The sequence below is a fragment of the Streptomyces sp. NPDC090083 genome, from assembly GCF_044747445.1.
Classification (GTDB): domain Bacteria; phylum Actinomycetota; class Actinomycetes; order Streptomycetales; family Streptomycetaceae; genus Streptomyces.
The window spans coordinates 1-219,984 of record NZ_JBIVED010000016.1 but is presented as its reverse complement, the minus strand read 5'-3'; the positions used below and the strand labels follow the sequence as shown (position 1 = coordinate 219,984).

General features: G+C 69.9%; 209 protein-coding genes, 4 tRNA genes, 7 pseudogenes and 1 riboswitch. Of the genes and pseudogenes, 154 read left to right on the top strand and 66 right to left on the bottom strand.

What is annotated here, in order from left to right:
• Together ACIPTO_RS39525 and ACIPTO_RS39520 are read left to right on the top strand one after the other, a co-directional pair.
• Positions 1 to 289, top strand: a pseudogene (locus ACIPTO_RS39525) (dehypoxanthine futalosine cyclase); the annotation flags it as partial.
• Positions 290 to 296: 7 nt separating this feature from the next.
• A complete protein-coding gene (locus ACIPTO_RS39520) occupies positions 297 to 710 on the top strand; it encodes an imidazolonepropionase-like domain-containing protein (protein WP_401200042.1) in 414 nt (137 codons plus the stop codon).
• 271 nt (positions 711 to 981) lie between these two features.
• Here ACIPTO_RS39520 and ACIPTO_RS39515 read toward each other — a convergent pair whose 3' ends face one another.
• Entirely contained in the window at positions 982 to 2,028 is a 1,047-nt protein-coding gene (locus tag ACIPTO_RS39515) for a chitinase (RefSeq protein WP_366324667.1), read from the bottom strand.
• A gap of 401 nt (positions 2,029 to 2,429) precedes the next feature.
• On the opposite strand from ACIPTO_RS39515, the gene ACIPTO_RS39510 reads away from it, so the two are divergent.
• From ACIPTO_RS39510 to ACIPTO_RS39495, 4 genes are all read left to right on the top strand, one after another.
• Entirely contained in the window at positions 2,430 to 2,738 is a 309-nt protein-coding gene (locus ACIPTO_RS39510; protein ID WP_366324669.1) for a hypothetical protein, read from the top strand.
• 19 nt (positions 2,739 to 2,757) lie between these two features.
• Positions 2,758 to 5,160 (top strand): bifunctional polysaccharide deacetylase/glycosyltransferase family 2 protein, encoded by a 2,403-nt coding sequence (locus tag ACIPTO_RS39505; protein WP_366324671.1) that lies wholly within the window; start codon positions 2,758 to 2,760, stop codon positions 5,158 to 5,160.
• Positions 5,160 to 6,530 (top strand): acyltransferase, encoded by a 1,371-nt coding sequence (locus ACIPTO_RS39500; RefSeq protein ID WP_401200037.1) that lies wholly within the window; start codon positions 5,160 to 5,162, stop codon positions 6,528 to 6,530. The genes ACIPTO_RS39505 and ACIPTO_RS39500 overlap by 1 nt, the downstream gene beginning before the upstream one ends.
• A gap of 61 nt (positions 6,531 to 6,591) precedes the next feature.
• Positions 6,592 to 7,287, top strand: a complete 696-nt coding sequence (locus ACIPTO_RS39495; protein WP_366324674.1) for a demethylmenaquinone methyltransferase — start codon at positions 6,592 to 6,594, stop codon at positions 7,285 to 7,287.
• A gap of 122 nt (positions 7,288 to 7,409) precedes the next feature.
• Here the strand turns inward: ACIPTO_RS39495 and ACIPTO_RS39490 are convergent, their stop codons facing one another.
• Complete coding sequence (locus ACIPTO_RS39490) at positions 7,410 to 7,721, bottom strand: PASTA domain-containing protein (RefSeq protein ID WP_366324676.1); 312 nt, start codon at positions 7,719 to 7,721, stop codon at positions 7,410 to 7,412.
• A 120-nt stretch (positions 7,722 to 7,841) separates the two neighbouring features.
• Positions 7,842 to 8,348, bottom strand: a complete 507-nt coding sequence (locus ACIPTO_RS39485; RefSeq protein ID WP_366324678.1) for a GNAT family N-acetyltransferase — start codon at positions 8,346 to 8,348, stop codon at positions 7,842 to 7,844.
• A 97-nt stretch (positions 8,349 to 8,445) separates the two neighbouring features.
• Here ACIPTO_RS39485 and ACIPTO_RS39480 point away from each other — a divergent pair, with 97 nt between their 5' ends.
• A complete protein-coding gene (locus tag ACIPTO_RS39480) occupies positions 8,446 to 9,729 on the top strand; it encodes a geranylgeranyl reductase family protein (RefSeq protein WP_366324680.1) in 1,284 nt (427 codons plus the stop codon).
• Positions 9,730 to 9,797: 68 nt separating this feature from the next.
• Here the strand turns inward: ACIPTO_RS39480 and def are convergent, their stop codons facing one another.
• Both def and ACIPTO_RS39470 read right to left on the bottom strand, forming a co-directional pair.
• A complete protein-coding gene (def, locus tag ACIPTO_RS39475) occupies positions 9,798 to 10,424 on the bottom strand; it encodes a peptide deformylase (RefSeq protein WP_401200031.1) in 627 nt (208 codons plus the stop codon).
• Positions 10,425 to 10,611: 187 nt separating this feature from the next.
• Complete coding sequence (locus tag ACIPTO_RS39470; protein WP_366324684.1) at positions 10,612 to 11,424, bottom strand: NlpC/P60 family protein; 813 nt, start codon at positions 11,422 to 11,424, stop codon at positions 10,612 to 10,614.
• 745 nt (positions 11,425 to 12,169) lie between these two features.
• Between ACIPTO_RS39470 and ACIPTO_RS39465 the strand changes: the two genes are divergently transcribed.
• From ACIPTO_RS39465 to nuoN, 14 genes are read left to right on the top strand one after another with little or no spacing between them, the layout of a single operon-like run.
• Entirely contained in the window at positions 12,170 to 12,529 is a 360-nt protein-coding gene (locus ACIPTO_RS39465; protein ID WP_007383963.1) for an NADH-quinone oxidoreductase subunit A, read from the top strand.
• Between the two features lie 13 nt (positions 12,530 to 12,542).
• Complete coding sequence (locus ACIPTO_RS39460; RefSeq protein ID WP_007383964.1) at positions 12,543 to 13,097, top strand: NADH-quinone oxidoreductase subunit B family protein; 555 nt, start codon at positions 12,543 to 12,545, stop codon at positions 13,095 to 13,097.
• Positions 13,094 to 13,834 (top strand): NADH-quinone oxidoreductase subunit C, encoded by a 741-nt coding sequence (locus tag ACIPTO_RS39455; RefSeq protein WP_401200027.1) that lies wholly within the window; start codon positions 13,094 to 13,096, stop codon positions 13,832 to 13,834. The genes ACIPTO_RS39460 and ACIPTO_RS39455 overlap by 4 nt, the downstream gene beginning before the upstream one ends.
• On the top strand, positions 13,831 to 15,168 hold the full coding sequence (locus tag ACIPTO_RS39450) for an NADH-quinone oxidoreductase subunit D (RefSeq protein ID WP_366324688.1): 1,338 nt from the start codon (positions 13,831 to 13,833) through the stop codon (positions 15,166 to 15,168). The genes ACIPTO_RS39455 and ACIPTO_RS39450 overlap by 4 nt, the downstream gene beginning before the upstream one ends.
• Positions 15,165 to 16,016, top strand: a complete 852-nt coding sequence (gene nuoE / locus ACIPTO_RS39445) for an NADH-quinone oxidoreductase subunit NuoE (RefSeq protein ID WP_366324690.1) — start codon at positions 15,165 to 15,167, stop codon at positions 16,014 to 16,016. Before ACIPTO_RS39450 ends, nuoE begins: the two co-directional genes overlap by 4 nt.
• Entirely contained in the window at positions 16,016 to 17,362 is a 1,347-nt protein-coding gene (gene nuoF, locus ACIPTO_RS39440) for an NADH-quinone oxidoreductase subunit NuoF (RefSeq protein WP_384881347.1), read from the top strand. Before nuoE ends, nuoF begins: the two co-directional genes overlap by 1 nt.
• Positions 17,359 to 19,863: an NADH-quinone oxidoreductase subunit G gene (locus ACIPTO_RS39435; RefSeq protein WP_401200023.1), complete on the top strand. Its 2,505-nt coding sequence runs from the start codon at positions 17,359 to 17,361 to the stop codon at positions 19,861 to 19,863. Before nuoF ends, ACIPTO_RS39435 begins: the two co-directional genes overlap by 4 nt.
• A complete protein-coding gene (nuoH, locus tag ACIPTO_RS39430) occupies positions 19,860 to 21,230 on the top strand; it encodes an NADH-quinone oxidoreductase subunit NuoH (RefSeq protein WP_366324694.1) in 1,371 nt (456 codons plus the stop codon). Before ACIPTO_RS39435 ends, nuoH begins: the two co-directional genes overlap by 4 nt.
• A complete protein-coding gene (gene nuoI / locus ACIPTO_RS39425; RefSeq protein ID WP_366324696.1) occupies positions 21,223 to 21,825 on the top strand; it encodes an NADH-quinone oxidoreductase subunit NuoI in 603 nt (200 codons plus the stop codon). The genes nuoH and nuoI overlap by 8 nt, the downstream gene beginning before the upstream one ends.
• Positions 21,822 to 22,670, top strand: a complete 849-nt coding sequence (locus ACIPTO_RS39420; RefSeq protein ID WP_366324698.1) for an NADH-quinone oxidoreductase subunit J — start codon at positions 21,822 to 21,824, stop codon at positions 22,668 to 22,670. Before nuoI ends, ACIPTO_RS39420 begins: the two co-directional genes overlap by 4 nt.
• A complete protein-coding gene (gene nuoK / locus ACIPTO_RS39415; protein WP_016437642.1) occupies positions 22,667 to 22,966 on the top strand; it encodes an NADH-quinone oxidoreductase subunit NuoK in 300 nt (99 codons plus the stop codon). The genes ACIPTO_RS39420 and nuoK (ACIPTO_RS39415) overlap by 4 nt, the downstream gene beginning before the upstream one ends.
• Positions 22,967 to 22,980: 14 nt before the next feature.
• Positions 22,981 to 24,876: an NADH-quinone oxidoreductase subunit L gene (gene nuoL, locus ACIPTO_RS39410; protein ID WP_401200017.1), complete on the top strand. Its 1,896-nt coding sequence runs from the start codon at positions 22,981 to 22,983 to the stop codon at positions 24,874 to 24,876.
• Between the two features lie 5 nt (positions 24,877 to 24,881).
• Positions 24,882 to 26,453: an NADH-quinone oxidoreductase subunit M gene (locus ACIPTO_RS39405; RefSeq protein WP_366324703.1), complete on the top strand. Its 1,572-nt coding sequence runs from the start codon at positions 24,882 to 24,884 to the stop codon at positions 26,451 to 26,453.
• Entirely contained in the window at positions 26,450 to 28,105 is a 1,656-nt protein-coding gene (nuoN, locus tag ACIPTO_RS39400) for an NADH-quinone oxidoreductase subunit NuoN (RefSeq protein WP_401200014.1), read from the top strand. Before ACIPTO_RS39405 ends, nuoN begins: the two co-directional genes overlap by 4 nt.
• Before the next feature lie 58 nt (positions 28,106 to 28,163).
• Here nuoN and ACIPTO_RS39395 read toward each other — a convergent pair whose 3' ends face one another.
• On the bottom strand, positions 28,164 to 28,700 hold the full coding sequence (locus ACIPTO_RS39395) for a hypothetical protein (RefSeq protein ID WP_401200011.1): 537 nt from the start codon (positions 28,698 to 28,700) through the stop codon (positions 28,164 to 28,166).
• A 351-nt stretch (positions 28,701 to 29,051) separates the two neighbouring features.
• Between ACIPTO_RS39395 and recQ the strand changes: the two genes are divergently transcribed.
• Positions 29,052 to 31,142, top strand: coding sequence for a DNA helicase RecQ (recQ, locus tag ACIPTO_RS39390; RefSeq protein WP_401200008.1), 2,091 nt, complete (start codon positions 29,052 to 29,054; stop codon positions 31,140 to 31,142).
• 123 nt (positions 31,143 to 31,265) lie between these two features.
• Here the strand turns inward: recQ and ACIPTO_RS39385 are convergent, their stop codons facing one another.
• Together ACIPTO_RS39385 and fahA are read right to left on the bottom strand one after the other, a co-directional pair.
• Complete coding sequence (locus ACIPTO_RS39385) at positions 31,266 to 32,204, bottom strand: M56 family metallopeptidase (RefSeq protein ID WP_366324711.1); 939 nt, start codon at positions 32,202 to 32,204, stop codon at positions 31,266 to 31,268.
• Between the two features lie 326 nt (positions 32,205 to 32,530).
• A complete protein-coding gene (fahA, locus tag ACIPTO_RS39380) occupies positions 32,531 to 33,745 on the bottom strand; it encodes a fumarylacetoacetase (protein WP_401200005.1) in 1,215 nt (404 codons plus the stop codon).
• A 219-nt stretch (positions 33,746 to 33,964) separates the two neighbouring features.
• On the opposite strand from fahA, the gene ACIPTO_RS39375 reads away from it, so the two are divergent.
• Complete coding sequence (locus tag ACIPTO_RS39375; RefSeq protein WP_401200058.1) at positions 33,965 to 35,212, top strand: ATP-grasp domain-containing protein; 1,248 nt, start codon at positions 33,965 to 33,967, stop codon at positions 35,210 to 35,212.
• Between the two features lie 67 nt (positions 35,213 to 35,279).
• On the opposite strand, the gene ACIPTO_RS39370 is transcribed toward ACIPTO_RS39375, so the two are convergent.
• Together ACIPTO_RS39370 and ACIPTO_RS39365 are read right to left on the bottom strand one after the other, a co-directional pair.
• Entirely contained in the window at positions 35,280 to 36,467 is a 1,188-nt protein-coding gene (locus ACIPTO_RS39370; RefSeq protein WP_401200002.1) for an arabinogalactan endo-beta-1,4-galactanase, read from the bottom strand.
• 83 nt (positions 36,468 to 36,550) lie between these two features.
• Entirely contained in the window at positions 36,551 to 38,557 is a 2,007-nt protein-coding gene (locus tag ACIPTO_RS39365) for a beta-galactosidase (protein WP_401199999.1), read from the bottom strand.
• Between the two features lie 233 nt (positions 38,558 to 38,790).
• Here ACIPTO_RS39365 and ACIPTO_RS39360 point away from each other — a divergent pair, with 233 nt between their 5' ends.
• From ACIPTO_RS39360 to ACIPTO_RS39340, 5 genes are all read left to right on the top strand, one after another.
• Positions 38,791 to 40,125: an ABC transporter substrate-binding protein gene (locus ACIPTO_RS39360; RefSeq protein WP_401199997.1), complete on the top strand. Its 1,335-nt coding sequence runs from the start codon at positions 38,791 to 38,793 to the stop codon at positions 40,123 to 40,125.
• Positions 40,122 to 41,111 (top strand): sugar ABC transporter permease, encoded by a 990-nt coding sequence (locus ACIPTO_RS39355; RefSeq protein ID WP_366324721.1) that lies wholly within the window; start codon positions 40,122 to 40,124, stop codon positions 41,109 to 41,111. Before ACIPTO_RS39360 ends, ACIPTO_RS39355 begins: the two co-directional genes overlap by 4 nt.
• Positions 41,108 to 41,989: a carbohydrate ABC transporter permease gene (locus ACIPTO_RS39350; protein ID WP_366324723.1), complete on the top strand. Its 882-nt coding sequence runs from the start codon at positions 41,108 to 41,110 to the stop codon at positions 41,987 to 41,989. Before ACIPTO_RS39355 ends, ACIPTO_RS39350 begins: the two co-directional genes overlap by 4 nt.
• The gene (locus tag ACIPTO_RS39345) at positions 41,986 to 43,002 is read left to right on the top strand and encodes a LacI family DNA-binding transcriptional regulator (protein WP_401199994.1); all 1,017 of its coding nucleotides are present in this window, start codon (positions 41,986 to 41,988) and stop codon (positions 43,000 to 43,002) included. The genes ACIPTO_RS39350 and ACIPTO_RS39345 overlap by 4 nt, the downstream gene beginning before the upstream one ends.
• Positions 43,003 to 43,108: 106 nt before the next feature.
• Positions 43,109 to 43,915, top strand: coding sequence for an HAD family hydrolase (locus tag ACIPTO_RS39340; RefSeq protein ID WP_366324727.1), 807 nt, complete (start codon positions 43,109 to 43,111; stop codon positions 43,913 to 43,915).
• A gap of 77 nt (positions 43,916 to 43,992) precedes the next feature.
• Here ACIPTO_RS39340 and ACIPTO_RS39335 read toward each other — a convergent pair whose 3' ends face one another.
• From ACIPTO_RS39335 to ACIPTO_RS39325, 3 genes are all read right to left on the bottom strand, one after another.
• Complete coding sequence (locus tag ACIPTO_RS39335) at positions 43,993 to 44,466, bottom strand: transglycosylase SLT domain-containing protein (protein ID WP_366324729.1); 474 nt, start codon at positions 44,464 to 44,466, stop codon at positions 43,993 to 43,995.
• 3 nt (positions 44,467 to 44,469) lie between these two features.
• A riboswitch (cyclic di-AMP (ydaO/yuaA leader) is annotated at positions 44,470 to 44,672 on the bottom strand.
• Between the two features lie 231 nt (positions 44,673 to 44,903).
• Positions 44,904 to 46,898, bottom strand: a complete 1,995-nt coding sequence (locus ACIPTO_RS39330) for a CocE/NonD family hydrolase (RefSeq protein ID WP_401199990.1) — start codon at positions 46,896 to 46,898, stop codon at positions 44,904 to 44,906.
• A 17-nt stretch (positions 46,899 to 46,915) separates the two neighbouring features.
• Positions 46,916 to 48,421 carry a peptide MFS transporter gene (locus tag ACIPTO_RS39325; protein ID WP_401199988.1) on the bottom strand — a complete coding sequence of 502 codons (1,506 nt, stop codon included), beginning with the start codon at positions 48,419 to 48,421 and terminating at the stop codon, positions 46,916 to 46,918.
• A 204-nt stretch (positions 48,422 to 48,625) separates the two neighbouring features.
• On the opposite strand from ACIPTO_RS39325, the gene ACIPTO_RS39320 reads away from it, so the two are divergent.
• On the top strand, positions 48,626 to 49,636 hold the full coding sequence (locus tag ACIPTO_RS39320; RefSeq protein WP_366324735.1) for a polyprenyl synthetase family protein: 1,011 nt from the start codon (positions 48,626 to 48,628) through the stop codon (positions 49,634 to 49,636).
• Between the two features lie 7 nt (positions 49,637 to 49,643).
• On the opposite strand, the gene ACIPTO_RS39315 is transcribed toward ACIPTO_RS39320, so the two are convergent.
• Positions 49,644 to 50,183, bottom strand: a complete 540-nt coding sequence (locus ACIPTO_RS39315; protein ID WP_366324737.1) for a hypothetical protein — start codon at positions 50,181 to 50,183, stop codon at positions 49,644 to 49,646.
• A 396-nt stretch (positions 50,184 to 50,579) separates the two neighbouring features.
• Here ACIPTO_RS39315 and ACIPTO_RS39310 point away from each other — a divergent pair, with 396 nt between their 5' ends.
• The 3 genes from ACIPTO_RS39310 to ACIPTO_RS39300 are packed head-to-tail and all read left to right on the top strand — an operon-like array spanning position 50,580 to position 53,706.
• Positions 50,580 to 51,797, top strand: a complete 1,218-nt coding sequence (locus tag ACIPTO_RS39310) for a DUF2092 domain-containing protein (protein WP_366324739.1) — start codon at positions 50,580 to 50,582, stop codon at positions 51,795 to 51,797.
• 51 nt (positions 51,798 to 51,848) lie between these two features.
• Positions 51,849 to 52,823, top strand: a complete 975-nt coding sequence (locus ACIPTO_RS39305; protein ID WP_366324741.1) for an ABC transporter ATP-binding protein — start codon at positions 51,849 to 51,851, stop codon at positions 52,821 to 52,823.
• Positions 52,810 to 53,706 carry an ABC transporter permease gene (locus ACIPTO_RS39300; RefSeq protein ID WP_366324743.1) on the top strand — a complete coding sequence of 299 codons (897 nt, stop codon included), beginning with the start codon at positions 52,810 to 52,812 and terminating at the stop codon, positions 53,704 to 53,706. The genes ACIPTO_RS39305 and ACIPTO_RS39300 overlap by 14 nt, the downstream gene beginning before the upstream one ends.
• Before the next feature lie 52 nt (positions 53,707 to 53,758).
• On the opposite strand, the gene ACIPTO_RS39295 is transcribed toward ACIPTO_RS39300, so the two are convergent.
• Both ACIPTO_RS39295 and ACIPTO_RS39290 read right to left on the bottom strand, forming a co-directional pair.
• A complete protein-coding gene (locus ACIPTO_RS39295; RefSeq protein WP_401199984.1) occupies positions 53,759 to 54,394 on the bottom strand; it encodes a flavodoxin family protein in 636 nt (211 codons plus the stop codon).
• A 270-nt stretch (positions 54,395 to 54,664) separates the two neighbouring features.
• Positions 54,665 to 55,222, bottom strand: coding sequence for a DUF6668 family protein (locus tag ACIPTO_RS39290; protein WP_366324746.1), 558 nt, complete (start codon positions 55,220 to 55,222; stop codon positions 54,665 to 54,667).
• Between the two features lie 251 nt (positions 55,223 to 55,473).
• On the opposite strand from ACIPTO_RS39290, the gene ACIPTO_RS39285 reads away from it, so the two are divergent.
• Entirely contained in the window at positions 55,474 to 56,817 is a 1,344-nt protein-coding gene (locus ACIPTO_RS39285) for a tetratricopeptide repeat protein (RefSeq protein ID WP_401199981.1), read from the top strand.
• A gap of 10 nt (positions 56,818 to 56,827) precedes the next feature.
• Here the strand turns inward: ACIPTO_RS39285 and ACIPTO_RS39280 are convergent, their stop codons facing one another.
• From ACIPTO_RS39280 to ACIPTO_RS39270, 3 genes are all read right to left on the bottom strand, one after another.
• Entirely contained in the window at positions 56,828 to 57,310 is a 483-nt protein-coding gene (locus ACIPTO_RS39280) for a VOC family protein (protein WP_366324750.1), read from the bottom strand.
• A gap of 38 nt (positions 57,311 to 57,348) precedes the next feature.
• Positions 57,349 to 58,368 carry an EamA family transporter RarD gene (gene rarD, locus ACIPTO_RS39275; protein ID WP_401199978.1) on the bottom strand — a complete coding sequence of 340 codons (1,020 nt, stop codon included), beginning with the start codon at positions 58,366 to 58,368 and terminating at the stop codon, positions 57,349 to 57,351.
• A 182-nt stretch (positions 58,369 to 58,550) separates the two neighbouring features.
• Positions 58,551 to 59,405, bottom strand: a complete 855-nt coding sequence (locus tag ACIPTO_RS39270; RefSeq protein ID WP_366324753.1) for an SDR family oxidoreductase — start codon at positions 59,403 to 59,405, stop codon at positions 58,551 to 58,553.
• Between the two features lie 114 nt (positions 59,406 to 59,519).
• Here ACIPTO_RS39270 and ACIPTO_RS39265 point away from each other — a divergent pair, with 114 nt between their 5' ends.
• A complete protein-coding gene (locus ACIPTO_RS39265; protein ID WP_401199975.1) occupies positions 59,520 to 59,963 on the top strand; it encodes a winged helix-turn-helix transcriptional regulator in 444 nt (147 codons plus the stop codon).
• A gap of 3 nt (positions 59,964 to 59,966) precedes the next feature.
• Here the strand turns inward: ACIPTO_RS39265 and ACIPTO_RS39260 are convergent, their stop codons facing one another.
• The 5 genes from ACIPTO_RS39260 to ACIPTO_RS39240 all read right to left on the bottom strand — a co-directional run bounded on the left by ACIPTO_RS39260 (position 59,967) and on the right by ACIPTO_RS39240 (position 67,088).
• Positions 59,967 to 61,046 (bottom strand): 2-oxoacid:ferredoxin oxidoreductase subunit beta, encoded by a 1,080-nt coding sequence (locus tag ACIPTO_RS39260; protein ID WP_366324757.1) that lies wholly within the window; start codon positions 61,044 to 61,046, stop codon positions 59,967 to 59,969.
• On the bottom strand, positions 61,039 to 62,976 hold the full coding sequence (locus ACIPTO_RS39255; RefSeq protein ID WP_366324759.1) for a 2-oxoacid:acceptor oxidoreductase subunit alpha: 1,938 nt from the start codon (positions 62,974 to 62,976) through the stop codon (positions 61,039 to 61,041). Before ACIPTO_RS39255 ends, ACIPTO_RS39260 begins: the two co-directional genes overlap by 8 nt.
• 296 nt (positions 62,977 to 63,272) lie before the next feature.
• Positions 63,273 to 63,932 (bottom strand): response regulator transcription factor, encoded by a 660-nt coding sequence (locus ACIPTO_RS39250; RefSeq protein ID WP_366324935.1) that lies wholly within the window; start codon positions 63,930 to 63,932, stop codon positions 63,273 to 63,275.
• A gap of 269 nt (positions 63,933 to 64,201) precedes the next feature.
• Positions 64,202 to 65,542 carry a sensor domain-containing protein gene (locus tag ACIPTO_RS39245; RefSeq protein WP_366324761.1) on the bottom strand — a complete coding sequence of 447 codons (1,341 nt, stop codon included), beginning with the start codon at positions 65,540 to 65,542 and terminating at the stop codon, positions 64,202 to 64,204.
• A gap of 319 nt (positions 65,543 to 65,861) precedes the next feature.
• Positions 65,862 to 67,088, bottom strand: a complete 1,227-nt coding sequence (locus tag ACIPTO_RS39240; RefSeq protein WP_401199971.1) for a sensor histidine kinase — start codon at positions 67,086 to 67,088, stop codon at positions 65,862 to 65,864.
• Positions 67,089 to 67,378: 290 nt separating this feature from the next.
• Here ACIPTO_RS39240 and ACIPTO_RS39235 point away from each other — a divergent pair, with 290 nt between their 5' ends.
• The 15 genes and pseudogenes from ACIPTO_RS39235 (at position 67,379) to ACIPTO_RS39165 (ending at position 82,412) form a co-directional block, all read left to right on the top strand.
• A complete protein-coding gene (locus ACIPTO_RS39235; RefSeq protein ID WP_366324937.1) occupies positions 67,379 to 67,828 on the top strand; it encodes an NADH-quinone oxidoreductase subunit A in 450 nt (149 codons plus the stop codon).
• Positions 67,819 to 68,502: pseudogene (locus ACIPTO_RS39230) on the top strand (NADH-quinone oxidoreductase subunit B); the annotation flags it as partial. The gene ACIPTO_RS39235 and the pseudogene ACIPTO_RS39230, both read left to right, overlap by 10 nt.
• A gap of 155 nt (positions 68,503 to 68,657) precedes the next feature.
• Positions 68,658 to 70,559, top strand: a complete 1,902-nt coding sequence (locus tag ACIPTO_RS39225) for an NADH-quinone oxidoreductase subunit C (RefSeq protein WP_401199968.1) — start codon at positions 68,658 to 68,660, stop codon at positions 70,557 to 70,559.
• Entirely contained in the window at positions 70,556 to 71,524 is a 969-nt protein-coding gene (locus ACIPTO_RS39220; RefSeq protein WP_366324769.1) for a complex I subunit 1 family protein, read from the top strand. Before ACIPTO_RS39225 ends, ACIPTO_RS39220 begins: the two co-directional genes overlap by 4 nt.
• The gene (locus tag ACIPTO_RS39215) at positions 71,524 to 72,207 is read left to right on the top strand and encodes a NuoI/complex I 23 kDa subunit family protein (RefSeq protein WP_401199965.1); all 684 of its coding nucleotides are present in this window, start codon (positions 71,524 to 71,526) and stop codon (positions 72,205 to 72,207) included. Before ACIPTO_RS39220 ends, ACIPTO_RS39215 begins: the two co-directional genes overlap by 1 nt.
• A complete protein-coding gene (locus ACIPTO_RS39210; protein WP_401199962.1) occupies positions 72,204 to 73,049 on the top strand; it encodes an NADH-quinone oxidoreductase subunit J in 846 nt (281 codons plus the stop codon). The genes ACIPTO_RS39215 and ACIPTO_RS39210 overlap by 4 nt, the downstream gene beginning before the upstream one ends.
• The gene (nuoK, locus tag ACIPTO_RS39205; RefSeq protein ID WP_401199959.1) at positions 73,049 to 73,510 is read left to right on the top strand and encodes an NADH-quinone oxidoreductase subunit NuoK; all 462 of its coding nucleotides are present in this window, start codon (positions 73,049 to 73,051) and stop codon (positions 73,508 to 73,510) included. Before ACIPTO_RS39210 ends, nuoK (ACIPTO_RS39205) begins: the two co-directional genes overlap by 1 nt.
• Entirely contained in the window at positions 73,507 to 75,501 is a 1,995-nt protein-coding gene (locus tag ACIPTO_RS39200; protein ID WP_401199957.1) for an NADH-quinone oxidoreductase subunit L, read from the top strand. Before nuoK (ACIPTO_RS39205) ends, ACIPTO_RS39200 begins: the two co-directional genes overlap by 4 nt.
• A 6-nt stretch (positions 75,502 to 75,507) precedes the next feature.
• Entirely contained in the window at positions 75,508 to 77,082 is a 1,575-nt protein-coding gene (locus tag ACIPTO_RS39195) for a NuoM family protein (protein ID WP_401199954.1), read from the top strand.
• On the top strand, positions 77,079 to 78,602 hold the full coding sequence (locus ACIPTO_RS39190) for an NADH-quinone oxidoreductase subunit N (protein ID WP_401199952.1): 1,524 nt from the start codon (positions 77,079 to 77,081) through the stop codon (positions 78,600 to 78,602). Before ACIPTO_RS39195 ends, ACIPTO_RS39190 begins: the two co-directional genes overlap by 4 nt.
• 189 nt (positions 78,603 to 78,791) lie before the next feature.
• A complete protein-coding gene (htpX, locus tag ACIPTO_RS39185; RefSeq protein ID WP_366324781.1) occupies positions 78,792 to 79,655 on the top strand; it encodes a zinc metalloprotease HtpX in 864 nt (287 codons plus the stop codon).
• Complete coding sequence (locus ACIPTO_RS39180; protein WP_366324783.1) at positions 79,652 to 80,044, top strand: YccF domain-containing protein; 393 nt, start codon at positions 79,652 to 79,654, stop codon at positions 80,042 to 80,044. The genes htpX and ACIPTO_RS39180 overlap by 4 nt, the downstream gene beginning before the upstream one ends.
• Positions 80,045 to 80,183: 139 nt before the next feature.
• Positions 80,184 to 81,200, top strand: coding sequence for a barstar family protein (locus ACIPTO_RS39175; protein WP_401199949.1), 1,017 nt, complete (start codon positions 80,184 to 80,186; stop codon positions 81,198 to 81,200).
• A 197-nt stretch (positions 81,201 to 81,397) separates the two neighbouring features.
• Positions 81,398 to 81,964 (top strand): SMI1/KNR4 family protein, encoded by a 567-nt coding sequence (locus ACIPTO_RS39170; RefSeq protein WP_401199946.1) that lies wholly within the window; start codon positions 81,398 to 81,400, stop codon positions 81,962 to 81,964.
• Positions 81,965 to 82,145: 181 nt separating this feature from the next.
• Entirely contained in the window at positions 82,146 to 82,412 is a 267-nt protein-coding gene (locus ACIPTO_RS39165) for a GlsB/YeaQ/YmgE family stress response membrane protein (RefSeq protein WP_366324789.1), read from the top strand.
• A 180-nt stretch (positions 82,413 to 82,592) separates the two neighbouring features.
• Here ACIPTO_RS39165 and ACIPTO_RS39160 read toward each other — a convergent pair whose 3' ends face one another.
• Positions 82,593 to 83,081, bottom strand: a complete 489-nt coding sequence (locus ACIPTO_RS39160; RefSeq protein WP_366324791.1) for a YajQ family cyclic di-GMP-binding protein — start codon at positions 83,079 to 83,081, stop codon at positions 82,593 to 82,595.
• A gap of 243 nt (positions 83,082 to 83,324) precedes the next feature.
• Between ACIPTO_RS39160 and ACIPTO_RS39155 the strand changes: the two genes are divergently transcribed.
• The 3 genes from ACIPTO_RS39155 to ACIPTO_RS39145 all read left to right on the top strand — a co-directional run bounded on the left by ACIPTO_RS39155 (position 83,325) and on the right by ACIPTO_RS39145 (position 84,713).
• Positions 83,325 to 83,406: transfer RNA gene (locus ACIPTO_RS39155), tRNA-Tyr, on the top strand.
• Positions 83,407 to 83,639: 233 nt separating this feature from the next.
• Positions 83,640 to 84,443 carry a polysaccharide lyase family 7 protein gene (locus tag ACIPTO_RS39150; RefSeq protein WP_401199941.1) on the top strand — a complete coding sequence of 268 codons (804 nt, stop codon included), beginning with the start codon at positions 83,640 to 83,642 and terminating at the stop codon, positions 84,441 to 84,443.
• Positions 84,444 to 84,500: 57 nt separating this feature from the next.
• Entirely contained in the window at positions 84,501 to 84,713 is a 213-nt protein-coding gene (locus ACIPTO_RS39145) for a hypothetical protein (RefSeq protein WP_033282563.1), read from the top strand.
• Between the two features lie 58 nt (positions 84,714 to 84,771).
• Here the strand turns inward: ACIPTO_RS39145 and ACIPTO_RS39140 are convergent, their stop codons facing one another.
• Positions 84,772 to 85,428: an NAD(P)H-binding protein gene (locus ACIPTO_RS39140; RefSeq protein WP_401199938.1), complete on the bottom strand. Its 657-nt coding sequence runs from the start codon at positions 85,426 to 85,428 to the stop codon at positions 84,772 to 84,774.
• Between the two features lie 143 nt (positions 85,429 to 85,571).
• Positions 85,572 to 86,840, bottom strand: coding sequence for an amidohydrolase family protein (locus ACIPTO_RS39135; RefSeq protein ID WP_366324797.1), 1,269 nt, complete (start codon positions 86,838 to 86,840; stop codon positions 85,572 to 85,574).
• Between the two features lie 246 nt (positions 86,841 to 87,086).
• On the opposite strand from ACIPTO_RS39135, the gene ACIPTO_RS39130 reads away from it, so the two are divergent.
• The 8 genes from ACIPTO_RS39130 to ACIPTO_RS39095 all read left to right on the top strand — a co-directional run bounded on the left by ACIPTO_RS39130 (position 87,087) and on the right by ACIPTO_RS39095 (position 92,106).
• Positions 87,087 to 87,159 (top strand) — tRNA-Thr (locus ACIPTO_RS39130).
• A 46-nt stretch (positions 87,160 to 87,205) separates the two neighbouring features.
• A tRNA-Met gene (locus tag ACIPTO_RS39125) sits at positions 87,206 to 87,278 on the top strand.
• 88 nt (positions 87,279 to 87,366) lie between these two features.
• A complete protein-coding gene (gene rpmG, locus ACIPTO_RS39120; RefSeq protein WP_003948671.1) occupies positions 87,367 to 87,531 on the top strand; it encodes a 50S ribosomal protein L33 in 165 nt (54 codons plus the stop codon).
• Between the two features lie 119 nt (positions 87,532 to 87,650).
• Positions 87,651 to 88,103, top strand: a complete 453-nt coding sequence (locus ACIPTO_RS39115; RefSeq protein WP_366324799.1) for a MaoC family dehydratase N-terminal domain-containing protein — start codon at positions 87,651 to 87,653, stop codon at positions 88,101 to 88,103.
• 1 nt (position 88,104) lies between these two features.
• On the top strand, positions 88,105 to 88,533 hold the full coding sequence (locus tag ACIPTO_RS39110) for a MaoC family dehydratase (RefSeq protein WP_401199934.1): 429 nt from the start codon (positions 88,105 to 88,107) through the stop codon (positions 88,531 to 88,533).
• 163 nt (positions 88,534 to 88,696) lie between these two features.
• Positions 88,697 to 89,269, top strand: coding sequence for a helix-turn-helix domain-containing protein (locus tag ACIPTO_RS39105; RefSeq protein ID WP_366324801.1), 573 nt, complete (start codon positions 88,697 to 88,699; stop codon positions 89,267 to 89,269).
• Positions 89,270 to 89,363: 94 nt separating this feature from the next.
• A complete protein-coding gene (locus ACIPTO_RS39100; protein ID WP_366324803.1) occupies positions 89,364 to 90,833 on the top strand; it encodes a DHA2 family efflux MFS transporter permease subunit in 1,470 nt (489 codons plus the stop codon).
• 208 nt (positions 90,834 to 91,041) lie between these two features.
• Positions 91,042 to 92,106, top strand: a complete 1,065-nt coding sequence (locus ACIPTO_RS39095) for a UDP-N-acetylmuramate dehydrogenase (protein WP_401199930.1) — start codon at positions 91,042 to 91,044, stop codon at positions 92,104 to 92,106.
• 17 nt (positions 92,107 to 92,123) lie between these two features.
• Here the strand turns inward: ACIPTO_RS39095 and ACIPTO_RS39090 are convergent, their stop codons facing one another.
• Positions 92,124 to 92,756, bottom strand: coding sequence for an NAD(P)-dependent oxidoreductase (locus ACIPTO_RS39090; RefSeq protein WP_401199927.1), 633 nt, complete (start codon positions 92,754 to 92,756; stop codon positions 92,124 to 92,126).
• A gap of 105 nt (positions 92,757 to 92,861) precedes the next feature.
• Between ACIPTO_RS39090 and ACIPTO_RS39085 the strand changes: the two genes are divergently transcribed.
• The gene (locus ACIPTO_RS39085; protein ID WP_401199924.1) at positions 92,862 to 93,476 is read left to right on the top strand and encodes a TetR/AcrR family transcriptional regulator; all 615 of its coding nucleotides are present in this window, start codon (positions 92,862 to 92,864) and stop codon (positions 93,474 to 93,476) included.
• A gap of 30 nt (positions 93,477 to 93,506) precedes the next feature.
• Positions 93,507 to 94,172 carry a hypothetical protein gene (locus ACIPTO_RS39080; RefSeq protein WP_401199921.1) on the top strand — a complete coding sequence of 222 codons (666 nt, stop codon included), beginning with the start codon at positions 93,507 to 93,509 and terminating at the stop codon, positions 94,170 to 94,172.
• Here the strand turns inward: ACIPTO_RS39080 and ACIPTO_RS39075 are convergent.
• Both ACIPTO_RS39075 and ACIPTO_RS39070 read right to left on the bottom strand, forming a co-directional pair.
• Positions 94,153 to 95,193 carry an adenosine deaminase gene (locus ACIPTO_RS39075; protein ID WP_401199918.1) on the bottom strand — a complete coding sequence of 347 codons (1,041 nt, stop codon included), beginning with the start codon at positions 95,191 to 95,193 and terminating at the stop codon, positions 94,153 to 94,155. The two genes, ACIPTO_RS39080 and ACIPTO_RS39075, sit on opposite strands and share 20 nt — an antisense overlap.
• A 130-nt stretch (positions 95,194 to 95,323) precedes the next feature.
• On the bottom strand, positions 95,324 to 96,550 hold the full coding sequence (locus ACIPTO_RS39070) for a pyridoxal phosphate-dependent aminotransferase (RefSeq protein ID WP_366324815.1): 1,227 nt from the start codon (positions 96,548 to 96,550) through the stop codon (positions 95,324 to 95,326).
• A 260-nt stretch (positions 96,551 to 96,810) separates the two neighbouring features.
• Here ACIPTO_RS39070 and ACIPTO_RS39065 point away from each other — a divergent pair.
• The 11 genes from ACIPTO_RS39065 to ACIPTO_RS39015 all read left to right on the top strand — a co-directional run bounded on the left by ACIPTO_RS39065 (position 96,811) and on the right by ACIPTO_RS39015 (position 111,111).
• Positions 96,811 to 96,883, top strand: a tRNA-Trp gene (locus ACIPTO_RS39065).
• A gap of 113 nt (positions 96,884 to 96,996) precedes the next feature.
• Positions 96,997 to 97,284 (top strand): preprotein translocase subunit SecE, encoded by a 288-nt coding sequence (gene secE, locus ACIPTO_RS39060; protein WP_366324817.1) that lies wholly within the window; start codon positions 96,997 to 96,999, stop codon positions 97,282 to 97,284.
• Positions 97,285 to 97,361: 77 nt separating this feature from the next.
• Positions 97,362 to 98,219 (top strand): transcription termination/antitermination protein NusG, encoded by an 858-nt coding sequence (gene nusG / locus ACIPTO_RS39055; RefSeq protein ID WP_401199913.1) that lies wholly within the window; start codon positions 97,362 to 97,364, stop codon positions 98,217 to 98,219.
• A 168-nt stretch (positions 98,220 to 98,387) separates the two neighbouring features.
• Positions 98,388 to 98,822 (top strand): 50S ribosomal protein L11, encoded by a 435-nt coding sequence (gene rplK, locus ACIPTO_RS39050; RefSeq protein WP_030359033.1) that lies wholly within the window; start codon positions 98,388 to 98,390, stop codon positions 98,820 to 98,822.
• Between the two features lie 79 nt (positions 98,823 to 98,901).
• The gene (rplA, locus tag ACIPTO_RS39045; RefSeq protein ID WP_366324821.1) at positions 98,902 to 99,627 is read left to right on the top strand and encodes a 50S ribosomal protein L1; all 726 of its coding nucleotides are present in this window, start codon (positions 98,902 to 98,904) and stop codon (positions 99,625 to 99,627) included.
• A gap of 159 nt (positions 99,628 to 99,786) precedes the next feature.
• Positions 99,787 to 100,746 (top strand): hypothetical protein, encoded by a 960-nt coding sequence (locus ACIPTO_RS39040; protein ID WP_401199910.1) that lies wholly within the window; start codon positions 99,787 to 99,789, stop codon positions 100,744 to 100,746.
• A gap of 155 nt (positions 100,747 to 100,901) precedes the next feature.
• Positions 100,902 to 101,756, top strand: a complete 855-nt coding sequence (locus ACIPTO_RS39035; RefSeq protein WP_401199907.1) for a DUF1396 domain-containing protein — start codon at positions 100,902 to 100,904, stop codon at positions 101,754 to 101,756.
• Positions 101,757 to 102,021: 265 nt separating this feature from the next.
• The gene (rplJ, locus tag ACIPTO_RS39030; RefSeq protein WP_328830971.1) at positions 102,022 to 102,552 is read left to right on the top strand and encodes a 50S ribosomal protein L10; all 531 of its coding nucleotides are present in this window, start codon (positions 102,022 to 102,024) and stop codon (positions 102,550 to 102,552) included.
• A 123-nt stretch (positions 102,553 to 102,675) separates the two neighbouring features.
• Positions 102,676 to 103,059: a 50S ribosomal protein L7/L12 gene (rplL, locus tag ACIPTO_RS39025; RefSeq protein ID WP_352184925.1), complete on the top strand. Its 384-nt coding sequence runs from the start codon at positions 102,676 to 102,678 to the stop codon at positions 103,057 to 103,059.
• 572 nt (positions 103,060 to 103,631) lie between these two features.
• Positions 103,632 to 107,117 (top strand): DNA-directed RNA polymerase subunit beta, encoded by a 3,486-nt coding sequence (gene rpoB / locus ACIPTO_RS39020; RefSeq protein WP_366324827.1) that lies wholly within the window; start codon positions 103,632 to 103,634, stop codon positions 107,115 to 107,117.
• Between the two features lie 94 nt (positions 107,118 to 107,211).
• Positions 107,212 to 111,111 (top strand): DNA-directed RNA polymerase subunit beta', encoded by a 3,900-nt coding sequence (locus ACIPTO_RS39015; protein ID WP_366324829.1) that lies wholly within the window; start codon positions 107,212 to 107,214, stop codon positions 111,109 to 111,111.
• A gap of 80 nt (positions 111,112 to 111,191) precedes the next feature.
• Here ACIPTO_RS39015 and ACIPTO_RS39010 read toward each other — a convergent pair whose 3' ends face one another.
• The 4 genes and pseudogenes from ACIPTO_RS39010 to ACIPTO_RS38995 all read right to left on the bottom strand — a co-directional run bounded on the left by ACIPTO_RS39010 (position 111,192) and on the right by ACIPTO_RS38995 (position 112,574).
• Complete coding sequence (locus ACIPTO_RS39010) at positions 111,192 to 111,458, bottom strand: hypothetical protein (RefSeq protein WP_401199903.1); 267 nt, start codon at positions 111,456 to 111,458, stop codon at positions 111,192 to 111,194.
• Positions 111,455 to 111,679 (bottom strand): hypothetical protein, encoded by a 225-nt coding sequence (locus ACIPTO_RS39005; RefSeq protein WP_401199900.1) that lies wholly within the window; start codon positions 111,677 to 111,679, stop codon positions 111,455 to 111,457. Before ACIPTO_RS39005 ends, ACIPTO_RS39010 begins: the two co-directional genes overlap by 4 nt.
• 38 nt (positions 111,680 to 111,717) lie before the next feature.
• A pseudogene (locus tag ACIPTO_RS39000) lies at positions 111,718 to 111,918 on the bottom strand (peptidoglycan-binding protein); the annotation flags it as partial.
• A 449-nt stretch (positions 111,919 to 112,367) separates the two neighbouring features.
• Positions 112,368 to 112,574, bottom strand: a complete 207-nt coding sequence (locus ACIPTO_RS38995; RefSeq protein WP_366324835.1) for a hypothetical protein — start codon at positions 112,572 to 112,574, stop codon at positions 112,368 to 112,370.
• A gap of 208 nt (positions 112,575 to 112,782) precedes the next feature.
• Here ACIPTO_RS38995 and ACIPTO_RS38990 point away from each other — a divergent pair, with 208 nt between their 5' ends.
• Positions 112,783 to 113,346 (top strand): hypothetical protein, encoded by a 564-nt coding sequence (locus tag ACIPTO_RS38990; RefSeq protein WP_401200063.1) that lies wholly within the window; start codon positions 112,783 to 112,785, stop codon positions 113,344 to 113,346.
• Here ACIPTO_RS38990 and ACIPTO_RS38985 read toward each other — a convergent pair.
• The 4 genes and pseudogenes from ACIPTO_RS38985 to ACIPTO_RS38970 all read right to left on the bottom strand — a co-directional run.
• Positions 113,307 to 113,503, bottom strand: a pseudogene (locus ACIPTO_RS38985) (hypothetical protein); the annotation flags it as partial. The gene ACIPTO_RS38990 and the pseudogene ACIPTO_RS38985 overlap by 40 nt on opposite strands.
• A 61-nt stretch (positions 113,504 to 113,564) precedes the next feature.
• A pseudogene (locus ACIPTO_RS38980) lies at positions 113,565 to 114,062 on the bottom strand (phage tail protein); the annotation flags it as partial.
• A gap of 112 nt (positions 114,063 to 114,174) precedes the next feature.
• Positions 114,175 to 114,546, bottom strand: a complete 372-nt coding sequence (locus tag ACIPTO_RS38975) for a hypothetical protein (RefSeq protein WP_401199897.1) — start codon at positions 114,544 to 114,546, stop codon at positions 114,175 to 114,177.
• A gap of 324 nt (positions 114,547 to 114,870) precedes the next feature.
• Complete coding sequence (locus ACIPTO_RS38970) at positions 114,871 to 115,344, bottom strand: helix-turn-helix domain-containing protein (RefSeq protein WP_401199895.1); 474 nt, start codon at positions 115,342 to 115,344, stop codon at positions 114,871 to 114,873.
• A 290-nt stretch (positions 115,345 to 115,634) separates the two neighbouring features.
• Here ACIPTO_RS38970 and ACIPTO_RS38965 point away from each other — a divergent pair, with 290 nt between their 5' ends.
• The 11 genes from ACIPTO_RS38965 to ACIPTO_RS38915 all read left to right on the top strand — a co-directional run bounded on the left by ACIPTO_RS38965 (position 115,635) and on the right by ACIPTO_RS38915 (position 128,615).
• The gene (locus ACIPTO_RS38965; RefSeq protein ID WP_401199893.1) at positions 115,635 to 115,949 is read left to right on the top strand and encodes a WhiB family transcriptional regulator; all 315 of its coding nucleotides are present in this window, start codon (positions 115,635 to 115,637) and stop codon (positions 115,947 to 115,949) included.
• Complete coding sequence (locus ACIPTO_RS38960; protein WP_401199890.1) at positions 115,942 to 116,613, top strand: hypothetical protein; 672 nt, start codon at positions 115,942 to 115,944, stop codon at positions 116,611 to 116,613. The genes ACIPTO_RS38965 and ACIPTO_RS38960 overlap by 8 nt, the downstream gene beginning before the upstream one ends.
• A complete protein-coding gene (locus tag ACIPTO_RS38955) occupies positions 116,610 to 116,819 on the top strand; it encodes a hypothetical protein (protein WP_366324844.1) in 210 nt (69 codons plus the stop codon). The genes ACIPTO_RS38960 and ACIPTO_RS38955 overlap by 4 nt, the downstream gene beginning before the upstream one ends.
• Positions 116,820 to 117,361: 542 nt before the next feature.
• The gene (locus tag ACIPTO_RS38950; RefSeq protein WP_366324846.1) at positions 117,362 to 117,919 is read left to right on the top strand and encodes a DUF1707 and DUF4190 domain-containing protein; all 558 of its coding nucleotides are present in this window, start codon (positions 117,362 to 117,364) and stop codon (positions 117,917 to 117,919) included.
• A 498-nt stretch (positions 117,920 to 118,417) separates the two neighbouring features.
• On the top strand, positions 118,418 to 118,789 hold the full coding sequence (gene rpsL / locus ACIPTO_RS38945; protein WP_003948652.1) for a 30S ribosomal protein S12: 372 nt from the start codon (positions 118,418 to 118,420) through the stop codon (positions 118,787 to 118,789).
• Between the two features lie 3 nt (positions 118,790 to 118,792).
• The gene (gene rpsG / locus ACIPTO_RS38940) at positions 118,793 to 119,263 is read left to right on the top strand and encodes a 30S ribosomal protein S7 (RefSeq protein WP_005481264.1); all 471 of its coding nucleotides are present in this window, start codon (positions 118,793 to 118,795) and stop codon (positions 119,261 to 119,263) included.
• Positions 119,264 to 119,302: 39 nt separating this feature from the next.
• Positions 119,303 to 121,432 carry an elongation factor G gene (fusA, locus tag ACIPTO_RS38935; RefSeq protein WP_366324848.1) on the top strand — a complete coding sequence of 710 codons (2,130 nt, stop codon included), beginning with the start codon at positions 119,303 to 119,305 and terminating at the stop codon, positions 121,430 to 121,432.
• 176 nt (positions 121,433 to 121,608) lie between these two features.
• Positions 121,609 to 122,802, top strand: a complete 1,194-nt coding sequence (gene tuf, locus ACIPTO_RS38930; protein ID WP_366324852.1) for an elongation factor Tu — start codon at positions 121,609 to 121,611, stop codon at positions 122,800 to 122,802.
• Between the two features lie 179 nt (positions 122,803 to 122,981).
• Positions 122,982 to 126,089: a glycosyl hydrolase 115 family protein gene (locus ACIPTO_RS38925; RefSeq protein ID WP_401199885.1), complete on the top strand. Its 3,108-nt coding sequence runs from the start codon at positions 122,982 to 122,984 to the stop codon at positions 126,087 to 126,089.
• Between the two features lie 13 nt (positions 126,090 to 126,102).
• Complete coding sequence (locus ACIPTO_RS38920) at positions 126,103 to 126,495, top strand: hypothetical protein (protein ID WP_401199883.1); 393 nt, start codon at positions 126,103 to 126,105, stop codon at positions 126,493 to 126,495.
• A gap of 83 nt (positions 126,496 to 126,578) precedes the next feature.
• Positions 126,579 to 128,615, top strand: coding sequence for a hypothetical protein (locus ACIPTO_RS38915; protein WP_401199881.1), 2,037 nt, complete (start codon positions 126,579 to 126,581; stop codon positions 128,613 to 128,615).
• 552 nt (positions 128,616 to 129,167) lie between these two features.
• On the opposite strand, the gene ACIPTO_RS38910 is transcribed toward ACIPTO_RS38915, so the two are convergent.
• From ACIPTO_RS38910 to ACIPTO_RS38890, 5 genes are all read right to left on the bottom strand, one after another.
• Positions 129,168 to 129,563: a hypothetical protein gene (locus tag ACIPTO_RS38910; protein WP_401199878.1), complete on the bottom strand. Its 396-nt coding sequence runs from the start codon at positions 129,561 to 129,563 to the stop codon at positions 129,168 to 129,170.
• A 184-nt stretch (positions 129,564 to 129,747) separates the two neighbouring features.
• On the bottom strand, positions 129,748 to 131,166 hold the full coding sequence (locus ACIPTO_RS38905; RefSeq protein ID WP_401199876.1) for a S41 family peptidase: 1,419 nt from the start codon (positions 131,164 to 131,166) through the stop codon (positions 129,748 to 129,750).
• A gap of 166 nt (positions 131,167 to 131,332) precedes the next feature.
• Positions 131,333 to 131,686, bottom strand: coding sequence for a hypothetical protein (locus tag ACIPTO_RS38900; RefSeq protein ID WP_401199873.1), 354 nt, complete (start codon positions 131,684 to 131,686; stop codon positions 131,333 to 131,335).
• 50 nt (positions 131,687 to 131,736) lie between these two features.
• Positions 131,737 to 132,483, bottom strand: a complete 747-nt coding sequence (locus ACIPTO_RS38895; protein WP_401199871.1) for a hypothetical protein — start codon at positions 132,481 to 132,483, stop codon at positions 131,737 to 131,739.
• Positions 132,484 to 132,487: 4 nt separating this feature from the next.
• Positions 132,488 to 132,811 carry a hypothetical protein gene (locus ACIPTO_RS38890; RefSeq protein WP_401199868.1) on the bottom strand — a complete coding sequence of 108 codons (324 nt, stop codon included), beginning with the start codon at positions 132,809 to 132,811 and terminating at the stop codon, positions 132,488 to 132,490.
• A gap of 124 nt (positions 132,812 to 132,935) precedes the next feature.
• On the opposite strand from ACIPTO_RS38890, the gene ACIPTO_RS38885 reads away from it, so the two are divergent.
• Together ACIPTO_RS38885 and ACIPTO_RS38880 are read left to right on the top strand one after the other, a co-directional pair.
• Positions 132,936 to 133,292, top strand: a complete 357-nt coding sequence (locus ACIPTO_RS38885; RefSeq protein ID WP_401199866.1) for a hypothetical protein — start codon at positions 132,936 to 132,938, stop codon at positions 133,290 to 133,292.
• 294 nt (positions 133,293 to 133,586) lie between these two features.
• Complete coding sequence (locus ACIPTO_RS38880) at positions 133,587 to 133,844, top strand: hypothetical protein (RefSeq protein ID WP_401200061.1); 258 nt, start codon at positions 133,587 to 133,589, stop codon at positions 133,842 to 133,844.
• 144 nt (positions 133,845 to 133,988) lie between these two features.
• Here ACIPTO_RS38880 and ACIPTO_RS38875 read toward each other — a convergent pair.
• Positions 133,989 to 135,071 (bottom strand): annotated as a pseudogene (locus tag ACIPTO_RS38875) (right-handed parallel beta-helix repeat-containing protein); the annotation flags it as partial.
• 715 nt (positions 135,072 to 135,786) lie between these two features.
• Here ACIPTO_RS38875 and rpsJ point away from each other — a divergent pair.
• The 31 genes from rpsJ to truA all read left to right on the top strand — a co-directional run bounded on the left by rpsJ (position 135,787) and on the right by truA (position 153,261).
• Positions 135,787 to 136,095, top strand: a complete 309-nt coding sequence (gene rpsJ / locus ACIPTO_RS38870; RefSeq protein WP_003948644.1) for a 30S ribosomal protein S10 — start codon at positions 135,787 to 135,789, stop codon at positions 136,093 to 136,095.
• A gap of 17 nt (positions 136,096 to 136,112) precedes the next feature.
• On the top strand, positions 136,113 to 136,757 hold the full coding sequence (gene rplC, locus ACIPTO_RS38865; protein ID WP_019072287.1) for a 50S ribosomal protein L3: 645 nt from the start codon (positions 136,113 to 136,115) through the stop codon (positions 136,755 to 136,757).
• Positions 136,758 to 136,762: 5 nt separating this feature from the next.
• A complete protein-coding gene (gene rplD / locus ACIPTO_RS38860; protein WP_366324868.1) occupies positions 136,763 to 137,419 on the top strand; it encodes a 50S ribosomal protein L4 in 657 nt (218 codons plus the stop codon).
• Positions 137,419 to 137,838, top strand: a complete 420-nt coding sequence (gene rplW / locus ACIPTO_RS38855; RefSeq protein WP_266769358.1) for a 50S ribosomal protein L23 — start codon at positions 137,419 to 137,421, stop codon at positions 137,836 to 137,838. The genes rplD and rplW overlap by 1 nt, the downstream gene beginning before the upstream one ends.
• Before the next feature lie 38 nt (positions 137,839 to 137,876).
• Positions 137,877 to 138,713: a 50S ribosomal protein L2 gene (gene rplB, locus ACIPTO_RS38850; RefSeq protein WP_093824855.1), complete on the top strand. Its 837-nt coding sequence runs from the start codon at positions 137,877 to 137,879 to the stop codon at positions 138,711 to 138,713.
• 12 nt (positions 138,714 to 138,725) lie between these two features.
• Positions 138,726 to 139,007 carry a 30S ribosomal protein S19 gene (gene rpsS, locus ACIPTO_RS38845; protein ID WP_019072284.1) on the top strand — a complete coding sequence of 94 codons (282 nt, stop codon included), beginning with the start codon at positions 138,726 to 138,728 and terminating at the stop codon, positions 139,005 to 139,007.
• Positions 139,008 to 139,047: 40 nt separating this feature from the next.
• Complete coding sequence (gene rplV / locus ACIPTO_RS38840) at positions 139,048 to 139,395, top strand: 50S ribosomal protein L22 (protein WP_003974262.1); 348 nt, start codon at positions 139,048 to 139,050, stop codon at positions 139,393 to 139,395.
• A complete protein-coding gene (rpsC, locus tag ACIPTO_RS38835; RefSeq protein ID WP_210591642.1) occupies positions 139,395 to 140,246 on the top strand; it encodes a 30S ribosomal protein S3 in 852 nt (283 codons plus the stop codon). Before rplV ends, rpsC begins: the two co-directional genes overlap by 1 nt.
• A gap of 5 nt (positions 140,247 to 140,251) precedes the next feature.
• Positions 140,252 to 140,671, top strand: coding sequence for a 50S ribosomal protein L16 (gene rplP / locus ACIPTO_RS38830; protein WP_010986348.1), 420 nt, complete (start codon positions 140,252 to 140,254; stop codon positions 140,669 to 140,671).
• A complete protein-coding gene (gene rpmC / locus ACIPTO_RS38825) occupies positions 140,671 to 140,895 on the top strand; it encodes a 50S ribosomal protein L29 (protein WP_003998824.1) in 225 nt (74 codons plus the stop codon). Before rplP ends, rpmC begins: the two co-directional genes overlap by 1 nt.
• Entirely contained in the window at positions 140,895 to 141,182 is a 288-nt protein-coding gene (gene rpsQ / locus ACIPTO_RS38820; protein WP_019072282.1) for a 30S ribosomal protein S17, read from the top strand. The genes rpmC and rpsQ overlap by 1 nt, the downstream gene beginning before the upstream one ends.
• A gap of 99 nt (positions 141,183 to 141,281) precedes the next feature.
• Positions 141,282 to 141,650 (top strand): 50S ribosomal protein L14, encoded by a 369-nt coding sequence (gene rplN / locus ACIPTO_RS38815; RefSeq protein WP_003998823.1) that lies wholly within the window; start codon positions 141,282 to 141,284, stop codon positions 141,648 to 141,650.
• Between the two features lie 2 nt (positions 141,651 to 141,652).
• A complete protein-coding gene (gene rplX, locus ACIPTO_RS38810; RefSeq protein WP_019072281.1) occupies positions 141,653 to 141,976 on the top strand; it encodes a 50S ribosomal protein L24 in 324 nt (107 codons plus the stop codon).
• Complete coding sequence (gene rplE / locus ACIPTO_RS38805) at positions 141,976 to 142,533, top strand: 50S ribosomal protein L5 (protein ID WP_019072280.1); 558 nt, start codon at positions 141,976 to 141,978, stop codon at positions 142,531 to 142,533. Before rplX ends, rplE begins: the two co-directional genes overlap by 1 nt.
• Positions 142,534 to 142,538: 5 nt before the next feature.
• Positions 142,539 to 142,724, top strand: coding sequence for a type Z 30S ribosomal protein S14 (locus ACIPTO_RS38800; protein ID WP_003948630.1), 186 nt, complete (start codon positions 142,539 to 142,541; stop codon positions 142,722 to 142,724).
• Positions 142,725 to 142,933: 209 nt separating this feature from the next.
• The gene (gene rpsH, locus ACIPTO_RS38795) at positions 142,934 to 143,332 is read left to right on the top strand and encodes a 30S ribosomal protein S8 (protein WP_013001411.1); all 399 of its coding nucleotides are present in this window, start codon (positions 142,934 to 142,936) and stop codon (positions 143,330 to 143,332) included.
• Between the two features lie 22 nt (positions 143,333 to 143,354).
• Positions 143,355 to 143,894, top strand: a complete 540-nt coding sequence (gene rplF, locus ACIPTO_RS38790) for a 50S ribosomal protein L6 (protein ID WP_366324873.1) — start codon at positions 143,355 to 143,357, stop codon at positions 143,892 to 143,894.
• Between the two features lie 3 nt (positions 143,895 to 143,897).
• A complete protein-coding gene (gene rplR, locus ACIPTO_RS38785; RefSeq protein ID WP_019055526.1) occupies positions 143,898 to 144,281 on the top strand; it encodes a 50S ribosomal protein L18 in 384 nt (127 codons plus the stop codon).
• 65 nt (positions 144,282 to 144,346) lie between these two features.
• On the top strand, positions 144,347 to 144,952 hold the full coding sequence (rpsE, locus tag ACIPTO_RS38780; RefSeq protein ID WP_006376045.1) for a 30S ribosomal protein S5: 606 nt from the start codon (positions 144,347 to 144,349) through the stop codon (positions 144,950 to 144,952).
• The gene (gene rpmD / locus ACIPTO_RS38775) at positions 144,952 to 145,134 is read left to right on the top strand and encodes a 50S ribosomal protein L30 (RefSeq protein ID WP_006376032.1); all 183 of its coding nucleotides are present in this window, start codon (positions 144,952 to 144,954) and stop codon (positions 145,132 to 145,134) included. The genes rpsE and rpmD overlap by 1 nt, the downstream gene beginning before the upstream one ends.
• Before the next feature lie 2 nt (positions 145,135 to 145,136).
• Positions 145,137 to 145,592, top strand: a complete 456-nt coding sequence (gene rplO / locus ACIPTO_RS38770) for a 50S ribosomal protein L15 (protein ID WP_352184890.1) — start codon at positions 145,137 to 145,139, stop codon at positions 145,590 to 145,592.
• A gap of 168 nt (positions 145,593 to 145,760) precedes the next feature.
• Complete coding sequence (gene secY / locus ACIPTO_RS38765) at positions 145,761 to 147,074, top strand: preprotein translocase subunit SecY (RefSeq protein ID WP_366324876.1); 1,314 nt, start codon at positions 145,761 to 145,763, stop codon at positions 147,072 to 147,074.
• Complete coding sequence (locus ACIPTO_RS38760; protein WP_366324878.1) at positions 147,074 to 147,739, top strand: adenylate kinase; 666 nt, start codon at positions 147,074 to 147,076, stop codon at positions 147,737 to 147,739. Before secY ends, ACIPTO_RS38760 begins: the two co-directional genes overlap by 1 nt.
• Before the next feature lie 103 nt (positions 147,740 to 147,842).
• Positions 147,843 to 148,679, top strand: a complete 837-nt coding sequence (gene map / locus ACIPTO_RS38755) for a type I methionyl aminopeptidase (RefSeq protein ID WP_401199852.1) — start codon at positions 147,843 to 147,845, stop codon at positions 148,677 to 148,679.
• Between the two features lie 271 nt (positions 148,680 to 148,950).
• Positions 148,951 to 149,172 (top strand): translation initiation factor IF-1, encoded by a 222-nt coding sequence (gene infA / locus ACIPTO_RS38750; RefSeq protein ID WP_003948620.1) that lies wholly within the window; start codon positions 148,951 to 148,953, stop codon positions 149,170 to 149,172.
• A gap of 59 nt (positions 149,173 to 149,231) precedes the next feature.
• Positions 149,232 to 149,345, top strand: coding sequence for a 50S ribosomal protein L36 (rpmJ, locus tag ACIPTO_RS38745; RefSeq protein WP_003998809.1), 114 nt, complete (start codon positions 149,232 to 149,234; stop codon positions 149,343 to 149,345).
• Between the two features lie 205 nt (positions 149,346 to 149,550).
• Positions 149,551 to 149,931 (top strand): 30S ribosomal protein S13, encoded by a 381-nt coding sequence (gene rpsM, locus ACIPTO_RS38740; RefSeq protein WP_019055531.1) that lies wholly within the window; start codon positions 149,551 to 149,553, stop codon positions 149,929 to 149,931.
• 69 nt (positions 149,932 to 150,000) lie between these two features.
• Complete coding sequence (rpsK, locus tag ACIPTO_RS38735) at positions 150,001 to 150,405, top strand: 30S ribosomal protein S11 (RefSeq protein ID WP_003956432.1); 405 nt, start codon at positions 150,001 to 150,003, stop codon at positions 150,403 to 150,405.
• Positions 150,406 to 150,604: 199 nt separating this feature from the next.
• Positions 150,605 to 151,627, top strand: coding sequence for a DNA-directed RNA polymerase subunit alpha (locus tag ACIPTO_RS38730; RefSeq protein WP_019055532.1), 1,023 nt, complete (start codon positions 150,605 to 150,607; stop codon positions 151,625 to 151,627).
• A 163-nt stretch (positions 151,628 to 151,790) separates the two neighbouring features.
• Positions 151,791 to 152,285: a 50S ribosomal protein L17 gene (gene rplQ, locus ACIPTO_RS38725; RefSeq protein WP_366324883.1), complete on the top strand. Its 495-nt coding sequence runs from the start codon at positions 151,791 to 151,793 to the stop codon at positions 152,283 to 152,285.
• Positions 152,286 to 152,415: 130 nt separating this feature from the next.
• Positions 152,416 to 153,261: a tRNA pseudouridine(38-40) synthase TruA gene (gene truA / locus ACIPTO_RS38720; protein ID WP_401199849.1), complete on the top strand. Its 846-nt coding sequence runs from the start codon at positions 152,416 to 152,418 to the stop codon at positions 153,259 to 153,261.
• Between the two features lie 40 nt (positions 153,262 to 153,301).
• Here truA and ACIPTO_RS38715 read toward each other — a convergent pair whose 3' ends face one another.
• Positions 153,302 to 154,183 carry a hypothetical protein gene (locus ACIPTO_RS38715; protein WP_366324887.1) on the bottom strand — a complete coding sequence of 294 codons (882 nt, stop codon included), beginning with the start codon at positions 154,181 to 154,183 and terminating at the stop codon, positions 153,302 to 153,304.
• 345 nt (positions 154,184 to 154,528) lie between these two features.
• Between ACIPTO_RS38715 and rplM the strand changes: the two genes are divergently transcribed.
• From rplM to glmM, 3 genes are all read left to right on the top strand, one after another.
• Entirely contained in the window at positions 154,529 to 154,972 is a 444-nt protein-coding gene (rplM, locus tag ACIPTO_RS38710) for a 50S ribosomal protein L13 (RefSeq protein ID WP_366324889.1), read from the top strand.
• A gap of 44 nt (positions 154,973 to 155,016) precedes the next feature.
• Positions 155,017 to 155,544: a 30S ribosomal protein S9 gene (gene rpsI / locus ACIPTO_RS38705; protein ID WP_366324891.1), complete on the top strand. Its 528-nt coding sequence runs from the start codon at positions 155,017 to 155,019 to the stop codon at positions 155,542 to 155,544.
• 194 nt (positions 155,545 to 155,738) lie between these two features.
• The gene (glmM, locus tag ACIPTO_RS38700; protein WP_401199846.1) at positions 155,739 to 157,097 is read left to right on the top strand and encodes a phosphoglucosamine mutase; all 1,359 of its coding nucleotides are present in this window, start codon (positions 155,739 to 155,741) and stop codon (positions 157,095 to 157,097) included.
• A 31-nt stretch (positions 157,098 to 157,128) separates the two neighbouring features.
• Here glmM and ACIPTO_RS38695 read toward each other — a convergent pair whose 3' ends face one another.
• Both ACIPTO_RS38695 and coaA read right to left on the bottom strand, forming a co-directional pair.
• The gene (locus ACIPTO_RS38695; RefSeq protein WP_401199844.1) at positions 157,129 to 158,070 is read right to left on the bottom strand and encodes a DUF389 domain-containing protein; all 942 of its coding nucleotides are present in this window, start codon (positions 158,068 to 158,070) and stop codon (positions 157,129 to 157,131) included.
• Between the two features lie 47 nt (positions 158,071 to 158,117).
• Positions 158,118 to 159,086 (bottom strand): type I pantothenate kinase, encoded by a 969-nt coding sequence (gene coaA / locus ACIPTO_RS38690; protein WP_401200053.1) that lies wholly within the window; start codon positions 159,084 to 159,086, stop codon positions 158,118 to 158,120.
• A 179-nt stretch (positions 159,087 to 159,265) separates the two neighbouring features.
• On the opposite strand from coaA, the gene glmS reads away from it, so the two are divergent.
• Positions 159,266 to 161,113, top strand: a complete 1,848-nt coding sequence (glmS, locus tag ACIPTO_RS38685) for a glutamine--fructose-6-phosphate transaminase (isomerizing) (RefSeq protein WP_366324897.1) — start codon at positions 159,266 to 159,268, stop codon at positions 161,111 to 161,113.
• Positions 161,114 to 161,207: 94 nt separating this feature from the next.
• Here the strand turns inward: glmS and ACIPTO_RS38680 are convergent, their stop codons facing one another.
• Positions 161,208 to 162,089, bottom strand: coding sequence for an RNA polymerase sigma factor SigF (locus ACIPTO_RS38680; RefSeq protein ID WP_366324943.1), 882 nt, complete (start codon positions 162,087 to 162,089; stop codon positions 161,208 to 161,210).
• A gap of 315 nt (positions 162,090 to 162,404) precedes the next feature.
• Between ACIPTO_RS38680 and ACIPTO_RS38675 the strand changes: the two genes are divergently transcribed.
• The 8 genes and pseudogenes from ACIPTO_RS38675 (at position 162,405) to ACIPTO_RS38640 (ending at position 168,676) form a co-directional block, all read left to right on the top strand.
• Entirely contained in the window at positions 162,405 to 162,776 is a 372-nt protein-coding gene (locus ACIPTO_RS38675; protein ID WP_366324899.1) for an STAS domain-containing protein, read from the top strand.
• 148 nt (positions 162,777 to 162,924) lie between these two features.
• Positions 162,925 to 163,452, top strand: coding sequence for an ATP-binding protein (locus ACIPTO_RS38670; RefSeq protein WP_366324901.1), 528 nt, complete (start codon positions 162,925 to 162,927; stop codon positions 163,450 to 163,452).
• A 173-nt stretch (positions 163,453 to 163,625) separates the two neighbouring features.
• On the top strand, positions 163,626 to 164,348 hold the full coding sequence (locus ACIPTO_RS38665) for an LPXTG cell wall anchor domain-containing protein (protein ID WP_366324903.1): 723 nt from the start codon (positions 163,626 to 163,628) through the stop codon (positions 164,346 to 164,348).
• A gap of 29 nt (positions 164,349 to 164,377) precedes the next feature.
• A complete protein-coding gene (locus tag ACIPTO_RS38660) occupies positions 164,378 to 165,220 on the top strand; it encodes a hypothetical protein (RefSeq protein ID WP_401199841.1) in 843 nt (280 codons plus the stop codon).
• Positions 165,221 to 165,234: 14 nt separating this feature from the next.
• Positions 165,235 to 166,323 carry a hypothetical protein gene (locus tag ACIPTO_RS38655; RefSeq protein WP_401200051.1) on the top strand — a complete coding sequence of 363 codons (1,089 nt, stop codon included), beginning with the start codon at positions 165,235 to 165,237 and terminating at the stop codon, positions 166,321 to 166,323.
• Positions 166,320 to 167,678 carry a hypothetical protein gene (locus ACIPTO_RS38650; protein ID WP_401199839.1) on the top strand — a complete coding sequence of 453 codons (1,359 nt, stop codon included), beginning with the start codon at positions 166,320 to 166,322 and terminating at the stop codon, positions 167,676 to 167,678. The genes ACIPTO_RS38655 and ACIPTO_RS38650 overlap by 4 nt, the downstream gene beginning before the upstream one ends.
• 100 nt (positions 167,679 to 167,778) lie before the next feature.
• Positions 167,779 to 168,354, top strand: a pseudogene (locus ACIPTO_RS38645) (helix-turn-helix domain-containing protein); the annotation flags it as partial.
• A 34-nt stretch (positions 168,355 to 168,388) separates the two neighbouring features.
• On the top strand, positions 168,389 to 168,676 hold the full coding sequence (locus ACIPTO_RS38640; protein WP_401199837.1) for a DUF397 domain-containing protein: 288 nt from the start codon (positions 168,389 to 168,391) through the stop codon (positions 168,674 to 168,676).
• 75 nt (positions 168,677 to 168,751) lie between these two features.
• Here ACIPTO_RS38640 and ACIPTO_RS38635 read toward each other — a convergent pair whose 3' ends face one another.
• On the bottom strand, positions 168,752 to 170,248 hold the full coding sequence (locus ACIPTO_RS38635; protein ID WP_366324914.1) for an oligopeptide:H+ symporter: 1,497 nt from the start codon (positions 170,246 to 170,248) through the stop codon (positions 168,752 to 168,754).
• A gap of 319 nt (positions 170,249 to 170,567) precedes the next feature.
• Here ACIPTO_RS38635 and ACIPTO_RS38630 point away from each other — a divergent pair, with 319 nt between their 5' ends.
• The gene (locus ACIPTO_RS38630; protein WP_174447603.1) at positions 170,568 to 171,245 is read left to right on the top strand and encodes a response regulator transcription factor; all 678 of its coding nucleotides are present in this window, start codon (positions 170,568 to 170,570) and stop codon (positions 171,243 to 171,245) included.
• A 140-nt stretch (positions 171,246 to 171,385) separates the two neighbouring features.
• The gene (locus ACIPTO_RS38625; protein WP_366324916.1) at positions 171,386 to 172,663 is read left to right on the top strand and encodes an ATP-binding protein; all 1,278 of its coding nucleotides are present in this window, start codon (positions 171,386 to 171,388) and stop codon (positions 172,661 to 172,663) included.
• Between the two features lie 40 nt (positions 172,664 to 172,703).
• Here ACIPTO_RS38625 and ACIPTO_RS38620 read toward each other — a convergent pair whose 3' ends face one another.
• Positions 172,704 to 173,246, bottom strand: coding sequence for a GtrA family protein (locus ACIPTO_RS38620; RefSeq protein ID WP_401199834.1), 543 nt, complete (start codon positions 173,244 to 173,246; stop codon positions 172,704 to 172,706).
• A gap of 163 nt (positions 173,247 to 173,409) precedes the next feature.
• Here ACIPTO_RS38620 and ACIPTO_RS38615 point away from each other — a divergent pair, with 163 nt between their 5' ends.
• The 4 genes from ACIPTO_RS38615 to ACIPTO_RS38600 all read left to right on the top strand — a co-directional run bounded on the left by ACIPTO_RS38615 (position 173,410) and on the right by ACIPTO_RS38600 (position 177,612).
• A complete protein-coding gene (locus ACIPTO_RS38615; RefSeq protein WP_401199832.1) occupies positions 173,410 to 174,561 on the top strand; it encodes a 5-(carboxyamino)imidazole ribonucleotide synthase in 1,152 nt (383 codons plus the stop codon).
• Positions 174,558 to 175,097: a 5-(carboxyamino)imidazole ribonucleotide mutase gene (purE, locus tag ACIPTO_RS38610; protein ID WP_366324920.1), complete on the top strand. Its 540-nt coding sequence runs from the start codon at positions 174,558 to 174,560 to the stop codon at positions 175,095 to 175,097. Before ACIPTO_RS38615 ends, purE begins: the two co-directional genes overlap by 4 nt.
• A gap of 5 nt (positions 175,098 to 175,102) precedes the next feature.
• The gene (locus ACIPTO_RS38605; RefSeq protein WP_366324922.1) at positions 175,103 to 176,281 is read left to right on the top strand and encodes a dipeptidase; all 1,179 of its coding nucleotides are present in this window, start codon (positions 175,103 to 175,105) and stop codon (positions 176,279 to 176,281) included.
• Positions 176,282 to 176,469: 188 nt separating this feature from the next.
• Positions 176,470 to 177,612, top strand: a complete 1,143-nt coding sequence (locus ACIPTO_RS38600) for a dipeptidase (protein WP_366324924.1) — start codon at positions 176,470 to 176,472, stop codon at positions 177,610 to 177,612.
• Positions 177,613 to 177,627: 15 nt separating this feature from the next.
• On the opposite strand, the gene ACIPTO_RS38595 is transcribed toward ACIPTO_RS38600, so the two are convergent.
• Together ACIPTO_RS38595 and ACIPTO_RS38590 are read right to left on the bottom strand one after the other, a co-directional pair.
• Positions 177,628 to 178,011 (bottom strand): VOC family protein, encoded by a 384-nt coding sequence (locus ACIPTO_RS38595; RefSeq protein ID WP_401199829.1) that lies wholly within the window; start codon positions 178,009 to 178,011, stop codon positions 177,628 to 177,630.
• A 77-nt stretch (positions 178,012 to 178,088) separates the two neighbouring features.
• Entirely contained in the window at positions 178,089 to 178,514 is a 426-nt protein-coding gene (locus ACIPTO_RS38590; protein ID WP_401199827.1) for a VOC family protein, read from the bottom strand.
• Between the two features lie 107 nt (positions 178,515 to 178,621).
• On the opposite strand from ACIPTO_RS38590, the gene ACIPTO_RS38585 reads away from it, so the two are divergent.
• A complete protein-coding gene (locus ACIPTO_RS38585; RefSeq protein ID WP_401199825.1) occupies positions 178,622 to 179,122 on the top strand; it encodes a CGNR zinc finger domain-containing protein in 501 nt (166 codons plus the stop codon).
• A 183-nt stretch (positions 179,123 to 179,305) separates the two neighbouring features.
• Here ACIPTO_RS38585 and ACIPTO_RS38580 read toward each other — a convergent pair whose 3' ends face one another.
• The gene (locus ACIPTO_RS38580; protein ID WP_401199823.1) at positions 179,306 to 180,649 is read right to left on the bottom strand and encodes a UDP-glucose dehydrogenase family protein; all 1,344 of its coding nucleotides are present in this window, start codon (positions 180,647 to 180,649) and stop codon (positions 179,306 to 179,308) included.
• A 178-nt stretch (positions 180,650 to 180,827) separates the two neighbouring features.
• Between ACIPTO_RS38580 and ACIPTO_RS38575 the strand changes: the two genes are divergently transcribed.
• Positions 180,828 to 181,985 carry an acyl-CoA dehydrogenase gene (locus ACIPTO_RS38575; protein WP_401199821.1) on the top strand — a complete coding sequence of 386 codons (1,158 nt, stop codon included), beginning with the start codon at positions 180,828 to 180,830 and terminating at the stop codon, positions 181,983 to 181,985.
• A gap of 69 nt (positions 181,986 to 182,054) precedes the next feature.
• On the opposite strand, the gene ACIPTO_RS38570 is transcribed toward ACIPTO_RS38575, so the two are convergent.
• Positions 182,055 to 183,341: an LCP family protein gene (locus ACIPTO_RS38570; protein ID WP_366327041.1), complete on the bottom strand. Its 1,287-nt coding sequence runs from the start codon at positions 183,339 to 183,341 to the stop codon at positions 182,055 to 182,057.
• A gap of 92 nt (positions 183,342 to 183,433) precedes the next feature.
• Between ACIPTO_RS38570 and ACIPTO_RS38565 the strand changes: the two genes are divergently transcribed.
• Entirely contained in the window at positions 183,434 to 183,985 is a 552-nt protein-coding gene (locus ACIPTO_RS38565) for an acyl-CoA thioesterase (protein ID WP_328831033.1), read from the top strand.
• 59 nt (positions 183,986 to 184,044) lie between these two features.
• On the opposite strand, the gene ACIPTO_RS38560 is transcribed toward ACIPTO_RS38565, so the two are convergent.
• Positions 184,045 to 185,502 carry an LCP family protein gene (locus ACIPTO_RS38560; protein WP_366327039.1) on the bottom strand — a complete coding sequence of 486 codons (1,458 nt, stop codon included), beginning with the start codon at positions 185,500 to 185,502 and terminating at the stop codon, positions 184,045 to 184,047.
• A 126-nt stretch (positions 185,503 to 185,628) separates the two neighbouring features.
• Between ACIPTO_RS38560 and ACIPTO_RS38555 the strand changes: the two genes are divergently transcribed.
• Positions 185,629 to 186,663 (top strand): glycosyltransferase family 2 protein, encoded by a 1,035-nt coding sequence (locus ACIPTO_RS38555; RefSeq protein WP_366327037.1) that lies wholly within the window; start codon positions 185,629 to 185,631, stop codon positions 186,661 to 186,663.
• Positions 186,664 to 186,693: 30 nt separating this feature from the next.
• Here ACIPTO_RS38555 and ACIPTO_RS38550 read toward each other — a convergent pair whose 3' ends face one another.
• The 4 genes from ACIPTO_RS38550 to ACIPTO_RS38535 all read right to left on the bottom strand — a co-directional run bounded on the left by ACIPTO_RS38550 (position 186,694) and on the right by ACIPTO_RS38535 (position 192,456).
• The gene (locus ACIPTO_RS38550) at positions 186,694 to 188,259 is read right to left on the bottom strand and encodes an LCP family protein (protein ID WP_401200049.1); all 1,566 of its coding nucleotides are present in this window, start codon (positions 188,257 to 188,259) and stop codon (positions 186,694 to 186,696) included.
• Positions 188,260 to 188,389: 130 nt separating this feature from the next.
• Positions 188,390 to 190,117: an LCP family protein gene (locus ACIPTO_RS38545; protein ID WP_366327035.1), complete on the bottom strand. Its 1,728-nt coding sequence runs from the start codon at positions 190,115 to 190,117 to the stop codon at positions 188,390 to 188,392.
• Positions 190,118 to 190,324: 207 nt separating this feature from the next.
• Complete coding sequence (locus ACIPTO_RS38540) at positions 190,325 to 191,518, bottom strand: LCP family protein (protein WP_401200046.1); 1,194 nt, start codon at positions 191,516 to 191,518, stop codon at positions 190,325 to 190,327.
• A 194-nt stretch (positions 191,519 to 191,712) separates the two neighbouring features.
• Positions 191,713 to 192,456 (bottom strand): TIGR03089 family protein, encoded by a 744-nt coding sequence (locus ACIPTO_RS38535; RefSeq protein WP_366327033.1) that lies wholly within the window; start codon positions 192,454 to 192,456, stop codon positions 191,713 to 191,715.
• Between the two features lie 138 nt (positions 192,457 to 192,594).
• Here ACIPTO_RS38535 and ACIPTO_RS38530 point away from each other — a divergent pair, with 138 nt between their 5' ends.
• A complete protein-coding gene (locus tag ACIPTO_RS38530; protein WP_401199815.1) occupies positions 192,595 to 193,932 on the top strand; it encodes a peptidoglycan recognition protein in 1,338 nt (445 codons plus the stop codon).
• Positions 193,933 to 194,042: 110 nt separating this feature from the next.
• The gene (locus tag ACIPTO_RS38525; protein ID WP_401199813.1) at positions 194,043 to 195,125 is read left to right on the top strand and encodes a sugar phosphate nucleotidyltransferase; all 1,083 of its coding nucleotides are present in this window, start codon (positions 194,043 to 194,045) and stop codon (positions 195,123 to 195,125) included.
• A 221-nt stretch (positions 195,126 to 195,346) separates the two neighbouring features.
• Here the strand turns inward: ACIPTO_RS38525 and ACIPTO_RS38520 are convergent, their stop codons facing one another.
• The 4 genes from ACIPTO_RS38520 to ACIPTO_RS38505 all read right to left on the bottom strand — a co-directional run bounded on the left by ACIPTO_RS38520 (position 195,347) and on the right by ACIPTO_RS38505 (position 199,359).
• On the bottom strand, positions 195,347 to 196,348 hold the full coding sequence (locus tag ACIPTO_RS38520) for a DNA-3-methyladenine glycosylase 2 family protein (protein WP_366327027.1): 1,002 nt from the start codon (positions 196,346 to 196,348) through the stop codon (positions 195,347 to 195,349).
• A 174-nt stretch (positions 196,349 to 196,522) separates the two neighbouring features.
• Entirely contained in the window at positions 196,523 to 197,839 is a 1,317-nt protein-coding gene (locus tag ACIPTO_RS38515) for a coenzyme F420-0:L-glutamate ligase (protein ID WP_401199811.1), read from the bottom strand.
• The gene (gene cofD, locus ACIPTO_RS38510) at positions 197,836 to 198,795 is read right to left on the bottom strand and encodes a 2-phospho-L-lactate transferase (protein WP_401199809.1); all 960 of its coding nucleotides are present in this window, start codon (positions 198,793 to 198,795) and stop codon (positions 197,836 to 197,838) included. Before cofD ends, ACIPTO_RS38515 begins: the two co-directional genes overlap by 4 nt.
• Before the next feature lie 54 nt (positions 198,796 to 198,849).
• Positions 198,850 to 199,359, bottom strand: a complete 510-nt coding sequence (locus ACIPTO_RS38505; protein ID WP_366327021.1) for a cysteine dioxygenase family protein — start codon at positions 199,357 to 199,359, stop codon at positions 198,850 to 198,852.
• Between the two features lie 629 nt (positions 199,360 to 199,988).
• Between ACIPTO_RS38505 and ACIPTO_RS38500 the strand changes: the two genes are divergently transcribed.
• The 3 genes from ACIPTO_RS38500 to ACIPTO_RS38490 all read left to right on the top strand — a co-directional run bounded on the left by ACIPTO_RS38500 (position 199,989) and on the right by ACIPTO_RS38490 (position 205,663).
• Entirely contained in the window at positions 199,989 to 200,252 is a 264-nt protein-coding gene (locus ACIPTO_RS38500) for a WhiB family transcriptional regulator (RefSeq protein WP_003975777.1), read from the top strand.
• 222 nt (positions 200,253 to 200,474) lie between these two features.
• Positions 200,475 to 204,179, top strand: a complete 3,705-nt coding sequence (locus tag ACIPTO_RS38495; protein ID WP_401199807.1) for a glycosyltransferase — start codon at positions 200,475 to 200,477, stop codon at positions 204,177 to 204,179.
• Positions 204,176 to 205,663 carry a DUF5719 family protein gene (locus ACIPTO_RS38490; RefSeq protein ID WP_401199805.1) on the top strand — a complete coding sequence of 496 codons (1,488 nt, stop codon included), beginning with the start codon at positions 204,176 to 204,178 and terminating at the stop codon, positions 205,661 to 205,663. Before ACIPTO_RS38495 ends, ACIPTO_RS38490 begins: the two co-directional genes overlap by 4 nt.
• Before the next feature lie 26 nt (positions 205,664 to 205,689).
• Here ACIPTO_RS38490 and ACIPTO_RS38485 read toward each other — a convergent pair whose 3' ends face one another.
• Positions 205,690 to 206,139, bottom strand: coding sequence for a metallopeptidase family protein (locus ACIPTO_RS38485; RefSeq protein ID WP_366327043.1), 450 nt, complete (start codon positions 206,137 to 206,139; stop codon positions 205,690 to 205,692).
• Positions 206,140 to 206,469: 330 nt separating this feature from the next.
• Between ACIPTO_RS38485 and ACIPTO_RS38480 the strand changes: the two genes are divergently transcribed.
• From ACIPTO_RS38480 to ACIPTO_RS38455, 6 genes are all read left to right on the top strand, one after another.
• Complete coding sequence (locus ACIPTO_RS38480) at positions 206,470 to 206,850, top strand: DUF3499 domain-containing protein (protein WP_366327015.1); 381 nt, start codon at positions 206,470 to 206,472, stop codon at positions 206,848 to 206,850.
• Between the two features lie 169 nt (positions 206,851 to 207,019).
• Positions 207,020 to 208,384: a phosphomannomutase/phosphoglucomutase gene (locus tag ACIPTO_RS38475; RefSeq protein ID WP_401199802.1), complete on the top strand. Its 1,365-nt coding sequence runs from the start codon at positions 207,020 to 207,022 to the stop codon at positions 208,382 to 208,384.
• Positions 208,385 to 208,529: 145 nt separating this feature from the next.
• The gene (locus tag ACIPTO_RS38470; RefSeq protein WP_019072213.1) at positions 208,530 to 208,700 is read left to right on the top strand and encodes a Trm112 family protein; all 171 of its coding nucleotides are present in this window, start codon (positions 208,530 to 208,532) and stop codon (positions 208,698 to 208,700) included.
• Between the two features lie 31 nt (positions 208,701 to 208,731).
• The gene (locus ACIPTO_RS38465) at positions 208,732 to 209,859 is read left to right on the top strand and encodes an SIS domain-containing protein (protein ID WP_366327011.1); all 1,128 of its coding nucleotides are present in this window, start codon (positions 208,732 to 208,734) and stop codon (positions 209,857 to 209,859) included.
• A 95-nt stretch (positions 209,860 to 209,954) separates the two neighbouring features.
• On the top strand, positions 209,955 to 211,106 hold the full coding sequence (manA, locus tag ACIPTO_RS38460; RefSeq protein WP_401199800.1) for a mannose-6-phosphate isomerase, class I: 1,152 nt from the start codon (positions 209,955 to 209,957) through the stop codon (positions 211,104 to 211,106).
• A gap of 147 nt (positions 211,107 to 211,253) precedes the next feature.
• Positions 211,254 to 212,234, top strand: coding sequence for a cation diffusion facilitator family transporter (locus ACIPTO_RS38455; RefSeq protein WP_401199798.1), 981 nt, complete (start codon positions 211,254 to 211,256; stop codon positions 212,232 to 212,234).
• 310 nt (positions 212,235 to 212,544) lie between these two features.
• Here ACIPTO_RS38455 and ACIPTO_RS38450 read toward each other — a convergent pair whose 3' ends face one another.
• A complete protein-coding gene (locus ACIPTO_RS38450) occupies positions 212,545 to 214,737 on the bottom strand; it encodes a fructose-specific PTS transporter subunit EIIC (RefSeq protein ID WP_401199796.1) in 2,193 nt (730 codons plus the stop codon).
• 469 nt (positions 214,738 to 215,206) lie between these two features.
• On the opposite strand from ACIPTO_RS38450, the gene ahcY reads away from it, so the two are divergent.
• Together ahcY and ACIPTO_RS38440 are read left to right on the top strand one after the other, a co-directional pair.
• A complete protein-coding gene (ahcY, locus tag ACIPTO_RS38445) occupies positions 215,207 to 216,664 on the top strand; it encodes an adenosylhomocysteinase (RefSeq protein ID WP_366327003.1) in 1,458 nt (485 codons plus the stop codon).
• A gap of 177 nt (positions 216,665 to 216,841) precedes the next feature.
• On the top strand, positions 216,842 to 217,456 hold the full coding sequence (locus ACIPTO_RS38440; protein WP_401199794.1) for a hypothetical protein: 615 nt from the start codon (positions 216,842 to 216,844) through the stop codon (positions 217,454 to 217,456).
• 86 nt (positions 217,457 to 217,542) lie between these two features.
• On the opposite strand, the gene ACIPTO_RS38435 is transcribed toward ACIPTO_RS38440, so the two are convergent.
• Positions 217,543 to 218,535, bottom strand: coding sequence for an RDD family protein (locus ACIPTO_RS38435; RefSeq protein WP_401199792.1), 993 nt, complete (start codon positions 218,533 to 218,535; stop codon positions 217,543 to 217,545).
• Positions 218,536 to 218,664: 129 nt separating this feature from the next.
• On the opposite strand from ACIPTO_RS38435, the gene ACIPTO_RS38430 reads away from it, so the two are divergent.
• Entirely contained in the window at positions 218,665 to 219,672 is a 1,008-nt protein-coding gene (locus ACIPTO_RS38430; protein ID WP_366326997.1) for a stage II sporulation protein M, read from the top strand.
• The last annotated feature ends 312 nt before the right edge of the window (positions 219,673 to 219,984 follow it).

Sequence of the window (219,984 nt, the reverse complement as noted above, 5' to 3'; positions counted from 1 at the left end):
CCAGCTCTCCCTGCACTACGGCGCGGACGACCTCGGCTCGATCATGCTGGAGGAGAACGTCGTCTCCTCCGCCGGCGCCAAGCACCGCTCCAACCGCCTGGAGATCATCGACCTCATCCGCAAGGCGGGCCGGGTCCCCGCCCAGCGGACCACGACGTACGAGCACATCGTCGTCCACGACGACCCGGCGAACGACCCGGTCGACGAGCGCGTGATGTCCCACATCTCGTCCACGGCCATCGAAGGCGGCACGGCCCACCCGGAGTTGAAGCTCCTGTCGGCCAACTGACCAGCCCGTGCTGACGATTCACACCGCCGACCGGGGCGGGGCCGTCGCCGTCGAGGGCGCGAGGGTCGTGGGAGTGGGGACCCTGACGGAGATCCGGTCCCGCTTCCCCGGAGCCCGGGTGCGGAGTTGGCCGGGCACCCTCGGCCCCGCCCGCGTCCACGAGGGCCCCCTTCCGGACGCCCCGAGCCCACGCGAGCGGATCCACGCCGTGCTGAAGCTGGGCGCGGTGGCGGTGCTGGAGCGGTACGCCGACACCCCCGAACTCCGCGCGGCGGCCGCCCGGAACGACGTGGCCGTCCTGCCCGGCACCCACACACCGACCCTCCGCGAGACCGCCCGCGCCGACCTGGCCGTGTTCGACGACACCGGCGAATGCATCGCGACGGTATGCGCAGGCCGCCTGGTCCACAGACGCCGCTAGCCCGCCAGAAACACGTCCCCGCATCGTCACAGGGCTCAGCCCAACGCCCGATCTTTTCAGGGGCGCGACCCAGTGCCGCTCAGCTCAACGCCCAGTCTTTTAGGGGCGCGGGGCTGTGTCGTTGTGCGGCTCCGCCGCGAGGGCGCGACCCAGCGCCGCTCAGCTCAACGCCCAGTCTTTTAGGGGCGCGGGGAACTGCGCGACCAGCCACGACGCACCGTCACCCGAAGCCACACCGTCACTCACACCCGCACCCTCACTCAAGACCCCGTCACCCACCAAACGCCTCCCCGAACGCCCCCGCAGACTGCTTCACCCCACTGCAGTCGGTCGCCGCATCGTCGTCGGACGACCCACTCGCACACTGCTGGTCCCGGAACGTCGACCACATCGACACCCACGCAACCCGCTTCGACTCGGCGAACCCCCGCACCTGCGCCGCGTCCGAGAGGGAGAACGTCTCACCGGAGACGTCGTTCACCCCGAGCATCGACGTGAGCGCCATCCCCTGCCACGCCCCCGCGTCCGACAGCCCGAACACCTTCTTCAGCTGCGTGTGCGTGGCCTTCGCCGAGGTGATCGCGTAGTCGCCCATGTCGCCGGTGTAGGACTCCCCGTAGTTCATCGTCATGATGTTGACCGTGGAGACCGCGACCGCGTTGTCGTTGGCGGACTCCAGCAGCGCGAGACTGTCGGAGTCGAGACCGGACGGCATCACGGGCAGCGTGAAGGAGACCTTCAGGCCACTGCGTTCCTTCTGGAGCAGGGCTATCGCCTTGGAGCGCAGGGCGACCGACGCCGAGTCGGTCAGCGCGTCACCCTCGATGTCGAAGTCGGCCTGGGTCGAGCCCGCCGCGTCCAACGCCTCCCCGTACGCCTTTGCGAGCGCCGACGCACTCGTGCAGGTCTCCGCCAGCTCCTTGCCGGACGCCCCGCCGAAGGACACCCGGACGCTCGCCCCGGAGGTCTTCAGCGCCGAGATCCGGGACGTCACCGCCGAGTCGTCGAGCGCGGTCGTGCCGTTCCACTCCGGTGTGCAGCTGCTCCCCTCGGCGATGACGAAGGACAGGTTGTACGTCGACGCGGACCCCGCGCCGTCCATGGCGGAGGCGGTCGTGGCGCTGACGTAGGGCGCGTAGGCCGTTGCCGACGACGAGCCCGATGAGCCCGACGAGGCGGACGACGACGGTGTCGGGGCGGCGCTCCCGCCCGCTTCGAGGGCCGCTCCCGACGAGTCGTCGGAGCCCGAGGAGCATCCGGTGACCGTGAGGGCAAACAAGCAGGTGAGCCCGGCCGCCGGTTTCAGGAAACTCCTCATTGAGCATGCACCCTTTCCGTCTCGGGACGGTGATTTCTGTCTCAGGATGGAAACAGAGTCGGTTTCCGAAGCCTAAATGAACCACATGGGGCTGTGTCTTACGAAGACAGAAAAACCATAGGTAACCCACGGGAATCGACGAACGAAACGGTCAAGTCGGGCGGCGAAGCGGAGCATTGAGGACACTACCGACACCGGCCGTTCATAAGGCATTTCCTGGGTTCTCTAAGAGAAGGCACAGGCTGCGCCGTTTTTCTGGGCGGGCTCACAAGAGAAACAGAGTTTCGGTCACATAAAGCCCGCCTAATGTCTGGGGAATGCAATCCGAGTCCGCCATCGAAAACCGCGCCTCTGCGCGGGGTCGCCGCCGCAAAGCCGGCAACGGGTCCGCGGAAGGTCCCGTGTTCGTTGACAACTCCGGCCGCCGGTCAAAGGTGCTGCGCCGGATCGGCCTCCTCATGGGCGCCGTCTGCCTCGGGTACGCGTTCGTACTCGGCATGGCGTTCATGGGCTGGGGCATCTCGCTCAACCCCTCCTCGCTGCTGCCCTTCGGCGGCGGCCAGGCCGGTTCGGCTCCCGGCGGCGGCTACGGCCCCGACGGCGGCAGAGGCGGCGCGGCGCCCTCCGGTGTGCCGACCGGCGCCCCGACCGACATCCCCTCGGGCACCCCCACGGGTGCGGCCCCGTCCTCCTCAGCCACCGCACACTGACCGGAGCACCACCGCAGCCATGACTACGACGACTCCTTCGCGCGGGCGCCGGCGCGCCCCCACCCGGATGGAGCGCGCGGCCGGCAAGGCCGCCGCGCTCCAGCGACCCCGAGTGATCCTCGCCCTGCTGCTTCTGCTCGGTCTCACCTGTGTGATGCTGCTCGACGGCTACCTGCGCGCGGAAGTCGGCGGCGACCAGCGCGTCCGGGACGGCGCGAGCGCCGGCAAGGTCCCGGACAAGGTCCTCAACGGCGGCCCGATCCTGACCTTCCGGAACGGCAAGCCGGTCACCCAGACCATCCCGAAGAAGACCATCGTCCTCACCTTCGACGACGGCCCGAACCCCACGTACACCCCGACGGTCCTGAAGATCCTCAAGAAGTACGACGTGCCGGGCACGTTCTTCCTGGTGGGCTCGATGGTCTCGCGCTACCCGGGCATCGTGAAGCAGATGGTCGCGCAGGGCAACGAGGTCGGCATCCACACCTTCACCCACGTCGACCTGTCGTACCAGAGCGACGCCCGCGTCAAGCGGGAGATGGAGCAGACCCAGCTCGCGCTCGCGGGCGCGGCCGGGATCACCACCACGCTGTTCCGCGCGCCGTACTCCTCGGAGACGGACGCGATCGACAACTACAGCTACCCCGTCTACAAGAAGCTCGGCGCGTCCGGCTACACCAGCGTCTTCGTCGACACCGACAGCGACGACTGGAAGCAGCCGGGTGTCGCGAAGATCATCAAGTGGGCGACGCCGTCCGGGACTTCGGGCTCCTCGGTGCTCTTCCACGACGCCGGCGGGGTGCGCACGCAGACCATGAAGGCGCTGCCCCAGTACATCGAGAAGATGAAGGCGAAGGGCTACACGTTCACCACGGTGAGCGGCGCCATCGCCAAGAACAGCGCCGCCCGGCGGGCGAGCGGGACCGGCGCGGGTGCCGGGGCGGGCGCGACCGCGGGGACGGGCACCGGCACGGTCGAGGCCGGCGCCCAGCCGTCCGCGGCACCCTCCGCCGCACCCGCGGGCAACGGCAGGGCCCCGGTCGACTCGGCCGTCGGCGGCGCGGGCGGCACCGGGGGAGCGGGCGGCAACGGCTCCAGCAACGGGATCTCAGTCCTCCAGGGCGCCCACCGCGAGGCCACCGGCATGACCCTCTACGAGGGCAAGGCGCTCATCTACGCCGTCACCGTGGCGGAGTGGGTGGTGCCGGGACTCGCGGCGGGCCTGACGGTCGTCGGCATCGCCGTGATGAGCCGCTTCGGGATGATGCTGATCCTCGCCCGGCGCCACTACAGACAGCGCAACAAACGCAGGTTCAGCTGGGGACCGACCGTCACCCGCCCGGTGACCGTCATCGTCCCGGCGTACAACGAGAAGGAGTGCATCGCCAACACCCTTGAGTCGCTGGCGAAGAGCACCCACCCGATCGAGGTCATCGTCGTCGACGACGGCTCCTCGGACGGCACCTCCGAGATCGCCCGCGAGGCGGCCCGCTCCTTCGGCATGACGAACGTCCGGGTCATCCGCCAGGAGAACGCGGGCAAGCCCGCCGCCCTCAACAACGGTGTCCGCAGCGCGAGTTACGACATCGTCGTGATGATGGACGGCGACACCGTCTTCGAGCCCGACACCGTACGGCACCTCGTGCAGCCCTTCGCCGACCCCGAGGTCGGCGCGGTCGCGGGCAACGCCAAGGTCGGCAACCGCAACACGGTCATCGGCGCCTGGCAGCACATCGAGTACGTGATGGGCTTCAACCTCGACCGCCGCATGTACGACCTGCTGCGCTGCATGCCCACCATCCCGGGCGCGATCGGCGCGTTCCGCCGCGACGCGGTGCTCCAGGTCGGCGGCATGAGCGAGGACACCCTCGCCGAGGACACGGACATCACCATCGCCATGCACCGCGAGGGCTGGCGGGTCGTCTACCAGGAGCACGCCAAGGCCTGGACCGAGGCCCCCGCCTCCCTCAAGCAGCTCTGGTCGCAGCGCTACCGCTGGTCCTACGGCACCATGCAGGCCCTGTGGAAACACCGCAAGTCCCTGACGGACAAGGGTCCTTCGGGTCGCTTCGGCCGGGTCGGCATGCCTCTGGTGGTGATCTTCCAGATCATCACGCCGGTCTTCGCCCCGCTGATCGACGTCTTCACCGTCTACTCGATGATCTTCGTCGACTTCTGGGCGTCCCTCGCGATGTGGTTCGCGGTACTCGGCATCCAACTCCTGTGCGCGGCCTACGCGTTCAGGCTGGACCGGGAGAAGTACCGCTATCTCCTGATGATGCCGCTCCAGCAACTGGCCTACCGCCAGATGATGTACCTCGTCCTCATCCACTCCAGCATCACCGCCCTGACCGGCGGCCGGCTGCGCTGGCAGAAACTCAAGCGCACCGGCGAGGTCGGTACACCGGCGGGGGCGAGCTGATGAGCTGGGAACAGCAGCAGGGCCACGGCGGCGGCTATGTCCAGCCCCAACAGCCTTACGGTCACGACGGGTTCGGCGATCCGCAGCAGTACGGCCAGCACCCGCCGACCGCGCCGCAGCAGCAGCCGTACGCCCAACAGCCCTACGTCCAGCAGCCGTACGCCCAACAACCGTACGAGCAGCAGCAGTACGCCGACTACGGGCAGCCGCCGTACGCGACGGCGCCCCTCCCCGTCGTGGACCCGGAGCCGGACCCGGACCCGGACCCGGAGCCAGTGCCGGAGCCGGTGGCCGAGGAGGTCGTGGATGAGCCCGCGCTCGCGCCCCGAAAGGCGGGCCGGGACCGGTACTTCGACACCCTGCGGGCCGTCGCGCTGATCCGGGTCGTGACCTACCACACCTTCGGGTGGGCCTGGTGCGGGATGGTGTTCCCGTCGATGGGGATCATGTTCGGGCTGGCCGGGACGCTGATGGCGAAGTCGCTGGAGCGGCCCGCGTTCAAGGTGGTCAGGAGCCGGATGCGGAGGCTGCTGCCGCCGTTCTGGTTCTGGGGCTTCTTCGTGGTCGTCGCGATGATGATCCACGACTGGATGCCGGGCTGGCAGATCGTCTTCTGGATCGTGCCCGTCGGCGATCCGCCGGGCAACGCCTGGGGCACGCAGGCCTGGGAGATCCTCTGGTACCTGCGGACGTATCTGTGGTTCGTGATGCTCTCGCCCGCGCTGCTGTGGATCTTCCGCAAGGCGCCGATCCCGGTGCTGCTGCTGACCCTGGTGCCGATCGTCGTCCTGAAGTTCGTGTGGGCGGGGCCGGACAACCGCCTGGGCAACGAACTCTGGGACCTCTCGACGTACCTCTTCTGCTGGGTCCTCGGCTTCGCCCACCGCGACGGCGTGCTCCAGAGGCTGAAGCCCTTCCTGGTGGTCACGCTCTCGGTCGCCGCGATCGCCTTCGGCGGCTGGTACGCCTTCACGCACCAGGCCGAGGCCGGCGGCACCTACGACCTGGACGAGAGTCCGCTCGCCCAGGCCTATTGGTCGGCCGGCTACGTCATGCTGCTGATGTGGGCCAAGGCCTACTTCGCCATCGACTTCGCCTGGCTGACGCGCTTCAAGCGGCTCGACCGGATCGTCACGGTCTTCAACGCGCGGGCCGTGACCATCTACCTCTGGCACGAGATCGCGCTGGTGCTCGCGGTGCCGCTGACCGACCAGTTCTGGAAGGTGCCCGCCTTCGAGAAGTGGCTGCCGCTGGGCAGCCAGTGGTTCATGTTCGGCATCGGCTGGATCCTGATCGCCGTGTTCGTCCTGCTGTGCGGCTGGGTGGAGGACGTGGCCGGGAGGAAGAAACCCCGGTTGCTGCCGGGGTGAACCTGCGCGCTGCGGGCCGGGCGCCTTCGGGATGCCCGGCCCGTGCTGACACAATGGGCCGGTGACCCGCGCATCCCTGGACAAGCAGCCGCACGAAGTCGCCTCGATGTTCGACGACGTGGCGGAACGGTACGACCTCACCAACGACGTGCTGTCGCTGGGCCAGGACCGCCGATGGCGCAAGGAGGTCACCCGGGCGGTCGACGCCCGCCCCGCGCAGAAGATCCTGGACCTGGCCGCCGGTACGGCCACCTCCTCGCTCCCCTTCGCCCGCAGCGGCGCCTATGTCGTCCCCTGCGACTTCTCCCTCGGCATGCTCCAGGTCGGCAAGAAGCGCCACCCCTGGCTGCCGCTCACGGCCGGCGACGCGACGAGGCTGCCGTTCAAGGACGACACGTTCGACGCCGTGACCATCTCCTTCGGGCTGCGCAACGTGCAGGACACCGACACCGCGCTGCGTGAGCTGTACCGGGTGACCAAGCCCGGCGGCCGTGTGGTGATCTGCGAGTTCTCGCACCCGACCTGGGCGCCGTTCCGCACGGTCTACACCGAGTACCTGATGCGCGCGCTGCCGCCGGTCGCCCGCGCGGTCTCCTCGAACCCGGACGCGTACGTCTACCTCGCCGAGTCCATCCGCGCCTGGCCCGACCAGCCCGCGCTGGCCGAGCGGCTGCGCAAGGCCGGCTGGTCGAAGGTGGCGTACCGCAACCTGAGCGGCGGGATCGTGGCCCTCCACCGCGGCTTCAAGCAGGCCTGAGCCCGGCCTTCGGGTACGGCGACCCGAGCACGTCCTCGGGCAGGGGTCCTTGCTACGGCCCCGGGTACGTGCCCTGTGGACGGCTTCAGGGCCTGCGGTCGGGGTCCGTCGCCCGGGTCCCGCTACCCGAGCACCTCGGCGTACGGGTCGCCCGGCGGCTCGTCCAGCTCGCGCCGCATTCCGCCGCCCGGGGGCCGGGGGATGCGCGGCTCGCGCATGCCGCCCCCGCCGTCGCCCTCACCGAAGTCGCACCAGACGTAGACCACGGAGTCCCGCGGTACCTCGGCGTCGGGCTGCGGGTACTGCCGTACGACGTAGTCGACGACGGCGAGATGGAAGTCGGGGCGGTCCGGAGAGTTGATGAAGAGCCCGCGCGACCGGGCCGTCTCGCGCGCGTCCACGGCCATCAGACCGACGAGCCGTGGCACGCGCACTTCGGGTGTTTTGGGTGTTATGCGCACAGATGTCACCCCCAGCGGTACTCGAAGGGTAACCCCGGTCCGCCCCCGGCCGGAAGCGTCAAGTGTCTTTCTGTAGCGAATGGTTACCCTGGGTTACAGTTCGAGCCGGTAGCAGTGGCCCTCCTCCTCGCGGGTGGGCGTGGTGAAGACCTCGGCGAGGTGCATGCCCAGCCGCCGGGTCACCGCGATCGACCGCGTGTTGCGGGCCAGGACCATCGCCACCACGCTCGGCACCCCGGCCGCCCGCACCCGCTCCAGGGTCGTCTCGGCCGCCGCCGTGGCATACCCCTGGCCCCAGAACTCCCGCCCCAGCCGCCACCCGATCTCGATCTCGCCCGTCGGCCCCCACGCGTGCGGCCACGGCTGGGCGCCGGTGAAGCCGATGACCCGGTCCTCGGCGTCGAGCATCGTCCACAGGCAGAAACCGCGTTCCGCGTCGTGCCGGCGCTGGCGGGCGGTCAACTCCTCGTAGACGGACAGCTCCGCGGTCCTGCCGCCGTGGAACTCCATGACATCGGGGTGGTCGAAGGCCCGGTGCCAGGCGAAGGCGTCCTCGTCGGTGGGGACACGGAGCCGTACTGCGGGGAGAGCTCGGTTCACGGGGCAGCCCTTCAGCCTGGTGATCAGTGGCGCTGAATAGACTGCCCATGTCCAGTGCCGGTCGGCACGCAGATTCCGAACTTGGGGAGATCCCGCCGTGACCGAGCCCCTCTCCGAAAACACCGCCGATGTGATCGTCGTCGGCGCGGGGCCAGCCGGCTCCGCCACCGCCTACCACCTCGCCAAGTCCGGACTCGACGTCCTCCTGCTGGAGAAGACCGAGTTCCCGCGCGAGAAGGTCTGCGGCGACGGCCTCACCCCGCGCGCCACCAAGCAGCTCGTGGGCATGGGCATCGACATCTCCGAGGAGGCCGGCTGGCTGCGCAACAAGGGCCTGCGGATCATCGGCGGGGGTGTGCGCCTCCAGTTGGACTGGCCCGATCTCGCCTCCTTCCCGGACTACGGCCTCGTCCGCAAGCGCGACGACTTCGACGAGCAGCTCGCCCACAACGCCCAGAAGGCCGGTGCCCGCCTCTACGAGCGCTGCAACGTCGGCGCCCCGATCATCGACGAGCGCACCGGCCGGATCACCGGCGTCCACGCCAAGCTCGGCGAGGAGAAACGCGAAGTCACCTTCCACGCGCCCCTGGTGGTCGCCGCCGACGGCAACTCCACCCGGCTCTCCCTCGCGATGGGCCTGCACCGCCGCGAGGACCGCCCGATGGGCGTCGCCGTCCGGACGTACTTCACCTCGCCCCGCCACGACGACGACTACCTGGAGTCCTGGCTGGAGCTGTGGGACCGCCGCGGCGCCGAGGACCGCCTGCTGCCCGGCTACGGCTGGATCTTCGGCATGGGCGACGGCACCTCGAACGTCGGCCTCGGTGTCCTCAACACCTCCGACTCCTTCAAGGAGCTGGACTGGCGCGAGGTGCTGAAGGCGTGGTGCGCGTCCATGCCCGAGGACTGGGGGTACACCCCCGAAAACATGACCGGCCCGATCCGCGGCGCCGCCCTCCCGATGGCCTTCAACCGTCAACCTCACTACACGAAGGGGCTGCTGCTCGTCGGCGACGCCGGCGGCCTGGTGAACCCCTTCAACGGCGAGGGCATCGCCTACGCCATGGAGTCCGGCCAGATCGCCGCCGACGTCATCGTCCAGGCCCACGCCCGCGCCACCCCGTCCCAGCGCGAACTCGCCCTGCAGCGCTACCCGCAGGTCCTCAAGGACACCTACGGCGGCTACTACACGCTGGGCCGCGCCTTCGTGAAGCTCATCGGCAATCCGAAGGTCATGAAGATCGCGGCCCAGCGCGGCCTGACGCACCCGCTGCTGATGAAGTTCACCCTGAAGATGCTGGCCAACCTCACCGACCCGACGGGCGGCGACGCGATGGACCGCATCATCAACGGCCTGAGCAAGGTGGCACCGAAGGCGTAGCGGCAGCCGCGGGTCGCGACTCGGGGCTCGGGCCGGCGACGGGGGCCGGGCCTACCGCCGCGAGGCGGTCAGTCGCCGAGTGCGGCGGTCTTGGCGGCCCGGCGGGCGAACACCTCGTCGCGCCGGTCCGCCATCTGCCGCAGCGCCTCCCTGCGGTCGCGCTTGGAGAGGCGGTCCAGATACACCTGGCCGTCGACGTGGTCGGTCTCGTGGGCGAGGCAGCGCGCGAAGTACCCCGTGCCCTCGATCACCAGCGGGTCGCCGTGCTTGTCGAGCCCGCGCACCACCGCCCGGTCCGGCCGCGGCACGTCCATCACGGCGCCCGGTACCGACAGGCAGCCCTCGCCCTCGTCGAGCAGCCGCCGCCCGGCGGGGTCGAGCGGGTCGAGGACCGGGTTGACGATGTGTCCGACATGTCGGACACCGTCGTCGTCGAGGCAGTCGTACACGAACAGGCGCAGATCGACGCCCACTTGGTTGGCCGCGAGGCCGGCTCCGTCGGCGATGTACATGGTGAGGAACATGTCGTCGATGAGCGCGGCGAGGTCGGGCCCGAACTCGGTGACGTCCCGGCACGGGCGGTGCAGGACCCCCTCGCCGACCTCGGTGACGCGCCGCACCGAGCCGCGGCGGGCGTCGGGCGCGGGCCGGGGATGGGAGTCGACGGGGCTGCCCTGGACGAAGACACGAGGCATGGATTGCTCTCTTCCGGTTTGACGTCCGGCGTACTGGTTAGCCGAACTGGAGAAGAGAGCCTGTCAGGGAAGCGGCGAACTCCGGTAGTGGGAACGCCCCGTGGGTCCGGGGTGACCGGAGGACACGCCGAGGGGACCGCTGCCCCCGAGCGGCAGCGGTCCCATGCTCACGGCGTCGTGCGCGGGCTCAGAGCACCCGCACCGCACCGGTCGGCATGTCGTAGGACAGCGGCCGCTCCACGATGCCGGTGGAGGGGTTCTGCGCGCCGACGAACATGCCGTCGCCCACGTACACCGCCACGTGGTAGGCGCTGCCCGCGCTGCCCCAGTACAGGATGTCGCCGGCCTGCAGGTTGCTCAGGGAGACCTGAGTACCGGCGGTCGACTGGTCCTGGGAGACACGCGGCAGGCTGATGCCCACCTGCTTGAAGGCGGCGCCGACGAGTCCCGAACAGTCGTAGGCGCTGGGGCCGGTGGCGCCCAGGACGTACGACTTGCCGATCTGCGCCTTCACGAAGGACACGATGGCCGCGGCCGAACCGGTGGCCGTCGACGAGCCGGTGCTCGTGGACGCGCTCGTGGTCGTCGCCGCGGACAGGGTGGTCCGCTCGGAGCTGCGCGAGGCCGCGCGCTCCGCAGCGGCCTTGCGAGCGGCCTCCTGGGCCGCCTTCTTCTTGGCCTCCGCCTTCTTCTTGGCGTCGGCGAGGTCCGCCTTCGCCTGCTTCGCGGCATTCGCGGCGGCCGTGTCACGCTCCGCCTGCAGCTGGTAGTTCGCCGCGGCCTGCTGGGTGGCCGCTGCGGACTGGGCGACCTGGGTGGCCAGGTCGGCGGTCAGGGTGGGCAGTTGCAGGGTCTGTGTCGTCTCAGCAGCGTTGGCCGAGGCTGCACCCGCCGCCGCCATGCTGAGTACGCCACCGGCAACTCCGGCCCGCACGGCGATGTTCGTCGTCGCGCTGCGGCGGGGTTTCCGGTGGCTGCGTATGTGAGCGGTGTGGGACATGAGACCAACCGGTATCAGGGGCTCCTCCATACCTTCAAGAAACGTGTGCTGCGCCACAATTGTTCAACGGGCGTCATCAACCCCGGGTGTGTCGTTCCTTATTGACGCCGTAACGGACATTGCGGACCTGGGCGATCAGGCCCGTGATCACGGTCTTTCGTCGGTACGTCCGAATTGCCCGCTGCTTACCACCTGTTGGGACCGGTGGCCAAGCCCCGTTCTCATGGGCCTCTCATGAGTGTGGCGGAGGTCACGGAACGGTTACCGGAATGCGTGCGTCCTGCGCGGGTGCCGCCGGCGGGTGACTTCGTGAACGCGCGCACGCGTCCACACCGTGTCGCGCGCCTCCCTCTGATGTGTGAACGCGCTTCCTCTATCAAGCCGCCACGTCCAACTCCAATTTGCATGCAAGGGAACCCTCTTGATATTGAGACGACCCCTTCGGCCTGCGGTGACGAGCGCGAATGTCACCTCTCGTGATCACTCGGACGCTTCGCGTGCGAAGATCACCGCTCATCCGGCTTGATGATCGTTCGTCAGGTGGTGGAGATCACAAAGCTTGTGCAATACCCCGTGTCGCAGATCACAGAGCGCCGGGCATAAGATGCGAGGCAGTTGGGCTTGTGACCTGCTTCACATGTTCGCGATCTTCGTTGGGACGAACGGGGATTGAGGGGCACGTGGGCCGGAAGCGGACCCGATGCCATCGCCAGCAGTCAGTGCCGACTGAGAGGAGCGAGGAGCGGTGAACGCGTATGCGCCCATCCTCGTACTGGGAGCCCTCGGGGCAGGCTTTGCGATCTTCTCCGTGGTCATGGCCACGCTGATCGGTCCGAAGCGGTACAACCGGGCCAAGCTCGAAGCGTACGAGTGCGGCATCGAGCCGACCCCCACGCCGGCCGGCGGCGGGCGCTTCCCCATCAAGTACTACCTGACGGCGATGCTCTTCATCGTCTTCGACATCGAGATCGTCTTCCTCTACCCCTGGGCCGTCACCTTCGACGCCCTGGGTGTTTTCGGGCTCGTGGAGATGCTGCTCTTCGTGCTCACCGTCTTCGTCGCGTACGCGTACGTATGGCGGCGCGGCGGCCTGGAATGGGACTGAGGGGCCTTACACCATGGGACTCGAAGAAAAGCTGCCGAGCGGTTTCCTGCTGACGACCGTCGAGCAGGCCGCGGGCTGGGTGCGCAAGGCGTCCGTCTTCCCGGCCACGTTCGGCCTCGCCTGCTGCGCCATCGAGATGATGACGACCGGCGCCGGACGCTACGACCTGGCGCGCTTCGGCATGGAGGTCTTCCGCGGATCTCCCCGCCAGGCGGACCTGATGATCGTCGCGGGCCGGGTCAGCCAGAAGATGGCGCCGGTACTGCGGCAGGTCTACGACCAGATGCCGAACCCCAAGTGGGTCATCTCCATGGGCGTGTGCGCCTCGTCGGGCGGCATGTTCAACAACTACGCGATCGTGCAGGGCGTCGACCACATCGTCCCGGTCGACATCTACCTCCCGGGCTGTCCGCCACGGCCCGAGATGCTGATGGACGCGATCCTCAAGCTCCACCAGAAGATCCAGTCCTCCAAGCTCGGCGTGAACGCCGAGGAGGCGGCCCGTGAGGCGGAGGAGGCGGCGCTCAAGGCACTGCCCACCATCGAGATGAAGGGCCTGCTGCGGTGAGTGACGCGAACGGCACCAACGGAGCCGACCCGGAGCAGGATCCGGGCGCCTCCAACCTCCCCAGCCCGCGCGGCGAGGGCGAGGAGATCCGCGTCCAGCGCGGCATGTTCGGCGCCAACAACGGCGGCGACACCTCCGGCTACGGCGGCCTGGTCCGCTCGGTCCGCCTCCCGGGAGCCGCCAGCCGGCCCTACGGCGGCTGGTTCGACGAGGTCGCCGACGAACTGGAGGGCGCCCTGGAGGAACAGGGCCTGCTGCCCGGCAACGCGATCGAGAAGACGGTCGTCGACCGCGACGAGGTCACCTTCCACGTCGAGCGCGAGCACCTGGTCCGCGTCGCCCGGACCCTGCGCGACGACCCGGCCCTGCGCTTCGAGCTCTGCACCGGCGTCGGTGCGGTGCACTACCCGCACGACAAGGGCCGCGAGCTGCACGCCGTCTACCACCTGCGCTCGATCACCCACAACCGGCTGATCCGCCTCGAAGTCAGCGCCCCGGACAGTGATCCGCACATCCCGTCCCTGGTCGCGGTCTATCCGACCAACGACTGGCACGAGCGCGAGACGTACGACTTCTTCGGGATCGTCTTCGACGGTCACCCGGCCCTGACGCGGATCATGATGCCGGACGACTGGCAGGGCCACCCGCAGCGCAAGGACTACCCCCTCGGCGGCATCGCCGTCGAGTACAAGGGCGCCCAGATCCCGGCTCCGGACCAGCGGAGGTCGTACTCGTGAGCACGCAGTCAGCATCCGCCTCCGCCGCCTCGGCGCGCGAGACCACCGAAGGCACCGTATATACGGTCACCGGTGGCGACTGGGACGAGGTCGTCCAGTCCGCGGCCAAGGCCGACGACGAACGCATCGTCGTCAACATGGGGCCCCAGCACCCCTCCACGCACGGGGTGCTCCGCCTGATCCTGGAGATCGACGGCGAGACGGTCACCGAGGCCCGCTGCGGCATCGGCTACCTCCACACCGGAATCGAGAAGAACCTCGAGTACCGCACGTGGACGCAGGGCACCACGTTCGTGACGCGCATGGACTACCTGACGTCCTTCTTCAACGAGACCGCCTACTGTCTCGCCGTCGAGAAGCTCCTCGGCGTGGAGGACCAGATCACCGAGCGGGCGAAGATCATCCGGGTGCTCCTGATGGAGCTGAACCGGATGTCCTCCCACCTGGTGTGCATCGCCACCGGCGGCATGGAGCTCGGCGCCACCACGATCATGATCTACGGATTCCGCGATCGTGAAATGATTCTCGACATCTACGAGCTCATCACGGGCCTGCGGATGAACCACGCGTACATCCGCCCCGGCGGACTCGCCCAGGACCTGCCGCCCGGCGCGGTGGACCAGATCCGCGAGTTCGTCAAGAAGATGAAGAAGAACCTCCCCGAGTACGACAAGCTCGCCACCGGGAACCCCATCTTCAAGGCCCGTATGCAGGACGTCGGTTACCTCGACCTGGCCGGCTGCATGGCGCTCGGCGCCACCGGCCCGATCCTGCGCTCCACCGGCCTGCCGCACGACCTGCGCAAGGCGCAGCCGTACTGCGACTACGAGACGTACGACTTCGACGTCCCGACCGCCGACACCTGCGACTCCTACGGCCGCTTCCTCATCCGTCTCGAGGAGATGCGCCAGTCGCTCCGGATCGTCGAGCAGTGTCTGGACCGGCTGCAGCCCGGCCCGGTCATGGTCGCCGACAAGAAGATCGCCTGGCCCGCCCAACTCGCGCTCGGGCCGGACGGGTTGGGCAACTCGCTCGACCACATCAAGCAGATCATGGGCACCTCCATGGAGGCCCTGATCCACCACTTCAAGCTGGTGACCGAAGGCTTCCGCGTGCCGCCGGGACAGGCGTACGCGGCGGTCGAGTCGCCCAAGGGCGAACTCGGGGTGCACGCCGTGTCCGACGGAGGCACCCGCCCCTACCGGGTCCACTTCAGGGACCCGTCCTTCACCAACCTTCAGGCCATGGCGGCGATGTGCGAGGGCGGCCAGGTCGCCGACGTCATCGTCGCCGTCGCGTCCATCGACCCCGTGATGGGAGGCGTCGACCGGTGACCACCAGTTCCTCGGAGCAGGGCGTCAGTCTGGGTATGCCCCAACTGCCCGCGCCCGCCTACCCGGACGATGTCCGGGCCCGGCTGGAGGCCGACGGGCGGGAGATCATCGCCCGCTACCCGGACTCCCGCTCGGCCCTCCTGCCGTTGCTGCACCTCGTGCAGGCGGAAGAGGGGCATGTCACGCGCACGGGACAGCAGTTCTGCGCGGAACTGCTGGGGCTGACCACGGCCGAGGTCGCCGCCGTGGCGACCTTCTACTCCATGTACCGGCGGCGGCCGAGCGGTGACTACCAGGTCGGGGTCTGCACCAACACCCTGTGCGCGGTGATGGGCGGCGACGCGATCTTCGAGTCCCTCCAGGAGCACCTGGGCGTCGGCAACGGTGAGACCACCGACGACGGCAAGGTCACCCTGGAGCACATCGAGTGCAACGCGGCCTGCGACTTCGCGCCCGTCGTGATGGTCAACTGGGAGTTCTTCGACAACCAGACCCCCGCCAGCGCCCGGCGCCTCGTCGACGACCTGCGTGCGGGCGCCGCGGTGGAGCCCACGCGCGGGGCGCCGATGTGCACCTTCAAGGAGACCGCGCGGATTCTCGCCGGCTTCCCCGACGAGCGGCCAGGGGCCGTCGAGGCGAGCGGCGGTGCGGGACCCGCGTCACTGGTGGGCCTCCGCCTGGCCAAGGGAGAGACCGCACCCGCGCGCGTGGTCCATCCGCGGGGCTCCGGTGCTCCGCAGGACGAGTCGCCGACGACCGAGCACCTCAGTTCGCACGACGCGCCGCAGGACACGTCGGCCTCCGACCCCGACCACCCGGCGGGGCCTGTCGCCGAGGAGGGGGAGTGATGACCTTGGCACCCGAACTGAAAGACCACAGCCCCGAGAAGCTGCTCGCACCCGTGCTGTCGGCCTTCTGGGACGAGGACGAGTCCTGGACTCTGGACACGTACCGGAGGCACGAGGGATACGAGGGGCTCCGCAAGGCGCTCGCGATGTCGCCGGACGACCTCATCGCGTATGTGAAGGACTCCGGTCTGCGCGGTCGCGGTGGCGCCGGCTTCCCCACCGGAATGAAATGGCAATTCATTCCCCAAGGGGATGGAAAACCGCACTATCTAGTTGTCAACGCCGACGAGTCGGAGCCCGGGACCTGTAAGGACATCCCGCTCCTGTTCGCCAACCCGCATAGCCTCATCGAGGGCATTGTCATCGCGTGTTATGCCATCAGGTCGTCTCATGCCTTCATCTATCTGCGTGGTGAAGTAGTCCCCGTATTGCGGCGGTTGCACGAGGCCGTGCGCGAGGCCTACGCGGCCGGCTTCCTCGGCGAGAACATCCTGGGCAGCGGACTCGATCTCCAGCTCACCGTGCACGCGGGTGCGGGCGCGTACATCTGTGGCGAGGAGACCGCGCTGCTCGACTCGCTCGAAGGCCGCCGCGGTCAACCGCGGCTCCGTCCCCCTTTCCCTGCGGTCGCGGGCCTCTATGCGTGCCCGACTGTCGTGAATAACGTCGAGTCGATCGCGTCAGTTCCCGCCATTCTGCAAAAAGGCAAGGAATGGTTCAGGTCGATGGGCAGCGAGAAGTCCCCGGGCTTCACGCTCTACTCGCTCAGCGGCCATGTCACCACTCCCGGTCAGTACGAGGCGCCGCTCGGCATCACACTCCGCCAGCTGCTCGACATGAGCGGCGGGATGCGGGCCGGACACCGCCTCAAGTTCTGGACGCCGGGCGGGTCCTCCACGCCGATGTTCACCGACGAGCACCTCGACGTCCCTCTTGACTACGAAGGAGTCGGTGCCGCGGGTTCCATGCTCGGCACCAAGGCTCTGCAATGTTTCGACGAGACGACCTGCGTGGTGCGAGCCGTCACCCGCTGGACCGAGTTCTACGCCCACGAGTCCTGCGGCAAGTGCACACCGTGCCGTGAAGGGACGTACTGGCTCGTGCAGTTGCTGCGCGACATCGAGGCCGGCAAGGGCGTCATGTCCGACCTCGACAAGCTGAACGACATCGCCGACAACATCAACGGCAAGTCCTTCTGCGCCCTCGGCGACGGCGCCGCCTCGCCGATCTTCTCCTCGCTCAAGTACTTCCGCGAGGAGTACGAGCAGCACATCACGGGCCGGGGCTGCCCCTTCGACCCGGCCAAGTCCACGGCCTGGGCCGACCGCACGGAGGTGAACGCATGACGGTGACCACGAACGCCCCCTCGGGAGGGGGCGAAGCGGCGGTCCCGCCCGAGGATCTCGTCTCGCTGACGATCGACGGCGCCGAGATCAGCGTGCCCAAGGGCACCCTGGTCATCCGCGCCGCCGAGCAACTCGGCATCGAGGTGCCCCGGTTCTGCGACCATCCCCTCCTCGACCCGGTCGGCGCCTGCCGCCAGTGCATCGTCGAGGTCGAGGGCCAGCGCAAACCGATGGCGTCCTGCACGATCACGTGCACGGACGGCATGGTCGTCAAGACCCAGCTCACCTCGCCGGTCGCGGAGAAGTCGCAGCACGGTGTGATGGAGCTGCTGCTCATCAACCACCCGCTGGACTGCCCGGTCTGCGACAAGGGCGGCGAGTGCCCCCTGCAGAACCAGGCGATGTCCCACGGCAACGCCGAGTCCCGCTTCGAGGGCCGGAAGCGGACCTACGAGAAGCCCGTCCCGATCTCCACCCAGGTGCTGCTGGACCGCGAGCGGTGCGTGCTGTGCGCGCGCTGCACCCGCTTCTCCAACCAGATCGCGGGCGACCCGATGATCGAGATGGTCGAGCGGGGCGCGCTCCAGCAGATCGGCACCGGTGAGGGCGACCCCTTCGAGTCGTACTTCTCCGGGAACACCATCCAGATCTGCCCGGTGGGCGCGCTGACCTCGGCGGCGTACCGATTCCGCTCCCGCCCCTTCGACCTGGTCTCCACGCCCTCGGTGTGCGAGCACTGCGCCGGGGGCTGCGCGACCCGCACCGACCACCGGCGCGGCAAGGTCATGCGGCGGCTGGCCGCCGTGGACCCCGAGGTCAACGAGGAGTGGGTCTGCGACAAGGGGCGCTTCGCCTTCCGGTACGCGCAGCAGCGCGACCGGCTGCAGACGCCCCTCGTGCGGAACGCGGACGGCGTCCTGGCGCCCGCGTCCTGGCCGGAGGCCCTGGAGGCCGCCGCCCAGGGGCTGTCGGCCGCGCGGGGCCGCACCGGTGTGCTGACCGGCGGTCGCCTCACCATCGAGGACGCCTACGCGTACAGCAAGTTCGCGCGCGTGGCGCTCGACACGAACGACATCGACTTCCGCGCGCGCGTGCACAGCAGCGAGGAGGCCGACTTCCTGGCCGCCCGGGTCGCGGGCCGCGGCCAGGACCTCGACGGCAACGGCGTCACGTACACCTCCCTGGAGAAGGCGCCCGCCGTTCTGCTGGTCGGGTTCGAGTCCGAGGAGGAGGCGCCCGGCGTCTTCCTGCGGCTGCGCAAGGCCGCACGCAAGCACGGTCAGCGGGTGTTCTCGCTCGCCACCCACGCCACGCGCGGTCTGGAGAAGGCGGGCGGCACGCTGCTGCCGGCGGCTCCCGGTACCGAGACCGAGTGGCTGGACGCGCTCGCGAGCGGCGTCGGTCTTGAGGACGACGGCGCGAGTGCTTCGGAGGCGTTGCGCTCCGAGGGCGCGGTGATCGTCGTCGGCGAGCGGCTGGCCGCCGTCGCCGGGGGTCTGACCGCCGCCGTACGGGCCGCGTTCGCGACCGGGTCCCAGCTGGTGTGGATTCCGCGCCGGGCCGGGGAACGGGGTGCGATCGAGGCAGGCGCGCTGCCGTCGCTGCTGCCGGGCGGTCGTCCGGCCACCGACCCGCGCGCGCGTGAGGAGGTCGCCGCCGCCTGGGGCGTCGCCGAACTCCCGCACCGCTACGGCCGCGACGCCGGTCAGATCGTGGAGGCCGCCGCCGGTGGTGAGCTGCGGGCGCTGGTCGTCGCCGGGGTGGAGGCGGGCGATCTGCCCGATCCGGCACGCACGCGTGCGGCTCTGCACGAAGTGGGCTTCCTGGTGTCGCTCGAACTGCGGCCCAGCGAGGTTACCGAACACGCCGACGTGGTGTTCCCGGTCGCGGCGGTCGCCGAGAAGGCGGGCACCTTCCTCAACTGGGAGGGCAGGGTCCGCTTCTTCGACGCGGCGCTCAAGCCCGACCAGATGACCCGCACCCTGGCCCCCACCGACGCCCGCGTCCTGCAGATGCTGGCCGACGCCATGGACGTACACCTGGGTCTGCCCGATCTGCGCACCACGCGCGCGGAGTTGGACCGGCTCGGTGCCTGGGACGGGCCGCGGGCCAGTGATCCGCTGGAGACCGCGGGCGTGCTGCCCCGGCCGGCCGCCGGGGAGGCCGTGCTCGCCGGGCACCGGCTGCTGCTCGACCAGGGCGCGCTCCAGGAGGGCGACGAAGCGCTCGCCGGCACCCGGCACGCCGCCCACGCGCGCGTGTCGGCCGCCACGGCCGCCGAGGCGGGCGTCAAGGACGGCGACGCGCTGGCCGTGACCGGCGGCTCCGGAACCGTCGAACTCCCGCTGCGGATCACCGAGATGCCCGACCGGGTGGTCTGGCTCCCGCTGAACTCCATCGGCGGGGGCGTCGCCTCCGACACCGGGGCGCTGCCCGGCGCACTCGTCCGCATCGGCCCGGCGAAGCCCGTCGCCGAAGCCCCCAAGGAGGTGGAGGCATGAGCCCGTACCCGTACCTCGCTGCCGAAGACCTCTCGATGTTCGGCCGCGACCCCTGGTGGCTGGTCGTCGTCAAGGCGGTGTTCTGCTTCGCCTTCCTGATGATCACCGTGCTGTTCTCGATCGTCTGGGAACGCAAGGTCGTCGCCTGGATGCAGCTGCGCATCGGTCCCAACCGGCACGGCCCCTGGGGCATGCTCCAGTCGCTCGCCGACGGCGTGAAGCTGATGCTCAAGGAAGACCTGATCGTCAAGCGCGCGGACAAGCTGATCTACATCCTCGCGCCGGTCGTCGCGGCCATCCCGGCCTTCATGGCGATCGCGGTGATCCCCTTCGGGCCCGCCGACAACGAGGTGTCGATCTTCGGCCACCGCACCACGATGCAGCTCACCGACCTCCCGATCGCGATGCTCTACATCCTCGCGGTCGCCTCGGTCGGCATCTACGGCATCGTGCTCGCCGGCTGGAGCTCCGGCTCCACGTACCCGCTGCTCGGCGGTCTGCGGTCCTGCGCGCAGATGATCTCCTACGAGATCGCGATGGGCGCCGCGTTCGCATCGGTGTTCCTCTACTCCGGGTCGATGTCGACGTCGACGATCGTTGAACAACAGCACGACCGCTGGTACATCATCCTGCTGCCGGTCTCGTTCATCATCTACGTCGTCACGATGGTCGGGGAGACCAACCGCGCCCCCTTCGACATGCCGGAGTCCGAGGGCGACCTGGTCGGCGGCTTCAACACCGAGTACTCGTCGATCAAGTTCGCGCTCTTCATGCTCGCCGAGTACGTGAACATGGTGACGGTCTCCGCGGTGTCGACCACGCTCTTCCTGGGCGGCTGGCGGGCTCCGTGGCCGATCAGCTCCTTCTGGGAGGGCGCGAACCACGGCTGGTGGCCGATGCTCTGGTTCGTCATCAAGGTCCAGCTGCTGCTGTTCTTCTTCATCTGGCTCCGCGGCACCCTCCCGCGCGTGCGCTACGACCAGCTGATGAAGCTCGGCTGGAAGGTCCTCATCCCGGTCTCCGTGGTCTGGCTGATGCTCGTCGCGACCGTACGGACCCTGAAGAACGAGAACTACGACTTCGCCGACATCGCCCTCTACGTCGGCGGCGGCGTGCTCGTCCTGCTGTTGCTGTCCTTCATCGCGGACATGTTCCGCCAGAAGGCCAAGGACGACGCGCAACTGGCCGAGGAACCGGCCGGGTTCGACGCGATGGCGGGCGGATTCCCCGTACCGCCGCTGCCGGGACAGGAGTTGCCTCCGGTGCCGCGGCGCCCCTCGCGCCGCGAGCGGGAGTTGATTGTCAGTGGTGGGCCGGACACTGGCAGTGACGGATCCCTGGATGGAAAGGAGGCGTCCGATGGCTGAGGAGCCCAAGGAGACCAAACCCGGTTTCCAGAACCCCGTGGCCGGCTTCGGCGTGACCTTCAAGGCCATGTTCAAGAAGCGGCTGACCGAGCAGTACCCGGAGCAGGAGAAGACCACCGCCCCCCGGTTCCACGGACGGCACCAGCTCAACCGCCATCCGGACGGCCTGGAGAAGTGCGTCGGCTGCGAGCTGTGCGCCTGGGCCTGCCCCGCCGACGCCATCTACGTGGAGGGCGCCGACAACACCGACGAGGAGCGCTACTCGCCGGGCGAGCGGTACGGCCGCGTCTACCAGATCAACTACGCCCGCTGCATCCTGTGCGGCCTGTGCATCGAGGCGTGCCCCACGCGCGCGTTGACGATGACCAACGAGTTCGAGCTGGCGGACAGCAGCCGCGCCAACCTCATCTACACCAAGGAACAGCTGCTGGCGGGCCTTGAGGACACCATGGTCGACAGCCCGCACGCCATCTACCCGGGGATGGACGAACAGGACTACTACCGGGGCCTGGTGACGGAGGCCGCGCCCGGCACGGTGCCCCAAGTGGCCGTCTCCAAGGGTGAGAAGCCCGAGGAAGAGGGGGTGGAAGCATGAGCCCGCAGTCCGTCGCCGCCGCCTACTCCACCTCCACCGGCGAGGCCTTCCAGTTCTGGATCCTCGGCACGGTCGCGGTGATCGGCGCCCTGTCCACCGTTCTCATGAAGAGGGCCGTGCACAGTGCGCTGTCCCTCGCCGGGACCATGATCATCCTGGCGGTGTTCTACCTCGCCAACGGCGCCTACTTCCTGGGCATCGTGCAGATCGTCGTCTACACCGGCGCGATCATGATGCTGTTCCTCTTCGTGGTGATGCTGGTCGGCGTCACGGCCGCCGACTCCCTGACGGAGACCATCAAGGGCCAGCGCTGGCTGGCCCTTCTCTGTGGGCTCGGTTTCGGCATCCTGCTCCTCGCGGGCATCGGCAACGCCTCGCTCACCCAGTTCGGCGGCCTGAGCACGGCCAACGCCAACGGCAACGTGGAGGGCCTGGCCGCCCTCATCTTCACGAAGTACGTGTTCGCCTTCGAGATCACCGGCGCCCTGCTGATCACGGCCGCCGTCGGCGCCATGGTGCTCACGCACCGCGAGCGCACCGAGCGGGCCAAGACCCAGCGCGAACTGTCCGAGCAGCGCGTCCGCGAGGGCAAGCACGTCCCGCCGCTCCCCGCTCCGGGTGTCTACGCCCGGCACAACGCGGTGGACATCGCGGGCCTGCTGCCCGACGGCACCCCGTCCGAGCTCACGGTCAGCAAGACGCTCCGCGACCGCGGCCAGCTCCGTGACGTGTCCAGCGAGGCGCTCGACGATCTGCGGGCCCTGGAGCAGCGCGCCGAGGAGCGCCTGGAGCGGACCGAGATCGAGCCGGCGAGCCTCAAGCGGACCGAGGAGGCGTCGAAGTGAACCCCGTCAACTACCTCTATCTCTCCGCCCTGTTGTTCACGATCGGCGCCACCGGAGTGCTGATCAGGCGGAACGCGATCGTCGTGTTCATGTGCATCGAGCTGATGCTCAACGCCTGCAACCTCGCGTTCGTCACCTTCTCCCGGATGCACGGCAATCTCGACGGTCAGGTCATCGCCTTCTTCACGATGGTCGTCGCCGCCGCGGAGGTCGTGGTCGGGCTCGCGATCATCGTGTCGCTGTTCCGTTCCCGCCACTCGGCCTCGGTCGACGACGCCAGCCTGATGAAGCTCTGAGGGGTCGCTGAATCGTGGAGAACCTGATTGCGCTGCTGGTAGCGGCGCCTCTGCTCGGAGCGGCCGTACTGCTGTGCGGCGGCCGGCGGCTCGACGCCGTCGGCCACTGGATCGGCACGATCCTCGCGGCCGCCTCCTTCGTGATCGGTGTCGTCCTCTTCACCGACCTGCTGGGGAAGAGCGCCGAGCACCGGACGCTCATGCAGCACCTGTGGACCTGGGTCCCCGTCGAGGGCTTCCAGGCGGACGTCACCTTCCGCCTCGACCAGCTGTCGATGACCTTCGTCCTGCTGATCACCGGCGTCGGCTCGCTGATCCACCTGTACTCGATCGGGTACATGGAGCACGACGAGCGCAAGCGCCGCTTCTTCGGCTACCTGAACCTGTTCCTCGCGGCGATGCTGATCCTCGTCCTCGCCGACAACTACCTGCTGCTGTACGTCGGCTGGGAGGGCGTCGGTCTCGCCTCCTACCTGCTGATCGGCTTCTGGCAGCACAAGCCCAGCGCGGCGACCGCCGCGAAGAAGGCCTTCCTGGTCAACCGGGTCGGCGACATGGGCCTGTCGATCGCCATCATGCTGATGTTCACCACGTTCGGGACGTTCGCCTTCGGGCCGGTCCTCAGCCACGTCGGTGACGCCTCCGAGGGCAAGCTCACGGGCATCGCCCTGATGCTGCTCCTCGCGGCCTGCGGCAAGTCCGCCCAGGTGCCGCTGCAGTCCTGGCTCGGCGACGCGATGGAGGGCCCGACCCCGGTCTCGGCCCTCATCCACGCGGCGACCATGGTGACCGCCGGCGTGTACCTGATCGTCCGCTCCGGAGCGATCTTCAACGGCGCGCCGGACGCACAGCTGGTGGTCACCGTCGTCGGTGCCGTCACGCTCCTGTTCGGTGCGATCGTCGGTTGCGCGAAGGACGACATCAAGAAGGCCCTCGCCGGCTCGACCATGTCGCAGATCGGCTACATGGTGCTCGCCGCAGGACTCGGCCCCATCGGCTACGTCTTCGCGATCATGCACCTGGTGACGCACGGCTTCTTCAAGGCCGGGCTCTTCCTCGGCGCCGGTTCGGTCATGCACGGGATGAACGACGAGGTCGACATGCGCAAGTACGGCGGCCTCCGCTCGTACATGCCGATCACGTTCGTCACCTTCGGCCTCGGCTACCTCGCCATCATCGGCTTCCCCGGCCTGTCCGGCTTCTTCTCCAAGGACAAGATCATCGAGGCGGCCTTCGCCAAGGGCGGCACCGAGGGCTGGATCCTCGGCGGCGCGGCCCTGCTGGGCGCGGCCATCACGGCGTACTACATGACGCGCGTGATGCTGATGACCTTCTTCGGCGAGAAGCGCTGGCAGCCCGACGAGAACGGCAACGAGCCGCACCCGCACGAGTCCCCGAGGACCATGACCATCCCCATGATGGTGCTGGCGATCGGCTCGGTCGGAGCGGGCGCCTTCTTCGGGATCGGGAACCGCTTCCTGCACTGGCTGGAGCCCATCACCGGCCACGAGGAGGGCAACTCCCCGGTCAGCGCCCTGACGGTCACCCTGGCCACCATGGTGGTCCTGATCGTCGGCGTCGCCATCGCCTGGGCGCAGTACGGCCGCAAGCCGGTCCCGGCCGTCGCCCCGCGCGGCTCGCTGCTCACCCGGGCCGCCCGCCGCGACCTCCTCCAGGACGACTTCAACCACGTCGTCCTGGTGCGCGGCGGCGAGCACCTCACCCGCTCCCTGGTCTACGTCGACCACACCCTGGTCGACGGCGTCGTCAACGGCACGGCGGCCTCCATGGGCGGCCTCTCCGGAAGGCTGCGCAAGCTGCAGAACGGCTATGCGCGGTCGTACGCGGTCTCGATGTTCGGCGGTGCGGCCATCCTCGTCGCCGCGACCCTGCTGATGAGGGCGGTCTGATACCGATGTCCTTTCCCCTCCTGACAGCGACGGCGGTGCTGCCGGCCCTCGGGGCGGTGGCCACGGCCGCCGTCCCGGCCGCCCGGCGCACCGCCGCGAAATGGCTGGCGCTGCTGGTCTCGCTGGCGACGCTCGCGCTCGCCGTCACGGTCCTGGTCCGCTTCGACCCGGGCGGCGACCGCTACCAACTCACCGAGTCCCACGCCTGGATCGCCGCCTTCGGGGTCCGCTACGAACTGGGCGTGGACGGCATCGCGGTCGCGCTCCTGGCGCTCACCGCCCTGCTGATCCCGTTCGTGATCCTGGCGGGCTGGCACGACGCCGACCCCCTGGAGACCGGCAACAAGCGCTGGCGGCCCACCCAGGGCTTCTTCGCCCTCATCCTTGCGGTGGAGGCGATGGTGATCATCTCCTTCGAGGCCACCGACGTCTTCCTCTTCTACATCTTCTTCGAAGCCATGCTGATCCCGATGTACTTCCTCATCGGCGGCTTCGGGGACCGGGCCCACGAGCACGGCGACGAGGCGGCGGCCACCCAACGGTCGTACGCGGCGGTCAAGTTCCTGCTCTACAACCTGGTCGGCGGCCTCATCATGCTGGCGGCCGTGATCGGTCTCTACGTGGTGGCCGGGAACTTCTCGCTCACGGAGATCGCGCAGGCGCGGGCCAACGGCTCGCTGCACATGGCGACGAACACCGAACGCTGGCTGTTCCTGGGCTTCTTCTTCGCCTTCGCGGTGAAGGCGCCCCTGTGGCCGCTGCACACCTGGCTGCCCAACGCGATGGGCGAGGCGACCGCCCCGGTCGCCGTGCTGATCACGGCGGTCGTCGACAAGGTCGGCACCTTCGCGATGCTCCGCTTCTGCCTCCAGCTGTTCCCGGAGGCCAGCAAGTGGGCGACGCCCGTGATCCTCGTCCTCGCCGTGATCAGCATCATCTACGGCGCGCTGCTCGCGGTCGGGCAGCGGGACATCAAGCGGCTGGTGGCGTACGCGTCGATCTCGCACTTCGGGTTCATCATCCTGGGCATCTTCGCGATGACCAGCCAGGGCCAGTCCGGCGCGACGCTGTACATGGTCAACCACGGTATTTCCACGGCCGCGCTGATGCTCGTCGCCGGCTTCCTGATCTCGCGGCGCGGCTCGCGTCTGATCGCCGACTACGGAGGGGTGCAGAAAGTCGCCCCGGTGCTCGCGGGCACCTTCCTGATCGGCGGTCTGGCCACCCTGTCGCTGCCCGGACTCGCGCCCTTCGTGAGCGAGTTCCTGGTCCTGGTCGGCACGTTCTCGCGCTATCCCGCGATCGGGATCATCGCCACCTTCGGCATCGTCCTCGCCGCGCTGTACACCCTCGTCCTCTACCAGCGGACGATGACCGGCCCGGTGAAGCCCGAGGTCGCCACGATGCCGGACCTGCGCCCGCGTGAACTCCTGGTCGTCGCCCCGCTGATCGTGCTGCTGATCTTCCTGGGCGTCTACCCGAAGCCCGTCACGGACATCGTGAACCCGTCGGTCAAGCAGACTCTGTCCGACGTACACAAGAAGGATCCCAAGCCCTCGGTGGAGGCGGCCAAGTGAGCGCAACAGCCGTCCACAGCCTGTGGACAACGGCGGCAACGGCCGACCCGATCTCGAAGATCCCGGCGCCGAAGATCGAGTACGCGCAATTGTCGCCCACCTTGATCATCCTCGGCGCGGCGCTCATCGGGGTCCTGGTCGAGGCGTTCGTCCCGCGCAAGTCCCGTTACTACGCCCAGGTGTTCGTGTCCGCCGTGGCGCTGTGCGCCGCCTTCGCGGCGGTCGTGGCGCTCGCGGCGGACGGGTACGGCACCACCAAGGCGCACATCGCCGCCATGGGCGCCATCGCCGTCGACGGGCCCGCCCTGTTCCTCCAGGGCGTGATCCTGCTCTCCGGACTGGTCGGCCTGTTCACCTTCGCCGAGCGCAGGCTCGACCCGGAGGCGCACGGCAGCCGCGTCGACTCGTTCGCCGCGCAGGCCGCCTCCGTACCGGGCAGCGACAGCGAGAAGGCCGCCGTCAAGGCCGGGTTCACCACCACGGAGGTGTTCCCGCTCCTGCTCTTCGCGGTCGCCGGAATGCTCGTCTTCCCGTCGGCCAACGACCTGCTGACCCTGTTCGTCGCCCTGGAAGTCTTCTCGCTCCCGCTCTACCTCCTGTGCGCCCTGGCCCGCCGCAAGCGGCTCCTGTCGCAGGAGGCCGCGGTCAAGTACTTCCTCCTGGGCGCCTTCGCCTCCGCGTTCACCCTGTTCGGCACCGCGCTGCTCTACGGCTACGCGGGCTCGATGTCGTACTCCACGATCGCGCAGGTCGTCGACGGCTCCATCACCAACATCAACCCCGCCCTCGCGGACACCATGGGCAACGACGCGCTGCTGCTCATCGGCGGCGCGATGATCGTCATGGGGCTGCTGTTCAAGGTCGGCGCGGTGCCGTTCCACATGTGGACGCCCGACGTCTACCAGGGCGCGCCCACCCCGGTCACCGGCTTCATGGCCGCCGCCACCAAGGTGGCCGCCTTCGGCGCGCTGCTCCGCCTCCTCTACGTCGTGCTGCCGGGCCTGCGCTGGGACTGGCGGCCCGTCATGTGGGGCGTGGCGATCATCACGATGCTGGGCGGCGCGATCGTCGCGATCACCCAGACCGACATCAAGCGGCTCCTGGCGTACTCGTCGATCGCGCACGCGGGCTTCATCCTCGCGGGTGTCATCGCGACCACCCGGGACGGTGTCTCGTCCGTGCTGTTCTACCTGGGCGCCTACTCGTTCGTGACGATCGGCGCCTTCGCGGTCGTCACCCTCGTCCGGGACGCGGGCGGCGAGGCGACGCACCTGTCCAAGTGGGCGGGGCTCGGGCGCAGATCACCGCTGGTCGCGGCCGTGTTCGCGGTGTTCCTGCTGTCCTTTGCGGGCATTCCGCTGACGGCCGGGTTCGCCGGGAAGTTCGCCGTGTTCAAGGCGGCGGCGTCCGGTGGCGCGGCCCCGCTGGTCGTGGTCGGTGTGCTCTCGTCGGCCATCGCGGCGTTCTTCTACATCCGCGTGATCGTGCTCATGTTCTTCAGCGAGCCGCGGCCCGACGGCCCCACCGTCGCGGTCCCGTCCCCGCTGACCATGGCGACGATCGGCGTGGCCGTGGCGGCCACGCTCGTCCTCGGTGTGGCCCCGCAGTACTTCCTGGACCTGGCCAACCAGGCCGGGGTGTTCGTGCGCTGAGCACAGGCCGAAGGCCCCGGTTCCCCGCGCGGGAGCCGGGGCCTTCGCGTGTGCGCGGTCAGACCGCCGGACAGACGACCTCGGGGTTCCAGGCGGCGAACAGGCCCACCGGGTTGGGCTGGTAGAGCCAGGCGTGCAGGGTGAAGTAGCCCGGGAGCTGGTCCCTCTGGAAGGTCTGCCCGAACAGCGTCGGCGCCGCCTGCCCCGAGTCCTTCACGACCCACTCCACCGCGACCAGCTTGCGCGTGCCGCCGCTGGACGTGCCCGTGTACTCGTTCGTGAACCCGTCCGCGTAGACGAGGGCCGCGGGCTTCCGCGGGTCGACCGAACCGATGTTCGCCGGGTTGACGTAGTGGTAGCCCATGCCGCCCGCGGTGGGGTCGGCGACGCAGGTGTCGGTGCGCGCGTAGCCGCCGGCCGCGGCGGACCCCTCGTACCCGTACGTGCCGGTGGCCTGGGTCGTCCTGCTCAGCTGGGTCCACACGGCCGGATCGGGGTGGGGTGCGGCGTGGGCCGGGGCGGCGGTCAGCGCGAAGGCCGCGGCGGTCGCCACCGCGGCGGCGGCCTCGACGGCACGCAGGGACCGAGGGGACATGGTGGGACTCCTTGGCTTCGGGAGGCGTCCGCACGCACGGCGCGCCGTCCGTTCGGGGCGTGGCGGGCCTCCGCGGTCCCGCCCCAGCAGCATGGTCCGGCCGAATCGGTCGCGCCATGTGACGGGAGCCATCCGGTTGACCACAGCCGGTCACCGCCCGACGGGCCGCACGGCCACCGCCCGCCGGGCCGCACCGGTCACCGCCACCGGGCCGCACGGCCACCGCTGCCGGACGCCACCCGCCACCGTCACCGTCACCAGCCTGTGGATAACTCCGACGCTGTCGGTGCGGAGCCCTATCGTGGACGCAGTGGTCGAGGGACGACGCACGGGGGACGAGCGATGCACGGGATGGGCGGGACGGTTGTGACGACCGAAGTACGGACGCCGGCGGCACACGGCGAGAGCGAGGCACTGGCCACGCTCCACCGCGTCTTCGGCTACGACAGCTTCCGCGGCGAGCAGGAAGCGGTCATCGAGCACGTGGTGGCGGGCGGTGACGCCGTCGTCCTCATGCCGACCGGCGGCGGCAAGTCGCTCTGCTACCAGATCCCGTCCCTGGTCAGACCCGGTACGGGCGTGGTCGTCTCCCCGCTGATCGCGCTGATGCAGGACCAGGTGGACGCGCTGCGGGCGCTCGGGGTGCGCGCCGGGTTCATGAACTCGACGCAGGACTTCGACGAGCGGCGCGTGGTCGAGGCGGAGTTCCTGGCCGGCGAGCTGGACCTGATCTACCTCGCGCCGGAGCGGCTGCGCCTCGACAACACGCTGGACCTGCTGTCGCGCGGCAAGATCTCCGTGTTCGCGATCGACGAGGCGCACTGTGTGTCGTCCTGGGGTCACGACTTCCGCCCGGACTACCTCTCCCTCTCGGTGCTCGGGGAGCGGTGGCCGGACGTCCCGCGGATCGCGCTCACGGCGACGGCCACGGACGCGACGCACAAGGAGATCACCCAGCGGCTGAACATGCCGAGCGCCCGGCACTTCGTGGCGAGCTTCGACCGGCCCAACATCCAGTACCGGATCGTGCCGAAGGCCGACCCCAAGAAGCAGCTGCTGAGCTTCCTGCGCGAGGAGCACGCGGGCGACGCGGGCATCGTGTACTGCCTGTCGCGCAAGTCCGTCGAGACCACCGCCGAGTTCCTGTCGCGCAACGGCATCGAGGCGGTGCCGTACCACGCGGGCCTGGACTCGGGCACCCGCGCGGCGCATCAGTCGCGGTTCCTGCGCGAGGAGGGCCTGGTCGTCGTCGCGACCATCGCCTTCGGCATGGGCATCGACAAGCCGGACGTGCGGTTCGTCGCCCACCTCGACCTGCCCAAGTCGGTGGAGGGCTACTACCAGGAGACGGGCCGTGCCGGGCGGGACGGCATGCCGTCGACGGCATGGATGGCGTACGGCCTGAACGACGTCATACAGCAGCGCAAGATGATCCAGTCCAGCGAGGGCGACGAGGCGTTCCGCCGCCGGGCCGCCGCGCACCTGGAGGCCATGCTCGCGCTCTGCGAGACCGCGCAGTGCCGACGCGGTCAACTCCTCGCCTACTTCGGCCAGGACCCGGACGCGGCGGGCTGCGGCAACTGCGACACCTGCCTGACTCCGCCGGAGACATGGGACGGCACGGTCGCCGCGCAGAAGGTCCTGTCGACGGTGGTGCGCCTGCAGCGGGAACGGGGCCAGAAGTTCGGCGCCGTGCAGATCGTCGACATCCTCATGGGGCGCCGCACGGCCAAGGTGATCCAGTTCGACCACGACCAGCTGTCCGTGTTCGGCATCGGCGAGGATCTCGCCGAGGGCGAATGGCGCGGTGTCGTACGGCAGTTGCTGGCGCAGGGGCTGCTCGCGGTCGAGGGGGAGTACGGCACGCTGGTGCTTACCGAGGCGAGCGGGACGGTGCTGCGGCGCGAGCGGGAGGTGCCGCTGCGCAAGGAGCCGAAGAAGCCGGCGGGTTCCTCGCGCTCGGGGTCGTCCTCGGGCCGGGGCGAGCGCAAGGCCAAGGCGGCGGCGGTGGAGTTGCCGGAGTCGTTGCAGCCGGCCTTCGAGGCGCTGCGTGCCTGGCGTGCGGAGCAGGCGCGTGAACAGGGCGTTCCGGCGTACGTCATCTTCCACGACGCGACGTTGCGGGAGATCGCCACGGCGTGGCCGACCTCGGTGGGGCAGCTCGGGGAGATCAGCGGGGTCGGCGAGAAGAAGCTGGCGACGTACGGGGAGGGCGTGATCGGGGTGCTGGCCTCTCTGGGCGAGGCACCCGCGGGGTCGTCAGGGGCAGCTCCGGCGGGTGCGGGTGCGGGTCCTGGTGCTGCGGTGCCCGTGCAGGCACAGGGCCAGGCACAGGCACGGGCGGCGGCTCCTGCAACGGGGCGTGCGGCGAAGGATGTCGACCCCGGGGCGGACTACTGGCCGGAGATGGACGCGGAGCCGGAGCCGGAGGACTGGATGTAGGGGACCGGAAGGGGCGACCCGGAGGAGCGACCCGGAGGGTGAGCGACCGGGGGTGAGGCGTGGGTGACTTCGGAACTCGCAACGGGACAGCCGGGCGGCCCCGGCACTCTCACCCCGGCACCCTCACCCCAGAGCCGTGAGCCCAGGTGCGAACACGATCAGGAGGGGCAGCAGGGGGACCAAGGTCGCGACCGTCGTCGTCAGGGCGCGGTGGCGGCGGCCCAGGCGGGGGCGGGGGTCCAGGAGACGGTCGACGCGTTCGCCGAGGAGGCGGTGGCTGGAGGCGCAGGAGAGGACGCCTCGGTGGTTGTTCAGTTCGATGAGGGCCAGCGCCGTCGTCAGGTGTCCGCATCGGCGCGAGGCGGTGTCGTCCGCGGCCAGTTCGACCAGCCGGTGGGTCTGGTCGCAGAAGTGGGCGAACAGCGGGACGTGCGGAAAACCGGAGGCCAGCGCCGTCGAGAGATGGAGCAGCCAGTCGTGGTGGGCGCGGGCGTGACCGCGCTCGTGGGTGAGGACCGCGTCCAGCTGGTGGCCGGTGAGGCGGTGCAACGCGCCTGTGGTGACGACCAGTTGGGGCGGATGGCCGGGCATCCACCAGGCGTCCGGGTACTCGTCCTCCAGCACCAGCAGGGGGCCGCGCGCCGCGGGCAGTCCGGCCGGCAGATCGGGAGCGCGCTCCCGCAGATGCGCACGGGCCTGACCGCGTCGGCGCCTCGCCTCGGCGAGTTCGCGGGCCAGCATCGCCGTCGTCCAGGCGGCCCCGCAGGCCAGTGACAGCGTGAGGGCGACCGCCCAGGCCGGGGCGGCGGAGAGATCGTAGGCCGCGGTCACGGCGGGCGGAGCGGGGGCGAAGACGTGGTCGCGGACCGTGTGGAAGACGGCGGCGGCACCCAGCACCAGGGCGGCGAGACAGCACAGCAGGACCGTGGCGACCAGGCACTGCCACACCCACAGGCCGACCACGGGTTCCCGCTCGGGCCACACGGCCCGGGTCAGCGCACGCGGAGCCGGCACGGCGGCCGAGAGGGCGACGACGCTCAGCAGGAGCAGGCAGACGGTCATGCCACGGGCTCCGGATCCTGGTCGGCGGAAGAAACGGAAGAAGAAGAGAAGGCAGGGGTGGAACGGATGGGCGTAACGGAAGAACGGAATGCGCGGGTGCGGCTGTACCCGGGGGCGGGCGCACGGCATGTGCGTCGCCCGCCGCCAGTATGACGGCACGGACGACCGGCGTCAGGTGTACGGCGACCACCGGCCGCACACGGCATGCGGCCCCCGAACGCCCCCGACCCACCCGCCGGCCACGCCACCGTCACCCCCGCCGCCGACGTCACCCTGCGACCGCCACCTCACCGCGCCCCCGCTCACGCCAGCTCACGGCCGCGACCTCATCCTCGTGGCACGACCCGTCCGGTGACCTCGCCCAGGCCCACGCGGGTGCCGTTCGCCCCGGGGGCCCACGCCGAGAGGGTCACCTCGTCGCCGTCCTCCAGGAACGTCCGCTTGCCTGACGGGAGTTCGAGGGGGTCGCGGCCGTTCCAGGTCAGTTCCAGCAGGGAGCCGCGCTCGCGTTCGACCGGGCCGCTGACCGTGCCGGAGCCGTACAGGTCGCCGGTGCGGAGGGACGCGCCGTTGGCCGTCATCTGGGCGAGTTGCTGGGCGGCCGTCCAGTACATGGTGGAGAACGGTGGCTCGGAGACCGTGTGGCCGTTGATGGCGACCGTGATGCGGAGGTCGTAGCCGCCGGGTTCCTCGGCCGAGTCGTCCAGGTAGGGGAGGAGTTCATGGGTGCGCTCGGGCGGGGCGACCCGGGAGTCCTCCAACGCGTCCAGCGGGGTGATCCACGCCGACACCGACGTGGCGAAGGACTTGCCGAGGAAGGGGCCGAGCGGGACGTACTCCCAGGCCTGGATGTCGCGTGCCGACCAGTCGTTGAGGAGGCACAGGCCGAACACGTGCTCGCGGAAGTCGGCGAGCGGCACCGGCGTGCCCATCGCCGACGGCGTGCCCACCACGAAACCGACCTCCGCCTCGATGTCCAGGCGCACGGACGGGCCGAAGACGGGCGCGGGGTCGGCGGGGGACTTGCGCTGTCCGGACGGACGTACGACATCCGTGCCCGAGACGACGACCGTGCCGGCGCGGCCGTGGTAACCGATCGGCAGGTGCTTCCAGTTGGGGGTCAGCGTGTCGGGGGCGTCGGGGCGGAAGATGCGGCCGACGTTCCGGGCGTGGTTCTCGGAGGCGTAGAAGTCGACGTAGTCCGCGACCTCGAAGGGGAGGTGCAGGGTCACCGACGAGAGGGGGTGGAAGTACGGGGCGATCGTGTCCTGGTGGGAGGGGACCGTCACCCACGCGGTCAGCGCGCGCCGGACGTCCGACCAGGCCGTGTGGCCCGCGGCGAGCAGCGGGCCCAGACTCGGGTGCGCGAGGAGGGAGACGTACGGCGAACCGAGGGCCTCCGCCGCCGCGCCCGCGTCGAGGACGTGGTCGCCGAGCCGGACACCGACGGTCCGTTCGTCCGAGCCGACGGGCGAGAAGACGCCGTAGGGAAGGTTGTGCGGGCCGAAGGGGTCGCCCTCGGGAAGATCGAAGGGGGGCATGGGTGCTGCCTCACTCTCGTACGTACTCGCATGTGGCCGGGCCACACGTTACGGGTGAGTTGCGCGAACCGGCAGTGTCTAAAGAGTTCGCAATGTCCGAATAGGCCTTGTCGGAAGAGGCAATTCCGGCTTAGCGTCCTTTGGGGGGACACGGACGGGGTGGGTCCGGTCCGTAGAGGGGGACACGTGGGGGGACCCGTGGCCAAGCGCTTCAGCGGCATGCCTTTCGAGGCCGACCGTGAAGTGCCGGGCCTCATCGTCAAGTTCGGCGACTATCCGCTGCATCACGGCGGGGTGGGCGCGATCCGGAGTCTGGGACGGCTCGGCGTGCCGATGTACGCGATCACGGAGGACCGTTACACACCGGCCGCCGCGTCCCGGTATCTGGAGCGCGCGTTCGTCTGGCCGACGACCGGCACGGAGGAACCCGGGCGGCTGGTGGAGGGCCTGCTGCGCATCGGGCGCCGCATCGGCCGGCCCACCGTCCTCATCCCGACGGACGAGGAGGCCGCGGTCCTGATCGCCGAGCACCAGGACGCGCTCGGCACCCGCTTCCTCTTCCCGCGGGTGGAACCGGAGCTGCCGCGACACCTCGCGAGCAAACAGGGCCTGCACGAACTCTGCGCCGAACACGGCATCCCGAGCCCGACGGCCGCCTTCCCGCGGTCCTACGACGACGTCGTCGACTTCGCGGAGAAGGCCCGTTTCCCGATCGTGGCCAAGAACAGGGAGGCGTTCGTACGGCGCTCCCGGCCGGCCGTGAACGGGACGACGAGGATCGCGACCCGCGAGGGGCTGCTCACGCTGGCCCGGGACTGGGGCGAGCAGCCCGGGGTGATCCTCCAGGAGTACCTGCCGAGGGAGGAGGCCGAGGACTGGATCGTGCACGCCTACTTCGACCAGGACTCCACGCCGCTCGCGATGTTCACCGGCGTCAAGGTGCGTTCCTGGCCGCCGCACGCGGGCATGACCGCGAACGCGTACGTGGTCGACAACCCGGAACTCGCGGACATCGCCGCACGTTTCATCAAACAGATCGGCTTCACCGGCGTCATCGACCTCGACCTGCGCTTCGACCGGCGCGACGGCCAGTACAAACTGCTCGACTTCAACCCCCGCATGGGCGCCCAGTTCCGGCTCTTCGAGAACGAGTCGGGGGTGGACGTGGTCCGCGCCATGCACCTCGACCTGACCGGCCGCCCCGTCCCCGAGGGCGAACAGCGCGCCGGCCACCGGTACATCGTGGAGAACATCGACCTGCCCGCCCTCCTCGCCTACCGCCGCAGCGGCTATACGACACCGCACGCGCCGCCGCGGCCGAGCGGGACGGAGCTGGCCTGGTTCGCGGGTGACGACCTGCGGCCGTTCTTCACGATGCTGGCCCGCTTCGTGCGCCCGGGCGCGAGGCACCTCTACCAGCTCTGGCGCACCAACCGGCGCGGCAGCGGCAGCGGCACCAAGCCGTAGCCCAAGCGGGCCGGTGGATGACGACCGCCGCCGAGGCGCGCCTACGCCCACCGCCGCCGAAGCGTCCTCATCCCCGATAGCCCCCGAGCGTCCTCAACCCCGGCAGCGCACGGTCCCGGAAGTCGAACAGGGCCAGGTTCTCCCATGCGTTGCCGGAGGCCGGGTCCGTCGGGTCCCAGCCGTCGCCCGGGCGGTAGGTCCACACGCCCTCCCAGTAGCAGTAGCCCAGGCCCTTGTCGCCGGGGACGTTCGCCATCAGGTCCGCCACCGTCCGCAGCCAGGCCGCCTGGCCTGCCGGGGTCGCCGGGTAGCCCGGGGTCAGCTGGGAGGGGTCGTACATGATGTCGTTCGTGGCGTCCTCGCTCTCCAGCGTGAACGGGTACGCCGTCTCGGCGATCAGGACCGGCTTGCCGTAACGGGTCGCCAGATCGGCCAGGTTGGCCGCCGCCGCGTCCGGGGTGCCGTGCCAGAAGGGGTAGTAGGACTGGGCGATGATGTCGAAGTCGACGCCGTCGGCGACCACGTTGTCGTACCACCAGCGGGACGTGCCGTTGTCGCCGCCGGAGGCGATGTGGAGCATCGTGCGGATGCGCGGGGTGGTGTCGCGGGCCGCGTTCAGGCCCGCCTTGAGGAAGGCCGTCAGGTTGCCCCAACCCCCGGCGTCGTCACCCCAGTTCTTGCCGGTGGGCCAGAGCAGGCCGCCGTTGATCTCGTTGCCGATCTGGACCAGGTCGGCCGGGGTGCCCTGGCGGCGCAGCGCGCCCAGGACGTCGGCGGTGTGGTCGTGGACCGCCCGTGTCAGGCCCGCCACGTCGAGGTCGGCCCAGGCCGCGGGCTTGGTCTGGTGGGACGGGTCGGCCCAGGTGTCGGAGTAGTGGAAGTCGACCCAGATCCCGATGCCCGCCCGGCGCAACCGCCTGGCCAGCGGCAGGATGTGCTGCTTGGTGTTGTAGCCGTCGGCCGGGTTCACCCACACCTTGAGGCGGGCGTGGGTGACGCCCGCGTCGGCCAGGATGCGGACCGGGTCGTCCCGGCGGCCGTCCGCCCGGCGGTAGACCGCCCCGTGCGCCTCGTCCTTGGGGAGCGAGGAGATGTCCATCCCCCGGATCTCCAGCCGGCGCCGGCCGTGCCCAGCTCCGGCCGAGCCCCCGGTCGACGTACCGGCACCGGTACCGGCCACCGCCGGCGTCGCGCCCAGCACCGGCACGGCGAGTGCCGCCGCCCCCGCCGCCGTAAGAACACTGCGTCTGCGCATCACGAAGTTTCCCTTCAGCAAGTAGCCAAGAAGACAAGCAAGTTGAGCTGGGCCGAGCCGAGCCGAGACGAGCCGCGTCCGGGTCAGCTTGGATCCCGGAAGACCTCCACCCCGCCCGCCGGTACCGCGACCCTGCTTCCGTCCGGCAGCACCACCTTCACCTCGCTCCCGGTGTGGTTCACCGCGAAGCGAAACGTCCCCGACTCGCCCTCCCGCACGACGAGTTCGACATCGCGCGGCAGCCCGGCCGGGGTGATCCCGGCGTCCGCGAGGGCGAGGCCCACCACGGCGGCCAGGTCGTCGCCGGTGAGACGCGTGGCCAGGTACCAGGCCGCCCCCGACCCGGCCGCGCGCCGCGTCAGCGCCGGGCCGCCGGACCCGCGCCCGCCCTCGAACCGGGCCAGGACCTCGCAGCCGTCGCCCGGCACCACGACCTCCGACCACAGGTCCGCCGTGCGCAAGGCGCCGTCCGCCGTCCGGACCGACACCGTCTCGCCCGGCAGCAGCGGGTCGAACTCCTCGACGGTCAGGCCGAGTACGTCCCGCAGTGCCCCCGGGTACGCGCCGGGATGCAGCGTGTCGTTCTCGTCGACGATCCCGGAGAAGAAGGAGACCAGCAGGGTCCCGCCCGCCGACACGTACCGCTCCAGGTCGGCGCCCGCACCGGCCGGCGCAGCGTACAACTGCGGTACCACCAGCAGCGGATACCGCTCCGGGTCGAGGTCGGCGAGTCCCGTCGGCGGCACGAAGTCCACCGTCAGGTGCCGGTCGTACAGGGCCTCGTAGAACGCGTCCAACCGCTCGCGCGCGTCCAGGTCCTGGCTCGGCCGCCACTCCAGGCTCTGCGCCCACCAGGAGTCCCAGGACCACACCATCGCCACGTCGCCCCGGGTCCGGGTGCCGCGTAGCCCGTCCCGGCCCAACTCCGCGACCCGCCGCCCCAGTTCGGTGACCTCGCGCCAACCGCGGTTGTCCGTACCGGAGTTCGCCAGCATCGCGGTGTGGAACTTCTCCGCGCCCGACGGCGACTGCCGCCACTGGAAGAACATCGCGCCCTCGGAGCCGCGCGCCACATGCCCGAGCGAGTTGCGCGCCATCTCACCGGGACGCTTCGCGGGGTTGTACGGCTGCCAGTTGACCCCCGACGTGGCGTGTTCCAGCAGCAGCCACGGGCCGCCGCCGGCCACCGAGCGGGTCAGGTCGGCGGCCAGCGCCAGGTTCACGTGGGTACGGCGGCCGTCGGTCATCAGGTAGTGGTCGTTGGTGACGAGGTCGACCTCCTTCGCCCAGGCCCAGTAGTCGACGCCCGGGCCCTGGCTCGGCGCGACCATGAAGTTGGTGGTGACCGGGACGCCGGGGGAGAGGCGGTGCAGGATGTCCCGCTCGGCGGTGAAGTTGGCGCGGGCCTGCGCGTCGGCGAAGCGCCGGTAGTCCAACTGCTGGGTGGGATTGCACACCGACGGCGTCGCGCGGGGCGGGGTGATCTCCTCCCAGTCGCCGTACTGCTGGCCCCAGAAGGCCGTTCCCCAGGCGTGGTTGAGGGCGTCGAGGGTGTCGTACCGCGCACGCAGCCAGTCCCGGAAGGCCGCCGCGCAGGTGTCGCAGTAGCAGGCGAGGACGGGGGCGCCGTACTCGTTGTGGACGTGCCAGAGGATCACGGCGGGGTGGCTGCCGTAGCGCTCGGCCAGTGCGGTCGTGATCGTGGCCGCCGCCGCCCGGTAGCCGGGGTGCGAGTGGCAGATCGCGCCCCGCGAGCCGAAGGCGAGGCGCACGCCCTCGCGGGTCACGGGCAGCGCGTCGGGGTGCGCGCGGTAGAACCACGCCGGGGGGACGACGGTGGGGGTGCCGAGGTTCACGGAGATCCCGGCCGTGTGCAGCAGGTCCATCACCGTGTCGAGCCACTCCCAGTCGTACGTGCCGGGGCGCGGCTCCAGGCGGGCCCAGGAGAAGACCCCGAGGGAGACGGCCGTGACACCGGCCTCCCGCATCAGCCGTACGTCCTCCTCCCAGACCTCCTGCGGCCACTGCTCGGGGTTGTAGTCACCTCCGAAGGCGAGCGGCAGACGGTCGTGCGGGGCGGGGGACGGCATGGGTTCACTCCCGGGGAATCGGCGACTGGGGCGACGGAAATGCTGCTGATTCTGTGATCGTGCACATGCAGGGATGTGGCGTCCAGCCGTCAGCAACAAGTAGGTAACCCCAGGGTTCATCCATTGACAAGGGTCCGAAACAATTCTCTACTGTGCACGGTCACAGAGCCGTGCGGGGCACGACGGGACATCCGATGGGACATCGGGGGCCGGCTCGCACTCAGTCAGGGGAGATGAAGATGTCGATCCACCGCCACCAGTTCAGCAGGCGCAGCATCCTTGCCGGGGCGGCAGCCGTAGGCCTCACGGGCACCCTCGCCGCCTGCGGCGGTTCCGACGACGACTCCGGCAAGAGCAGCGGGCCCGTCAAGCTGACCTACTGGTCCTGGGCGCCGAACATGGACAAGGTCGCCGCGATCTGGAACAAGAAGAACCCGGACATCACGGTCACCGTCTCCAAGCAGGCCGCGGGCAAGGACATCGTCTCCAAGCTGATCACCGCGAAGAAGGCGGGCAACGCCCCCGACCTCATCCAGGTCGAGTACCAGTCGCTGCCGACGCTGGTCTCCAACGACGTGCTCGCCGACATCTCGAAGTACGCGAAGTCCGCCAAGTCCCAGTTCGCGGACGGACTCTGGAGCATGGTCACGCTCGGCACCGACGCGGTCTACGCGATACCGCAGGACTCCGGGCCGCTGATGTTCTTCTACCGCGAGGACCTGTTCAAGCAGCACGACCTGACCGTCCCCGCCACCTGGGACGACTTCGCGAAGACCGCCCGCGCCGCCAGGAAGGCCGTGCCGAACGCCTACTTGACGACGTTCTCCTCCAACGACCCCGGACTGTTCGCCGGGTTGGCGCAGCAGGCCGGTGCCAAGTGGTGGACCGTGGAGAGCGGCGGCAAGTGGACCGTCGGCATCGACGACGCGGCCACGAAGAAGGTCACCGACTTCTGGGGCGGGCTCGTCCAGGAGGGAGTGATCGACAACCAGCCGATGTACACGCCGGCTTGGAACAACGCGCTGAACAAGGGCACCCACCTCGCCTGGGTCTCCGCCGTGTGGGCGCCCGGAGTGCTGGTCAGCTCGGCCCCCGACACCAAGGGCAAGTGGCGCATGGCCCCGCTGCCGCAGTGGAGCGCGGGCGAGGACGTCACCGGCAGCTGGGGCGGCTCCTCCACCGGCGTCTCCACCGACTCGAAGCACGCCGACGCGGCGACCAAGTTCGCCAACTGGCTGAACACCGACCCCGAGGCGCTCGCCGCCCTGGTCAAGGAGGCCGGCATCTACCCGGCGGCCACCAAGGGCCAGTCCGGCTCGGTCCTCACCACCCCCGAGTTCTTCCCGAACCAGACCGACTTCTACGACACGGCCGCCAAGATCGCCGCCACCACGGCGGCCTCCGCCTGGGGTCCGAACGTCCAGGTCGCCTACGACACCTTCAGCGACGCGTTCGGCACCGCCGCCAAGGCGAAGAAGGCCGCGCAGTTCGACACCGCGCTGGCCACCATGCAGGCGAAGACCTTCAGCGACATGAAGAAGCAGGGCTTCAAGGTGACCGAGGCATGACCGCCACTCCGCTCAAGGGCTCCGACCGCACGACGGCCGGGCCCTTGGCGGACGGCACCGCCACACCCGTCCGCCCCCACCGCGTCCGCCGTCGTGGCCGCAGCGCGCCGTACTGGTTCCTCGTACCGGCCGTGCTCCTGTTCGCCGCCTTCACCGTCGTGCCGATCGGGTACGCGGTGTGGCTCAGTCTCCACAAGGTCCAGGTCAAGGGCATCGGCCTCGGCAAGGGCGCCCGCCGGCAGGTCTGGAACGGCATCGGCAACTACACCGCCGTCTTCGAGGACTCCGAGTTCGGCCACAGCGTCCTGCGCGCCTTCGGCTACGGCCTGATCGTCATCCCCACGATGCTCGGCCTGGCCCTGGTCTTCGCGCTGATGCTGGACACCCCGCGGGCCCGCAGCGCCACGTTCGCCCGCCTCGCGATCTTCCTGCCGTACGCCGTCCCCGGCATCATCGCCGCCCTGATGTGGGGCTTCCTCTACCTGCCGACGGTCAGCCCCTTCTACTACCTGCTCCGCGAGTTCGGACTCCCGCAGCCCGACCTGTTCGACGGCGGCAACCTGTACCTCTCCTTCGCGAACATCGCGGTGTGGGGCGGCACCGGCTTCAACATGATCGTCATCTACACCGCGCTGCGCTCGATCCCGCAGGAGATCTACGAGGCCGCCCGCATCGACGGCGCCTCCGACCTGAAGATCGCCCTGCGGATCAAGATCCCGATCGTGATGCCGTCCCTCGTGCTCACGTTCTTCTTCTCGGTCATCGCCACCCTCCAGGTCTTCACCGAGCCCATGGCCCTCAAGCCGCTGACCAACGGCCTCTCCAGCTCCTGGAGTCCGCTGATGGCCATCTACGACGCGGCCTTCCTCAGGTCGGACATCTACGGCGCCTCCGCCACCGCCGTGGTGCTGGCCCTGGCGACCTTCGCGCTCTCCTTCACGCTGCTGCGCGTCTCCGACCGCTACACCCGGGAGGACCGGGCATGACCCCCCTCACCCTCACCGCCACCGACGCCCGCCCGGGCCCCGCCCGGCGCAGGCGCACCGCGTGGGTGCCCACCCTCGTGCTGATCCTCGGCTCGCTGTACTGCCTGATCCCCGTGGTCTGGGTGGTCATCGCCGCCAGCAAGGGCCGCGGCGAACTCTTCTCCACGTTCACCTTCGCGCCCGGCACCGGCTTCGCCGACAACCTCAAGCAGCTCAGCTCGTACCGGGACGGCATCTACTGGCAGTGGATGGTCAACTCCCTGTTCTACGCGGGCGGCGGCGCCCTCCTGTCCGCCGCGGTCTCGGCCGCCGGCGGCTACGCGCTCGGCCGATTCGCCTTCAGGGGACGGGAGTTCGTCTTCAAGCTGATGCTGGCCGGCGTCCTCGTCCCGAGCATCGTGCTGACCGTCCCGCAGTACCTCCTGCTGTCGAAGCTCGGCCTGGCCGACTCCTACTGGTCGATGCTCCTCCCGTCGATCCTCTCCCCGTACGGCGTCTACCTCGTCCGCATCTACGCGGCCGCCTCCGTCCCGGGCGAACTCCTCGAAGCCGCCCGCATGGACGGCGCGAGCGAGTGGCGGATCTTCTCGCGGATCGCGGTGCCGATGATGATGCCCGGGCTCATCACGGTGTTCCTGTTCCAGTTCGTCGGCATCTGGAACAACTTCCTGCTGCCGTACGTGATGCTCGCGGACGACAGCAAGTTCCCGCTCACGCTGGGCCTTTACACCCTGCTCAACCAGGGCGCCTCCCAACCCGCGCTCTACACCCTGGTCATCATGGGCTGTTTCCTCGCGATCCTCCCCCTGATCGCGCTGTTCCTGGTGATCCAGCGCTTCTGGTCACTGGACCTGCTGAGCGGTTCGGTCAAGGCGTGAGCGTGAGGCGCAAACCCCCCACCATCCACGACGTGGCCCGGGAGGCAGGGGTCTCCCGGGGCACCGTCTCCCGGTTCCTGAACGGCGGCCACTACGTCTCACCGGCCGCCCGCACCGCGGTGGAGACGGCGATCAGGAAGACGGGCTACGTCGTCAACCGGCACGCCCGCTCGCTGAGCACCGGCCGGTCGGACTCGGTGGCGTTCCTCCTCACCGAGCCGCAGGAGAAGTTCTTCGAGGACCCCAACTTCAATGTCCTGCTGCGGGGTTGCACCGAACACCTGGCCCGCCACGACATCCCGCTGCTGCTGATGCTGGCCTCGTCGAAGGACGACCGCCGCCGCCTCACGCGGTACATCACCTCGGGCCACGTCGACGGCGTCCTCCTCGTCTCCAACCACAGCGGCGACCCGGTGGCGGCCGAACTCCGGTCCGCGGGCATCCCGTTGGTGGCCTGCGGCAAACCCCTGGGCACGGCCTCCAGGTACAGCTACGTGGCGGCGGCCGACCGCGACGGCGCCCAGGAGATGGTCCGCCACCTCATCGCGCGGGGCCGCCGCCGCATCGCCATGGTCACCGGCCCGCTGGACGCCCCCGGCGGCCCCGACCGGCTGGCGGGCTACCGGGACGTCCTCACCGAAGCGGGCCTGCCGCACGACCCGGCCCTCGTGGTGGAGGGCGACTACCGCCGCGCGGGCGGCGAGGCGGCGGCACGGTGTCTCCTCGCCCGGGCCCCGGACATCGACGCGGTCTTCGTGGCGTCCGACCTGATGGCCCTCGGAGTGGTCGACACCCTCCAGAAATCCGGCCGTTCGGTCCCGGACGACATCGCTGTCGGAGGCTTCGACGACTCGGCCGCGGCCACCTCCATCACCCCGGCCCTCACGACCATGCGCCAGCCCTACGACCGCATCAGCGCCGAGATGGTCCGCATGCTCCTGGCCCAGATCGCCGGCGAGGACACGTCCGGCGTGATTCTGCCTACGGAACTGGTGGTACGGGACTCGGCATAACGGTCGTAATTGTCAAACCAACCGGAACTCGGGTTAACGCATGTGAAGGCAGCAGCCGTCCGGTTCGTGTCGAGTCGGTGGGGCTTTCCATCCGTATTCTCTGATCATGGCCGCACCCCTCGCATATGCACTGATCGCCACCGACCTGGACGGGACGCTGCTGCGCGGCGACGACACGCTCTCCGACCGGTCCCTCGCCGTGCTCGCGCGGGTGGCGGCGGCCGGCGCCCGGCATCTCGTCGTCACCGGCCGGCCCGCGCCGAGGGTGCGGCCCCTCCTCGACGACCTCGGCTCCAAGGGCCTCGCGGTGTGCGGACAGGGCGCGCAGTTGTACGACGCCGGCGCGGACCGTCTGCTCTGGTCGGTCACCCTGGACCGGGAGTTGGCGGAGACGGCGCTCGGCAAGATCGAGGCGGAAGTGGGCCAGGTGTACGCGGCGGTCGACCAGGACGGCGTCGACGGCCTCACGCTCATCGAGCCCGGCTATCTGATGCCGCACCCCACGCTCCCCGCGGTGCGGGTGGGCCGGCGGGACGACCTCTGGTGCGAACCCATCAGCAAGGTGCTGCTCCGTCACCCGGACCTGGCGGACGACGAGTTGGCGGCCACGGCCCGCTCGGTGGTGGGTTCCCTGGCGTCGGTCACCATGTCAGGACCCGGCACCGTCGAACTCCAGCCACTCGGCATCACCAAGGCGACGGGCCTGGCCCTGGCCGCCCGGCACCTGGGCCTGAGCCCCGCCGACACCATCGCCTTCGGCGACATGCCGAACGACATCCCGATGTTCGACTGGGCGGCCCACGGAGTGGCCATGGCCAACGCCCACCCCGAACTCAAGGCGGTGGCCGACGAGGTGACGTCCTCGAACGAGGACGACGGCATCGCGGTGGTGCTGGAAAGACTGCTCGGCTGAGCCCTGAACGGCCCCGCAGGGGCACGTTCAGGGGCGCGGGGCTGTGACGACGACCCGCCGTGGCCGGCCCGACGGTCCTAGTAGGCGCCGTACACGTTGTCGATGGAGCCGTAGACCGCCGCGGCGTAGTTGCACGCGGCCGTGATGTTCGCGACCGGGTCGTACGGGTCGAACGACGTCCCGGCCACGTGGTACGCGTTGAACGTCGGGTCGATCACCTGGAGCAGACCCTTCGACGGCGTGCCGGCCGCCGCGTTGGAGTCCCAGTTGTTGATCGCGTACTGGTTGCCGGACGACTCACGGATCACGTTGCGGTAGATCCCGTTGTACGTACCCGGAATCCCCTTCTGCGCCATGATCGCGAGGGACTCGCGGATCCAGCCGTCGAGGGTGTTGGGGTACCCGGCGACCGTGGTGGAGGTGGTCGACGTGGTGGCCGCGGACGCGGTGGTGGCGCCGACGATCGGCAGGGCCAGGATCGCCGCACCGGTGCCGGCGACGACGACGCGGCGGACGAGGCGGGCACGGCGGGACTGAGCGGTTGCAGGCATGACGAGGTTCCTCTCCGTCGCCTGCGAGGTGAGCTGTCGGGTTCGGGCTGGGAGGTGCCCGGCCGCGCCCTTGCGGACGTGGCTTAACCCCTAGCCGTCCCGGTCGCGTGACCGGTCCGGCGACTTACCTGGTTCCCCCGCTCCTGCCGTGCGAGAAGTTCGTGACTGGGATGCCGGGCGGCGGCAGGATTCGGCGTTCCGCTCGACAGGCCGGGAAACTATGCGAGAGCACATGTCCGGAACAAGTGGCGGAATCACACCTCACCCCTATTGACCTTGGTCTGAGGCGTATGGGGCACTTGATCCTTTGCGTGAGCCAAGGGTCAACTGTCCATCGCCGCAAGGAGAAACGCGGGCAGGCCGGGACACAGGCCGCGCACAGAAACGCGTGACCCAACTCACGGCGAGGTGAAGAACGGCAAATCGGGCATTCAACCTCAACTGGCAGTTCTCGGAATCCTTTTCTCCCACGTGCGATGGAAGATCACTTCTTCGCCCTCGGTGCAGATGACCTCATTCGAGGTGAGAAAGTCCGTTTCGTCGCACGTGATCTCCGACCGGGTCCGCACCCTCGTGTCCCAGCCCAGCTCCGGCCGGTGCAGCCGGATCGACCACTCCGAGCGGGTGCGCGCGGACAGCGGATCGGACGCGTCGATCGTGTACGCCTCCACCGCGTCCTCGGTGAACTCCAGCCCGTCCGGATACACGCGCGTACCGCCGTACCGGGGGTCCACTTCGAGCCGCCACTCGCCCTTCGCCACATCCCGCACGACCAGCCGCTCGGGCCGCGGTTCGTCCAGCGTGGCCGGGTAGTTGACCCCGAGCGGCTCCGCCTCCTCCGGTTCCTCGAAGTGCACGGTCTCCGTCAACTCCTGCTCCCGCACCGGGAGTTCGAGCGCACTGCCCTCGGGGTCCAGCGTGAAGCCCGCCGCGGACTCCGGCTGCGGCCAGATCCACGGCCAGTACGCCGACGACACCGCGAGCCGGATCCGGTGACCGGGCGGGAACGCGTGCCCGATGCCGTTCAGCTCGAAGGTGACGTCCTCGGCGGTACCCGGCGTCCACGGCACCGCCCGGTCCCGCCCGTGCCGCGCCGACAGGTTGAGCACACCCCGGGTGACCAGGGTCGAGGAGCCGTCGGGGGCGACGTCGCAGAGCCGGGCGACCACCTGCCCGCGCGGCACCTCGCAGGTCAGCCGCAGCCGCACCCTCGGCCGCCCCAGCACCCAGGTCTCGGCCGGCACCTCGAACTCGAAGCACGCCGACCGCGCGTCCTCGTCCCGCTGGTCCGGCGGCAGGTCGGCGTCGTTCCCGAAGGGGAAGAACCGGCCCGCGTCGACCCCGGTGTGCATGGGCGAGCGGACGACCGCGGGGGCGCCCCGGAGGCCGTAGGTCGTCGTCTTCACGTGCGGCGAGGGCCACGCGGGTTCGCCGACCCAACGGCCCGGGAGGGTGTCGTAGACCGTGGCCGGTGGGTGGGAGTCGCTGACGTAGGCCCGCAGGACGGGGTCCGTCATGACGCCCGTGTCGATGCCCTTGAGGTGCTGGTCCCACCAGCGGAGGGTCTCCTGGAGGAAGCCGATCGCGGGGCCGGGCGGCAGGCCGCGGTCGGGGTACTGGTGCGACCAGGGGCCGATCAGGCCGCGCACGCGGTCCGGCGGGAGATGTGCGACGAGCCGGAGGACCGTGTCGCGGTACGGGTCGTGCCAGCCGCCGACCGCGAGGACGGCCGCGTCGATCGCGCCGTAGTCCTCGCAGACGCTGCCGTGCTTCCAGTAGTCGTCGCGGAGTTGGTGGGCGAGCCAGGTGTGGATGAACGGGTCGATCCGTTCGAGGCGCTCCAGCCACAGGTCCCGCCAGGCCGGCCCCGCGTACTGGGGGTCCGGCGGGCGGGCGACGAAGGCGAGCATGGTGGCCGCCCAGGCGTGCAGGTCGACCGCGAGGGCCGAACCGCCCATGTAGTGCACGTCGTTGTCGTAGCGGTCGTCGGTCGAGCAGACGGTGACGATCGCCTTGAGGGGTTCGGGGGCGAGGGCGGCGATCTGGAGGGAGTTGAAGCCGCCCCAGGAGATGCCGAACATGCCGACCCTGCCGGTGCACCAGGGCTGTGCGGCAAGCCAGTTGACGACCTCGACGCCGTCGGCGAGTTCCCGCGCGTCGTACTCGTCGCCGGGCAGGCCCTCGCTGTTGCCGTGCCCGCGCACGTCGACGCGGACGGAGGCGTAGCCGTGGCCCGCGTACCAGGGGTGGCGCTGGGCGTCGCGGGGCGCGGTCCAGTCGGTCAGGCGGTAGGGGAGGTATTCGAGCAGCGCGGGGACCGGCTCGTCCGTCACCGGGCGCCACACGCGCGCGTAGAGCCGGGTCCCGTCGGGCATCGGGATGCGGATGTCCTCGTGGGTCGTCTCGTGGGGGAAGGACGTACGGATGCGCATGTGGGGACCCCGCAGCTTCAGTGGACCGGGTGCATGGTGCGGCGCAGCCAGGGCGCGGCGGCCATCACGGCGAGGCCGGCGGCCACCGCGATGGCGCCGTTGACGCCGAAGTAGGCCGGCTTGGAGACGTCGTCGTAGAGCTTCACGGTCTGGGCCTGGATGCCGTTGGCGAGGGCGAGGGACAGGAACCAGAGGGACATGGTCTGGCTGGAGAAGGCGGCCGGGGCGAGCTTGGTGGTGGCCGACATGCCGGAGGTCTCCAGGAGGATGTCGCCGAGGCCGAGCAGGAAGTACGAGCCGACGATCCACCAGGCCGACATGCGGTAGGCGTCGCCGCTGTGCCCGCTGGTCGGCAGGACCATCAGCAGGAAGGACAGACCGCCGAGCACGACGCCGATCGCGATCTTGTTGGAGGCGTGCGGCTGGCGGCGGCCCATGCGGACCCAGAGCGCGGCGACCACGGGCGCGAGCCCGACCTCGAAGGCGCCGAGCGCGGAGGCGTACCAGCCGGCCGGGAAGTCGAAGCCGAGGATGGTGGTCTCGGCGTTCGACGCGGCCAGCAGCATCATCGTCGAATACGCCTGGAAGAGAATGAAGTTGAAGACCGTGGAGGCCAGGAACAGCACGATGTACGGGCGCAGCCGGCCGCGTTCCTCGGGGGTCACCCGCGGGCTCATGAACATCACCGCGAAGTACACGGCCGGCGCGACGACCGAGACGACGGTGAGCAGGTCGACGAAGCGGCCCATGGTCAGCCACCCGGCGAGGGCCAGCGCGGTCGCGAGGACGGCGGCCACCAGGATGCCGGCGACGATCAGCCGGACCGCGCGGCGCATCGCGTCCGGCGCGAGCGCGAACTCGGCGGTGTTCCTGCGCCCGGCCAGGTGACGGCGGCCCGCGACGTACTGGATCAGCCCGAAGGTCATGCCGACCGCGGCGGCGGAGAAGCCCCAGTGCCAGCCCCTGTGGTCGCCGAGCCAGGCGGTGATCAGCGGGCCCGCGAAGGCGCCGATGTTGATCGCCATGTAGTAGAGCGCGAAACCGGCGTCCCGGCGCTCGTCGTCGGTGCGGTAGAGCTTGCCGACCATGGTGGCCACGTTGGGCTTGAGCAGGCCGGTCCCGGCGCTGATCAGGCCGAGGCCCACCCAGGTCATCGTGGGGGTGGGCACGGCCATCGCGTAGTGCCCGCAGGCGATCAGGATGCCGCCCCACAGCACCGCGCGGTACGAGCCGAGGATGCGGTCGGCGAGCCAGCCGCCCGCGACCGAGACGAGATAGACCAGCGTTCCGTAGGCTGCCGACACGGACGCGGCCGTTCCGGAGGACATGCCCATGCCGCCGTGCGCGACGGTATCCGCGAAATAGAGAACGAGGATGGCCTGCATGCCGAGGAACGAGAACCGCTCCCAGACCTCCAGTCCGGAGAGCGTGAGCAGTCCCTTGGGCTGGCCGAAAAAGGCGTGGTCGTCCTTGGGTGGTGGTTCGTTGTCGGGCTGGGCTTCGAGCGCGGTTCGAGACACCATCCCCTACTTCCGCGTATGTCGATACATATCCGTTCTTATCAGGTGATCAAAAACATACCGGTCGTGATCCGATACCGCCCGTGCTGGACGGGTGGGCGGCATGGGTGATCGAAAGCCGACCGGATACGCTGACTTGAGTGATGCCAGCGACCTATCGACAAACCGTGTGACCGCCCAGGGACACCAGCAGACAGGAGACCCCTCGTGACCGTCGTCGGGCCGTTCGGGCTGAGCGTGCGGGACCAGGCTCTGGAAGCCGATGTCCAGGCCGGATTGGCGGCAGTCGAGGAGGGTCTGCTCGAAGCCACCAAGAGCGAGGTCCCCTTCATCACGGAGGCCGCCCAGCACCTCGTGCGCGCGGGCGGGAAGCGGTTCAGGCCGCTCCTCGTGATGCTCGCCGCCCAGTTCGGCGACCCGTACGCGCCGGGTGTCGTGCCCTCGGCGGTCGTCGTCGAGCTGACCCACCTCGCCACGCTGTACCACGACGACGTCATGGACGAGGCGGCCGTACGGCGCGGGGTGGAGAGCGCCAACACCCGCTGGGGCAACTCGCTCGCGGTCCTCACCGGCGACTTCCTCTTCGCGCGCGCCTCGCACACCCTGGCCGACCTCGGCCCCGAGGCGGTCCGCGTGCAGGCCGAGGCGTTCGAGCGGCTCGTCACCGGCCAGATCCTGGAGACCGCGGGACCGTCCGACGGGCGCGACCCGGTCGAGCACTACCTCGACGTGCTCGGCGGCAAGACCGGCTCCCTGGTCGCGGTCGCCTGCCGCTTCGGCGCGATGATGGCCGGCTGCGACGACACCGTCGTGGACGTCCTCACCCAGTACGGCGAGCGGCTCGGCGTCGCCTTCCAGCTCGCCGACGACGTCCTGGACATCGCCTCCGACGGCCACGAGTCCGGCAAGACCCCGGGCACCGACCTGCGCGAGGGCATCCCCACGCTGCCGGTGCTGCGGCTGCGCGAGCGGGCCGACCGGCTCGGCCTCGCCGAGGACATCGCCCTGTGCGAGCTGCTCGACTCCGACCTCGCGGACGACGCACGGCACGCCGAGGCCCTGGCCCGGCTGCGCGCCCACCCGGCCCTGGAGCAGGCCCGCCGCGACACCGTGCGGTACGCGGAGGACGCCCGCGCGGCGCTCGCCCCGCTGCCGGAGTGCGACGCGAAGGACGCCCTCCTGGAGATGTGCGACGCGGTGGTGCACCGGGCGGGCTGAGGTCCGCTCAGTAGCCGCCTCCCGTGCCGGAGGCGGCCTTCTCCATGGCCTTCGCCCCGCTGGGTGTCACCGCCCACCAGGTGCCGTCCACTCCCTGGCCGTGGGCCTCCTTCGGCCTGCTGTCCTTGTCGTACCGGTACAGGGGCCATCCGGCCAGCGTGAGCTGCGAGCCCCCGCCGGTGCGCTTCACCGTGGAGACGAGGCTCTTGTGGACGCCCTTCACGGTCACGGGACCCTTGACGGTCGCCGCGGGCCAGACCACGGCACAGGTGCCGTAGCAGCTGACCTTCGTGGGGTGCGCGGAGTCCGCGTCGAAGCGGTAGAGGACGTAGCCCTTGCCGTCGGTCACGACGGTGCCGAGCCTGGCGACCTTCGCGGTCATGAGGGTCGTCCCGGTGGTGGCCGCGGCGGGCGTCGCGTCCGAGGCGCCGCTCGCGCTGCCGCTGCCGCCGCTTGCGCAGCCTGCGAGTGTGAGGGCGAGGACCGCGGCGCCCGTGGCCGCGTATCCGGTGAGGTGTCCGGTGAGGTGTCCGGTGGTGGCGTGCATGGCGACCCCCTTGGTCGATGCGTCGGGCCCGCGTGGCGCGCCGGTGCGGTGTACCGGAGCTGTGTGCCGGCGCGGTGTGGTGCCTGTGGTGCCACCTAGTTGTACGTATTTGAGCCGAATGCGACTCGATGTGACGCGCATCACTTGGTGTCTTCGCCTCGAACCGCGGGGAACCCTTACGGGTCCGGGGAGTTGGCGGCTCCGGGTGTCATACCGCAGGAGTACATGGAGTTGCCTCCCGGGTCTGACGCTTACGAGTGGCGGATTTGGTCAGATGGAGAACACGGAAAACACCACTCCTCACCGATTCGGGTGAGAATGGCGGCTCAGGGTGGAACGACCATGGGACGAGCACAGGACGGACCGGCCGCCGCCGACGACGGAGGTAAGGCAGACATGGCACCGTACGAAACCGACGACAGCACGGACGCCGACGAGGTCGAGGACCTCCGGTCCGGGCGGCGCAGGGCGGCGCGGTACATCGTCCCGGTCACCGTGGTCGGGGTGGCGGCCGCGACCATCGGCCTGGTTCCGGCGCTCGCCGACTCCGGCGACCCGAACCTCCCGAAGATCACCGCCCAGCAGCTCCTCGACAAGATCGCCAAGTCGGACGTCCAGCAGCTGTCCGGCACCGTGAAGATCAGCACGGACCTCGGCCTGCCCGACCTCGGCGGCCTGGAGAGCAGCATGCTGTCCGGGGCCACGAAGTCCGGCGACGGCTCCTCCGCCGACCCGTCCGCCAAGCTCACCGAGCTGGCCACCGGCACCCACACCCTGCGCGTCGCGGCCGACGGCCCCGACCGGCAGAAGGTCTCCCTGCTGGAGAACGCGGCGGAGTACAGCCTCATCCACAACGGCAAGGACGTCTGGGGCTACGACAGCAAGTCGAACGAGGTCTACCACGGCACGACCGAGGCCGGCTCCGCCAAGAGCGACGAGACCCGGGCCACGCCCAAGGGCCTCACCGACGAGGCGCTGAAGTCGGTCGACGACACCACCTCGGTCACGGTCGACGGCACCGAGCACGTGGCGGGCCGCGACGCCTACAAGCTGCTGATCAAGCCCAGGCAGTCCGGTACGACGGTCGGCGCGATCAGCGTCGCGGTGGACGCCAAGACGGGCCTGCCGCTCAAGTTCACGCTGACTCCCGCGAGCGGCGGCGCGGCCGTCGTCGACGTCGGCTTCACCCAGCTCAGCCTCGCCAAGCCGGCCGCCTCGACCTTCGACTTCAAGACCCCCAAGGGCGCGAAGGTCACCACGGAGGACGGCGCGACCAAGGCGGCCCCCGACCACTCGGCCCCGTCCGGTGACACCGGCCGCACGGACAAGGGCCTCGGCAAGGGCGACGACGCCCCCACGGTCATCGGCAAGGGCTGGAACTCCATCGCCACCTTCGACACCGGCGGCCAGGGCGTCCCGACCGGCTCCTCGGCCGGCGGCGGCGACCTCGGCGGCTTCCTCGGCTCGCTCGGCGACCAGGTCAAGGGCGACTTCGGCAAGGGCACGGTCTTCTCCACCCGCCTGGTCAACGCCCTGGTCACCGACGACGGCAAGGTCTACGTCGGCGCGGTCACCAAGAGCGCGCTGGTGAAGGCGGCGGACGCGGCGAAGTGACCATCGGCGGTTGACCAACTGCCGTAGAGGGACCAGGAATTGAGGGAGCCGATGGGCGAACCGTCCGCCGAGGTGCCGGAGCGGGGAGACGCGGGCGGCGGTGTCATCGCCACCCGGGGGCTCACCAAGCGCTTCCGCGGCGGGCAGCTCGCCGTGGACGGTCTCGATCTGACCGTCCCGGCGGGCAGCGTCTTCGGCTTCCTCGGTCCCAACGGCTCCGGCAAGACCACCACCATCCGCATGCTGATGGGCCTGATCGAACCCACCTCCGGCACGGCCCGCGTCCTGGGCCGCCCCATGCCGAGATCCGTCCGCACGGTCCTGCCGCACGTCGGCGCCCTGATCGAGGGCCCCGCCCTGTACGGCTTCCTCTCCGGCCGCGACAACCTCCTGCGTTACGACGCCGCCGACCCGACCGCCGACCCGCGCACCCGGCGCGCCCGCGTCGCCGCCGCGCTGGACCGGGTGGGGCTCACGGCCGCCTCGGGCAAGAAGGCCAAGGCGTACTCCCTGGGGATGAAGCAGCGGCTGGGGCTCGCGTCCGCCCTGCTCCAGCCCCGCCGCCTGCTCGTCCTGGACGAGCCGACCAACGGGCTCGACCCGCAGGGGATGCGGGAGATCCGTTCCCTGATCCGGGAGTTGGCGTCCGACGGCACGACCGTCTTCCTCTCCTCCCACCTCCTCGACGAGATCGAGCAGGTCTGCACGCACGCGGCCGTGATGGCACAGGGCCGGCTGATCACCCAGGGTTCGGTGACCGAGCTGGCGGCGGGAACCAGAGGACGGCTCTTCGTGGCGACCCCCGACCCGGGGGACGCGGCACGGGTGCTGAAGGAACTGGGCCTCGCCGACGTGGTCGTGGCGGACGAGCGGGTGACCGCGGAGCCGCCCGATCGTGAACTCGCCGAGGTGAACGAGGCGTTGGTGACGGCGGGGGTGCGGGTGCGCGGGTTCGGGGTCGAACGGGCCTCCCTGGAGGACGCGTTCGTGGCGCTCACGGGGGAGGGCTTCGATGTCGCGGGCTGAGGCGGCGGTCGCCGAACCGGCCGCCGTGCGGGCGCCCCGGGTGATGTGGACGTTCGGGCTGCTGCGCAGCGAGTTGGCGACCACGTTCCGGCGCTGGCGCACCCTCGCACTGCTCGGGGTGCTGGCCGCCGTGCCGATCCTGGTCGGGATCGCGGTCAAGGTGGAGACGCGGGACGGGTCGTCCGTCGGACGGGGCGACGGCGGGGGCGGCGGGCCCGCGTTCATCGCCGAGATCACCAACAACGGGCTGTTCCTGGTGTTCACCGCGCTGGCCGCGACCCTTCCCTTCTTCCTGCCCATGGCCATCGGGGTGGTCGCGGGTGACGCCATCGCCGGCGAGGCCAGCGGCGGGACCCTGCGGTATCTGCTGGTGGCTCCGGCCGGCCGGACCCGGCTGCTGCTCACCAAGTACGCGACGGTGATCACGTTCTGCCTGGTGGCGACCCTGGTCGTGGCGCTGTCCGCGCTGGCCGTGGGCGCGGTGCTGTTTCCGCTGGGAGATCTGACGACCATCTCCGGTACGCAGATCAGCTTCGCGGAGGGGCTGGGGCGGGCGCTGCTCATCGCGCTGGTGGTGGCCGCGTCCCTGGTCGGGATCGCGGCCCTCGGCCTGTTCGTCTCGACCATGACCAGCAGCGGTATCGCGGCGATGGCGACCACCGTGGGGCTGCTGATCACCGTGCAGATCCTCGACCAGATTCCCCAGCTGCACGCGCTCCAGCCGTACTTCTTCTCCCACTACTGGCTGTCCTTCGCCGACCTCATGCGCGAACCGGTGTACTGGGACGACCTGGTGAAGAACCTGGGTCTCCAGGCGCTGTACGCGGCGGTGTTCGGGTCGGCGGCGTGGGCGCGGTTCACGGCGAAGGACATCACGGCGTAGGCGCGCGGCGGCGCGGCGGGCCCGGTTCCGCGGGGCTGTGCGGGGCCGCGTCCTACGAGGCCGCGGTCTCCGACTCCTCGAAGAGGAAGCGGGCGCGCGGGGTCTCCCGGGTGAAGAACGTCTTCGCCCTGGCCAGCGCCTCGGTGTCCTTGAGCACGTCGCCGGGGGCGCTGCCGTTGCCGAGCAGGACTCCGCCGAAGCGCATCTTCAGGTACGCGGCCGAGTTGTTGAGCGTGCCGACCAGCGGGTCGGCCACCACGGGCTGGTCGTCGGCGAGGGCGGAGACGCCCCAGAGGGTGCGGCCGGCCATCGTCGTCCTGAAGTCGGCGCCGGGGACGCGCAGCCAGTCGGACCAGTAGTCCAGGTAGCGCTTGGTGAGGCCGGACAGGGAGTACCAGTACACCGGCGAGGCGATCACGATGTCCGTCGCGGCGAGGGTGGCGTCCAGGAGTCGCCGGACGGTGTCGTTCTCGTCCGGCTGGACCACGCCGACGACTCCGTCGGTTCCGTTGGTTTCGCCGGTTCCGTCGTGGCGGATGTCCAGGAAGTCGGGGAGCGGGTGGTCGGCGAGGCGGATCCACTCCGTTTCGGTGTCGGGGGGCAGTTGTTCGGCGGCCCTGCGGGCGAGGAGTTCCGTGTTGCCGTCCGGGCGGGCGCTGCCGAGGACGAAAAGGAAGCGGCGGGTCATGGGTCCCCCAGGTTTATGCGGCGCGCGGGTTTTATCGCTGTGTGCATTATATGCGTGCGCAAGTGTCTGTCCATGGGGGTGTGCGGTGGGTGGTTGCGGGGTGCGGGGTGCGTGGGTGTGGGAGCGCGTCAGGGGGTGGGGGGTTCTGTGTGTGGGGCGGGTGCGGGTGCGTCGTGGCTGGTCGCGCAGTTCCCCGCGCCCCTGACGGCGCGCCCGCGTGTGTGGAAACGGTCCTGCGGCCCTGACGGGGCGGTCTCGCGGTGTGTGGGGTCAGAAGGTGGGGGTTGTGCCTGTCAGGCGGGAGAGGGGGGCCGTTTCCCGGGGTGGGGGGCCGGTCAGGTCGCCCACGCGCCAGGACGGGACCCAGGGGACCCGGTAGACGTCGATCACCGACTCGATGGACTTGATGTACTGGGCGAGCTGGCGGGGGAGCCGGCCGGGGGCGTCCGCGACCAGGACCACCGCGTCCAGGTCCAGACCCGGCGGAGCCTCACCGCGGCGGAAGACCTCCAGGGCGCGGGTGACCGCGGCCAGGCCCGCCGCGTGGGTGCGGGCGACCAGCAGGATCGACGGCGGGTCCTCCGGGGCCGGCCAGTCACGGCCGCAGTCCCGGCCGCCGTAGACGGAGGCGAGGGTGGTGACGCCGGTGCCGCCGTGAGTGGCCACCCAGGAGAAACGGCGGGGAGAGGCGGGGATGTGGGCCGGGACGCCGGTGGGGACACTGGAGGGGCGCCCGGGTGTCTCCGGTGCTCCCGCGTGCGGACCGTCGTCCAGCGGCACCGGCCCGCGGAGCCAGATCTCCGGGCCCTGCCGTCCACCTGTCTGCATCACCGAGCTCCTCCCTCGTGACCCCGCCGATCCTCGTGGCGTTCTCCAGGGTGCGCGACTCGCCGGAAACTCCTGGGACGAGGCTGTGACGTCGCGGTGACCTGAGAACCGGAGGGGAGCGGAGAGACTCAACAGTACGCGTAGGAACGGATCTTGACGCCGGGGAGTTCGTGCCCGTCGGCGGTGGGGAGCACCATGGGAAGCACAGCCACCGCCGGCCGACTCTCCGACGCATGCGAGTGAGGGAACCGATGACTCGACTCAGCCGCGAGAAGAAGCGGGAGCAGAAGCGAGCCGCACGCTCGGCACCCGCGGTGTCACCCTTCGAGGTACGCGTACCTGTTGACGGCCCCGGCGCCGGAGGCGCCTCGATCGGCGGCGTGCCGGTCGCGGTGGCCGTCGGCGAGGAGATCCAGCAGGCGGTCCTGACCCACCTCCATCGCATCGCCACGGCCACCGGCCGCCCCGTCCACGCGACCGTCCACGACGCCCGCATCGGCTATGTCGTACCGCTCCAGATCGATCCCGACGGCTCCACCCATTTCTCGGCCGAGCCGTGGGCGATGGGCGGGGGCGAGGGCAGGGACGGCGGCGGTGGCGCGGCTGCGGGGGAGCGGGCCGGTGCGGCGCCGGACGCGGAGCCGGCGCCGGAGCCCGAGGACCGGCGTCCGAGCGGTGACCCGGCCACCCACCGGCTCCGGGCGGTGCCGGAAGAAGCGGAACAGGGCGTGGTCCCCACCTTCCCGCTGCGGGCCGTTCCCGAGTCCGCCGGGGAGACGCCGCCCACCTTCCCGCTGCACGCCGTACCGGAGTCCGCCCTCGGCCGGGTCCAGCCGCCCACGGGAACGTTCGGACCACCGCCGGCGATGGACACCGCACCGGTCCAGGCTGAAGCAGCCCGCCCCGACCCCCTCAGGGGCGCGGGGAGCGGCGCGACAGGCCCCCACGCACCCGCACCCCGCGACGAACCCGGGCCCCCCGCGCCCACCCCGGCACAGACCCCCGCCTCCGCCCCCATCCCCGACCTCGCCCTCACCGCCCCCGAACCCGACCCCAAGCCCACCCCGGCCCGCGGGTTCGACGCCGTGGCCGAGGCCGTGCTGGGGGACGAGCCGGTGACGACCGACGGGGCCGGTACCGCGTTCCTGGTCGAGCCGATGGTGCGGATCAACGACGCGGTCAAGGCGGGCCGTATCGAGGAGGCCGCCGCGCTCGCGGAACGGACCGTCACGGACGCGGTGAACGCGCTCGGCGCGGAACACCCCGAAGCCCTCCGGCTGCGTGAACTCGCCGCCTACATCGCCTACTTGGCGGGCGACCCGGTCCGCTCCTTCCACCTCTCCCTCGACCTCTCCCGCATCCGCCACCGCGCCCACGACGCGGAGTCGGCCTACGGCAACGTCCAGAGCGCGGCCACGGCCTGGCGTGCCGTGCGCGACCCGGAGCAGGGCCTCGCCCTCGGCCGCGACCTGATCGACCTGTGGACCGCGCTCGCCGCGGAGGATGGCCCGGCGGCCGACGACATAGAGGAACTGGAGTCCGCCCGCGCCCGCATGGGCCGCCTCACCGAACGCGCCCGCAGGGCCGCCGACTGAACCCCGCCGCCTAGGCGACGCAGAACTCGTTGCCCTCGGGGTCCGTCATCACCACCCATGTCCCGGCCGGCTCCGACACCCGCCGCAGCAGGCTCGCGCCGAGCCCGGTGAGCCGTTCCACCTCGGCCTCGCGCCGCTCCGGGCCGGGGTGCAGGTCGAGGTGCAGACGGTTCTTGACCGTCTTCGGCTCCGGTACGCGCTGGAAGAGGATGCGGCGGCCGAGGCCGGTGCCGCGCTGCTTGTCGTAGGGGTCGTCGGGGTGCCGTACGGCCATCAGGTCGCGGAAGGCCGGGCGGCCGTGGAAGGGGACGGTCGCCGCCGCGGGCAACGCGCCCATGTCCAGGAGCTGCTGGACCAGGGCGCTGTTGTCCTCGGCCTCGTAGTGGAGTGCGGCGGCCCAGAAGTCCGCCTGGGCGTGCGGGTCCGCCGCGTCGATGACCAGTTTCCAGTGGAGGGGGGTGGTGGGCGCGGCCGGTTCGGGCGTCTGTGTCATGGCCCTCACTCTGGCACCGGCCCGGCGCGCCCGCGGGGCTACGCCTCGACCGTGTCCGCGGGGCTCGCCGCGCCGGCCGGGTCCGCCGGGGTCGCCGCCGCCCTCGCCGCGTCCGCCGGGGTCGCCGCCGCGCTGTTCCGCCGCAGCGCCGCCGCCGTGGCCCTGTCCCGGTGTGCCGTGCGCCAGGCGTCCGTCGTGAGCAGGGCCAGGGCCAGCCACACCAGGGCGAAGCCCGCCCAGCGCGCGGGGGGCATCGACTCGTGGAAGTACAGGATGCCCAGCAGGAACTGGAACACCGGTGCCAGGTACTGGAGCAGGCCGAGGGTCGACAGCGGGACGCGGATCGCGGCCGCGCCGAAGCAGACGAGGGGGAGGGCGGTGACGATGCCGGTGGAGGCGAGGAGGGTGGCGTGGCCCGCGCCCTCCTGGGCGAAGGACAGGGTGCCGTGGGCGTTGAGCCACAGCAGGTAGGCGAGCGCGGGGAAGAACTGGATCGCGGTCTCCGCGGCCAGTGACTCGATGCCGCCGAGGTTGACCTTCTTCTTCACCAGGCCGTACGTGGCGAAGGAGAACGCGAGCGTGAGGGAGATCCACGGCGGCCGGCCGTAGCCGACGGCCAGGACGACGACGGCGGCGAGACCGACGCCGACCGCGGCCCACTGCGCGGGGCGCAGCCGTTCCTTCAGGAGGAGGACGCCCATCGCGATGGTGACGAGCGGGTTGATGAAGTAGCCGAGGGAGGCCTCGACGACGTGGCCGCTGTTCACGGCCCAGATGTAGACGCCCCAGTTGACGGTGATGAAGGCCGCGGCGATCGTCACGAGGCCCAGCTTGCGCGGCTGGCGCAGCAGTTCACCGGCCCAGGCCCAGCGCCGGATCACCAGGAGCGCCACGGCGACGAAGGCGAGCGACCACACCATGCGGTGGGCGAGGATCTCGGCGGCGCCGGCCGGCTTCAGCAGCGGCCAGAACAGCGGGACCAGGCCCCACATGCCGTAGGCCGCGAAACCGTTCAGCAGTCCTATGTGGTGCTGGTCGCCCTTCGGCCTCCCGCTCACGGGCCCCTCCTTCGCACGTGCCCCGCTCGGCCGCGTCGGCGCGGCCAGCACGAAGGTAGCGCCGAGCGGGCCCGGCTGTCATGCCCGTATCGCCATACGGTCATGACGCCGCCGGTGAGGGGAGGCACCCCGGAGCCCCGCGACGGTCCCGGTCGGCACGCCGTGACGACCGGGGAGGCGGGTCAGCCCTTGAGCGCGAGGGCGATCGACTCGCTGATCGGCGTGGTCGGGCGGCCCGACAGCCGGGACAGGTCGCCGGAGGGGACGACCAGTTCGCCCTGGGCGATGGACGCGTCGACGCCGGCGAGGATCGCGGCGAACGGCTCGGGCAGACCGGCGCCGGTGAGGATGCCGACGAGCGTCTCGCCGGGCACGTTGGTGTAGGCGATCTCCTTGCCGGTCTGGCGGCTCACCTCGGCCGCGTACTCAGCGAAGCCCCACGCCTCGTCGCCGCCCAGCTCGTACGTCTGGTTCTCGTGGCCCTCGCCGGTCAGCACGGCGACGGCGGCAGCCGCGTAGTCGGCCCGGGAGGCGGCGGAGATCCGGCCGTCACCGGCGGCGGCCACGACGGCGTTGTGCTCCAGCACGGGGGCGAGGTTCTCGGTGTAGTTCTCGTTGTACCAGCCGTTGCGGAGCAGGGTGTACGGCACTCCGGACGCGAGCAGCGCCTGCTCGGTGCCGCGGTGGTCGTCGGCCAGGGCGGCGGTGAGGGTGCCGGGGGCGCTGGTGTAGGCGAGGAGGGCGACACCGGCGGCCTTCGCGGCGTCGATGACGACCTGGTGCTGGCCGACGCGGCCCTTGTCGAACTCGTTGCCCGAGATCAGCAGCACCTTGTCGCCGGCGGCGAAGAGGGTGTCGAAGGTCTCGGGGGCGTTGTAGTCCGCGACGGCGATCTTCACGCCGCGCTCGGCGAAGTCGGCGGCCTTCTCCGGGGTGCGGACGACGGCGGTGACGTGGTCGGCCGGAACCTTCTCCAGCAACTGCTCCACGACGTGGCGGCCGAGGTGTCCGGTGGCTCCGGTGACGACGATGCTCATGGTGATGGCTCCTTGTGGGGCGTGCGGTACGCGATGGGTGATGCGGTGCGTGGCACTAACCCTAGGACTGGCGCTAACTCTTGGAAAGTACCCACTTTGAAGTAAGGTACTGGCATGGCAGTAAGCACAGTGGTGTCCGGCAGCAGCGTCACGGTCGACGGCGAGGCGATGTGTCCGCATCGCCTGGTCATGGAGCACGTCACGTCCCGCTGGGGCGTCCTCGTCCTCATCGCCCTCCTCGACCGCCCCTACCGCTTCAGCGAACTCCGCCGCGCGATCGGCGAGGTGCGGCAGGTGAGCGAGAAGATGCTCGCGCAGACCCTGCAGACCCTGGAGCGGGACGGCCTGGTCCACCGCGACGCCAAGCCGGTGATCCCGCCGCGCGTCGACTACTCCCTGACCGACCTGGGCCGCGAGGCCGCCGTACAGGTCCGGGGCCTGGCCCAGTGGACCCAGGACCGGCTGGGGAAGGTGCTGGAGGCGCGGGAGGCGTACGACACGGCGAAGGGGCGGGCCGGCACCGAGGTGCCCGGGCCCGCCCCTTCCGTGCGGCCGTAACGGTCAGCCCACGACCGTCCAGGTGTCCCCGCCCGCCAGCAGCGCGGCCAGGTCGCCCTTGCCGTTCTGCACGATCGCCGTGTCCAGCTGGTCGGCCATCTGCGTGTCGTAGACCGGCCGCTCCACCGAGCGCAGCACCCCGATCGGGGTGTGGTGCAGGGTGTCCGGGTCGGCCAGCCGGGACAGCGCGAACGCCGTCGTCGGAGAGGCCGCGTGGGCGTCGTGGACCAGGATCTCGGCCTCGTTCGCCGGGGTCACGTCGACCACCTTCAGATCGCCGCTCGCCGCGTCCCGTACGACCCCGCGCGCCCCGTCGGCGCCGAACCGGATCGGCTGCCCGTGCTCCAGCCGGATCACCGCCTCCTCGGCCCGCTCGCGGTCCTTCAGGGCGTCGAAGGCGCCGTCGTTGAAGATGTTGCAGTTCTGGTAGATCTCCACGAGGGCCGTGCCGGGGTGGGCGGCGGCCTCGCGCAGCACCTGGGTGAGGTGCTTGCGGTCCGAGTCGATCGTCCGGGCCACGAAGGACGCCTCCGCGCCGATCGCCAGCGACACCGGGTTGAAGGGCGCGTCCAGCGAACCCATCGGCGTCGACTTGGTGATCTTCCCCAGCTCGGAGGTCGGCGAGTACTGGCCCTTCGTCAGGCCGTAGATCCGGTTGTTGAAGAGGAGGATCTTCAGGTTGACGTTGCGGCGCAGGGCGTGGATCAGGTGGTTGCCGCCGATGGAGAGCGCGTCGCCGTCGCCGGTGACCACCCAGACGCTCAGGTCCCGCCGGGACGCGGCCAGTCCGGTCGCGATCGACGGCGCGCGGCCGTGGATCGAGTGCATGCCGTACGTGTTCATGTAGTACGGGAAGCGGGAGGAGCAGCCGATGCCGGAGACGAAGACGATGTTCTCCTTGGCGAGGCCCAGTTCCGGCATGAAACCCTGCACCGCCGCGAGGATCGCGTAGTCACCGCAGCCGGGGCACCAGCGCACTTCCTGATCGGACTTGAAGTCCTTCATGGACTGCACTGCCTCGGCCTTGGGGACGAGCGAAAGCGCCTCGATCGTGCCCGTGCCTTCCGTGGACGTCTCAGCCATCGATGGCCTCCTTGAGAGCCGTGGCGAGCTGCTCAGCCTTGAACGGCATGCCGTTCACCTGGTTGTACGAGTGCGCGTCCACCAGGTACTTCGCCCGCACCAGGGTGGCGAGCTGACCGAGGTTCATCTCGGGGATCACCACCCGGTCGTAGCGTTCGAGGACCGCGCCGAGGTTCCGCGGGAAGGGGTTGAGGTGGCGCAGGTGCGCCTGTGCGATGGACTCGCCGGACGCGCGCAGCCGCCGTACCGCCGCCGTGATCGGGCCGAACGTCGAACCCCAGCCGAGGACCAGCGTGCGTGCCCCGTGCGGGTCGTCGACGCGCAGATCCGGTACGTCGATGCCGTCGATCTTGGCCTGGCGGGTGCGGACCATGAAGTCGTGGTTGGCGGGGTCGTAGGAGATGTTGCCCGTGCCGTCCTGCTTCTCGATGCCGCCGATGCGGTGTTCCAGGCCGGGGGTGCCGGGGATCGCCCACGGGCGGGCCAGGGTCTGCGGGTCGCGTTTGTACGGCCAGAAGACCTCGCTGCCGTCGTCCAGCGTGTGGTTCGGGCCCTGGGCGAACTGGACGGTGAGGTCCGGGAGTTCGTCGATGTCGGGGATGCGCCAGGGCTCGGAGCCGTTGGCCAGGTAGCCGTCCGAGAGGAGCATCACCGGCGTGCGGTAGGTGAGCGCGATCCGCGCGGCCTCGATCGCCGCGTCGAAGCAGTCGGCCGGCGTGCACGGGGCGACGATCGGGACCGGCGCCTCGCCGTTGCGCCCGAACATCGCCTGGAGCAGGTCGGCCTGCTCGGTCTTGGTCGGCAGCCCGGTGGAGGGTCCGCCGCGCTGGATGTCCAGGACGAGGAGCGGGAGTTCCATCGACACGGCGAGCCCGATGGTCTCGCTCTTCAGCGCGACCCCCGGACCGGACGTGGTCGTGACGGCGAGGGAACCGCCGAAGGCCGCCCCGAGGGCCGCCCCGATGCCCGCGATCTCGTCCTCGGCCTGGAAGGTGCGGACGCCGAAGTTCTTGTGCCGGCTCAGCTCGTGCAGGATGTCCGAGGCCGGGGTGATCGGGTACGAGCCCAGGAACAGCGGGAGGTCCGCCTGCCGGGACGCGGCGATCAGTCCGTAGGACAGGGCCAGGTTCCCGGAGATGTTGCGGTAGGTGCCGGTCGGGAACGCGGTGGCGGCCGGGGCGACCTCGTAGGAGACCGCGAAGTCCTCCGTCGTCTCGCCGAAGTTCCAACCCGCCCGGTACGCGGCGATGTTGGCGGCCGCGATGTCGGGCTTCTTCGCGAACTTGGTGGTGAGGAACTTCTCGGTGCCCTCGGTCGGCCGGTGGTACATCCACGACAGCAGGCCCAGCGCGAACATGTTCTTGCTGCGCTCGGCCTCCTTGCGGGTGAGGCCGAACTCCTTGAGCGCCTCGACCGTGAGGGTGGTGAGGGGGACGGGGTGCAGGCTGTAGCCGTCCAGCGAACCGTCGTCGAGCGGCGAGGCGGAGTAACCCACCTTCTGCAGCGCCCTCTTGGTGAACTCGTCCGTGTTGACGATGATCTCCGCACCGCGCGGAACATCGCCGATGTTCGCCTTCAGGGCGGCCGGGTTCATCGCGACCAGGACGTTCGGCGCGTCGCCCGGGGTCAGGATGTCGTGGTCGGCGAAATGCAGCTGGAACGACGAAACCCCCGGCAGGGTGCCTGCGGGGGCGCGGATCTCGGCCGGGAAGTTCGGCAGTGTGGAGAGGTCGTTCCCGAACGACGCGGTCTCCGAGGTGAAGCGGTCGCCGGTGAGCTGCATCCCGTCACCCGAGTCACCGGCGAACCGGATGATCACCCGGTCCAGGCGTTGGACGTCCTTCACCCCCGCCGGTTTGCGTTGTTCCCCGACCAACGTGCTGTCGGCTCCGTCGGCCTGCTCCGCTGGGCTACTGACCTGGCTGGTCACTGAACTGGACCTCCTCTTCGAGGACGCTGTCCGGGCATGGTCGTACCGCCGACCCTCCCAGGATCAACCCTACGTCTGTAAGGGTCGCCTTCCTGCGGCCGTTCGCATGATGGACGCTGTTTTGAGACGGCGTGGCACCCTGACTTGTCATGATTTCCTGCCCCCCGGCACTTCCTTCGGCGACGCTCCCGTGCATTGTCCGGTTCTCGAAACCCACTGACAGTGGACTGACAGTGGACTGACGGCGATGAACAACCCCCGGTCGGCGACCGGGCGGCTGACACAGTGTCAGTTTGTCAGGAGTTGAGGTACGTGAGGACGGCCAGAACACGCCGGTGATCCCCGTCACTCGGGGACAGTCCCAGCTTCAGGAAGATGTTGCTGACGTGCTTCTCGACCGCGCCGTCGCTCACCACGAGCTGCCGCGCTATCGCGGAGTTCGTGCGTCCTTCGGCCATCAGCCCCAGCACCTCGCGCTCCCGCGGGGTCAGTCCCGCCAGCACGTCCTGCTTACGGCTGCGCCCGAGCAGCTGCGCGACGACCTCGGGGTCCAGCGCGGTACCCCCCGAGGCGACCCGCACCACGGCGTCCACGAACTCCCGCACCTCGGCCACCCGGTCCTTCAGCAGATAGCCGACGCCGTGCGTGGAACCGGCCAGCAGTTCGGTGGCGTAGCGCTCCTCCACGTACTGCGACAACACCAGCACGCCGAGCCCGGGATGCGCCTTGCGCAGCTCAACGGCGGCCCGCACGCCCTCGTCGGTGTGCGTCGGCGGCATCCGTACGTCGGCCACGACCACGTCCGGCAGCGCGCCCTGCGCGGCCAGGTCGGTGATCGTCTTCACCAGCGCGACCCCGTCACCCACTCCGGCGACCACGTCGTGCCCGCGGTCGGTCAGCAACCGGGTCAGGCCCTCCCTGAGCAGCACTGAATCCTCGGCGATGACCACCTGCACCCTGTCCTCCACGATGTTCGGCCCCCCATTGCCACCCTGCCCGGCCCACGTCGACCCGCGTCCGTCCACAGAACAGGTCCAGCATTCCAGGGTTCGCGACCTGGTGCGGGCGGGGGAGGGAATCGGAGGTCGGAATCGGGGCCGTAAGGGGGGTGGGAACCGGGGCCGGAACCTGGGTCGGATCGGGATGGGAACCGGGAGCGGGGACCTGGGCCGGACCGGGATGGGAACCGGTAGTGGGAACCGGGAGCGGGGGCGCCCCCGGGCTGTCACCCCCGCCAGGGCAGTTCCGCCGTGATCCGGGTGGGGCCGCCCACCGGCGAGTCCACCACCAGAATCCCGTCCACCGCGTCCAGCCGCCCCGCGAGACCCGCGAGCCCGGAACCGCCGGACGCGTCCGCCCCACCGACCCCGTCGTCCACGACCTGGAGCATCAGCCGGTTCTCCACCCGCCACACATCCACGGCGACCCGCGTCGCCTTCGCGTGCTTGCTCACGTTCTGCAGCAGCTCGGAGACGGTGAAGTACGCGATCCCCTCGATCGCCGCCGCGGGCCGCGCGGGCAGATCCACGTCCACCTGCACCGGCACGGTGCACCGCGAGGCGACGGAGGACAGCGCGGCGTCGAGACCGCGGTCGGTCAGTACCGCCGGGTGGATCCCCCGCGCGAGGTCCCGCAGCTCCTGCAACGCCGTCTTCACCTCACCGTGCGCCTCGCCCACCATCCGCGCCGCCGCCTCCGGGTCCTCCGTCAGCTTCTCCTTCGCCAGCCCCAGATCCATCGCCAGCGCCACCAGCCGCGCCTGCGCCCCGTCGTGCAGGTCGCGCTCGATCCGCCGCAGATCCGCCGCCGCCGTGTCGACCACGACACCCCGGTCGGACTCCAGCTCGACCACCCGCGTGGCCAGCGTCGACGGGCCGAGCAGCCCCCGCACCATCACCCGGTCCACCATCGTCAGCGCCCGCACGATCCACGGCGTGGCCAGCGTGAACAGCAGTCCGATCAGCGCGGTGACGGCGATCTCGAAGGGGTTGTCCAGATAGACCTGGTGGTGCTGGTCGCCGTAGAGCTGCAGGCCGCCCTGGCCGGCGTAGACCGGGAAGACCCAGAACCACAGCGGGTAGGTCAGCAGGGCCCAGCCGTAGGACCAGAAGCTGAGGGCGACGACGAAGGAGAAGACCGCCCACGGGAAGTGCAGCACCGCGTACAGCAGGTGGCGCCAGGACGTGCCGCTCTTGAGGACCGCGCCCATCCACGCCATCGGGCCGTTCTTCTTCAGCCGCAGCGGCTCGGGGTCGGCGACGTCCAGGCCGAGCAGCAGGCGGGCCCGTCCCCGCTCCAGCGCGCCGAGACCACGGCAGCCGGCCAGCGCGCCCGCCAGGACCGGGACACCCAGGAACGTGATCAGCAGGCCCGCGCCGAGCGACACCATCGTGACGGCGTAGCTGAAGAGCAGGACGCTGATCGGCAGGCTCAGCAGGACGTAGCCCAGCTCGCGCCAGCTGCGTGCCTCGACCGGTGCGCGCAGCGCGGTGGGCAGCCGGCGCCGCGTCCGCTCCTCGGCGACCGTCCCGTGCATTCCGTACCCCTGCCCGTACTCCGTGGCCATCGGTGCCGTCCCGTTCTAGTCGTAGTACCAAGTGCTCGTATCCGCAGCCGTGCTGTCCTATCTCCAGACTGGTCGACGGGCCGCCCGCGAACCATGGAGTCCGTCGGCGTCCCGGACGGGGGGTTTTCCCTACCCCGCGGCGCCGCCGTGTCGCGGTCCCGTGGTGGCCTACGACGATGACGGGTGCCGGACACGCCGTCGACCGCGCCGGTGCGGGCGGCGGGGCCGCGCGTGCCGGAACGGTCGGGGTGACGGGGTCTTCGGCGTGGACGGAGGGGGAGGGGAGGAGGGAGTGGGGAGGGGGAGTGGGGGCGGGGCGCTAGCGCCGGCCCTCCGCCTCCTTCTCCTTGGCGGTGCGTTCGCGCCAGGGCAGTTCCGCGGTGACGGTCGTGGGGCCGCCGACCGGGGAGTCGAGGACGAACAGGCCGTCCACCGCGCCCAGCCGCTCCGCGAGGCCGCGCATGCCGGTGCCGCCGTTGAGGTCGGCGCCGCCGCGACCGTCGTCCCAGACCTGGATCAGCAACCGGTCCTCCGACCGCCACACGTCCACCGACGCCGTACGGGCACCGCTGTGCTTGCTGATGTTCTGCAGCAGCTCGGAGACGGTGAAGTACGCGATGCCCTCGATCGCCGCGGCCGGGCGCTCACCGATGTCGGCGGTCACCTTCACCGGCACCGTGCAGCGCGAGGCGACGGAGGACAGCGCGGCGTCGAGGCCCCGGTCGGTCAGCACCGCCGGGTGGATACCGCGCGCCAGATCCCTCAACTCCTGGAGCGCCAGCTTCACTTCACCGTGCGCCTCGTCGACCATCGCGGCGACGTGCTCGTCGGCCTGGCCCTCCAGCAGTTTCTCCTTGGCCAGCCCCAGCCCCATCGCCAGATTGACCAGCCGGGCCTGCGCCCCGTCGTGCAGGTCGCGCTCGATCCGCCGCAGGTCCGCCGCCGCCGTGTCGACCACGACACCGCGGTCCGACTCCAGTTCGGCGATACGGCGTTCCAGCTCGTCGGAGGGGGAGAGGAGGCCGCGCACCATCGCGCGGTCCACGTTGGCCAGCCCGCGCGCGATGAACGGCAGCACCGGCCACAGCACGAACAGCGAGGTCAGCGTGACGGTGAAGGTGACGATGCCCCACGGCAGCCGCATCCCGTCGTACAGCACCGTCCGCCAGGCCACCGGGTCCTTCAGCGCCATCCACACCCGCTGCACGAGCCCGCCGCCCTTGCGCAACGGCAACGGGCTCGGCTCGTCGATCCGCACCCCGAGCAGCAGCCGGGCCCGGCCCCGCTCGAACTTCCCGATCAGCCGCGCGCCCATCAACGCCAGCGCGAGCAGCGGGAATCCGACCACGGTGACGGTCAGCCCGGCGCTCAGGGACAGCGTCGTCGCCACATAGACGAAGCCGAACACCGATATCGGCAGATTGGCCAGGAGATGCGCGATCTCCTTCCAGGTGTGCCGGTCGTAGGCGAAGCGGGCCGACGGCAGCGGCTCGTCGAGCTCGCCACCGGGTGCCGCCGGGTCGGCGTAGGGGATGCGTACGGTCATATGGGCCAGCGTGCCGCGTCACGCGCCCCGGCGCCATGAGGTCCGCCGCCCGGGTCTCCTGGGGAAAACCCCACCAAGCGTCTCCGACGGATCTTCGGGGCGCCACGGACTGCTTACTGTCTCTTTAACAGGGCCTAGACTCCCGTGCGTACGGATCGTCGAACACAGCGGTCACCTGCGTCACCGGGGCAGCACAGACATCAAGGGCACGGGCATCAGGTGCACGGAATCGGGTGCACGGACATCAGGTGCACGGACATCAGGTGGAGGAGGGGTCGGACGTGCGGGAGATGGTGCAGGGGGCCTTGCGGGCGACCTTGCCGGGGAGCGTGCCGTCGGCCGGGCGGGAGCCGACCGCGGTCGTCGTCGCGGCGGACTACTTCCGGTCCTACTCCGTCGTCGGGCTGCTCGCCGTCGTCGGCGTGCTCTTCGTCGCCGTGGCCTTCGGCGCGGGCCGCCTGCTGCGCCCGGTGGTCCCGACCCCCGAAAAACTCCTGACGTACGAGTGCGGTGTCGACCCGGTCGGCGAGGGCTGGGCACACACCCAAGTCCGCTACTACGTCTACGCGTTCCTGTACGTCGTCTTCGCCGTCGACTCGATCTTCCTCTTCCCCTGGGCCACGGTCTTCGCCGCGCCCGGCTACGGCGCGACCACCCTCGTCGAGATGTTCATCTTCCTCGGCTTCCTGGCCGTGGGCCTGCTCTACGCATACAAGAAGGGCGTCCTGGCATGGACGTGACGACACCGGACTCCGACGGGCAGCCGGTTCAGCCGGTGTACCTCCCCGAGCCGAAACGCCTGGGCGCCCTCGCCCGCCTCGCCCCCGAACCCATGAAGGTCGTCCTCAACTGGGGCCGCCGCTACTCCCTCTGGGTCTTCAACTTCGGCCTCGCCTGCTGCGCGATCGAGTTCATCGCCGCGTCCATGGCCCGCCACGACTTCATCCGCCTCGGCGTGATCCCCTTCGCCCCGGGCCCGCGCCAGGCCGACCTGATGGTCGTCTCCGGCACGGTCACGGACAAGATGGCCCCCGCCGTGAAACGCCTCTACGAGCAGATGCCCGAGCCCAAGTACGTCATCTCCTTCGGCGCGTGCAGCAACTGCGGCGGCCCGTACTGGGACTCCTACTCGGTCACGAAGGGTGTCGACCAGATCATCCCGGTCGACGTCTACGTCCCCGGCTGCCCGCCCCGCCCCGAAGCGCTCCTCCAGGGAATCCTCAAACTCCAGGAGAAGATCGCCCGGGAGTCGCTCGGAGAGCGGTACGGCGTGAGCACGGCCCGCCCGTCCACGGCCGCGCTGCAGAGCGGCTTGGTTCCGGCACCGGTGCGGGTGGCTCCGCCGGGGGCCGCGCCTGGTGCTGGTGAGGGTGCGGGCGTGAGTTCGGACGCGGGGCCTGACGTCGGCACGGGCACGGGGGCCGACGCGGGCTCCGGTGCTGGTGCTGGTGCTCGTGCTGGTGGTGATTCCGGCTCGGCTTCCGGCCCGGCTTCCGACTCGGGGGCGGGTCCGGCGTCGGGTTCCGGAGGACCGGAGTCGGACTCGAACCCGGCGACGGGGGATGCCCGATGACCGCCGTCGGCTGGCTGCCCGCCCCGGTCGAGGACCTGTTCGGTACGGAGGCCACCGCCGAGGAGGCCTACGCCCTCCTCACGGTCGACGTACCCCCCACCGCCTGGCTCGCCGCCCTCCGCACCGCCCGCGACGACCTGGGCTGCACCTACTTCGACTGGCTGAGCGCGGTCGACGAACCCGGCACCGGCTTCCACGTCTCCGCCCACGTCGTCGCACTGTCACCGGTACGCCGGCTCCTCGTCCGTACGACCGTCCCCCACGAGACCCCGGCACTCCCCACCGCCGTCGACGTCTACGCGGGCGCCGCCTGGCACGAGCGCGAGACCCACGAAATGTTCGGCGTCGACTTCGAGGGCCACCCGGCACTGGACCACCTCCTCCTCCCGGAAACCTTCGAAGGCCACCCCCTCCGCAAGGACTTTGTCCTCGCCGCCCGCGTCGCGAAGGCCTGGCCCGGCGCCAAGGAACCCGGCGAGTCCGACCACGGCGCCCCCAAACGCCGCCAGATGCTGCCCCCGGGCGTCCCCGACCCGAACGACTGGGGCCCGCTGAAGGGCCAGCTCCCCGCGGCCCCGGCCCGCCCCGCACGAGGCGCGGGACGCACCGCGGCCGAACGCCCGGCCCGAGCGGCCCGCCCGGAGGGCGAGTCCCCGGCCCGCGCGGCGGCTGACCGCCCCGCACGACGGGCGCGCTCGGCTTCGGAAGGGTCGGCGAGTCAGGGAGGTACGACCGGCGGCACGCTGCCGTCGGCCACCGGTGCCGGGGCTGCCCGTTCAGCCGACGGTGTTTCGTTCCCGGGTGCGGACACCTCGGCCCGCGAGACGGCGACTCCGGCGAGCGAAAGCGGGGTGCCGTCGCCCGAGGGCCAGGAACAGGAACAGGGCAAGGGGCAAGGCCAGGACGAGGGCCAGCGGCAGGGGGAGTCGGCCGAGGGTGCTCACGCCCCTGCGGTACGGCCTGCGGGACCGCGCCGGGCGCGCAGCGCGAGCGAGGGTTCGGTGAGCCAGAACCAGGAAACCGGCCAGGGAACCGGTACCGACCGCGCGGAACGGGGCTCGGGAACCCCGGCCGCGCCCCGCCGCAACCGCAGCGCCTCACAGGGCTCGGCAAGCCAACAGGGGACGGACTCGACACCCCCTCGCCGCTCCCGCAGCGCAAGCGACGGCTCGGCATCGCAACAGACCCAGGCGCCGACAGCCTCGGCGGAACCGGGACCAGCACCCGACGCGGAATCGGCCCAGGCGCCAGCATCGACGCGATCGGACAACACCGCCCAGCGCCCAACCGCTCCCCGCGCCACGGACGCCCCGTGGCACAACGCCCGCCCAGCTTTTGCGGAACCGGAGCCGAAGCCGAAGCCGACGGTGGAGTCGGAGTCGGAGCCGACGGTGGGGGCAGAGCCGGAGCCGACGGTGGAGCCGGAGCCGGAGCCGGAGCCGACGGTGGTGTCGGAGCCGGAGGTGGGGTTGGAACCGGAGGTGGGGTTGGAACCGGAGGTGGCGTCTGCGTCTGAGCCCGAGGGCGCGTCCGCGCCGGTGTCTGACTCCGAGGCTGCGCCCGCGTTGGAGCCGGAGCCGGAGGCCGAGACCGAGGTGGAGTCGGCGGCGGCGCCCGATGCCAAGCCCGAAGCCAAGCCTGAGGCCGGGCCTGAGTCCGAACCCGGGTCCGCGTCCGAGGCCAGGCCCGAGTCCGAACCCGAGTCCGAACCCGGGTCCGCGTCCGAATCGAAGCCGAGCCCTGCCAAGGAGCCGGCCGACGGATCGCCAACCGAAGCCGACTCACCCCCGCCCTCCGAGGCCTCCGTCTCCGAGGACCCGGCCCGCGAAGACCCAGCCCCTGAACCCGCAACCCCCGAAGACCCAACCCCCGACACCCCCACAGGAGGCCCGCGGTGAACGACGCGCTAGACGTCGCCCTGCGACTCCTGATCGTCTTCGTCGTCTTCCTCACCTTCCCCCTGATCGTCGGTCAGACCGAGCACAAGGTGATGGCCCACATGCAGGGCCGCCTCGGCCCCATGTACGCCGGCGGCTTCCACGGCTGGGCCCAACTCGTCGCCGACGGAGTGAAGTTCGCCCAGAAGGAAGACATCGTCCCGGCGGAGGCGGACCGCCGTGTCTTCCAACTCGCCCCCGCCGTCGCCCTCCTCCCGTACCTCCTCGTCCTCCTCGCCATCCCGATCGGCCCGGGCGAGGGCGCCGTGGGCCAGGTCCTGGACGCGGGCATCTTCTTCGTCCTCGCGGTGATGGGCGTGAGCGTCCTCGGCTCGCTCATGGCCGGCTGGGCCTCCGCCAACAAGTTCTCCCTCCTCGGCGGCCTCCGCACCGCCGCGCAACTCCTCGCCTACGAACTCCCCATGCTGCTCACCGCCGCCTCCGTGGCGATGGCGGCCGGCACGGTCTCCCTCCCCGGCATCGTCGACGCCTTCCACTGGTGGTGGCTGCCCTGGCAGATCGTCGGCGCGATCGTGTTCTTCGTCGCCGGCCTGGCCGAACTCCAACGGCCCCCCTTCGACATGCCCGTCGCCGACTCCGAGATCATCTTCGGCGCCTACACCGAATACACCGGACTCCGCTTCGCCCTCTTCCTCCTCGCCGAGTACGCCGGAATCGTCGTCCTGTGCGGCCTGACCACCGTCCTTTTCCTGGGCGGCTGGCACGGTCCCTGGGGCGCGGACGGCCTCGGCTGGGTGTGGACCCTGCTGAAGACCGCGATCCTCGCCTTCGTCGTCATCTGGCTCCGCGTCACCTATCCCCGCCTGCGCGAGGACCAGCTCCAGAAACTCTCCTGGACCCTCCTCGTCCCCCTCTCCCTCGCCCAGATCGCCCTCACCGGCGTCGTGAAGGTGGTGTTCCTCTGATGTCCCACCCGTCGCCCGGCCACCACTCCTCGACGACGCCCTCCGAGCGGCCCCGGTTTTCGATCCCCGGCTCCGGCCTGGCCAAGGGCCTGGCCGTCACCCTCCGCACGATGACGAAGAAGACCGTCACCGAGCAGTACCCGGACACCCAGCCCGACCTTCCGCCCCGCACCCGCGGAGTCATCGGCCTGTTCGAGGAGAACTGCACGGTCTGCATGCTCTGCGCCCGCGAGTGCCCCGACTGGTGCATCTACATCGACTCCCACAAGGAGACGGTCCCGGCGGCGACCCCCGGCGGCCGCGAGCGCAGCCGCAACGTCCTCGACCGCTTCGCCATCGACTTCTCCCTGTGCATGTACTGCGGTATCTGCATCGAGGTCTGTCCTTTCGACGCGCTGTTCTGGTCCCCGGAGTTCGAGTACGCCGAGACCGACATCCACGAACTCACCCACGAACGCGACAAGCTCCGCGAGTGGATGTGGACGGTCCCGGCCCCACCGGCCCTCGACCCCGCCGCCGAGGAACCCAAGGAGATCGCCGCCGCCCGCAAAACCGCCGACAAGCTGGCCGCGACACAGGCCGCCGAGGCTGCGGAGGTGGCAGAGGCCGCGCAGCCCAACCTCACCGAGGCGTCGCCCATCACCCCCGTCGACCCCGCCGAGCCGCCGGAGGGCCAGTCATGACCCTCGCCGCAACCGTCACTGCCGCCGCCGCCACGGTCACCGCATCCACGGCAAGCACCACCGCCACCGCCGGCAACCCGCACGGCTTTCTCTCCCCGACCGGCGTCGAGATCGCCTTCCTCCTCGTCGGCCTGGTCACCTTCGGCGCGGCCCTCGTCACCGTCACCACCAAGCAGCTGGTGCACGCCGCCCTGTGGCTCGTGGTGGCCCTCGGCGGTGTCGCCGTCGAATACCTCCTGCTCACCGCAGAGTTCATCGCCTGGGTGCAGGTCCTCATCTATGTCGGTTCCGTAGTCGTACTCCTTCTCTTCGGGCTGATGCTCACCCAGGCCCCCATCGGCCGCTCCCCGGACGCCGACTCCGGCAACCGCTGGGCCGCCCTCGCCGTGGCGGTCGCCGCCGCGGCGGCCCTGGTCTGGGTCGTCGTGGACGCCTTCCGCGCGACCTGGGTGGACCTGGACGGTCCGGCCGCCGGCTCGACCGCGGTCACCGGCGCGAGCCTGTTCCAGAACTGGGTCCTCCCCTTCGAGGCTCTCTCCGTCCTCCTCCTCGCGGCACTGGTCGGCGCGATCGTCCTGTCCCGCAAGGCGAAAGCCGAGTCGAGCTCTCCCCCTGTGAACTCCCGACCGGCGACCGGTAGTTCCCCATCCGTACCGGATTCCCGCAATCACACGTTCGGGCTAAATGCCCCGCCTCAAGGCAACGATCCGGCCGAAGAGCAAACCTCCACCGACCGGCCCGGCTCCATCGAGCAGCCAGGCTCCGCTGACCGGCCCAGCTCCACGGAGCAGCCCGGCTCCACCGACCGGCCCAGCTCCGCCGAGCGGAAGGGAGCCCGCTGATGCACCTCGTCTATCCCGCCGTGCTCGCCGTCCTCCTCTTCTGCACCGGCGTCTACGGCGTCCTCGCCCGCCGCAACGCGATCCTCGTCCTCATGTCGGTCGAGCTGATGCTCAACGCCGTGAACCTGAACCTCGTCGCCTTCGACGTCTGGCTCAGCCGGACCGCCGAGGAGAAGCTGCACTCCGGCCAGGCGCTGACCCTCTTCACCATCGCCATCGCCGCCGCGGAGATCGGCATCGGCCTGGCGATCGTCCTCGCCGTCTACCGCGCCCGCGGCACCTCGGACATCGACAAGCTCCGCGACACGGCCGAGGGCCACGAGACGGACGGCCCGGACGGAACTGACGGCCCGAACGGAAACCTCGGCCCGGACGGCAACGGCGGCGGCAACGACCGCGGCAACGACAACGACAACGGCCCCCAGCCCCCCACGGCCAAGAAGGCTGAGGCCACCGCGTGACCACGACCACCCTCGCCGTCCTCGTCCCCCTCCTGCCGTTCCTCGGCGCCGCGGCCGGCCTGCTCCTGGGCCGCACCGCCCCCGGGTTCGTCCGCCCGCTCGCCGTCCTGCCGTCGCTCGCCGCGCTCGCGCTGGCCGCGGTCGTCGCCGTACGCCAGGGTGGTGACGCGGCCGTCGACGCCGCCACCGAACTGACGCCCACCGGCTCGGTCCCCGTCGAACTCGCCCTGCACATCGACGGCTTCGCCGCCCTCGTCGCCGTACTCGTCGCCTTCGTCGCCACCTGTGTGCAGATCTACTCGACGGGCTACCTGCGCGACGACCCGCGCTACCCGTCGTACGCCGCCCTCGTCTCTCTCTTCACCTCCGCGATGCTCCTCGTCGTCTACTCCGGCGACCTGATCGTGCTGCTGGTCGGCTGGGAAGTCATGGGTATCTGCTCCTACTTCCTCGTCGGCCACTACTGGGAGACCCCGGAGGCCCGCGCCGCCTCGGTCAAGGCCTTCCTCGTCACCAAGCTCGGCGATGTCCCCTTCCTGATCGGCCTGTTCGCGCTCGCCACCGACGCCGGGTCCTTCCGCATCACCAAGGTCCTGGACAGCGTCGCGCACGGAGGGCTGCACCACCCGACGCTGATCGCGCTGCTGCTCCTGGCCGGCGTGGCGGGCAAGTCGGCGCAGTTCCCGCTGCACACCTGGCTCCCCGACGCGATGGCGGGTCCCACGCCCGTCTCCGCGCTGATCCACGCCGCGACGATGGTCGCCGCCGGTGTCTACTTCGTCGCCCGGCTCCTCCCGGTCTTCGAGGCCTCCTCGGCCGCGATGGTCGTCCTCGCCGTCATGGCCGCCGTGACGATGGCCGGGTCCGGCCTCGCCGCGCTCGCCCAGGACGACATCAAGCGCGTCCTCGCGTACTCGACGATCGGCCAGCTCGGCTACATGACCGGCGCCCTCGCCGTCGGCGACCGCGGTGCCGCCGTCTTCCACCTCCTGTCCCACGGCGCCTTCAAGGCGCTGCTGTTCCTCGCGGCCGGTGTCGTCATCCACGCCACCGGCACCAACTCGCTCGCCGCCATGTCCCGCATGGGCGGCGTCCGCGCCCGCGTCCCCGACGCCTTCTGGACGATGACCGTGGCGCTCCTCGCGCTCGCCGCGATCCCGCCGTTCAGCGGCTTCTTCTCCAAGGAGTCCGTCCTCGGCGCCGCCGAACACGCGGCCACCGGAGACACCGCGCACATCCCCGGCGCCGCGGGCTGGATCGTCCTCGTCGCCGGTCTGCTCGCCGCCCTCCTCACCGCTGGATACGCGACGCGCCTGTGGCTGCTCGCCTTCCACGGCAAGGGAGTCGAAGCTCCGGATCACGGCAGGCAGCCCCTGGCGATGAACGCCGTGCTGTGGGTGCTCGCCGTCCCGTCCCTCGCCCTCGGCGGGCTCGCCTACCGCGTGCTCCCCGACTGGTTCGACGGACGGGACCTCACACCGACGCTCACCACCTCGGTGCTCGGCACGGGCGTGGCCCTCGTCGGCGTCGTCGTCACCTACGGCGCATGGCGCCAGACCACCGCGTTCGCGGCCGGCGCACCCCTGGGTGCGGTCGCCGCCCACCCGGAGGGCGACGCCGGACTCGTCGAGGCCGAGGCCATCGCGAGCCACACACCCGCCTACGGAGACGTCGCCTCGGCACCCGACCCGGCGGACCCGGGCCGCCTCCTGCTCGGCCCGCTGCATCGCCACGCGGCCAACGGCTTCCACCTGGACGCCGTCTACGGGGCGCTGTTCGTCCGCCCCGTGCTGGCGGCGGCGGATCTCGTCCGGTTCCTCGACCGCGAGGTCGTCGACACCTACGTACGCGGCGCGGGCACCCTGCCCCGCCTTCTCGGGGCCGCCGTCAGGCGCGCCCAGACCGGCAATCTGCAGACCTATGTGAGCGCGCTGCTTGCCGGCACCGTCGTCCTGACGGTCGCCGTCCTCCTCGTCGCCACGGGAGCGTGAGCAGGCGTGATCGATATCAACGAGTCCGTGATGCAGGTCCTTCTGGCGTTCATCGTCGTCGGCCCGCTCCTCGGGGCCGTCGCGGCCCTGCTGCCCGCCCCGCCCGGGCTGAAGGGGAAGTCGCCCGAGCAGGCCGTACTGCGGCACGGTGTCACCGTGACCGGCGTGATCCTCATCGCCGCGATCGTCCTCGCGCTCGGCTTCGACCACGACCATCCGTCGAGGATGCAGGCCACGACCGACATCAGCTGGATCCCCGCACTCGACGTGCGCATCCACCTCGGCATCGACGGCATCTCCCTCCCCCTCCTGGTCCTGACCGCGCTGCTGACCTTCCTGTGCGCGCTCTACTCCTACTTCAAGATGCCCGCGGGACCGTCGCCGAAGGCGTTCGTCGCCCTGATCCTCGTCCTGGAGTCCGGCACCCTCGCCACCTTCGCCGTCCTCGACCTGATCCTCTTCTTCCTCGCCTTCGAGACCGTCCTGATCCCGATGTACTTCCTCATCGCCCGCTGGGGCGGTGCCGGGCGGACCCAGGCCGCCTGGAAGTTCATTCTCTTCACGCTGCTCGGGTCCGTCGTCATGCTGCTCGGCCTGCTCCTGATCGGGATCAAAGCGGGCACATTCGACATGGTGGCACTCGCCACTGACAACGGCCGGTCGCTGACCACATCCGTGCAGGTCATCGCCGTTCTGGCGATCGGGATCGGGCTCGCGGTCAAGACGCCGATGTGGCCGCTGCACAGCTGGCTGCCCGACGCCCACACCGCCGCCCCGACCGTCGGCTCGGTCCTGCTGGCCGGTGTGCTGCTGAAGATGGGCACGTACGGGTTCGTCCGCATCCTGCTGCCGGTCGCCCCCGACGGCATGCACACCTTCGCGCCGTACCTCGCCGCCTTCGCCGTGGTCGGCATCGTCTACGGCTCCCTGGCCTGCCTCGCCCTAGCGAAACGGGGCGCGAAGGGCGACCTCAAGCGCCTCATCGCGTACTCCTCCGTCGGCCACATGGGCTTCGTCCTGCTCGGCATCTCGACGATGACGCCGACCGGCGTGAACGGCGCGCTGTTCGCCAACATCGCCCACGGCCTCATCACCGGCCTGCTGTTCTTCCTCGTCGGTGCCCTCAAGGACCGCACCGGCACCACCGACCTCGACACCCTCGCGGAGGAGACCGGCGCGGCCCTCTACGGCAAGGCCCCGCGCCTCGGCGGCCTGCTCGCGTTCGCCGCCGTCGCCTCGCTCGGACTGCCCGGACTCGCCGGATTCTGGGGCGAGATGCTGGCCCTGTTCGGCGCGTTCGAGCCCGCCGCCGGCCTGAGCCGCCCCGCGTTCCTCACCTTCATGGCGATCGCGGCCTTCGGCACCCTCCTGACGGCCGCGTACATGCTCGCCGTGGTCCGCCGCGTCTGCATGGGCGCCGTGGCGCAGGAGGCCCCGAAGCTCGCCGACGTCCAGACGTACGAGTTCGCCGCGTGGACCCCGCTCGTCGTCCTCACCGTCGCCGCCGGCCTGTGGCCGAAGGCACTCCTCGGCCTGACCGACCCGGCCGTGCAGCAGCTGCTCTCAGGAGGCACCCGATGAGCGCCCTGGCCCAGCCTCTCGCGGAGTCGATGGTCCAGTCCGTCGACTGGCTCGCGATCGCACCGCCCACCCTCACGGCGGTCGTCGGCCTGGTGGTCCTCGTCGCCGACCTGTTCCTCCATGAGGCGAGAAAAGCGCTCCTGGGCTGGGTGTCGGTCGCGGGCCTGGCCGCCTCCGCCCTGATGCTGCTGCCCCTCCTGGACGGCGACCGCGCCACCTTCTGCCTCACCGGTGACGCGACGGCCTGCAGCTACACGGCGGACCGCTTCACCCTGGTCATCCAGGTCCTCGTCCTCGGCGGCGCCCTCCTGGCGGCCCTTCTGTCGATCACCACCCTGAAGGACGCCGACAAGGGACTCCCTGAGGGGGAGTACTGGTTCCTGCTGCTGTCCTCGGCGGCGGGCGCCGTCCTGCTGCCCGCCTCCCGTGACCTCGCGACCCTGATCGTCGCCCTGGAGGTCGCCTCCCTGCCGGCCTTCGCCCTCGTCGGCATCCGCCACGGCGACAGGAAATCCGCCGAGGCGGCCCTCAAGTTCTTCCTGTCCTCGGTCACCGCGACCGCGGTCAGCCTGATGGGCGTCAGCTTCGTGTACGCCACCACAGGCACCCTGTACCTCACACGGATCGCCGACCGGATCCAGCACGTCGACGGCCAGTTCCACACCCTCGCCCAGACCGGCGTCGTCCTCACCCTCGTCGGCTTCGCCTTCAAGACGGCCGCCGTCCCCTTCCACTTCTGGGTACCCGACACCTACGTAGGAGCACCCCTCCCGATCGCCGCCTACTTGTCGGTCGTCGGCAAGGCGGTCGGCTTCTCCGGCCTGATCCTCGTCACCGTCGTCGCCTTCCCGTCCTACGCCCACGTGTGGGGCCCGGCACTCGCCGCCCTGGCCGCCCTCACCATGACGGTCGGCAACCTGGGCGCCCTGCGCCAACAGGCCACGCGCGCGTACAGCGCGGTACGGCTGCTCGCCTGGTCGTCCGTCGGCCAGGCCGGCTACCTCCTGGTGCCGATCGCCGCCGCCGCGTACTCCAAGGACGCCCAGAAGTCGATCGGCTCCACCGTCGCCTACGCCCTCATGTACGCCGCCGTGAACCTCGGTGCCTTCGCGGTGGCCGCACTGGTCGGCCGGAGCAGGGCGCTCAACCGGATCAGCGACTACCGCGGCCTGTACGCGTCGAACCCGCTGGCCGCCCTGCTCCTGGCGTTCTTCCTGCTGTGCCTCGCCGGACTGCCGCCGGGGATCATCGGGCTCTTCGCGAAGGTGACCGTCTTTTCGGCGGCCGTCGACGCGGGCCTGGGCTGGCTCGCGGTCGTGATGGCCGTCAACGTGGTGATCGCGCTCTTCTACTACCTCCAGTGGACGGCCCTGCTGTTCCGCGCCCCCGAGGGCGAACACACCAAGTACCGCGTCCCCGCACCCCTCACCGCCGCGATCGCCCTCACCGGCGCCCTCGGGATCGCCCTCTCCGGAGCACCCCAGCTGGTGCTCCGCTTCGCCGGCACCGGGCTCTTCTGAGCCACCGGCACATACCACCGTCCTCACCCGGACGGCCCACGCCCGGCGCCGCACGCACAAGGGAACTAGTGGCCCTCGCCTGGCGTTGACCAGTGCGGAAGGGTCCACTGGACGTGCACCACGACACCAGTGGCATCAGAGATCAAGCAAGCAAAGGGTTCCCCTGCTGCACGATTTGGAGGGCGTACCGTGCACCGCCGGCACAACGGGCTCAGGACCGCAGTTCTCCTCGGGGGACTGTCGGCACTCATCATCGTCATCGGCAGCTTCTTCGGCCGCACGGGCCTCGTCGTAGCGGTCGTGATCGCGCTGGGCACCAACGCGTACGCGTACTGGAACAGCGACAAACTGGCGCTACGCGCGATGCGCGCCCGCCCGGTGAGCGAGTTCGAGGCCCCGGCCCTGTACCGGATGGTCCGCGACCTCTCCACCCAGGCCCGCCAGCCCATGCCCCGCCTGTACATCTCGCCCACGGAGGCACCGAACGCCTTCGCCACGGGCCGCAATCCGCGCAACGCCGCGGTGTGCTGTACCGAAGGCATCCTGCGCATCCTGGACGAGCGCGAACTGCGCGGAGTCATCGGCCACGAGCTGAGCCACGTCTACAACCGGGACATCCTGATCTCGTCGGTCGCCGGCGCACTCGCCTCGGTGATCATGTTCCTGGTCAACTTCGCCTGGCTGATCCCGATCGGCCGCTCGAACGACGACGACGGCCCCGGCATCCTGGGCATGCTGATGATCATGATCCTGGGGCCCCTCGCGGCCACACTCATCCAACTGGCCATCAGCCGTTCCAGGGAGTACGAGGCCGACGCCTCGGGCGCCCAGCTCACCGGAGACCCCCTCGCCCTCGCGAGCGCCCTGCGCAAGCTCGACGCGGGCACCAAACAGCTCCCGCTGCCCCCGGAGCCCCGCATCGAGACCGCGAGCCACATGATGATCGCGAACCCCTTCCGCCCGGGCCAGGGACTCTCCAAGATGTTCTCGACACACCCGCCGATGGCGGAGCGCATCGCCCGGCTCGAGAAGATGGCAGGTCGCCCTCAGTGAAAACCATCCTGAACGTCATTTGGCTCGTCCTGAGCGGCTTCTGGCTGTTCCTCGGGTACCTGCTCGCAGGCGCCCTGCTGTGCATCACCATCATCGGCATCCCCTTCGGGATCGCCGCCTTCCGCATCGGCGTCTACGCCCTGTGGCCCTTCGGGTACACGACGGTCGAGCGCCAGGACGCGGGCGCGCCCTCCTGCGTCGGCAATGTGCTGTGGCTTGTCCTCGCGGGCTGGTGGCTGGCCCTCGCGCACATCGTCACCGGCATCGCCATGTGCATCACGATCATCGGCATCCCGTTCGGCATCGCCAACTTCAAGCTGATCCCCGTCTCGCTGTTCCCCCTGGGCCGCGAAATCGTGTCCACGGACCAGCCGTTCGCCACCCGCTGACGGCGGGCATCGGTGGGGGCGCCGAAGTACGTACTGCTGTCGTACGACGAAGGAGCCGGGACCACCGGCGAGCATGGCTACGAGCAGCCCTGGGCCCTGTGCCAGGACGCCGACGACCTCTTCGCCGACTCGCCCACCCGTGCGGGAGACGTACGAACTCCTCGGCTGCACACCCGAGGGCGCCCTGCGAGCGGCCCTCGCACGCGCGCGTGCCGACGGTTCGGCCCCGCTCGGCCCACTCACCCTGGAGACCCTCGACAAGAGCGGCGGGGGAGTGGGCGAGTGGCGGCTGGAGGACGTGCGTGTCGTGGGCGAGCGCCCGTGCGCGCGTGACCTGTCGCTGAGGGATGTCACCGTCGAGGCCAGCCAGTCCGGCGGCAATCCCCGCGACCATCCGCAGCGCCCGCACCTTTCCCCGGGGTATCGGTTACGGGGTGCAAACGGCGAACCCTTGGGAAGATGCCGGGACTTGGCCCACATCCAGGAGGACCGCCCCGAACAACTGGAGCCCCCGCTCCACCTGTTGGGCTGCTCCCCGCGCGGCGCGCTGCGGGCGGCGCTCGACGGCGGGGAAGAGGACCTGGGCCACGTCAAGGTGGTCCGCGTCGACTCGTCCGGCCGGCCCGTACAGGCCGCCGCCGAGGGCGAGTTACGGGCCTGGATCCCGTCCGCGCGCGGGCCGGGCCTGGTCGACCTCACCCTCGACCCGTGGTCGGAACGGCCACCGCTCGCAGCCCGGGAGGTGTGGGACCTCTGGGGCGAGGGCCGCCCCTCCGAACCGAACCGCTGGGCCGGTTGCGACGCCACGGCCCGCCGTTTCTGGCTCGGCACGGCCCTGGCGAACCACTCCCACGCGTCCCCGGACCGCCCGCCGGGCACCACCTACCACCTCGACGGCAGCCACATCACCGACCCGCCCGGTTTCTTCTGCGCCCTGGGCGAGGCGGTCAACGGCCCCGCCGGATACTTCGGCCGGGACCCGGACACCCTGGACGACTGCCTGCGCGGCACCTGGGGAGCCGCCCCGCCCCTCACTCTCGTCTGGCACGACGCCGCCGTCGCCCGCGCCTCCCTCGGCGCCCCTCCGCACCCACCGACGTTCGACGACATCCTCACCCTGCTCGCCGACCGGCACGTCGACGTCCGCCTGACGTGACGACCGCACGTCACCGCGCCGCACAAGCCCACACCGCGCCGTACCAGCCCCAACCCGCCCCGTGCCGGGCGCACAGCCCCGCCCCACACCGCGCCGCACGCCCCGCCCGCCGAGGTCCAGAACCGGCACGTTTTCCACAACCACCGCGTTGTCCACAGCCCGGCCCGACTGTCAGTGGCGCGCGGCACCATGAACCCATGACCGAGAACGAGCAGCAACTGCTGACCCGGGTGGCCGCCGAGGCCCGCAACACCCGCCCGTTGGGATGGACTTCACTCCCCGCGCCCGTGGACGAGGCCACGGTGACCCGCGCCGAGGCCGCCCTGGGCTTCCGCCTGCCCCCGCTGCTCGCCGCGCTCTACACACGCATAGGAGACGGCGGATTCGGCCCCGAGTACGGCCTGTTGCCCCTGCTCGGCAACCCGCCGGCCGGCGAGCCCGCCGCCGTCACCCAGTACCTCGCCAACCGCGCGAGCGGTGACAAGGACCCCGACTGGCCGTGGCCCGAGGGCGTCCTGCCGATATCCCACTGGGGCTGCGCGATGTACGCGTGTGTGGACTGCCGCTCCCCGCAGGCCACGGTCCTGCTCTACGAGCCGAACGCCGATGAGGCCGACCACGCGTGGTACGTCGACGCGCCCAGCCTCGCCGACTGGCTGCGGTCCTGGCTCGACGGCACGGGCTGGTACGCGGACCTCGACGACGCCCCCGAACCGACACCGTGGCCCGACCTCCGCATACGCACGACGGCACCGGCGTCCTGAGGAGCCGCCGCGGGCCGGAGACGGCTGCAACCACCACACGCACGCGTGACGTCCTGTTCATCAGCACGGTCGAACATTGCTGCGACAGGCCGTGCGCACGGATCGACGAACACAGCCTGGACGGACGGAATTCACAGCTCCGGACCAGTGCAAGCACAGCGGGAGAGGGCAGGTTCACGGCATGGGCATCATCAGCTGGATCATCCTGGGACTGTTGGCCGGAGCCATCGCCAAATTCCTGCTGCCAGGACGCGACCCGGGCGGCTTCGTCGGCACGACGATCATCGGCGTCGCGGGCGCGTTCATCGGCGGCTGGATATCGGCCCGTTGGCTGGACCACCCGGTCGCGAAGAACTTCTACGACGGCGCCACCTGGGCCTCGGCGATAGGCGGCGCCCTCGTCCTCCTGATCGTCTACCGCATCCTGTTCGGCAACTCGCGCAACTAGCGCCTGCCCTGCGGACCCTGTCGCGGACGCCGGGTGAGGGCGTGGCAGACCCGCCCGCATCGCCAAAGGCGCGGAGCGGGCAGACGGAAGGGTGGGCACCGATGGCGCCCACCCTTCCGCGTATCCCGTACCCGCGTATCCCCGCACCCGCTCCGCACAGTGGGCGCAGGAAGCCTGGTCCTACCGGTAGTTCACGAACTGCAGGGCGAAGTCGAAGTCCTTGCCCTTGAGCAGGGCCTGCACGGCCTGGAGGTCGTCGCGGCTCTTGGAACTGACCCGCAGTTCGTCGCCCTGCACCTGGGCCTTCACGCCCTTGGGACCCTCGTCGCGAATGATCTTCGCCACCTTCTTCGCGTTCTCCTGGGAGATGCCCTCCTCGATCGACGCGAAGATCTTGTACTCCTTGCCGGAGAGCTGCGGCTCACCGGCGTCCAACGCCTTCAGCGAGATGCCGCGCTTGATCAGCTTGGACTGGAAGACGTCGAGGATCGCCTTGACCCGCTCCTCGGAGTTCGCCTCCATGAGGATCTTCTCCGCGTTCCACGAGATCGAGGCACCCACGCCCTTGAAGTCGTAGCGCTGGGAGATCTCCTTGGCGGCCTGGTTGAGGGCGTTGTCGACCTCCTGCCGCTCGACCTTCGAGACGATGTCGAAACTGGAGTCGGCCATGTCCTGTGGCTCCTTGTATCGGGGTGCGTATCGATGCGTATCGATATGTGTCACTGCGTATCGGCGTGCGTGGGGGCAGCCGCCGAGCCCGTGTGGGCCCTGGGCCGCATCCGCATAAGCCTAGCCACCCCCTCCCCTCCGAGCGCCGGTCAATCGGGTGGCGAAGCACCCCTGTGCATCGGGTATCGTTTACGTCGTTGCCACGGAGCACCGCCGAAAAGCGGTGCGAGGGGCTTCAACCCCGGCGGTGTGCCCGAGCGGCCAAAGGGAGCAGACTGTAAATCTGCCGGCTTCGCCTTCCCAGGTTCGAATCCTGGCGCCGCCACACGACCGAAAGGGTCTGTGATCAGCAGCAATGCTGATCACAGACCCTTTCGTCGTTCCCGGGGTCACGCCTCGGGCGTTCCGCAGCGCTCACCCCCGCTGCCACCAACCTTGACGTGCTCGTGCCACGGCCCTACTGTCGCGGCACCGCGTTCATGTTGAAACACAAAGTTTACATACATGAACAAGTGATCCGCCAACCGAGTCAACAGAGCAGACAGGAAGGCACCCCCCATGCGCATGCGTACGCTGCTCACCTCCCTGGCCACCGTCGTCGCCGTCACCGGCGGCCTCGCTCTCACGGCCCCCGCCGCGTCGGGCAGTACCGGAATTGCCGCCTCCCCGCAGGCGGACCCCTCCGTCGCCCCCGGCGGCAACTTCGACCTGTCGGTCTGGCAGCTCCAGGAGCCGGTCGGTTCCCCCGGCTCGCCCACGACGATCTCCTCGTCCCGGCTCCAAGGGGCCAACGGCTTCCAGGACTCGTACTTCTACACGGACACCCGCGACGGAGCGATGACCTTCTGGGCGCCTGAGAAGGGCGTCACCACCCCCAACTCGAACTACGCCCGTTCCGAACTGCGCGAGATGAACCGCAGCGGCAGCGCCGCCGACTGGTCGCTCAGCGGCACCCACACGATGAAGGCGACGCTGAGGGTCGTCTCCGTCACGTCGAACGTCTGCGTCGGCCAGATCCACCTCGGCACCGGCGGCAGCTCCACCAAGCCGCTGCTGGAGCTGTACTACCGCTCCAGCGGCGACATCGTCCTCGGCACCGAGAACTCGCCCTCCGGCGGCCAGACCCTGCACACCGTGGGCAACGTGCCGGTCGGCAAGACATGGAGCTACACGATCGGCGTCTCGGGCGGGAACACCATCAACCTGACGGTCAACGGGAGCACCACGCACTACTCCATCCCGTCGTCCTTCAACGCCTACAAGCAGTACTTCAAGGCCGGTTCGTACAACCAGTCGTCCTCCAGCAGCACCACCAAGGGCGCCCGCGTCGCCTTCTACGGCCTCACCGTCGCCCACAGCTGAGCACGCCCGAGCGAGCCTCGACAGCCGGTCCGGCCTGCGGCGGGGCAGACTGATCCCATGTCGTCACGCCGCAGAAGCTGCCCCGAGTGCCGTCGTGAAATCGCCGTCGTGGCCGGACGGTTCGCGCGCCACGACCCACCCGGCGCCCGGGAGACCGGCGACCTCGTGTCCTGCCCCGGGTCCCGCCGCCAGGCGGAACTCGGGGCGGCACAGCCCGCGTTGGACGGCTACGTGGTCCCGGAGTTCCCCGGCCAGATGCCGCTCTTCTAGACGCCGGAAAACCCCGGCTGGACGCCGGGAAACACCGGCGCCTCGCCTCTACGGCCCGTCAGTTCCCGGCCACCGACTTGACCGCCACCGATACCGGCGCGGACCCGCCGATCAGCTCCAGCGTCAGCCCGGCCGTGGCGGGCGTCTCCACCAACTCCGCGAGTACGGCGGCCACATCGTCCCGGGGGATCGAGCCGCGCCCGGTGCGGGCCTCCAGCCGGACCAGCCCGGTGCCGGCGTCGTTCGTGAGCGCACCGGGCCGCAGAATCGTCCAGTCCAGTGCGTCCAGGCCGCGCACATGGGCGTCGGCCTCGCCCTTGGCCCGCAGGTACACGTCGAAGACGTCGTCCCCGGAGTGCGCCGGATCCGCGCCCATCGAGGACACGACGACATGACGCCGTACGCCCGCCAGGACCGCCGCGTCGGCGAACAGCACCGCCGAACCCCGGTCCACCGTGTCCTTGCGGCCCGTGCCGCTGCCCGGGCCCGCGCCCGCCGCGAAGACCGCCGCGTCCGCGCCCCGCAGCCGCGCCGCGACCTCCTCGACCGGGGCCGACTCCAGGTCGAGCACGAGCGGTTCGGCGCCGGCCGCCCGCAGATCGTCGCCCTGTCCTGCGTTGCGGATGATGCCCGCGACCTCGTCACCGCGCGCGGCGAGCAGGCGCTCCAGCCGCAGCGCGATCTGACCATGACCTCCAGCGATGACAATGCGCATGCCTTCGACCGTACGCCCGGACGACCGCACGCGCCGCACGACTTCAGCCGCGCCCCAGCGGCGCACACCCGAGCCGGACGCGCCGGGCGCGCGGAGCAGGGTCCGGGCGCCTCAGGCGTACGCCCCGGCGCAGCGGCGGCGGCTCACGACAGCTCGCCCCGTCCCTGCCGGGGCAGCCCCAACTCCGAGCCCGCCGCCGTGTTGCAGTACTCCCGCACCGCACTCGTCCGTGCCACCACGCGCCCCCGGTGCACCACGATCCGGCTGTACGCCAGGGACAGCGCGCCCGCCAGCCGGTCGCCGCGCACCGCGAGCAGCTCGGCCGGAAACCCCGCCTCGACCCGCACCTCCGGGAGGCCGAGCGCCGCGCGTGCCGCCGAACTCACCGTGTCGTAGGCGTCCTCGGGCCGCATCCCGTGCCGCGAGGCCAGCAGGTAGGCGGCCTCCAACGGGTCGCCGCGGCCCACCGGGTTGGACACGTCACGCAGGGCGCCGCTGCCCGCCGCGACCTGGACGCCGGCCGTGCGCAGCAGCCGTACGGGAGCCGTGCCCCGGCGGTCGACGCCGCCGCAGCCGCCCTGCGGCAGGCACACCACCGTCACGTCGGCGGCGGCGAGTTGGTCCGCGATCCGGGTGACCGTGTCCGCGGGGAGGCGCCCCAGGCCGCCGCACGGGCCGAGTGTGACCCCGGGGCGCATTCCGCCCGCGACCGCCGCCAGCCGGGCCAGTCGGGTCGGGTCGGCCGCGTCCGTGTGCAGGTCGACCGGGCAGCCGTGCTCGGACGCGACCTCCAGGACCGCTTCCACGTACCCGGTCGGATCGGGGTCCAGATCTGGACAACCGCCCACTACGGAGGCACCCATTTTCAGCGCGTCCCGCAGCATCGCGAGCCCGTCCGCCCCCGCCACCCCGGTGAGCAGCCGGGGCATCGCCACCGTCGTCAGCTCCGCCAGCCCGCGCAGCGCCCGTCGCGCCTGGAGGACGGCGGCCAGCGCGCTCAGCCCCTGGACGTCCCCCACGCGCACGTGTGCCCGCTGCGCCGTGGCCCCGTGGCCGAGTTGCAGCAGCGCGGCCTCCGTGGCGCGGCGCTGGACGTCCTCGGGGTCGTAGGAGACCGGTCCGCCGTGCTCGGCCGACAGGGCGGTGTCACTGTGCGTGTGCGGTTCGGCGGGGGCCGGGAGGAGGAGATAGCCGCTGAGGTCGACGCGCGCGCCGCACGCGCGTGTGGCGTCCGTCGCCAGGCTGCCGGCCGTGCCGACCGCCTCGATGCGCCCGCCGCCCAGCCGTACGTCCACGGTCCTGCCGTCGGTCAGGCGGGCCCCGCAGAGCAGGAGCGCGGCCGGGTCGGCCGGTCCCGACGCACCTGAGGAACCCGACGACGAGTGGGGCGGCTGGGGCTGGCTGTCGGGCATCGCGCTCCAGGGGCTCGGGGCTGCGGGGCTCGGGGCTGCGCAAAGGGGCGCAAGATCACGCAGAGTGAGTCGAGCCTAGGGCGGTGATCCGCTCACGGCCGGGAGGAGCGCAATAGTCGTACCGGTGTGGTCCCCCGTACGGGAGGGGCTTCCGAGGCCGCTGGGAGGGCCGTGGAAGCGGCTGGAGCGGGGCCGCGAAACGGATTTGGGCGATCGGTCGCCGAGCGTGTAATGTCTTCATCGCTCGCCCCAATAGCTCAGTCGGTAGAGCGTCTCCATGGTAAGGAGAAGGTCTGCGGTTCGATTCCGCATTGGGGCTCTGGTGTGAAAGGTTCTCGTCGCAAGACGGGAGCTGATCGCATCACAGCGGTGTAGCTCAGTCGGTAGAGCAAGCGGCTCATAATCGCTGTGTCACCGGTTCAAGTCCGGTCACCGCTACTGACAGTAGCCGATTGCGGGGTCGGTCCTTCGATCGGCTACTCTGTTATGCGTTCATAGTCCCATCCGTTCGTCAAGGAGCACTCCTGTGGCTGCCACCGACGTCCGCCCGAAGATCACGCTGGCCTGCGTGGAGTGCAAGGAGCGGAACTACATCACCAAGAAGAACCGGCGTAACAACCCGGACCGACTGGAGATGAAGAAGCACTGCCCGCGTTGCAACGCGCACACCGCGCACCGCGAAACGCGTTAAGAATCAGGCTCGTACGCGAGGCCGTCCCCGAAGTCCGGGGGCGGCCTCGCGTCGTTCTCCACACAGCAGGCCGCGACAGCAGGCCACACGGCAGCAGGAACATCAGGAGGTACCGGGCCATGGCGCTCGACCAGTCCTTCGTGGGGCGAACCTACCCGCCCACCGACCCGTACGAGGTGGGCCGGGAGAAGATCCGTGAGTTCGCGGAGGCGGTGGGTGACACCAACCCCGCCTACACGGACCAGGAGGCCGCCAAGGCGCTCGGTCACCCCGATGTGATCGCGCCGCCGACCTTTGTCTTCTCCATCACGTTCAAGGCCGCCGGACAGGTCGTCCAGGACCCGCAGCTCGGCCTCGACTACAGCCGCGTCGTGCACGGCGACCAGAAGTTCGTCTACGTCCGCCCCGTGCGCGCCGGCGACCGGCTCACGGTCACCTCCACGATCGAGGCGATCAAGTCGATGGCGGGCAACGACATCCTGGACATCCGCGGCGAGGTCCACGACGAGGCGGGCGAGCACGTCGTGACCGCCTGGACCAAGCTCGTGGCCCGCGCGGCGGAGGAGAACTGACATGACGGCGAAGATCGCGTACGACGACGTCGAGGTCGGCACCGAACTGCCGGCCCAGGCCTTCCCCGTGACCCGCGCCGTCCTCGTCCAGTACGCGGGCGCGTCCGGGGACTTCAACCCGATCCACTGGAACGAGAAGTTCGCCAAGGAGGTCGGGCTCCCGGACGTCATCGCGCACGGCATGTTCACCATGGCCGAGGCGGTCCGCGTGGTCACCGACTGGACCGGCGACCCGGGCGCGGTCGTCGAGTACGGCGTCCGCTTCACCAAGCCCGTCGTCGTCCCGAACGACGACAAGGGGGCGACGGTCGAGGTCAGCGCCAAGGTCGCCGCCAAGCTCGACGACAACACGGTCCGCGTGGACCTGGTGGCGATGAGCGCCGGACAGAAGGTGCTGGGCATGTCACGGGCGGTCGTACGACTGGCGTGACCGGTCGACCGCCGGTCGATGTGCCGGGGTAAGGGGCGTCCGCAATGAAGGGCGCCCCTTACCCGTCCATCCGGACCCCCTCGGCTCGCGCGCCCGCCCACCCGTTCATCCCGGCCCACGCCCCCTCTTGACTTAGTTAGTGATTGAGTACTAACTTTCTCGCATGGTCAGGATGAGCGCAGAAGAGAGGCGCGAGAGCGTCATCCGCGCGGCGATCGCCGAGTTCGCGCAGCGGGGGTACTACGGCACCTCCACCGAGGCGATCGCCAAGCGGGTCGGGGTCTCGCAGCCCTATCTCTTCCGGCTCTTCCCGGGCAAGAAGGCGATCTTCGCGGCGGCCTCGATCAGGTGTGTCGAGGACGTGTGCGAGGTCGTCGAGAAGGCGGCCGACGGGCTGGAGGGCGACGAGGCCCTGCGTGCCATGGCCGACGGTTATGTGCGACTCATCACGGAGCACCCCGAGAAGCTCCAGATGCAGATGCAGACGTACATCACGGTGTCCGCCGCCGAGGCGGAGGGCGACCACGAGTTCGGCGAGGCCGTGCGGAAGGGCTGGATGCGGCTCTGGGACATCGTGCATGTGCCCCTGGGGGCGGATGTGGACCGGACCACGACCTTCCTGGCGTACGGAATGCTGATCAACACCCTTACGGCCATGGGGTTTCCGGCGAAGCACCGGGTCTGGGAGGGGCTGTACCCGGAGGCCCGTGTCACCGGTCGGCTGGAGAAGTCGTAGCGACGGGCAACAGGCGGATTCCGCGCTTTTTCATGAGCGCAAAAGTTAGTCATCAATAACTAATCACCAGTAGCGATCACCCACTGGGGGAGCGATGTCAGAACAGACCGCACCGCGCGGGGGCATGGTCTGGGCCCTCGTCATCACCAGCGTCGCCGGCTTCATGGCGGCCCTCGACAACCTCGTCGTCACCACCGCACTGCCGTCCATCCGCAAGGACCTCGGGGGCGCGCTCGGTGACCTGGAGTGGACCGTGAGCGCCTACACGCTCACCTTCGCCGTCCTGCTGATGTTCGGCGCGGCGCTCGGCGACCGGTTCGGCCGCCGCCGGCTCTTCCTCATCGGCATCACCGTCTTCACCGGCGCCTCCGCCGCCGCGGCCATGGCGCCCGGCATCGAGTCCCTCATCGCGGCCCGCGCGGTCCAGGGCGTCGGCGCGGCGATCATGATGCCGCTGACACTGACCCTGCTGACGGCGGCCGTGCCCGCCGCCAAGCGCGGTATGGCGTACGGCATATGGGGCGCGGTGAACGGACTCGCCGTCGCCTCGGGACCCCTCATCGGCGGCAGCCTCACCGAGCACATCTCCTGGCACTGGATCTTCTGGCTGAACGTCCCCCTCGGACTGGCCCTGCTCCCGCTCGCCCGCCTGCGTCTCTCCGAGTCCCACGGCACCGGCGCCCCGCTCGACCTCCCCGGCACCCTCCTCGCCAGCAGCGGCCTCTTCGGCATCGTCTACGGCCTGGTCCGCGGGCCGGCCGACGGCTGGACCAGCTCGCTCGTCCTCACCGGACTGTTCGCCGGGAGCGCGCTCTTCGCCGGGTTCGTCATCTACAGCGTCAACGCCAAGAACCCCATGCTCCCGATGCGGCTGTTCCGCTCCCGCGCCTTCTCCGGGATCAACGCGGCGAGCCTGCTGATGTTCCTCGGGATGTTCGGGTCGATCTTCCTGCTCAGCCAGTACATGCAGGGCGTCCTCGGCTACTCGCCCACCGAGGCGGGCCTGCGGATGCTCCCCTGGACCGGCATGCCCATGCTCGTCGCCCCCGTCGCCGGCATCCTCTCCGACCGCATCGGCGGCCGTCCGGTCGTCGCCGCGGGCCTCTTCCTCCAGGCGGCCGGCCTCGGCTACATGTCCTACGTGGTCACCACCGACGTCTCCTACGGCGCCCAGCTGCCCGGCCTGATCCTCAGCGGCATCGGCATGGCCCTGTTCTTCGCACCGGCCTCCAACCTGGTCATGTCCAGCGTCCGTCCCCAGGAGCAGGGCATCGCCTCCGGTGCCAACAACGCGCTCCGCGAGGTCGGCGGCGCGCTCGGCATCGCCGTCATGGCGTCGATCTTCTCCTCCCAGGGCGGCTACCAGACCGCACAGACCTTCGTCGACGGTCTGAAGCCCGCCCTGGTCACCGGCGCCGCGGTGGTCGCCCTCGCCGGAGTCGCGACCCTGTTCATCCCGACGCGACGCCGGTCGGCACAGCTCGCGGCGGTGGCGTCCTCGGAGTCCGACGCGGCGGCCGGGTCCGCGGACTCCGGCCCGGTGCTGGAGAACGCCGGTCGCTGAGCCGGACACCCCGGCACGCGCACGCGTGGGGCCCCGCCGACATCGGCGGGGCTTCTCGCGTGCGCGGCTTCGCCGGTGCGGCTCCACGCGTGCGCCCGCGCTGCGGAACGTCCGCCCTCCTCGGCACGCGTCGAGCCCGCCGCCCCGGAAGCGGAGCCCGCACCCCGCCATCCCGGTGTTGTCAGTGCCGTCTCGTAGTCTTGGGCGCGTGCAGGAACTCCACGATGCTCCCCTCGCCCCCCTGACCACCTTCCGGTTGGGCGGTCCCGCGACCCGGTTGATCACCGCGGCCACCGACGCCGAGGTGATCGACGTCGTGCGCGAGGCCGATGACTCCGGGACGCCGTTGCTGGTCATCGGAGGCGGGTCGAACCTGGTCATCGGGGACAAGGGCTTCGAGGGCATCGCCCTGCGGATCGCCACCCGCGGGTTCGTGCTCGACGGCACGCGGCTGGAGCTGGCGGCCGGCGAGGTGTGGACCGACGCCGTCGCGCGGACCGTCGAGGCCGGGCTCGCCGGGGTCGAGTGCCTCGCCGGTATCCCCGGGTCGGCGGGCGCCACCCCGATCCAGAACGTGGGGGCGTACGGCCAGGAGGTCTCCGCCACCATCACCGAGGTCGTCGCCTACGACCGCGTGGCCCGGGAGACGGTCACCCTCACGAACGAGGAGTGCGCCTTCTCGTACCGGCACAGCCGCTTCAAGGCCGACCCCGAGCGCTATGTCGTGCTGCGCGTCCGGTTCCGGCTGGAGGACGCGGACGGGCTGTCGGCGCCGGTCAAGTACGCCGAGACGGCCCGCGTCCTCGGCGTCGAGCCCGGCGACCGCGTGCCGCTCGCACGCGCGCGTGAGACCGTCCTCGCGCTGCGCGCGGGCAAGGGCATGGTCCTGGACCCCGAGGACCACGACACCTGGTCGGCGGGTTCCTTCTTCACCAACCCGATCCTCACGGACGAGCAGTTCACCGCGTTCCACGCGCGCGTGAAGGAGCGTCTCGGAGAGGGCGCGGAGCCGCCCGCGTACCCGTCGGGGGAGGGGCACACCAAGACCTCCGCCGCCTGGCTGATCGACAAGGCGGGCTTCACCAAGGGATACGGCAGCGGACCCGCCCGTATCTCCACCAAGCACACCCTCGCCCTCACCAACCGCGGCGAGGCGACCACCGAGGACCTGCTCGGCCTCGCGCGCGAGGTCGTCGCCGGTGTCCACGCCACCTTCGGGATCACGCTCGTCAACGAACCGGTGACGGTCGGCGTCAGCCTCGACGGCCGGTAGACCCCGCTCGGCCGGCCTCAGTAGGCCAGCCCCACGCCCTGCTTCACCGTCCCGGGATCGCCGGTCATCGTCAGCATCGCGTGGGCGACGTCGGCGCGGCCGATGAAGCGGCCCCTGGCCGGGAAACCGCCGACCACCGTGCGGTAGGTGCCGGTCAGCGGCTTGTTCTGCAGACGCGGCGGGCGGACGCTCGTCCAGTCCGTGGCACTGGCGGCGAGGGCCGCCTCCATGGCCCGCAGGTCGTCGTAGACGTCCTTCAGGAGGGCGGAGACCAGCCCGCGCGCGGTGCGGTCGAGGAGCCCGGCGTCCGCCGGGTCCGGGCCGACGGGACCGGCGCTCACCACCAGCACCCGGCGCACCCTCTCCGCCTCCATGGCCGTCAGCACCGTCCGCGTGAGCCGGCTCGCGATGCCCGCCTCCTTGCGGCTGCGCGCACCCAGCCCGGACAGGACCGCGTCCCGGCCCGCGACCGCCGGGCGTACCGCCTCCGGGTCGGTGAGATCCGCGCGGACCACCTCCAGGCCCGCGCCGCGCACGGTCAGCCGCGCCGGATCCCGTACGACCGCGGTGACTTCGTGGCCCGCGGCCAGCGCCTGGCGGACGATCTCCTGGCCGATGCCCCCGGTGGCACCGAAAACGGTGAGCTTCATGGCACTCTCCTGCTCCTCGGCAAGGTGGGTGAGTATTCACTCACCCTCGTCTGCCTCTAGGGTGGGTAAGCACTCACTCATTCGTCAAGCCCGAACGGACCGGTCATGGAAACCCTGAAGCCCGCCCGGGTCCGCATCCTCGACGCCGCCCACGCGTTGATGCTCACCGTCGGCCTGGCCAAGGCGACCACCAAGGAGATCGCCAAGGCCGCGGGCTGCTCCGAAGCCGCGCTCTACAAGTACTTCGCGAGCAAGGAGGAGCTGTTCATCCGCGTCCTCGCGGAACGGCTGCCCCAGCTGACCCCACTCCTGCGCGGCCTCGCCGACGAACCCGGACGGCACTCCCTGGAGGACAACCTCACCGAGATCGCCCGCCGGGCGGCCCTCTTCTACGAGCAGAGCTTCCCGATCGCGGCCTCCCTGTACGCCGAGACCCAGCTCAAGCGGCGCCACGACGAGACCCTCCGGCAGCTCGGTTCCGGCCCGCACAAGCCGATCGAGGCCCTGGACGCCTACCTGCGCGCCGAACAGGCCGCCGGCCGGGTCCGTCCCGACGCGGACACGTTCGCGGCCGCGTCCCTCCTCCTGGGCGCCTGCGCGCAGCGCGCGTTCGCCTACGAGGCCGCGGAGACCGGCGCCCGTCCGCCCGTGGACGAGTTCGCGCCCCGCCTGGCCCGGACCCTGCTGGGCGGAATCTCCGTTGCCGGGGACCCCGCCTGACCGCGAGCCTTGCCCCATGAGGCATCCCGAATGAAGCTGAGACTCCGCGAGTTCAGACCCCGGACCGGCCCGCACGAACACCGGGTCGTCCAGCCCGGCCGGCCCCTGCGCCACACGTCACTGCGCGACCCGGCGCCGTTCGGGACGCTCATGGGGGATCACGACGGGCTGAGCCGGCTGGCCGGGCTGTTCTCGTTCGCCGCGCACTCCCGGCACACCATCGTCCACATCCCGCTGCGGGACGGCGTCCCGCCCGACGAGGGCTGCGGGGACCTGGTCGACCTGGTGGTGGCCCACCAGGAGGCGGGGCTGCGGCCCTCCAAGTGGCCCGGACTGCGGCGCTCGCTGGGACGCGGCACCCCGCTCACCGTGCGCACGGACGAGGCCCGTACCGAGCGGCACGCGCGCGCGTGGGAGGAACGGCCGTACGCCCGCGGCCGGTTGCGGCACAGCACGCACGCGCGTACGTACTTCCTCATCGGCGACCGTGACGTCCTCGCCACCGCCGCCGCCCACTTCGCCCACGCGGCCGGCTGGGGGCCGCGGGAGAAGCGGGTCGTCAAGGGGCACTCGGCGTACGTGACCTCCTTGAGCAGCGAACTGCTTCCCTACCCGCACGGCTCGCGCTGCCCCGAGGTAGCGATCTGCTTCAAGCCGTATCCGCCCTACGCGCACTTCAGTCGACCGGGGCGCTGAGCCAGTCGTCGACGCCCGAGAGCAGCTTGGACTTCATGTCCTCCGGGGCGGCCGAGCCGCGCACCGACTGCCGGGCCAGTTCGGCGAGTTCGCGGTCCGAGAAGCCGTGGTACTGGCGGGCGATCTCGTACTGGGCGGCCAGCCGGGAGCCGAACAGGAGCGGGTCGTCGGCGCCGAGCGCGAGGGGGACACCCGCCTCGAAGAGGGTCCTCAGGGGTACGTCCTCGGGCTTCTCGTAGACCCCCAGGGCCACGTTCGACGCCGGGCAGACCTCGCAGGTGATGCCCCGGTCGGCAAGCCGCTTCAGCAGGCGCGGGTCCTCCGCCGCGCGGACGCCGTGACCGATACGGGTCGCGTGCAGGTCGTCCAGGCAGTCCCGCACCGAGGCCGGGCCCGCCAGCTCACCGCCGTGCGGCGCCGACAGCAGACCGCCCTCCTGGGCGATGGCGAAGGCCCGGTCGAAGTCCCGTGCCATACCCCGGCGTTCGTCGTTCGAGAGCCCGAAACCGACCACACCCTGGTCCGCGTACCGCACGGCGAGGCGGGCCAGTGTCCGCGCGTCCAGGGGGTGCTTCATCCGGTTCGCGGCCACCAGGACCCGCATCCCGAGCCCGGTCTCCCGGGAGGTCGTCTCCACCGCGTCCAGAATGACCTCAAGGGCCGGGATCAGCCCGCCCAGGCGCGGCGCGTACGAAGTCGGGTCCACCTGGATCTCCAGCCAGCCCGAGCCGTCCCTGACGTCCTCCTCGGCGGCTTCGCGGACCAGCCGCTGGATGTCCTCGGGCTCCCGCAGACACGACCGCGCCGCGTCGTACAGCCGCTGGAAACGGAACCAGCCCCGCTCGTCCGTCGCGCGCAGCTTGGGCGGCTCCCCGCTGGTCAGCGCCTCGGTGAGGGCGTCGGGCAACCGCACGCCGTACTTGTCGGCCAGCTCCAGGACGGTGGTCGGCCGCATCGACCCGGTGAAGTGCAGGTGCAGATGGGCTTTCGGCAGTTCAGAGACATCACGTACACGCTCCATCTGGGAATCCTGCCGTACGTTTCCGCCGTCCCGGTACCACTTTCCCCGATAGTGGTCTTGCTCGCACACAGCAGCGGGCCGCCTCCCCGGAGGGGAAACGGCCCGCACGCACGCGTGGAGACACGGAAACTCAGTCCGTGGCCTCCGCCAGCAGCTTCTGGATCCGGCTGACGCCCTCGACGAGGTCCTCGTCACCCAGGGCGTACGACAGCCGCAGGTAACCGGGGGTCCCGAAGGCCTCGCCCGGGACGACCGCGACCTCGGCCTCCTCCAGGATCAGCGCGGCCAGCTCGACCGAGTCCTGCGGGCGCCTGCCGCGGATCTCCTTGCCGAGCAGCGCCTTGACCGACGGGTAGGCGTAGAACGCGCCCTCGGGCTCCGGGCAGAGCACGCCGTCGATCTCGTTCAGCATGCGCACGATCGTCTTCCGGCGGCGGTCGAACGCCTCGCGCATCTCCGCGACGGCCTTCAGGTCACCGGAGACGGCGGCCAGCGCGGCCACCTGGGCCACGTTCGAGACGTTCGAGGTGGCGTGCGACTGGAGGTTCGTCGCGGCCTTGACGACGTCCTTCGGGCCGATGATCCACCCCACCCGCCAGCCGGTCATGGCGTACGTCTTGGCGACGCCGTTGACCACGATGCACTTGTCGCGCAGCTCCGGGAGGATCGCGGGCAGCGAGGTGAACTTGGCGTCGCCGTAGACGAGGTGCTCGTAGATCTCGTCCGTCATGACCCACAGGCCGTGCTCGACGGCCCAGCGGCCGATCGCCTCGGCCTCGGCCTCGCTGTAGACGGCGCCGGTCGGGTTCGACGGCGAGACGAAGAGGACGACCTTCGTGTTCTCCGTGCGGGCCGCCTCCAGCTGCTCGACGGTGACCCGGTAGCCGGTCGTCTCGTCGGCGACGACGTCCACGGGGACACCGCCCGCGAGACGGATCGACTCCGGGTACGTCGTCCAGTACGGCGCCGGGACGATGACCTCGTCGCCCGGGTCGAGGATCGCGGCGAAGGCCTCGTAGATCGCCTGCTTGCCGCCGTTGGTGACGAGGATCTGCGAGGCGTCCACCTCGTAGCCCGAGTCGCGCAGCGTCTTCGCGGCGATCGCGGACTTCAGCTCCGGGAGACCGCCGGCCGGGGTGTAGCGGTGGTACTTGGGGTTCGAGCAGGCCTCGATGGCGGCCTGGACGACGTAGTCCGGGGTCGGGAAGTCCGGTTCACCCGCGCCGAAGCCGATCACCGGACGTCCGGCGGCCTTGAGGGCCTTGGCCTTGGCGTCCACGGCGAGGGTGGCGGACTCGGAGATCGCGCCGACTCGGGCGGAGACCCGGCGCTCGGTGGGAGGGGTTGAGGCGCTCATGGGGGCCATCGTTTCAGACCGGAAACCCGCCCGGCACACCGGTTTCACAGACTGAACAGGATGGGGCAGGCACTGAACAACCGTCCGGATTCCCGCCCCGGCCTGGGTGATCTTCCTCCGGCAATCCCCGTACAGGCACTTTCTGTTCGACGACCGGCGCCGGAGCACGTACACTCCTAGCTCGTTGGCCTTCAACAGCCGCGCCCTACTGGGTGCACACCGAGCACCCGGGCGGATGCGGTACGTTGGGGACGTCACAAAGGGTCGTAGCTCAATTGGTAGAGCACCGGTCTCCAAAACCGGCGGTTGGGGGTTCAAGTCCCTCCGGCCCTGCTACACACACCTTCACCAGGATGTGTGCGCAGCGCATGTACGTACAGCAATGCACCGCCGTGCGGCTCAGACCGGGCGCGGCACGGCCACGACCCGGGAACAGGTGAGGATGAATGGCGGACGCCGTGGGCTCCATCGACACTCCTGATGCCCAGGACGAGGTGTCGGAGTCCAAGAAGAAGCCCCGCAAAGGTGGCAAGCGCGCCAAGAAGGGCCCGCTGAAGCGCCTCGGCATCTTCTACCGCCAGATCGTCGCGGAGCTCCGCAAGGTCGTCTGGCCGACGCGCAACCAGCTGACGACGTACACGACCGTCGTGATCGTCTTCGTCGTCATCATGATCGGTCTGGTGACCGTGATTGACTATGGACTCAATCACGCCGCGAAGTACGTCTTCGGCTGAGGCCGGAAGCGAAGGGCGCCCTGACCGGCGCCCCTTTCGCGTGTTCCACCCCCATGTATCCAGGAAGAAGCAGCCACGTGTCTGACCCGAACCTGAACGAGGCCGTCGAGCCGGACGAGTCCGTGGAAGACGAACTCGACATCGTCGAGGGCGCGGACGAGGAGCTGGACGAGGTCGAGGCTGCAGACGCCGACGCGGGCGAGCCCGCCGAGGAAGCCGCCGTGCACGTCGAGGACGAGGACGAGGAAGCGGCCGAGGACCTCGACGACGAGGCCGTGGCCGAGGACGACGAGGAAGAGACCGAGCCGGCCGAGCCCGTGGACCCCGTCGTCGCCCTGCGCGAGGAACTGCGTCTCCTTCCCGGCGAGTGGTACGTCATCCACACGTACGCCGGTTACGAGAACCGCGTGAAGACCAACCTGGAGCAGCGCGCCGTCTCGCTGAACGTCGAGGACTACATCTTCGCGGCCGAGGTGCCGCAGGAAGAAGTCGTCCAGATCAAGAACGGCGACCGCAAGACCATCAAGCAGAACAAGCTCCCGGGCTACGTCCTGGTCCGCATGGACCTGACGAACGAGTCCTGGGGCGTCGTCCGCAACACCCCCGGCGTCACCGGCTTCGTGGGCAACGCCTACGACCCGTACCCGCTGACCCTGGACGAGATCGTCAAGATGCTCGCCCCGGAGGCCGAGGAGAAGGCCGCGCGCGAGGCCGCCGAGGCCGAGGGCAAGCCCGCTCCGCAGCGCAAGGTCGAGGTCCAGGTGCTGGACTTCGAGGTCGGCGACTCGGTCACCGTCACCGACGGCCCGTTCGCGACGCTGCAGGCGACGATCAACGAGATCAACGCCGACTCGAAGAAGGTCAAGGGCCTCGTCGAGATCTTCGGCCGCGAGACGCCGGTGGAGCTCTCCTTCGACCAGATCCAGAAGAACTAGTCCTCCCTGGACATACGGCTTCCGAGCAGGTCAGACGGGCTGTCAAAAGCCTCTCTGACCTGCTCGGTTTTTAGTCGCACATGGATACCCGTTATCGTTGTGCGGTATGCCTCCATCCGGATTAACCGGACGGCGGCCGAAAACTCTCACTAGGACCCGGAGAGAGCAATGCCTCCCAAGAAGAAGAAGGTCACGGGGCTCATCAAGCTCCAGATCCAGGCCGGCGCGGCCAACCCGGCTCCGCCGGTCGGCCCCGCGCTGGGTCAGCACGGCGTCAACATCATGGAGTTCTGCAAGGCCTACAACGCGGCCACCGAGTCGCAGCGTGGCTGGGTGATCCCGGTGGAGATCACGGTCTACGAGGACCGCTCCTTCACCTTCATCACCAAGACTCCGCCGGCCGCGAAGATGATCCTCAAGGCCGCGGGTGTCGAGAAGGGCTCCGGCGAGCCGCACAAGACCAAGGTCGCCAAGATCACCCAGGCGCAGGTCCGTGAGATCGCCACGACCAAGATGCCCGACCTGAACGCCAACGACCTGGACGCCGCGTCGAAGATCATCGCCGGCACCGCCCGTTCCATGGGCATCACGGTCGAGGGCTGACCTTCACCTCGCAGGAAAGACCGTGGCAGGGCCTGCTCGGCCCACACCACGACTCCTCAGAACACACACAGGAGCAGTAGTGAGCAAGCGCAGCAAGTCTCTCCGCGCTGCGGACGCCAAGATCGACCGGGAGAAGCTGTACGCCCCGCTCGAGGCCGTGCGTCTCGCCAAGGAGACCTCCACCTCCAAGTTCGACGGCACCGTCGAGGTCGCCTTCCGCCTGGGTGTCGACCCGCGCAAGGCCGACCAGATGGTCCGCGGCACCGTGAACCTCCCGCACGGCACCGGCAAGACCGCCCGGGTCCTGGTCTTCGCGACCGGTGACCGTGCCGAGGCCGCGACCGCCGCCGGCGCCGACATCGTCGGCTCCGACGAACTCATCGACGAGGTGGCGAAGGGCCGGCTGGACTTCGACGCCGTCGTCGCCACCCCGGACCTCATGGGCAAGGTCGGCCGCCTCGGCCGCGTGCTCGGCCCCCGTGGTCTGATGCCGAACCCCAAGACCGGCACCGTGACGCCGGACGTGGCGAAGGCCGTCAACGACATCAAGGGCGGCAAGATCGAGTTCCGCGTCGACAAGCACTCGAACCTGCACTTCATCATCGGCAAGTCGTCCTTCGACGACACCAAGCTGGTGGAGAACTACGGCGCGGCCCTGGACGAGATCCTCCGTCTGAAGCCGTCCGCCGCCAAGGGTCGCTACATCAAGAAGGCCGCGATCAGCACCACGATCGGCCCCGGCATCCCGGTCGACCCGAACCGCACCCGCAACCTCCTCGTCGAGGAGGACCCGGCCGCCGTCTGAGCCCCGCGCTCACCCCGGCAGCCGCGTCCAGCGCGCGTCAGCATCGGACGAGCCCCGCAACCTTTCCGGTTGCGGGGCTCGTCCTCTTTTCGGACGGGGTGTCAGTGCCCTGCGCTAGCGTTCTTGGCAGGCACAGCAATCGCATAGGGGTGGGGACGAATGAAGAGCACGACCGTGCGCCGGGTGGGACTCTCGATCGCGGTGGCGACCGCGCTGGCCTCCGTGGCCGCCTGCGGTTCCTCGGGTTCCTCGGGTTCCTCGGATTCCTCCGGGGGCTCCGGCAAGGACGACAAGGCCGTCGGCAAGGGCGCGACCCGGGTGAGCCCCATCGCGGCCCTGCGCAGCGCCGAGCAGTCCACCGACAAGGCGGACTCCGCGAAGGTCGAGTCGTCCACCGTGATGGGTTCCCTGATGTCCATGGACGCCAAGGGGAACCTCGGCTGGGGCGACGGCCTCACCGGCACCCTCACGATGACGTACACCGGCGGCACCCTGGCCGACACGATGCGCGCGGCGGGCAGCACCTCGATGGAGGCCCGCTATCTGCCGGACGCGTACTACGCCAGGATGGGCGAGAAGTTCGCCGAGCAGGCCGACGGCAAGCACTGGATCAAGTACGACTACGACGACCTGGCCAAGCTCGGCGGCAGCTCCGGCGCGTACCTCAAGGACCAGATCCAGAACTCGACGCCGAACCAGTCGGTGAAGCTCCTCCTCGCCTCCGGTGACGTCACGAAGGTCGGCACGGAACCGGTCCGCGGCCAGCAGACCACGCACTACGCGGGCACGGTCGACGTCGCCGACCTCGCCGCCAAGAACTCGAACCTCACCGCGAGCCAGCTCGCCGCCATGAAGAAGCAGCTCACCGCGGCCGGCGTCACCACCGAGCACGTCGACATCTGGATCAACACCCAGGACCTCCTGGTCAAGAAGATCGAGAAGGGCCAGATGTCGTCCGGCCAGTACACCCAGACCGCGTTCTACAGCGACTACGGCGTGAAGGCCGACGCGACGGTGCCCCCGGCGAGCGACACCGAGGACTTCACGGCCCTGCTGAAGAAGCAGGGCCTGACCCCGGGCAGCGGCGACACGGCGACGGGGTCCGGCACGAGCTCCTGAACAGGGCCCGACTGCGGCCGGGCCCACGGGAATTCGGAAGACCCCCGGCACCGTCCGGGGTTAGGCTCACGGCTCTCGCTGTGCGGCGGCCATGCGTTCCCTGTGTCCCACGGGTTCCTCGCGGCCGTCGCGTTCCGTTCCCTGGGGGGAAACACATGAGGTCTTCCGTACGCCGTTCCGCACACCGCGGAGCCACCGGTGCCGGGCTCGCCGCCCTGCTCCTCGCCGGGGGAGCGGTCGGCTGCTCGAAGGGCGCCGCGGACCGGTCGCCGGACATGGCGCCCGCCGCGGCCGTCGCCGACGCGGCGAAGAAGACGGAGGACATCACCTCGCTCCGCTACCGGATGGCCGGCGAGATGCCGGGCGAGGGGACCATCAGGGCCGAGGCGGCGATGACCACCGAACCGCAGGCCATGAGCATGAAGATGACCTCGTCCAAGTCCGGCGGGACGGTCCAGCTGCGCGTCGTCGGCAAGGCGCTCTACATCAACGGCGGCCCCGGGACGGCGAAGGAGCTGGGCGGCAAGAGCTGGCTGAAGCTCGACACGTCCGCCCTCGGAGGCGTGGGCAACGACCTGACGGCCAACGCGACGGGCGCCGCCGAGGCCGACAAGAACCCGGCCGCCGAGACCGCCTTCCTCACCGGCGCCAAGGACGTGAAGAAGGTCGGCACGGAGACCGTCGACGGAGTGCGCACCACCCACTACGCCGGCAGGGTCACTCTCGCCGACGTCAAGGCCGCCGCCAGGAGCGAGGACAAGGCCACCGGCGAGCGGCGCCGGAGGAGCGTCGAGCAGTACGAGAAGATGGGCGTCGACGCGATCACCATGGACATGTGGATCGACGGCGACCACCACGCCAAGCGGTTCCGGATGCGCGGCGAGGCCGACAAGGGCCCGCTGGACATGACGGTCACCTTCCTCGGGCTGAACCAGCCGGTGACGGTCACCGCCCCGCCCGCGAAGGACACGACCGACCTCGCCGAGCTGATGAAGAGCGCCCAGGGCTGAGCCGTACGGGCGGATTTGCTTGAGCCTGCGGCGTTCACGTACTCTGCTCCAGAAGCCAAAGACCGCTGGTCGTTGCCGTGCCTGTCACAGGGTGTGGCGACCGAAGGATCCGCTGAACAGTGGACGACCCGCGCAGGTGGACTGGATGTGCTCCCGGGAATGCCGTTTCCGGTCGAGCTACGCCCCGTGCGCCCGCGCCGGGGCGTTTTCTCTGTCCCAGCCCCTTCTGAGCGGTCCTCATCACCCGGAAGGAGGCCGACGCTCTATGGCAAGGCCCGACAAGGCTGCCGCGGTAGCCGAGCTCGCGGGACAGTTCCGCGACTCGAACGCCGCCGTGCTGACCGAGTACCGGGGTCTCACCGTGGCGCAGCTCAAGACGCTGCGTCGTTCGCTCGGTGAGAACGCCCAGTACGCCGTGGTGAAGAACACGCTGACCAAGATTGCGGCCAACGAGGCCGGGATCAACACGCTCGACGACCTGTTCAACGGTCCGACGGCGGTCGCCTTCATCACCGGTGACCCGGTGGAGTCGGCGAAGGGTCTTCGTGACTTCGCCAAGGACAACCCGAACCTCGTCATCAAGGGCGGTGTCCTTGACGGCAAGGCGCTGTCCGCCGACGAGATCAAGAAGCTCGCGGACCTCGAGTCCCGCGAGGTTCTGCTCTCCAAGCTGGCGGGTGCTTTCAAGGGCAAGCAGACTCAGGCTGCGCAGCTCTTCCAGGCGCTCCCGTCGAAGCTCGTCCGCACCGTGGACGCCCTTCGCGCCAAGCAAGAAGAGCAGGGCGGTGCCGAGTAATTCGGCTCGCAGCATGACCGCCGCCTGAGGCTTCGCGCCGCACGGCAGCGGTCGTAGCGGGCCGAACGTACGCCCGCCAGACATGTACACACCGGCACCAGCCGAAATTAGTGGAAGGAAGCCATCGTGGCTCTCACCCAGGACGAACTGCTCGCCGAGTTCGAGACCATGACCCTCATCCAGCTTTCCGAGTTCGTGAAGGCGTTCGAGGAGAAGTTCGACGTCACCGCCGCCGCCGCGGTCGCCGTTGCCGGTCCCGCCGCCCCCGGCGCCCCGGTCGAGGCCGCTGAGGAGCAGGACGAGTTCGACGTCATCCTCACCGGCGCCGGCGAGAAGAAGATCCAGGTCATCAAGGTCGTGCGCGAGCTGACCTCCCTGGGCCTCAAGGAGGCCAAGGACCTCGTGGACGGCGCCCCGAAGCCCGTCCTCGAGAAGGTCGCCAAGGAGGCCGCCGAGAAGGCCGCCGAGTCCCTCAAGGGCGCCGGCGCCTCGGTCGAGGTCAAGTAACACCTCCGAGGCCGTGAACGGGGTCCCAAAGACCTTGTAACGCCTCACCCCTGAAGAGCGATCATCCATCTGGGTGGTCGCTCTTCGGCGTTCCTGGGTCGGGTGAGCGGCAGCCTTGCGATCAGGGGTTCGCGGAGTATGGTGATCTTCTTCGTGCCTCCGTGGCATCCCTGGTGGCATGTGGTGTGGGCCATGGAGGCCTTGACGAACCGCACGCAGCGCGCAATTCTCAGGACGCGTCGTCACAACGATCCGAATCCGAGGCATGGATCGGCGGCGAAGAGGGCAGTATCAACGCGTTGAGGACGTGAGCTTGCCGAGGGTGTTGAGCACGACGAGGGTCGCAGAAAAGCGGGGCTGGACATCAGTGCGCCGAGTGGCTACACTGACCCTTTGCGCTGCCTGTTAGCTGCTCCCTGCCCGTCACCAGGGGCATGCCCTCACTTGAGCATCGACGACCGGACCATCTCTGACCTGGCCTTTCCGGGCCGACTCAGGAAGTCCGTGTCTCCTTGCCCCTGCGAGGGGCCGGTACGCGCGTAGTGAGTCCGAGCCCTCGGAAGGACCCCCTCTTGGCCGCCTCGCGCACTGCCTCGACCGCGAATATGAACAACGGCGCCAGCACCGCCCCGCTGCGCATCTCCTTTGCAAAGATCAAGGAGCCCCTCGAGGTTCCCAACCTGCTCGCGTTGCAGACCGAGAGCTTTGACTGGCTGCTCGGCAACACCGCCTGGCAGAGTCGGGTCGAGGCGGCTCTGGAGTCGGGTCAGGACGTCCCCACCAAGTCCGGTCTGGAGGAGATCTTCGAGGAGATCTCTCCGATCGAGGACTTCTCCGGGTCGATGTCGCTGACCTTCCGCGACCACCGTTTCGAACCTCCCAAGAACAGCATCGACGAGTGCAAGGAGCGCGACTTCACGTACGCCGCCCCGCTCTTCGTAACCGCTGAGTTCACCAACAACGAGACCGGCGAGATCAAGTCCCAGACGGTCTTCATGGGCGACTTCCCGCTCATGACCAACAAGGGCACCTTCGTCATCAACGGCACCGAGCGTGTCGTCGTGTCGCAGCTGGTCCGTTCGCCGGGTGTCTACTTCGACTCCTCCATCGACAAGACGTCCGACAAGGACATCTTCTCCGCCAAGGTGATCCCGTCCCGGGGTGCCTGGCTGGAGATGGAGATCGACAAGCGCGACATGGTCGGTGTCCGCATCGACCGCAAGCGCAAGCAGTCCGTCACCGTCCTGCTCAAGGCTCTCGGTTGGACGACCGAGCAGATCCTCGAGGAGTTCGGCGAGTACGAGTCCATGCGCGCCACCCTGGAGAAGGACCACACCCAGGGCCAGGACGACGCGCTCCTCGACATCTACCGCAAGCTGCGTCCGGGCGAGCCCCCGACCCGCGAGGCCGCGCAGACGCTTCTGGAGAACCTCTACTTCAACCCGAAGCGCTACGACCTCGCCAAGGTCGGCCGCTACAAGGTCAACAAGAAGCTGGGCGGCGAAGCCCCGCTCGACGCCGGTGTGCTGACCGTCGAGGACATCATCTCGTCGATCAAGTACCTGGTGAAGCTGCACGCCGGTGAGACCGAGACCGTCGGCGACAACGGCACGACGATCGTCGTCGAGACCGACGACATCGACCACTTCGGCAACCGCCGCCTGCGCAACGTCGGCGAGCTCATCCAGAACCAGGTCCGCACGGGCCTGGCGCGTATGGAGCGTGTCGTCCGCGAGCGGATGACGACCCAGGACGTCGAGGCGATCACGCCGCAGACCCTGATCAACATCCGGCCGGTCGTCGCCTCCATCAAGGAGTTCTTCGGCACCAGCCAGCTGTCGCAGTTCATGGACCAGAACAACCCGCTGTCGGGTCTCACCCACAAGCGCCGTCTGTCGGCTCTTGGCCCGGGTGGTCTCTCCCGTGAGCGGGCCGGCTTCGAGGTCCGTGACGTGCACCCCTCGCACTACGGCCGCATGTGCCCGATCGAGACCCCCGAAGGCCCGAACATCGGCCTGATCGGCTCGCTCGCCTCCTACGGCCGGGTCAACGCGTTCGGTTTCGTCGAGACGCCCTACCGCCGGGTCACCGACGGTGTCGTCACCGACGAGGTCGACTACCTGACCGCCGACGAGGAGGACCGCTTCGTCATCGCCCAGGCCAACGCGCCGCTGGACGACGACTTCCGGTTCGAGGAGTCCCGCGTCCTGGTCCGCCGCCGCGGCGGAGAGGTCGACTACGTCCCCGGTGACGACGTCGACTACATGGACGTCTCCCCGCGCCAGATGGTGTCCGTCGCGACCGCGATGATCCCGTTCCTGGAGCACGACGACGCCAACCGTGCCCTCATGGGCGCGAACATGATGCGTCAGGCCGTTCCGCTGATCAAGTCCGAGGCGCCGCTGGTCGGCACCGGCATGGAGTACCGCTGCGCGGTCGACGCCGGTGACGTCCTGAAGTCGGAGAAGGACGGTGTGGTCCAGGAGGTCTCCGCGGACTACATCACCACCGCCAACGACGACGGCACGTACACCACGTACCGCCTCGCCAAGTTCTCCCGCTCGAACCAGGGCACCTCCGTCAACCAGAAGGTTGTCGTGGACGAGGGCGCCCGGGTCATCGCCGGCCAGGTGCTGGCCGACGGTCCCGCGACCGAGTTCGGCGAGATGGCGCTCGGCAAGAACCTGCTCGTGGCGTTCATGCCCTGGGAGGGTCACAACTACGAGGACGCGATCATCCTGTCGCAGCGCCTCGTCCAGGACGACGTCCTCTCCTCGATCCACATCGAGGAGCACGAGGTCGACGCCCGTGACACCAAGCTGGGCCCCGAGGAGATCACCCGGGACATCCCGAACGTCTCCGAGGAGGTCCTCGCCGACCTCGACGAGCGCGGCATCATCCGGATCGGTGCCGAGGTCGTCGCCGGTGACATCCTCGTCGGCAAGGTCACGCCCAAGGGTGAGACCGAGCTGACCCCTGAGGAGCGCCTGCTCCGCGCGATCTTCGGCGAGAAGGCGCGCGAGGTGCGCGACACCTCGCTGAAGGTGCCGCACGGCGAGATCGGCAAGGTCATCGGCGTCCGCGTCTTCGACCGCGAGGAGGGCGACGAACTGCCGCCCGGCGTCAACCAGTTGGTCCGCGTGTACGTTGCGCAGAAGCGCAAGATCACCGACGGCGACAAGCTGGCCGGCCGACACGGCAACAAGGGTGTCATCTCGAAGATCCTGCCCATCGAGGACATGCCGTTCCTCGAGGACGGGACCCCGGTCGACATCATCCTGAACCCGCTGGGTGTCCCGTCCCGAATGAACCCGGGACAGGTCCTGGAGATCCACCTCGGCTGGCTCGCCAGCCGCGGCTGGGACGTCTCCGGCCTCGCGGACGACTGGGCCCAGCGCCTCCAGGCCATCTCGGCCGACCAGGTCGCCCCGGGCACCAACGTCGCCACCCCCGTCTTCGACGGTGCGCGTGAGGACGAGCTCGCGGGTCTGCTCCAGCACACCATCCCGAACCGCGACGGAGAGCGCATGGTGCTCCCGACCGGTAAGGCCCCGCTGTTCGACGGCCGCTCCGGCGAGCCGTTCCCGGAGCCGATCTCGGTCGGCTACATGTACATCCTGAAGCTGCACCACCTGGTCGACGACAAGCTGCACGCCCGGTCGACCGGTCCGTACTCGATGATCACCCAGCAGCCGCTGGGTGGTAAGGCGCAGTTCGGCGGTCAGCGCTTCGGCGAGATGGAGGTGTGGGCGCTGGAGGCATACGGCGCCGCGTACGCCCTCCAGGAGCTGCTCACGATCAAGTCCGACGACGTCACCGGCCGCGTGAAGGTCTACGAGGCCATCGTCAAGGGCGAGAACATCCCCGAGCCCGGCATCCCCGAGTCCTTCAAGGTGCTCATCAAGGAGATGCAGTCGCTCTGCCTGAACGTGGAGGTGCTGTCCAGTGACGGTATGTCCATCGAGATGCGTGACACCGACGAGGATGTCTTCCGCGCAGCGGAGGAGCTCGGCATCGACCTGTCCCGGCGCGAGCCGAGCAGCGTCGAAGAGGTCTGACGGGAGTCCGGAGACCTGCCGCGCGCAGGTCTCCGGCCCCAGGACCCCCGTATCAGACCCCAAGACTTACAACCCTGAGAGGGATTGACGCATAGTGCTCGACGTCAACTTCTTCGATGAGCTCCGGATCGGTCTGGCGACCGCTGACGACATCCGTCAGTGGAGCCACGGCGAGGTCAAGAAGCCCGAGACCATCAACTACCGCACGCTCAAGCCCGAAAAGGACGGACTCTTCTGCGAGAAGATCTTCGGTCCGACCCGGGACTGGGAGTGCTACTGCGGCAAGTACAAGCGCGTCCGCTTCAAGGGCATCATCTGTGAGCGCTGCGGCGTCGAGGTGACCCGCGCCAAGGTGCGCCGTGAGCGGATGGGCCACATCGAACTGGCCGCGCCCGTCACCCACATCTGGTACTTCAAGGGTGTCCCGTCGCGTCTGGGATACCTCCTCGACCTCGCCCCGAAGGACCTCGAGAAGGTCATCTACTTCGCGGCGTACATGATCACGTTCGTCGACGAAGAGCGCCGCACGCGTGACCTGCCCTCGCTGGAGGCGCACGTCTCCGTGGAGCGTCAGCAGGTCGAGAACCGGCGTGACTCCGACCTCGAGGCCCGCGCCAAGAAGCTCGAGACCGACCTGGCCGAGCTGGAGGCCGAGGGCGCCAAGGCCGACGTGCGCCGCAAGGTGCGCGAAGGTGCCGAGCGGGAGATGAAGCAGCTGCGCGACCGTGCGCAGCGCGAGATCGACCGCCTGGACGAGGTGTGGACCCGGTTCAAGAACCTCAAGGTCCAGGACCTGGAGGGCGACGAGCTGCTCTACCGCGAGCTGCGTGACCGCTTCGGCACGTACTTCGACGGTTCGATGGGTGCCGCGGCGCTGCAGAAGCGCCTGGAGTCCTTCGACCTCGACGAGGAGGCCGAGCGCCTCCGCGAGATCATCCGCACCGGCAAGGGCCAGAAGAAGACCCGTGCGCTCAAGCGCCTCAAGGTCGTCTCCGCGTTCCTGCAGACCAGCAACAGCCCCAAGGGCATGGTGCTCGACTGCGTGCCGGTCATCCCGCCGGACCTCCGTCCGATGGTGCAGCTGGACGGTGGCCGCTTCGCGACCTCCGACCTGAACGACCTGTACCGCCGTGTGATCAACCGCAACAACCGCCTGAAGCGCCTTCTCGACCTCGGTGCCCCCGAGATCATCGTGAACAACGAGAAGCGCATGCTCCAGGAGGCCGTCGACGCGCTCTTCGACAACGGCCGTCGTGGCCGCCCGGTGACGGGCCCCGGCAACCGTCCGCTGAAGTCGCTGTCCGACATGCTCAAGGGCAAGCAGGGTCGCTTCCGTCAGAACCTGCTCGGCAAGCGTGTGGACTACTCCGCGCGTTCCGTGATCGTCGTCGGTCCGCAGCTGAAGCTGCACCAGTGCGGTCTGCCGAAGGCCATGGCGCTGGAGCTCTTCAAGCCGTTCGTGATGAAGCGCCTGGTCGACCTGAACCACGCGCAGAACATCAAGTCGGCGAAGCGGATGGTCGAGCGCGGCCGCACGGTGGTCTACGACGTCCTCGAAGAGGTCATCGCCGAGCACCCGGTCCTGCTGAACCGTGCGCCCACGCTGCACCGCCTCGGCATCCAGGCCTTCGAGCCGCAGCTGGTCGAGGGCAAGGCCATCCAGATCCACCCGCTCGTCTGCACCGCGTTCAACGCGGACTTCGACGGTGACCAGATGGCCGTGCACCTGCCGCTCTCCGCGGAGGCGCAGGCCGAGGCCCGCATCCTGATGCTGTCCTCGAACAACATCCTGAAGCCCGCCGACGGCCGTCCGGTGACGATGCCGACCCAGGACATGGTGCTGGGTCTGTTCTTCCTCACCACCGACGGCGAGCTCCGTGACGTCAAGGGCGAGGGCCGCGCGTTCGGCTCCACGGCCGAGGCGACCATGGCGTTCGACGCCGGCGAGCTGGCGCTCCAGTCGACCGTTGACATCCGCTTCCCGGTGGGCACCATCCCGCCGCGTGGCTGGGTGCCGCCGGTCCGCGAGGAGGGCGAGCCGGAGTGGCAGCAGGGTGACACCTTCCGGCTGCGTACGACCCTGGGCCGCGCGCTCTTCAACGAGCTGCTGCCCGAGGACTACCCGTTCGTCGACTACTCGGTGGGCAAGAAGCAGCTCTCCGAGATCGTCAACGACCTGGCCGAGCGCTACCCCAAGGTCATCGTGGCGGCGACGCTCGACAACCTGAAGGCGGCCGGCTTCTTCTGGGCGACCCGTTCCGGTGTCACCGTGGCCATCTCCGACGTCGTCGTTCCCGAGGCGAAGAAGGAGATCGTCAAGGGCTACGAGGCGCAGGACGAGAAGGTCCAGAAGCAGTACGAGCGCGGTCTGATCACCAAGGAAGAGCGCACGCAGGAGCTCATCGCGATCTGGACCAAGGCGACCAACGAGGTCGCCGAGGCGATGAACGAGAACTTCCCCAAGACGAACCCCATCTTCATGATGGTTGACTCGGGTGCCCGAGGAAACATGATGCAGATGCGTCAGATCGCCGGTATGCGTGGTCTGGTGTCGAACGCCAAGAACGAGACGATTCCCCGTCCCATCAAGGCGTCCTTCCGTGAGGGCCTGTCCGTGCTGGAGTACTTCATCTCCACCCACGGTGCCCGTAAGGGTCTGGCCGACACCGCCCTGCGTACCGCCGACTCGGGGTACCTCACCCGTCGTCTGGTCGACGTCTCCCAGGACGTCATCATCCGCGAGGAGGACTGCGGCACCGACCGCGGCCTCAAGCTGCACATCGCGGAGCGCGGCGCGGACGGTGTCCTGCGCAAGGCCGACAACGTCGAGACCAGCGTGTACGCCCGTGCGCTGGCCGAGGACATCACCGTCGACGGCAAGGTGCTGGCCCCGGCCAACACCGACCTCGGCGACGTCCTCATCGACGAGCTGGTCAAGCACGGCATCGAGACGGTCAAGACCCGTTCGGTCCTGACCTGCGAGTCCGCCGTCGGCACCTGCGCCATGTGCTACGGCCGCTCGCTGGCCACCGGCAAGCTGGTCGACATCGGTGAGGCGGTCGGCATCATCGCCGCCCAGTCCATCGGTGAGCCCGGCACGCAGCTGACGATGCGTACCTTCCACACCGGTGGTGTGGCCGGTGACGACATCACCCAGGGTCTGCCCCGTGTCGTCGAGCTCTTCGAGGCTCGTACGCCGAAGGGTGTCGCCCCGATCTCCGAGGCCCAGGGCCGCGTGCGGATCGAGGAGACCGAGAAGACCAAGAAGATCGTCGTCACCCCGGACGACGGCAGCGACGAGACGGCCTTCCCGATCTCGAAGCGTGCCCGTCTCCTGGTCAGCGAGGGCGAGCACGTCGAGGTGGGCCAGAAGCTCACCGTGGGTGCCACCAACCCGCACGACGTGCTGCGCATCCTGGGTCAGCGTGCCGTCCAGGTCCACCTGGTCGGCGAGGTCCAGAAGGTGTACAACTCGCAGGGTGTGTCGATCCACGACAAGCACATCGAGATCATCATCCGGCAGATGCTCCGCCGTGTGACGATCATCGAGTCCGGCGACGCCGAGCTGCTGCCCGGCGAGCTGGTCGAGCGCTCCCGCTTCGAGCAGGAGAACCGTCGTGTGGTGCAGGAGGGCGGTCACCCGGCCTCCGGTCGTCCGCAGCTCATGGGTATCACCAAGGCCTCGCTGGCCACGGAGTCCTGGCTGTCGGCGGCGTCCTTCCAGGAGACGACCAGGGTCCTGACGGACGCGGCGATCAACGCCAAGTCCGACTCCCTGATCGGCCTCAAGGAGAACGTCATCATCGGTAAGCTCATCCCGGCCGGTACGGGCCTGTCCCGCTACCGCAACATCCGGGTCGAGCCGACCGAGGAGGCCAAGGCCGCGATGTACTCGGCCGTCGGCTACGACGACATCGACTACTCGCCGTTCGGCACCGGCTCCGGCCAGGCCGTTCCGCTGGAGGACTACGACTACGGTCCGTACAACCAGTAAGCGAGCAGGCTGAGTTGAACTGAAGGGCGGTCACTCCGTTGCGTACGGGGTGGCCGCCCTTCGGCGTTCCCCGGTGCCGTTCAGTGCGGTGCCAGCTCCCAGGCGGTGACCACCACCGTGGCGACGGCGGCCAGGGCGCCGATGCTGGCGAGCGGCCAGCGGGAGCGTTCCAGGGAGTCCAACCGCTGTTCGTGGTCGGCGAGTCGGCGGTCGATCTGGTCGCTGCGCTGGACCAGCAGCGCGAGTGAGCCGTCGACCCGGGCGAAGCCGGCCTCGACGGTTCCGCGCAGCCGTTCCAGTTCCACGGCGAAGGCGATCGGGTCGGACGGGGAGGAGGGCTCGTTCACGCGTCCTCCCGTCCCGGCGCGGCCACGACCGGCTCCAGCAGCGCGCCGTCCCCGGCCGCGGGCACGTCGGTGCGCAGCCAGGAGGGCAGCAGCGCCTGTACGGCGGGCAGGGCCATGATCCTGGTGACGCCGGCGGCGTCGACGACCGTCGGGAGCAGGACGCACAGGCCGACAGTGGTCTGCACAACGGTACGGAGGGTGCGCTTGGCGGCCTCTGACATGGGTGGACCTCGCTTTCCGGGTGATTCAGGAGCTGTACGGGACCTTTCAGCGCGGCCCAGGAGGTGGCGCCGGGCCAGCCGTCGGCGGCGGAGCCGGTGTAGCCGAGCCTGCGCCGCCACGTGGCGTAGGAGGCCTTGTCGACGGCGGTCCACTGGGGGCCGGGGCCCGCGGTGTACGCCGAGCAGCCGACGGCGACCAGGCGCTTGCCCATCGCGGCGGTGACGATCGCGGACCTGGGCTGGGCTGGGGTTCACCGCGGTCTTGATCCCGCTCCACACCGACTTGATCAGCTAGAAGTTCCCCTTCATCGGCTTGTTCATCCTGTCCTGGCCCTTGGCCGCCTTGCCGGCCCCGGCCTCGTACTTGACGCGACGTACCGGCCGAGACCCGGGCTCGTCGCGCTGTGCGCGGGGGGCGGGTGTGGTCGGCCTGGGGTGTGCGTCTTGCTGCTGTCGCTGTAGCGCGATGCGGGCACGGTCCGGGGCCGGCGGCCGGTCGAGGTGTTGGTACGGCGGCGGAGGCGGCGCCGTACGGGGTTCGACGAGGGGCGGGTCCGGTGCGCGTTCGCCGTGCGAGCAGTCAGCAATCAGCAGTGAGCGGTGCGGGGTCAGCGGTGAGCTGTCAGCAGTGACCTGTGAGTGGTGAACCGTGAGCCATGGGGCGTGAGGTGTGAGACGTGAGCTGTGCTTACGGTCGCCCGCCCCGGCCCCGCCCCGCCTCCGTCAGCGCGTCCGTCCATCCCGCTGCGTACGCCCGTGACTCGCGCGTGAGCAACTCCTCGTACAGCCGGTCGAGCAGGGCCTCGCGGTTCGGCGCGGGGGAGCGCAGGAGGTGGGCGAGGTGGGCGTAGGTGTCGATCGGCTGGTGCGGTGAGTTGCTCGGGCCAGTCGCCATGTCGGCCTGCTTTCCGGTCTGTCCGCTGGGCTGGTGGTACAGGTGGCGCTCCTGAGGCGTTCGAAGCGTCTGTTCGAACTAGTGTACGAGTAATCTCGGATGGCGTTTCGTGTTTGCCGAACCCCGCCGCCCGCTCGATGCTCCGGACCTGCGGTGATACGGGGTGCGGTGGCAGTTGTGCCGGCTTGGTGAAGCAGGAAACGGCCGGATGACGGGAGCCGGCCGGCACCCTCGGCGAGGGCACCGCCGCTCCGATCAGCCGAAGAAACGCGCCAGTTGGACCGTCGACGGCGCCGCGTCCGCCGCCACCCCCTCCGGCCCCGCTGCCTCCTCTGGCCTTTCTGGCCCCTCTTTCTTCTTCCTCTTCTTCGGCTCGCTCCCGCCCCGCGCCTCCCCGCCGCCGGTGTCCGTGTCGCTGTCGTACGACGGGCGCGGTACCGGTGCCGGGGGGTTCGGCTTGTCGCCCTCCTCCGAGTTGACGGAGGCGAACATCCAGTTGGCGGAGGCGAGATGGTCCACGACGGCGGCCAGCAGATGGTCGGTCACCGACCAGTCGGCCGCCGCCGTGCAGCTCCCGGTGGAGGGCGCTGTCGTGCGGCAACTGCCGTATGAGCACGGTGAGTCGGCGCGCGGAGAGCCGGTCGCGGTGCCAGTCGAGCAGATCGATGCCGTAGTAGCGGAGCAGGTCCGCTTCGAGGGCCTCGGCGTGTTCGTCGACGAACCCGACGAGGCTCAGCCTTCCCCCAGGCCGAGCCCGGTCTCCTTGCCGTAGGCCTCCAGGATGGCGGCGATGTCCTGCATGCGACCTCGTGCTGTTCGAAGCGGCTGAACTGCTTCTCGCCCAGCAGGAGTCGGAGCAGCCCGTCCACGTCGTTGTCGTCGAGCTTGCGCAGCGCCTTGGCGGTGGCGCGGGTCAGCTCGGCGGGGAGGGGGGGAGGGTGTGGGGGAGCGGGGTGGGACGGGCGAGCCTGCCCGTCCCATACCGGTGGGTCAGGACGCGGCGTACGCGGCGTCCTTCATCACGAAGCCGGCCAGCGGCGAACCGTCGGCCGCCGACATCGCGCTGAACGTGATGCCCGGCCGCGCCGCCGACTTGCGGGCCAGCTTGATGTCGTCCGACGCGGTGACCTGGCCGCGCGGGATACCGAAGCGGTACGTCACGGTCGAGCCGTCGCTCGCCCGCACATCCGTGAACTCCAGCCCGAGGGCGCGGACATCGGCGAACGGGCGGTCGGCGATGTCGTACCGGTAGACACCCGTCGAACCGGTCACCGCGTCGACCCCGCCGCCGCCCATGAAGAACGGGAGCGTGTCCTCGTTGAACTGCATCAGCGAGAACTTCAGGGTCAGGTCGCGGTCCGAGTACACGAAGTGCACCGGGCTGACGGCCTGCCACACGTCGACCGGCTCCAGCTTGTCCTTCTTGCTGAAGGTGACGCCGTCGCCGGAGGTGAACCCGAGGTTCTTCCAGCTCGACCAGTCGGTCGCCCGTCGGCGGAGGTCCGGGTACGAAGAAGGCCCCGCCGGGGGATGGCGGGGCCTTCGGTCTGTGCGTGCATGGGGGGCGGGGGATGGGGGATGGGCGGAGGGGGGAAGGGGGTCAATAGACGTCCACGTACACCTTCATCACCGTGACGTAGCGGTTGGCCGCGGAGTAGAGATAGTCGGGCAGCCAGCGCGGGCCGTCCTGCTCCTCGACCTCGGTGACGAGATTCGTGCCATACGTGATGTCGGCCATCGCCAGGACGGCCTGCCGGGCGTCGTTGGCCAGGACGTGCGCGGCCTGCTTGGTCGGGTCGTACACCTCCAGCTCGATCAGTGGCTGGTCGACATGGCGCTCGCCGACCCAGGCGCCGCCGCGCCGGTTGACGAACACGGCGGCGGCCGTGCCGTCGAAGCCGATCGGTGCCTGTACGTCGACGATCATCACCTCGACGTCCGGGAAGGTGCTCGGTGGAGTGGGTGTGGTCATGCCGGGTCACCTCGGGGCAACTTCGGGAAAGCGTGCGGGACGCGACGAGGCGCTGAGCGGCCGACCTGCGGGCGCAGCTCCGCCGCTGCACCAACTGTGACAGACGAGCGTGCGCGCACGCAACTAAAGGCGAGGCGTCGGCGGGACGGCGGAGACCTGGGGTGGGTGGGGGAGGGGGCTCTGGGAGCCGGGAATTGCTGGCCGGGAGGCGAGGAGGCGAGGAGGCGAGGAGGCGGGGGAGAAGCCGGGGGAGTCGGGGGCTGGGAGCGGGGAGGGAGGGGTCAGTTCCCTCTACCGCGAACTACCGCGAAGCCGGCCGGCCGGTCACTCGGTCACCAGCATCCGCGCGCCCTCGTGGTCCGCGTGCTCCGACCCCGCCGCCGGCACCTCGTTCGGCAGGAACTGCTCGACCACCCGCACGAACATCTCCCGCCGGTCGGCCGGGACTCCCAGCAGGTCGGCGACCTCCTCCAGCGTGGGCCGGCGGCCGGACCCGGCACCGGGCGCGGAGGAGGCCAAGTAGTCGTGCGGGTCGGCGAGTTCCTCCGCGGTGAGCCGGCCGGAGCGGATGAGCATGTCGCGGACCGGCACGCCCAGCACGCGGGCGAGCCTGCGCGTGGTCTCGAGGTCCGGCATGCTCTGGCGCTGCAACAGGCGGGTGACGGCGGCCCGGTGGACGCCCGCCTCGTCCGCTATCCGGGACTTGCCGCCGCCGCGCGGGCTGTCGATGTCGTAGCCGCGGTCGCGCATCAGGTCCTCGACCCACGCGGCGAACGCGTCCAGATCCTGGCTGGTCATCTGTGTGCTCGCTTCCTTTGGATGGCGGCGAGTTTAGCTTGCTTGCGCGCACAGAATTACGTGCTCGCGTGCAAGCGCTGAGGAAAATCTACCCAATTAGGCGGGGCTTCGGTGGAGATGGGGGTGCGGGGACCGGTTGTGGGGGCCGGTTTCGTGACGGGTTGTCGTCACAGCTGTGAGGTGAGTGACCGCAGTTTACGTTGCGGGCGCGCGCGCAATCTGTAAACCTGGACGGCCCGGATGGCACGTGCCAAACGCCTGTGCCACCCCCCGTCCGACAGGGAGGTCCCATGTCCACCGACTCCTGCCCGCCACCACGCCCCTACGACGAACCCGCGGGCTGGCAGAGCGCCGCCGCCTGCTCCGGGCTCCTGCCCCAGGCCGTCTTCTCGAAGAAGATCAAGGAGGCCGCCCCCGTCCTGCGGGCCTGCGCCCGCTGCCCGGTACGGCGCAACTGCGAGCGGATCGTCGCCCCGGCCGACAACTGGTTCGACGGCGTCTGCGGCGGTCGGCTCTACCGCTCCGGGCGCCCGGTCGACATCCCCGCACACCTCATCCCGGTCCTGTCGGCGGCGCCGGCTCCGCGGGGAGGCTCCCTTGTCTGACCGGAGTCCGGCGTCCGCCGCGGCGGACCCGACCACGCACGCCGCCCTCTGGATCGGCACGCTGCTCCAGCAGTTCCCCGAACTCACCGTCGAACTCGCCCCCGGCCGCGGCGACTTCACCCACCCCGCCCCCGCCGCACCGCCCCCACCCGACCTCGCCGACCGGCTCCGCGAGGAGCGCGCCGAGGCCCTCCGCCTGGAACAGCGGCACGGAATCGTCGCCCCCGGCCACAGCGCGGCCCCGCTGCGCCTGCACATCTCCGACACGATCCGGGACATTACCGACGGCGTCGTCGAGCTAGAGGAGGCCGTGCGGGAGCGGCTCGGGCTGCCTCGGGCGCGGCGGGTGCCCGTGCCCGAGCGGTTGCGGCGGATCGCCGGGCTGCTCGACGCGGTGGCCGCCGACGCCGTACTCGCGGCGCATGTGCGGGACGAGACACGGCGGATGGCGCGGCGCTGCGCGCGGGCGCTGGGCGACACCGAGACCGTCGTGCGCGTGTCGGGCCGTTGCCCCTGGTGCGACTCCGTCTCGCTGAGGGCCTTCCCGGACCGGGGCGCGGTGCTCTGCGTGAACCCGGCCTGCCGCTGCGAGGAACCGGACTGCGGCTGCCACGACGACCCCGCCTACCGGCACACCTGGGACGAGGGGGAATGGGACCGATGACGACGTTCGCCAGGAGCGGGATGCCCACGCTGATCCCCGGCCCGCTCGCCGCGCAGGAGGCCGGGGTCGCACCCGCCACCATCCGCAAGTGGGTCCAGCTCGGCCACCTGACCCCGGTCGCGAAGGCCGGGCGGGCCCAACTGTTCCGCCTGGAGGATGTGTTCGCGGCGGAGCGGGTGGCCGGTGGCGGGCGGTGTGTCCGGTGAGGGTCGGCGGCTGCCGCGTTCCTATAGGAAGCGCGGGGTTGTTCCGGCCGTCAGCCGCAGGTGGATCCGGCTCGGTGATCTGACCCCGGTGGCCCGGGCCGGACGGCCCCGACCGCTCCGCCGGAGGGCGGGTCCGCCGTAGAACCGGAACGAGCCGCCGACGGCCACAGCCATGACCACGGCCCAGGTGCACTAGCCGAAAGGCCGACTGCCCCCGCTCGCCGCGACCACCTCCGCTCGCCGCGACCACCTCCGCTCGCCGCGACCACCTCCGCTCGCCGCGACCACCTCCGCCCGCCGCGACCACCTCCGCCCTCCGCGACCACCTCCGCTCTCCGCGTCGGCCCGCGCTTCTCCTCTCTACTACCGCCGCCCGCTCCCGATTTGTATCGCCGCCTTCGTTTCCCTTCCCCCTCCCTACCTCTGCCCCCCGGGACGACCGGTGGTGGCCCCCTTTATGCCCCCGGAGGGAACCGGTGCCGTTTTCTGCGCGTTGGAGCATGATGAAGGGATTCGGTCTTCGGCGCCGGGGGAGGTGCTCTGTGTCGTACCCGACACCGTGGCAGGGACAGGGGCAGGGATCGCCGCAGCCCTGGCAGGGTCAGAGCGGGGCGTCGATGCTGGCCGCGACCGCCGACCGGGAGCGGACGGTGGACGTGCTCCGGGCCGGTTTCGCCGAGGGGCGGCTGCGTGAGGACGAGCTGGAGAAGAGGGTCGCGCGGGCCTACGACTCCCGGACCGTGGGCGAGCTGATGCTCCTGGTCGCCGATCTGCCCCAGGGTCCGCAGGCCGCACCCGTGTTCCAGGGACCGCAGGCGGGCTTCCGCCCGGTGCCGCCGACGTTCCTGCCGCCCCCGGTGCCGCCGACCAACGGCAAGGCGGTCGGCTCCCTGGTCTGCGGGCTGCTCACCGTGCCGACGATGGGCCTCACCGGCATCCCCGCAGTGATCCTCGGCCACACCGCCCGCGCGGAGATACGCAGGACCCAGGAGGGCGGCGACGGACTCGCGCTGACCGGGCTGGTCTTCGGTTGGCTCGCGGTAGCCGGCTGGACCCTGATGCTGCTGCTCCTGATCGCGGCCGCCGCGAGTTCTCCCTGAGAGCTCCAGCTGGGGGCGACCGGAGGGGCTGACTGGAGGGGCTCACCGGAGAGGGACTCCGACTGGTGGCGACTTAGGGGTGCTCCGGCCGAGGTTCCGTCAGAGGGCTCCGGTCGAGGTCTCCGCCCCGCGAATCCGAGAGCCCCGCCCCGCACATCCGAGAGCCCCGCCCCCACCCCCACCGACCCACCCCTCCCCGCCGTAGATTCGAAGATCGCGGACGATGCCCGGCTTCGGCATCCCCCGTGTCGGCCCATGGCTGCCACCCATTTGTTTTGACCGCAGCGAATGAGGTAGGTACGCTCAGACCTTGTGCCTGGGGTGTGCCCTGGCTCTCGTGCGTGCCTTGAACCGCACTAAGGGAGCCGACACTGGCCACCGCAATCTGCGCCCCTTTTGCTCACCGGCGAAAGTCTGCGGGATTCGACACACCCGACCGCGTGGGTCGGCGACGTTCCAGGTTAGCTTCACCATCGGCACACAGAAACCGGAGAAGTAGTGCCTACGATCCAGCAGCTGGTCCGGAAGGGCCGGCAGGACAAGGTCGAGAAGAACAAGACGCCCGCACTCGAGGGTTCCCCTCAGCGTCGTGGCGTCTGCACGCGTGTGTTCACGACCACCCCGAAGAAGCCGAACTCGGCCCTGCGTAAGGTCGCGCGTGTGCGTCTGACCAGCGGGATCGAGGTCACCGCTTACATTCCGGGTGAGGGACACAACCTGCAGGAGCACTCCATCGTGCTCGTGCGCGGCGGCCGTGTGAAGGACCTGCCCGGTGTTCGCTACAAGATCATCCGCGGTTCGCTTGACACCCAGGGTGTGAAGAACCGCAAGCAGGCCCGCAGCCGCTACGGCGCCAAGAAGGAGAAGTAGAAAATGCCTCGTAAGGGCCCCGCCCCGAAGCGCCCGGTCATCATCGACCCGGTCTACGGTTCTCCTCTTGTCACCTCCCTGATCAACAAGGTGCTGCTGAACGGCAAGCGCTCCACCGCCGAGCGCATCGTGTACGGCGCCATGGAGGGCCTGCGCGAGAAGACCAGCAACGACCCGGTCATCACGCTGAAGCGCGCGCTGGAGAACATCAAGCCCACGCTTGAGGTCAAGTCCCGCCGTGTCGGTGGCGCCACGTACCAGGTTCCGATCGAGGTCAAGCCCGGTCGCGCCAACACGCTCGCGCTGCGCTGGCTGGTCGGTTACTCCCGCGCCCGTCGCGAGAAGACCATGACCGAGCGTCTGCTCAACGAGCTTCTCGACGCTTCGAACGGCCTCGGTGCGGCCGTCAAGAAGCGCGAGGACACCCACAAGATGGCCGAGTCCAACAAGGCCTTCGCGCACTACCGCTGGTAGTCGCAGACCCCATCGAGACCGAGAGAAGACTGAAGCCTTATGGCTACCACTTCACTTGACCTGGCCAAGGTCCGCAACATCGGGATCATGGCCCACATCGACGCGGGCAAGACGACCACCACTGAGCGGATCCTCTTCTACACCGGCGTCAGCTACAAGATCGGTGAAGTTCACGACGGCGCTGCCACCATGGACTGGATGGAGCAGGAGCAGGAGCGTGGCATCACGATCACCTCTGCTGCCACCACCTGTCACTGGCCGCTCGACGACGATGACTACACCATCAACATCATCGACACCCCGGGGCACGTCGACTTCACCGTCGAGGTGGAGCGTTCGCTGCGCGTCCTCGACGGTGCCGTCACGGTGTTCGACGGTGTCGCCGGTGTCGAGCCGCAGTCCGAGACGGTGTGGCGTCAGGCCGACCGTTACGGCGTGCCGCGCATCTGCTTCGTGAACAAGCTCGACCGGACCGGCGCGGAGTTCCACCGCTGCGTCGACATGATCAAGGACCGCCTCGGTGCGGTTCCGCTGATCATGCAGCTTCCGATCGGCGCCGAGATGGACTTCAAGGGCGTTGTGGACCTGGTCCGCATGAAGGCGCTCGTGTGGTCCGCCGAGGCGGCGAAGGGCGAGATGTACGACGTCGTCGACATCCCGGCCACGCACGCCGAGGCGGCCGAGGAGTACCGCGGCAAGCTGGTCGAGGCCGTCGCCGAGAACGACGACGAGATCATGGAGCTGTTCCTGGAGGGCGTCGAGCCCACCGAGGAGCAGCTGTACGCCGCGATCCGCCGCGTCACCATCGCGTCCGGCAAGTCCAAGGGCGTCACGGTCACCCCGGTGTTCTGTGGCACCGCGTTCAAGAACAAGGGCGTCCAGCCCCTGCTCGACGCGGTCGTGCGCTACCTGCCGACCCCCCTGGACGTCGAGGCCATCGAGGGCCACGACGTCAAGGACCCCGAGGTCGTCGTCAAGCGCAAGCCGTCCGTGGACGAGCCGCTGTCCGCGCTCGCGTTCAAGATCATGAGCGACCCGCACCTGGGCAAGCTCACCTTCGTCCGGGTCTACTCGGGCCGCCTGGAGGCGGGTTCGGCTGTGCTGAACTCGGTCAAGGGCAAGAAGGAGCGCATCGGCAAGATCTACCGCATGCACGCGAACAAGCGTGAGGAGATCGAGTCGGTGGGCGCCGGCGACATCGTCGCCGTCATGGGCCTGAAGCAGACCACCACCGGTGAGACGCTGTCCGACGACAAGAACCCGGTCATCCTGGAGTCCATGGACTTCCCGGCGCCGGTCATTCAGGTCGCCATCGAGCCCAAGTCCAAGGGTGACCAGGAGAAGCTGGGTGTCGCCATCCAGCGTCTCGCGGAGGAGGACCCCTCCTTCCAGGTCCACTCGGACGAGGAGACCGGCCAGACCATCATCGGTGGTATGGGCGAGCTGCACCTCGAGGTGCTGGTCGACCGTATGCGCCGTGAGTTCAAGGTCGAGGCCAACGTCGGCAAGCCGCAGGTCGCCTACCGTGAGACGATCCGCAAGGCCGTCGAGCGCGTGGACTACACCCACAAGAAGCAGACCGGTGGTACCGGTCAGTTCGCCAAGGTGCAGATCGCGATCGAGCCCATCACCGAGGCCGACGGCCCGGCGTACGAGTTCGTGAACAAGGTGACCGGTGGCCGTATCCCGCGGGAGTACATCCCGTCGGTGGACGCCGGTGCGCAGGAGGCCATGCAGTTCGGCATCCTCGCCGGGTACGAGATGACGGGTGTCCGCATCACGCTGCTCGACGGTGCCTACCACGAGGTCGACTCCTCCGAGCTCGCGTTCAAGATCGCCGGTTCGCAGGCCTTCAAGGAGGCCGCGCGCAAGGCGTCCCCCGTGCTCCTGGAGCCGATGATGGCCGTCGAGGTCACCACGCCCGAGGACTACATGGGTGACGTGATCGGTGACATCAACTCCCGCCGTGGCCAGATCCAGGCCATGGAGGAGCGTGCCGGTGCACGCGTCGTGAAGGGCCTCGTGCCCCTCTCGGAGATGTTCGGCTACGTCGGCGACCTCCGCAGCAAGACCTCGGGTCGCGCAAGCTACTCGATGCAGTTCGACTCCTACGCCGAGGTTCCCCGGAACGTCGCCGAGGAGATCATCGCGAAGGCCAAGGGCGAGTAACACACACCGTTTGCACGCTTTAGGCTTGACACCGACCGCCGGGGTCCGAAGACCGGCAGCGGGACGAGAGATCGTCCCCGGGAACCGGGATCAGAACCCCGGCGGGCGGCATCCCAGCAAAGATCACCTGGCGCCGATGAGTAAGGCGTACCAGAACCACTCCACAGGAGGACCCAGTGGCGAAGGCGAAGTTCGAGCGGACTAAGCCGCACGTCAACATCGGCACCATCGGTCACATCGACCACGGTAAGACGACCCTCACGGCCGCCATTACCAAGGTGCTGCACGACGCGTACCCGGACCTGAACGAGGCCTCGGCCTTCGACCAGATCGACAAGGCTCCTGAGGAGCGCCAGCGCGGTATCACGATCTCGATCGCGCACGTCGAGTACCAGACCGAGACGCGTCACTACGCCCACGTCGACTGCCCCGGTCACGCGGACTACATCAAGAACATGATCACGGGTGCCGCGCAGATGGACGGCGCGATCCTCGTGGTGGCCGCCACCGACGGCCCGATGCCGCAGACCAAGGAGCACGTGCTCCTGGCCCGCCAGGTCGGCGTTCCGTACATCGTCGTCGCCCTGAACAAGGCCGACATGGTGGACGACGAGGAGATCCTGGAGCTCGTCGAGCTCGAGGTCCGTGAGCTCCTCTCCGAGTACGAGTTCCCGGGCGACGACCTGCCGGTCGTCAAGGTCTCGGCGCTCAAGGCTCTTGAGGGCGACAAGGAGTGGGGCCAGACGGTCCTCGACCTCATGTCCGCCGTCGACGAGTCGATCCCGACCCCCGAGCGTGACGTCGACAAGCCGTTCCTCATGCCCGTCGAGGACGTCTTCACGATCACCGGTCGCGGTACGGTCGTCACCGGCCGTATCGAGCGTGGTGTCCTGAAGGTCAACGAGACCGTTGACATCATCGGCATCAAGCAGGAGAAGACCACCACCACGGTCACCGGCATCGAGATGTTCCGCAAGCTGCTCGACGAGGGCCAGGCCGGTGAGAACGTCGGTCTCCTCCTCCGTGGCATCAAGCGCGAGGACGTCGAGCGCGGCCAGGTCATCATCAAGCCCGGCTCGGTCACCCCGCACACGGAGTTCGAGGCCCAGGCGTACATCCTGTCCAAGGACGAGGGTGGCCGTCACACGCCGTTCTTCAACAACTACCGTCCCCAGTTCTACTTCCGCACCACGGACGTGACCGGCGTCGTGACCCTCCCCGAGGGCACCGAGATGGTCATGCCGGGCGACAACACCGAGATGACTGTTCAGCTCATCCAGCCCGTCGCCATGGAAGAGGGCCTGAAGTTCGCCATCCGTGAGGGTGGTCGCACGGTGGGCGCCGGCCAGGTCACCAAGATCAACAAGTAGTCTTGGCTGATCCGACCGGTCTCTGACCGGTAGGTCTCGAAGGGGCCCGTACGACTTCGGTCGTGCGGGCCCCTTTGCTGTTACGAAACTATTCGTCGGGTACGACCCGTTGTCCCCTCCCTCGCCTCACCCCACCATTTGTCATGCCACTGACCAAATGAGGTGTGGAGGGGTGTGCCATGACTGCGTCCGTCAGCCGAAGAGCCGTTCTGGGCGCGGGAGTTGCCGCGGTACCGGTGCTGTCGTCCGGGGCGGCCTCGCCGTCGACGCGACCCCTGGAAGCGGGCCCGTACCTCTCCTTCTCCCGCACCGCGGGCGCCTTCCCCCTGGTCGGCGCCCCGATCGTGGTGGACCCCGACGACCACCCCGGAGTCGTCCGGGTGGCGGAGGACCTGAGGGCCGACATCGAACGCGTCACCGGCGTACGCCCCGGCCGCGCGCTCGCGCGTGAGCGTGACGTTGTGCTGGTCGGCACGATCGGGCGCAGCGCCCTGGTCGACGGTCTGGTGGCCGCCGGGAAACTGGACGTGTCCGGGGTGCGGGGCCGGTGGGAGACCTCGCTGCAGACGGTGGTCGAACGGCCGATGCCGGGGGTGGAGCGGGCGTTCGTCATCGCGGGCAGCGACCCGCGCGGCACGATCTTCGGTGCCTACGACGTCTCGTACGGCATCGGCGTCTCGCCCTGGCACTGGTGGGACGACGTGCCGCCGACGCACCGCGACGAGGTGTGGGTGCGGCCGGGGCGGTACTCGCAGGGGACGCCGGCGGTGAAGTACCGCGGCTTCTTCATCAACGACGAGAACCCGGCGCTGGGGACCTGGGCGCCGGCGTACTTCGGTCCCGGCAAGGCGCCGGGATATCCGGGCGGCTTCACCGCGGACTTCTACGGCAGGGTCTTCGAGGCGCTGCTGCGGCTGAAGGGGAACTACCTCTGGCCGGCGGTCTGGGGCCGGGCGTTCGCGGAGGACGACCCGGAGAACCACCGGCGGGCCTCCGCCTACGGGATTGTCATGGGCACGTCTCACGAGGCGCCCATGATGCGGGGCATCGAGGAGTGGAACCGGCACGCCGTCGCCGCCGTCCGGAACTCCTCGGGAGAGATCGTGACGCCCGGACACGATCCGTACGGCGGGACGGGGGAGTGGTCGTACCGCCTCAACTCCCAGGCGATCCAGGCCTATTGGCGGGCCGGAATCCAGCGCATGGTCGACCAGGGCTTCGAGGGCGTCGTCACGCTCGGCATGCGCGGCAACGGAGACACCAGCCTCCCCGACGGCGACGGCATCGAGCTGATGCGGGAGATCATCGCGGCGCAGCGCCGGATCATCGAGGAGGTGACGGGACGGCCGGCGGCGGAGACCCCGCAGGTGTGGACGCTGTACAAGGAGGTGCAGCGGTACTGGGACCGGGGGTTGAGGGCGCCGGACGACGTGACGGTGGTCCTCACGGACGACAACTGGGGCAACGTCCGCAAGCATCCGGACGCGCAGGACGGCGAGCGGGCCGGCGGCTACGGCCTGTACTACCACTTCGACTACGTGGGCGCCGGGCGGAACTACAAGTGGGTCGACACGGCGAACCTGCGGAACGTGTGGGAGCAGCTGCACGCGGCACACGCGTACGGGAACCACGGGCTGTGGGTCGCCAACGTCGGCGACCTGAAGGGGAACGAGCTGCCGACCGAGTTCTTCCTCGACTACGCCTGGAACCCGGCCGCCTGGGATGCCGACGACCTCCCGCGGTGGGAACTCCGTTACGCACGGCAGAACTTCGGAGCGGCCGAGGCGGTCGCGATAGCCGAAGTCCTCGCTGCGTACGGACAGTTGCAGGCGCGCCGCAAACCGGAACTGCTGAACCGGCGGATCACGCTCGCCGACGGCCGGGTGGTCTACGACGACCAGCAGACCCCCTTCGCCTTCGACCACTGGGAGTTGGAGCGGGTCACGGAGGAATGGCGGCAACTGGGACGCCGGGCCGAACGGATCGGCCGCCGGCTGCCGGCCGGGGTGCGGGACGCGTGGTACGAACTCGTCGGCTACGAGGTGCAGGCCACCGCCAACCTCTACGGGCTGCGCGCGGCCGAGTTCACGAACCTGCTGTACGCGGCGCAGGGCCGGGCCGCGACGAACGACCTCGCGGACGCGGCGGAGGCCGGACTGAGCACGGACCTCGCACTGGCCGACCGCTTCAACTCGACGGTGGCGAACGGGAAATGGCGGGGTTTCCAGACCCAGCCGCACATCGACTACGGGGATGTGGAGCGCTACGGGCCCAACGCCGGTTGGCAGCAGCCGGAGAAGGACAACGTGGCACTGCCGGATGTGCTGTTCCCGGCGGTACGGCGGATCCAGATACCGGAGGCGGCGGGGCTGGGGGTGGGGGTGGACGGGTCGGAGAGCGTGTGGACGGGTGAGACGAGTGAGACGGGTGGGATGGGGGAGGGGGCCGGTGGGGCGGGTGCGGGGCCTGCGGTACTCCCGCCGTTCAGTCCGTACCAGACGCGGCCGCAGCAGTTCGCCGAGGTGTTCAACCGGGGGCGTACGGCCTTCGACTACCGGATCGAGGCGTCGGTGCCGTGGCTGACCGTGGACCGGCCGCGGGGCCGGGTCGGGCGGCAGGTGCGGGTCGAGGTACGGGTGGACTGGGCGAAGGCGCCGGTCGGACGGGCCGAGGGAGAGCTGACGGTGACCGGCGCCGGGGCATCGGTGACGGTCGGATGCGTCGCCGAGAAACCGTCCGGGCGGGGGCTGCGGGAGCTGCGGGGGTTCGTCGAGGCGGGCGGATACGTGGCGATCGACGGGGAGCACTACGACCGCTCGGTCGGCGGATGGCGTCGGCTCGACGGCATCGGGCGGACCGGCGCGGGGATGACACCGTGGCCCGTGACACTGCCCAGGCAGACACCGGGCGGGGTGGGTTCACCGCGGCTGGAGTACGAGGTGAGCCTGCTGACCGCGGGCGAGGTCACGGTGTGGGCGTACCTGTCCCCTCGTAACCCTGCGTTGCCGACGGGCGGTCTGCGCTACGGCGTCTCCCTCGACGCCGGTCCGATCGAGACCGTCGACATCAACGTCGGTGCAGATGACGGGCTGTTGAACGACGTGTGGGCCCGCAACACCTCCGACAACGTCAACGCGACGGCGACGAAACACTCCGTGACGAAGGCCGGGGTCCACCGGTTGAAGTTCTGGATGGTGGACCCGACGGTGGTGCTGCAGCGGCTCGTGATCGACACGGGGGGCCTGCCGGCGCTGTACCTGGGGCCGTTGGAGAGTCGGCGGGTGTAGCGAGGAGACCTTAGTGGGCGGGCCGAGTCTGTCGAGCGTGTCGGGCGTGCCGGGCGAACCGGGCGTCTCGGCACCGGGGAAGCTGGCGTCCTCGCCGGGCGAGAAACGGGCCGCGGCACGGTCGATCGAGGATCACATCGAACCCGGAACGCGGGCGGCGGGACGGTGGGCCGACGACGAACACGGCTCCGCCGTACGGGAGTTCGCCGCGCGGGACGGGGACGGGTGGGTGACCTCCGCGGCGCTGAAGAAGGCGCACAAGGCATGGGCGGACCAGGTGCGGAACCTGATGGACCGGCTCGGATCGGAGAAGGACGCGCTGCGTAGCGGGAACGCGGTGCTGACGAGTACGGATCTGGCGGTGGGGTCGGCGGTACGGGAGCGGTCGTCGCTGGACACGTACTGAGGGGTTCGGGGCTCTGCGGGTTCCGGGTCATGACGATTTCAGGAACTACAGCAACTACTGGAACTACGGGGACGGCTGGGTGCATGCCGACGTATCACGAGATCATGACCACCGACCTCGCCGCGCTGACCACCGCGGCCGAGCGCTGGGACGGCATGGCGGGCGAGTTCGAGAAGCAGGAGACGGCGTACCGGCGGGATGTGCACGGCATCACGATGGGCACGTCGTGGACGGGGCTCAGTGCCGACGCGGCGAACACCCGCTTCGACACCACGCTCAAGGAGTTCCAGTACGCGCAGACGGAGGCCAAGGGGATCGCCTCGATGCTGCGGGACGCGCACGAGCGGTTCGTGGAGTTACGGGGCCGGGTGGTCGCGGCGCGATGGGACGCCGTCCGGGCGGGCATGCACGTCTCCGACTCGGGTGTGGTGAGCCCGAGTTCGGACCGGCCGGACACCCCCGGCGACCCCAGGGCCGTAGCACCGTGGCAGGACCGGATCACCAAGGCGGTGCGCGATGTGGCGGACGCGGACGAGGGGGTCCGGGTCGCGCTGGCGGGAGTGGTGGTCGACTCCGAACTGCTCGCCGGCGGGCGGGGGTTCAACGGTCGGGCGGTCGGTGACGTCGAGGTCTACGAGGCGCTGGAGGCGGAGGGATACCTGCGGAAGCTGAGCGCGGGAGGTGACATGACGACCTCCCAACTCGCCGAGCTGGAGCGGTCGTTCCGTGACAACGCCGAGGACGAGGGGTTCTCCCGGATGGTCCTGGACGATCTCGGCTCCACCGGCACGCTCAAGCTCACCAACGAGCTCAACGACCGTATTCACGTCCAGGGCGGGGCGCGGGCGGGTGCGTACTCGGCGATCGAGACGGGCCTGGCGAACGCGCTCGCCACGGCGACGAAGGACACGAAGTCGGCGTGGTACCGGACTTGGCGTGCGGGGATGCGGCACGCGGGCGTCGAGCACTACGCCACGGACGCGCAGGGGCTCCACCTCGACAAGGCGGTCGGCTACCAGTCACTGGTCACGCTGATGCGGAAGGGGCACGGTTACTCCCCGGGAATGGTCGAGGACCTCACCGGGGACATGATCGCGGCCGAGAAGAAGCATCCCGGGATCTGGCGGGTGAAGGGCACGTATGCCGGGGCGAGCGGGGGTTGGTTCGCCAACGATCCCGTCGACGGCATGCTCGGCATCATGAGCCGGGACCCTGCGGAGGCCGCGCGGTATCTGCACTCCGACGCCCACATGAAGTACCTGATGAAGGACCGCGACTGGAATGTCACCCTGAACGACGAGGGGGTCTCCAAGGGAGGTCACCACGTGCCTCGGTTGGACGGGGACGACCGGGCCGGATTCGGGGCGGCGTTGCAGGCGGGGGCCACGGGGATCGATCCTGCGGATCCGGACGGGGTGCGTCGGGGGGACCGGGCCACGAATGATGCGGTGTTCAGGTCGGCGCTCACATATGTGTCGGACAGCGGGGACGATTTTCCGCCGTCGTTGCGGAGACCGATGGCGAACATCCTGGTCCATCACGGGGAGACTGTGCACGCGGCCATGAGCGAGGTCGACGTCGCCCATTCACCCCTGGACCAGCACCGGCTTTTCGAGGTGGCCAAGCAGGTGTCCAAGGACGAGGGGGCGTACGGGACGTTGAACGGTGGGATGAACCAGGCCATGGTGTCGGCCATTCACAAGGACCACTCGGACTCACCTGAATCCCTCAGCAGAGCCGGCCGCACGGTGGGCTTCCTTGAGGAGGCCCGAGTGCAGGCCGCGGGCGACCCAGAGGTAGCGGAGTTCGAGACCAAGCCGTTCTTCGACAAGGCGATCAGCTATATCCCGGTGGTGAGTGGCGATGTGCAGACAGGATTCGACTATGTGACGGACCAGTGGCTGGCGGATGAGCAGCGGCGGCTGGACAGCAAGCAGGCGGACGAGAACGTTCAGGCGTACAGCCGGAGGAACGGCCAACTTATGGCTCTCGCGAGCGAGTGGAAGAAGGTTCATCAGGCGGACGGTGATCCGTATTACAACCCCAAAGAGGAGATCGGCAGATCCGCCCGAGACGGGATGGCGCATGCCACTGGAATGTCCGGAGAACGATCCGCGTGAATATTCGCCGGTTCCTGATCGTGCTGTTGCTGTCGGTCCTCGCCTTGTCCTGCAGTAGTTCTACGCATCACGAGGTTCCGAAGGCGATTTGCGGGACCCCAATTGATCCCGTTCTCACTCGTCGACTTGTGACATCCACGAACGCATTCCACGAGTACAACCGAGTCGATCGGGCCGAAGCCATCACCGCTCCTTGCATCCTTCTGTCGGAACGGGACCCAGTTCTCGAGTTCCGTTTCTCGTGGGACGACACGGCAACAGACCTCATGTACCTGGCGACGGGCGCCGGATCCATTTCACGAGTTACGGAACCGCGGAGTATCAACCTCGGCTACAAGTCGATCGTCGGTACGGATGGCGCCATCTCGATCGAGCGATGCAAAACCATCGGCGGCGACTACTTCACCCTCACCCTCCAGGTCCCTCAAATCTCCCTCACGGACCAGACTCATCGGAAGGACATCGAGAGGTTCTGGCGGGCTTACTTCCCGGCGACGCTCAAGACGTTGGGGTGCGGAGCCCACGCGGCCCCGCACCCCTCCGGGAGTTGAGCTATGACGCCACGAGGTAGCTGATCACCTCACCGGGCTGTGTCCTGAACTCCAGGCGGAAGCGGGTGTTGTCCGGCACCGGGGAGAGCAGGGTCGTCCAGCCCGGATACGGCATCCGCTTCCAGGCGCTGCAGCCGATCGTCGATCCGTTGGCCCGCTCCAGGCAGGAGCGGGCGTCCGTCTGGTAGCGGACGTACGTGAGCCGCAGGTTGATGTCCCTGCAGCGGTTGGTCGTGTAGTACGGCCCGACCGCGTTGTTGCCGTACCGCAGCCCGATGGTCGCCGACCGGGCACCCCCGTAGCAGCTGGTCGCCGCGGAACTGACTCCCGCGCTCGGTCCCGACATTCCCCCCAAGGCCATGGCTGCCACAAGAGCGATCTTCGCCCACTTGCGCATACACACCTCCATCGACAGACCGGATTATTCGGTCGATGGGCACATTAAATTATTCATCTCGTGCTTTGTGGATGAATGCAAACAAGTGTCATCAAGGGGTCAACGCGAGCCCCCACCTTGTCTGTTGGTGTCCGGCGCGACGGGCCTTGTTGTTCAGTGGTGCTCAGTGCTCAGTGCTCAGTGCTCAGTGCTCAGTGCTCCGCGCCCCCAGCATCTCCACCGCCCGGTCGAACGCTGAATCCCGCCCCGTCGCGAACTCCTCCGGCGTGAACACTGGGACCGTCACCTCCGGGGGAATCCCCGTGCCGTCGAACGTCCGGCCCGTGTCGGTCAGGTACTCCTCGTTCGGGAGCCAGGCCGTCATGGCGTTGGGGAGGGCGCGTTCCAGGACGTCGGAGAAGACGCCCTGGGTGGGCCGGCCGATGCGGATCGTGCGGCCGGGGCGGTCGATCAGGGCCTGGGCGAAGGTCTCGCCCGCGCTCACCGTGGAGCCGCCGGTCAGGACGGCCACCGGGCCGGTGTAGCGCGGGGCGTGGGCCGGGAGAACCGGGATCGGCTCGGGGCGGGTGTGGCGGCTGGGGTCCTTCGGGTCGTTGCGGGCGCGCTTCGCGTAGGCGATGTAGGGGGTGTCGGTGAGGCGTTGCGCGATGTGGACGCCGAGGGCGTCGGAGCCGCCGCCGTTGATGCGCAGATCGATGATCAGGCCATGCAGGTGGCGTGCGCGTTCCGGCGTGAGGACGGTGTTCAACGCCCGGTCGAGTTGGGCGAGTTGGGCCGCGTACGGTGCCTTGTCGTCGGGCAGGTAGCCGCCGAAGCCGGAGACGCGGAGATAGCCGATACGGTCGCCGCCCGCCAAGTCGGCGTAGGTGATGCGGCCGTTGGCGAAGTCCCGTCGGTAGAGAGCGCCCGCGAGGTCGCGCGCCACCACGAACTTCTTGACCCGCGCGTCGAGTTCCCCGTCGGGGATCTCGGTGCCGGGGCGGCCCTCGGCGAACACGCGGGCGCCGTCCTGGACCGCGACGTGGGCGTCGTGGAGCGGACGCACCATCCTGCTGAAGATGTCGAACAGTTCCGTCCGGGTCGTGTCGTCGTGCACCTGCGGGCGGTACTCGTCCCGCACGGCGTGCCAGTCGACGCCCTTGGCCGCGAAGAAGGGGTAGTTCTCCTCGTAGGACTGCCAGAACACGTCGAACGTGGTCAGCGGGTCCTTGGGGGTCGGGCGGGTGCAGGCGGCCGGCAGGGCCGGGATGCGGACCAGTTCGCGGTGGCCGACGTCGCCGGCCGTGCCGAGCGTGGCGTGGTCGCCGTCATGGCCCAGCCGTACGGTCATGACGTCACCGCCCGTCGTGTACGTCCCCGGTCCCGTCCGGCGCGCGCTGTCGCCCTTGAGGCAGCTCACGGCGGTGGTCTGGTACTCCTGGTACGTCCCGTGATCCAGGGCGAGGACCGTGCCGTAGCCGTCCATGCGCCAGAAGCCGTCGACAGAGGCACCGGCACCGGCACCGGGGTCCGTGCCGGAGGCGGACGCGGCCGGCACGGCGATGCCCGCGGCGAGGGTCAGGGCGACGACGGTGGCGGTGGCGGCGGCAGTGGCGATACGCACGTTCTGGTCTCCCCGTGGTGCGGCGTTCTGACCTGCTTGAACTGCATGGCCCGCATGAACTGCGTGGCCTGCACGTCTCACCACCCTCACCGACCGGCCGCCACCCCTGCCATCCGGCACACCCGAGCATCGGGGTGAGGGAAACCCCCGCCGCCTGCCGTGCGCGTCAGGAACCTTTTCGGCCGGTGCGTTCCTCGTCGGCCTCCGCCGCTTGTTCTGCCAGATACGCCTGTGCCGCTGCCGCCTGGCCGGCACGTTCGCCGGGGGAGAGGCGGTCGTACTCGTGAAAGCCCTGAACCATTCGATCGCCCAGCGCTTCCGCGTACGCCGGGATTCGGGCGGCCTGGCGCAGGCCCGTTCGGCCGCTGAGTACCTCGCGGGCCATCTCGCGCAGCGGATCGTCGGGGGCGTGGTCGTCGGCGAGTTTCTGAAGGGCCTTGCGGAGCGACCGGGCGCGGGCCCGGTCGCCGCCGGTGATGTTCATCAAGTCCGCGTCGCCGATGCGTGGTTCGTCGGGCATGCGAGTCCTTCCTGACGCGCTGGGGCTGTCTGGCGGGGCCGGGCGAGGTGTCAGATCGCCGGGTTCGGATGGTCGTACTCACCGATCTTCGTGAACTCGGAGATCGTTCCGTAGAGGGTCGCGCCGATGGTCTCCACCGCACCGACGGCGCCGTTCACGATGCCCTGGACGTTGCCGATCGCCTCGGTTGCCTGGCCCCAGAGGCGGAGCATGTCGGCGATCTCCAGTGCCGCGAGGCCGTAGCCCACCACCGCACCGGCGCCGGTCCACGACAGAGCGGTGCCGGCCGCCATCTCGATGGCCGTGATCAGCAGCCCGTCGATGATGCCGCTCAGAAAGCCGTTGATGGCCTCGGCAGTGGAATAGGCCGAGTGGGCCAGATGGTCGTACTCGGTCCTCAGCTTCCCGAACTCGTCCCTGATCTCTTCGAGCTTCGCCGCGCAGGTGTGGAAGTAGGTGTAGGCGGCGTCGGCGGCGCGCCCGTCCCAGGTGGAGTCGAGGGTCCTGTTGCCGGAGCCGATGTTGCCGGAGACCGCTTCGACGGCTCTGCCCAACTGGTCCCAGATGTCACCGCACTTGGCGAACGACTCCCAGTCGCCGGCGAACCACTGGATCACTTCGTCCAGCGGATTGAAGCCGAAGACCGCGTTGCACGCCTCCATCACCCAGTACGTCGGGCTTGCCAGGTCGCCACAGTTGTTGAAGACGTCGAGGATCGGTCCCTGGGAGTACTCGCCAGGTGCGGCCGGAGCCCTGAGCAGCCTCGTTGGTTCGGTGACGTCGACGAAGTCGGACACGGAGCTACTCGACCGGGCGCTTGACGAGCGGATAGGTCGCGTCGACGCGCGCTGCAACAGCCAGGTCTGTCTGCGTGTAGTACTTCCTGTTGCGCTCCAGTTCCGAGCTTGCCGCTTTCAGGACCTCCTGCAGCCTGTCCATTGCCCGGTTGACCGTCTCGACCGTCGACGTGTGGGTGGTCAGGAAGAGGCTCAGCAGGCCCTGGTCCGAGGCGCTGATACGGGTGTAGCGGGTGCAGTGGCTCTTGAAGTCCGCCGCGTCGTGCGCCGCGCGGCCGATCTGCCTCGCGTATCCGCTGAGGTCCCAGGGATCGACTCGGAGATTCACTTCGTGCCTTCCGTGCTCATGGCCGGGTTGCCTGCACTGCCAACTGCCGTGTGGGTACGTACGTTTCGCGATGCGTCGGAATCAATCAGCGAGCAGGTCCGTCCACCCCGGTAGGGTGCACGCCGTGACGAACCGCGAGAACGGGGCAAACCCCGACGAAGGAGTCCACCTCGGCGACGGCACGGATGCGCTGGCCGCGGTCGACGACCGAAGCCGGAACCTGTTCACCGGTCTCACATGCATCTTCGTGGCACTGCTCGCCGTAGGTCTGCTGGCAGTCCTCCGCCGGGCCGCGACAGGCCAAGGCGAAGCGCCCGACGGTCTTCGGATGGCTGCGGCTGTCACGGGGCTCGCGGTGGATGCGGCCGCGGTCTGGCTGGTCATCCGGGCCCGGCGCGCCCAGAGGTGGTTGCCGCTGGTGATCGCATGCGGGGGCTGTGCAGGCTGGATGGCCGTGATGGCCCTCGTTGCGCGGATCTAGCGGGGGTCCATCCAGCGGGGATCCCTATGGGTCTCGTCAAGGAAATCGGGCTGCGTCGAGGACCGGTGCCGGACAGGATGGCGAGGTGTCTGATCTGCTGTGGGATGACGTCGCGTACTTCTTCGACCTTGATGAGATGGGGTCGCTGCCGGACGTGCGTGTCCCTGACGCCTCGGTGGAGGCCTGGCAGGCGCTCCTCGACCTGATCAGCGCGCGCGGCTGGAAGTGCCGGTACAGGCCGACCTGGTGGCGGAGTGCGAGGTGCGGAGGGTCGGTGTGCGGCTCAGGACGCGGATGCGCATCGTGCCCGAGCAGCACGAGGTGCGTTTCCTCGACGAGCGGTGGGAGAACCGGTCGGACGACAACGCCAACGCACAGTACGGCCGGGGTCATGCGCCTGCCGTCTACCGGCAGTGGGAGACGAAGGAAGGCCCCGACGGCCGCCGGCGCAGGGTCGAAGCGTTCCGTTTCGACACGCGGGAGATGACGGACCCGCTGCAGCACGTGGTTCTCGGTGCCGGATGGGCCTGGCGTGGGGTGGTCAAGCTGTAGACGGGAAACCCCCGTGCGACCGAAGCCGCAGGGGGTCATAGGGGTCATAGGGGTCGCAGGGGTCGCAGGGGTTGTAGGGGTTGTAGGGGGTTATGGGGGGGCGCACGGAGGGATTCCGTCACCCGTCACTACCCGTTCACCTGCTCACGGATTCACCACCGTCCCCCCGAACGTCACCCGCAACGCCCCGCCCGCCGCGAACGACCATCCCAGCGTGCCGCTGTACGGCGCGCATCGCGAGCCGTTCGTCCCGGTCCAGAACTGGTTCGAGGTGTCCGCGTCGCCCACCGTCTTGTCGTTCGAGCCGCTGACCGCGAACCGGCACGACGTGTTCGTGCGGAACACCGAAGTTCCCTTGTCGAACGAGAAGTTGCGTTCCGCGTTGTCGATGCCGACATTGTTCGAGACGGTCATCGTGCCCGGGTTGCTGTTGTAGGTGAACCCGTGATGGCCGTTGCCGTAGGCGATGTCGTGCTGGACGACGTGGTTGACCGCGATGTCGTCGCCGCCGAGTTTGTAGCCGTTGCGGTCGCCGTCGCCGCTCTGGCTGCCGTCGGTGAGGGTGCCGTTGCCGTAGGAGAGGCTGTACTCGATGGTCACGGGGCCGATCGCGCCGGTGTCCGTCTTGGTGTACAGGTCCCAGCCGTCGTCGATGTTGTGGTGGGAGACGTCGTAGCGGAAGACGTTCCCGGTGCCGGTCGTCAGTTTCGCGGCGAAGCCGTCCGCGTCCTCGCCGTCCGAGTCGGCGTTGTCGTGCGACTCCGAGCTGACGACCAGGTTGTTCGAGGGCCAGGACGAGCTGGGCGTACTGGAGGAGATGCGGCCCAGCTGGAGGCCCGTGTCGCGGTTGTACGACGTCACGGTGCGTTCGATGACGTTGTTGCTGCCTCCGACGTAGATCCCGTTGTCGCCCGCGTGCGACACGGTGAGGCCGTAGACGTGCCAGTAGTTGGCGTACAGCTGGAGGCCGCGGTTCGACGAACTCTCGCTCTGGGAGGCGAAGTCGAGGACCGGGGTCTCGCCGTTGTAGGCGGTGAGCGTGGTGCGGGCCGATGCGGTGCCGTCCGCGCCCGCGGGGATCGTGATCGTCGAGGCGGAGCCGTAGGTCCCGCCGCGCAGGTAGATCGTGCCGCCGGACGCGATGCGGCTGATCGCGGTGGCGAGGGTGGTGGGGGCGGAGAGGGTGCCGGCCGCGCTCGCGGTGCCGGTCGGTGATACGTACTGCGTGGCGCTCGCGGCCTGTGCGGGGGTGCCGGACAGGGCGACGAGTGTGCCGGCCATCAGGCCGACGCACGCGATGACTGGTCTCGCTTGCATCGTTCTGCCTCCAGGGTCGTCCCATGACCAGGGAATCCAGGGTTCCGTGCAGGAGCTCCATGCGGTGTGGCACGAGAACATGGAAAGCGCTTTCCCATGTTCTCGTGAGGGAACGTAAGCGCTTGCTGTGGACGCGTCAAGGTGTGCGTACCTGATTCCTGTTCACGGAGATGAACTCACCGGAGGGGTCCACTGGCGCGCGTGTTTGACCTGCGTCACTCCGGGGGTAATCTCTACGCCCCGATTGGCCAGCCGCCTGCGCCATATGGCAGACTGTCGGAGTTGCTCGGTCGAGTGTTGATGCTGCGCGCCTCCCGTCGGGAGGACCGAAAGCGAGTCCCACGGTACTCGTCGTCCCAACTGCCTCACGGCAGCGCTGGGACGGACGTACGGGAATCTTTCGGGAAGTGTCAGTGCGGCGCCGACCAGGCACCCGGTGGGCTTCTTCGCCCTCGGCTTGCGGTTCCGGAAGGGCCGTGCTTTCCCAGCAGGGAAGTTCCTTACAAGGGACTTCTGTGTCGGTGAGAGCGCGACACACCCGACCGCGTGGGTCGGAGGAATCGAAGAGAGCAGAAGGGCGTACCGGGGTGCAGAGCGTTACTAGAGACAGGACTACTGAGTAGCCATGGCGGGACAGAAGATCCGCATCCGGCTCAAGGCCTACGACCACGAGGTCATCGACTCCTCGGCGAAGAAGATCGTCGAGACGGTGACCCGCACTGGTGCGTCGGTCGCAGGCCCGGTGCCGCTGCCCACTGAGAAGAACGTGTACTGCGTCATCAAGTCGCCGCACAAGTACAAGGACTCGCGCGAGCACTTCGAGATGCGCACGCACAAGCGCCTGATCGACATCCTCGACCCCACCCCCAAGACCGTTGACTCTCTGATGCGACTCGACCTCCCGGCCGGTGTCGACATCGAGATCAAGCTCTAGGGGTCGGTGAGCTGAAGATGGCAAAGCAGATCAAGGGCATCCTGGGCGAGAAGCTCGGCATGACGCAGGTGTGGGACGAGAACAACCGTGTTGTTCCGGTCACCGTCGTCAAGGCCGGCCCGAACGTCGTGACCCAGGTCCGTACGAACGACAGTGACGGCTACGAGTCGGTCCAGATCGCCTTCGGCGAGATCGACCCGCGCAAGGTGAACAAGCCCCTCAAGGGCCACTTCGCCAAGGCCGACGTCACCCCCCGCCGTCACCTCGTCGAGATCCGTACCGCTGACGCCAGCGAGTACACCCTCGGCCAGGAGATCACCGCCGCGACCTTCGAGGCCGGCGTCAAGGTGGACGTGACCGGCAAGAGCAAGGGCAAGGGCTTCGCCGGTGTCATGAAGCGTCACAACTTCAAGGGCCTCGGCGCCGGACACGGCACCCAGCGCAAGCACCGCTCTCCCGGCTCCATCGGTGGCTGTGCCACCCCGGGCCGTGTGTTCAAGGGCCTCCGCATGGCGGGTCGTATGGGCAACGAGCGGGTCACCACCCAGAACCTGACCGTTCACGCCGTTGACGCGGAGAAGGGCCTGCTCCTCATCAAGGGCGCGGTTCCTGGTCCGAACGGCGGCCTCGTCCTGGTCCGCACCGCGGCCAAGGGGGCCTGAGGACTATGAGCACCATTGACATTCTGTCGCCCTCCGGCGACACCGCCGGGACCATCGAGCTCCCGGCCGAGATCTTCGACGTAGAGAAGATCAGCGTTCCGCTGCTTCACCAGGTCGTCGTCGCACAGCTGGCCGCCGCCCGTCAGGGCACGCACAAGGTCAAGCGTCGTGGCGAGGTCCGCGGTGGTGGCAAGAAGCCGTACCGCCAGAAGGGCACCGGCCGCGCCCGTCAGGGTTCGACCCGCGCCCCGCAGTTCGCCGGCGGTGGCGTCGTGCACGGCCCGACGCCGCGCGACTACTCGCAGCGGACCCCGAAGAAGATGAAGGCCGCGGCCCTGCGCCACGCCCTCACCGACCGGGCCCGCAACGCTCGCATCCACGTCGTCACCGGCGTGATCGAGGGCGAGACCCCCTCCACCAAGGCCGCCAAGAGCTTCCTCGGCAAGGTCAGCGAGCGCAAGAACGTGCTCCTGGTCATCGAGCGCTCCGACGAGGCCGCGCTGCTTTCCGCGCGCAACCTGCCCCAGGTCCACATCCTGGAGCCGGGCCAGCTGAACACGTACGACGTTCTCGTCTCGGACGACGTGGTCTTCACCCAGGCCGCTTTCGAGTCCTTCGTGTCTGGCCCCCAGGCCGCTGACACCGAAGGGAGCGAAGCCTGATGGCTACGCGTCACCCGAGCATTGCCTCCAAGGCGGCCAAGGCCGCCAAGGCCGCGCGCGTCGCCAAGGCGAAGCGTCACGAGGCCGAGGGCAAGAACACCGTCGAGACGCCGATCAGCAAGTCGTTCACGGACCCCCGTGACGTGCTGCTGAAGCCGGTCGTCTCGGAGAAGAGCTACGCGCTTCTCGACGAGGGCAAGTACACCTTCATCGTCGCCCCGGGCGCCAACAAGACCCAGATCAAGCAGGCCGTCCAGGCGGTCTTCTCGGTCAAGGTCACCGGGGTCAACACGATCAACCGCCAGGGCAAGCGCAAGCGCACCAAGACCGGTTTCGGTCAGCGCGCGGGCTCCAAGCGCGCGATCGTGACCCTCGCTGAGGGCGACCGTATCGACATCTTCGGCGGTCCGTCCGCGTAAGCGGGTCGGATCGTCCGATATCGGACGAGGACTGAGAAATGGGAATCCGCAAGTACAAGCCGACTACGCCGGGCCGTCGTGGCTCCAGCGTCGCCGACTTCGTCGAGGTCACGCGGTCCACGCCGGAGAAGTCGCTGGTCCGCCCGCTGCACAGCAAGGGCGGCCGTAACAACGCCGGTCGTGTGACCGTTCGCCACCAGGGTGGCGGACACAAGCGCGCCTACCGAGTCATCGACTTCCGTCGCCATGACAAGGACGGCGTGCCGGCGAAGGTCGCGCACATCGAGTACGACCCCAACCGCACCGCGCGCATCGCGCTGCTGCACTACGCGGACGGCGAGAAGCGCTACATCCTCGCCCCCCGCAACCTGTCGCAGGGCGACCGCGTCGAGAACGGTCCCGGGGCCGACATCAAGCCGGGCAACAACCTGGCGCTCCGCAACATCCCGGTCGGTACCACGATCCACGCGATCGAGCTCCGTCCCGGTGGCGGCGCCAAGTTCGCCCGCTCCGCCGGTGCCTCCGTGCAGCTGCTCGCGAAGGAGGGCTCGATGGCCCACCTCCGCATGCCTTCCGGTGAGATCCGCCTGGTCGACCAGCGCTGCCGCGCCACGGTCGGCGAGGTCGGCAACGCCGAGCAGAGCAACATCAACTGGGGCAAGGCCGGCCGCAAGCGCTGGCTGGGCGTCCGCCCGACCGTCCGCGGTGTGGCGATGAACCCGGTCGACCACCCGCACGGTGGTGGTGAGGGCAAGACCTCCGGTGGTCGCCACCCGGTCTCCCCGTGGGGTCAGAAGGAGGGTCGTACTCGTTCGCCGAAGAAGGCTTCGAACAAGTACATCGTCCGCCGCCGCAAGACGAACAAGAAGCGCTAGGAGCGGGTTTAGATGCCGCGCAGTCTCAAGAAGGGGCCCTTCGTCGACGGACACCTCATCAAGAAGGTGGACGCCCAGAACGAAGCCGGTTCCAAGAACGTCATCAAGACCTGGTCCCGCCGCTCGATGATCGTCCCGGCCATGCTCGGCCACACGATCGCGGTGCACAACGGCAAGACCCACATCCCGGTGTTTGTCACCGAGTCGATGGTCGGCCACAAGCTCGGCGAGTTCTCGCCGACGCGCACCTTCCGGGGTCACGTCAAGGACGACCGGAAGTCGAAGCGCCGCTAGCGCGGGGTGAACGACCATGACAAACACTGAAGGGACAACCATGGAAGCCAGGGCCCAGGCGCGGTACATCCGCGTCACGCCCATGAAGGCCCGCCGAGTGGTGGACCTCATCCGTGGCATGGACGCCACGGAGGCTCAGGCGGTCCTGCGTTTCGCCCCGCAGGCCGCGAGCGTGCCGGTCGGCAAGGTGCTGGACAGCGCCATTGCCAACGCCGCGCACAACTACGACCACACCGACGCCGACAGCCTCTTCATCTCCGAGGCGTACGTCGACGAGGGTCCGACCCTGAAGCGGTTCCGGCCGCGCGCCCAGGGCCGTGCCTACCGGATCCGCAAGCGGACCAGCCACATCACCGTGGTCGTCAGCAGCAAGGAAGGAACCCGGTAATGGGCCAGAAGGTTAACCCGCACGGGTTCCGGCTCGGCATCACCACGGACTTCAAGTCCCGGTGGTACGCCGACAAGCTGTACAAGGACTACGTCAAGGAAGACGTCGCCATCCGTCGGATGATGACGTCCGGCATGGAGCGCGCCGGCATCTCGAAGGTGGAGATCGAGCGCACCCGTGACCGCGTGCGTGTGGACATCCACACCGCTCGTCCGGGCATCGTCATCGGCCGCCGTGGCGCCGAGGCCGACCGCATCCGCGGCGACCTCGAGAAGCTCACGGGCAAGCAGGTCCAGCTGAACATCCTCGAGGTCAAGAACCCCGAGACGGATGCCCAGCTGGTCGCGCAGGCCGTCGCCGAGCAGCTCTCCTCCCGCGTCTCCTTCCGCCGCGCCATGCGTAAGAGCATGCAGTCGGCGATGAAGGCCGGCGCCAAGGGCATCAAGATCCAGTGCGGCGGTCGCCTCGGCGGCGCCGAGATGTCCCGCTCGGAGTTCTACCGCGAGGGCCGTGTGCCCCTGCACACGCTCCGCGCGAACGTGGACTACGGCTTCTTCGAGGCCAAGACGACCTTCGGCCGCATCGGTGTGAAGGTCTGGATCTACAAGGGCGACGTCAAGAACATCGCCGAGGTCCGCGCCGAGAACGCCGCTGCCCGTGCGGGTAACCGCCCGGCCCGTGGTGGCGGCGCGGGCGGCGACCGCCCGGCCCGCGGCGGTGGCCGCGGTGGCGAGCGTGGCGGCCGCGGCCGCAAGCCGCAGCAGCAGTCCGCGCCGGCTGCCGAGGCCCCCAAGGCCGAGGCTCCCGCCGCCGCTGCCGCTCCGGCTGAGAGCACCGGAACGGAGGCCTGACCGACATGCTGATCCCCCGTAGGGTCAAGCACCGCAAGCAGCACCACCCCAAGCGCCGTGGTCAGGCCAAGGGCGGTACGCAGGTTTCGTTCGGCGAGTACGGCATTCAGGCCCTCACGCCGGCGTACGTGACGAACCGCCAGATCGAGGCCGCCCGTATCGCGATGACCCGCCACATCAAGCGTGGCGGCAAGGTCTGGATCAACATCTACCCGGACCGCCCGCTCACGAAGAAGCCTGCCGAGACCCGCATGGGTTCCGGTAAGGGTTCTCCCGAGTGGTGGATCGCGAACGTGCACCCGGGCCGGGTCATGTTCGAGCTGTCCTACCCCAACGAGAAGATCGCCCGTGAGGCCCTCACTCGCGCAGCCCACAAGCTGCCGATGAAGTGCCGGATCGTCAAGCGCGAGGCAGGTGAAGCGTGATGTCGGCCGGTACCAAGGCGTCCGAGCTGCGCGAACTGGGTGACGAGGAGCTTCTCGCGAAGCTCCGCGAAGCCAAGGAAGAGCTGTTCAACCTCCGCTTCCAGGCGGCGACCGGTCAGCTCGAGAACCACGGTCGGCTCAAGGCCGTCCGCAAGGACATCGCGCGGATCTACACCCTGATGCGTGAGCGCGAGCTGGGCATCGAGACGGTGGAGAGCGCCTGATGAGCGAGAGCAACGTGACTGAAGAGCAGACCGCTTCCCGCGGCTTCCGCAAGACCCGTGAGGGTCTCGTCGTCAGCGACAAGATGGACAAGACCGTCGTCGTCGCCGTCGAGGACCGCGTGAAGCACGCGCTGTACGGCAAGGTCATCCGCCGTACGAACAAGCTCAAGGCCCACGACGAGCAGAACGCCGCAGGCGTCGGCGACCGCGTCCTCCTCATGGAGACGCGTCCGCTGTCCGCGACGAAGCGCTGGCGCATCGTCGAGATCCTCGAAAAGGCCAAGTAAATCTCCTGCGGGGCTAACCCCGCAGGACAGTTCCGCCAGGCTCCAAGGGCCGTTCACCGAACGGCCCTTGGGGAACCGGCAGACGATCAGGAGATAGACGTGATCCAGCAGGAGTCGCGACTGCGCGTCGCCGACAACACTGGTGCGAAGGAAATCCTTTGCATCCGTGTGCTCGGTGGCTCCGGTCGCCGCTACGCGGGCATCGGTGACGTCATCGTCGCCACCGTCAAGGACGCGATCCCCGGTGGCAACGTGAAGAAGGGTGACGTCGTCAAGGCCGTCATCGTTCGCACCGTCAAGGAGCGCCGCCGTCCGGACGGCTCGTACATCCGCTTCGACGAGAACGCCGCCGTCATTCTGAAGAACGACGGCGACCCTCGCGGCACCCGCATCTTCGGCCCGGTCGGGCGCGAGCTGCGCGAGAAGAAGTTCATGAAGATCATCTCGCTGGCTCCGGAGGTGCTGTAAGCATGAAGATCAAGAAGGGTGACACGGTTCAGGTCATCACCGGCAAGGACAAGGGCAAGCAGGGCAAGGTCATTGCCGCTTACCCGCGCGACGAGCGCGTCCTGGTCGAGGGTGTCAACCGGGTCAAGAAGCACACCAAGGCCGGCCCCACCGCCAAGGGTTCGCAGGCCGGTGGCATCGTCACGACCGAGGCGCCGATCCACGTCTCCAACGTCCAGCTGGTCGTTGAGAAGGACGGCAACAAGGTCGTCACGCGTGTCGGCTACCGCTTCGACGACGAGGGCAACAAGGTTCGCGTTGCCAAGCGGACGGGTGAGGACATCTGATGACTACCACCACCACTCCGCGTCTCAAGACGAAGTACCGCGAGGAGATCGCGGGCAAGCTGCGTGAGGAGTTCTCCTACGAGAACGTCATGCAGATCCCCGGCCTCGTCAAGATCGTGGTGAACATGGGTGTCGGCGACGCCGCCCGTGACTCCAAGCTCATGGACGGTGCCGTCCGTGACCTGACCACGATCACCGGTCAGAAGCCGGCCATCACCAAGGCCCGCAAGTCCATCGCGCAGTTCAAGCTGCGTGAGGGTCAGCCGATCGGTGCCCACGTCACGCTCCGTGGCGACCGCATGTGGGAGTTCCTGGACCGCACCCTGTCGCTCGCGCTCCCGCGCATCCGCGACTTCCGTGGTCTGTCTCCCAAGCAGTTCGACGGTCGTGGCAACTACACCTTCGGTCTCACCGAGCAGGTCATGTTCCACGAGATCGACCAGGACAAGATCGACCGCGTCCGGGGTATGGACATCACCGTGGTGACCACGGCGACCAACGACGCCGAAGGCCGTGCCCTTCTCCGTCACCTCGGCTTCCCCTTCAAGGAGGCGTAAGCGAGATGGCGAAGAAGGCTCTGATTGCCAAGGCTGCTCGTAAGCCCAAGTTCGGTGTGCGTGGCTACACCCGCTGCCAGCGCTGCGGCCGCCCGCACTCCGTGTACCGCAAGTTCGGCCTCTGCCGCGTGTGCCTTCGTGAGATGGCTCACCGTGGCGAGCTGCCGGGCGTGACCAAGAGCTCCTGGTAGTCCGGTACTTCCGGACTCCCGAAGCTCTCGGTAAGTAAAGGGCTCGGTCAGGTGCCCACCTCTCCATGGCTTAGGCTAGGAGGGTTGGGCGCCTGATGCCCAGACGACTTACTACGCCGTAGGTCCACCGCACCGCACCCGCCTCGTCTCGGATCGAGGAGAGGGATGGGCACCTGGAAACCCCGGCGAGAGAGGCCGAAGGCCAATTCATGACCATGACTGATCCGATCGCAGACATGCTTACGCGTCTGCGGAACGCGAACTCGGCATACCACGACTCCGTGACGATGCCGGCATCGAAGATCAAGTCGCACATCGCGGAGATCCTCCAGCAGGAGGGCTTCATCACGGGCTGGAAGGTCGAGGACGCCGAGGTCGGCAAGAACCTCGTTCTCGAGCTGAAGTTCGGCCCGAACCGTGAGCGCTCCATCGCGGGCATCAAGCGGATCTCCAAGCCCGGTCTCCGGGTGTACGCGAAGTCCACCTCCCTGCCCAAGGTGCTCGGTGGCCTCGGCGTGGCGATCATCTCCACGTCGCACGGTCTCCTCACCGACAAGCAGGCCGGCAAGAAGGGCGTAGGCGGAGAAGTTCTCGCCTACGTCTGGTAGCGGAAGGGAAACGGAAGAAGCTATGTCGCGTATTGGCAAGCTCCCCATCACGGTTCCCGCCGGCGTGGACGTCACCATCGACGGCCGTACGGTCTCGGTCAAGGGCCCCAAGGGCACGCTGACCCACACCGTCGCAGCGCCGATCGACATCGCCAAGGGTGAGGACGGCGCGCTCAGCGTCACCCGCCCCAACGACGAGCGTCAGAACAAGGCCCTGCACGGCCTGTCCCGCACGCTGGTGGCGAACATGATCACCGGCGTGACCGAGGGTTACGTGAAGAAGCTCGAGATCAGCGGTGTCGGTTACCGCGTCGCGGCCAAGGGTTCGAACCTCGAGTTCGCTCTCGGCTACAGCCACTCGATCACCGTCGAGGCGCCCGAGGGCATCTCGTTCAAGGTCGAGAACCCGACGCACTTCTCGGTCGAGGGCATCGACAAGCAGAAGGTCGGCGAGGTTGCGGCCAACATCCGCAAGCTGCGCAAGCCCGACCCGTACAAGGCCAAGGGCGTCAAGTACGAGGGCGAAGTCATCCGGCGCAAGGTCGGAAAGGCGGGTAAGTAAGCCATGGCATACGGTACGAAGATCGCTAAGGGCGACGCTTACAAGCGTGCTGCCATCAAGCGTCGTCACATCCGCATCCGGAAGCACATTTCCGGTACGGCTGAGCGTCCGCGCCTGGTCGTGACCCGCTCCAACCGCCACATCGTGGCCCAGGTCATCGACGACATCAAGGGTCACACCCTGGCGTCGGCGTCGACCCTGGACACCTCGATCCGCGGCGGCGAGAGCGACAAGTCCGCGCAGGCCAAGTCGGTCGGCGCCCTGGTCGCCGAGCGCGCCAAGGCTGCCGGCGTCGAGGCTGTCGTATTCGACCGTGGTGGCAACCAGTACGCGGGGCGCATCGCCGCTCTCGCGGACGCCGCCCGCGAAGCCGGACTCAAGTTCTAAGAGCCGCCCGTCGCGGCAGCGACTCATCGTTGCTGCGTAGCTAGCGGAAAGAGAGAGGTAATCCAATGGCTGGACCCCAGCGCCGTGGAAGCGGTGCCGGTGGCGGCGAGCGGCGGGACCGGAAGGGCCGTGACGGCGGCGCTGCTGCCGCCGAGAAGACCGCGTACGTTGAGCGCGTAGTCGCGATCAACCGCGTCGCCAAGGTTGTCAAGGGTGGTCGTCGCTTCAGCTTCACCGCGCTCGTCGTGGTGGGCGACGGTGACGGCACCGTCGGTGTCGGTTACGGCAAGGCCAAGGAGGTGCCGGCCGCGATCGCCAAGGGTGTTGAAGAGGCCAAGAAGCACTTCTTCAAGGTCCCCCGTATCCAGGGCACCATCCCGCACCCGATCACGGGCGAGAAGGCCGCGGGCGTCGTCCTGCTCAAGCCTGCCTCCCCCGGTACCGGCGTTATCGCCGGTGGTCCGGTGCGAGCCGTCCTGGAGTGCGCCGGCGTGCACGACATCCTGTCGAAGTCGCTCGGCTCGTCCAACGCGATCAACATCGTGCACGCGACCGTGGCGGCCCTCAAGGGCCTGCAGCGTCCCGAGGAGATCGCGGCCCGCCGCGGTCTGCCCCTCGAGGACGTCGCCCCCGCGGCTCTCCTTCGTGCACGTGCCGGGGCGGGTGCGTAATGGCTCGCCTCAAGGTCACGCAGACGAAGTCGTACATCGGCAGCAAGCAGAACCACCGTGACACGCTGCGGTCCCTTGGTCTCAAGGGGATCAACACCGTGGTCGTCAAGGAGGACCGCCCCGAGTTCCGCGGAATGGTGCACACCGTCCGCCACCTCGTGACGGTTGAGGAGGTCGACTGATCATGGCGGACAATAACCCGCTCAAGATCCACAACCTCCGTCCCGCCCCGGGCGCCAAGACCGCCAAGACCCGTGTGGGTCGTGGTGAGGCGTCGAAGGGTAAGACGGCCGGTCGTGGTACCAAGGGCACGAAGGCCCGTTACCAGGTTCCGGAGCGCTTCGAGGGTGGCCAGATGCCCCTCCACATGCGTCTCCCGAAGCTGAAGGGTTTCCGTAACCCGTTCAAGACCGAGTTCCAGGTCGTCAACCTCGACAAGCTGGGCGCGCTGTACCCGGAGGGTGGCGAGGTCACCGTCGAGGGTCTCGTCGCCAAGGGTGCCGTTCGCAAGAACAGCCTCGTCAAGGTGCTCGGCCAGGGCGAGATCTCCGTGGCGCTGCAGGTGACGGTGGACGCCGTCTCCGGTTCCGCCAAGGAGAAGATCACCGCCGCCGGCGGTACCGTCACCGAGCTCGTCTGAGCGCGATGACATGAGCGATCCCGACCGGGGATACCCCATAACGGGGTATCCCCGGTTGGTCGTTCCACGGGGGCAGTGTCGCCGGTAAGGTGGCCTGCACTGTTCTTATTCGTCGAACCTCAAGACCGTCACCCTTGACGCACGCGCGCGGGGGTCGCAGGAGGCACCGTGCTCACCGCGTTCGCCCGGGCGTTCAGGACGCCCGACCTGCGCAAGAAGCTGCTCTTCACGCTCGGCATCATCGTGGTCTACCGGGTCGGTACCCACGTTCCGATCCCCGGCGTCAACTACACGGCCGTACAGCAGTGTGTGACCGAGGCCTCCGGCAACCAGGGCCTCTTCGGTCTGGTCAACATGTTCTCCGGCGGTGCGCTGCTGCAGATCACGGTCTTCGCGCTCGGCATCATGCCGTACATCACGGCCAGCATCATTCTGCAGCTGCTGACCGTCGTGATCCCGCGTCTGGAAGCCCTCAAGAAGGAGGGCCAGGCCGGTACGGCGAAGATCACCCAGTACACGCGCTATCTGACCGTGGCGCTCGCCATCCTGCAGGGCACCGGCCTGGTGGCCACCGCCCGCAGCGGCGCCCTCTTCTCCGGCTGCACGGTCGCGACGAGCATCGTCCCGGACCGCGCCATCTTCACGACCATCACCATGGTCGTCACCATGACCGCCGGCACCGGCGTCGTGATGTGGCTCGGCGAGCTCATCACCGACCGCGGCATCGGCAACGGCATGTCGATCCTGATGTTCATCTCGATCGCGGCCACCTTCCCCTCCGCGCTGTGGACCATCAAGAAGCAGGGCACGCTGGCCGACGGCTGGATCGAGTTCGGCACCGTCATCCTCGTCGGCCTGGTGATGGTCGGCCTGGTGGTCTTCGTCGAACAGGCCCAGCGCCGCATCCCCGTGCAGTACGCGAAGCGCATGATCGGCCGCCGTTCCTACGGCGGTACGTCGACCTACATCCCGCTGAAGGTCAACCAGGCCGGTGTGATCCCGGTCATCTTCGCGTCGTCGCTGCTCTACATCCCGGCTCTGGTCGCGCAGTTCTCCAGCGGCGACGCCGCCTGGAAGACCTGGGTGACGCAGAACCTGACCAAGGGTGACCACCCGATCTACATCACCGCGTACTTCCTCCTGATCGTTTTCTTCGCGTTCTTCTACGTGGCGATCTCGTTCAACCCCGAGGAAGTAGCGGACAACATGAAGAAGTATGGTGGCTTCATCCCGGGCATCCGGGCTGGCCGACCGACCGCTGAGTACCTGAGCTACGTACTCAACCGGATCACCTGGCCGGGTTCGCTGTACCTGGGTCTGATCGCTCTCGTACCGACGATGGCGTTGGTTGGCTTCGGGGCAAGCCAGAACTTCCCGTTCGGTGGCACCAGCATCCTGATCATCGTGGGTGTCGGTCTGGAGACGGTGAAGCAGATCGAGAGCCAGCTCCAGCAGCGCAATTACGAAGGGTTCCTCCGCTGATGCGAATCGTCCTCGTCGGGCCGCCGGGTGCCGGTAAGGGTACGCAGGCTGTGCGCCTCGCCAAGACGCTGCACATCCCGCACATCTCCACGGGCGACCTCTTCCGTGCCAACATCAGTCAGGCCACGGAACTCGGCAAACTGGCGAAGTCCTACATGGACGCGGGCAACCTGGTCCCGGACGAGGTCACCATCGCGATGGCCAAGGACCGCATGGAGCAGCCGGACGCGGTCAACGGCTTCCTGCTGGACGGCTTCCCGCGCAACGTGTCGCAGGCCGAGGCGCTGGACGAACTGCTGAAGACCGAGGGCATCAAGCTGGACGCGGTCCTGGACCTGGAGGTCCCGGAGGACGAGGTGGTCCGGCGCATCGCCGGCCGCCGCATCTGCCGCAAGGACTCCAGCCATGTCTTCCACGTGACGTACAGCCCCCCGCAGCAGGACGGCGTCTGTGACGTCTGCGGCGGCGAGCTGTACCAGCGCGACGACGACTCCGAGGGCACGGTCCGTACGCGCCTGGAGGTCTACCACACGCAGACCGAGCCGATCATCGACTACTACAAGGCCCAGGGCCTGGTGGTCACGATCTCCGCGCTCGGCCCGGTGGACGAGGTCACGCAGCGGGCGCTCGACGCGCTGAAGCGCGAGGACGAGGACGACAAGTAGTCGTCAGGCAGATCCGGCCGCGGTGCCCGCAGGGGTGCCGCGGCCGTACTGTTGTACAGGTACATCACCGGTAGGACGCGGAAGACGGAGAGCGCAGGCCCCCATGGTGCAGATCAAGACCCCCGAGCAGATCTCCAAGATGCGCGAGGCGGGGCTGGTCGTCGCCGCGATCCACGCGGCCACGCGTGAGGCGGCCGTACCCGGAGCGAGCACGAAGGACCTGGACGAGGTCGCCCGCAAGGTCCTCGCGGACCACAACGCGAAGCCGAACTTCCTCGGCTACGGCGGCTTCCCCGCGACGATCTGCACCTCGGTGAACGAGGTCGTCGTGCACGGCATCCCCTCCGAGGACGTCGTCCTGAAGGACGGCGACATCATCTCCATCGACTGCGGCGCGATCATCGACGGCTGGCACGGGGACGCGGCGTACACCGCGTTCGTCGGCTCCGGCCACGCCCCGGAACTCGTCGAGCTGTCCCGGGTGACCGAGGGGTCGATGTGGGCCGGGATCGCGGCCATGAAGCTGGGCAACCGGCTCGTCGACATCTCCCGCGCCATCGAGACGTACATCCGCCGCCAGCCGAAGCCGGGCGGCGGGAAGTACGGGATCGTCGAGGACTACGGCGGTCACGGCATCGGTACGGAGATGCACATGGACCCGCACCTGCTGAACTACGTGGAGAAGCGGCGGGGCAAGGGGCCGAAGCTGGTGCCGGGCTTCTGCCTCGCCATCGAGCCGATGGTGTCCCTGGGCACCCCCAAGACCGAGGTGCTCTCCGACGACTGGACGGTCATCACGACCGACGGGACCTGGTCCTCGCACTGGGAGCACTCGGTCGCCCTGACCGAGGACGGGCCGCTCGTGCTGACGTCTCCCGACGGGGGCAAGGCGAAGCTGGCCGAGTTCGGGATCACGGCCGCGCCGGATCCGCTGGCGTAGGGTGTCCGGCTGACCGCCGGCGGGGGCCGGTCGCCCGGTTCCCCGCGCCTGGTTCCCCGCGCCCCTTTCCCTTGGGGGGCGCCCTCCGCGAGGGCGCCCCGCAGCCCCGCGCGCTTAAGGATCTCCGTCCCGGGGCATCCTTCCTCGATTCGTCTTTCCGAGTGGCCTGACGTAGACTGACTCGTCGGCTCTCGTGCACCCGCATGTCCGCATGCACCCCGTGAAGGGGACGCACCGAGTCGATCAAGGTAGTCGATTCGAAGGGCGAAGCGTGGCCAAGAAGCAAGGTGCCATCGAGATCGAAGGCACTGTCGTCGAGTCTCTTCCGAACGCCATGTTCAAGGTGGAGCTCCAGAACGGCCACCAGGTCCTGGCACACATCAGCGGCAAGATGCGCATGCACTACATCCGCATCCTCCCTGACGACCGGGTCGTGGTGGAGCTGTCTCCGTACGACCTGACGCGTGGCCGGATCGTCTACCGCTACAAGTAGATCTTGCCCAGGTTCCGCGCGAGCGGTACCGAAGGCAACTGACCCGGAGAACCTCACCAATGAAGGTCAAGCCGAGCGTCAAGAAGATCTGCGACAAGTGCAGGGTGATCCGCCGTCACGGTCGGGTCATGGTCATCTGCGAGAACCCGCGCCACAAGCAGCGCCAGGGCTGACGCACGACCATCCCTCTGCATTCATCGCAGAGTTTCGCGCGACGCGAGCAGTACATGTTCATACGCAGGACCCGGGCGTAGTAGGCGCTCGACACCCCCGGCTCGGAGGCTGGGGACCCACGTCGTACCAAATCTTCCGCGGAAGAGGCCGGCGGCTGGGATCCGGTTCTGCGGAAGACCTCCGAAGATCAACTGGAGCCATTGAATGGCACGCGTTTCCGGTGTCGACATCCCGCGCGAAAAGCGTGTGGAGGTCGCCCTCACCTACGTGTTCGGCATTGGTCGGACCCTTTCCCAGCTGACGCTGGCCGAGACCGGCATCGACCCCAACACCCGCGTTCGCGACCTCTCGGAAGAGCAGCTCGTCGCGATTCGTGAGTACGTCGACGCCAACATCAAGACCGAGGGTGACCTCCGTCGCGAGATCCAGGCCGACATCCGCCGCAAGGTGGAGATCGGCTGCTACCAGGGTCTCCGTCACCGTCGTGGTCTGCCCGTCCGCGGTCAGCGCACCAGCACGAACGCTCGTACCCGCAAGGGTCCGCGTCGCGCCATCGCCGGCAAGAAGAAGCCCGGCAAGAAGTAGTCCGCAGCGGACAACGCTTCACCAGCGGTCTTCGCTGTAGGACCGACCACCTCCCCGTAGGAGTAATAGATGCCCCCCAAGGGTCGTCAGGGCGCTGCCAAGAAGGTGCGCCGCAAGGAAAAGAAGAACGTCGCTCACGGCCACGCGCACATCAAGAGCACGTTCAACAACACGATCGTCTCGATCACGGACCCCTCGGGCAACGTGATCTCCTGGGCCTCCGCCGGCCACGTCGGCTTCAAGGGCTCGCGCAAGTCCACCCCCTTCGCCGCGCAGATGGCCGCCGAGTCGGCCGCCCGTCGCGCGCAGGAGCACGGCATGCGCAAGGTCGACGTCTTCGTGAAGGGCCCGGGCTCCGGTCGCGAGACCGCGATCCGCTCCCTCCAGGCCACTGGCCTCGAGGTCGGCTCCATCCAGGACGTCACCCCCACCCCGCACAACGGCTGCCGTCCGCCGAAGCGCCGCCGCGTCTGATCCGGGGCGGCGCCTTCCCCGCGACTGCGGGGGTGTTCCGCGCCGCCGCGTCTGACGCACGGCCGGTAGTTCCGGGCTTTCGGGCGGTACGGCTCTTCGGAGACGTATCGCCCGTACCCTTGCAGCTGTAACAACATCGGGCTACCGCCCGTGGCAAGGACATCAAATAGTGGGTGTCCATGACTGAAGGAATCACCTCATGCTGATTGCTCAGCGCCCGTCGTTGACCGAAGAGGTCGTCGACGAGTTCCGCTCCCGGTTCGTCATCGAGCCGCTGGAGCCGGGATTCGGCTACACCCTCGGCAACTCCCTGCGTCGTACGCTCCTCTCCTCGATCCCGGGTGCGGCGGTCACGTCCATCCGCATCGACGGTGTCCTGCACGAGTTCACCACCGTGCCGGGCGTCAAGGAGGACGTCACCGACCTGATCCTCAACATCAAGCAGCTGGTCGTCTCCTCGGAGCACGACGAGCCGGTCGTGATGTACCTGCGCAAGCAGGGCCCGGGTCTGGTCACCGCCGCCGACATCGCGCCCCCGGCCGGTGTCGAGGTGCACAACCCGGACCTCGTCCTCGCCACGCTGAACGGCAAGGGCAAGCTGGAGATGGAGCTCACGGTCGAGCGTGGCCGCGGTTACGTCTCCGCCGTGCAGAACAAGCAGGTGGGCCAGGAGATCGGCCGGATTCCTGTCGACTCCATCTACAGCCCGGTGCTGAAGGTCACGTACAAGGTCGAGGCCACGCGTGTCGAGCAGCGGACCGACTTCGACAAGCTGATCGTCGACGTCGAGACGAAGCAGGCCATGCGTCCGCGTGACGCCATGGCGTCGGCCGGCAAGACCCTGGTGGAGCTGTTCGGTCTCGCCCGCGAGCTGAACATCGACGCCGAGGGCATCGACATGGGCCCGTCCCCGACGGACGCCGCCCTCGCCGCCGACCTCGCCCTGCCGATCGAGGAGCTGGAGCTCACGGTCCGCTCCTACAACTGCCTCAAGCGCGAGGGCATCCACTCCGTGGGTGAGCTCGTGGCGCGTTCCGAGGCCGACCTCCTGGACATCCGCAACTTCGGCGCGAAGTCCATCGACGAGGTCAAGGCGAAGCTGGCCGGCATGGGCCTGGCCCTGAAGGACAGCCCGCCCGGATTCGACCCGACGGCTGCGGCGGACGCGTTCGGCGCGGACGACGACGTGGACGCCGGTTTTGTGGAGACCGAGCAGTACTGATCGGTTTTCGGGTGGGGGAGGACTGTGGCTGGTCGCGCAGTTCCCCGCGCCCCCTCCGGACTCGCCCCTACGGGGCTGGTCCGGATCTCCGACGGGCAATCGCCCGCTCGGACACTGACCTCGGTACCTGATACGGCCGGGGCAGACACCTAGGAGAAACACCATGCCGAAGCCCACCAAGGGTGCCCGTCTGGGCGGCAGCGCCGCGCACGAGAAGCTCCTCCTCGCGAACCTCGCGAAGTCGCTCTTCGAGCACGGCCGCATCACCACCACCGAGGCGAAGGCCCGCAAGCTGCGGCCGTACGCCGAGCGTCTGATCACCAAGGGCAAGAAGGGCGACCTTCACAACCGCCGTCAGGTGCTTCAGGTGATCACGGACAAGAGCGTCGTCCACACGCTCTTCACCGAGATCGGCCCGCGCTACGAGAACCGTCCCGGTGGCTACACCCGCATCACCAAGATCGGTAACCGCCGTGGCGACAACGCGCCCATGGCTGTCATCGAGCTCGTCGAGGCGCTGACCGTCGCGCAGGCGGCGACGGGTGAGGCCGAGGCGGCGACGAAGCGTGCCGCGAAGGACGCCGAGGCTGCGGCTCCGGCCGAGGTCGTCGAGGACGCGAAGCCGGTCGAGGCCGACGAAGAGGCCAAGGACGCGTAAGGCTGTTCTTCGGCTGCCGGTCCGTCGTGGCCGGTCGCGCAGTTCCCCGCGTCCCTGGAAGCAGGGCGTGTGGCGGGTCCGCTCCTTTCCAGGGGCGGGCCCGCTTTTGTGTACCTGAAAGGATCCAGGGGTGAGTGACGAAGTTCAGCCTGGTTACGTCCGCGTCCGGCTCGATCTCTCCTACGACGGGACCGGGTTCTCCGGGTGGGCCCGGCAGGCCGGGGGGCGGCGGACCGTGCAGGGCGAGGTCGAGGAGGCGCTGCGGACGGTGACGCGGTCGGGGGAGGTGGCGTACGACCTCACCGTGGCCGGGCGGACCGATGCCGGGGTGCACGCCCGGGGGCAGGTGGCGCATGTCGATCTGCCGGGGGAGGTGTGGGAGGAGCACCGGGAGAAGCTGCTGAAGCGGCTCGCGGGGCGGCTGCCCAAGGATGTGCGGGTGTGGCGCGTCACGGAGGCCGCCGAGGGCTTCAACGCGCGGTTCGCGGCTCTGTGGCGGCGTTACGTCTACCGGGTGGGGGACCGGCCGGGGGGTGTGGATCCGTTGCTGCGGAACCATGTGCTGTGGCACGACTGGGAGTTGGACGTCGACGTGATGGACGCCGCCGCCAAGTCCCTGGTCGGGGAGCACGACTTCGCCGCCTACGCGAAGAAGCGCGAGGGCGCGTCGACCGTGCGGGAGATCTTCGACTTCGGGGTGCTGCGGCGGTCGGACGGCGTCATCGAGATCGAGGTGCGTGCCGACGCCTTCTGCCACAACCAGGTCCGGTCCATGGTCGGCGCGTTGCTGTTCGTCGGCGACGGTCACCGGGGCGCCGAGTGGCCGCGGAGGGTGCTGGACGCGGGGGTGCGGGACAGCGCCGTGCATGTCGTACGGCCGCTCGGGCTGACCTTGGAGGAGGTCGCCTATCCGGCGGACGAGGGGCTCGCGGAGCGGCAGTTGCTGGCCCGGCGGGTGCGGGGTGTCCTGCACTGAGGGGCCGGCCGGGCGCCGACGTGCGTCGGCGCCCCGCTCGTCACTGCGCGGCCGCCGCCGAGGCCTGGGTCTCGCCGCGGGCGTGGATCTGGTCGAAGGCGAACTTGCCGAGGTCGTCGCCGATCGCGAAGACCGCGGTGTCCTTCGCCGTCACGTCCTTGCCGCTGTCGAAGCCGGCGATCGTGAAGTAGGCGTAGCGGCCGTAGGAGTTGGTCGTGGTGCGGCAGATGGCGCCGTCGCAGAACGGCTTGACGCCCTTGCCCGAGAGGGACTTGACGACGCTCTTGGTGTCCGCCTGGCTCTTGACCTTCGTGGCCTGTGCCTCGGTGTCGAAGAGGGCGACGCCGACCGTGACCGCGATGTCGTCCTTGAGGTAGGTGACCCGCATGAGGCGGGTGCAGCCGTTCGCGGTGAGGACCTTGGGGAGGGTGCCGGCGGAGACCGAGGCGCAGTTCGTGCTGTCGGCCGTCGGGCCCTTCTTGTACACGGTCGAGGCGACCGTCAGCTGGGTGCCCGGGAACAGGGTCGTCGGGCTGAGCGGTGCCGTGTCCTTGGCCTTGCTGGAGATGAACTCCTTCGGGTCCAGCGGCGGCGGCGCGCTGGTCGGGGCGAAGGACGGCGAGGTGGCGTCGGTGCCGGTGGGCAGGGACGCGCTCGCGGGCAGGTTCGTGGGTTTGCCGGACGCGCTGTCGTCGCCGTTCGCCGAGACGACGGCCATGGCCACGGCCGTGCCGACGGCCACCGTCGCGAGCGCGCCGCCGCCTATGAACAGCAGGCGCTTGCGTCTGTTGCGCGTCTCCGACGCCTCGGCGAGCGCTGCCCAGTCAGGGGTCTGCTCGTCGACGTTGCCGCCCCACGGCTGCTGCGAATTGGGTTTCCAGGGATCCCACTGGGACTGGGGTCCCCCCTGTCCGAAGCTCATGGGTCGCATCCTAGACGGGGCGACGCCGATACCGGTGCGCCTCAATGAGGCCTGTGGCGACTGACGTTGGGGATGTCACGGTAAGTGGTTCCGTGGTCGCCGTCCGCTGTGGGCGGGGGTCGGTCCTCCGCGTTTTGACCCGTCCGGGGCGGCGCGGGTACTCTTACGGTTTGTTATGCGTATCGGCTTGGTCCCTCTGGGACGAGAGGCCCTTACGTAGGTTCCCTGGAGCAGTTACCAGTGGGCGGCATACGGGCGCTGGACCCGGCAGTGTCGTCCCCAGCTGCACGATCGCTTCAGTGATGCCAATTTCAGCACCCATCCACTGAAGAAGAAGGCTGCGAAGTGCGTACGTACAGCCCCAAGCCCGGCGATGTGACTCGCCAGTGGCACGTCATCGACGCCCAGGACATCGTCCTCGGCCGTCTGGCCACCACTGCTGCGAACCTCCTCCGCGGCAAGCACAAGCCGACCTATGCCCCGCACATGGACATGGGCGACTTCGTCATCATCATCAACGCCGACAAGGTTCACCTGTCCGGCAACAAGAAGACCCAGAAGCTGGCGTACCGCCACTCCGGTTACCCGGGTGGTCTGCGCTCCGTCCGTTACGACGAGCTGCTGGCGAAGAACCCCGAGAAGGCCGTCGAGAAGGCCATCAAGGGCATGATCCCCAAGAACACCCTGGGCCGTCAGATGCTCAGCAAGCTGAAGGTCTACTCGGGCGAGCAGCACCCGCACGCTGCGCAGCAGCCGGTGCCGTTCGAGATCACCCAGGTCGCGCAGTAGTTCCGGCCACACCCCCTAAGACAGAAAAGAATCTGAGGAGAACCGTGGCCGAGACCACCGTTGAGCAGCCGGTCGAAGACACCGAGACCGAGCTCGTCGACATCGAGAGCTACACCACCGAGTCCGACGTCCCCGTCGAGGGTGAGTACACGTCGGAGTCGCTCGCCGGCCGCTTCGGCGACCCGCAGCCGGCCGCCGGCCTGGGCCGTCGCAAGAACGCCATCGCGCGCGTCCGCATCGTGCCCGGCACCGGCAAGTGGAAGGTCAACGGGCGCACGCTCGAGGACTACTTCCCGAACAAGGTCCACCAGCAGGAAGTCAACGAGCCCTTCAAGGTGCTTGAGCTGGACGGCCGCTACGACGTCATCGCCCGCATCTCGGGTGGCGGCGTCTCCGGTCAGGCCGGTGCCCTGCGCCTCGGCGTGGCCCGCGCGCTGAACGAGGCCGACGTGGACAACAACCGCGGCGCCCTCAAGAAGGCCGGTTACCTCCGTCGCGACGACCGTGCGGTCGAGCGCAAGAAGGCCGGTCTCAAGAAGGCCCGCAAGGCTCCGCAGTACAGCAAGCGCTAAATCGCGCCGGCTGTCTGTACTCCGAACGCCCCGGCGGCACGCCAGTCGTGCCACCGGGGCGTTCGTTTATCACAGCGCGGGGCGTATAACGGCACAAGACGCTCAAAGGCTTGTGTGATCGGATGAACAGGCATCCTATGCCTGGAACGCAGGACTTTCGCCTTGCAGGATTTTCGCCTTCCTCAGGAGGACAAGTGGGACGACTCTTCGGCACGGACGGCGTGCGCGGTGTCGCCAACGCGGATCTGACGGCCGAGATGGCGCTCGGCCTCTCCGTCGCCGCGGCGCACGTACTCGCCGAGGCGGGCACCTTCGCCGGCCATCGGGCGACGGCCGTGGTCGGGCGGGATCCGCGCGCGTCCGGGGAGTTCCTGGAGGCCGCCGTGGTCGCGGGCCTCGCCAGCTCGGGAGTGGACGTACTGCTCGTCGGTGTGCTGCCCACCCCCGCGGTGGCGTATCTCACCGGTGTGCTGGGCGCCGACCTCGGTGTGATGCTCTCCGCGAGCCACAACGCCATGCCCGACAACGGACTGAAGTTCCTCGCCCGCGGCGGGCACAAGCTCGACGACGAGCTGGAGGACCGGATCGAGAAGGTCTACGACGAGCACCGCACCGGCGCCCCCTGGGACCGCCCGACCGGCGCGGGCGTGGGCCGGGTCCGGCACTACGGTGAAGGCTTCGACCAGTACGTCGCCCATCTCATCGGCGTGCTCCCGAACCGGCTCGACGGCCTGAAGATCGTCCTCGACGAGGCGCACGGCGCCGCCGCCCGGGTCTCCCCGGAGGCGTTCTCGCGGGCCGGTGCCGAGGTCGTCACGATCGGCGCGGACCCGGACGGGCTCAACATCAACGACGGTTGCGGCTCGACCCATCTGGGTCTCCTCAAGGCCGCCGTCGTCGAGCACGGCGCGGACTTCGGCATCGCGCACGACGGTGACGCCGACCGCTGCCTGGCCGTGGACCACACCGGCGAAGAGGTCGACGGGGACCAGATCATGGCCGTGATCGCGCTGGCGATGCGGGAGCGTTCCGCACTGCGCTCCGACACCGTCGTCGCGACCGTCATGTCGAACCTGGGCTTCAAACTGGCGATGGAGCGCGAGGGTCTGACGCTCGTCCAGACCGCCGTCGGTGACCGCTACGTCCTGGAGGAGATGAAGGAGCACGGCTACGCGCTGGGCGGCGAGCAGTCCGGCCACGTCATCATCCTGGACCACGCCACCACCGGCGACGGCACACTGACCGGCCTGATGCTGGCGGCCCGGGTCGCGCAGACCGGCCGTAGCCTCAAGGACCTCGCGTCCGTGATGACGCGGCTGCCGCAGGTGCTCATCAACGTGCCGGACGTGGACCGGACCCGGGTCGGCACCTCCGCGGACCTGGCCGCCGCGGTCGCCGAGGCGGAGCGTGAACTCGGCTCGACGGGGCGGGTGTTGCTGCGTCCGTCCGGCACCGAGCCGCTGGTGCGCGTGATGGTGGAGGCTGCCGACATCGACCAGGCGCGCTCGGTGGCGGGACGGCTGGCCGACGCGGTGAAGTCGGCGCTCGGCTAGGTCGGGCCCGTCCGGATCAGCCGGACCGGCTCTAGGTGAGTCGCGGGGCGCGCTCGCGCTGCCAGGCCCAGAACGCCTTCTGGGCGAGCAGGGTGAGCGTGCCCGCCAGGACGATCCCGCCGAGGTTGGCGAGGAGCTGCCAACTGGAGCCCCACGTCTGGGAGTAGTCGCGGTAGCTGAAGGCCACGGCGGCGTTCGCGGCGGCCGGGACGGTCGTCACCGAGATGGCGACGCCGATCAGCGCGCCGGACTTGGCCGAGGTGAGGGACAGGGTGCCCGCGATGCCGGCCAGGAAGGCCACGACGAAGGACATCCAGTCGGGCTTCCAGATGAAGGCGGTGTTGGGCCGGGCCGCCTCCACCATCGACTTCTCGAACAGTCCGAGGGCGTCCAGCAGCCAACTGAAGCCCGCCGTCAGCACCATGGCCGCGGCGAACCCGGCGAGCAGCGCCCACAGCGACCGCCACACCAGCCGCGGAGCCTTCCGCACCAGTGCCGTGGAGATCCCGGCGAGCGGCCCGAACTCCGGTCCCACGGCCATCGCGCCCACGATCAGGATCGCGTTGTCGAGCATCACACCGCAGGCCGCGAGCATGGTGGCGACGGTCAGGAACGCGACGTAGGTGACGTTGAGCGTCGACTCCTCGTGCGTGGCGTCCACGAGGTGTTCCCACAGCACGGCGTCGGCGCCCTCGCCGGGCGCGTCCTCCTCGGCCTGGTCCGCCCGCTGCGACAGGGACAGGCCGATGTCGTCGACGGCGATCGAGCCGGTGCGGTCGATCTCCAACTCCCGGAGCGCGCCGATGAGTTCGTCTCCGGCCTCGCGGGCGACATCGCACAGGACGACATCGCCGGCGGGGTCGCGGGCGGCGCCGGTCAGGACGACGAGATGCGCGGTGCCGACCGTCGACTCGATCAGCCGGACCACGTCGTCGGTCCGGTCCGCGGGGGTGATGAGGCGCAGATGAAGCATGACGCTCTTCTATCAGGCCGCCGCCGGGCTTCGGCCGGACGGCCGGGCTACAGCTTGCGCAGCCGCAGCCGCTGGACCTTGTGGTCCGGGCCCTTGCGCAGGACCAGGGTGGCGCGGCCCCGGGTGGGCGCGATGTTCTCCACCAGGTTGGGCTTGTTGATGGTCCGCCACTGTGTCCGGGCGTAGGCGAGGGCCTCCTCCTCGGAGACCTGGGTGTACTTGCGGAAGTACGAGTCGGGGTTCTGGAAGGCGGTCTCGCGCAGCCGTGTGAACCGGTTGAGGTACCAGCCCTCGACGTCGTCGGCGTTCGCGTCGACGTACACGCTGAAGTCGAAGTAGTCGGCGAGACCGACCCGGGTGCGGCCGTCGCTGCCCGGCAGGGCGGGCTGCAGGACGTTCAGGCCCTCGACGATCAGGATGTCGGGCCGGCGCACGACGAGCTTCTCGCCGGGGACGATGTCGTAGATCAGGTGGGAGTAGACGGGGGCGGTGACCTCGTCCTTGCCCGCCTTGATGTCGGCGACGAACCGGGTCAGCGCCCGGCGGTCGTACGACTCGGGGAAGCCCTTGCGCGACATCAGGCCGCGGGCCTGGAGTTCCCTGGTCGGCAGCAGGAAGCCGTCGGTCGTGACCCGCTCCACGCGCGGGTGCTCGGGCCAGCGGGACAGCAGGGCCTGGAGCAGGCGGGCCACGGTCGACTTGCCGCCCGCCACGGAACCGGCGATCCCTATCACGAACGGGGTGCCCGACTGGGAGCCCTGCTCGCCCAGGAAGGTGTTCAGCGCGTTCCTCAGGCCGTCCGTGGCGCCGACGTAGAGGTTGAGGAGCCGGGACAGCGGGAGGTAGATGTCCCGCACCTCGTCGAGGTCGATGACGTCCCCGAGGCCGCGCAGCTTCTCGACCTCCTCGGCGGTGAGCGGCAGCGGCGTCTTGTCGCGCAGCGCGCTCCACTCGGCTCGGGTGAGGTCGACGTAGGGAGTCGCCTCCGGCTTGTGCCGGTGGGCGCTCCGGGGCATCGGGGAGACCGGAGAGATCACCTGTCCATTGTTAACGGAGTTTGAACGGGGTGGCGGGTGGGGTGCGTCACGCGGGGTGTCCGGCGCGCCTGTCGGGTCCGTCGGCAGGTGGCCGTAATTTCCGAAATCGGGCACGAAGTGCCGTGTTCGGGAGGGGTTCGGGCCCTAGGCTGCCGCGCATGTGCGGAATCGTGGGATACGTGGGGTCGCAGTCGGCGCTCGATGTCGTGATGGCCGGGCTGAAGCGGCTGGAGTACCGGGGCTACGACTCGTCGGGGGTCGCCGTGCTCGCGGACGGCGGGCTGGCGGCGGCGAAGAAGGCCGGGAAACTCGTCAATCTGGAGAAGGAGCTGGTCGAACGCCCGCTGCCCGCGGGGTCGACCGGCATCGGGCACACGCGCTGGGCCACGCACGGCGGCCCGACCGACGCGAACGCCCACCCGCATCTCGACAACGCGGGCCGGGTCGCCGTCGTGCACAACGGCATCATCGAGAACTTCGCCTGTCTGCGCGCCGAGCTGGCCGAGCGCGGGCACGACCTCGTCTCCGACACGGACACCGAGGTGGTCGCGCATCTGCTGGCCGAGGAGTTCTCGGCGTGCGCGGACCTGGCGGAGGCGATGCGCCAGGTGTGCCGCCGGCTCGAGGGCGCCTTCACGCTGGTCGCGGTGCACGCGGACGAGCCGGACGTGGTGGTGGGGGCGCGGCGCAACTCGCCGCTGGTGGTCGGGGTCGGCGAGGGCGAGGCCTTCCTCGCCTCGGACGTCGCCGCGTTCATCGCCCACACGCGCTCCGCGATCGAGCTGGGCCAGGACCAGGTCGTGGAGCTGCGCCGGGACGGAGTGACCGTCACCGGCTTCGACGGCGCTCCGGCCGAGGTCCGTTCGTACCACGTCGACTGGGACGCGTCCGCCGCCGAGAAGGGCGGCTACGACTACTTCATGCTCAAGGAGATCGCCGAGCAGCCGAAGGCGGTCGCCGACACGCTGCTGGGCCGGATCGACGCGGCGGGTCTGCTCACCCTGGACGAAGTCCGCATCCCGGTGCATGAGTTGAGGGAGATCGACAAGGTCGTCATCGTCGCCTGCGGTACGGCCTTCCACGCGGGTCTGATCGCCAAGTACGCCATCGAGCACTGGACGCGGATCCCCTGCGAGGTGGAGCTGGCCAGCGAGTTCCGGTACCGGGACCCGATCCTGGGTGCCCGCTCGCTGGTGATCGCCATCTCGCAGTCCGGCGAGACGATGGACACGCTGATGGCGCTGCGGCACGCCCGCGAGCAGGGTTCGAAGGTCCTGGCCATCTGCAACACCAACGGGTCGACGATTCCCCGGGAGTCGGACGCGGTGCTGTACACGCACGCCGGGCCGGAGGTCGCCGTGGCGTCGACGAAGGCGTTCCTGACGCAGCTGGTCGCGTGCTACCTCGTGGCCCTGTATCTCGGCCAGGTGCGCGGCACCAAGTGGGGGGACGAGATCCAGGCCGTCATCCGGGACCTGTCGCAGATCTCCGGTGAGGTGGAGCGGGTGCTGGACACCATGGAGCCGGTACGGGAGTTGGCGCGCTCGGTCGCCGCCAAGAACACCGTGCTGTTCCTGGGGCGGCACGTCGGCTACCCCGTCGCTCTCGAAGGCGCCCTGAAACTCAAGGAGTTGGCGTACATGCACGCCGAGGGCTTCGCGGCGGGCGAGCTGAAGCACGGGCCGATCGCGCTGATCGAGGAGGGCATGCCGGTCGTCGTGGTCGTGCCGTCGCCGCGCGGGCGGTCCGTCCTGCACGACAAGATCGTGTCCAACATCCAGGAGATCCGGGCGCGGGGCGCGATGACGATCGTGATCGCCGAGGAGGGCGACGAGACGGTCGTCCCGTACGCGGACCATCTGATCCGGATCCCGGTCACCCCGACCCTGCTCCAACCGCTCGTCGCGACCGTGCCGTTGCAGGTGTTCGCCTGCGAGCTGGCGACGGCCCGAGGCAACGAGGTGGACCAGCCGCGGAACCTGGCGAAGTCGGTGACGGTGGAGTAGGCGGCGCCGGAACGGCCTGAGCGCGGCGCACGCACATGCGCGCCGCGCTCAGCACAGGCAGGGGAGCCGGGCTCCCGGGGGAGCGGGTCGAGGACTACTCCTCGACCGTGAGTCCCTTCCGCAGCTTCACCAGGGTGCGCGACAGCAGCCGCGACACGTGCATCTGCGAGATGCCCAGTTCGTCGCCGATCTCCGACTGCGTCATGTTGGCCACGAAGCGCAGGGAGAGGATCTGCCGGTCCCGGGTGGGGAGTTCGGCGATCAGGGGCTTCAACGACTCGACGTACTCGATGCCTTCGAGCCCGTGGTCCTCGTAGCCGATGCGGTCCGCGAGGGCGCCTTCGGAGTCGTCCTCCTCGGGCTGGGCGTCAAGTGAGCTGGCGGTGTAGGCGTTCGACGCCGCCATGCCCTCGACGACCTCGTCCTTGGAGATCTTCAGGCGCTCCGCCAGTTCGCCCACGGTGGGCGCGCGGTCGAGCTGCTGGGCCAGTTCGTCGCCGGCCTTGGCGAGGTCGAGCCGCAGTTCCTGGAGCCGGCGCGGGACGCGCACGGACCACGAGGTGTCGCGGAAGAAGCGCTTGATCTCACCGACGATGGTGGGCATCGCGAAGGTGGGGAACTCGACCCCGCGGCTGAGCTCGAAGCGGTCGATCGCCTTGATCAGGCCGATGGTGCCGACCTGGATGATGTCCTCCATCGGCTCGCTGCGCGAGCGGAAGCGGGAGGCCGCGAACTTGACCAGCGCGAGGTTGAGCTCGACGAGCGTGTTGCGGACGTACGCGTATGCGTGCGTGCCTTCTTCGAGCGATTCGAGCCGCTCGAAGAGGGTCTTGGAGAGCGCTCGTGCGTCGACCGCGCCGATCTCGTCGTACGGGGGGATCTCGGGGAGCCCCTCGATGGCGGTGGGATCCAGTTGAGCCGGTGGGGGTGTCGACGTCGCTTCAGGGGTAGGCGATGCGTCGAGCCGGGGTGACATGGTGTCCTCCATCGTTCTCGGCATATGGCTGCCGAAGCCGGTGCGTGCACTGCGGAGTGCGGCGCCTCCAAAGCCGGTCGTGTCGGTCATATCGGTCACAACAATCAATACTCAGACGTATCGAACGATTCGGTTGTATCGAATGTCCGCATACGCGTCCCTCCTAGGCCTACCCGTTTTTCGGAGCTCGCCGCAAGTGCGATGCGCACCCATATGTCCAGTTGTGGGCGATTGTTCGGGTGTCAGAGAGTGTGAGGAAGGCGTAGTGTTCCAGGGCGAACGTCAACAGCCACGACCTCGGGAGAGAGAGACGGCATGGACCGCGGGACGGTCGGCAGCGCACAGTCTGGCCGGCTTCTGGTCGAGGTGCGGAAACAGGGCCTCAGCGCCGTCGTGACGCCGGCGGGTGAGTTGGATCACCACACCGCCGATCTGTTGCGCGAACCGCTGGAGGACCTGCTCGCCCATGGGTACGCACGGCTCGTCGTGGACTGCTCACGACTGGAGTTCTGCGACTCCACGGGCCTCAACGTGCTGCTCGGCGCACGCCTCAAGGCGGAAGCCGCAGATGGCGGAGTGCATCTCGCGGGCATGATGCCCGCGGTGGCGCGCGTCTTCGAGATCACAGGGGCGGATGCGGTCTTCACCGTCCACGACACCCTTGAGGCTGCTCTCGCCGACGAATAAGGGGTGTTTTGCCGGTTCGCTCGGGCAGGAGAACATCTGAGCCTGTCGAGAACCAGAGCGATCAAAACGCTCGTGATCCACGTAGTGACTCTTGAACACGTACCGACTCTTGAATTGTGAACCGGTGAATCGGTGAGGTGAAGCGCTGATGAGCACCACCCGGCCCTATCCGCCGGGCGACCGCCCGGAGCCCGGTGGCGCTACGGAGGCGCCCGCCGGAGGCGCTGCCGTGCCGTCCGTCGGGGACGACGCCGAACCGGCCGTGGGCCGGGACACCCGCAGACTCAGTTTCGCGGGTGAGAGCGGGGTCGTGCCGCTGGCCCGGGACTTCGCCCGCCAGGCGCTGTACGCCTGGGGCTGGCTGCCCGCCGAGGGCGCCGACCGGCGCGCCGCCGCCGAGGACGTGCTCCTCGTCGTCTCCGAACTGGTCACCAACGCCTGTCTGCACGCCGAGGGACCGGACGAGATGTGGATCACCTGCGACAAGAAGGTGATCCGCGTCGAGGTCTCCGACCGCGGTACCGGTCAGCCCGCTCCCAGAACCCCGCACCGCGCGGGCCGCCCCGGCGGCCACGGCATGTTCATCGTGCAGCGGCTGTGCCTGGACTGGGGGGTCGTCCGCGCCCCGGGCGTCACCGGCAAGACGGTATGGGCGGAGCTGGGCGCACCGGCCTAGGCCGCGTCCCTCCCCGCCCCTCTCGTTCGGTTCGCCCCTCCACTCCCTCCACCGGGTTCTCTCCTCACGCACGCCGGATCGTCACAACTCCGGCGTGCGTCTTGTCTTCCCTCCTCTGGGGCCCGGGCGTACCTTGACGGCCGATCTGATGTGCCGTCAGGAATGAGGGGACCGTGTCGTACCAGAAACGAACCGCAGCGCTCGCGTCTGTCGCGGCCCTGGCCGGCTCGGCGGTATTCATGGCCGCCCCCGCAGCCCGGGCCGACGTGGTCGACGTCAACTACAAGTGCCAGACGCCCATCGGCGTCAAGACCGCCGTCTCGCCGATCGACATCAAGGGCGTCAAGAGCGGCAGCGGCTACAAGCTCACCATGTCCTGGCAGAAGGGCGTCTCCTCCAGCCCCGTCGAACTCGGCAAGGGGGCGATGAGCCCGAGCGCCACCATCAAGGTCGGCGGCGCGGACAGCGGCACCGTCGCGGTGTCGGGGCCGGCGAACCAGGCGGCGATTCCGGCCAACACCCCCATCAAGATCAACGACTTGACGGGTACGTACACCCCGAAGGCGTCCGGCAAGGTCACGTTCACGGCGGCCGTCCTGACCATCAAGGCCCTCGGTACGACGACGACGTGCACGCCGACGAACAGTCCCGGGCCGTCGCTCACGCTGGACGTCACGGCGGCGGGCGGTTCATCGGGTGGCTCCAGCGGGTCGACCGGCTCCACCGGTTCGACGGGGAGCGGCACCGGTACGGACTCCAGCGGCACCCTCCCGAAGACCGGCCCCGACGACTCGGTCATCGCGCTCGGCACCCTCGGCGGCACGGTCCTGCTCGCGGGCGCGGCGGGCACCCTGTGGCTGACCCGGCGCAACCAGACGGCCCGCGCCCGCCGCTGACAGCCCCCGTACGCCCGCTGGAGCCGCCCATGCTGTCGACCGCCCGCGTCCTGTGTCTGTCCCTCCTCGCCCTCCTGGCGACCGCGCCGACCGCAACGGCCGCCGGGGGATGGACCGTTGCGCCCGCGGGCGGCGGACGGCCGACGTTCTACGCCGAGGGCGAGCCCGGCGCGACCCTCCAGGACACGGTGTCCGTGACCAACCCCACCACCCGTCCGGTCACCGTCCGGCTGCGCGCCGGCGGCGTCCCGGTCACCTTCGCGGACACGGGGGTCCGGGTGCCCGCCCGCACCCGCGCCGACGTCCCGTTCACCGTGGACGTCCCGGCGACCGCCGGCCCGGGCGACCGCACCGCCACGATCGTCGCGCGCGACACGAGCGGCCGGGAGGCGACGGTACGGCTCCGACTCCGCGTGCGCGGACCGGAGTTGTCGGCACTGACCGTCGAACACGTCACGGTCCACGGCGACCGCATCGCCTACGAGCTGGTCAACCGCGGCACCACCCCTCTCACCCCGGCACTCGCCGTCCACGCCACCGGCGTCCTCGGCACCCTCCTCGACCGCGCCCCCCGCACCCTCCCCGTCCGGCTCCCGCCCGGCGCCCGCCTGAAACTCACCGAACCCTGGCCCGGCCGTCCCGCCCTGGACGCGGTCGACCTGCGGCTCACGGTCACGGCGGCGGGCGGCGCCCACGACACGGCGGACACGTCGACACGGTTCGTGCCGTGGAGCGCGGTGGCGGCGACCGGCGGCGCGGCCCTGGCCGGCGGCGCGCTGCTTCTCGTACGACGGCGGCGGCGCCGTGGGGGCGACGACGGGACGGCCGAACAACCGCGTACGGAAGCCGAGTTGACGGGAGCGGTGATGTGAGCGGCAAGGTACGGATGCCGGCGCTGGTGGCGGTGCTCGCGCTGCTCCTGCTGCCGTGGGCGGGGGCGACGCCGGCCGCGGCGGCGGACGGGCCGGCGGTGAAGCTCTCCACGGGGCAGGCGGGGACGGGCGGTTCGATCACCGTCTCCGGGAGCGGATGGCGGGCGCACGCCCTGCTGATGGTGCTGATCTGCGGGCAGGCCACACCCGCGCGCGGGGTGATCGGCGGCACCAACTCCTGTGCCAACGCGGACGGCAGAGCCGTGACGACCGACGCCAAGGGCGTCTTCAGCAGGAAACTGCCGGTGTCGGAGCCGCCGGTGCCGTGCCCGTGCGTGGTGCACGTGGCGACGGTGACGGGGGCGAGCGCGTCCGCCGACGCGGTGTTTCAGGTGGCCGGACACGCGGTCGAACCCCTCCCCGCGGAGCCCGCCGCCGGACGGCTCTCGGTCCTGTCGGACACCCGGCTGGACGGTTCGAGCGGCCTGCTGACCTGGTTCGGGGCGCCACCGTCCCGCACGCTGGTCCTCACCGTCGGCAACGCCGGCTCGTCCCCGGTCAAGAACCCGGTGTTCCAGGTCGGCACCTCCCACGGGGTGTTCGCACCGCAGTGGGACGACCAGCAGTACAACGGCACCATCGCGCCCGGCGGGAAGGCGGAGATCAGACTTCCCGTCGACCTCGCGGCCGGGGCGCACGGCGACTACACCGTCTCGATGAAGTACGGCGGCCGAGTCCTCGCCGAACAGCCGTGGGGAGTCGGCCGCCCCTGGGGCGTGACCCTGTTCTGGATCCTGCTCTGCGTGGTCGTGCCGGCGGCGGTGTTCCGCGTCGGGATGGCCGTGGTGGACCGGCTGCGCCCCCGCAAGGCGGCCCGCAGCACCGGCCCGCCCCGCCACCGGGCCCTGCACCTGCCCGCCCAAGTGACCCTGCGCATGCCGAAGTTCGGCACGGCGGACCCCTCGCGCACGGACGCCGCCACGACCTCGACCCTGCCGTGGTTCACCCCGGACTCCGATCCGGGCACGGCCGGTCGGCTCTCCGCACCGCACGACGACAGCCCGACGAGTCCGACGACTCCCACCAGGAAGGGACTTACGTGAGCAAGCGAAGGAGAGTCACACCGGCCGGCGAAGGCCGAGGCAGAGGTGGCGGCGGTGTACGGAGCGCGGGCGCGGCGGCGTTCGCGCTGGTCCTCGGCGGCGCGGGCCTCGCGCTCGGCCTGACCGCCGGGACCGCGCAGGCCGCCGAGGTGTCCTACGCCACCCACTGCGTGCCGCCCGCGGGGGTCGCCGACCCGATCGACGGCACCACCAAGGTCGAGATAGACGCGCCCGCCACGGCGAAGGTCGGCGACACCGTCGACGTCGTCTGGAAGTTCACCCAGGCCGCGTCCAAGAACCCCGACATCATCGACCTGCCCGCCGACACGGTCCTGCCGACCGGGACGCTGAAGGCGGCCGGCGCGCAGACCTCCGACGTGGCGATGACGGGGACGCGCACCAACCCGGCGATCCCCAAGGGCGGCGACATGGTGCTGTCCGACATGAAGGGCACGCTGAAGCTGACGGCGCCCGGGACGGTCAACCTGGCCCCGGACGCGTACACGGTCAACGCGTACGGGACCGACACCGTGTGCACGCCGACGGGGACGGTGCCGACGGCGGCGACGATCAACGTGACGGCGGGGGACGGCGGTTCGTCGAGCGGCTCCCCGACCCCGTCGGACTCGACGTCGTCCTCCGCGTCGCCCAGTGACTCGGCCTCCGCGTCGTCGTCGACATCGACGTCCGCCTCGCCGAGCGACGGCACCGGTACCGGTCAGACCGACTTCACCGGCAAGCAGGTCGACGTCCCCTACGCGTGCAAGACGCCGATCGGCGACAAGAACGCGACCTCGCCGGTCCAGATCAACGCCTCCAAGGACGGCGGGAGTTACGCCCTCACCGTGAAGTTCAACGGCTCGGTGATGGACAGCCCCGCGGACATTCCGGCGGACTCGGTGAAGCCGTCGATGGAAGTCGTCCTCGGCGGCGCCGACTCGGGCACGGTCCATGTGGAGGGCCCGACGAACTCCAGCGCCATCAAGTCCGGCGACCCCATCGAGATCCCGGACCTGACCGGCACGTACAAGCCCGGCGCGAGCGGTTCGTCGACGCTGTCGCCCGGTGTCCTCACGGTCAACGCCCTCGGCACGACGACGACTTGCACGCCGACGAAGTCCCTGGTCTCGCTGACCCTGGACACCACGGAGCAGGCGTCCGGGGCGTCCGGCGGGTCCGGCGGGTCTTCCGGCTCGGGCGGCACGTCCTCGTCCTCGTCGACCTCCGGCGGGCTCGCGGAGACGGGCTCCGACAGCCACGGCGGCCTGAAGGCACTGGGCCTGGTGTCCGGCACGGCGATCCTGCTGGGCGTGGCCGTGTTCACGTTCATGCCGGGACGGAGGCGGCTGAGGTAGGCCTCTCCCCGTGGGCGTACTCCTCCTCCCCTTTTCCTGTGCGGAGGGCACCGGTCGCGTTACGGTGCGTGTTCAGGTGGAGTGGGGGAGGGGGTACGGGGTGCCGCAGCGACGAGCGGTGACGAGCCGCAGCCAGGAGCCGCGGCAGCGGTTCGCGGAGGAGGTCCGCCGGCTGCGCGAGCGGAGTGGGGCGAGTCTGCGGCAGCTCGCGGAGCAACTGGGCTGGGACTGCTCGACGTTGGGAAAGCTGGAGCGGGGGCAGAGTCTGGGGAGCCCGGAGATCGCGCGAGCGCTGGACGACTACTACGGGACGCCGGGTCTGTTGCTGGCGCTGTGGGAGCTGGCGGTCGCGGACCCGACCCAGTTCAAGGAGCGGTACCGGCGGTACATGGTGCTGGAGGCCGAGGCGGTGAGCCTGTGGCACTACGCGGTGTCCAACCTGCCCGGTGTGCTCCAAACGCCGGAGTACGCGCGTGAGTTGCTCGCGGCGGGCGGCCTCACCGGGGACGAACTGGAGGCACAGGTCGAGGCGCGGATGGGTCGCCGTGGTCTGCTGCTGGGGGAGAACGCGCCGCAGTTCCGTTCGATCATCTCGGAAGCGGTGCTGGGTACCCCGTTGAGCGACAGCGAGGAGTGGCACGCCCAACTGCGGCATCTGCTCGACACTGCGCGTCGCGCACGTTCATCGAGCGGATGTTGAAGGAGGCGTCGTGAGAGTGGTCGACCTGAGCCAGGTGACGTGGCGTAAGAGCAGCTACAGCAACCAGGACGGCGGCGAGTGCCTCGAAGCCTCCGACGACTTCCTGCGGAACGCTGCCTGGCGCAAGAGCAGTTACAGCAACCAGGACGGCGGGCAGTGCCTCGAAGTCGCCGACGACGCCCCCACCCCCGTCGTCCCCGTCCGCGACTCCAAGCACCGTGAGGGCCCCGCCCTCATCCTCCCCGCATCCGCCTGGACCGCGTTCGTCACAGCCGTACGGCAGGGCGCGCTGTCCTAACCCGCGCCTCCGTATCCACGACGAGGGCCCCGCCGCACTCCGGTGCGGCGGGGCCCTCGTCGGCGGCGGAGCGCGTCAGTGGACGTCGCCCATGAGCTCGCGGACCCGCTTGCGGTACATCCAGACGGCCGCGCCCGCGAGGACCGCCAGGAGGGCCTGGAAGGCGACGATGCCGGTCTTGTTGAGGTCCACGCCCGCGATGGACAGGAGGCCCGTCGTCGCGTCGCCCGCCGTCACCGCCAGGAACCAGACGCCCATCATCTGGGAGGCGTACTTCGCGGGGGCCATCTTCGTGGTGACGGAGAGGCCCACGGGGGAGAGGGCCAGCTCGCCCACCGTCTGGACGAAGTAGATCGCCACCAGCCACATCGCCGCCGCCTTGTGACCGCCGTCGGCGATGGCGAGCGGGGCCAGGAAGAGGAAGAAGGACGCGCCGATCAGGGCGAGGCCCATCGCGAACTTCGTCGCCGTGCTCGGCTCCTTGCCGCGGCGGGCCAGGGCCAGCCAGGCCCAGGCGAAGACCGGGGCGAGGGCCATGATGAGGACGGGGTTGACGGACTGGTACCAGGAGACCGGGAAGTTCCAGCCGAAGACGGTGTTCTTCGCCGAGGAGTCGGCGAACAGGGACACCGTCGAGCCGCCCTGGTCGTAGATCATCCAGAACACGGCCGCGGCCACGAAGAACCAGATGTACGCCGACATCTTCGACTGCTCGGCGCGGTCGAGGTCCTTGTCGCGCTTGATGCGGGCGATCACCAGGACGGGGATGAGCAGGCCGGCGACGGTGATCGGGACCAGCAGCCAGTTCAGCGTGTAGTGGCCGGAGAAGCCGACGACCGCGTAGAAGACGACGGCGACGGCCGCCCACAGCGCCGACTTGCGGAGCGTGGCCGCCTTCTCCTGCGCGGACAGCGGCGTGGGGACGATGTCCGAGCGGGAGCTGAGGTGGCGGGTGCCGAGCAGGTACTGGGCGAGGCCGAGGGCCATGCCGACCGCGGCGAGCGCGAAGCCGAAGTGCCAGTTGACGTTCTCGCCGACCGTGCCGATGACCAGCGGCGCGGCGAAGGCGCCGACGTTGATGCCGATGTAGAAGAGCGTGAAGCCGCCGTCACGGCGCGGGTCGTCCGGGCCCTCGTAGAGGTGGCCGACCATCGTGGAGATGTTGGCCTTCAGCAGGCCCGAGCCGATCGCCACCAGGCCGAGGCCCGCGAAGAACGTGCCCGAGGACGGCAGTGCCAGGGTGAGGTGGCCGAGCATGATGATCACGCCGGCCACGGCGACCGTCTTGCGGGGGCCGAGGACGCGGTCCGCGAACCAGCCGCCGGGGAGGGCGAGCAGGTAGACGAGCGACAGGTACACCGAGTAGATCGCGGTCGCGGTGGCCGCGCTCATGTGCAGGCCGCCGGGTGCCACCAGGTACAGCGGGAGGAGAGCCTTCATGCCGTAGTAGGAGAATCGCTCCCACATCTCGGTCATGAAGAGAGTGGCCAGTCCGCGGGGGTGGCCGAAGAAGGTCTGCTCGGAACCGGGGGTGCCCGGAGTCACCGAGTCCTTCGTCAGGCTGGACGCCATGATCGATCCTTGCTGGTCGGGAAACCGCACACAAAAAAGACCTTCAGCTGTAAAAGCTCGCCAAAGGTCTTCAGTGTCACTACAGGCGGTCAGGCCACCATACGGCAGGACACTGCCGGATATGGAAGGACTTGAGACATCGATCACAGGGATTAGTGGAACCGTGATCGCCTATTCGAAGGTGGATACACGAATCACACCTCACAGGCGCAGGTTCGGACCACGTTCTTCACACCAGCGAATCACATGGGCCCGAAGGTAAGAACCACTCGTGGCGATCACACCCCGACCGCTGTCCGAGGCGGACTACCATCACCTCATGACCCGTGTACTGCTCGCCGAGGACGACGCGTCCATTTCGGAGCCGCTGGCCCGCGCTTTGCGCCGGGAAGGTTACGAGGTCGAGGTGCGCGAGGACGGACCCACAGCGCTCGACGCCGGCATCCAGGGCGGCATCGACCTGTGTGTCCTGGACCTGGGCCTGCCCGGCATGGACGGCCTGGAAGTGGCCCGCCGACTGCGCGCCGAGGGCCACACCGTCCCGATCCTCATCCTGACCGCGCGCGCCGACGAGGTGGACACCGTCGTGGGCCTCGACGCGGGCGCCGACGACTACGTCACCAAACCCTTCCGGCTCGCCGAACTGCTCGCCCGCGTCCGGGCCCTGCTCCGGCGCGGTGCCGCCGAGCCCGCGCAGCCGCCCGCCACGCACGGCGTCCGGATCGACGTCGAGTCGCACCGCGCGTGGATGGGCGACGAGGAACTCCAGCTCACCGCCAAGGAGTTCGACCTGCTGCGGGTGCTGGTGCGGGACGCCGGCCGGGTGGTGACCCGTGACCAGCTGATGCGCGAGGTGTGGGACACGACGTGGTGGTCGTCGACCAAGACCCTCGACATGCACATCTCGTGGTTGCGGAAGAAGCTCGGTGACGACGCGGCCAACCCCCGGTACATCGCCACGGTGCGGGGTGTCGGGTTCCGGTTCGAGAAGAGCTAGGTCGGTCTACGCGCGACATCGCCGTGGTGGCTTGGGTGGGTGCGCGGGTGCCGGCTGCGTGTGGCTGGTCGCGCAGTTCCCCGCGCCCCTAAGGGCGCTCCCCACGCCGGTTCTCACAAAGTCACCGCCCGGAGGGGCCCGTGCGTCGTCGTCTTATCCAGTCCACGCTCGCCGTGGTGCTCGTGGTCATCGCCGTGTTCGGTGTGTCCCTCGTCATCGTGGAGACACGGACCATCAGCAACAGCGCCCAGGAACGGGTGGACTCCGAGGCGCTCCGGCTGGCCAGCATCGTGGACAGCCGGATCCTCGGGGCGGAGATCGTCGACTCCGAGGTGCTGCGCACACAGGTCACCGAGGACCGCTACGCCGTGATCCGCATCCCGGGCGACCCGGTGATCGAGGTGGGCACCAAGCCGACCGGTGACGTCATCCGCTCCACCGCCAAGGGCGAGGAGGGCGAGACGGTCACCGTCGAGGAGCCCCGCTCGACCGTCACCCGCGAGGTCGGGCGGACCCTGCTCATCATCGGCGCCGTCGCCCTGCTCGCCGTGGTCGCCGCCGTCCTGCTCGCCGTCCGCCAGGCCAACCGGCTCGCCTCGCCGCTCACCGACCTCGCGGAGACCGCCGAGCGGCTCGGTTCGGGTGACCCGCGGCCCCGGCACAAGCGGTACAGCGTGCCGGAGCTGGACCGGGTCGCCGATGTCCTCGACTCCTCCGCCGAGCGCATCGCCCGCATGCTCACCGCCGAGCGGCGCTTGGCCGCCGACGCCTCGCACCAGCTGCGGACGCCCCTGACCGCGCTGTCCATGAGGCTGGAGGAGATCACCCTCACCGACGACCCGGACACGGTGAAGGAGGAGGCGACGATCGCGCTGACGCAGGTCGAGCGGCTCACGGACGTCGTGGAGCGGCTGCTGACCAACGCGCGTGACCCCCGTACCGGCTCCGCCGTCTCCTTCGACCTCGACGAGGTCATCCAGCAGCAGCTCGCCGAGTGGCGGCCCGCCTACCGCAGTGCCGGGCGCGCGATCGTCAGCTCGGGCAAGCGGCATCTGCAGGCCGTCGGCACCCCGGGCGCGGTCGCGCAGGTGCTGGCCGCGCTGATCGAGAACTCCCTGATGCACGGCGGCGGCACGGTCGCCCTGCGCACCCGCGTCACCGGCAACCAGGCCGTCGTGGAGGTCACGGACGAGGGGCCGGGGGTGCCGACCGACCTCGGCGCCCGCATCTTCGAGCGCACGATCAGCGGCCGCAACTCCACCGGGATCGGGCTGGCCGTCGCGCGCGACCTCGCGGAGGCGGACGGCGGGCGGCTGGAGATGCTGCAGGCGCAGCCGCCGGTGTTCGGGCTGTTCCTGTCGCGTACGCCGCCGGCGAAGCGCACGCCTGTGGACGAGGACGAGCCCACGGTCCGCTGAGGGCGCCCGGGACGGGCCGGGGGAGCCGGAGCGGCCCGGGTCAGCTCACGTGCTGCTTGGGGCGGGGCAGCGGCTCGGGGGCGGCGGGAGCCGCGGGAGCGGGGTCGGACGCGGACTCCGCGAGGACCTCCGGCTCCACGAGGACCTCGTCCTCCACCGGGAGCGCCTTGAACACCCAGCTGCGGTACGACCAGAAGCGGAACAGCGTCGCGATGCCGATGCCGAGCACCTTGAAGATGTTGCGCTGGAGCGAGCTGTCCCAGCCGAAGCCGTAGATCGCGGCGAACAGGACGCCGTTCTCGATCACCAGGCCGACCAGGCTGAACGCCAGGAACAGGCTGAGTTCCTTGGTGCGGGCGCTCTTGTCGCGGTCACGGTAGGTGAAGTAGCGGAAGCCGACGTAGTTGCACCCGATGGCGACGATCGTGGCGATCACGTTGGCGCGCACGGCCTGGAGGCTGGTCAGATGCCACAGCAGGTTGGAGACCGCGAAGTTCACCACGGTGCCCACCACGCCCACCGCGCCGAACTTGGCGACCTCGCGGGCGAGCCGTTTGAAAGGCCCTTCGGAACCACGGTCCATGGCTGGGCAGGCCCCCGTCTTCTCGGATTCTCGACCCAGCCATGCTAACCACCGCTTTCCCCCGGCGCCCGTGAAGCCGCTCACAGGTTGGGAAGAGACCTGGAAAAGAACGGTAAGAGGTGCGGAAATCGGGCCGCCCTGGCATGACCGATACCCTGAGGGAGTGACGTTCCCGGTAGTCGGCATGGTCGGCGGGGGTCAGCTCGCTCGTATGACACACGAGGCGGGCATCCCGCTCGGCATCAAATTCAAGCTCCTCAGTGACACCCCACTGGATTCCGCGGCGCAGGTCGTCGGCGAAGTCGTCATCGGCGACTATCGCGACCTCGACACGCTGCGTGACTTCGCGCGGGGCTGCGACGTGATCACCTTCGATCACGAACACGTACCCACCGAGCATCTGCGCGCCCTGGAGGCGGACGGCATCCCCGTGCGCCCCGGCCCGGACGCGCTCGTGCACGCCCAGGACAAGGGCGTGATGCGGGCGAAGCTCGTCGAGATCGGCGTGCCGTGCCCGCGGCACCGGCTCGTGAGCGACCCGGCGGACGTCGTGGCGTTCGCGGCGGAGGGGGACGGCTTCCCGGTCGTCCTCAAGACCGTCCGCGGCGGCTACGACGGCAAGGGCGTCTGGATCGTCGACTCCGCGGAGGAGGCCGCCGACCCGTTCCGCGCCGGCGTCCCCGTCCTCGCGGAGGAGAAGGTCGACTTCGTGCGCGAGCTGGCGGCGAACGTCGTCCGCTCCCCGCACGGGCAGGCCGTCGCCTACCCGGTGGTCGAGTCCCAGCAGGTCGACGGCGTCTGCGACACGGTCATCGCGCCCGCCCCCGACCTGGACGAGTCCCTCGCGCTGGAAGCCGAGGAGATGGCGCTGCGCATCGCCAAGGAACTCGGGGTCGTCGGCCATCTCGCCGTCGAGCTGTTCCAGACCCGCAAGGACGACGGGTCCTCCGGCATCCTCGTCAACGAACTCGCCATGCGCCCGCACAACTCCGGTCACTGGACCCAGGACGGCGCGATCACCAGCCAGTTCGCGAACCACGTCCGCGCGGTCCTCGACCTCCCGCTGGGCGATCCGCGGACCCGGGCCCCCTGGACCGTGATGTGCAACGTGCTCGGCGGCGACTTCCCCGACATGTACTCCGCGTATCTGCACTGCATGGCCCGGGACCCCCAGCTGAAGATCCACATGTACGGCAAGGACGTGAAGCCCGGCCGCAAGGTGGGCCACGTCAACACCTACGGCGACGACCTGGACGACGTCCTGGAACGCGCCCGCCACGCAGCCGGCTATCTGAGAGGCACGATCACCGAATGAGCCCCGCCGCAGGACCCGTCGTAGGAATCGTCATGGGGTCGGACTCCGACTGGCCCGTCATGGAGGCCGCCGCGAAGGCCCTCGACGAGTTCGAGATCGCCTACGAGGTCGACGTCGTCTCGGCGCACCGCATGCCCCGCGAGATGATCGCCTACGGGGAGCGCGCCGACGGCCGCGGCCTCAAGGTGATCATCGCGGGCGCGGGCGGCGCCGCCCACCTCCCCGGGATGCTCGCCTCGGTGACCCCGCTGCCGGTGATCGGCGTGCCCGTGCCGCTGAAGTACCTGGACGGCATGGACTCGCTGCTGTCCATCGTGCAGATGCCGGCCGGTGTCCCCGTCGCCACCGTCTCGGTCGCCGGCGCGCGCAACGCCGGTCTGCTCGCCGCCCGCATCCTGGCCACGCACGACGACGAACTCCTCGTCCGCATGCGGGAGTTCCAGCAGGAGCTGAACGACCAGGCCGCCGAGAAGGGCAAGCGGCTGCGCGCCAAGGTCGAGAGCGGCGGCGCCAGCGGCTTCGGCTTCGGGAAGTGACGGCGATGACGTCACTGGACCGGGCCCGGGACCTGCTCCGCGAGTTCCCCGTCGTCGACGGGCACAACGACCTGCCCTGGGCGCTGCGCAAGCAGGTCACCTACGACCTCGACGCCCGCGACATCGCCGTGCCGCAGAACGCGCACCTGCACACCGACATCCCGCGGCTGCGCGAAGGCGGCGTCGGCGCGCAGTACTGGTCGGTGTACGTCCGCTCGGACCTGCCCGACCCGGTGCCGATGACGCTCGAACAGATCGACTGCGTACGGCAGCTGCTCGCCCGCTACCCGCAGGACCTGGCGCCCGCGCTGACCGCGGCGGACATGGAGGCGGCGCGCGGGGAAGGCCGTATCGCCTCCCTCATGGGCGCGGAGGGCGGGCACTCGATCGCCGGTTCCCTCGGCACGCTGCGGGGGCTGTACGCGCTCGGCGTCCGCTACATGACGCTCACGCACAACGACAACGTGCCGTGGGCGGACTCGGCGACGGACGAGCCCGGAGTGGGCGGGCTGTCGGCGTTCGGCCGGGAGGTCGTGCGCGAGATGAACCGCGAGGGCATGCTCGTCGACCTCTCGCACGTGGCGGCGACGACGATGCGCGACGCGCTGGACACGTCCACCGCCCCGGTGATCTTCTCGCACTCCTCGGCGCGGGCCGTCTGCGACCACCCGCGCAACGTCCCGGACGACGTGCTGGAGCGGCTGGCCGGCAACGGCGGCATGGCGATGGTGACGTTCGTGCCGAAGTTCGTGCTCCAGGCCGCCGTGGACTGGACGGCCGCGGCCGACGACAACATGCGCGCGCACGGCCTGCACCACCTGGAGACCACCGAGGAGGCGATGAAGGTGCACCGCGCCTTCGAGGAACGCCACCCGCGGCCCGTCGCCACGGTCTCCACCGTCGCCGACCACCTCGACCACATGCGTGAGGTCGCGGGCGTCGACCACCTCGGCATCGGCGGCGACTACGACGGCACGGCCTTCACCCCCGACGGCCTGAACGACGTCTCCGGCTACCCGAACCTCATCGCCGAACTCCTCGACCGCGGCTGGTCCACCACCGACCTGGCCAAGCTGACCTGGCAGAACGCGGTACGGGTGCTGGGCGCTGCGGAGGACGTGGCGCGGGACCTCCAGGGGACGCGGGGGCCGTCGAACGCGACGATCGAGTCGCTGGACGGCTGACCGGAGACCGGACGGATCGTCCGCGGGCGGGGTGTCCGGCGGTGCGGCCGGCCGCACCGCCCGCGTGTCCCACGCGGCACGGAATGCGGCCGGCCGGGCCCCGTACCCCGAACGCCCCGCCCACCAGGTAGCCGCCCTGCGGGCGTGCGACGGTGACCGTACAGCCGTAACGACGTACGGAGCCCGCCATGGCCGACCTCCAGGACCAACTGCACCCGACGACCGAGCTCGGCGAGCTCGACGACCTGGTCCACGAGCCCTTTCCCGGCGGGCCCTTCCCGCCGGACACCGCGGAACCGTACGACCCCGTCTCCGACCCGGCCGCCGCCCCGCTGGAACGCGCGCACGCCATCCTCGCCGCGCACCCCGTCGCGGACGGTTACAGCGGGCTGCCCTGGGCGCTGCGGCACCTGCCGTGGTTCGACCTGGAACTGGGCGAGAGCTCCGTCGACACCGACGTGCCCCGGCTGCGGGAGGGACACGTCGGCGCGCTGTTCTGGTCGCTGCACCTGCCCGAGGGGCTCGCCGGGGACCGGGCCGTCGGCGCCACCCTGGAGCAGCTCGACCTCGTGAACACGGTGGTCCGCGCCCACCCCGAGGGGCTGCGGCTCGCGCACACCGCGGGCGAGACCACCGACGTGCGCAACTGCGGCCGCATCGCCGTCCTGCTCGGCCCCGCCGGAGCCGCCGCGCTCGGCGACTCGCTCGGCATCCTGCGCTCCCTGCACGTGCTGGGCCTACGGGTCCTCACGCTGTCCGGGGTGTCCTGGGCGAGCGAGGCCGGGCTGACCCGGTTCGGCGAGGAGGTCGTCCGCGAGATGAACCGGCTCGGCGTGCTCGCGGACCTCTCCGGCGCCTCCGACGGCACGATCCGCCGCGCCCTCGCGGTCTCCAAGGCGCCGGTGCTGTTCACCCGCTCCGCCGCCCGCACGCTGCGCCCGCACCCGGCCAACCTCTCCGACGAACTCCTCGCCGCGGTCGGCGCCGCCAAGGGCCTGTGCATGGTGCCGCTCACCGCCGAGCAGACCGGCCCGTCCGTCCGGGACGTCGCCGACCACCTCGACCACGTCCACGAGGTCGCCGGCCGCGAGTGCGTCGCCCTGTCCGGCACGTACGACGCCGGTACGGCGCACCCGCAGGACCTCGCCGACGCGTCCTGCTACCCGAACCTCATCGCCGAACTCCTCCACCGCGGCTGGTCCGAGCCCGACCTCGCCCTGCTCAGCTGGGGCAACGTCCAACGCGTCCTGCGCAGCGGCGACTTCACGGCGCGAGCGGCCCAGCAGCGCCGGGAGCCGTCCACGGCGAAGATCGCGGAGCTGGACGGGTAGGTTCCCGGACGGGTCCTAGGGGCGGTCGATCCGGCAGAGGCAGAAGGGATGCCCCGCCGGGTCGGCGTACACCCGGAAGTCCTCCTCGTCCTCCTGGTGCAGGGGCCGCGCGCCGAGCGCCAGGGCCCTGGCCTCCGCGACCTCCAGCTCCGCCCAGGTCGGCCCGGAGTCGAAGTCGAGATGGAACTGCTGCGGCCGGTCGGCGCGCGGCCACTCCGGCGGGGTGTAGTCCGTCACCCGCTGGAAGGCGATCCGCGGGCCGTCCGGGATGTCGAGCACCACCCACTCGTCGTCGGCCACGTGGGGCGCGCCGCCGAGGATTCCGGCGTAGAACTCCGCGAGCGCGACGGGGTCGGGGCAGTCGATCACGGTGGAACGGAAACGGGCGACGGCGGTCAAGGCGACCTCTCTGGTGTCGGAGTCGTTCTCGGATTCAGATTCGGGGTCGGTGGCGGGGGCGAACGCGCCGGTGGTCGTCAGCAGGCGCAGAGGCAGAACGGGTGCCCCGCCGGGTCGGCGTACACACGCCAGGTGCGGGCCCGGTCGTCGGTGTCCAGCGGCCTCGCGCCCAGGGCGAGGACGCCCTTCTCGGCCGCGTCCAGGTCCGTGACGGTCAGGTCGAGGTGGAACTGCTGGGAGTCGCCGGGCGCGGGCCACTTCGGCGGTACGTGTCCGGGCGCTTCCTGGAACGCGAGCGTCCGTCCACCGGGAAGCTTCAGGTCGCACCAGCCGCCCTCGTCGTCCTCTTCGACGGTGCCGCCGAGAATCCCGGCGTAGAAGGCGGCGAGCGCGCGGGGGGCGGGACAGTCGAGGACCACGGCGCCCAGTTCGGCGAGCGGGGTGGGGGCGGGGGTGGTGCCGGAGACGGGGTCGGGGGCGGGGCTGAGGTCGGGGCCGGTCATGACGGACTCCTCCTTGTTACCCATAGATGCCGTCATGGAGTAACGATGACGGTTACTGCATGCTGCCCCATTGGAGGTAACGTCGCAAGCATGAAGTGGTCGCGAACATGAGCGAGAGAGTCCCCGCGCCCGGAGACCTGGCCCTGATCGAGGCCCTGGTCAACACGCTGGACATCGAGGCGGGCACCGACGCGCTCGACACGGCGGACGGCCGGGCCCCCTTCGGCCTCACGAAGCCGGAGGTGCCGGCCGCCCGCGAACTCCGCGAGTCCCTGCGCGCCACCCTCCTCGCCCACGCGGGCCACCCCGCGCACCAGGAGACCACCCCGCTCGGCGAACTCCTGTCCGGGGCACCGCTGCTGGTCGCGGTGGACGCCCGCGACGGCACCGCGAGCCTCGCACCCGCCGACGCCGCCCCCCTGCTCTCCCGGGTCGCCTCGGCGGTCGCCCAGTCCCTCGTCGCGGGCACCTGGTCCCGCCTGAAGGCCTGCGAGGCGACCACCTGCCACTGGGCGTACTACGACCGCAGTCCGGCCGGCCGGGGCCGCTGGTGCTCGATGGCGGTCTGCGGGGCGCGCGCGAAGATGCGGCGGTACCGGGCCAGGTGAGGGGCGCGGGCGCGAGGCGGCCAGGGCGCGCGGAGACGTCCCGCGGACGGGCCAAGTCGCCCTGGTGGAAGGCGACTTGGGCGGTCGCGGCGCCGAGCACAGTTCAGTGGTGCAGAATGCAGCCAGACGGCGGTCCGGCCGACTGAGCCTCGGCCGGACCGCCGTCGTCCGCCCGGCCGCGCGCTACGCGGTGGGCCGCCCCATCGCCCGGAACGTCCAGCCCGCCTTCCGCCACAGCGCCGGGTCGAGGGCGTTGCGGCCGTCCAGGACCACGCGGGCGCGTGCCGCCTCGCCGAGGGACGCCGGGTCCAGGTCGCGGAACTCGCGCCACTCCGTCAGATGCAGGACGACGTCCGCGCCGCGCACGGCCTCCAGCGCGGTGTCGGCGTAGCCGAGGGTGGGGAAGAGTCGGCGGGCGTTCGCCATGCCCTTCGGGTCGTAGACGGTGACCTGGCCGCCCTGGAGGTGGATCTGGCCGGCGACGTTGAGCGCGGGGGAGTCGCGGACGTCGTCGGAGTCGGGCTTGAAGGTCGCGCCGAGCACCGCGACCCGCTTGCCGAGGAAGGAGCCGCCGCCGAGCGCCTCGCGGGTCATCTCGACCATCTGGCCGCGCCGCCGCATGTTGATGGAGTCGATCTCGCGCAGGAAGGTCAGCGCCTGGTCGGCGCCCAGTTCACCGGCGCGCGCCATGAACGCCCGGATGTCCTTGGGCAGGCAGCCCCCGCCGAAGCCGATCCCGGCCCGCAGGAACTTCCTGCCGATCCGCTCGTCGTGCCCGATCGCCTCCGCCAGCTTCACGACATCGCCGTCCGCCGCCTCGCAGACCTCGGCCATCGCGTTGATGAAGGAGATCTTCGTCGCGAGGAAGGAGTTCGCGGCGGTCTTCACCAGCTCGGCCGTCGGGAAGTCCGTCACGACGAACGGCGACCCGTCCGCGACCGGCCCGGCGTACACCTCGCGCAGCAGTCTCTCGGCCCGCTCGCTGCGCACGCCGACGACGATCCGGTCGGGGTGCAGCGTGTCCTCGACGGCGAAGCCCTCGCGCAGGAACTCCGGATTCCAGGCCAGCTCGGCGTCCGCGCCGGCGGGCGCGTGCGCGGCGAGGTACGCGGCGAGCCGGTCCGCGGAGCCGACGGGCACCGTGGACTTGCCGACCACCAGCGCCGGGCGCGTGAGATGCGGGGCGAGCAGCTCGAAGGCCCGGTCGACGTACGACATGTCGCAGGCGTACTCGCCGTGCTTCTGCGGGGTGTTCGTGCACATGAAGTGGACGTCGCCGAACTCCGCGACCTCGGCCCAGTCCATGGTGAAGCGCAGCCGCCCGGTGGACCCCTCGATCCCGGCGACATGCTTGCGCAGCAGGTCCTCCAGCCCCGGTTCGTACATCGGGACCTCGCCCCGCTGGAGCATCTCGATCTTCTCGGGGACGACGTCCAGGCCCAGTACCTCGTAGCCCAGCTCGGCCATGGCCGCGGCGTGCGTGGCGCCGAGATAGCCGGTGCCGATCACGGTGATCTTGAGGGCCATGAGTGCTCCAGAAGGGGGACGGTGGCGATGCGCGCCCGAGCATAACCGGCGCTCTCACCGGGCACCTTTCCCCCTGTCGCCAAGCTCACGTATCCCTCCCGTGGGCGGGCCCCTAAAATTTGGGTTACTTAACAGTAATTAGCACTGTGATCACAGCGTCCTTGGAGCGTGAGAGACCTTGGCCGGATCGGCTGACTTCGACCTGTACCGCCCGTCGGAGGAGCACGGCATGCTCCGCGACGCGATCCGCTCACTGGCCGAGGCGAAGATCGCGCCGTACGCCGCCGCGGTGGACGAGGAGTCCCGCTTCCCGCAGGAGGCACTGGACGCCCTCGTCGCGAACGACCTGCACGCCGTCCACGTGCCCGAGGAGTACGGCGGCACGGGCGCGGACGCGCTGGCCACGGTGATCGTCATCGAGGAGGTGGCCCGCGCGTGCGCGTCCTCCTCCCTGATCCCCGCGGTGAACAAGCTGGGCTCGCTCCCGGTGATCCTCTCGGGTTCCGAGGACCTCAAGAAGCGGTACATGACCCCGCTCGCCAAGGGCGACGCGATGTTCTCGTACGCCCTCTCCGAGCCGGACGCGGGCTCGGACGCGGCCGGCATGAAGACGAAGGCGGTCCGCGACGGCGACCACTACGTCCTGAACGGCGTGAAGCGCTGGATCACCAACGCGGGCGTCTCCGAGTACTACACGGTGATGGCGGTGACGGACCCCGACAAGCGCAGCAAGGGCATCAGCGCCTTCGTCGTCGAGAAGTCCGACGAGGGCGTCTCCTTCGGCGCCCCGGAGAAGAAGCTCGGCATCAAGGGCTCCCCGACCCGCGAGGTCTACCTCGACAACGTCCGCATCCCCGCCGACCGCATGATCGGCGCCGAGGGCACCGGCTTCGCCACCGCGATGAAGACCCTGGACCACACCCGCATCACCATCGCGGCCCAGGCCCTCGGCATCGCCCAGGGCGCCCTCGACTACGCCAAGGGCTACGTCCGGGAGCGCAAGCAGTTCGGCAAGCCGATCGCCGACTTCCAGGGCATCCAGTTCATGCTCGCCGACATGGCCATGAAGATCGAGGCCGCCCGCGCCCTCACCTACCAGGCCGCCGGTGCCTCGGAGCGCGGCGACAGGAACCTCACCTTCCAGGGCGCGGCGGCGAAGTGCTTCGCCTCGGACGTCGCGATGGAGGTCACCGTCGACGCGGTCCAGCTCCTCGGCGGCTACGGCTACACCCGCGACTACCCGGTCGAGCGCATGATGCGCGACGCCAAGATCACCCAGATCTACGAGGGCACCAACCAGGTCCAGCGCATCGTCATGGCACGCAACCTGCCGTAGTTCCAAGGCAGTCGGCATGAGGAAGGGGGCCCTTGTCCAAGGGCCCCCTTCCTCATGCCGTCGGTCGTCTCAGTTGCCGGAGACCGTCACCTTCTGGTCGTTGTTCAGCTCGTTCACCAGGGTCTTGACCTTCGCCTTGTCCCAGACGAGGTTGCCGCCGACGGAGCCGGAGATCGGCATGTTCATGGAGGTGCCGTCGCCGCCGCTGACGCCCTTCATCGCCCAGAACATGGACGCGAGGTCCCAGAGGGACATGCCCTTGTCGACCGAGAGGGAGTCGAGGCCGGCGCCCAGGGTCGGGTACAGCTTGAAGGGGTTCAGGAGGGTGCCCGGGGTGGCCACCTGGTGGGCCAGGGCCGACAGGAACTTCTGCTGGTTCTTCGTGCGCTGGAGGTCGGACGCCGCGAACGCGTGCCGGGTGCGGACGAAGGCCAGGGCCTCCTCACCGTTCAGCGTCTGCTTGCCCGCCTTGAAGTCGGCGCCCGAGTACGAGTCCTTGAAGCCCTTGTCGATGTCGATGGTGACCCCGCCGACCGCGTCCACGATGTCCGCGAAGCCGTTGAAGCCGATCTCGACGTAGTGGTCGATGTGCAGGCCCATGTTGTACTCGATGGTCCGCACGAGCAGCGTCGGCCCGTCCTCCGCGTACGCCGCGTTGAGCTTCGTCTGCCGGCCCGTGTTCTGGTAGGTCTTGCCCGAGGTCGAGCCCACGTACGACGGGATCGTCACGTTCGAGTCGCGGGGCAGCGAGATCAGGGTGTCGCCGCTGTCGCCCACGTGCAGGATCATCATCGAGTCCGTGCGCTTGCCCTCGGCGGAGCCGGTGTGCAGCTTCTTCTTCTCAGCCGCGCTCAGCCCCTCGCGGCTGTCGGACCCGACGATCAGGTAGTTCGTGCCGTCGCCCGCCTCCGGCCGGTCGATCACCTTCGACAGGTCGACGTCGCGGTTCAGCTTGGAGTCGGCCCAGAAGTACGTGCCCACGGTCGTCACGACCAGCACGGAGACCACGACGATCGCGGTCCACTTGATCCGCCGCCGCCAGTTCGGCGCCCGCCGCGGACCGCGCCCGCCGTCCGGCCCCTCCGGACCGCCGCCGCCGTAGACATGGCCCGTGTTGTAGCCGCTGTCGTACCCGTTGTCGTAGCCGTCCGGGCCGCCCTGGCCGTTCTGGTCGTCATAGCCCTGGCCGCCCGTGTACGACGGCTGCGGCGGGACTCCGGCGCCGTACGGCGGAGCCTGCGGGCCGCGTCGTACCTGGCGCATCACACGTGCGCTCTCCGGCTGTGCGTTCGCGCTCCCGCGTCCGTACTCGTTGCCGCGGTTGCCGCCGGACCATCCCTCGGGCCAATCGTTCATGGGGCCCAGTGTGCAGGCTGCGGCCATGTCCTTTACAAGGGTCGTAGGAAAATCAGGGCACTGCTGTTGCGAAGCCAACACAAAGTCCGCAGATGTCGCCCCGGCATAAGGTGAGGACCATGACAGACCTGCCGGGCAAGCCGACGTCCGCCTCCCGGACCACCCTCAGCCACATCATGACCAACGCGGACACGAACCTTCTGGGGACCGTGCACGGCGGGGTCATCATGAAGCTGGTCGACGACGCGGCGGGCGCCGTCGCCGGGCGGCACAGCGGTGGTCCGGCCGTGACCGCGTCGATGGACGAGATGGCCTTTCTGGAACCCGTCCGCGTGGGCGACCTCGTCCATGTGAAGGCGCAGGTCAACTGGACCGGCCGCAGCTCCATGGAGGTCGGCGTACGCGTTCTGGCCGAGCGGTGGAACGAGTCGACCCCGGCCACCCAGGTCGGCTCCGCGTACCTCGTCTTCGCCGCCGTCGACGCCGACGGCAAGCCCCGCGCGGTGCCCCCGGTCCTCCCCGAGACGGAGCGCGACGAGCGCCGCTACCAGGAGGCCCAGATCCGCCGCACCCACCGCCTGGCCCGCCGCCGCGCGATCATGGAACTGCGCGAGAAGCGGGCCGCGGAGGGCCTCGACGACTGAGAAGCGCCGGCAGACGCTGTTACAAAACGGCCTACTTCATCCAAGAAGAGCCCGTCTCGTCACGAACACCCCACCTCGTCCCCGGTCACCACCCCGAACCCGCCCTGCTGCACATCCGTCGCCCGCACCCGCGTGACCTGCTTGAAGTCGCTCCCGGCGATCACCTTCAGCACCGGCCCCTGCCCCTTCACCGCGCGCAGCTCGCTCCCGGGCAGCGCCGTCGCGAGCGACTTCGCCGAACGGTCCCAGCGGGGGTCGTAGGCCACCACGGTCCGGTGCACGGCGTGGTCGGCCGCGCTCGTCGGCTGGTGCGTCGTCCGGAAGCCGGTCGCCGCCAGCGCCGCGTCCACGCGCTTGCCGAGACCGCCGGTCGCCGTGCCGTTCTCCACCTGGACCTGGATCTGCTGCGGAGCCACGTCCACCTTCACGGCGCCCGCGCGGGCCGGCTTGCGCACCGCCAGGGGCTTGTCCTCGCGCAGGGCCTGGAACAGCTTCGCCGCCTTCGCCTCGTCCCACTTCAGGGTGGAGCCGATGCCCTTCACGACGAAGCCCATCTGCCCGATCGGGACCGTGGTGAACTCGGACGAGGACGGGGAGAAGGTGCGCATCGCCCGGCCGAGATCGAGCAGCTCGTCGGTGCCGAAGCCCTTGTCCGCGCGGACCGAGCCGAGCACCGCGCGGGTCACGTCACGGAACTTCAGCGGGTTCAGCAGCACCCCGGACGAGGTGGCCTGGTCGATCAGCGCCGCCAGGAAACGCTGCTGGCGCTTCATCCGGCCGAGGTCGGAGGCGCCGTCGACGTGCCGCGAGCGGACGTACTGGAGCGCCTGCCCGCCCATCAGGGTGTGCGTGCCGGCGGGCAGGTCGAGGCCCGTGTACGAGTCCTTCAGCGGCTCGGCGGTGCAGATCCTCACCCCGCCCAGGACGTCGACCGTCTTCATGAAGCTGGTGAAGTCGACCTCCAGGTAGTGGTCGATCTTCACGTGGGTCATGGACTCGACGGTCCGCACGGTGAGGTTGGGGCCGCCCTCCGCGTACGCCGCGTTGAGCTTGATCGGGTGCGGGCCGTGCCGCTCGCCGGTGGTCTGGTCGGTGTGCGGGGGCGTCTCGGCGTAGGAGTCGCGGGGCAGGCTGACGACGCTGGCGTGCTCCCGGTCCTCCGAGATGTGCACGATCATGATGGTGTCGGTGCAGTGGCAGGGCGCGCCGCCCAGGTGGTACTGGCGCCGCTCCGCCTCGGTGATCTTGTCGCGGCCGTCGGTGCCGACGAGCAGGACGTTCATGCCGTGGCCCGCGCGCGGGCGGTTCTTCATGTCCTTGAAGGGGTCGACGCGGGCGATGTCCGCGTCGAGGCTGGTGACGACCGCGTGCCCGATCCCGGCGGAGGCGAGGACGACCACGGACAGCGTCGTCGCCGCCCGCATGGCCCAGCGCGGCTTCTTCCTCGGTCGTACGGGGGGCCGTGGGCGCCGCTGCGGTGGACGGGCGGCGGGGGACCGGCGGGGCGGCGTGGGCATGGGGGACACCTCCGCGAGGGCCGTACGTGGGATCGTGAGCACCGTAGGCCGATACGATCTGATACCACCGCAGACGCCCGGGCGGGGCGCGTCCGTGTCCCCCGTTCGCGGTAACGTGAGCCCCCTATGAACGCCATTCCCGACGTGCGACTCCCCGCCGTTTCTGTGATCATGCCCGTCCTCGACGAGGAGCGGCATCTGCGCGGAGCCGTCCAAGCGATCCTCGCGCAGGAGTACGCCGGCGAGATGGAGGTCGTGATCGCCCTCGGTCCCTCGAAGGACCGCACGGACGAGATCGCGGCCCAGCTCGTCTCGGAAGACCCGCGCGTCCACACCGTCCCGAACCCCACCGGCCGCACCCCCGCCGCCCTCAACGCCGCGATCAAGGCCTCCCGCCACCCGGTCGTCGTCCGCGTCGACGGCCACGGCATCCTCTCGCCGAACTACATCGCCACCGCCGTACGCCTCCTGGAGGAGACCGGCGCGCAGAACGTCGGCGGCATCATGCACGCCGAGGGCGAGAACGCCTGGGAGGACGCGGTCGCCGCCGCGATGACCTCGAAGATCGGCGTGGGCAACGCGGCCTTCCACACCGGAGGCGAGGCGGGCTCCGCCGAGACCGTGTACCTCGGGGTGTTCCGCCGCGAGGCCCTGGAGCAACAGGGCGGCTACAACGAGGAGTTCATCCGCGCCCAGGACTGGGAGCTGAACTTCCGCATCCGCGAGGCGGGCGGCCTGATCTGGTTCTCACCGGAGCTGCGGGTGTCCTACCGCCCCCGCCCGTCGGTGAAGGCCCTGGCCAAGCAGTACAAGGACTACGGCCGCTGGCGGCACGTCGTCGCGCGCTACCACGAGGGCTCCATCAACCTCCGCTACCTCGCCCCGCCGACCGCCGTCTGCGCGATAGCGGCCGGCCTCGTGGTGGGCGCGGCCCTCACCCCCTGGGGCCTCCTCGTCCCCGGCGGCTACCTCGCGGCCATCGCCCTCGGCTCCCTCCCGGCGGGCAAGGGCCTCTCGCTCAAGGCCCGCCTCCAGATCCCGGTCGCCCTCGCCACCATGCACATGTCCTGGGGCTACGGCTTCCTCACCAGCCCCAAGTCCCTCGCCCGCAGGGTGATCGCCTCCCGGCGGCCCGCGGTGCTCAGCCCCTCCCAGAGCTGAACCGAGCACCGCCGCACACCACGACCCGGACTACCAGACGTAGTTCGGGTCGACGTGCATGCAGGCCGAGGTGTCCGAGCCGTTGAGGGCGTCCGCCGACGTCGGGGTCGTGTCGTCCTCCGCGGCGGCCTTGTACTTCGTGCCGGTGCTCCAGTCCGCGCCGACGACCAGGGTGACCCCGGAGACGCTCGTGGACTTCTTCACCGCGCTCGCCGGAACGCCCAGGGCCTTGGCGACCCGCCGGGCGTCGCCCTCCAGGTCGGCGCTCGGATAGCGGATCACCGTCCTGGCCTCGCCGGGTGCCGTCGAGGAGTCGGCCACCGCCTCCTTGAACCCCTTGCCGACGAGGAGCGCGGCCACCGAGGTCGCCCGCCCGCGCACCGCGCCCGCCGTGTCGGTGCGGGTGCCGTTCACCACCTGGACGGCGATCTCGTCGTCGGCGGCGGCCGGATCGGCGGACGCCGTCGCCGCCGCGGGCTTCTTCTTGTCCTTGCCGTCCAGCGAGATGTCCTCGCGGACCAGCCGGAACAGCTGGTCGGCGTCCGTGGGCTTGGGCACCACCCGGCCGCTGCTGCCCGAGTACTCCCACGGCATCGTCGTCATGGTGATGCGGTTCGTCGGGACCTTCTTCAGTTCCTTGCTCAGGTCGTACAGCTTGGCGACCGTCCCCAGACCCTCGTCGACCGTGATCGCCTTCGTCGCCGTCTCCGCGAGGCCGCGCAGCTCCGTCGGATTGCTCAGCGTCGCGTTCTCCCGCAGCTGCCGGACCATCGAGTTCATGTACTGGTGCTGCGCCTTCGTGCGGGCGATGTCCGTGTCGTCCTCGAAGCCGTAGCGGGTGCGCAGCCACTGCAGGGCCTGCTGGCCCTTCACCGACGTCGTGCCCTTCTTCAGCTTCAGGCCGGAGCCCTTGCCCGCGGAGGTGTGCGAGTAGATGTTGGCGTCCACGCACACCGGCACCCCGCCGATCGCGTCCGCCATCGACACGACACCCGCGAAGTCGACCATCATGAAGTGGTCGATGTGGATGTCGGTCAGCTTCTCCCAGGTCGCCACCGTGCAGCCGGGGCCGCCGCGGCCCAGCGAGTCGTTCGTGATGACGTCCGTCTCGGCCGCGTACGTCGTGCCCGTGTGCGGGTCCGTGCACTTGGGGATGTCCGTCAGGGTGTCGCGCGGCATGCTCACCACCGACATGTTGGAACGGTCCGCCGAGAGATGCAGCAGCATCTGCACGTCGGCGCGGGGCGGGGTGTCGAACGTGTCCCTCGCGCCGCCGAGCTTCTGGTTCTCCGCGGAGTCCCGCGCGTCCGAACCGATCAGCAGGATGTTCAGCGGCTTCTGCCCGGCCGCGTTGGCCCGGGACTCGGCCGCCCTGTCCTTCTCCTCCCCGATGTTCAGGGGGTCTTTCTTTATGTTCCGGTTGAGGTGCTCGTAGTACAGGTATCCGGCGCCGGCCGTCCCGAGTATGACCACCGCGAGCACACTCGCCGACCAGCGCAACGCCCGCCGTCTACGGCCCTTGCGTCTGCCCCCGTCGCCGTCCGACGCGTCGTTCCCCGCCGCCGGTCTCTTCTCGTCCGCCGGCGTGAGCGACATCGTGTCCTCGACGGCCGGCACCTCCCCGCGCACGCTGCTCCGCGTCACGTCCCCACCCCTCCCACCCCACGCCCTGACACACGGGTCCGCCCCGCGCCCGGTTAGACGCGGAACGGACCCGTGTGGTCACTTACTTGGCGCACTCAACCTTGTCCGCCGTGGACTTCTGTACCCCTTCCGGCGTCGAACCCGCGGTCGAGGTGAGCGGGACGCCGGCTCCCTTGAAGTCCTTGCCCAGGGTCAGCGTCATCGCCGGCAGCCCCTGGGAGTTCTGCACACTCTTGCCCGGCTTCAGCGCGGACCCCGAGAGGCCCATGATGTCGGCGAGCCTGCGAGCCTGGTCCGCCTGGTCGGGCGCGTACTCGAGAGTCGTCTTCGCGAGGCTCGCCGGAGCGTTGCCCGCGTTCTCGGACTTGAGCACGCCCTCATCATTCTGCAGCCACGTGAGAGTTTCCTGTGCACTGCCGGCGTCGGCCCCGCCGTTGAGGATCCGCACCCGCACCGCGGAGGCGGCGGACTTGGTGCCCTTGAGACGGGCGGCCACGGCCGCCTTCTCCTTCGCCGCCTCCTTCTTGACGGCGGTGAACGAGGTGTCGCTCTTGATCAGCGAGAAGACCTGTGGGGCGGTCGAGTTGTTGAGGACGACCGTCACCGGGGTCTTCTCGGCCGGGTTGTCGACGACCGGCACGGTGGTGAAGGTCAGGTTCTTCGGGTTGAGCTTGCCCAGCTCCAGACCGAGGTCCTTCAGCTTGCCGATCGAGTCGAGGTTGTCGTCGACGGTCAGCGCCTTGGTGCCGGTCTCCGCCAGCTTCAGCATCTTCGCCGGGTTGGTGAGGGTGGAGTTGGACTTCAGCTTCCGCATCAGCGCGCTCAGGAACTGCTGCTGCAGCGTGATCCGGCTCAGGTCACCGCCGAAGCCGACCGAGTGCCGGGTGCGGACGAACGCCAGCGCCTGCTCGCCCGAGATGTTGTGCGTGCCCTTGGACAGCTTGAGATGCGAGTCCGAGTCGTCGATGTCCTTGGCGAGACAGACCTCGACCCCGCCGACCGCGTCGGTCAGCGTCTTCACCGCGTTGAAGTCGGCCACCATGAAGTCGTCGGGCTGGATCCCGGTCAGCTCGGTGACCGTCCGCACGGTGCAGCTGGGCGTCCGGCCGTCCTGCCCGAGACTCGTGTTGAAGCGGACGCTCGTCGTCCCCGGGATGACCTTCGAGGAGCCGTCCGACTGGGTCGTGGGGCAGTCCGGGACGTCGGTGATCAGGTCGCGGGGGATGCTCAGCGCCGTCGCGTTCGAGCGGTCCTTGGAGACGTGCAGCAGGATCGTGGTGTCCGCGTGGCCGACGCTGCCGGCGTCGCCGTAGCCCTCGTTGCCCGCGCCGGTGCGCTTGTCGGTGCCGATCACCAGCAGGTTGATGGCCTTGCCCTTGCTGAAGCCGCCGGTGCTCGCGCCGTCGTCGGAGACGGCCGTGATGTTGTCGTTGAGGTGCTTGATGTAGAGGTAGCCGCCGCCGGCGACGGCCACCAGCACGAAGGCCAGTCCGCCGCCGGTCCACATCAGGATCTTCTTGCCCTTGGCCTTCTTCTTCACCGGACGGCGACCGCGCCGGGCCGGCGGCTCCTCGGGCGCGCCCCGCCGTCTGCGCGGCGGCGGCACCTCGGGCCCGGGACTCTTCGGGACCGTCTCCCGCTCCGGCGCCGCCACACCGCGGTTCTGCGCAGTGGCTCTACGGGGCCCCGGCACCGCTGACTGCGGTGTGGAAGGAGTCAGTCGCAGTTCGTATTCACCAGTGTTCGGATTGAGTACCCACTGGTCTGCGGGGTCGATGTTGTCCGCCCGCCCACGGCCTTGCGCGTCCACGGTTTACCGAATCCTCCGTCGGGGCCACGCGGCGCCTTCCCCCTCCAGGCGCTCGGGTCTCGTACAACCGGTGCGCAAGCACACCGGGTCGCTCACACTATCCGTCCCATTGAGCGGCCCGTGACTGCGGTGACGAATTGCACGTCCCTACAACCGGTCAATCCGTCCTATTTTTCGGAACAAAAGTTCGCCGAGTCGGCATTCGCTTTACCCGCAGGTGTCCTCGGCGGCGGTGTTCCCGCGGAACGTCGGCGCGGGCGTGGCACCCGAACCCGGCGCCGTAATACGGGCGTTTGCGGCGGAATCCCGCGGATCCTCCGACGGGTCCGCACGCGTCACCGTGACCGCCCGGTCCGCCCGCAGCAGCGCGAACAGCTTTTCGGCCTCGGGTTCCACGAGCTGGTCGCGATTGGCGTTGTAGATGTACGACTCCCGCGGAACGGTGAGGAACTGCACATGTTCGGTGGGGATGTTCCGCAGGCCGCGCACGAGTTCGTACAGGCCGCGCAGGCTCGCCAGCTCCGGATCGGTCGTCAGCGACGACGTGGCCGCGTCCAGCACGGGATACAGCTTCGCCGGGTTGAACAGGACGTCGTCGCTCCGCACCTTGTTGACGAGCGCGCCCAGGAAGCCCTGCTGACGGTCCATCCGGTCGGTGTCGCTGCCGTTCCCGAGCGACTTCCGGGCCCGCACATAGCCGAGCGCCTGCTCCCCGTCGAGCGTGACCCGCCCGGCGGGCAGCCTCAGCTTGGCGGCCTTGTCCCGAATGGGGCGCTTGAGGCAGACCTGCACCCCGTCCACCGCGTCGACCATGTCCTTGAACCCGTGGAAGTCCACCACCATGTGATGGTCGATCCGCACGTTCGTCAGCTTCTCCACGGTCCGGATCGTGCACCCCGAACCCCCCACCTGGAACGCGTAGTTGAACATCGCGAACATCGGCTCGGTCCGCGTCCCGTCCGGCCGCAGGCACCCCGGAACGTCCACCATCAGGTCCCGCGGCAACGACACGGCGGTGGCGCTGCGCCGGTCGGCCGCCAGATGCAGCAGGATCGTCGTGTCCGACCGCTCGGTCCCCGAGTCCCGCCCGTACTTCGCGTTCCCGTCCCCCGACCGCGAGTCGGACCCGATCAGCAGGATGTTCTGCGCGCCCTTCACGAGGGCGGTGGGCCGCTCCTTCTCGTACCGGGCGAGCTCGGCGGCGGCGGCGTTGTCGGGCGTGATGTTCGCGTCGAGCTTCGCGTAGATCGCCCAGCCGGCCCCGGCGGCCCCCACCAGCAGCACGGCGACCCCGCCCGCGCCCCACCGCACCCACCGCCGGCGCCGCCGCCGTACGAGCCCCGCCCCGGACGCGGAGACCCCCGCGCCCGGCCCGAGAACGCCTCCTGCGGTGTCGTCCAACACGTGCGGTTCCACCCCTCATGGTCGGAAGAGCGTGTGGTCCTGCCTGTGCCTCTGCCGGTGCCTGTACGTGCGCCTCCGCGTCCGGTTCCGCGTTCGGTTCCGCTCCTATGACCATGGCGTGGATGGGGTGGGGGAGGCGGGCGTTGCTGACCCGTTCGGGTGATGGCTCCCGGGGGCGCGGGCCGCGTCCCTCAGACGCGGGAGACGGTCACCCGCTCGCTCTCGACCCGCTTGGCCAGGACCCCCTCGCCCGCCTGGTCGAGATTCCGGCACAGCACCACGGACCCCCCGGAGGCGAGCGGCCCGAACAGCCCCACGCTCAACCCCTCCCACGCGTCGTACGGCAGCCCCGACAGCACCCGGCCCCCCGCGTCCCCGCCCCCGTCGGCACGGGCCCGCTCGACGACCTCCGCCCCGGTCAACTCCACGCCCGCGACGACCAGCGCGGGCTCCTCGGGGTCGACGGGCGAGAACGGCACGAACCGGTCCCCCTGCCCCGGCACCTCGACGGCGTAGTCCACGAACCCGGCCGGAGTCTGCGGAAACCTCCCGCCGAGCGGCCGCAGCGCGAGCGCGACCCGCTCCCCGCCGCAGGCCCGGGCCGCCTCCAGCGACTCCGGCCCGCTCACCACCACATCGGCGGCGCCCGGGTCACCCCCCACGTCGGCGACGACCCCCACGGACGAACACGCCAGCAGCCACACCGCCGTCTGCCAGTGCGCCGGCAACAACAGGGAGACCCGGTCCCCGGGTCCCGCACCGAGATCCCCCTGAAGGAGGTTCGCGGTCTTGGCCACCCAATTGGCGAAGGTGGCGACGGACAATTCGACCCGTTCTCCCGTGGCGTCGTCGTAGAAGGTCACCAGGGGGCGGCCGGGATCCGCGGCGAGCGCGGAACGCAGCAGGTCGGCAGGGGTGCGATCGATGGCGTTCACCCGCGCAAGCGTACGGGGGCGCCCGCCGCGGCCCGTCCCCGCACCGGGCGCCGGACCACCGGTTCGGACGAACCGCAGCCGACGGTCCGTCAATTCCCGGATGGACAGATATGTATGACTATGTCCAGGATCAGGGGCATGCGTGGATTCCTTGCTTCCTCGATCGGCGTCACCTGCGCGGCCGTACTGGCCCTCCCGCTCACCCTGCCCGCGTCCGCGGCACCGTCCGCGGCACCAGCACCGGCCTCCGCGGCACAGTCGACGAGCGGCACGAGCTCCGCGTCGACGACCGCCGCACCGGCCCTCCCCGGCAGCACCCAGTCGCTGCCCCTCGTCCCCCGCACCGGCGACCGCACCTTCGGCGCCGCCCCCGAACAGGGCCTGACCCGCGGCGACGTGCACCGCTTCTCCCTCGTCGGTGTCATCTGGGACGACCCCGACGCCGCACTGCACGGCAGCGTCCAGGTCCGCACCCGGGCCACCGCCACCGGCACCTGGTCCGGCTGGCAGGACGTCGACACCCACAACGACGACCACGGCGCCGACCCGGGTACCGCCGAACGCGCCTCCGGCCACGTCCACGGCTCCACCGCCCCGCTGTGGGTGGGCGACTCGGACGGAGTGGACGTACGCGTCAGAGCGGACCGGGCGGCGACACCGGCCGCGGGGAGGGCGGACGAGCAGCCGTCCCGACTCCCCGCCGGGCTCCACCTGGAACTGGTCGACCCGGGAGCCGCGGCACCCCCGCCCGCGGGCCCGCCGGCGACCAGGAACCGGACCGGCGCCCCCGAGGCCGCCGCCGAACTGCCCGCCCTGACCAGGCAGGCCACCGAACGGGAACTGGTCGACCTCGGTCACAAGGCGCAGCCGTACATCGGCCCGCGCCCGCGCATCGTCACCCGGCACGGCTGGGGCGCCGACGAGAAGCTGCGGGAGAAGGGGTTCGTCTACACGAAGCAGGTCAGGGCGGCCTTCGTGCACCACACCGCCACGGGCAACAACTACCGCTGCTCGCAAGCGCCTTCGGTCATTCGCGGTATCTACCGCTACCACGTCAAGAGCAGCGGCTGGCGTGACATCGGCTACAACTTCCTCATCGACAAGTGCGGGACCATCTACGAGGGCCGGGCCGGGGGCGTGGCGAAGGCGGTCATGGGCGCCCACACCCTCGGTTTCAACACCAACAGCATGGGGATCGCGGTCCTCGGAACCTTCGGCAGCGCCAAACCGTCCTCGGCGGCAGTGACCGCCATCGCCCGGCTCACCGCGTGGAAGCTCGGACTCTACGGCGGCAATCCGCGCGGCAAGACATACCTGAAGTCCGGGGGTGGCAATCTCTACCGAAAAGGAAAGAACGTACGACTCAATGTGATCTCCGGCCATCGGGACGGGTTCGCCACGGAGTGCCCAGGACGGCAGCTCTACGGCAAGCTCGGCTCGGCCCGCTCCACATCGGCCCGGTACCAGGGCCGCTGACCGGGGCAGGGGGTGCCGGGGAAGGGTCTGCGGGGCAGGTGCACGGTCCGCACACACTGGCCGGCCGACACGACAGTTCGGCCGGTCCCGGCAGGAAGCAGAGACGACAGGTGACAGAAGCGATCCTCCTGGTCGGCGGCAAGGGCACCCGGTTGCGCCCCCTCACGGTGCACACCCCGAAGCCGATGGTCAGGGCGGCCGGGGTGCCGTTCCTCACGCACCAGCTGGCGAGGGCGAGAGCGGCGGGCGTCGACCACATCATCCTGGCCACCTCCTATCTGGCGGAGGTGTTCGAACCGCACTTCGGCGACGGCTCGTCCCTGGGCCTCCACATCGAGTACGTCACGGAGGACGAGCCCCTCGGCACGGGCGGCGCGATCCGCAACGTGGCCTCGCGGCTCCACTCCGGCCCCGAGGAACCGGTCCTGATCTTCAACGGCGACATCCTCACCGGCCTGAACATCCGCGCCCTCGTCGACACCCACGAGACGACGGGCGCGGACGTCTCCCTGCACCTCACGAAGGTCACGGACCCGCGCGCGTACGGCCTCGTCCCCACGGACGCGACGGGCCGCGTCCTGGCCTTCCTGGAGAAGCCCCAGACGCCCGAGGAGATCGTCACCGACCAGATCAACGCGGGCGCGTACGTGTTCCGCCGCTCGGTCATCGACACCATCCCGACGGGCCGCCCGGTCTCGGTGGAACGGGAGACCTTCCCCGGCCTGCTGTCGGCGGGAGCCCACCTCCAGGGCCTGGTCGACTCGACCTACTGGCTGGACCTCGGCACCCCGGCCGCCTTCGTCCGGGGCTCCGCCGACCTGGTCCTCGGCCGAGCACCGTCCCCCGCGATCCCCGGCCGCTGCGGAGACCGCCTGGTCCTCCCCACCGCCCGGGTCGCCCACGACGCCAAACTGACGGGCGGCACGGTGGTGGGCGAGGGCGCGTTCGTCGCCGAGGGCGCGAGGGTCTTCGGCTCGACGATCCTCCCCGGCGCGGTCATCGAACCGGGCGCGGTCATCACCGACTCCCTGATCGGCACCCGGGCCCGCGTGGGCGAACGCTCCGTCCTCACCGGCACGGTGATCGGCGACGGCGCGGTCATCGGCGCCGACAACGAACTCCGCGACGGGATGCGGGTGTGGTGCGATGCGCGGATTCCGGCGGGGGCGGTGCGGTTCTCTTCTGATCAGTGAGGAGGGTGGGGGCGGGGGCGGCTGAACGCGCCGGGTCGGTGCGCTGACCTGGCGGTACGGCACATCTCGGCCCACCGGAACGGGTGGTGGGTGGGCAAGGACCCGGGGGTCTGGGGGCGGAGCCCCCAGGGACGGCCACCGAAGCCCCGCCCGGCAGACGACCCCGGCACCGGAAGCCCACCCCCGCCAGCCGAAACCCCCGGCACGACACCCCCGGCACCTCACAACGCCCCGATGTCCCCCCGAGGCATCTTCGGCGCCCGCCGAGCCGGCGTACGCCCGCTCAGCAGAATCAACCGCGCCGCCCGATGCCGCTGCCCGGCATACGGCTCCAGCAGCGACAACATCACCGAGTCGTCCGCGTCCCGGTCCCCGGCCAGCGCCCACCCGACGATCCCCGGCAGATGCAGATCCCCCACGGTCACCGCGTCCGCCGCCCCATGACTCCGCTGCACGGTCTCCGCCGACGTCCACACCCCCACCCCCGGCACGACCTCCAGCCGGGCCCGCGCGTCCTCCGCGGACATCGCCCCCGCCTGCTCCAGCCGCGCGGCGACCCGTACGGCACGCAGGATCGTGGACGCCCGCTTGTCGTCGACCCCGGCCCGGTGCCATTCCCAGGACGGAATCAACGCCCACGCGCGCGGCGCCGGCATCACCCACATCCGCCCGTCCACGGGCCCGGGCGCCGGCGTCCCGAACTTCCGTACCAGCGACCGCCAGGCCCGGTACGCCTCGTCGGTGGTCACCTTCTGTTCCAGCACCGACGGAATCAACGACTCCAGCACCAGCCCGGTCCGCGTCAACCGCAACCCCGGCCGCCGATGCCGGGTGACCGCCAGCAACCGGTGCCGGGGCACGAACGCGTCGGGGTCGTCGGCGGCGCCCAGCATCTCCGGCAGCCGTTCCAGCAGCCACCTCGCCCCCGGCCCCCAGGCCTCCCCGCGCACCGCGTCCCCGCGCGCGGACACCCGCAAGGTCCCCGGCCCGACCGGTGTGAGACTGGCCCGCCACACGGCCCCGTCCGCCGTGGTCCGGAAGGTGGGGTCCCCGGGTCCCCGCCGCAGCGGTCCCAGCACCAGCCCGAGATCGAGCACGCCTTCAGGCACCCAGTCCCTGACCAGCCCGCCTTCCGCACCCTGCCGAGGCACACCCCCGGGCACGACGACGTCCCCGCCCCGCACGGTCGTACGGGTGGGCCGAGGGGAGAAACGTCCGGCCACAGTGATCTTCCAGTGGTGATGCGACGTACGTGGGCGATACGAGGTACTCGGGTGGTGCGGTGTACTCGACGGTGCTGTGAGCCTAGGCGCACGTGCCCCGTCAGGGGCGCGGACAGCCGCGCGACCGGCTCCCGTCGGCCCGCACGCGCACCCGGCCTCTCCCGCGGCGGCGGCTCACCGCACCTCGATGAACGCCTCCGGATCCCGCCCGGCCCGGGCCGCGGGCGGCGCCGCCGCGTGTCCCACGGCCACCGCCCCCATCGGATCCCACCCCGACGGCAGCCCCAGCACGTCCCGCACGACGTCCCGGCAGAACATCGTCGAGGACACCCACGCCGAGCCCAGCCGCTCCCCGGCCAGCGCCACGAGGAAGTTCTGGACGCCCGCTCCCGCGGCCACCACGAACATCTCCCGCTCCGCCCCGTCCCGCCGCGCATCCCCGTACGTGTGCGACCCGTCCATGACGAGACACGGCACCACGAGATACGGCGCCCCGCGCAGCACGTCCCCCCGCCGCACCCGCTTGGCGATGGACTCCTCGGACTTCCCGTCCCGCCGCAGATCCGCGATCCAGGCGTCCCGCATCGCGTCCAGGAGGGCGGTCCGGGACGCGGCGGACTCCAGCAGCACGAACCGCCACGGCGTCGTGTGGTGCGGGGCCGGCGCGGTCACGGCGGCGGCGACGGCCCGTCGTACGGCACCGGGGTCGACGGGCTCATCGGTGAAGGCCCGCACCGTACGGCGCTGGGTCACCGCCTCCCGTACCGCCTCGGAGGTGCCGAGCCGGAACATGTCGTCCCGTCCGCCCCGGACCATGGCCCGCGCCCCGAGCCCGTCGTCCTCGGCGGCCACGACGTGCGGCAGCCCGCGCACCACGGCGACGGGCCGCCCCGCGGCCTTGCCCTTGACGAGGTCACCGGCGGCGGCGAGTTCGTCCGCCGTGGCCACGACCGTCGCGCTCAGCGGATTGCCGTGGGCGTCCGTGCCGCCGCGCAGATCGTCCAGCACGCGCACCCCTGCGGCGCCGATCGCCACGTCCGTGAGCCCCGTGCGCCAGGGGCGCCCGAAGGTGTCGGTGACGACGACGCCGATGCTGACGCCGAGCGCGTCCCGCAGCCCGTCGCGGATCGCGCGCGCGGACGCGTCCGGGTCCTCGGGCAGCAACAGCACGGTCCCGGCGGGGGTGTTGGAGGCGTCGACACCGGCGGCGGCCATGATCAGACCCTGCCGGTTCTCCACGATCCGCAGGGTTCCGCGCCGCGCCACGACCCGTACGGTCTCGGCGTCGATCGCGGCCTCCCGGTCGGCCGCCTCGACGATCCGGCCCTCGGCCTTGGACACGATCTTCGAGGTGACCAGCAGCACGTCCCCGTCGGCGAGCTTGGGCTCGGCCGCCGCGATCAGCTTGGCCAGGTCGTCCCCCGCCACCACCTCGGGCATCCCGGGCACGGCCCACACCCGGTAGCCCTCCACCGGAGCCACCTCGCTCATGCCGTCCGCACCTCCTCGGCCAGCGCCAGCGCCTCGCGCGCCATCCGCGCGGTCGCCTCGGTGTCGGTCATCATCAGCGGCACGGCCCGGCAGCGGATACCGGCCGCCTCCACGTCCGGTACGGCGGCGGCGTCCACGGTGTCGACGAGCCAGCCGTCGAGCAGCCCCGAGCCGTAGTGCTCGGCGACCGCCGTGGCCGTGGACTCGACGCCCACCGCGGCGAGCACCTTGTCGGCCATCCCGCGCACGGGCGCGTCCCCGACGATGGGGGAGAGGCCGATCACGGGCACCCCGGCCTCGGCGATGGCCTCCCGGATGCCGGGCACGGCGAGGATGGTGCCCACGGAGACGACCGGGTTGGACGGCGGGAAGAGGATGACGTCCGCCTCCGCGATGGCCTCCAGGACCCCGGGCGCGGGCTTGGCCTGCTCGGCCCCGACCGGTACGACGGCCTCGGCGGCGACCGATGCGCGCAGCCGGACCCAGTACTCCTGGAAGTGGATCACCTTGCGCTCGCCGTCCACCTCGACGGCGACGTGCGTCTCCACGCGGTCGTCCGTCATGGGGATCAGCCGCACCCCGGGCTTCCACCGGTCGCACAGCGCCTCGGTGACCGCGCTGAGCGGGAACCCGGCGCCGATCATCTGGGTCCGCACGATGTGCGTGGCGAAGTCCCGGTCGCCGAGCCCGAACCACTCGGGTCCGACGCCGTACGCCCCGAGCTCCTCCTTGAGGTGGAAGGTCTCGTCGGCCCGGCCCCAGCCCTGTTCCTCGTTGATACCGCCGCCGAGCGTGTACATCACCGTGTCGAGGTCCGGGCAGACCTTCAGCCCGAAGAGGTGGATGTCGTCCCCCGTGTTGCCGATCACCGTGATGTCCGCGTCCGGCACGGCCTGCTTGAGACCGCGCAGGAACCGGGCACCACCGATACCGCCTGCCAGAACCACAATGCGCATGGGACAAGTCTTGCAGGCGGGTCCGACAACGCGGCAGGCAGTCGCCGTATCGCGTCAGGCGGTCACGGCGTCCACCGGGGCGGACCCGGCGCGCGCCGCGCACGCCGTGTGCATCGGCATCTCGGTCAGGCCCGGGAAGTAGACGTGCAGGCTTATGGCCGGTTCGAGGGAGTCGTTGACGACCTCGTGGACGTACCCCGGCGCGAACACCCGCTGCGAACCCGCCCCCAACGCGCGCGTGCCGACCTCGGTGCGCTCGGTCAGCGTGCCGTCCAGGACGGTCAGCACCCCGGAGGAGCGGCCGTGGTCGTGCAGGCCGCTGCCCTGTCCGGGCACCCAGGACAGCAGCCACACCTCGTAGCCGGGTCCGGTGCTCAGCCGGTGGTACCAGCGGGTGGTCGCGTCGTACTCGACGAGGTGTTCCCACCGGGCGCGGTCGGCGGCGACGGAGCGCGCCAGGCCGACGAACTCGGCCACTGTGGCCGGGTGTTCGCGCGGCGGCTGGAGGAGGTGCGGGACTTCGAGGATGTCGCCGGCGATCTGGAGGTCGCTGTCGCTGTTCATGGGGGTGCGGTGGTTCCTCGGCGTAAGGGAGCAACGGCGGGGGCTGGGTGTCACCGGACGAGCCGGGTGTCACCACATGAAGGGAGCGGGCAGGGCCGGAGCGGGTGCGCTCAACAGCCGGAGCAGCAACAACAGCTACAGCGAGCGTGGGCAGCACCGAGGGACCCGGCGGAGCGGGTCGTGGTGAGTGCCGAGTTCGCGAGCATGCCCCCAAGGACAGCGGTTCACACCCGCAGTGTCAACTCGCCGCCCGGGATGTGGGACAGGTTTCACCCCATCCGGTGCATCTCGTCGCCGAAAGGTTTGTTCATGCTTCTACCGGGACACATGGCGCACAACCGGGCGCACGCACCCCAGTGGAACGAGATCGAACTCCTGGGCGTCCTCCCCCGTACAGGCTCCGTCTCGGGGTAGGAGGCGCTCGGGGGGTCTTTTCTGCTGTCAAGGTTTATGCCGATTTGAACACTTTCCGCTAGGCCTTGGTTCCGCAGAGTGAATAAGGGGCCCAATAGCAGATCTCGGCTTGACTCGCCCGGAGCAGCACACTTGTAATTTCACTCGTGTCGTTTAGCCGACATCGGTAACGGCGGCAACATCACGGGGACGCGAAAGACAGACGAGGGGCGCACATGACCGAGCTGGTGCAGCAACTGCTGGTCGACGACGCGGACGAGGAACTCGGCTGGCAGGAGCGCGCGCTGTGCGCCCAGACCGACCCCGAGTCGTTCTTCCCCGAGAAGGGCGGCTCCACCCGCGAGGCCAAGAAGGTCTGCCTCGCCTGCGAGGTCCGCTCCGAATGCCTCGAGTACGCCCTTGCCAACGACGAACGCTTCGGCATCTGGGGCGGTCTCTCCGAGCGGGAGCGCCGTCGGCTCAAGAAGGCCGCCGTCTGAAGCGGGACGGCAGACCTCGGGACACAGGTCGGGACACAGGCCGGGGCATACCTCGGGACATACCTCGGGACGTCGCGAACGGCCCGTCGCAGCTGGGTTATCCACAGGCGGCGGGCCGTCGTCATGCCCAGCCGATAGTGTGGGCGCTCGTCCGAGACGTACCGCTGTCCCCTCGGGACGCGGGCGTCCACCGCAGTCCACCGAACCGGGGCCCGTACCTCGATGTCCGTGCAGAGCCACACGGCAGGCCAACACGACGCTGCCACCCCTGAGTTCCCGCGTCACGTGGTGACCGCGGTGCTCGTCTCCCACGACGGCGCCCGCTGGCTGCCCGACGCGCTCGCCGGGCTGCTCGGCCAGGAGCGCCCCGTGCAGAGCGTCATGGCCGCCGACACCGGCAGCGCCGACGAGTCCGCCCAGCTGGTCACCGACGCCCTCGGCGCAGACCGCGTGCTCCACCTCGCCCGACGCACCGGCTTCGGCCAGGCCGTCGAGGAGGCCAACCGCACGTCGCCCCTGCTGACCCCGGACGAGCTGCCGTACCTGAAGCGCCCCAGCGGCTGGGACCCCGTCACGCGCACATGGCGCGACGACGCCTACGACCTGCCCGAACTCCCGTACGGCGAACCCGTCCAGTGGCTGTGGCTGCTGCACGACGACTCCGCACCGGAACCCGACGCCCTGGCGCAGCTGCTGCGGGTCGTGGACCAGGAGTACGAACTGGGCCGCGAGGACGTCGCCGTCGTAGGCCCCAAGCTGCGCGGCTGGTACGACCGGCGGCAGCTCCTGGAGGTCGGCGTCACCATCGCCCACTCCGGCCGCCGCTGGACCGGCCTCGACCGCCGCGAACAGGACCAGGGCCAGCACGACCACGTACGGCCCGTGCTGTCCGTGTCCACCGCCGGCATGCTGATCCGGCGCGACGTCTTCGACGAACTCGGCGGCTTCGACCGCCGACTGCCCCTGATGCGTGACGACGTGGACCTGTGCTGGCGCGCCACCGCCGCCGGCCACCGCGTCCTGGTCGCCCCCGAAGCGGTCGTACGGCACGCCGAGGCGGCCTCCCGCGAGCGCCGCGCGGTCGACTGCGCGGGCCGCACCGTCGCCTCCCCGCACAAGGTCGACAAGGCCGGCGCGGTCTACACCCTGCTCGTCAACAGCCGTACGGCCGTGCTGCCCTGGGTCCTCTTCAGGGTCGTCATCGGCACCCTGCTGCGGACCGTCGCCAACCTCGTCGGCAAGGTCCCCGGACAGGCACTCGACGAGATCCGCGGCCTCCTGGGCACCCTGCTGCGCCCCGAGCGCATCCTCGCCGGACGGCGCAGGCGCGCCGGAGCGCAGATCGACAAGGCCGAACTGCGGCCCCTGTTCCCGCCACCGGGCGCGACCGTCCGGGCCACCTTCGAACAGGTCGCCGGAAGCTTCGTCGACACCTCCGACCCCGAGATCACCTCCGGAGCCGGCCGGCACGGCGGCGCCGTCGAGTCGGGACCCGGCGGCGACGACGCGGACTTCCTGGAGATCGAGCAGTTCGCGCGCGTGAAGCGCATCGCCCGCAAGCCCGGCCCGGTGCTCTTCCTGGTACTGCTGCTCGTCTCGCTCGTCGCCTGCCGCGACCTGCTCGGCGGCGGCGCCCTCACCGGCGGCGCCCTGCTGCCCGCCCCGGGCGACTCCGGCGAACTGTGGTCCCGCTTCCTGGACTCCTGGCACCCCGTCGGCGCCGGCGGCACCCCGTCCGCGCCGCCGTACCTCGCGCTCGTCGCGATGCTCTCCTCGCTGCTCTTCGGCTCGACCGGCCTCGCGGTCACCGTCCTGCTGGTCGCCTCGGTCCCGCTCGCCGGGTTCACCGCCTACTTCGCGTCCCGCCCGCTCGTCGAGTCACGGCTCCTGCGCGCGTGGGCGGCCGTCGTCTACGCCTTCCTGCCCGCCGCCACCGGCGCCCTCGCGGGCGGCCGCATCGGCACCGCCGTCCTCGCCGTGCTGCTCCCGCTGATGGCCCGCGCGGGCATCGCGGCCAGCGGACTCACGCACTCCTCCGGGGCCCGCGGCAGCTGGCGCGCCACCTGGGCGTACGCCCTGCTCCTGACCGTCACCACCGCCTTCACGCCGATCATCTGGCCCATCACGCTGCTCCTGGGCGTCGCACTGCTGGCCGTGCGCCGCGGCGACCTCGTCGGCTACGGCCCGCGTTTCCTGGCCCAGTTCGGCACCCCGCTGCTGGTCCTGGCGCCCTGGTCGCTGACCCTGCTCCCGTTCGGCTTCTTCCAGCAGGCCGGTCTAGAGTTCGGCTCCGGTGCCGCGTCCCCCCTCGACCTGCTCGGCGCCAGCCCGGGCGGCCCCGGCACGGTCAGCGGCCTGATGCTCATCGGCATCGTCCTGGCCGCGCTCGCCGCCCTGCTGCGCAGCGAGCGCCAGTTCGGCATCCGCACGGCCTGGGGCGTCGCCCTGGTGGGCCTCGTCTTCGCCGTCCTGTCGAACAGCTCCACCTGGGCCGGCCCCGCGACCCTGGTCTACGGCCTCGCCCTCCTCGCCGCCGCCGCGCTCGGCGCCGACGGGGCACGCGCGCGGGTGGCCGAGCAGAGCTTCGGCTGGCGCCAGCCGGTGGCCGTGCTGATCGCCTTCGCGTCGGCCGCGGGCCCGCTGCTCGTCGCCGCCGGCTGGATGGTCCGCGGTGCCGACGGCCCCCTGGAGCGCCACGACCCGACCCAGGTGCCCGCGTTCGTCGCCGAGGAGAGCGGCACCCGGGACCAGGCCCGCACGCTGGTCCTCGACAGCGACTCCGCCGCGCACGTCGGCTACATGCTGGTGCGCGGCTCCGGCGCCCGCATGGGCGACGGCGAGTTCGCGGCCGCGGACGGCGAGAACACCAAGCTGGACAAGGTCGTCGCCAACCTCGTCGCCGGCTCCGGCGCCGACCAGGCCGACGAACTCGGCGGCTTCGCCGTGCGCTACGTCCTCGTCCACAAGGGCGCGCCCCGCGCGGTCAGCCGCGTGCTGGACGCCACCCCGGGCCTCAGCAGGCTCAGCCAGGCCGACGGCAGCGCCCTGTGGCGGGTCAACGCGCAGGTCTCCCGCGCGGCGATCGTCGCCGGAACCGCCGCCCCCAAGCCCGTCGCCGCCGGACCCGTCGACATCCACACCACGATCCCGTCCGGCACCACCGGCCGCGTGCTGCGGCTGGCCGACTCCGCCGCCGCGGGCTGGACGGCCACCCTGGACGGCAAGCCGCTCACCCGCACCACGGTCGACGGCTGGGCCCAGGGTTTCCAGCTCCCCGCCTCCGGCGGGAAGCTGGACGTCACCTACGACGACCCGATCGGGCACACCGGCTGGCTGTGGGCCCAGGGCGCGCTCGCCCTCGTCCTGGTCGTGCTCGCCCTCCCGGGCCGCCGCCGTGACGTCGACGACGACCTCCCCGAGGAGGAGCTGATCCCGGCCCAGGCCGTCGCCGGCGAGGGCCGCAGGGCCCGCCGCCTGCGCGCCCAGGCCGAGGCCGAGGCCGAGCCCACGGACCAGCCCGACGACCCCGCGGACACCGGGCAGTTCGACGCGTTCGCCGCGGGCGCCACACCTCCTCCGGAGGAGGAGGCCGTCGCCGCGATCCCGCAGCAGCAGTCCTACGGCGAGTGGGACACGGCGAGTTACGCGGGCGCCGAGTACGGCACCTACGGCGGCGAGCAGTACCAGGCCGACCAGCAGCAGTACCCGGCGGGCGGCTACGACCAGTCGTACCAGGCGGACCCCTACCAGGCCGGCCAGTACGACCCGTACGCCTACGGCGAGCAGCCCCCGGCCCCGGCCTACGACCCGTCGTACGACCAGGGCTACGACCAGAACCAGGGCTACGACCCGACCTACGACCCGAACTACGACCCCGCCCGGCAGCATCCGCACGGCAACGAGCGCCCCGACGGGAGCCAGCAGTGAACCGCCCCGCCCTCTCCCTCCTCGCCGGTGTGGTCGCGCTCGCCGCCGTCACCGGGTTCGCCGAGATGAAGGCACCGGCCGCGTCCGGCGCGGGCGCCTCCAGGTCGGCCGCCGTGCTGCCCGTGGAGCGCACCAGCCTGCTCTGCCCGGCGCCGAGCACCTCCGACCTCGCCGACACGTCGTACACGTCCTTCACGCCCGTCACCGAGGGCACGGACAGCGGCGGCAAGGCCGAACTCCAGTCCGCCACCGAGGAGTCGGGCGACGGCACGAGCGGCAAGAAGAAGCCCGCCAAGCCCGTCCTGGAGCCCAAGGCCCCCGGCACCCCGGCCACCGGCGACAGCTCCGGCGCCGACGCGCCCGCCCTGCTCGGCACCGCCGAGGGGAAGTACGCGCCCGGCTGGACCGTCCAGGCGACCACCGAGGTCGCCGCGGGCAACGGCCGCGGCCTCCAGGGCGTCAACTGCACCGCCCCGGACACCGAGTTCTGGTTCCCGGGCGCCAGCACCGGCACCGGCCGCACCGACTACGTGCACCTCACCAACCCGGACGACTCCGCCGCCGTCGTCGACATCCAGCTCTTCGGCAAGGACGGCGACCTCAAGTCGACGGTGGGGGAGGGCATCACGGTCGAGCCGCACGCCAGCGAGCCGATCCTGCTGTCCACGCTCACCGACGACCAGGAGACCGACCTGACGGTGCACGTGAGCGTGCGCAGCGGCCGGGTCGGCGCGTCCGTGCAGGCCCTCGACTCCAAGCTCGGCGGCGACTGGCTGGCCGCGTCCACCGACCCGGCGGGCAGCCTGGTCATGCCGGGCATCCCCAAGGACGCCACCTCCGTGCGGCTGATCGCCTTCACGCCGGGCGACTCGGACGCCGACCTGAAGGTGCGCCTCTCCTCGCCCACGGGGATGATCACGCCCGCCGGACACGAGACCGTGCACGTCAAGGCAGGCATGACGACCGCCGTCGACCTGGGCGACGTCACACGCGGCGACCCGGGCTCCCTGGTCCTGACCCCGACCGACCAGTCCGTGCCGGTCGTCGCCGCCCTGAAGGTCGTACGCGGCAAGGACGGCAAGCAGGAGACGGCGTTCATCCCGGCGACGAGCCCCGTCGGCAAGCGCGCGACGTCCGCCGACAACAGCGCCAAGGGCTCCACGCTGTCCCTGGCCGCCCCCACCCGCGCCGCCACGGTCAAGGTCACCGCCTCCGCGGGCAGCGGCGGCGGTACGCCCGTCTCGAAGACGTACACGATCAAGGCCGGCACCACCGAGGACGTCGAACTCCCGGTCCCCGCGGGCCTCAAGGGCACCTACGCCCTGACCCTCGAACCGCAGTCCGGCGGCCCGGTGTACGCCTCCCGCACGCTGTCGGCGACCGAGGAGGGCGTCCCGGGCTTCACGATCCAGACGCTCCCCGACGACCGGGGGACGGTGTCCGTGCCCGAGACGGACGAGGATCTGTCGGTGCTCCAGAAGTAGCGGCCGAGGGCACGCGCGCGGGGAGGCTAGTCCTCCCCGTAGCGCGGATCGACCGTCTCCGGGGTGAGCCCCAGCAGTTCGGCCACCTGTTCCACGACGATCTCGTGGACGAGGGCGGCCCGTTCGTCACGCCCCTTGGTGCGGATCTCGACCGGGCGCCGATAGATCACCACGCGCGCGCGCTGCCCCTCACGGGCGGCGATCGTGCCCCCCAGGGGCACCGACTCGTCGTTCCAGCCCTCGCCCGCACCACCCAGTCGAGGGACTTCCAGGACGAGGAAGTCGATGTCGGCCAACTGCGGCCAGCGCCGCTCCAGGCGCTCCACGGAGTCCTGCACCAGGTCGGCGAACGCCTCGGCCCGGCTCGCGGCGAGCGGGACCTGCGGCGGTGCGATCGGGCCGCGCATGCCCCGGCCGTGGCGATCGCGGCGGCGGGGCCCAGGCCCGGCGGCAGAGGGCGGTACGGGGGTGTCCATCACCGGTGAAGCCTAGTCCCCGCAGGGTCCGCCCGCCCGACTCCACCCGCCGTCGGACGCTTCCCGCGGCATGTCGCCGGATGACCATTCCAGCCAACGTTGGGCTCGATTCCGTATCTCTCCAAGACCGTCGCTCTCAAGGCAATTGACGCTGTTTGTACCGAGTGATGACCGGGTCCGAACCCGTCCGGGATCCCGAGAGAGGGTGTCCGTGCAGGTCAGGAGCGTGTTGCCGATGGTGTGTGTGGGCCGTCTCACAGCCCGACACGGTGGGGTGACCTGGGGGAGAGTCGTCGCGGCCCGCTCAAGAGTGCGGTACCGTCCAACGTCGTGAGCCCTGTACGTCGCTGTTCGCGCACCGCTTGCGGCCGCCCCGCCGTCGCGACGCTGACGTACGTCTACGCCGACTCGACCGCGGTCCTCGGCCCGCTCGCCACCTACGCCGAACCCCACTGCTACGACCTGTGCGCCGAGCACTCCGAGCGCCTCACCGCGCCCCGTGGCTGGGAAGTCGTCCGCCTCCTCGACAGCTCCGCTCCGGCCCGCCCGAGCGGCGACGACCTGGAAGCGCTCGCCAACGCCGTCCGCGAGGCGGCCCGCCCCCAGGAACGCGCGGCCGAGGCCGGCGGCGGAGGCGGCGCCCGCACGGTGGATCCCATGGAGGTCGCCCGCCGCGGCCACCTGCGGGTCCTGCGCTCCCCGGACAACTGACCCCGCCGGTCGGCGAAGCTTTCGTTCAACGATTCCCCGCCCCCAACTCGCCGTCTCCGCCGCCCCGATCACAGGTAAGAGTCTGTGGACGGCTCGGTTACCGCGCGTCGTGAGGCGAGTGCCGACGGGTAGTTTGGGGCGTCCGATGGAACTTCCTGGAGGGTTGGCCGTGTCTGCTGATCTGTCACAGCTCGTGAAGGCGTACGACGTACGGGGCGTCGTCCCGGACCAGTGGGACGAGTCGTTGGCCGAGCTGTTCGGAGCGGCCTTCGTCCAGGTGACCGGCGCGACCGCGATCGTGACCGGACACGACATGCGGCCCTCGTCCCCGGGCCTGTCCGCGGCCTTCGCACGCGGGGCGGCGGCGCGCGGCGTCGACGTGACCGAGATCGGCCTGTGCTCGACGGACCAGCTGTACTACGCGTCGGGCGCGTTCGACCTCCCGGGCGCCATGTTCACGGCCTCGCACAACCCCGCGCGGTACAACGGCATCAAGATGTGCCGGGCGGGCGCGGCCCCCGTGGGCCAGGACACCGGCCTCGCCGAGATCCGCCGACTCGTCGAGTCCTGGCTGGACTCGGGCGCACCGGAGGCCTCGGGACCGACGGGAACGATCACCCGGCGGGACACGTTGGAGGACTACGCGGCGCACCTCCGCGGCCTCGTCGACCTGACCTCCATCCGCCCCCTGAAGGTCGTCGTCGACGCGGGCAACGGCATGGGCGGCCACACCGTCCCGACGGTCTTCGCCGGCCTGCCGCTCACCCTCGTCCCGATGTACTTCGAGCTGGACGGCACGTTCCCGAACCACGAGGCCAACCCGCTCGACCCGGCCAACATCGTCGACCTCCAGGCGCGCGTCTGCGAAGAGGGCGCCGACCTCGGCATCGCCTTCGACGGCGACGCGGACCGCTGCTTCGTGGTCGACGAGCACGGCGACCCGGTCTCCCCGTCCGCCATCACCGCCCTGGTGGCCTCCCGCGAGCTGGCCAGGAACGGCGGCACGGGCGTGATCATCCACAACCTGATCACCTCCTGGTCGGTCCCCGAGGTCGTCAAGGAGAACGGCGGCACACCGGTCCGCACGCGCGTGGGCCACTCCTTCATCAAGGCCGAGATGGCGAAGGCCGGTGCGATCTTCGGCGGCGAGCACTCCGCGCACTACTACTTCAAGGACTTCTGGAACGCCGACACGGGCATGCTGGCCGCCCTCCACGTCCTCGCCGCGCTCGGCGGCCAGGACGGCCCGCTCTCCGCCCTCGTGGCCCAGTACGACCGCTACGCGGGCTCCGGCGAGATCAACTCCACGGTCGACGACCAGCAGGCCCGCCTCGCCGCGATCCGCGCCGCCTACGGGAACCAGGCCGACCTGACGCTCGACGACCTCGACGGCCTCACCGTCTCCTCCGCCGACTGGTGGTTCAACGTCCGCCCGTCCAACACGGAACCCCTGCTCCGGCTCAACGCGGAGGCACGGGACGAGGCGACGATGACGAAGGTGCGGGACGAGGTGCTGGGGATCATCCGCGGCTGACTAGGCGGCGAGCGAGGGCGAAGAGGCCTCCGGAGGCGCCTCCGGAGGCCGGCGGCCCCAACCCCCGCGCCCACTCACCACCGGCGGTAACCTGACCAGGCACATCCGCAAGCCGTCGTAGACACTCGCCCTCGGAGGGAAACCCATGCCGCTCGAAGCCGGCCTCCTGGAGATCCTGGCCTGCCCGGCCTGCCACGCCCCCCTCAAGGAGCAGGACACCGAGCTGATCTGCACCGGCGAGGACTGCGGCCTGGCCTACCCCGTCCGGGACGGCATCCCCGTCCTCCTCGTGGACGAGGCCCGCCACCCCGCGTAACCGACGACGACGCGATCGGAAGCCGCCGCCCATGCTCGACGAATCGCTGCTCGACTCCCCGGACGCGCTGACCGAGGCCGACCGCCGGGCCCTGCTCCGCGGTGCCGCCGAAGCCGGCGCGAGGGTGCGCACCGCCGCCCGGCACGCCGCCGAGGCCGGCGTCCACGACCTGAAACCGGACGGCCGCCCGCGCGCCATCCTGATCGCGGGACCCGGCGCCGCCGCGACCTGCGTCGCCGACCTGCTCGGCACCCTCGCCGGCGCCAGCAGCCCCGTCACCCGCCTCGCACCCACCGGCGTCGCCCCCGCGGCCGGCGCCCTGCGCTGGGAACTCCCGGGCTGGGCGGGCTCCGTGGACCTCCTGCTCATCACCACCCCGGACGGCAGCGAACCCGGCCTGTCCCTCCTCGCCGAGCAGGCGTACCGCCGCGGCTGCACCGTCGTCGCCGTCGCCCCCGGCCGCAGCCCCCTCACCGAGGCGGTGGACGGCGCCCACGGGCTCTTCGTACCGATGGCGACCGCACCGTACGAGCACGACGAACCCCTGGCCGCCTCCGCACCCGGAGTCCTCTGGGCGCTGCTGACCCCGCTGCTCGCGATCCTGGACCGCACCGGACTGCTCAGCGCGCCGCCCGAGGCCCTGGAGAAGGTCGCCGACCGGCTCGACCAGGTCGCCGAGCGCTGCGGACCCGCCGTCGCCACCTACAGCAACCCGGCGAAGACCTTGGCCTCCGAACTCGCCGACTCGCTCCCCGTGATCTGGACGGAGGGCACCTCGGCCGGTCCGGCGGGCCGCCGATTCGCCGCCGCGCTCGCCGAGTTGGCCGGCCGCCCCGCGCTCATCTCCGAACTCCCCGAGGCGCTCGCCGAGCACAACGCGCTCCTGGCGGGACCGCTCGCCGCGAGCGCCGACCCCGACGACTTCTTCCGCGACCGCGTCGACGAGGCACCCGCCCTGCACGCACGCGTGGTGCTGCTCCGGGACCGCCCGATCGGCGGCCTCACCGCCGCGCCCACCGCCCGTGACCTGGCCCTCAGCCACGACACGCCGATCAGCGAGCTGGAGCCGGAGGAGGGCGGCGAACTGGAGACCCTCGCGGAGCTGATCGCCATGACGGATTTCGCCGCCGTTTACCTGGCGCTCGCCTCAGGCGCCTGATCTTGTCGTCGAAGCCCTGGCCGCCGTACACCGTCGTACGTGGCGCGAACCCCCGTCGTACCCACGGCGTACGCAGAGAGAACCGGTAGACCCGCATGGACCGCCTCGACAACACCGTCCGCCCCTACGCCTGGGGTTCCACCACCGCCATCCCCAAGCTGCTCGGCGTCGAGCCCAGCGGTGAACCGCAGGCGGAGATGTGGATGGGGGCCCACCCGGGCGCACCCTCGCGCACCGCGCGCGGGACGCTCGTCGAGGTCATCGAGGCCGCTCCGGAGCGGGAGCTGGGCGACAAGGCGGTCGCGAAGTTCGGCCCCCGGCTGCCCTTCCTCCTGAAGATCCTCGCCGCCGGAGCCCCGCTCTCCCTCCAGGTGCACCCCAACCTGGAGCAGGCCAAGGAGGGTTACGCCGACGAGGAGCGCCGGGGCATCCCCGTCGACGCCCCGCACCGCAACTACAAGGACGCCAACCACAAGCCCGAACTGATCTGCGCGCTCACCGAGTTCGACGGCCTGTGCGGCTTCCGCGACCCGCTGCGCGCCGCCGACCTGCTCGCCGGCCTCGGCGTCGACACCCTGAAGCCCTACGTCGACCTCCTCCACGCGCACCCCGAGGAAGCCGCCCTCCGCGAGGTTCTCACGGCGATCCTCACCGCCGACCCCGAGGAGATGCGCCGCACGGTCACCGCGGCGGCGACCGCCTGCACCCGCCTCGGCGGCGCGTACGAGCCCTACGCCGACATCGCCTACCACTACCCCGGCGACCCGGGCGTGATCGCGGCCATGCTCCTGAACCACGTCCGGCTCCAGCCCGGCGAGGCCCTGTTCCTCGGCGCGGGCATCCCGCACGCCTACCTCAACGGCCTCGGCGTCGAGATCATGGCCAACTCCGACAACGTCCTGCGCTGCGGCCTCACCCCGAAGCACGTCGACGTCCCCGAACTCCTGCGCATCGTCGGCTTCGAGGCGAGCGACCCCGGAGTGCTGCGCCCCGAGGCGTCCCCCGACGGCGAGGAGGTCTACGAGACCCCCATCGACGAGTTCCGGCTGTCCCGGTACGTCCTCCCCGAGGGCACCGGCGCCCACGACCTCACCCTCGGCACCCCGCAGATCCTGCTGTGCACGGCCGGTTCGGTGAAGGCGGGGGAGTGCGAACTCGGCCCCGGCCAGTCGGTGTTCGTCCCGGCCGGCGACCGGGCCGAGGTGTCCGGCGTGGGCACGGTCTTCCGGGCCACTGTGATCGTATGACCGGGTCTGTGGATACCTGACGAGCCGTCGCCGGGCGGGGCTGCAAGAATGGCCCACCGGCAAAGGACGGGCAAAGACGATCGGACGGCCCATCAGCGGGCAGACGTCCGGCGTGGACGTACGAAGGCGAAGGGACACCGCGAGCACATGAGCGCGTCAGGCGGGACCAGGGCGATCGTGGCGGCACTCGGCGCCAACCTCGCGATCGCGGCATCGAAGTTCGTCGCGTTCGCCTTCAGCGGCTCGTCCTCGATGCTCGCCGAGGGCGTCCACTCCCTCGCCGACTCCGGCAACCAGGCACTGCTGCTGATCGGCGGCAAGAAGTCCCAGCGCGAGGCCACCCCCCAACACCCCTTCGGCTACGGCCGCGAGAGGTACATCTACGCCTTCCTCGTCTCCATCGTCCTCTTCTCCGTCGGCGGCATGTTCGCCGTCTACGAGGGCTACGAGAAGATCAAGCACCCGCACGAACTGGAGCACTGGTACTGGCCGGTGGGCGTCCTGGTCTTCGCGATCCTCGCCGAGGGCTTCTCCTTCCGCACGGCCATCAAGGAGTCGAACGAACTGAGGGGCACGCACTCCTGGTCCCAGTTCATCCGCCGCGCCAAGGCCCCCGAGCTGCCGGTCGTCCTCCTGGAGGACTTCGGCGCGCTCATCGGTCTGGTTCTCGCCCTCGGCGGCGTCGGCATGGCCCTGCTCACCGACGACGGCGTCTGGGACGGCATCGGCACCCTCTGCATCGGCATCCTGCTCATCCTGATCGCACTCGTCCTGGCCGCCGAGACGAAGTCCCTGCTGCTCGGCGAGTCCGCCGGCATCGAGGACGTCCAGAAGATCGAGGCCGCGGTCGTCGACGGCGACACGGTCACCGGCATCATCCACATGCGCACCCTCCACCTCGGCCCCGAGGAACTGCTCGTCGCCGCCAAGATCGCCGTCCAGCACGACGACACGGCCGCCGAGGTCGCCACCGCGATCAACGCCGCCGAGGCCCGCATCCGCGAGGCCGTCCCGATCGCCCGGGTCATCTACCTCGAACCCGACATCTACAGCGAGTCCGAAGCCACCAAGGGCCCGGACCACGAAGCCACCCCCGGAGGCCCGGCCCAGCACCCCGCCGAGCACTGAGCCCCGCCTGACGGCCACCCCGATACCGGAGGCGACCGCGGGGCCGTCGGTCGTCGCCCGGCCCCCGGCGGCGGACCCGACCGCCGTGCCGTCGTGGCCGCTCACGAAGAACGCTCCGCCAGCTGCTCGCCGTTCACGGTGATCCGCACGGCCGAGCCCGACCCCGTGCAGCAGCAAGACCGGCACGGGGTCACCGCCCCCCATGACCTACTGCGCCTGTGACCGGTCGGTGCGGGCCTGCCCACCCCCGTGGACCGTGGACGCGCGGCCTGCCAGGCCCCGCGTCCACGACGGGATCCGCCGGACAGGCCTAACCGACCTCGCTCAGCACACCGAGCACCGCCGACTCGTCCTCGGCCGCCGACAACCGCTCCCGGAACTCCGCATCCATCAACTTCCGCGACAGCAGCGCCAGAATCCGCAGATGCTCGTCCCCGGCAGCCGCCTCCGGTACGGCGATCATGAACACCAGCCGGGCCTTCGTACCGTCCGGGGAGCCCCACTCGACCCCCTCCGCCGACCGCGCGAACCCGACGACCGGCGCGCTCACCGCATCCGTCTTGGCATGCGGAATCGCGATCTCCTCCCCGAGCCCGGTCGTCCCCTGCGCCTCCCGCCGCAACGCGGTCGCCACCAACTCCTCGACGTCCAGGACCTTCCCGGTCCGCGCCAGGAGCCCGGCCATCTCCCGGATCACCGCCTCCTTGCCACCCGCGTCGAGCCGCACCTTGACGGTCTGCTCGGTGAGGTAGCCGGAGAGAACTTCGGGGCCGGCATCCGAGTCATCGCCGCCCCTGGCCCCAACGGCAGCCGCAGCCCCCGCACTCGACCCGGCCGACCCGCTCGTACCGGCCGACCCGCCCGTACCGACTGCGCCGCCCGGACTGCCGGTACCGACCGCACCACTCGCAACCGCACCCCCACGCGAAGCCCGCTCCGCCACGGCGACCCCGGCACCCGGCACTTCGGTCGGGACGCCGACGCCCGCCCCGACCGACGCGAGCTCGGGCTCGCCCGTGCCGCCGACCCCGAGCCCGGCAGACTCCCCGCGCCGCTTCCGTTCGCTCACGTCGACCAGCGCGACGGTCGTCACCGCGGTGACCGCCGTACCGATCGCCACCGCGACGAAGAACATCGGCACGCCGCTCACCGCGCCCAGCACCGCCACGATCGGCCCGCCGTGCGGAACCGCGTCCTTCACCCCGGCGAGCCCGGCGACCGCACCGGCCACCGCGCCGCCCAGCATGTTGGCGGGGATGACCTGCGCGGGCCGCGCCGCCGCGAACGGGATCGCCCCCTCGGAGATGCCGAAGCAACCCATGAACAGCGAGGCCAGACCGGTCTCCCGCTCCTGTTCGGTGTAGAGGCGCTGCCGTATCAGCGTGGCCAGGCCCTGGCCGAGCGGCATCACCGGGATCGCGGCGGCGCACATGCCCATGACCGACTGGTTGCCGGTCGCGATGAGCCCCGCGCCGAACAGGAACGCCGTCTTGTTGACCGGCCCGCCCATGTCGAACGCGATCATCAGCCCCAGGATCGTGCCGAGCAGGATCGCGCTGGTGCCGGTCATCCCGCCGAGCCAGCTGGTGAGGTGCTCGAACACCCACGAGATCGGCTTCCCGATGACGTAGATGAAGAACAGTCCGAGCGCCGTCGTCGCCACGATCGGGATCACGATGATCGGCATGATCGGCTGCACGAACTTCGGGACCTGGACCTTCTTGATCCACAGCACCAGATACCCGGCGAGGAATCCGGTCACGATCGCCCCGATGAACCCGGCGCCCGCCTTCGAGTCGTACAGCGAACCGGTGTTGGCGATCCAGCCGCCGATCATGCCCGGCACGAGCGCGGGGCGGTCGCCGATCGCGTAGGCGATGTAGCCGGACAGGATCGGCACCATCAGCGTGAACCCGATCACACCGATGTTGTTCACGTCCATCCAGAAGGAGCCCTTCGGGATGACCAGACCGCCGGAGGGGTCCGGATTGCCGCCGAGCGACAGCGAGATCGCGATCAGCAGCCCGCCGACCACGACGAACGGGATCATGTAACTGACCCCGTTCATCAGCGCCTTGTACCCGACGCTCCGCTCCTTGCCGCCCGGCGCCGCAGCCGCCGCGGCCGCACCGCCCGCCGTGTGCACGGGCGCCGACCGCACCTGCTCGATCAGCCGCTCGGGATGCCGGATGCCCTCGGCGACCCCGACCACGAGGACCCGCTTGCCGGCGAAACGGCTCAGGTCCACGTCCTTGTCCGCGGCGACGATCACGCCGTCCGCTGTGCTGACATCGTTGTCATCGAGGACGTTCTCAGCCCCGATGGAACCCTGCGTCTCCACCTTCATGTCGATACCGCGGCTCGCGGCGGCCTGCGCGAGCTTCTCCGCGGCCATGTACGTGTGGGCGATGCCGGTCGGGCACGCGGTCACCGCGAGCAGCCTCAACCGCTGCCGCTCGCCATCGCCGCCGCCCGTGGGGGGAGGGCCGGCCGAATTCTTCACGTGGTTCTCCTAGACCTTCGTCGCACGGAACGCCGTCCCGGACGCCCCGCAAGATCGACCAGAGGCTCCTGGTCTCCGTGCATCCTGCAACACCCGACGCCCGACTCAAAGACACGGAAGTCCCTGGTCGCCGCCATCCACTCCGCTCCTCCCGCCGGTTTCGGGCACCCTGTCGCAGCTCCCCCGGAAACCCGATCCGACACCTGACATCCGCTCGAGTCCGGCCGGATCCGTCCGGAGACGGGCTGGGGGAGGCCGGGTCCACCGGTGTAGCTTGGGTGAGAGCCAGACGTCGCTGCTGATGGCGGTCGGGCGGTCCCACAGCGGACCGGCCGAGGGAGAGAGGGCCTCCGACGGACTGCGCTGCGCGTACGCGGGCATTCCTGTGCCCTCCTCCGGGCACCCGTGTGTCCGCCGCCGCGCAGACCAGCCGTACCCACCTCGCCCCAACCCCGAGGAGCACATCTCCATGACGACTGTCGACAACCGACAGGACTTCAAGGTCGCCGATCTCTCCCTGGCCGAGTTCGGCCGCAAGGAGATCACCCTCGCCGAGCACGAGATGCCCGGCCTGATGTCGATCCGCCGTGAGTTCGCCGAGGCCCAGCCGCTGGCCGGCGCCCGGATCATGGGCTCGCTCCACATGACCGTGCAGACCGCCGTCCTGATCGAGACCCTGGTCGCCCTCGGCGCCGAGGTCCGCTGGGTGTCCTGCAACATCTTCTCCACCCAGGACCACGCGGCCGCCGCCATCGCCGTCGGCCCGAACGGTACGCCCGACAACCCCCAGGGCATCCCGGTCTTCGCCTGGAAGGGCGAGACCCTGGAGGAGTACTGGTGGTGCACGGAGCAGGCCCTGACCTGGCCGAACAGCCCCACCGGCGGCCCGAACATGATCCTGGACGACGGCGGCGACGCCACCCTCCTCGTCCACAAGGGCGTCGAGTACGAGAAGGCCGGCAAGGTCCCCTCGCCCGACACCGCCGAGAACGACGAGCACCGCGTCATCCTCGAACTCCTCAACCGCACCATCTCCGACGGCTCGCAGAAGTGGACCCAGCTCGCCTCGGAGATCCGCGGCGTCACCGAGGAGACCACGACCGGCGTGCACCGTCTCTACGAGATGCACCGTGACGGCACCCTCCTGTTCCCGGCGATCAACGTGAACGACGCCGTCACCAAGTCGAAGTTCGACAACAAGTACGGCTGCCGCCACTCCCTGATCGACGGCATCAACCGCGCCACCGACGTCCTCATCGGCGGCAAGACCGCGGTCGTCTGCGGCTACGGCGACGTGGGCAAGGGCTGCGCGGAGTCCCTGCGCGGACAGGGCGCCCGCGTGATCATCACCGAGATCGACCCGATCTGCGCACTGCAGGCGGCGATGGACGGCTACCAGGTCACGACGCTGGACGAGGTCGTCGACAAGGCCGACATCTTCGTCACCACGACCGGCAACAAGGACATCATCATGGCCGCGGACATGGCCAAGATGAAGCACCAGGCGATCGTCGGCAACATCGGCCACTTCGACAACGAGATCGACATGGCCGGCCTCGCGCAGATCCCGGGCATCGTCAAGGACGAGGTCAAGCCGCAGGTCCACACCTGGACGTTCCCCGACGGCAAGGTCCTCATCGTGCTGTCCGAGGGCCGCCTGCTGAACCTGGGCAACGCCACCGGCCACCCCTCGTTCGTGATGTCCAACTCCTTCGCGGACCAGACCCTGGCCCAGATCGAGCTGTTCACCAAGCCCGAGGAGTACCCGACCGACGTCTACGTGCTGCCCAAGCACCTCGACGAGAAGGTCGCCCGCCTCCACCTGGACTCGCTCGGCGTGAAGCTGACCACGCTCCGCCCCGAGCAGGCGTCGTACATCGGCGTCGAGGTCGAGGGCCCGTACAAGTCGGACCACTACCGCTACTGAGCCGGCGACCCCGCTGGCCGTGACCTCGCCCGCTGTGTCCGCGTCCGTGCACTGACGCGGCCCCAGCGGCAGGTACTCACCAGCAGATCCTCCGAGGCAGGCCCCCGCACCCCCGTGCCGGGGGCCTGCCCCTTTGGTTCCGTCGGCCGGACCGGCCCGTCAAGACCCAGGACCCCGATGCCCCGCGGCCGTTATTCGCTCCACGATCCGCACGATCACACCCCCCTCGCTGACGAACACTTCCAGTGCGCCCCCGGCCCGTCCGGCTGGCGCTACGTCTCCCAGCTCACCGCCCCCTCCGGCGATCACAGCGGCTCCGTCGACCTCACGCTCGACGAACTCGGCCGCCCCATCCGGCTGGAACTCCACGCGGCGAGCTGGCAGGTGCGCGGCGCCGCTCTCGACGGCGTCACCTGGGTCCGCACCGACCCCACCGGCACCGATGCCACCGAAGGCAATGTCCGCGCGCACGCCTTCACCGGCACCTCTCCCGCCTTCCTCATCGCCACCACCCGTCTCCTGCGCCTCACCCCTTCCGCGTCCGCGACCCGCGTCCGCCTGGTCAGCCTCGCGGAACCGGTCCTCGCCCCCCGCACCGTGGACCAGTCCTGGGCCTTGCTGAAAAGAGAAGCACACGGCACTGACAACGGCCCTCTGACCGTGGACGAATACCAGGTCACAGCCCTGGACACGGGCGAGCAGCACGCCGTGCACATCGCCGGGGACGTGGTCCTCGCGGCGCCCGGCATCGAGCTGGAGGAACTGGAGTCACCGCCGTCCGTCTTCGGCTGAGCGGCGAAGTTCCGGGCCGGTCGCCGGGGCGCGGCTGAGCAGCATCCCGGCGACCGGCGCGAACCCGGTGGAGGGGCTGAGCCGCGTCAGGCGGGCGGCGCGAAGCCGGTGGAGGGACGGGGCCGCTCAGCGGGCGCGGGGTTCTGTGGAGCAGGAGGTTCAGGGCTGGGCGCGACCTGACCGGCATCCGCAGCCGTCGCGGGGCCACGCCAGACCGGGGGAGGGGCGCCGTACGGCTGCTGAGGAGCCGGCGACGGCTGGAACGCCGACTGACCGGAGGCCCCCGGCACACCCGCCCCGGCCCCGAACCCGCCGCCGGGCACGCCCCCGCCGTTCCCGAAGGCCCGCCGCACATCCCGCGCCTGCCTCTCCTGCACGACCGCCGCCAGATACGCGGCCGGCGGCACCCCCTGCGGAGCCGGAGCGCCCGTACGCGCCACGAGATCCGCCGCGAGCCGCTCGGCCATGGCCCAGCCGATCTGCGGATCCAACTGCTGCATCCGCGTCAGGTACTGCCGGATCGCCAGCCACAGCCCATCGGGAACGGCGGACAGATCGAGCTCCGCGAAACGGCCCGTCAGCCACGGCGGCGGCGGAGGCACGAACGCCGTCTGCCCGGTGGGCACCCTTTCCCGTACGACCAGCGTGCCCGCGAACACATCGCCGAGCCGTCGGCCGCGCGCCGACACGAGGGAGGCGACACACGCGACGACCCCGAACGTCATCAGGATCTCGATCACGCCGATCGCACCGCGCACCAGCGCGTGCCGGAACCGGATCGGCCCGCCGTCGTCCCGCACCACACGCAGCCCGAACGCCAGCTTGCCGAGCGAACGCCCGTGGCTCAGGGTCTCCACCGCTATGGGCGCGCCGACCAGTACCAGCACGAAGGCCGCGATCGACAGCGCGATCTGGGCGGCGTCGTCCAAGGAGCCCGTGGAGAAGATCAGTGCCACGGTGACGCCGGTGTAGGCGGCGATGGCCACGATCAGATCGAGCAGCACCGCCAGCGCCCTGCTGGGCAGTCTCGCGGGGCGCAGCTCCAGCGCCACCGCCTCGCCCGTCACCAGCTCACTCACGCCTGCCGCCCTTCCCCTGCCCTGCCCCTGGAACAGCCAGTCTGCCAAGCTGAGGGCACATCGTGCCCCAGTACGACAAGCTGATCCCCGGACCAGCGGTCGACGAGCAGCCGAGGAGCAGGCAACCAGATGGACCTCGACGTCTTCGTCTCGGCCCACAGAGCCGAGTGGGACCGCCTCGACGCGCTGCTCCGCCGCAGGCGTCGCCTGAACGGCGCCGAGGCCGACGAACTCGTCGCGCTGTACCAGCGCACGGCCACCCATCTCTCCCTGATCCAGTCGAGCGCCCCGGACCCCCAGCTCACCGGCCGACTCAGCCAACTGGTGGCACGCGCGCGTAGTGCGGTCACAGGAACCCGCCGAGCCTCCTGGCGCGATGTCACCCGCTTCCTGGGACACAGCTTCCCGGCCGCGGTCTACAGAGCACGCCATTGGTGGGTGCCTACGGCTCTGCTGTCGACCGTGGTGGCGATCCTCCTGGGCTGGTGGATAGGCACCCACCCCGAGGTGCAGTCCTCCATCGCGGCCCCGAGCCAGCTGCGCGAACTCACCCGCCCCGGCGGCGAGTACGAGACCTACTACTCCAGTCACCCGGCGGCGGCCTTCGCGGCGCAGGTCTGGACGAACAACGCCCAGGCCGCCGCGATGTGCCTGGTCCTGGGCGTCTTCCTGGGCCTGCCCGTCCTCTGGATCCTCTTCCAGAACATGCTCAACCTGGGAGTCGGCATCGGCCTGATGTCGTCCGCGGGCCGACTCGACACGTTCCTCGGCCTGATCCTCCCGCACGGCCTGCTCGAACTCACGGCGGTCTTCGTAGCGGCCGGCACAGGGATGCGCCTCGGCTGGACCCTCATCGACCCCGGCCCACGCTCCCGTCGCACAGCCCTTGCCGAGGAAGGCCGAGCCGCCGTGGGCATGGCCATCGGGCTGGCTCTGATCCTCTTCATCTCAGGCGCCATCGAAGGCTTCGTCACCCCGTCGGGCCTCCCCACCTGGGCCCGCATCGGCATCGGCGTCCTCGCCGAAGCAGCCTTCCTGACGTACGTCTACGTCCTGGGCGGTCGCGCCGTACGCGCCGGTGACACGGGTGACGTCGAGGCGTCCGAGCGCAGCTCCGCGGTGCCCACCGCCGCCTGATGTGCGGTCACTCCCGCTGAGCTGCTAGTCTCCTCTTCGCCCCACAGGAACCGTTGACACGGACCGGTCGGGGAGGTAGATTCGAACAGTTGCCTAGAACTGGATTTGATCCGGTCGGCGACAGTGAGTGTCTGTCTGCTTCCAGAAACTTTGATTTCAGAGAAGCCACACTCCCGATGAATCGGAAAAGAACGGCCGGTCAATCCGGTCCGGAACTTCTGATAGAGTCGGAACCGCCGGAAAGGGAAACGCGGAAGCGGAAACCTGGAAAGCACCGAGGAAATCGGAACCGGAAACGGTCTGATAGAGTCG

Excerpts from the sequence above, each read along its gene's own strand:
- ACIPTO_RS39515 (WP_366324667.1), bottom strand. The coding sequence starts at position 2,028 with ATGAGGAGTTTCCTGAAACCGGCGGCCGGGCTCACCTGCTTGTTTGCC.
- ACIPTO_RS39505 (WP_366324671.1), top strand. The coding sequence starts at position 2,758 with ATGACTACGACGACTCCTTCGCGCGGGCGCCGGCGCGCCCCCACCCGG.
- ACIPTO_RS39500 (WP_401200037.1), top strand. The coding sequence starts at position 5,160 with ATGAGCTGGGAACAGCAGCAGGGCCACGGCGGCGGCTATGTCCAGCCC.
- def (WP_401200031.1), bottom strand. The coding sequence starts at position 10,424 with ATGCCTCGTGTCTTCGTCCAGGGCAGCCCCGTCGACTCCCATCCCCGG.
- ACIPTO_RS39470 (WP_366324684.1), bottom strand. The coding sequence starts at position 11,424 with ATGTCCCACACCGCTCACATACGCAGCCACCGGAAACCCCGCCGCAGC.
- ACIPTO_RS39460 (WP_007383964.1), top strand. The coding sequence starts at position 12,543 with ATGGGACTCGAAGAAAAGCTGCCGAGCGGTTTCCTGCTGACGACCGTC.
- nuoF (WP_384881347.1), top strand. The coding sequence starts at position 16,016 with ATGACCTTGGCACCCGAACTGAAAGACCACAGCCCCGAGAAGCTGCTC.
- ACIPTO_RS39435 (WP_401200023.1), top strand. The coding sequence starts at position 17,359 with ATGACGGTGACCACGAACGCCCCCTCGGGAGGGGGCGAAGCGGCGGTC.
- nuoH (WP_366324694.1), top strand. The coding sequence starts at position 19,860 with ATGAGCCCGTACCCGTACCTCGCTGCCGAAGACCTCTCGATGTTCGGC.
- nuoI (WP_366324696.1), top strand. The coding sequence starts at position 21,223 with ATGGCTGAGGAGCCCAAGGAGACCAAACCCGGTTTCCAGAACCCCGTG.
- ACIPTO_RS39420 (WP_366324698.1), top strand. The coding sequence starts at position 21,822 with ATGAGCCCGCAGTCCGTCGCCGCCGCCTACTCCACCTCCACCGGCGAG.
- ACIPTO_RS39405 (WP_366324703.1), top strand. The coding sequence starts at position 24,882 with ATGTCCTTTCCCCTCCTGACAGCGACGGCGGTGCTGCCGGCCCTCGGG.
- ACIPTO_RS39395 (WP_401200011.1), bottom strand. The coding sequence starts at position 28,700 with ATGTCCCCTCGGTCCCTGCGTGCCGTCGAGGCCGCCGCCGCGGTGGCG.
- recQ (WP_401200008.1), top strand. The coding sequence starts at position 29,052 with ATGGGCGGGACGGTTGTGACGACCGAAGTACGGACGCCGGCGGCACAC.
- ACIPTO_RS39385 (WP_366324711.1), bottom strand. The coding sequence starts at position 32,204 with ATGACCGTCTGCCTGCTCCTGCTGAGCGTCGTCGCCCTCTCGGCCGCC.
- fahA (WP_401200005.1), bottom strand. The coding sequence starts at position 33,745 with ATGCCCCCCTTCGATCTTCCCGAGGGCGACCCCTTCGGCCCGCACAAC.
- ACIPTO_RS39375 (WP_401200058.1), top strand. The coding sequence starts at position 33,965 with ATGCCTTTCGAGGCCGACCGTGAAGTGCCGGGCCTCATCGTCAAGTTC.
- ACIPTO_RS39370 (WP_401200002.1), bottom strand. The coding sequence starts at position 36,467 with ATGCGCAGACGCAGTGTTCTTACGGCGGCGGGGGCGGCGGCACTCGCC.
- ACIPTO_RS39365 (WP_401199999.1), bottom strand. The coding sequence starts at position 38,557 with ATGCCGTCCCCCGCCCCGCACGACCGTCTGCCGCTCGCCTTCGGAGGT.
- ACIPTO_RS39360 (WP_401199997.1), top strand. The coding sequence starts at position 38,791 with ATGAAGATGTCGATCCACCGCCACCAGTTCAGCAGGCGCAGCATCCTT.
- ACIPTO_RS39355 (WP_366324721.1), top strand. The coding sequence starts at position 40,122 with ATGACCGCCACTCCGCTCAAGGGCTCCGACCGCACGACGGCCGGGCCC.
- ACIPTO_RS39350 (WP_366324723.1), top strand. The coding sequence starts at position 41,108 with ATGACCCCCCTCACCCTCACCGCCACCGACGCCCGCCCGGGCCCCGCC.
- ACIPTO_RS39340 (WP_366324727.1), top strand. The coding sequence starts at position 43,109 with ATGGCCGCACCCCTCGCATATGCACTGATCGCCACCGACCTGGACGGG.
- ACIPTO_RS39335 (WP_366324729.1), bottom strand. The coding sequence starts at position 44,466 with ATGCCTGCAACCGCTCAGTCCCGCCGTGCCCGCCTCGTCCGCCGCGTC.
- ACIPTO_RS39330 (WP_401199990.1), bottom strand. The coding sequence starts at position 46,898 with ATGCGCATCCGTACGTCCTTCCCCCACGAGACGACCCACGAGGACATC.
- ACIPTO_RS39325 (WP_401199988.1), bottom strand. The coding sequence starts at position 48,421 with ATGGTGTCTCGAACCGCGCTCGAAGCCCAGCCCGACAACGAACCACCA.
- ACIPTO_RS39315 (WP_366324737.1), bottom strand. The coding sequence starts at position 50,183 with ATGCACGCCACCACCGGACACCTCACCGGACACCTCACCGGATACGCG.
- ACIPTO_RS39310 (WP_366324739.1), top strand. The coding sequence starts at position 50,580 with ATGGCACCGTACGAAACCGACGACAGCACGGACGCCGACGAGGTCGAG.
- ACIPTO_RS39305 (WP_366324741.1), top strand. The coding sequence starts at position 51,849 with ATGGGCGAACCGTCCGCCGAGGTGCCGGAGCGGGGAGACGCGGGCGGC.
- ACIPTO_RS39300 (WP_366324743.1), top strand. The coding sequence starts at position 52,810 with ATGTCGCGGGCTGAGGCGGCGGTCGCCGAACCGGCCGCCGTGCGGGCG.
- ACIPTO_RS39295 (WP_401199984.1), bottom strand. The coding sequence starts at position 54,394 with ATGACCCGCCGCTTCCTTTTCGTCCTCGGCAGCGCCCGCCCGGACGGC.
- ACIPTO_RS39290 (WP_366324746.1), bottom strand. The coding sequence starts at position 55,222 with ATGCAGACAGGTGGACGGCAGGGCCCGGAGATCTGGCTCCGCGGGCCG.
- ACIPTO_RS39285 (WP_401199981.1), top strand. The coding sequence starts at position 55,474 with ATGACTCGACTCAGCCGCGAGAAGAAGCGGGAGCAGAAGCGAGCCGCA.
- ACIPTO_RS39280 (WP_366324750.1), bottom strand. The coding sequence starts at position 57,310 with ATGACACAGACGCCCGAACCGGCCGCGCCCACCACCCCCCTCCACTGG.
- ACIPTO_RS39270 (WP_366324753.1), bottom strand. The coding sequence starts at position 59,405 with ATGAGCATCGTCGTCACCGGAGCCACCGGACACCTCGGCCGCCACGTC.
- ACIPTO_RS39265 (WP_401199975.1), top strand. The coding sequence starts at position 59,520 with ATGGCAGTAAGCACAGTGGTGTCCGGCAGCAGCGTCACGGTCGACGGC.
- ACIPTO_RS39260 (WP_366324757.1), bottom strand. The coding sequence starts at position 61,046 with ATGGCTGAGACGTCCACGGAAGGCACGGGCACGATCGAGGCGCTTTCG.
- ACIPTO_RS39245 (WP_366324761.1), bottom strand. The coding sequence starts at position 65,542 with ATGGCCACGGAGTACGGGCAGGGGTACGGAATGCACGGGACGGTCGCC.
- ACIPTO_RS39240 (WP_401199971.1), bottom strand. The coding sequence starts at position 67,088 with ATGACCGTACGCATCCCCTACGCCGACCCGGCGGCACCCGGTGGCGAG.
- ACIPTO_RS39235 (WP_366324937.1), top strand. The coding sequence starts at position 67,379 with ATGGTGCAGGGGGCCTTGCGGGCGACCTTGCCGGGGAGCGTGCCGTCG.
- ACIPTO_RS39225 (WP_401199968.1), top strand. The coding sequence starts at position 68,658 with ATGACCGCCGTCGGCTGGCTGCCCGCCCCGGTCGAGGACCTGTTCGGT.
- ACIPTO_RS39215 (WP_401199965.1), top strand. The coding sequence starts at position 71,524 with ATGTCCCACCCGTCGCCCGGCCACCACTCCTCGACGACGCCCTCCGAG.
- ACIPTO_RS39210 (WP_401199962.1), top strand. The coding sequence starts at position 72,204 with ATGACCCTCGCCGCAACCGTCACTGCCGCCGCCGCCACGGTCACCGCA.
- nuoK (WP_401199959.1), top strand. The coding sequence starts at position 73,049 with ATGCACCTCGTCTATCCCGCCGTGCTCGCCGTCCTCCTCTTCTGCACC.
- ACIPTO_RS39190 (WP_401199952.1), top strand. The coding sequence starts at position 77,079 with ATGAGCGCCCTGGCCCAGCCTCTCGCGGAGTCGATGGTCCAGTCCGTC.
- ACIPTO_RS39170 (WP_401199946.1), top strand. The coding sequence starts at position 81,398 with ATGACCGAGAACGAGCAGCAACTGCTGACCCGGGTGGCCGCCGAGGCC.
- ACIPTO_RS39165 (WP_366324789.1), top strand. The coding sequence starts at position 82,146 with ATGGGCATCATCAGCTGGATCATCCTGGGACTGTTGGCCGGAGCCATC.
- ACIPTO_RS39160 (WP_366324791.1), bottom strand. The coding sequence starts at position 83,081 with ATGGCCGACTCCAGTTTCGACATCGTCTCGAAGGTCGAGCGGCAGGAG.
- ACIPTO_RS39150 (WP_401199941.1), top strand. The coding sequence starts at position 83,640 with ATGCGCATGCGTACGCTGCTCACCTCCCTGGCCACCGTCGTCGCCGTC.
- ACIPTO_RS39145 (WP_033282563.1), top strand. The coding sequence starts at position 84,501 with ATGTCGTCACGCCGCAGAAGCTGCCCCGAGTGCCGTCGTGAAATCGCC.
- ACIPTO_RS39140 (WP_401199938.1), bottom strand. The coding sequence starts at position 85,428 with ATGCGCATTGTCATCGCTGGAGGTCATGGTCAGATCGCGCTGCGGCTG.
- ACIPTO_RS39135 (WP_366324797.1), bottom strand. The coding sequence starts at position 86,840 with ATGCCCGACAGCCAGCCCCAGCCGCCCCACTCGTCGTCGGGTTCCTCA.
- ACIPTO_RS39115 (WP_366324799.1), top strand. The coding sequence starts at position 87,651 with ATGGCGCTCGACCAGTCCTTCGTGGGGCGAACCTACCCGCCCACCGAC.
- ACIPTO_RS39110 (WP_401199934.1), top strand. The coding sequence starts at position 88,105 with ATGACGGCGAAGATCGCGTACGACGACGTCGAGGTCGGCACCGAACTG.
- ACIPTO_RS39105 (WP_366324801.1), top strand. The coding sequence starts at position 88,697 with ATGGTCAGGATGAGCGCAGAAGAGAGGCGCGAGAGCGTCATCCGCGCG.
- ACIPTO_RS39100 (WP_366324803.1), top strand. The coding sequence starts at position 89,364 with ATGTCAGAACAGACCGCACCGCGCGGGGGCATGGTCTGGGCCCTCGTC.
- ACIPTO_RS39090 (WP_401199927.1), bottom strand. The coding sequence starts at position 92,756 with ATGAAGCTCACCGTTTTCGGTGCCACCGGGGGCATCGGCCAGGAGATC.
- ACIPTO_RS39085 (WP_401199924.1), top strand. The coding sequence starts at position 92,862 with ATGGAAACCCTGAAGCCCGCCCGGGTCCGCATCCTCGACGCCGCCCAC.
- ACIPTO_RS39080 (WP_401199921.1), top strand. The coding sequence starts at position 93,507 with ATGAAGCTGAGACTCCGCGAGTTCAGACCCCGGACCGGCCCGCACGAA.
- ACIPTO_RS39075 (WP_401199918.1), bottom strand. The coding sequence starts at position 95,193 with ATGGAGCGTGTACGTGATGTCTCTGAACTGCCGAAAGCCCATCTGCAC.
- ACIPTO_RS39070 (WP_366324815.1), bottom strand. The coding sequence starts at position 96,550 with ATGAGCGCCTCAACCCCTCCCACCGAGCGCCGGGTCTCCGCCCGAGTC.
- secE (WP_366324817.1), top strand. The coding sequence starts at position 96,997 with ATGGCGGACGCCGTGGGCTCCATCGACACTCCTGATGCCCAGGACGAG.
- rplK (WP_030359033.1), top strand. The coding sequence starts at position 98,388 with ATGCCTCCCAAGAAGAAGAAGGTCACGGGGCTCATCAAGCTCCAGATC.
- ACIPTO_RS39040 (WP_401199910.1), top strand. The coding sequence starts at position 99,787 with ATGAAGAGCACGACCGTGCGCCGGGTGGGACTCTCGATCGCGGTGGCG.
- ACIPTO_RS39035 (WP_401199907.1), top strand. The coding sequence starts at position 100,902 with ATGAGGTCTTCCGTACGCCGTTCCGCACACCGCGGAGCCACCGGTGCC.
- rplJ (WP_328830971.1), top strand. The coding sequence starts at position 102,022 with ATGGCAAGGCCCGACAAGGCTGCCGCGGTAGCCGAGCTCGCGGGACAG.
- ACIPTO_RS39005 (WP_401199900.1), bottom strand. The coding sequence starts at position 111,679 with ATGTCAGAGGCCGCCAAGCGCACCCTCCGTACCGTTGTGCAGACCACT.
- ACIPTO_RS38995 (WP_366324835.1), bottom strand. The coding sequence starts at position 112,574 with ATGGCGACTGGCCCGAGCAACTCACCGCACCAGCCGATCGACACCTAC.
- ACIPTO_RS38990 (WP_401200063.1), top strand. The coding sequence starts at position 112,783 with ATGACGGGAGCCGGCCGGCACCCTCGGCGAGGGCACCGCCGCTCCGAT.
- ACIPTO_RS38975 (WP_401199897.1), bottom strand. The coding sequence starts at position 114,546 with ATGACCACACCCACTCCACCGAGCACCTTCCCGGACGTCGAGGTGATG.
- ACIPTO_RS38970 (WP_401199895.1), bottom strand. The coding sequence starts at position 115,344 with ATGACCAGCCAGGATCTGGACGCGTTCGCCGCGTGGGTCGAGGACCTG.
- ACIPTO_RS38965 (WP_401199893.1), top strand. The coding sequence starts at position 115,635 with ATGTCCACCGACTCCTGCCCGCCACCACGCCCCTACGACGAACCCGCG.
- ACIPTO_RS38955 (WP_366324844.1), top strand. The coding sequence starts at position 116,610 with ATGACGACGTTCGCCAGGAGCGGGATGCCCACGCTGATCCCCGGCCCG.
- rpsG (WP_005481264.1), top strand. The coding sequence starts at position 118,793 with ATGCCTCGTAAGGGCCCCGCCCCGAAGCGCCCGGTCATCATCGACCCG.
- fusA (WP_366324848.1), top strand. The coding sequence starts at position 119,303 with ATGGCTACCACTTCACTTGACCTGGCCAAGGTCCGCAACATCGGGATC.
- ACIPTO_RS38925 (WP_401199885.1), top strand. The coding sequence starts at position 122,982 with ATGACTGCGTCCGTCAGCCGAAGAGCCGTTCTGGGCGCGGGAGTTGCC.
- ACIPTO_RS38915 (WP_401199881.1), top strand. The coding sequence starts at position 126,579 with ATGCCGACGTATCACGAGATCATGACCACCGACCTCGCCGCGCTGACC.
- ACIPTO_RS38910 (WP_401199878.1), bottom strand. The coding sequence starts at position 129,563 with ATGCGCAAGTGGGCGAAGATCGCTCTTGTGGCAGCCATGGCCTTGGGG.
- ACIPTO_RS38900 (WP_401199873.1), bottom strand. The coding sequence starts at position 131,686 with ATGCCCGACGAACCACGCATCGGCGACGCGGACTTGATGAACATCACC.
- ACIPTO_RS38880 (WP_401200061.1), top strand. The coding sequence starts at position 133,587 with ATGCGCATCGTGCCCGAGCAGCACGAGGTGCGTTTCCTCGACGAGCGG.
- rpsJ (WP_003948644.1), top strand. The coding sequence starts at position 135,787 with ATGGCGGGACAGAAGATCCGCATCCGGCTCAAGGCCTACGACCACGAG.
- rplC (WP_019072287.1), top strand. The coding sequence starts at position 136,113 with ATGGCAAAGCAGATCAAGGGCATCCTGGGCGAGAAGCTCGGCATGACG.
- rplD (WP_366324868.1), top strand. The coding sequence starts at position 136,763 with ATGAGCACCATTGACATTCTGTCGCCCTCCGGCGACACCGCCGGGACC.
- rplW (WP_266769358.1), top strand. The coding sequence starts at position 137,419 with ATGGCTACGCGTCACCCGAGCATTGCCTCCAAGGCGGCCAAGGCCGCC.
- rplB (WP_093824855.1), top strand. The coding sequence starts at position 137,877 with ATGGGAATCCGCAAGTACAAGCCGACTACGCCGGGCCGTCGTGGCTCC.
- rpsS (WP_019072284.1), top strand. The coding sequence starts at position 138,726 with ATGCCGCGCAGTCTCAAGAAGGGGCCCTTCGTCGACGGACACCTCATC.
- rplV (WP_003974262.1), top strand. The coding sequence starts at position 139,048 with ATGGAAGCCAGGGCCCAGGCGCGGTACATCCGCGTCACGCCCATGAAG.
- rpsC (WP_210591642.1), top strand. The coding sequence starts at position 139,395 with ATGGGCCAGAAGGTTAACCCGCACGGGTTCCGGCTCGGCATCACCACG.
- rplP (WP_010986348.1), top strand. The coding sequence starts at position 140,252 with ATGCTGATCCCCCGTAGGGTCAAGCACCGCAAGCAGCACCACCCCAAG.
- rpmC (WP_003998824.1), top strand. The coding sequence starts at position 140,671 with ATGTCGGCCGGTACCAAGGCGTCCGAGCTGCGCGAACTGGGTGACGAG.
- rpsQ (WP_019072282.1), top strand. The coding sequence starts at position 140,895 with ATGAGCGAGAGCAACGTGACTGAAGAGCAGACCGCTTCCCGCGGCTTC.
- rplX (WP_019072281.1), top strand. The coding sequence starts at position 141,653 with ATGAAGATCAAGAAGGGTGACACGGTTCAGGTCATCACCGGCAAGGAC.
- rplE (WP_019072280.1), top strand. The coding sequence starts at position 141,976 with ATGACTACCACCACCACTCCGCGTCTCAAGACGAAGTACCGCGAGGAG.
- ACIPTO_RS38800 (WP_003948630.1), top strand. The coding sequence starts at position 142,539 with ATGGCGAAGAAGGCTCTGATTGCCAAGGCTGCTCGTAAGCCCAAGTTC.
- rpsH (WP_013001411.1), top strand. The coding sequence starts at position 142,934 with ATGACCATGACTGATCCGATCGCAGACATGCTTACGCGTCTGCGGAAC.
- rplF (WP_366324873.1), top strand. The coding sequence starts at position 143,355 with ATGTCGCGTATTGGCAAGCTCCCCATCACGGTTCCCGCCGGCGTGGAC.
- rplR (WP_019055526.1), top strand. The coding sequence starts at position 143,898 with ATGGCATACGGTACGAAGATCGCTAAGGGCGACGCTTACAAGCGTGCT.
- rpsE (WP_006376045.1), top strand. The coding sequence starts at position 144,347 with ATGGCTGGACCCCAGCGCCGTGGAAGCGGTGCCGGTGGCGGCGAGCGG.
- rpmD (WP_006376032.1), top strand. The coding sequence starts at position 144,952 with ATGGCTCGCCTCAAGGTCACGCAGACGAAGTCGTACATCGGCAGCAAG.
- rplO (WP_352184890.1), top strand. The coding sequence starts at position 145,137 with ATGGCGGACAATAACCCGCTCAAGATCCACAACCTCCGTCCCGCCCCG.
- ACIPTO_RS38760 (WP_366324878.1), top strand. The coding sequence starts at position 147,074 with ATGCGAATCGTCCTCGTCGGGCCGCCGGGTGCCGGTAAGGGTACGCAG.
- map (WP_401199852.1), top strand. The coding sequence starts at position 147,843 with ATGGTGCAGATCAAGACCCCCGAGCAGATCTCCAAGATGCGCGAGGCG.
- rpmJ (WP_003998809.1), top strand. The coding sequence starts at position 149,232 with ATGAAGGTCAAGCCGAGCGTCAAGAAGATCTGCGACAAGTGCAGGGTG.
- rpsM (WP_019055531.1), top strand. The coding sequence starts at position 149,551 with ATGGCACGCGTTTCCGGTGTCGACATCCCGCGCGAAAAGCGTGTGGAG.
- rpsK (WP_003956432.1), top strand. The coding sequence starts at position 150,001 with ATGCCCCCCAAGGGTCGTCAGGGCGCTGCCAAGAAGGTGCGCCGCAAG.
- ACIPTO_RS38730 (WP_019055532.1), top strand. The coding sequence starts at position 150,605 with ATGCTGATTGCTCAGCGCCCGTCGTTGACCGAAGAGGTCGTCGACGAG.
- rplQ (WP_366324883.1), top strand. The coding sequence starts at position 151,791 with ATGCCGAAGCCCACCAAGGGTGCCCGTCTGGGCGGCAGCGCCGCGCAC.
- ACIPTO_RS38715 (WP_366324887.1), bottom strand. The coding sequence starts at position 154,183 with ATGAGCTTCGGACAGGGGGGACCCCAGTCCCAGTGGGATCCCTGGAAA.
- ACIPTO_RS38695 (WP_401199844.1), bottom strand. The coding sequence starts at position 158,070 with ATGCTTCATCTGCGCCTCATCACCCCCGCGGACCGGACCGACGACGTG.
- coaA (WP_401200053.1), bottom strand. The coding sequence starts at position 159,086 with ATGCCCCGGAGCGCCCACCGGCACAAGCCGGAGGCGACTCCCTACGTC.
- glmS (WP_366324897.1), top strand. The coding sequence starts at position 159,266 with ATGTGCGGAATCGTGGGATACGTGGGGTCGCAGTCGGCGCTCGATGTC.
- ACIPTO_RS38680 (WP_366324943.1), bottom strand. The coding sequence starts at position 162,089 with ATGTCACCCCGGCTCGACGCATCGCCTACCCCTGAAGCGACGTCGACA.
- ACIPTO_RS38675 (WP_366324899.1), top strand. The coding sequence starts at position 162,405 with ATGGACCGCGGGACGGTCGGCAGCGCACAGTCTGGCCGGCTTCTGGTC.
- ACIPTO_RS38670 (WP_366324901.1), top strand. The coding sequence starts at position 162,925 with ATGAGCACCACCCGGCCCTATCCGCCGGGCGACCGCCCGGAGCCCGGT.
- ACIPTO_RS38660 (WP_401199841.1), top strand. The coding sequence starts at position 164,378 with ATGCTGTCGACCGCCCGCGTCCTGTGTCTGTCCCTCCTCGCCCTCCTG.
- ACIPTO_RS38655 (WP_401200051.1), top strand. The coding sequence starts at position 165,235 with ATGCCGGCGCTGGTGGCGGTGCTCGCGCTGCTCCTGCTGCCGTGGGCG.
- ACIPTO_RS38635 (WP_366324914.1), bottom strand. The coding sequence starts at position 170,248 with ATGGCGTCCAGCCTGACGAAGGACTCGGTGACTCCGGGCACCCCCGGT.
- ACIPTO_RS38630 (WP_174447603.1), top strand. The coding sequence starts at position 170,568 with ATGACCCGTGTACTGCTCGCCGAGGACGACGCGTCCATTTCGGAGCCG.
- ACIPTO_RS38620 (WP_401199834.1), bottom strand. The coding sequence starts at position 173,246 with ATGGACCGTGGTTCCGAAGGGCCTTTCAAACGGCTCGCCCGCGAGGTC.
- purE (WP_366324920.1), top strand. The coding sequence starts at position 174,558 with ATGAGCCCCGCCGCAGGACCCGTCGTAGGAATCGTCATGGGGTCGGAC.
- ACIPTO_RS38605 (WP_366324922.1), top strand. The coding sequence starts at position 175,103 with ATGACGTCACTGGACCGGGCCCGGGACCTGCTCCGCGAGTTCCCCGTC.
- ACIPTO_RS38600 (WP_366324924.1), top strand. The coding sequence starts at position 176,470 with ATGGCCGACCTCCAGGACCAACTGCACCCGACGACCGAGCTCGGCGAG.
- ACIPTO_RS38590 (WP_401199827.1), bottom strand. The coding sequence starts at position 178,514 with ATGACCGGCCCCGACCTCAGCCCCGCCCCCGACCCCGTCTCCGGCACC.
- ACIPTO_RS38585 (WP_401199825.1), top strand. The coding sequence starts at position 178,622 with ATGAGCGAGAGAGTCCCCGCGCCCGGAGACCTGGCCCTGATCGAGGCC.
- ACIPTO_RS38580 (WP_401199823.1), bottom strand. The coding sequence starts at position 180,649 with ATGGCCCTCAAGATCACCGTGATCGGCACCGGCTATCTCGGCGCCACG.
- ACIPTO_RS38570 (WP_366327041.1), bottom strand. The coding sequence starts at position 183,341 with ATGAACGATTGGCCCGAGGGATGGTCCGGCGGCAACCGCGGCAACGAG.
- ACIPTO_RS38565 (WP_328831033.1), top strand. The coding sequence starts at position 183,434 with ATGTCGCCCCGGCATAAGGTGAGGACCATGACAGACCTGCCGGGCAAG.
- ACIPTO_RS38560 (WP_366327039.1), bottom strand. The coding sequence starts at position 185,502 with ATGCCCACGCCGCCCCGCCGGTCCCCCGCCGCCCGTCCACCGCAGCGG.
- ACIPTO_RS38555 (WP_366327037.1), top strand. The coding sequence starts at position 185,629 with ATGAACGCCATTCCCGACGTGCGACTCCCCGCCGTTTCTGTGATCATG.
- ACIPTO_RS38550 (WP_401200049.1), bottom strand. The coding sequence starts at position 188,259 with ATGTCGCTCACGCCGGCGGACGAGAAGAGACCGGCGGCGGGGAACGAC.
- ACIPTO_RS38530 (WP_401199815.1), top strand. The coding sequence starts at position 192,595 with ATGCGTGGATTCCTTGCTTCCTCGATCGGCGTCACCTGCGCGGCCGTA.
- ACIPTO_RS38515 (WP_401199811.1), bottom strand. The coding sequence starts at position 197,839 with ATGAGCGAGGTGGCTCCGGTGGAGGGCTACCGGGTGTGGGCCGTGCCC.
- cofD (WP_401199809.1), bottom strand. The coding sequence starts at position 198,795 with ATGCGCATTGTGGTTCTGGCAGGCGGTATCGGTGGTGCCCGGTTCCTG.
- ACIPTO_RS38505 (WP_366327021.1), bottom strand. The coding sequence starts at position 199,359 with ATGAACAGCGACAGCGACCTCCAGATCGCCGGCGACATCCTCGAAGTC.
- ACIPTO_RS38500 (WP_003975777.1), top strand. The coding sequence starts at position 199,989 with ATGACCGAGCTGGTGCAGCAACTGCTGGTCGACGACGCGGACGAGGAA.
- ACIPTO_RS38495 (WP_401199807.1), top strand. The coding sequence starts at position 200,475 with ATGTCCGTGCAGAGCCACACGGCAGGCCAACACGACGCTGCCACCCCT.
- ACIPTO_RS38485 (WP_366327043.1), bottom strand. The coding sequence starts at position 206,139 with ATGGACACCCCCGTACCGCCCTCTGCCGCCGGGCCTGGGCCCCGCCGC.
- ACIPTO_RS38470 (WP_019072213.1), top strand. The coding sequence starts at position 208,530 with ATGCCGCTCGAAGCCGGCCTCCTGGAGATCCTGGCCTGCCCGGCCTGC.
- ACIPTO_RS38465 (WP_366327011.1), top strand. The coding sequence starts at position 208,732 with ATGCTCGACGAATCGCTGCTCGACTCCCCGGACGCGCTGACCGAGGCC.
- manA (WP_401199800.1), top strand. The coding sequence starts at position 209,955 with ATGGACCGCCTCGACAACACCGTCCGCCCCTACGCCTGGGGTTCCACC.
- ACIPTO_RS38455 (WP_401199798.1), top strand. The coding sequence starts at position 211,254 with ATGAGCGCGTCAGGCGGGACCAGGGCGATCGTGGCGGCACTCGGCGCC.
- ahcY (WP_366327003.1), top strand. The coding sequence starts at position 215,207 with ATGACGACTGTCGACAACCGACAGGACTTCAAGGTCGCCGATCTCTCC.
- ACIPTO_RS38440 (WP_401199794.1), top strand. The coding sequence starts at position 216,842 with ATGCCCCGCGGCCGTTATTCGCTCCACGATCCGCACGATCACACCCCC.
- ACIPTO_RS38430 (WP_366326997.1), top strand. The coding sequence starts at position 218,665 with ATGGACCTCGACGTCTTCGTCTCGGCCCACAGAGCCGAGTGGGACCGC.